The 220,000-nt window shown below is 58.8% G+C and carries 215 protein-coding genes, 3 tRNA genes, 2 rRNA genes and 8 pseudogenes (1 of these 228 cut by a window edge); 136 read left to right on the top strand and 92 right to left on the bottom strand.

Features of this window, described 5'->3' with window-relative positions:
- Positions 1–1,802, top strand: a 23S ribosomal RNA gene (locus tag Q1W70_RS01140) (it extends 1,092 nt beyond the left edge of the window).
- A 161-nt stretch (positions 1,803–1,963) separates the two neighbouring features.
- A 5S ribosomal RNA gene (rrf, locus tag Q1W70_RS01135) occupies positions 1,964–2,079 on the top strand.
- A 63-nt stretch (positions 2,080–2,142) separates the two neighbouring features.
- Here rrf and Q1W70_RS01130 read toward each other — a convergent pair.
- Entirely contained in the window at positions 2,143–2,496 is a 354-nt protein-coding gene (locus Q1W70_RS01130; RefSeq protein ID WP_166592329.1) for a DUF2784 domain-containing protein, read from the bottom strand.
- Positions 2,497–2,629: 133 nt separating this feature from the next.
- On the opposite strand from Q1W70_RS01130, the gene Q1W70_RS01125 reads away from it, so the two are divergent.
- On the top strand, positions 2,630–3,679 hold the full coding sequence (locus Q1W70_RS01125) for a hypothetical protein (protein ID WP_178117418.1): 1,050 nt from the start codon (positions 2,630–2,632) through the stop codon (positions 3,677–3,679).
- 9 nt (positions 3,680–3,688) lie between these two features.
- Here the strand turns inward: Q1W70_RS01125 and Q1W70_RS01120 are convergent, their stop codons facing one another.
- The 6 genes from Q1W70_RS01120 to Q1W70_RS01095 form a co-directional block, all read right to left on the bottom strand.
- Positions 3,689–4,243 carry a PqiC family protein gene (locus Q1W70_RS01120; protein ID WP_166592330.1) on the bottom strand — a complete coding sequence of 185 codons (555 nt, stop codon included), beginning with the start codon at positions 4,241–4,243 and terminating at the stop codon, positions 3,689–3,691.
- A 16-nt stretch (positions 4,244–4,259) separates the two neighbouring features.
- Positions 4,260–5,915 carry a PqiB family protein gene (locus tag Q1W70_RS01115; RefSeq protein ID WP_166592331.1) on the bottom strand — a complete coding sequence of 552 codons (1,656 nt, stop codon included), beginning with the start codon at positions 5,913–5,915 and terminating at the stop codon, positions 4,260–4,262.
- A complete protein-coding gene (locus Q1W70_RS01110) occupies positions 5,896–6,540 on the bottom strand; it encodes a paraquat-inducible protein A (protein WP_166592332.1) in 645 nt (214 codons plus the stop codon). Before Q1W70_RS01110 ends, Q1W70_RS01115 begins: the two co-directional genes overlap by 20 nt.
- The gene (locus Q1W70_RS01105) at positions 6,537–7,133 is read right to left on the bottom strand and encodes a paraquat-inducible protein A (protein ID WP_166592333.1); all 597 of its coding nucleotides are present in this window, start codon (positions 7,131–7,133) and stop codon (positions 6,537–6,539) included. The genes Q1W70_RS01110 and Q1W70_RS01105 overlap by 4 nt, the downstream gene beginning before the upstream one ends.
- Positions 7,134–7,294: 161 nt before the next feature.
- Positions 7,295–7,735 carry a CBS domain-containing protein gene (locus tag Q1W70_RS01100; RefSeq protein WP_166592334.1) on the bottom strand — a complete coding sequence of 147 codons (441 nt, stop codon included), beginning with the start codon at positions 7,733–7,735 and terminating at the stop codon, positions 7,295–7,297.
- Positions 7,736–7,952: 217 nt separating this feature from the next.
- Entirely contained in the window at positions 7,953–8,282 is a 330-nt protein-coding gene (locus Q1W70_RS01095; protein WP_166592335.1) for a hypothetical protein, read from the bottom strand.
- Between the two features lie 600 nt (positions 8,283–8,882).
- On the opposite strand from Q1W70_RS01095, the gene Q1W70_RS01090 reads away from it, so the two are divergent.
- Positions 8,883–11,246 carry a DNA polymerase II gene (locus Q1W70_RS01090; RefSeq protein ID WP_302098525.1) on the top strand — a complete coding sequence of 788 codons (2,364 nt, stop codon included), beginning with the start codon at positions 8,883–8,885 and terminating at the stop codon, positions 11,244–11,246.
- A 149-nt stretch (positions 11,247–11,395) separates the two neighbouring features.
- Here the strand turns inward: Q1W70_RS01090 and Q1W70_RS01085 are convergent, their stop codons facing one another.
- The 5 genes from Q1W70_RS01085 to Q1W70_RS01065 all read right to left on the bottom strand — a co-directional run bounded on the left by Q1W70_RS01085 (position 11,396) and on the right by Q1W70_RS01065 (position 16,514).
- On the bottom strand, positions 11,396–12,493 hold the full coding sequence (locus tag Q1W70_RS01085; protein ID WP_166592337.1) for a polyamine ABC transporter substrate-binding protein: 1,098 nt from the start codon (positions 12,491–12,493) through the stop codon (positions 11,396–11,398).
- 88 nt (positions 12,494–12,581) lie between these two features.
- Positions 12,582–13,466, bottom strand: a complete 885-nt coding sequence (locus tag Q1W70_RS01080; RefSeq protein WP_302098524.1) for an ABC transporter permease subunit — start codon at positions 13,464–13,466, stop codon at positions 12,582–12,584.
- Entirely contained in the window at positions 13,463–14,344 is an 882-nt protein-coding gene (locus Q1W70_RS01075) for an ABC transporter permease subunit (RefSeq protein WP_166592366.1), read from the bottom strand. The genes Q1W70_RS01080 and Q1W70_RS01075 overlap by 4 nt, the downstream gene beginning before the upstream one ends.
- Positions 14,345–14,373: 29 nt before the next feature.
- Positions 14,374–15,516, bottom strand: a complete 1,143-nt coding sequence (gene potA / locus Q1W70_RS01070; RefSeq protein WP_166592339.1) for a polyamine ABC transporter ATP-binding protein — start codon at positions 15,514–15,516, stop codon at positions 14,374–14,376.
- A 236-nt stretch (positions 15,517–15,752) separates the two neighbouring features.
- Positions 15,753–16,514, bottom strand: a complete 762-nt coding sequence (locus Q1W70_RS01065) for a gamma-glutamyl-gamma-aminobutyrate hydrolase family protein (RefSeq protein ID WP_302098523.1) — start codon at positions 16,512–16,514, stop codon at positions 15,753–15,755.
- 281 nt (positions 16,515–16,795) lie between these two features.
- Here Q1W70_RS01065 and Q1W70_RS01060 point away from each other — a divergent pair, with 281 nt between their 5' ends.
- The 5 genes from Q1W70_RS01060 (at position 16,796) to Q1W70_RS01040 (ending at position 22,607) form a co-directional block, all read left to right on the top strand.
- On the top strand, positions 16,796–18,172 hold the full coding sequence (locus Q1W70_RS01060; RefSeq protein ID WP_166592341.1) for a glutamine synthetase family protein: 1,377 nt from the start codon (positions 16,796–16,798) through the stop codon (positions 18,170–18,172).
- Between the two features lie 143 nt (positions 18,173–18,315).
- Complete coding sequence (locus Q1W70_RS01055) at positions 18,316–19,806, top strand: aldehyde dehydrogenase (RefSeq protein WP_182344071.1); 1,491 nt, start codon at positions 18,316–18,318, stop codon at positions 19,804–19,806.
- 54 nt (positions 19,807–19,860) lie between these two features.
- Positions 19,861–21,144 carry an NAD(P)/FAD-dependent oxidoreductase gene (locus Q1W70_RS01050; protein ID WP_302098922.1) on the top strand — a complete coding sequence of 428 codons (1,284 nt, stop codon included), beginning with the start codon at positions 19,861–19,863 and terminating at the stop codon, positions 21,142–21,144.
- Between the two features lie 201 nt (positions 21,145–21,345).
- Positions 21,346–21,894 carry a cupin domain-containing protein gene (locus Q1W70_RS01045; RefSeq protein WP_027618083.1) on the top strand — a complete coding sequence of 183 codons (549 nt, stop codon included), beginning with the start codon at positions 21,346–21,348 and terminating at the stop codon, positions 21,892–21,894.
- Between the two features lie 17 nt (positions 21,895–21,911).
- Positions 21,912–22,607, top strand: coding sequence for a tRNA (adenine(22)-N(1))-methyltransferase (locus Q1W70_RS01040; RefSeq protein WP_182344075.1), 696 nt, complete (start codon positions 21,912–21,914; stop codon positions 22,605–22,607).
- 162 nt (positions 22,608–22,769) lie between these two features.
- On the opposite strand, the gene Q1W70_RS01035 is transcribed toward Q1W70_RS01040, so the two are convergent.
- Positions 22,770–23,087, bottom strand: a complete 318-nt coding sequence (locus Q1W70_RS01035; RefSeq protein WP_166592344.1) for a DUF2388 domain-containing protein — start codon at positions 23,085–23,087, stop codon at positions 22,770–22,772.
- Between the two features lie 189 nt (positions 23,088–23,276).
- Here Q1W70_RS01035 and Q1W70_RS01030 point away from each other — a divergent pair, with 189 nt between their 5' ends.
- The 4 genes from Q1W70_RS01030 (at position 23,277) to Q1W70_RS01015 (ending at position 27,577) form a co-directional block, all read left to right on the top strand.
- Positions 23,277–23,801, top strand: a complete 525-nt coding sequence (locus Q1W70_RS01030) for a DUF3087 domain-containing protein (RefSeq protein WP_166592345.1) — start codon at positions 23,277–23,279, stop codon at positions 23,799–23,801.
- Positions 23,802–23,847: 46 nt separating this feature from the next.
- Positions 23,848–24,540, top strand: a complete 693-nt coding sequence (locus tag Q1W70_RS01025) for a GNAT family N-acetyltransferase (RefSeq protein WP_302098522.1) — start codon at positions 23,848–23,850, stop codon at positions 24,538–24,540.
- 471 nt (positions 24,541–25,011) lie between these two features.
- Complete coding sequence (locus Q1W70_RS01020; protein ID WP_302098521.1) at positions 25,012–27,234, top strand: diguanylate cyclase domain-containing protein; 2,223 nt, start codon at positions 25,012–25,014, stop codon at positions 27,232–27,234.
- Positions 27,215–27,577: an EAL domain-containing protein gene (locus Q1W70_RS01015; protein WP_302098520.1), complete on the top strand. Its 363-nt coding sequence runs from the start codon at positions 27,215–27,217 to the stop codon at positions 27,575–27,577. The genes Q1W70_RS01020 and Q1W70_RS01015 overlap by 20 nt, the downstream gene beginning before the upstream one ends.
- A 9-nt stretch (positions 27,578–27,586) precedes the next feature.
- On the opposite strand, the gene Q1W70_RS01010 is transcribed toward Q1W70_RS01015, so the two are convergent.
- On the bottom strand, positions 27,587–28,537 hold the full coding sequence (locus Q1W70_RS01010) for a class I SAM-dependent methyltransferase (protein ID WP_182344082.1): 951 nt from the start codon (positions 28,535–28,537) through the stop codon (positions 27,587–27,589).
- A 97-nt stretch (positions 28,538–28,634) separates the two neighbouring features.
- Positions 28,635–29,312, bottom strand: a complete 678-nt coding sequence (locus Q1W70_RS01005) for a type 1 glutamine amidotransferase domain-containing protein (protein WP_166592348.1) — start codon at positions 29,310–29,312, stop codon at positions 28,635–28,637.
- A 164-nt stretch (positions 29,313–29,476) separates the two neighbouring features.
- Between Q1W70_RS01005 and Q1W70_RS01000 the strand changes: the two genes are divergently transcribed.
- Genes Q1W70_RS01000 through thpR form a run of 3 tightly spaced genes read left to right on the top strand, consistent with a single transcriptional unit; the run spans position 29,477 to position 31,157 of the window.
- The gene (locus Q1W70_RS01000; protein ID WP_166592349.1) at positions 29,477–30,022 is read left to right on the top strand and encodes a cytochrome b; all 546 of its coding nucleotides are present in this window, start codon (positions 29,477–29,479) and stop codon (positions 30,020–30,022) included.
- A gap of 19 nt (positions 30,023–30,041) precedes the next feature.
- Positions 30,042–30,605: a YceI family protein gene (locus Q1W70_RS00995; protein ID WP_166592350.1), complete on the top strand. Its 564-nt coding sequence runs from the start codon at positions 30,042–30,044 to the stop codon at positions 30,603–30,605.
- Positions 30,606–30,620: 15 nt separating this feature from the next.
- The gene (thpR, locus tag Q1W70_RS00990; protein ID WP_166592351.1) at positions 30,621–31,157 is read left to right on the top strand and encodes an RNA 2',3'-cyclic phosphodiesterase; all 537 of its coding nucleotides are present in this window, start codon (positions 30,621–30,623) and stop codon (positions 31,155–31,157) included.
- A gap of 25 nt (positions 31,158–31,182) precedes the next feature.
- Here the strand turns inward: thpR and ppnN are convergent, their stop codons facing one another.
- The gene (gene ppnN / locus Q1W70_RS00985; RefSeq protein ID WP_166592352.1) at positions 31,183–32,556 is read right to left on the bottom strand and encodes a nucleotide 5'-monophosphate nucleosidase PpnN; all 1,374 of its coding nucleotides are present in this window, start codon (positions 32,554–32,556) and stop codon (positions 31,183–31,185) included.
- Positions 32,557–32,600: 44 nt separating this feature from the next.
- Positions 32,601–32,729: a hypothetical protein gene (locus tag Q1W70_RS00980; protein WP_256669929.1), complete on the bottom strand. Its 129-nt coding sequence runs from the start codon at positions 32,727–32,729 to the stop codon at positions 32,601–32,603.
- 142 nt (positions 32,730–32,871) lie between these two features.
- Between Q1W70_RS00980 and Q1W70_RS00975 the strand changes: the two genes are divergently transcribed.
- Both Q1W70_RS00975 and Q1W70_RS00970 read left to right on the top strand, forming a co-directional pair.
- Entirely contained in the window at positions 32,872–33,687 is an 816-nt protein-coding gene (locus Q1W70_RS00975) for a carbon-nitrogen hydrolase family protein (protein WP_185818296.1), read from the top strand.
- 83 nt (positions 33,688–33,770) lie between these two features.
- Positions 33,771–34,871, top strand: a complete 1,101-nt coding sequence (locus Q1W70_RS00970; RefSeq protein ID WP_302098519.1) for a polyamine ABC transporter substrate-binding protein — start codon at positions 33,771–33,773, stop codon at positions 34,869–34,871.
- A 3-nt stretch (positions 34,872–34,874) separates the two neighbouring features.
- On the opposite strand, the gene Q1W70_RS00965 is transcribed toward Q1W70_RS00970, so the two are convergent.
- Together Q1W70_RS00965 and Q1W70_RS00960 are read right to left on the bottom strand one after the other, a co-directional pair.
- Positions 34,875–35,276 carry a hypothetical protein gene (locus Q1W70_RS00965; RefSeq protein WP_166592355.1) on the bottom strand — a complete coding sequence of 134 codons (402 nt, stop codon included), beginning with the start codon at positions 35,274–35,276 and terminating at the stop codon, positions 34,875–34,877.
- Between the two features lie 53 nt (positions 35,277–35,329).
- Positions 35,330–36,043: a murein L,D-transpeptidase catalytic domain family protein gene (locus tag Q1W70_RS00960; protein ID WP_166592356.1), complete on the bottom strand. Its 714-nt coding sequence runs from the start codon at positions 36,041–36,043 to the stop codon at positions 35,330–35,332.
- Positions 36,044–36,189: 146 nt separating this feature from the next.
- Between Q1W70_RS00960 and Q1W70_RS00955 the strand changes: the two genes are divergently transcribed.
- The 3 genes from Q1W70_RS00955 to Q1W70_RS00945 all read left to right on the top strand — a co-directional run bounded on the left by Q1W70_RS00955 (position 36,190) and on the right by Q1W70_RS00945 (position 39,007).
- Positions 36,190–37,761, top strand: coding sequence for a L,D-transpeptidase family protein (locus tag Q1W70_RS00955; RefSeq protein WP_302098518.1), 1,572 nt, complete (start codon positions 36,190–36,192; stop codon positions 37,759–37,761).
- 236 nt (positions 37,762–37,997) lie between these two features.
- A complete protein-coding gene (locus Q1W70_RS00950; protein ID WP_166592358.1) occupies positions 37,998–38,696 on the top strand; it encodes an AzlC family ABC transporter permease in 699 nt (232 codons plus the stop codon).
- Complete coding sequence (locus tag Q1W70_RS00945) at positions 38,696–39,007, top strand: AzlD domain-containing protein (RefSeq protein ID WP_166592368.1); 312 nt, start codon at positions 38,696–38,698, stop codon at positions 39,005–39,007. Before Q1W70_RS00950 ends, Q1W70_RS00945 begins: the two co-directional genes overlap by 1 nt.
- Here Q1W70_RS00945 and Q1W70_RS00940 read toward each other — a convergent pair.
- The 6 genes from Q1W70_RS00940 to Q1W70_RS00915 all read right to left on the bottom strand — a co-directional run bounded on the left by Q1W70_RS00940 (position 39,004) and on the right by Q1W70_RS00915 (position 44,401).
- Positions 39,004–39,912, bottom strand: coding sequence for a MurR/RpiR family transcriptional regulator (locus Q1W70_RS00940; RefSeq protein ID WP_166592359.1), 909 nt, complete (start codon positions 39,910–39,912; stop codon positions 39,004–39,006). The two genes, Q1W70_RS00945 and Q1W70_RS00940, sit on opposite strands and share 4 nt — an antisense overlap.
- A gap of 122 nt (positions 39,913–40,034) precedes the next feature.
- Positions 40,035–40,799 carry an ABC transporter ATP-binding protein gene (locus tag Q1W70_RS00935; protein ID WP_182344088.1) on the bottom strand — a complete coding sequence of 255 codons (765 nt, stop codon included), beginning with the start codon at positions 40,797–40,799 and terminating at the stop codon, positions 40,035–40,037.
- 17 nt (positions 40,800–40,816) lie between these two features.
- On the bottom strand, positions 40,817–41,929 hold the full coding sequence (locus Q1W70_RS00930) for a succinylglutamate desuccinylase/aspartoacylase family protein (RefSeq protein WP_182344090.1): 1,113 nt from the start codon (positions 41,927–41,929) through the stop codon (positions 40,817–40,819).
- Between the two features lie 9 nt (positions 41,930–41,938).
- Positions 41,939–42,634 (bottom strand): ABC transporter permease, encoded by a 696-nt coding sequence (locus Q1W70_RS00925; RefSeq protein ID WP_166592362.1) that lies wholly within the window; start codon positions 42,632–42,634, stop codon positions 41,939–41,941.
- 16 nt (positions 42,635–42,650) lie between these two features.
- Positions 42,651–43,340 (bottom strand): ABC transporter permease, encoded by a 690-nt coding sequence (locus tag Q1W70_RS00920; RefSeq protein WP_166592363.1) that lies wholly within the window; start codon positions 43,338–43,340, stop codon positions 42,651–42,653.
- Between the two features lie 275 nt (positions 43,341–43,615).
- Positions 43,616–44,401 carry an ABC transporter substrate-binding protein gene (locus Q1W70_RS00915; protein WP_166592364.1) on the bottom strand — a complete coding sequence of 262 codons (786 nt, stop codon included), beginning with the start codon at positions 44,399–44,401 and terminating at the stop codon, positions 43,616–43,618.
- Positions 44,402–44,595: 194 nt separating this feature from the next.
- Here Q1W70_RS00915 and Q1W70_RS00910 point away from each other — a divergent pair, with 194 nt between their 5' ends.
- The gene (locus Q1W70_RS00910; RefSeq protein ID WP_302098517.1) at positions 44,596–45,333 is read left to right on the top strand and encodes a tellurite resistance TerB family protein; all 738 of its coding nucleotides are present in this window, start codon (positions 44,596–44,598) and stop codon (positions 45,331–45,333) included.
- 199 nt (positions 45,334–45,532) lie between these two features.
- Positions 45,533–46,318, top strand: coding sequence for a sulfite exporter TauE/SafE family protein (locus Q1W70_RS00905; protein WP_166591909.1), 786 nt, complete (start codon positions 45,533–45,535; stop codon positions 46,316–46,318).
- Positions 46,319–46,367: 49 nt separating this feature from the next.
- Here the strand turns inward: Q1W70_RS00905 and Q1W70_RS00900 are convergent, their stop codons facing one another.
- On the bottom strand, positions 46,368–47,414 hold the full coding sequence (locus Q1W70_RS00900) for a class I SAM-dependent methyltransferase (RefSeq protein WP_166591910.1): 1,047 nt from the start codon (positions 47,412–47,414) through the stop codon (positions 46,368–46,370).
- A gap of 521 nt (positions 47,415–47,935) precedes the next feature.
- On the opposite strand from Q1W70_RS00900, the gene Q1W70_RS00895 reads away from it, so the two are divergent.
- Positions 47,936–48,469: a DUF4174 domain-containing protein gene (locus Q1W70_RS00895; protein WP_166591911.1), complete on the top strand. Its 534-nt coding sequence runs from the start codon at positions 47,936–47,938 to the stop codon at positions 48,467–48,469.
- 19 nt (positions 48,470–48,488) lie between these two features.
- Here the strand turns inward: Q1W70_RS00895 and Q1W70_RS00890 are convergent, their stop codons facing one another.
- Positions 48,489–49,382: a DMT family transporter gene (locus Q1W70_RS00890; protein WP_302098516.1), complete on the bottom strand. Its 894-nt coding sequence runs from the start codon at positions 49,380–49,382 to the stop codon at positions 48,489–48,491.
- A 133-nt stretch (positions 49,383–49,515) separates the two neighbouring features.
- Between Q1W70_RS00890 and Q1W70_RS00885 the strand changes: the two genes are divergently transcribed.
- Positions 49,516–50,391 (top strand): LysR family transcriptional regulator, encoded by an 876-nt coding sequence (locus Q1W70_RS00885; RefSeq protein ID WP_302098515.1) that lies wholly within the window; start codon positions 49,516–49,518, stop codon positions 50,389–50,391.
- A gap of 83 nt (positions 50,392–50,474) precedes the next feature.
- On the opposite strand, the gene Q1W70_RS00880 is transcribed toward Q1W70_RS00885, so the two are convergent.
- From Q1W70_RS00880 to Q1W70_RS00870, 3 genes are read right to left on the bottom strand one after another with little or no spacing between them, the layout of a single operon-like run.
- Positions 50,475–51,656 (bottom strand): acetyl-CoA C-acetyltransferase, encoded by a 1,182-nt coding sequence (locus Q1W70_RS00880; RefSeq protein WP_166591914.1) that lies wholly within the window; start codon positions 51,654–51,656, stop codon positions 50,475–50,477.
- Positions 51,657–51,683: 27 nt separating this feature from the next.
- Positions 51,684–52,343 carry a CoA transferase subunit B gene (locus Q1W70_RS00875; RefSeq protein WP_166591915.1) on the bottom strand — a complete coding sequence of 220 codons (660 nt, stop codon included), beginning with the start codon at positions 52,341–52,343 and terminating at the stop codon, positions 51,684–51,686.
- 37 nt (positions 52,344–52,380) lie between these two features.
- Entirely contained in the window at positions 52,381–53,079 is a 699-nt protein-coding gene (locus Q1W70_RS00870) for a CoA transferase subunit A (RefSeq protein WP_166591916.1), read from the bottom strand.
- Positions 53,080–53,227: 148 nt separating this feature from the next.
- Here Q1W70_RS00870 and Q1W70_RS00865 point away from each other — a divergent pair, with 148 nt between their 5' ends.
- Both Q1W70_RS00865 and Q1W70_RS00860 read left to right on the top strand, forming a co-directional pair.
- Positions 53,228–54,112 (top strand): LysR family transcriptional regulator, encoded by an 885-nt coding sequence (locus Q1W70_RS00865; protein WP_166591917.1) that lies wholly within the window; start codon positions 53,228–53,230, stop codon positions 54,110–54,112.
- 131 nt (positions 54,113–54,243) lie between these two features.
- Positions 54,244–56,157 carry an RHS repeat-associated core domain-containing protein gene (locus Q1W70_RS00860; RefSeq protein WP_166591918.1) on the top strand — a complete coding sequence of 638 codons (1,914 nt, stop codon included), beginning with the start codon at positions 54,244–54,246 and terminating at the stop codon, positions 56,155–56,157.
- Between the two features lie 153 nt (positions 56,158–56,310).
- Here the strand turns inward: Q1W70_RS00860 and Q1W70_RS00855 are convergent, their stop codons facing one another.
- Complete coding sequence (locus Q1W70_RS00855; RefSeq protein WP_166591919.1) at positions 56,311–56,562, bottom strand: helix-hairpin-helix domain-containing protein; 252 nt, start codon at positions 56,560–56,562, stop codon at positions 56,311–56,313.
- Between the two features lie 270 nt (positions 56,563–56,832).
- Here Q1W70_RS00855 and Q1W70_RS00850 point away from each other — a divergent pair, with 270 nt between their 5' ends.
- Entirely contained in the window at positions 56,833–57,420 is a 588-nt protein-coding gene (locus tag Q1W70_RS00850) for a histidine phosphatase family protein (protein WP_166591920.1), read from the top strand.
- Positions 57,417–58,175, top strand: a complete 759-nt coding sequence (cobF, locus tag Q1W70_RS00845; RefSeq protein ID WP_166591921.1) for a precorrin-6A synthase (deacetylating) — start codon at positions 57,417–57,419, stop codon at positions 58,173–58,175. Before Q1W70_RS00850 ends, cobF begins: the two co-directional genes overlap by 4 nt.
- A gap of 22 nt (positions 58,176–58,197) precedes the next feature.
- Here cobF and Q1W70_RS00840 read toward each other — a convergent pair whose 3' ends face one another.
- A complete protein-coding gene (locus Q1W70_RS00840; RefSeq protein ID WP_166591922.1) occupies positions 58,198–59,535 on the bottom strand; it encodes a substrate-binding domain-containing protein in 1,338 nt (445 codons plus the stop codon).
- A 79-nt stretch (positions 59,536–59,614) separates the two neighbouring features.
- Positions 59,615–60,427, bottom strand: a complete 813-nt coding sequence (gene xthA / locus Q1W70_RS00835) for an exodeoxyribonuclease III (protein ID WP_182344100.1) — start codon at positions 60,425–60,427, stop codon at positions 59,615–59,617.
- 175 nt (positions 60,428–60,602) lie between these two features.
- On the opposite strand from xthA, the gene Q1W70_RS00830 reads away from it, so the two are divergent.
- The 7 genes and pseudogenes from Q1W70_RS00830 to Q1W70_RS00800 all read left to right on the top strand — a co-directional run bounded on the left by Q1W70_RS00830 (position 60,603) and on the right by Q1W70_RS00800 (position 70,972).
- The gene (locus tag Q1W70_RS00830; protein WP_095169296.1) at positions 60,603–61,253 is read left to right on the top strand and encodes a GNAT family N-acetyltransferase; all 651 of its coding nucleotides are present in this window, start codon (positions 60,603–60,605) and stop codon (positions 61,251–61,253) included.
- A 65-nt stretch (positions 61,254–61,318) separates the two neighbouring features.
- Complete coding sequence (locus Q1W70_RS00825; RefSeq protein WP_166591924.1) at positions 61,319–63,046, top strand: autotransporter assembly complex protein TamA; 1,728 nt, start codon at positions 61,319–61,321, stop codon at positions 63,044–63,046.
- Positions 63,043–66,714: a translocation/assembly module TamB domain-containing protein gene (locus tag Q1W70_RS00820; RefSeq protein ID WP_302098514.1), complete on the top strand. Its 3,672-nt coding sequence runs from the start codon at positions 63,043–63,045 to the stop codon at positions 66,712–66,714. Before Q1W70_RS00825 ends, Q1W70_RS00820 begins: the two co-directional genes overlap by 4 nt.
- A 773-nt stretch (positions 66,715–67,487) precedes the next feature.
- On the top strand, positions 67,488–67,961 hold the full coding sequence (locus Q1W70_RS00815; RefSeq protein WP_166591926.1) for a MarR family winged helix-turn-helix transcriptional regulator: 474 nt from the start codon (positions 67,488–67,490) through the stop codon (positions 67,959–67,961).
- Between the two features lie 47 nt (positions 67,962–68,008).
- Positions 68,009–68,158: pseudogene (locus Q1W70_RS00810) on the top strand (hypothetical protein); the annotation flags it as partial.
- Positions 68,159–68,173: 15 nt separating this feature from the next.
- Positions 68,174–69,376, top strand: a complete 1,203-nt coding sequence (locus tag Q1W70_RS00805) for an HlyD family secretion protein (RefSeq protein WP_185818308.1) — start codon at positions 68,174–68,176, stop codon at positions 69,374–69,376.
- A 66-nt stretch (positions 69,377–69,442) separates the two neighbouring features.
- Positions 69,443–70,972 (top strand): DHA2 family efflux MFS transporter permease subunit, encoded by a 1,530-nt coding sequence (locus Q1W70_RS00800; RefSeq protein WP_185818309.1) that lies wholly within the window; start codon positions 69,443–69,445, stop codon positions 70,970–70,972.
- A 185-nt stretch (positions 70,973–71,157) separates the two neighbouring features.
- Here Q1W70_RS00800 and Q1W70_RS00795 read toward each other — a convergent pair whose 3' ends face one another.
- Entirely contained in the window at positions 71,158–71,586 is a 429-nt protein-coding gene (locus tag Q1W70_RS00795; protein ID WP_166591929.1) for a GNAT family N-acetyltransferase, read from the bottom strand.
- Positions 71,587–71,939: 353 nt separating this feature from the next.
- On the opposite strand from Q1W70_RS00795, the gene Q1W70_RS00790 reads away from it, so the two are divergent.
- Positions 71,940–72,128, top strand: coding sequence for an SPOR domain-containing protein (locus tag Q1W70_RS00790; protein ID WP_166591930.1), 189 nt, complete (start codon positions 71,940–71,942; stop codon positions 72,126–72,128).
- A 98-nt stretch (positions 72,129–72,226) separates the two neighbouring features.
- On the opposite strand, the gene Q1W70_RS00785 is transcribed toward Q1W70_RS00790, so the two are convergent.
- Complete coding sequence (locus tag Q1W70_RS00785; RefSeq protein ID WP_371927890.1) at positions 72,227–72,409, bottom strand: hypothetical protein; 183 nt, start codon at positions 72,407–72,409, stop codon at positions 72,227–72,229.
- An 86-nt stretch (positions 72,410–72,495) separates the two neighbouring features.
- Positions 72,496–73,212 (bottom strand): SOS response-associated peptidase family protein, encoded by a 717-nt coding sequence (locus Q1W70_RS00780; protein WP_166591931.1) that lies wholly within the window; start codon positions 73,210–73,212, stop codon positions 72,496–72,498.
- A gap of 145 nt (positions 73,213–73,357) precedes the next feature.
- Here Q1W70_RS00780 and Q1W70_RS00775 point away from each other — a divergent pair, with 145 nt between their 5' ends.
- Positions 73,358–73,807, top strand: coding sequence for a GNAT family N-acetyltransferase (locus Q1W70_RS00775; protein ID WP_182344110.1), 450 nt, complete (start codon positions 73,358–73,360; stop codon positions 73,805–73,807).
- Between the two features lie 11 nt (positions 73,808–73,818).
- Here Q1W70_RS00775 and Q1W70_RS00770 read toward each other — a convergent pair whose 3' ends face one another.
- Together Q1W70_RS00770 and Q1W70_RS00765 are read right to left on the bottom strand one after the other, a co-directional pair.
- Positions 73,819–74,466 carry an SOS response-associated peptidase family protein gene (locus tag Q1W70_RS00770; RefSeq protein ID WP_302098921.1) on the bottom strand — a complete coding sequence of 216 codons (648 nt, stop codon included), beginning with the start codon at positions 74,464–74,466 and terminating at the stop codon, positions 73,819–73,821.
- A gap of 177 nt (positions 74,467–74,643) precedes the next feature.
- A complete protein-coding gene (locus tag Q1W70_RS00765) occupies positions 74,644–75,876 on the bottom strand; it encodes an acyl-CoA dehydrogenase family protein (RefSeq protein WP_185818311.1) in 1,233 nt (410 codons plus the stop codon).
- A 393-nt stretch (positions 75,877–76,269) separates the two neighbouring features.
- Here Q1W70_RS00765 and sfnG point away from each other — a divergent pair, with 393 nt between their 5' ends.
- Positions 76,270–77,370, top strand: a complete 1,101-nt coding sequence (gene sfnG, locus Q1W70_RS00760; RefSeq protein WP_166591935.1) for a dimethylsulfone monooxygenase SfnG — start codon at positions 76,270–76,272, stop codon at positions 77,368–77,370.
- Between the two features lie 50 nt (positions 77,371–77,420).
- Here the strand turns inward: sfnG and Q1W70_RS00755 are convergent, their stop codons facing one another.
- The 4 genes and pseudogenes from Q1W70_RS00755 to Q1W70_RS00740 all read right to left on the bottom strand — a co-directional run bounded on the left by Q1W70_RS00755 (position 77,421) and on the right by Q1W70_RS00740 (position 80,171).
- Positions 77,421–78,524, bottom strand: coding sequence for a sigma-54 interaction domain-containing protein (locus tag Q1W70_RS00755; RefSeq protein WP_302098513.1), 1,104 nt, complete (start codon positions 78,522–78,524; stop codon positions 77,421–77,423).
- 217 nt (positions 78,525–78,741) lie between these two features.
- Positions 78,742–78,945 carry a hypothetical protein gene (locus Q1W70_RS00750; protein WP_166591937.1) on the bottom strand — a complete coding sequence of 68 codons (204 nt, stop codon included), beginning with the start codon at positions 78,943–78,945 and terminating at the stop codon, positions 78,742–78,744.
- A gap of 62 nt (positions 78,946–79,007) precedes the next feature.
- A pseudogene (locus Q1W70_RS00745) lies at positions 79,008–79,653 on the bottom strand (BRCT domain-containing protein).
- Between the two features lie 128 nt (positions 79,654–79,781).
- Positions 79,782–80,171, bottom strand: a complete 390-nt coding sequence (locus Q1W70_RS00740) for a MerR family transcriptional regulator (RefSeq protein WP_166591939.1) — start codon at positions 80,169–80,171, stop codon at positions 79,782–79,784.
- Between the two features lie 74 nt (positions 80,172–80,245).
- Here Q1W70_RS00740 and Q1W70_RS00735 point away from each other — a divergent pair, with 74 nt between their 5' ends.
- Both Q1W70_RS00735 and Q1W70_RS00730 read left to right on the top strand, forming a co-directional pair.
- Entirely contained in the window at positions 80,246–81,316 is a 1,071-nt protein-coding gene (locus Q1W70_RS00735) for an SDR family oxidoreductase (RefSeq protein ID WP_166591940.1), read from the top strand.
- A 99-nt stretch (positions 81,317–81,415) separates the two neighbouring features.
- A complete protein-coding gene (locus tag Q1W70_RS00730) occupies positions 81,416–82,315 on the top strand; it encodes a DMT family transporter (RefSeq protein WP_185818314.1) in 900 nt (299 codons plus the stop codon).
- 261 nt (positions 82,316–82,576) lie between these two features.
- On the opposite strand, the gene Q1W70_RS00725 is transcribed toward Q1W70_RS00730, so the two are convergent.
- Positions 82,577–82,664 (bottom strand) — tRNA-Ser (locus Q1W70_RS00725).
- 124 nt (positions 82,665–82,788) lie between these two features.
- Here Q1W70_RS00725 and Q1W70_RS00720 point away from each other — a divergent pair.
- Entirely contained in the window at positions 82,789–83,460 is a 672-nt protein-coding gene (locus Q1W70_RS00720) for a Bax inhibitor-1/YccA family protein (RefSeq protein WP_166591942.1), read from the top strand.
- A 66-nt stretch (positions 83,461–83,526) separates the two neighbouring features.
- On the opposite strand, the gene Q1W70_RS00715 is transcribed toward Q1W70_RS00720, so the two are convergent.
- On the bottom strand, positions 83,527–83,856 hold the full coding sequence (locus Q1W70_RS00715) for a YceK/YidQ family lipoprotein (protein WP_166591943.1): 330 nt from the start codon (positions 83,854–83,856) through the stop codon (positions 83,527–83,529).
- Between the two features lie 57 nt (positions 83,857–83,913).
- A complete protein-coding gene (locus Q1W70_RS00710) occupies positions 83,914–84,351 on the bottom strand; it encodes an Lrp/AsnC family transcriptional regulator (RefSeq protein ID WP_166591944.1) in 438 nt (145 codons plus the stop codon).
- A gap of 132 nt (positions 84,352–84,483) precedes the next feature.
- Between Q1W70_RS00710 and Q1W70_RS00705 the strand changes: the two genes are divergently transcribed.
- Positions 84,484–85,377 (top strand): DMT family transporter, encoded by an 894-nt coding sequence (locus Q1W70_RS00705; protein WP_302098512.1) that lies wholly within the window; start codon positions 84,484–84,486, stop codon positions 85,375–85,377.
- A gap of 7 nt (positions 85,378–85,384) precedes the next feature.
- Here Q1W70_RS00705 and Q1W70_RS00700 read toward each other — a convergent pair whose 3' ends face one another.
- Together Q1W70_RS00700 and Q1W70_RS00695 are read right to left on the bottom strand one after the other, a co-directional pair.
- Positions 85,385–86,464, bottom strand: a complete 1,080-nt coding sequence (locus Q1W70_RS00700; protein WP_178117414.1) for an FUSC family protein — start codon at positions 86,462–86,464, stop codon at positions 85,385–85,387.
- A 30-nt stretch (positions 86,465–86,494) separates the two neighbouring features.
- Complete coding sequence (locus Q1W70_RS00695) at positions 86,495–88,120, bottom strand: NADP-dependent glyceraldehyde-3-phosphate dehydrogenase (protein WP_185818317.1); 1,626 nt, start codon at positions 88,118–88,120, stop codon at positions 86,495–86,497.
- A 476-nt stretch (positions 88,121–88,596) separates the two neighbouring features.
- Here Q1W70_RS00695 and Q1W70_RS00690 point away from each other — a divergent pair, with 476 nt between their 5' ends.
- The 3 genes from Q1W70_RS00690 (at position 88,597) to Q1W70_RS00680 (ending at position 91,679) form a co-directional block, all read left to right on the top strand.
- Positions 88,597–88,983: a c-type cytochrome gene (locus Q1W70_RS00690; RefSeq protein WP_265537461.1), complete on the top strand. Its 387-nt coding sequence runs from the start codon at positions 88,597–88,599 to the stop codon at positions 88,981–88,983.
- An 84-nt stretch (positions 88,984–89,067) separates the two neighbouring features.
- Positions 89,068–90,399, top strand: coding sequence for a D-arabinono-1,4-lactone oxidase (locus Q1W70_RS00685; protein ID WP_302098920.1), 1,332 nt, complete (start codon positions 89,068–89,070; stop codon positions 90,397–90,399).
- Positions 90,400–90,470: 71 nt separating this feature from the next.
- Positions 90,471–91,679: a DSD1 family PLP-dependent enzyme gene (locus Q1W70_RS00680; protein ID WP_166591952.1), complete on the top strand. Its 1,209-nt coding sequence runs from the start codon at positions 90,471–90,473 to the stop codon at positions 91,677–91,679.
- A 41-nt stretch (positions 91,680–91,720) separates the two neighbouring features.
- Here the strand turns inward: Q1W70_RS00680 and Q1W70_RS00675 are convergent.
- A pseudogene (locus Q1W70_RS00675) lies at positions 91,721–93,005 on the bottom strand (NAD(P)/FAD-dependent oxidoreductase).
- A gap of 183 nt (positions 93,006–93,188) precedes the next feature.
- Here Q1W70_RS00675 and Q1W70_RS00670 point away from each other — a divergent pair.
- Positions 93,189–93,265, top strand: a tRNA-Val gene (locus Q1W70_RS00670).
- Positions 93,266–93,762: 497 nt separating this feature from the next.
- Here Q1W70_RS00670 and Q1W70_RS00665 read toward each other — a convergent pair.
- Positions 93,763–94,290, bottom strand: a complete 528-nt coding sequence (locus Q1W70_RS00665; protein WP_265537463.1) for a GNAT family N-acetyltransferase — start codon at positions 94,288–94,290, stop codon at positions 93,763–93,765.
- A gap of 233 nt (positions 94,291–94,523) precedes the next feature.
- Here Q1W70_RS00665 and Q1W70_RS00660 point away from each other — a divergent pair, with 233 nt between their 5' ends.
- Positions 94,524–94,928, top strand: a complete 405-nt coding sequence (locus Q1W70_RS00660) for a hypothetical protein (protein WP_182344155.1) — start codon at positions 94,524–94,526, stop codon at positions 94,926–94,928.
- Positions 94,929–94,947: 19 nt separating this feature from the next.
- Here Q1W70_RS00660 and Q1W70_RS00655 read toward each other — a convergent pair whose 3' ends face one another.
- Positions 94,948–95,805, bottom strand: coding sequence for a LysR substrate-binding domain-containing protein (locus tag Q1W70_RS00655; protein WP_265537464.1), 858 nt, complete (start codon positions 95,803–95,805; stop codon positions 94,948–94,950).
- A 97-nt stretch (positions 95,806–95,902) separates the two neighbouring features.
- On the opposite strand from Q1W70_RS00655, the gene Q1W70_RS00650 reads away from it, so the two are divergent.
- Positions 95,903–96,547, top strand: a complete 645-nt coding sequence (locus Q1W70_RS00650) for an FMN-dependent NADH-azoreductase (RefSeq protein ID WP_166590563.1) — start codon at positions 95,903–95,905, stop codon at positions 96,545–96,547.
- Here the strand turns inward: Q1W70_RS00650 and Q1W70_RS00645 are convergent.
- Entirely contained in the window at positions 96,513–96,767 is a 255-nt protein-coding gene (locus Q1W70_RS00645; RefSeq protein WP_166590564.1) for a hypothetical protein, read from the bottom strand. The two genes, Q1W70_RS00650 and Q1W70_RS00645, sit on opposite strands and share 35 nt — an antisense overlap.
- Positions 96,768–97,208: 441 nt before the next feature.
- Between Q1W70_RS00645 and Q1W70_RS00640 the strand changes: the two genes are divergently transcribed.
- Positions 97,209–97,664 carry a DUF2214 family protein gene (locus Q1W70_RS00640; protein ID WP_166590565.1) on the top strand — a complete coding sequence of 152 codons (456 nt, stop codon included), beginning with the start codon at positions 97,209–97,211 and terminating at the stop codon, positions 97,662–97,664.
- A 156-nt stretch (positions 97,665–97,820) separates the two neighbouring features.
- Here the strand turns inward: Q1W70_RS00640 and csrA are convergent, their stop codons facing one another.
- Positions 97,821–98,012, bottom strand: coding sequence for a carbon storage regulator CsrA (gene csrA, locus Q1W70_RS00635; RefSeq protein WP_008057174.1), 192 nt, complete (start codon positions 98,010–98,012; stop codon positions 97,821–97,823).
- A gap of 247 nt (positions 98,013–98,259) precedes the next feature.
- Between csrA and Q1W70_RS00630 the strand changes: the two genes are divergently transcribed.
- A complete protein-coding gene (locus Q1W70_RS00630) occupies positions 98,260–98,625 on the top strand; it encodes an SPOR domain-containing protein (RefSeq protein ID WP_166590566.1) in 366 nt (121 codons plus the stop codon).
- A gap of 277 nt (positions 98,626–98,902) precedes the next feature.
- Here Q1W70_RS00630 and Q1W70_RS00625 read toward each other — a convergent pair whose 3' ends face one another.
- The 3 genes from Q1W70_RS00625 to Q1W70_RS00615 all read right to left on the bottom strand — a co-directional run bounded on the left by Q1W70_RS00625 (position 98,903) and on the right by Q1W70_RS00615 (position 101,153).
- A complete protein-coding gene (locus Q1W70_RS00625) occupies positions 98,903–99,592 on the bottom strand; it encodes an endonuclease (RefSeq protein ID WP_166590567.1) in 690 nt (229 codons plus the stop codon).
- A 4-nt stretch (positions 99,593–99,596) separates the two neighbouring features.
- Positions 99,597–99,797: a DUF1654 domain-containing protein gene (locus Q1W70_RS00620; protein ID WP_306109755.1), complete on the bottom strand. Its 201-nt coding sequence runs from the start codon at positions 99,795–99,797 to the stop codon at positions 99,597–99,599.
- A gap of 267 nt (positions 99,798–100,064) precedes the next feature.
- Positions 100,065–101,153 (bottom strand): asparaginase, encoded by a 1,089-nt coding sequence (locus tag Q1W70_RS00615; RefSeq protein WP_166590569.1) that lies wholly within the window; start codon positions 101,151–101,153, stop codon positions 100,065–100,067.
- 345 nt (positions 101,154–101,498) lie between these two features.
- On the opposite strand from Q1W70_RS00615, the gene Q1W70_RS00610 reads away from it, so the two are divergent.
- From Q1W70_RS00610 to Q1W70_RS00575, 8 genes are all read left to right on the top strand, one after another.
- The gene (locus Q1W70_RS00610) at positions 101,499–101,945 is read left to right on the top strand and encodes a hypothetical protein (protein WP_166590570.1); all 447 of its coding nucleotides are present in this window, start codon (positions 101,499–101,501) and stop codon (positions 101,943–101,945) included.
- Positions 101,946–102,097: 152 nt separating this feature from the next.
- Positions 102,098–103,054 (top strand): sugar ABC transporter substrate-binding protein, encoded by a 957-nt coding sequence (locus Q1W70_RS00605; protein WP_166590571.1) that lies wholly within the window; start codon positions 102,098–102,100, stop codon positions 103,052–103,054.
- 57 nt (positions 103,055–103,111) lie between these two features.
- Positions 103,112–104,665: a sugar ABC transporter ATP-binding protein gene (locus Q1W70_RS00600; RefSeq protein WP_166590572.1), complete on the top strand. Its 1,554-nt coding sequence runs from the start codon at positions 103,112–103,114 to the stop codon at positions 104,663–104,665.
- Positions 104,662–105,639 carry an ABC transporter permease gene (locus Q1W70_RS00595; protein WP_302098511.1) on the top strand — a complete coding sequence of 326 codons (978 nt, stop codon included), beginning with the start codon at positions 104,662–104,664 and terminating at the stop codon, positions 105,637–105,639. The genes Q1W70_RS00600 and Q1W70_RS00595 overlap by 4 nt, the downstream gene beginning before the upstream one ends.
- Before the next feature lie 2 nt (positions 105,640–105,641).
- Entirely contained in the window at positions 105,642–106,661 is a 1,020-nt protein-coding gene (locus Q1W70_RS00590) for a LacI family DNA-binding transcriptional regulator (protein ID WP_166590574.1), read from the top strand.
- A gap of 23 nt (positions 106,662–106,684) precedes the next feature.
- Entirely contained in the window at positions 106,685–107,602 is a 918-nt protein-coding gene (gene rbsK, locus Q1W70_RS00585) for a ribokinase (RefSeq protein WP_166590575.1), read from the top strand.
- Positions 107,599–108,003 (top strand): D-ribose pyranase, encoded by a 405-nt coding sequence (gene rbsD, locus Q1W70_RS00580; RefSeq protein WP_166590576.1) that lies wholly within the window; start codon positions 107,599–107,601, stop codon positions 108,001–108,003. The genes rbsK and rbsD overlap by 4 nt, the downstream gene beginning before the upstream one ends.
- A gap of 36 nt (positions 108,004–108,039) precedes the next feature.
- Positions 108,040–109,068, top strand: coding sequence for a nucleoside hydrolase (locus tag Q1W70_RS00575; protein WP_302098510.1), 1,029 nt, complete (start codon positions 108,040–108,042; stop codon positions 109,066–109,068).
- Between the two features lie 32 nt (positions 109,069–109,100).
- Here the strand turns inward: Q1W70_RS00575 and Q1W70_RS00570 are convergent, their stop codons facing one another.
- Complete coding sequence (locus Q1W70_RS00570; RefSeq protein ID WP_166590578.1) at positions 109,101–109,313, bottom strand: hypothetical protein; 213 nt, start codon at positions 109,311–109,313, stop codon at positions 109,101–109,103.
- 132 nt (positions 109,314–109,445) lie between these two features.
- Between Q1W70_RS00570 and Q1W70_RS00565 the strand changes: the two genes are divergently transcribed.
- Positions 109,446–109,751: a hypothetical protein gene (locus Q1W70_RS00565; RefSeq protein WP_166590579.1), complete on the top strand. Its 306-nt coding sequence runs from the start codon at positions 109,446–109,448 to the stop codon at positions 109,749–109,751.
- A 170-nt stretch (positions 109,752–109,921) separates the two neighbouring features.
- Positions 109,922–110,236, top strand: coding sequence for an I78 family peptidase inhibitor (locus Q1W70_RS00560; RefSeq protein WP_166590580.1), 315 nt, complete (start codon positions 109,922–109,924; stop codon positions 110,234–110,236).
- 73 nt (positions 110,237–110,309) lie between these two features.
- On the opposite strand, the gene Q1W70_RS00555 is transcribed toward Q1W70_RS00560, so the two are convergent.
- Together Q1W70_RS00555 and Q1W70_RS00550 are read right to left on the bottom strand one after the other, a co-directional pair.
- Positions 110,310–110,522, bottom strand: coding sequence for a cold-shock protein (locus tag Q1W70_RS00555; protein ID WP_003179963.1), 213 nt, complete (start codon positions 110,520–110,522; stop codon positions 110,310–110,312).
- Positions 110,523–110,818: 296 nt separating this feature from the next.
- Positions 110,819–111,115, bottom strand: a complete 297-nt coding sequence (locus Q1W70_RS00550; protein WP_166590581.1) for a hypothetical protein — start codon at positions 111,113–111,115, stop codon at positions 110,819–110,821.
- Between the two features lie 375 nt (positions 111,116–111,490).
- On the opposite strand from Q1W70_RS00550, the gene thrS reads away from it, so the two are divergent.
- From thrS to Q1W70_RS00505, 9 genes are all read left to right on the top strand, one after another.
- The gene (gene thrS, locus Q1W70_RS00545) at positions 111,491–113,413 is read left to right on the top strand and encodes a threonine--tRNA ligase (protein ID WP_095169244.1); all 1,923 of its coding nucleotides are present in this window, start codon (positions 111,491–111,493) and stop codon (positions 113,411–113,413) included.
- A complete protein-coding gene (infC, locus tag Q1W70_RS00540; protein ID WP_172435341.1) occupies positions 113,413–113,964 on the top strand; it encodes a translation initiation factor IF-3 in 552 nt (183 codons plus the stop codon). Before thrS ends, infC begins: the two co-directional genes overlap by 1 nt.
- A 60-nt stretch (positions 113,965–114,024) precedes the next feature.
- Entirely contained in the window at positions 114,025–114,219 is a 195-nt protein-coding gene (rpmI, locus tag Q1W70_RS00535) for a 50S ribosomal protein L35 (protein ID WP_002553160.1), read from the top strand.
- A 28-nt stretch (positions 114,220–114,247) separates the two neighbouring features.
- A complete protein-coding gene (gene rplT / locus Q1W70_RS00530; protein ID WP_007905879.1) occupies positions 114,248–114,604 on the top strand; it encodes a 50S ribosomal protein L20 in 357 nt (118 codons plus the stop codon).
- Between the two features lie 109 nt (positions 114,605–114,713).
- Entirely contained in the window at positions 114,714–115,730 is a 1,017-nt protein-coding gene (pheS, locus tag Q1W70_RS00525; RefSeq protein WP_095143262.1) for a phenylalanine--tRNA ligase subunit alpha, read from the top strand.
- Between the two features lie 26 nt (positions 115,731–115,756).
- On the top strand, positions 115,757–118,135 hold the full coding sequence (pheT, locus tag Q1W70_RS00520; protein ID WP_166590582.1) for a phenylalanine--tRNA ligase subunit beta: 2,379 nt from the start codon (positions 115,757–115,759) through the stop codon (positions 118,133–118,135).
- A 3-nt stretch (positions 118,136–118,138) separates the two neighbouring features.
- On the top strand, positions 118,139–118,441 hold the full coding sequence (gene ihfA / locus Q1W70_RS00515; RefSeq protein WP_002553164.1) for an integration host factor subunit alpha: 303 nt from the start codon (positions 118,139–118,141) through the stop codon (positions 118,439–118,441).
- A complete protein-coding gene (locus Q1W70_RS00510) occupies positions 118,422–118,778 on the top strand; it encodes a MerR family transcriptional regulator (protein WP_027620568.1) in 357 nt (118 codons plus the stop codon). The genes ihfA and Q1W70_RS00510 overlap by 20 nt, the downstream gene beginning before the upstream one ends.
- 89 nt (positions 118,779–118,867) lie before the next feature.
- A tRNA-Pro gene (locus tag Q1W70_RS00505) sits at positions 118,868–118,944 on the top strand.
- Between the two features lie 69 nt (positions 118,945–119,013).
- Here the strand turns inward: Q1W70_RS00505 and Q1W70_RS00500 are convergent.
- From Q1W70_RS00500 to Q1W70_RS00475, 5 genes are all read right to left on the bottom strand, one after another.
- On the bottom strand, positions 119,014–120,192 hold the full coding sequence (locus Q1W70_RS00500; protein WP_367186771.1) for a tyrosine-type recombinase/integrase: 1,179 nt from the start codon (positions 120,190–120,192) through the stop codon (positions 119,014–119,016).
- Positions 120,193–120,542: 350 nt separating this feature from the next.
- Positions 120,543–121,112 (bottom strand): hypothetical protein, encoded by a 570-nt coding sequence (locus Q1W70_RS00490; protein ID WP_302098508.1) that lies wholly within the window; start codon positions 121,110–121,112, stop codon positions 120,543–120,545.
- Between the two features lie 15 nt (positions 121,113–121,127).
- Positions 121,128–121,373: a hypothetical protein gene (locus Q1W70_RS00485; RefSeq protein ID WP_302098507.1), complete on the bottom strand. Its 246-nt coding sequence runs from the start codon at positions 121,371–121,373 to the stop codon at positions 121,128–121,130.
- Positions 121,370–122,050 (bottom strand): hypothetical protein, encoded by a 681-nt coding sequence (locus tag Q1W70_RS00480; protein ID WP_182344184.1) that lies wholly within the window; start codon positions 122,048–122,050, stop codon positions 121,370–121,372. Before Q1W70_RS00480 ends, Q1W70_RS00485 begins: the two co-directional genes overlap by 4 nt.
- Positions 122,050–122,388: a hypothetical protein gene (locus Q1W70_RS00475; RefSeq protein WP_302098506.1), complete on the bottom strand. Its 339-nt coding sequence runs from the start codon at positions 122,386–122,388 to the stop codon at positions 122,050–122,052. Before Q1W70_RS00475 ends, Q1W70_RS00480 begins: the two co-directional genes overlap by 1 nt.
- Positions 122,389–122,819: 431 nt before the next feature.
- On the opposite strand from Q1W70_RS00475, the gene Q1W70_RS00470 reads away from it, so the two are divergent.
- The gene (locus Q1W70_RS00470; RefSeq protein ID WP_182344186.1) at positions 122,820–123,590 is read left to right on the top strand and encodes a DUF4145 domain-containing protein; all 771 of its coding nucleotides are present in this window, start codon (positions 122,820–122,822) and stop codon (positions 123,588–123,590) included.
- Between the two features lie 66 nt (positions 123,591–123,656).
- On the opposite strand, the gene Q1W70_RS00465 is transcribed toward Q1W70_RS00470, so the two are convergent.
- The 9 genes from Q1W70_RS00465 to Q1W70_RS00425 all read right to left on the bottom strand — a co-directional run bounded on the left by Q1W70_RS00465 (position 123,657) and on the right by Q1W70_RS00425 (position 130,103).
- Positions 123,657–124,265, bottom strand: coding sequence for a 3'-5' exonuclease (locus tag Q1W70_RS00465; protein WP_302098505.1), 609 nt, complete (start codon positions 124,263–124,265; stop codon positions 123,657–123,659).
- A 66-nt stretch (positions 124,266–124,331) separates the two neighbouring features.
- A complete protein-coding gene (locus Q1W70_RS27200) occupies positions 124,332–125,411 on the bottom strand; it encodes a DNA translocase FtsK (protein ID WP_436799873.1) in 1,080 nt (359 codons plus the stop codon).
- Between the two features lie 9 nt (positions 125,412–125,420).
- Entirely contained in the window at positions 125,421–125,621 is a 201-nt protein-coding gene (locus Q1W70_RS00455; RefSeq protein ID WP_302098504.1) for a hypothetical protein, read from the bottom strand.
- Position 125,622: 1 nt separating this feature from the next.
- Positions 125,623–127,266 (bottom strand): YqaJ viral recombinase family protein, encoded by a 1,644-nt coding sequence (locus tag Q1W70_RS00450; RefSeq protein ID WP_302098503.1) that lies wholly within the window; start codon positions 127,264–127,266, stop codon positions 125,623–125,625.
- On the bottom strand, positions 127,253–128,155 hold the full coding sequence (locus Q1W70_RS00445) for a RecT family recombinase (protein ID WP_302098502.1): 903 nt from the start codon (positions 128,153–128,155) through the stop codon (positions 127,253–127,255). Before Q1W70_RS00445 ends, Q1W70_RS00450 begins: the two co-directional genes overlap by 14 nt.
- A 158-nt stretch (positions 128,156–128,313) precedes the next feature.
- Positions 128,314–128,448, bottom strand: a complete 135-nt coding sequence (locus Q1W70_RS00440) for a hypothetical protein (RefSeq protein ID WP_302098501.1) — start codon at positions 128,446–128,448, stop codon at positions 128,314–128,316.
- The gene (locus Q1W70_RS00435; protein WP_302098500.1) at positions 128,445–128,678 is read right to left on the bottom strand and encodes a hypothetical protein; all 234 of its coding nucleotides are present in this window, start codon (positions 128,676–128,678) and stop codon (positions 128,445–128,447) included. Before Q1W70_RS00435 ends, Q1W70_RS00440 begins: the two co-directional genes overlap by 4 nt.
- Positions 128,675–129,025: a hypothetical protein gene (locus Q1W70_RS00430; protein ID WP_302098499.1), complete on the bottom strand. Its 351-nt coding sequence runs from the start codon at positions 129,023–129,025 to the stop codon at positions 128,675–128,677. Before Q1W70_RS00430 ends, Q1W70_RS00435 begins: the two co-directional genes overlap by 4 nt.
- A 451-nt stretch (positions 129,026–129,476) precedes the next feature.
- The gene (locus tag Q1W70_RS00425; protein ID WP_302098498.1) at positions 129,477–130,103 is read right to left on the bottom strand and encodes a helix-turn-helix domain-containing protein; all 627 of its coding nucleotides are present in this window, start codon (positions 130,101–130,103) and stop codon (positions 129,477–129,479) included.
- 38 nt (positions 130,104–130,141) lie between these two features.
- On the opposite strand from Q1W70_RS00425, the gene Q1W70_RS00420 reads away from it, so the two are divergent.
- From Q1W70_RS00420 to Q1W70_RS00260, 34 genes and pseudogenes are all read left to right on the top strand, one after another.
- Positions 130,142–130,360, top strand: coding sequence for a transcriptional regulator (locus Q1W70_RS00420; protein ID WP_150292424.1), 219 nt, complete (start codon positions 130,142–130,144; stop codon positions 130,358–130,360).
- A gap of 2 nt (positions 130,361–130,362) precedes the next feature.
- The gene (locus Q1W70_RS00415; protein WP_302098496.1) at positions 130,363–130,671 is read left to right on the top strand and encodes a CII family transcriptional regulator; all 309 of its coding nucleotides are present in this window, start codon (positions 130,363–130,365) and stop codon (positions 130,669–130,671) included.
- Between the two features lie 95 nt (positions 130,672–130,766).
- A pseudogene (locus Q1W70_RS27130) lies at positions 130,767–131,339 on the top strand (hypothetical protein); the annotation flags it as partial.
- 79 nt (positions 131,340–131,418) lie between these two features.
- On the top strand, positions 131,419–132,177 hold the full coding sequence (locus Q1W70_RS00410) for a hypothetical protein (protein ID WP_302098495.1): 759 nt from the start codon (positions 131,419–131,421) through the stop codon (positions 132,175–132,177).
- Positions 132,170–132,538: a DUF1064 domain-containing protein gene (locus Q1W70_RS00405; protein ID WP_302098494.1), complete on the top strand. Its 369-nt coding sequence runs from the start codon at positions 132,170–132,172 to the stop codon at positions 132,536–132,538. Before Q1W70_RS00410 ends, Q1W70_RS00405 begins: the two co-directional genes overlap by 8 nt.
- 142 nt (positions 132,539–132,680) lie before the next feature.
- On the top strand, positions 132,681–133,562 hold the full coding sequence (locus Q1W70_RS00400) for a hypothetical protein (protein ID WP_302098493.1): 882 nt from the start codon (positions 132,681–132,683) through the stop codon (positions 133,560–133,562).
- A gap of 30 nt (positions 133,563–133,592) precedes the next feature.
- The gene (locus Q1W70_RS00395; RefSeq protein WP_302098492.1) at positions 133,593–133,916 is read left to right on the top strand and encodes a hypothetical protein; all 324 of its coding nucleotides are present in this window, start codon (positions 133,593–133,595) and stop codon (positions 133,914–133,916) included.
- Positions 133,917–134,111: 195 nt separating this feature from the next.
- Positions 134,112–134,363 (top strand): holin, encoded by a 252-nt coding sequence (locus Q1W70_RS00390; RefSeq protein WP_302098491.1) that lies wholly within the window; start codon positions 134,112–134,114, stop codon positions 134,361–134,363.
- On the top strand, positions 134,360–134,872 hold the full coding sequence (locus Q1W70_RS00385) for a glycoside hydrolase family protein (protein WP_302098489.1): 513 nt from the start codon (positions 134,360–134,362) through the stop codon (positions 134,870–134,872). Before Q1W70_RS00390 ends, Q1W70_RS00385 begins: the two co-directional genes overlap by 4 nt.
- A gap of 4 nt (positions 134,873–134,876) precedes the next feature.
- The gene (locus Q1W70_RS00380; RefSeq protein WP_302098488.1) at positions 134,877–135,107 is read left to right on the top strand and encodes a hypothetical protein; all 231 of its coding nucleotides are present in this window, start codon (positions 134,877–134,879) and stop codon (positions 135,105–135,107) included.
- A gap of 26 nt (positions 135,108–135,133) precedes the next feature.
- Positions 135,134–135,565 (top strand): crAss001_48 related protein, encoded by a 432-nt coding sequence (locus tag Q1W70_RS00375; protein ID WP_302098487.1) that lies wholly within the window; start codon positions 135,134–135,136, stop codon positions 135,563–135,565.
- A gap of 33 nt (positions 135,566–135,598) precedes the next feature.
- Complete coding sequence (locus tag Q1W70_RS00370; RefSeq protein WP_302098486.1) at positions 135,599–135,937, top strand: Gp49 family protein; 339 nt, start codon at positions 135,599–135,601, stop codon at positions 135,935–135,937.
- A 6-nt stretch (positions 135,938–135,943) separates the two neighbouring features.
- On the top strand, positions 135,944–136,411 hold the full coding sequence (locus Q1W70_RS00365; RefSeq protein WP_302098485.1) for a lysis system i-spanin subunit Rz: 468 nt from the start codon (positions 135,944–135,946) through the stop codon (positions 136,409–136,411).
- Positions 136,412–136,414: 3 nt separating this feature from the next.
- Positions 136,415–136,957, top strand: coding sequence for a terminase small subunit (locus Q1W70_RS00360; RefSeq protein WP_302098484.1), 543 nt, complete (start codon positions 136,415–136,417; stop codon positions 136,955–136,957).
- Positions 136,926–138,386, top strand: coding sequence for a phage terminase large subunit family protein (locus Q1W70_RS00355; RefSeq protein ID WP_302098482.1), 1,461 nt, complete (start codon positions 136,926–136,928; stop codon positions 138,384–138,386). The genes Q1W70_RS00360 and Q1W70_RS00355 overlap by 32 nt, the downstream gene beginning before the upstream one ends.
- Before the next feature lie 5 nt (positions 138,387–138,391).
- Complete coding sequence (locus Q1W70_RS00350) at positions 138,392–138,742, top strand: hypothetical protein (protein WP_302098480.1); 351 nt, start codon at positions 138,392–138,394, stop codon at positions 138,740–138,742.
- A gap of 1 nt (position 138,743) precedes the next feature.
- Complete coding sequence (locus tag Q1W70_RS00345) at positions 138,744–140,438, top strand: portal protein (RefSeq protein ID WP_302098479.1); 1,695 nt, start codon at positions 138,744–138,746, stop codon at positions 140,436–140,438.
- Positions 140,438–140,755: a Bbp19 family protein gene (locus Q1W70_RS00340; protein WP_302098478.1), complete on the top strand. Its 318-nt coding sequence runs from the start codon at positions 140,438–140,440 to the stop codon at positions 140,753–140,755. The genes Q1W70_RS00345 and Q1W70_RS00340 overlap by 1 nt, the downstream gene beginning before the upstream one ends.
- Before the next feature lie 35 nt (positions 140,756–140,790).
- Positions 140,791–141,477 carry a hypothetical protein gene (locus Q1W70_RS00335; RefSeq protein ID WP_302098477.1) on the top strand — a complete coding sequence of 229 codons (687 nt, stop codon included), beginning with the start codon at positions 140,791–140,793 and terminating at the stop codon, positions 141,475–141,477.
- 51 nt (positions 141,478–141,528) lie between these two features.
- Positions 141,529–142,503: a major capsid protein gene (locus tag Q1W70_RS00330; protein WP_302098475.1), complete on the top strand. Its 975-nt coding sequence runs from the start codon at positions 141,529–141,531 to the stop codon at positions 142,501–142,503.
- Between the two features lie 37 nt (positions 142,504–142,540).
- Entirely contained in the window at positions 142,541–142,933 is a 393-nt protein-coding gene (locus Q1W70_RS00325; RefSeq protein WP_302098473.1) for a Bbp16 family capsid cement protein, read from the top strand.
- The gene (locus tag Q1W70_RS00320) at positions 142,926–143,300 is read left to right on the top strand and encodes a hypothetical protein (protein WP_302098471.1); all 375 of its coding nucleotides are present in this window, start codon (positions 142,926–142,928) and stop codon (positions 143,298–143,300) included. The genes Q1W70_RS00325 and Q1W70_RS00320 overlap by 8 nt, the downstream gene beginning before the upstream one ends.
- A gap of 58 nt (positions 143,301–143,358) precedes the next feature.
- A complete protein-coding gene (locus Q1W70_RS00315) occupies positions 143,359–143,958 on the top strand; it encodes a phage connector family protein (protein WP_302098470.1) in 600 nt (199 codons plus the stop codon).
- Positions 143,955–146,297 carry a phage nozzle protein gene (locus tag Q1W70_RS00310; RefSeq protein WP_302098469.1) on the top strand — a complete coding sequence of 781 codons (2,343 nt, stop codon included), beginning with the start codon at positions 143,955–143,957 and terminating at the stop codon, positions 146,295–146,297. Before Q1W70_RS00315 ends, Q1W70_RS00310 begins: the two co-directional genes overlap by 4 nt.
- Positions 146,287–146,745, top strand: a complete 459-nt coding sequence (locus Q1W70_RS00305) for a phage protein Gp13 family protein (RefSeq protein WP_302098468.1) — start codon at positions 146,287–146,289, stop codon at positions 146,743–146,745. The genes Q1W70_RS00310 and Q1W70_RS00305 overlap by 11 nt, the downstream gene beginning before the upstream one ends.
- Before the next feature lie 17 nt (positions 146,746–146,762).
- On the top strand, positions 146,763–147,224 hold the full coding sequence (locus Q1W70_RS00300; RefSeq protein ID WP_302098467.1) for a hypothetical protein: 462 nt from the start codon (positions 146,763–146,765) through the stop codon (positions 147,222–147,224).
- Positions 147,224–149,635: a hypothetical protein gene (locus Q1W70_RS00295; RefSeq protein ID WP_302098465.1), complete on the top strand. Its 2,412-nt coding sequence runs from the start codon at positions 147,224–147,226 to the stop codon at positions 149,633–149,635. The genes Q1W70_RS00300 and Q1W70_RS00295 overlap by 1 nt, the downstream gene beginning before the upstream one ends.
- Positions 149,632–151,404, top strand: a complete 1,773-nt coding sequence (locus Q1W70_RS00290) for a hypothetical protein (protein ID WP_302098464.1) — start codon at positions 149,632–149,634, stop codon at positions 151,402–151,404. The genes Q1W70_RS00295 and Q1W70_RS00290 overlap by 4 nt, the downstream gene beginning before the upstream one ends.
- A complete protein-coding gene (locus Q1W70_RS00285) occupies positions 151,401–153,950 on the top strand; it encodes a hypothetical protein (protein ID WP_302098463.1) in 2,550 nt (849 codons plus the stop codon). The genes Q1W70_RS00290 and Q1W70_RS00285 overlap by 4 nt, the downstream gene beginning before the upstream one ends.
- Before the next feature lie 67 nt (positions 153,951–154,017).
- Complete coding sequence (locus Q1W70_RS00280; protein WP_302098461.1) at positions 154,018–156,756, top strand: tail fiber domain-containing protein; 2,739 nt, start codon at positions 154,018–154,020, stop codon at positions 156,754–156,756.
- 8 nt (positions 156,757–156,764) lie between these two features.
- Positions 156,765–156,917 (top strand): hypothetical protein, encoded by a 153-nt coding sequence (locus tag Q1W70_RS00275; RefSeq protein ID WP_367186770.1) that lies wholly within the window; start codon positions 156,765–156,767, stop codon positions 156,915–156,917.
- A 57-nt stretch (positions 156,918–156,974) separates the two neighbouring features.
- Positions 156,975–157,450 (top strand): annotated as a pseudogene (locus tag Q1W70_RS27405) (glycoside hydrolase family 24 protein).
- An 80-nt stretch (positions 157,451–157,530) separates the two neighbouring features.
- The gene (locus tag Q1W70_RS27125; protein WP_182344194.1) at positions 157,531–157,650 is read left to right on the top strand and encodes a hypothetical protein; all 120 of its coding nucleotides are present in this window, start codon (positions 157,531–157,533) and stop codon (positions 157,648–157,650) included.
- Positions 157,651–158,258: 608 nt separating this feature from the next.
- The gene (locus Q1W70_RS00260) at positions 158,259–159,746 is read left to right on the top strand and encodes a hypothetical protein (protein WP_302098459.1); all 1,488 of its coding nucleotides are present in this window, start codon (positions 158,259–158,261) and stop codon (positions 159,744–159,746) included.
- Positions 159,747–160,147: 401 nt separating this feature from the next.
- Here the strand turns inward: Q1W70_RS00260 and Q1W70_RS00255 are convergent, their stop codons facing one another.
- The gene (locus Q1W70_RS00255; RefSeq protein ID WP_182344200.1) at positions 160,148–160,357 is read right to left on the bottom strand and encodes a hypothetical protein; all 210 of its coding nucleotides are present in this window, start codon (positions 160,355–160,357) and stop codon (positions 160,148–160,150) included.
- An 856-nt stretch (positions 160,358–161,213) separates the two neighbouring features.
- Positions 161,214–162,086, bottom strand: coding sequence for a BrxR family helix-turn-helix transcriptional regulator (locus Q1W70_RS00250; RefSeq protein ID WP_177048080.1), 873 nt, complete (start codon positions 162,084–162,086; stop codon positions 161,214–161,216).
- Positions 162,087–162,332: 246 nt separating this feature from the next.
- On the opposite strand from Q1W70_RS00250, the gene Q1W70_RS00245 reads away from it, so the two are divergent.
- The 11 genes from Q1W70_RS00245 (at position 162,333) to dpdD (ending at position 182,193) form a co-directional block, all read left to right on the top strand.
- Positions 162,333–163,888, top strand: a protein-coding gene (locus Q1W70_RS00245; protein WP_436799864.1) for an IS3 family transposase whose coding sequence is annotated in 2 segments (ribosomal slippage) — positions 162,333–162,789 and positions 162,789–163,888 — 1,557 coding nt in all. Because the reading frame shifts where the segments join, the coding sequence is not laid out codon by codon here.
- A 25-nt stretch (positions 163,889–163,913) separates the two neighbouring features.
- Entirely contained in the window at positions 163,914–164,177 is a 264-nt protein-coding gene (locus Q1W70_RS00240) for a hypothetical protein (RefSeq protein ID WP_302098457.1), read from the top strand.
- Positions 164,178–164,752: 575 nt separating this feature from the next.
- Positions 164,753–167,833: a protein DpdE gene (gene dpdE, locus Q1W70_RS00235; protein ID WP_302098455.1), complete on the top strand. Its 3,081-nt coding sequence runs from the start codon at positions 164,753–164,755 to the stop codon at positions 167,831–167,833.
- On the top strand, positions 167,833–170,307 hold the full coding sequence (gene dpdF / locus Q1W70_RS00230) for a protein DpdF (protein WP_177048083.1): 2,475 nt from the start codon (positions 167,833–167,835) through the stop codon (positions 170,305–170,307). Before dpdE ends, dpdF begins: the two co-directional genes overlap by 1 nt.
- A complete protein-coding gene (dpdG, locus tag Q1W70_RS00225; RefSeq protein WP_177048084.1) occupies positions 170,307–171,209 on the top strand; it encodes a protein DpdG in 903 nt (300 codons plus the stop codon). Before dpdF ends, dpdG begins: the two co-directional genes overlap by 1 nt.
- Positions 171,206–172,633: a protein DpdH gene (gene dpdH, locus Q1W70_RS00220; protein ID WP_302098453.1), complete on the top strand. Its 1,428-nt coding sequence runs from the start codon at positions 171,206–171,208 to the stop codon at positions 172,631–172,633. The genes dpdG and dpdH overlap by 4 nt, the downstream gene beginning before the upstream one ends.
- A complete protein-coding gene (locus Q1W70_RS00215) occupies positions 172,530–174,194 on the top strand; it encodes a hypothetical protein (protein WP_302098452.1) in 1,665 nt (554 codons plus the stop codon). Before dpdH ends, Q1W70_RS00215 begins: the two co-directional genes overlap by 104 nt.
- 75 nt (positions 174,195–174,269) lie before the next feature.
- Complete coding sequence (locus Q1W70_RS00210) at positions 174,270–175,022, top strand: hypothetical protein (RefSeq protein ID WP_177048087.1); 753 nt, start codon at positions 174,270–174,272, stop codon at positions 175,020–175,022.
- Positions 175,022–179,479 (top strand): protein DpdJ, encoded by a 4,458-nt coding sequence (gene dpdJ / locus Q1W70_RS00205; RefSeq protein ID WP_302098451.1) that lies wholly within the window; start codon positions 175,022–175,024, stop codon positions 179,477–179,479. Before Q1W70_RS00210 ends, dpdJ begins: the two co-directional genes overlap by 1 nt.
- Before the next feature lie 11 nt (positions 179,480–179,490).
- On the top strand, positions 179,491–180,018 hold the full coding sequence (gene dpdK / locus Q1W70_RS00200; protein WP_177048091.1) for a phospholipase D-like domain-containing protein DpdK: 528 nt from the start codon (positions 179,491–179,493) through the stop codon (positions 180,016–180,018).
- A 120-nt stretch (positions 180,019–180,138) separates the two neighbouring features.
- Complete coding sequence (gene dpdD, locus Q1W70_RS00195) at positions 180,139–182,193, top strand: protein DpdD (RefSeq protein ID WP_367186795.1); 2,055 nt, start codon at positions 180,139–180,141, stop codon at positions 182,191–182,193.
- Between the two features lie 46 nt (positions 182,194–182,239).
- On the opposite strand, the gene queE is transcribed toward dpdD, so the two are convergent.
- On the bottom strand, positions 182,240–182,875 hold the full coding sequence (gene queE / locus Q1W70_RS00190; RefSeq protein ID WP_177048093.1) for a 7-carboxy-7-deazaguanine synthase: 636 nt from the start codon (positions 182,873–182,875) through the stop codon (positions 182,240–182,242).
- Positions 182,876–183,141: 266 nt separating this feature from the next.
- Here queE and Q1W70_RS00185 point away from each other — a divergent pair, with 266 nt between their 5' ends.
- On the top strand, positions 183,142–184,074 hold the full coding sequence (locus tag Q1W70_RS00185) for an HNH endonuclease (protein WP_275969361.1): 933 nt from the start codon (positions 183,142–183,144) through the stop codon (positions 184,072–184,074).
- Positions 184,067–185,254: a DGQHR domain-containing protein gene (locus tag Q1W70_RS00180; protein ID WP_177048097.1), complete on the top strand. Its 1,188-nt coding sequence runs from the start codon at positions 184,067–184,069 to the stop codon at positions 185,252–185,254. Before Q1W70_RS00185 ends, Q1W70_RS00180 begins: the two co-directional genes overlap by 8 nt.
- Before the next feature lie 105 nt (positions 185,255–185,359).
- Here Q1W70_RS00180 and queC read toward each other — a convergent pair whose 3' ends face one another.
- The 5 genes from queC to Q1W70_RS00155 are packed head-to-tail and all read right to left on the bottom strand — an operon-like array spanning position 185,360 to position 190,487.
- Complete coding sequence (gene queC / locus Q1W70_RS00175; protein ID WP_177048100.1) at positions 185,360–186,058, bottom strand: 7-cyano-7-deazaguanine synthase QueC; 699 nt, start codon at positions 186,056–186,058, stop codon at positions 185,360–185,362.
- 28 nt (positions 186,059–186,086) lie between these two features.
- Positions 186,087–187,142: a DGQHR domain-containing protein DpdB gene (gene dbpB / locus Q1W70_RS00170; protein ID WP_177048102.1), complete on the bottom strand. Its 1,056-nt coding sequence runs from the start codon at positions 187,140–187,142 to the stop codon at positions 186,087–186,089.
- Positions 187,139–188,437, bottom strand: coding sequence for a tRNA-guanine transglycosylase DpdA (dpdA, locus tag Q1W70_RS00165; RefSeq protein ID WP_102623977.1), 1,299 nt, complete (start codon positions 188,435–188,437; stop codon positions 187,139–187,141). Before dpdA ends, dbpB (Q1W70_RS00170) begins: the two co-directional genes overlap by 4 nt.
- Positions 188,434–189,555, bottom strand: coding sequence for a DGQHR domain-containing protein DpdB (gene dbpB / locus Q1W70_RS00160; protein WP_302098447.1), 1,122 nt, complete (start codon positions 189,553–189,555; stop codon positions 188,434–188,436). Before dbpB (Q1W70_RS00160) ends, dpdA begins: the two co-directional genes overlap by 4 nt.
- A complete protein-coding gene (locus Q1W70_RS00155; protein ID WP_131815873.1) occupies positions 189,552–190,487 on the bottom strand; it encodes a hypothetical protein in 936 nt (311 codons plus the stop codon). The genes dbpB (Q1W70_RS00160) and Q1W70_RS00155 overlap by 4 nt, the downstream gene beginning before the upstream one ends.
- A gap of 181 nt (positions 190,488–190,668) precedes the next feature.
- On the opposite strand from Q1W70_RS00155, the gene dbpB (Q1W70_RS00150) reads away from it, so the two are divergent.
- The 4 genes from dbpB (Q1W70_RS00150) to Q1W70_RS00135 all read left to right on the top strand — a co-directional run bounded on the left by dbpB (Q1W70_RS00150) (position 190,669) and on the right by Q1W70_RS00135 (position 193,197).
- Positions 190,669–191,724, top strand: coding sequence for a DGQHR domain-containing protein DpdB (gene dbpB / locus Q1W70_RS00150; RefSeq protein ID WP_095974524.1), 1,056 nt, complete (start codon positions 190,669–190,671; stop codon positions 191,722–191,724).
- A gap of 31 nt (positions 191,725–191,755) precedes the next feature.
- Positions 191,756–192,193 (top strand): hypothetical protein, encoded by a 438-nt coding sequence (locus Q1W70_RS00145; protein WP_073637885.1) that lies wholly within the window; start codon positions 191,756–191,758, stop codon positions 192,191–192,193.
- A 44-nt stretch (positions 192,194–192,237) separates the two neighbouring features.
- Positions 192,238–192,600: a 6-carboxytetrahydropterin synthase QueD gene (gene queD / locus Q1W70_RS00140; protein WP_240889938.1), complete on the top strand. Its 363-nt coding sequence runs from the start codon at positions 192,238–192,240 to the stop codon at positions 192,598–192,600.
- Positions 192,601–192,729: 129 nt separating this feature from the next.
- Positions 192,730–193,197, top strand: a complete 468-nt coding sequence (locus Q1W70_RS00135) for a hypothetical protein (RefSeq protein ID WP_302098445.1) — start codon at positions 192,730–192,732, stop codon at positions 193,195–193,197.
- A gap of 109 nt (positions 193,198–193,306) precedes the next feature.
- On the opposite strand, the gene Q1W70_RS00130 is transcribed toward Q1W70_RS00135, so the two are convergent.
- The 3 genes and pseudogenes from Q1W70_RS00130 to Q1W70_RS00120 all read right to left on the bottom strand — a co-directional run.
- Positions 193,307–194,065, bottom strand: coding sequence for a hypothetical protein (locus Q1W70_RS00130; protein WP_302098444.1), 759 nt, complete (start codon positions 194,063–194,065; stop codon positions 193,307–193,309).
- A 157-nt stretch (positions 194,066–194,222) separates the two neighbouring features.
- Positions 194,223–194,708, bottom strand: a pseudogene (locus tag Q1W70_RS00125) (conjugal transfer nickase/helicase domain-containing protein); the annotation flags it as partial.
- A gap of 7 nt (positions 194,709–194,715) precedes the next feature.
- Positions 194,716–195,006, bottom strand: a pseudogene (locus Q1W70_RS00120) (IS3 family transposase); the annotation flags it as partial.
- Between the two features lie 301 nt (positions 195,007–195,307).
- Between Q1W70_RS00120 and Q1W70_RS00115 the strand changes: the two are divergent.
- Together Q1W70_RS00115 and Q1W70_RS00110 are read left to right on the top strand one after the other, a co-directional pair.
- Positions 195,308–196,357 carry an IS110 family RNA-guided transposase gene (locus tag Q1W70_RS00115; RefSeq protein WP_083272172.1) on the top strand — a complete coding sequence of 350 codons (1,050 nt, stop codon included), beginning with the start codon at positions 195,308–195,310 and terminating at the stop codon, positions 196,355–196,357.
- Between the two features lie 12 nt (positions 196,358–196,369).
- A pseudogene (locus Q1W70_RS00110) lies at positions 196,370–196,573 on the top strand (integrase core domain-containing protein); the annotation flags it as partial.
- A gap of 232 nt (positions 196,574–196,805) precedes the next feature.
- On the opposite strand, the gene Q1W70_RS00105 reads toward Q1W70_RS00110, so the two are convergent.
- From Q1W70_RS00105 to Q1W70_RS00095, 3 genes are read right to left on the bottom strand one after another with little or no spacing between them, the layout of a single operon-like run.
- Positions 196,806–197,702, bottom strand: a complete 897-nt coding sequence (locus Q1W70_RS00105) for an SDR family oxidoreductase (protein WP_265537511.1) — start codon at positions 197,700–197,702, stop codon at positions 196,806–196,808.
- 30 nt (positions 197,703–197,732) lie between these two features.
- On the bottom strand, positions 197,733–198,242 hold the full coding sequence (locus Q1W70_RS00100) for a DUF1097 domain-containing protein (RefSeq protein WP_166591866.1): 510 nt from the start codon (positions 198,240–198,242) through the stop codon (positions 197,733–197,735).
- Positions 198,243–198,275: 33 nt separating this feature from the next.
- Positions 198,276–199,016, bottom strand: coding sequence for an SDR family oxidoreductase (locus tag Q1W70_RS00095; RefSeq protein WP_302098442.1), 741 nt, complete (start codon positions 199,014–199,016; stop codon positions 198,276–198,278).
- Positions 199,017–199,145: 129 nt separating this feature from the next.
- Here Q1W70_RS00095 and Q1W70_RS00090 point away from each other — a divergent pair, with 129 nt between their 5' ends.
- Positions 199,146–200,033 (top strand): LysR family transcriptional regulator, encoded by an 888-nt coding sequence (locus Q1W70_RS00090; RefSeq protein ID WP_166591864.1) that lies wholly within the window; start codon positions 199,146–199,148, stop codon positions 200,031–200,033.
- 217 nt (positions 200,034–200,250) lie between these two features.
- Here the strand turns inward: Q1W70_RS00090 and Q1W70_RS00085 are convergent, their stop codons facing one another.
- Both Q1W70_RS00085 and Q1W70_RS00080 read right to left on the bottom strand, forming a co-directional pair.
- Positions 200,251–201,366: a Gfo/Idh/MocA family protein gene (locus Q1W70_RS00085; RefSeq protein WP_302098440.1), complete on the bottom strand. Its 1,116-nt coding sequence runs from the start codon at positions 201,364–201,366 to the stop codon at positions 200,251–200,253.
- Between the two features lie 158 nt (positions 201,367–201,524).
- A complete protein-coding gene (locus Q1W70_RS00080; protein ID WP_166591862.1) occupies positions 201,525–202,445 on the bottom strand; it encodes a MurR/RpiR family transcriptional regulator in 921 nt (306 codons plus the stop codon).
- Positions 202,446–202,757: 312 nt separating this feature from the next.
- Here Q1W70_RS00080 and Q1W70_RS00075 point away from each other — a divergent pair, with 312 nt between their 5' ends.
- From Q1W70_RS00075 to Q1W70_RS00025, 11 genes are all read left to right on the top strand, one after another.
- Positions 202,758–204,695, top strand: a complete 1,938-nt coding sequence (locus Q1W70_RS00075; protein ID WP_302098439.1) for a bifunctional 5-dehydro-2-deoxygluconokinase/5-dehydro-2-deoxyphosphogluconate aldolase — start codon at positions 202,758–202,760, stop codon at positions 204,693–204,695.
- 160 nt (positions 204,696–204,855) lie between these two features.
- The gene (gene iolE, locus Q1W70_RS00070; RefSeq protein ID WP_166591860.1) at positions 204,856–205,749 is read left to right on the top strand and encodes a myo-inosose-2 dehydratase; all 894 of its coding nucleotides are present in this window, start codon (positions 204,856–204,858) and stop codon (positions 205,747–205,749) included.
- The gene (iolB, locus tag Q1W70_RS00065) at positions 205,746–206,555 is read left to right on the top strand and encodes a 5-deoxy-glucuronate isomerase (RefSeq protein WP_166591859.1); all 810 of its coding nucleotides are present in this window, start codon (positions 205,746–205,748) and stop codon (positions 206,553–206,555) included. Before iolE ends, iolB begins: the two co-directional genes overlap by 4 nt.
- A gap of 44 nt (positions 206,556–206,599) precedes the next feature.
- Positions 206,600–208,102, top strand: coding sequence for a CoA-acylating methylmalonate-semialdehyde dehydrogenase (locus tag Q1W70_RS00060; protein ID WP_166591858.1), 1,503 nt, complete (start codon positions 206,600–206,602; stop codon positions 208,100–208,102).
- A 24-nt stretch (positions 208,103–208,126) separates the two neighbouring features.
- A complete protein-coding gene (locus Q1W70_RS00055) occupies positions 208,127–208,948 on the top strand; it encodes a TIM barrel protein (RefSeq protein WP_265537514.1) in 822 nt (273 codons plus the stop codon).
- Positions 208,949–209,040: 92 nt separating this feature from the next.
- Positions 209,041–210,972, top strand: coding sequence for a 3D-(3,5/4)-trihydroxycyclohexane-1,2-dione acylhydrolase (decyclizing) (gene iolD, locus Q1W70_RS00050; protein ID WP_166591856.1), 1,932 nt, complete (start codon positions 209,041–209,043; stop codon positions 210,970–210,972).
- A 31-nt stretch (positions 210,973–211,003) separates the two neighbouring features.
- Complete coding sequence (gene iolG / locus Q1W70_RS00045) at positions 211,004–212,014, top strand: bifunctional inositol 2-dehydrogenase/D-chiro-inositol 1-dehydrogenase (protein WP_166591855.1); 1,011 nt, start codon at positions 211,004–211,006, stop codon at positions 212,012–212,014.
- Between the two features lie 143 nt (positions 212,015–212,157).
- The gene (locus tag Q1W70_RS00040) at positions 212,158–213,195 is read left to right on the top strand and encodes a Gfo/Idh/MocA family protein (protein ID WP_166591854.1); all 1,038 of its coding nucleotides are present in this window, start codon (positions 212,158–212,160) and stop codon (positions 213,193–213,195) included.
- Positions 213,196–213,366: 171 nt separating this feature from the next.
- The gene (locus Q1W70_RS00035; RefSeq protein ID WP_166591853.1) at positions 213,367–214,293 is read left to right on the top strand and encodes a sugar ABC transporter substrate-binding protein; all 927 of its coding nucleotides are present in this window, start codon (positions 213,367–213,369) and stop codon (positions 214,291–214,293) included.
- 70 nt (positions 214,294–214,363) lie between these two features.
- On the top strand, positions 214,364–215,929 hold the full coding sequence (locus tag Q1W70_RS00030) for a sugar ABC transporter ATP-binding protein (protein ID WP_166591852.1): 1,566 nt from the start codon (positions 214,364–214,366) through the stop codon (positions 215,927–215,929).
- 54 nt (positions 215,930–215,983) lie between these two features.
- Positions 215,984–217,006, top strand: coding sequence for an ABC transporter permease (locus Q1W70_RS00025; protein ID WP_008063531.1), 1,023 nt, complete (start codon positions 215,984–215,986; stop codon positions 217,004–217,006).
- A gap of 133 nt (positions 217,007–217,139) precedes the next feature.
- Here Q1W70_RS00025 and Q1W70_RS00020 read toward each other — a convergent pair whose 3' ends face one another.
- From Q1W70_RS00020 to Q1W70_RS00005, 4 genes are all read right to left on the bottom strand, one after another.
- Positions 217,140–217,625, bottom strand: a complete 486-nt coding sequence (locus tag Q1W70_RS00020; RefSeq protein WP_166591851.1) for a hypothetical protein — start codon at positions 217,623–217,625, stop codon at positions 217,140–217,142.
- 190 nt (positions 217,626–217,815) lie between these two features.
- Positions 217,816–218,235 carry a DUF6691 family protein gene (locus tag Q1W70_RS00015; protein ID WP_166591850.1) on the bottom strand — a complete coding sequence of 140 codons (420 nt, stop codon included), beginning with the start codon at positions 218,233–218,235 and terminating at the stop codon, positions 217,816–217,818.
- A 2-nt stretch (positions 218,236–218,237) separates the two neighbouring features.
- Positions 218,238–218,672: a YeeE/YedE family protein gene (locus Q1W70_RS00010; RefSeq protein WP_166591849.1), complete on the bottom strand. Its 435-nt coding sequence runs from the start codon at positions 218,670–218,672 to the stop codon at positions 218,238–218,240.
- Between the two features lie 156 nt (positions 218,673–218,828).
- Complete coding sequence (locus Q1W70_RS00005; protein ID WP_166591848.1) at positions 218,829–219,749, bottom strand: universal stress protein; 921 nt, start codon at positions 219,747–219,749, stop codon at positions 218,829–218,831.
- Positions 219,750–220,000: the final 251 nt, after the last annotated feature.

Genomic DNA, 220,000 nt, shown 5'->3' with positions numbered 1-220,000 from the left:
CACTAGTCGAGTCGGCCTGCGCGGAAGATGTAACGGGGCTCAAACCATACACCGAAGCTACGGGTATCATCTTAGGATGATGCGGTAGAGGAGCGTTCTGTAAGCCTGTGAAGGTGAGTTGAGAAGCTTGCTGGAGGTATCAGAAGTGCGAATGCTGACATGAGTAACGACAATGGGTGTGAAAAACACCCACGCCGAAAGACCAAGGTTTCCTGCGCAACGTTAATCGACGCAGGGTTAGTCGGTCCCTAAGGCGAGGCTGAAAAGCGTAGTCGATGGAAAACAGGTTAATATTCCTGTACTTCTGGTTATTGCGATGGAGGGACGGAGAAGGCTAGGCCAGCTTGGCGTTGGTTGTCCAAGTTTAAGGTGGTAGGCTGGAATCTTAGGTAAATCCGGGATTCTAAGGCCGAGAGCTGATGACGAGTGTTCTTTTAGAACACGAAGTGGTTGATGCCATGCTTCCAAGAAAAGCTTCTAAGCTTCAGGTAACCAGGAACCGTACCCCAAACCGACACAGGTGGTTGGGTAGAGAATACCAAGGCGCTTGAGAGAACTCGGGTGAAGGAACTAGGCAAAATGGCACCGTAACTTCGGGAGAAGGTGCGCCGGTGAGGGTGAAGGACTTGCTCCGTAAGCCCACGCCGGTCGAAGATACCAGGCCGCTGCGACTGTTTATTAAAAACACAGCACTCTGCAAACACGAAAGTGGACGTATAGGGTGTGACGCCTGCCCGGTGCCGGAAGGTTAATTGATGGGGTTAGCTAACGCGAAGCTCTTGATCGAAGCCCCGGTAAACGGCGGCCGTAACTATAACGGTCCTAAGGTAGCGAAATTCCTTGTCGGGTAAGTTCCGACCTGCACGAATGGCGTAACGATGGCGGCGCTGTCTCCACCCGAGACTCAGTGAAATTGAAATCGCTGTGAAGATGCAGTGTATCCGCGGCTAGACGGAAAGACCCCGTGAACCTTTACTATAGCTTTGCACTGGACTTTGAATTTGCTTGTGTAGGATAGGTGGGAGGCTTTGAAGCGTGGACGCCAGTCTGCGTGGAGCCAACCTTGAAATACCACCCTGGCAACTTTGAGGTTCTAACTCAGGTCCGTTATCCGGATCGAGGACAGTGTATGGTGGGTAGTTTGACTGGGGCGGTCTCCTCCTAAAGAGTAACGGAGGAGTACGAAGGTGCGCTCAGACCGGTCGGAAATCGGTCGTAGAGTATAAAGGCAAAAGCGCGCTTGACTGCGAGACAGACACGTCGAGCAGGTACGAAAGTAGGTCTTAGTGATCCGGTGGTTCTGTATGGAAGGGCCATCGCTCAACGGATAAAAGGTACTCCGGGGATAACAGGCTGATACCGCCCAAGAGTTCATATCGACGGCGGTGTTTGGCACCTCGATGTCGGCTCATCACATCCTGGGGCTGAAGCCGGTCCCAAGGGTATGGCTGTTCGCCATTTAAAGTGGTACGCGAGCTGGGTTTAGAACGTCGTGAGACAGTTCGGTCCCTATCTGCCGTGGACGTTTGAGATTTGAGAGGGGCTGCTCCTAGTACGAGAGGACCGGAGTGGACGAACCTCTGGTGTTCCGGTTGTCACGCCAGTGGCATTGCCGGGTAGCTATGTTCGGAATAGATAACCGCTGAAAGCATCTAAGCGGGAAACTAGCCTCAAGATGAGATCTCACTGGAACCTTGAGTTCCCTGAAGGGCCGTCGAAGACTACGACGTTGATAGGTTGGGTGTGTAAGCGCTGTGAGGCGTTGAGCTAACCAATACTAATTGCCCGTGAGGCTTGACCATATAACACCCAAGCAATCTTGTGACTTCGAAAGAGGCATCTGATTGCGGTGTGTGAAGACGAAACGAACCGAAAGTTCGAAAAACTCACAAAACACCGAAAGCTATCACATACCCAATTTGCTGAAGCGAGGCCGACTGGCCACGACTCAGTACCCGAATTTCTTGACGACCATAGAGCATTGGAACCACCTGATCCCATCCCGAACTCAGCAGTGAAACGATGCATCGCCGATGGTAGTGTGGGGTTTCCCCATGTGAGAGTAGGTCATCGTCAAGATTAAATTCCAAAACCCCAATTGCGAAAGCAGTTGGGGTTTTGTTTTTGTCCCCCCAAAAGAACTCAGCGCCTGGCCAGGCGCAGGTAGATCAGCCCATTGATCAGCACCACCAAGCCACCGAGGCTCAGTTGGATGTTCGGTGTCAGCCCGCTGGGGTAGATCAGGGGCCACAGGTAATGTTCGATGAAGCTCTCCTCATACCCAGCCTGGCCGGCACTGCGGCGCATGAGGTTCTCCCAGCGGGTCAGGGGACAGTTCCAGTGGCAGACTTCAACCAGCGTCCCCCACAGTACCGCTGGCAGGTGCCACCAGATCACCGGACGCCATTTGAACGCGAGCAGGGCGCCGAACAGCACGAATAGAATGAACAGCAAATGCACGAGCAACAGCCCGTCAGCCGTCAGTCGATAGAGCATGGTGCCTCCTGTCGTTGATTGAGCAGGTCTTTCACCACCTATACTCACCGTACCGTGACCCAAAATGCCAGGCGTTCGATTCGCATTGATGCGTGGCTACGGCTGTCGTGTCATCTGCGGGGGGACTGCGATCTTGAGTCGACGTGTCCTGTTTCTTGCCCTACTGGTCATATTGCTGGCTGGATGCTCGACTGCGGGTCGCGTCGGGCCGACGGTGCAGGTAGTAATCACGGACGCGACCTGGCAGCAGATCGATAAAGACATCGAAACCGCCTCATTGTCCTCCAGAGAAACGGTCCGCCAGTACACGCGCAAAGCTATGGAACGGTGGCGTGAGCAGGTGTTCCGGCGCACCGAGAGCGACTTCATTCCCTGGTTTACCGGCTACTGGACCCAGCAATGGCTGGGCATGAAGGTGGGCTGGTACAAGCTCAGCGCCAAGAATGAGAAGGATTCGGTGGTCAACCGCTTGGCCCTCTACCTGCAGGAGCAGTACCACGAACGCGTGCTCGATCCGGTGGCCAAGGTCACTGACCCTAACGTGATCATGGGCGACGCCGTCACCCTGTACCTGCAGATGCTCAGTGCCCATCTTGGGGAGATTCAGGAGCATTACGCCGTGCCCCGGGATCAATTCGACCAGCGCCTCAACCGGATTCCCGCCATCACCCTGGCACCGCCACCGGCGCGCAATGCTTCGTTGTATCAGATCGTCCACGCCGAGCCGGTCAACCACCTGCCGGCTTATTTGGCCCTGATCGAGCAGGTGCGCGGTTCCAACAGTGGGGCAGGGGCCGGGTTGTCGGACGCCGGGATCTCGTCAGTGGCCAAGCGCGCCAGTGAGCGGCTCGAGGCGCAGATTGCCTCGCGCAGCGTCGCCAGTGCGGTAGCGGCAGCCGTCGGCCGGGTCGCTGGTGCGGTGATATCGGTGGTTTCGCTGGGCATCGGTGCCATGTCCAATGAAAGCGACCGGCCCGAGGCGCAAGCGCAAATGCGCAGAAGCCTGAATGCCGCTTTTGACAAGGCATGGCTGGGCCTGATGGAAAACGAGACCAACGGGGTGATGGCCGGGGTCAACTACATCTCCCGGCAAATCGAAGGTGGCCTGAGAGCAGGCCCGTTGGTATCGCCCAAACAGGGTGAAGTGTTCAGCCCTGACACCCCCGGTAGCGCAGTCCCATGAGCCGGCTGCTCATGGGGAGGTGGGGCAGCGAGTCGTAGTGGCCGCCTGGCTGATGGCTGCGGCCAGGCGTTTCACATTGTTCTGATGGGCGACCACCAGATCGTCGATACTCGCGCCCGAAGGTGTCTGCACGGTGGTACGGCAACTCAGGAAGGCCTTGCTGTTTTCCTCCTCGGTGATGCGCAGGCGCCATTGCGCATCGATCAGCGCGTACTGCCCGGGGACTGAATCGAAGCGCTGCACGTCCAGGCGCAAGGACAACCTGCGCTCAGCAACGGGGCTGGAAAGCTGGTCGACCAGGGCATTGCGCAACTCATCCACCAGGGTCGCCCCCCACCACTCAGTCTCCAGGATCGCCAGGCCGCTGCCGCCCTGGCGAATCACCATTTGCGGGCGGTCGACCTGGGGCGGCACGCTGATCTGCTCGAATTGGATGCTCGCTGCCCCATGGGCACCCGGAGCTGGTTGTGCCGGGAGCAGCGTGTGGTAATGAATCGGGTCACTGCGGCACGCCGCCAGCAGCAACAGCGCACTGAGCAACGACACTCTCAACGACAAAGACATGGACCTGCTCCTGTGGTCAGCGGCTCGAAGACGGTTGCAGATTTTGCGCCGGGGCGTCTTTCGGACGGCCACGTAGCAAGGATTCCGGATTTCTGCTCAAGTAGTCGGACAATTCACGCAGCGAGCGTGACATACGTCCCAATTCATCCAGGGTCTGGGTCAGTTGCTCACGTTGCGGCGAGTCTTCGGCAAGGGTCGAGTTGGCCGACTGCAGGGTTTTGCTCACCTCTTGCAAGGTGTCCTGCACCCCTGGCAGGGTCCGGCCGTTGAACTGCTTGATGCCTTTGCGCACCTCCGTCAGGTTGGCGTCCAGGTTATTGGCAATACGCTCGATCGGCAGTCTGTTGATCTTCTCCATCATGGACTGCAATTGTTCCTGTAACTGTTCAAGACTGGCGGGCACGGTCGGGATCATGACTGGACGTGCATTGTCATCGAAGGTGACTTTTGGCGCTTTCGGGAAGAACTCCAGGGCGATGTACAGCTGTCCGGTCAGCAGGTTGCCGCTACGGGCCTGGGCGCGCAGGCCGTTCTCGACGAAGGTGCCCATGAGCCGGATCCCGGCCTGTTCGTCATTGGGATCATGCTTGAGTGCCGCGAGCATTTTCAGGTGCGCACGGCCCAGGCGTTGCGGATAGATGACGATGCCGACATTGATCGGGAAGCTGCGGGTCTTCTCATCGAAATCCAGGTTGACGGCCACCACCTTGCCAATTTCCAGACCCTGGAACTCAACGGGCGCGTCGACCTTCAGCCCCCGCAAGGCCTGATCGAAGCGCAGGGCGAGGAATTGCGGCTTGCCGTTGGGCGGAGCGAGTGCGGTTTTCTGGTCTTCGAACAGCTCGTAGCGGGTGTCTTCGGCGGCCGGCTTGTCGTCGGGGCTGTAGTCGGGCGCGCGGAAGGTAATACCCCCCAACAACAGCGCGGACAGCGACTCAGTCTTGACCGCGAAACCATTGGCGCCCACTTCGACATCGATGCCACTGGCGTTCCAGAAGCGGGTGTTATTGGTGACATAGACATCGTTCGGCGAGGTGACGAACACCTCGATGTTCACCCCTTTGCCATCGGCGTCCAGGGCATAGGACACCACCTGGCCCACGGGAATCTTGCGGTAGTAGACCGGCGAGCCAATATCCAGCGAGCCAAGGTCCTGGGTGCGCAGCATGAAGCGCTTGCCAGGCTCGCCATAGGTGATGGGGGGCGGTGCTTCGAGGCCGATAAAGGTCTTGGCGCGATCATTCGACTGGCCGGCGTCGGCACCGATAAAGTCGCCGGACAGCAGGGTGTCGATACCCGATACCCCGCCGGCGCCAATGCGCGGGCGCACCACCCAGAACTTCGAGTCCTTGCGGGTGAAGGACTCGGCCTGCTTGGCCAGTTTCACCGTGGCATTGACGCTCTTCTGGTCGGCACTGAGCTCGACCTCAGAGACATGGCCAATCACCACATTGCGGTATTTGACCTCGGTCTTGTTGGCGGTCAGTCCTTGTCCGGTCTTGAAGTTGAGAACGATCACCGGCCCTTGTTGCATCACGTTGTGGATCACCAGGGAAATCCCCACCAGCACGGCCACGATCGGCACGATCCACACCAGCGAAACGCTCCAACGTCGGGTCTTGATGTTGGCTGTGCCGGGCGTTTGTTGCCCCTCAGTGGCTCGCGATTGCATCCATGACCTCCTCGGTTTGTCGGTTGTCCCAGATCAGGCGCGGGTCGAAGCTCATGGCTGACAGCATGGTGAGCACCACCACCATGCCAAAGAACAGAATGCCCGCCCGTGGCTCGATATCCCCCAGCGCCTGGAATTTCACCAGTGCGGCCACCAGTGCCACGACGATCACGTCGAGCATGGACCAGTAACCGATCAGCTCGACGAAGCGGTACAGCTGCGAGCGTTCTTTGCGCGCCCAGAGGCTGCCACGCTGTGCCGTCACCAGGAGCAGGCTGAGGGCAACAAACTTGACCCCCGGGACGGCGATACTGGCGATGAAAATAATCAATGCGATGTCCCAGGCCCCGTGTTCCCAGAACTCCAGCACCCCGCCGATGATGGTGCTGTCGGCACCGCTGCCGAACATGCTGGTGTTCATCACTGGCAGCAGGTTGGCCGGGATGTAGAACACCAGGGCTGCCAGCAGATAGGCCCACGTGCGGGTCAGGGAGTTGGTTTTGCGTCGGTGCAGCGGTGCGTCACAGCGCTCACACGTATGGGGTTCGTTGCTCATGTCGCAAGCCAGGCCACAGCTGTGGCACAGGCACAGATTGAGGTCGCGTGCCTCGGGCAGAGTGTTCATAGGATGTCCCACAGCTCACGCACATCGCGCCCGGCGATGCGGATCAACAGCAGGCTCAGCAGGGCCAGGGCAAACAGGCCCAGGCCTGGCACCACATCCAGCAGGCCGGCGAGTTTGAACACTGCCACCATGGCTCCCAGCAGGCAGACCTCGAGCATGCTCCAGGGGCGCAGGGTTTCCAGCCAGCGCATGCACAGCTTGAAGGCCGGCGAGCGCCGGGACGCCAGGGCAAAACTCAAGACCCAAATCAACAGCAACAGCTGGAACACTGGAGCAATGATGATGGAGATGGCGGCCACCAGGGCGACGAACGTAATCGGGCCATCACTCAGGGCCACCACCGAGTCCCAGAGCGTGGCGCTGTTCTTCAGGCCCTGCAGGCTGATGCTCATCACCGGATAGAAATTGGCGAACACCCACAGCACCGCGGCTGTCAGGGTCAGCGCCAGGCGCTGTTGCACCGACAGGCCGTTGTAGCGCTGCAGCACACCGCCACAGCGCTGGCACAGGGCGGTCTGGTGTTTGGCGAGCGTGACTTTTTCATACACGCCATCGCAGTGCTCACAGATGATCAGTGTGTCAGTCCTGGCCATGGTTAGCACTCAAGGGGAGGCAGAAGCTTCAGGGGCGTTAAATGAATATAGAAGTGCCTCGCCATAGAGCAAATATAAAGTTTGCTGAGGCTGGTACCTGGCCGAAACGAAAAACTGCGCGCCCTCGCCAGGAGGGCGTGCAGTCAATAGAGAAGGGGGAGTTATTCGCCGCGAATGTACTGTTCCAACTGCTGGATCAGCTCGGCCTGCTCGGCAATGGCTTCCTTGACCAGGTCGCCGATGGACAGCAACCCCAGCAACTGGCCACCTTCGACCACCGGCAAGTGGCGCAGGTGCTTGTCGGTCATGATGTTCATGCAGGTCTGCACGCTTTGGTGGGAGTCCACGGTGATCACCGGCGAGTTCATGATCTCACTGACCGGAGTGCCGACCGAGGATCGTCCCTTGAGCACCAACTTGCGCGCATAGTCCCGCTCACTGATTACCCCGACAATATTGCCGTCCTGGAGCACGGGTAGGGCGCCGACGTTTTTCGCCGCCATCACCATCAGCGCTTCCAGCACCATCTGATGGGAATTGATGGTATGGACCTGCTGGTTCTGCTGGGCCTTGAGCTTGAGCAGTTGCGCGACTGTCTTCATGGAGGAGCCTCTGCGAGGTGGAAATGGTTGGCAGGCGCCTTGCGCCCGGACACCCTTACAGAATCATAGACGCCAGCCTCTGGAGCAAGTAGGCAAAGCGGCATTTACCTGCTCTGTCTGCGTCATCGAGGCGCGGCATCAGGCCTGGCTGGTGAAAAGCAGCGACAAAAAAGCCGCTGACAACGTGTCAACGTCATCAGCGGCTGTGCAGAACAACTCAGCAGTAGCGGTCGATGACACACACTTCAGGTTCGGCCTGCAGCTGCTGCCACTCCTGGGTCAGTGTGGCCAGAACGCGACCGACAAAGTCTTTGTCGGCCGCGGCTTTCTTGCCGACATAACCCTGGCCGCGACGGTACATCTTCAGTCGGGCACGCAAGTCATGGTTGTTCTTCTCGAACTCGTCTTCATGGGCGTGGGGCGACAGGCAATCAATATGCACCTGGCCAGATTTGGCAATCCACAGGATATGGCTGTCGTGGCTGTCTTTATGCGCTGCGAACATACGAGCCAGTTCATCAATAGTCGGTTGATTGTTCAGATTCATGTTAAAGCCCCTTGACCAATGTTTGATCTGTCTAGTTGATTCGCTAATGCACTTCTCTACTTCGGTAAGTGGATATCTGGTACCGAAACCAGGGCGACAGTGGTTGTCTGCCGAATATCGGCAGGGCCTTGAGCAGGATGCATGTAGTCTTGCCGAGAAACTGCTACGCACTTGCGGCACAGCGGGGGAGAAACGACGATTGCCTGGAAGTTGCTACCGATACCACTCACTCGGCCACAAGCATCTTGAGGATTGATCGCCGGCGTTTCTCGTCCGTGTAGTGGACGCACATGCCAGGTCAGCTTCATCAATCTGCCTTGTGGGCAGTACACATCCGGGAACAGCTCGGCGGTCAGTCGAGCCTTTTCACAACACTTTTGCCTGTACTCCCGATCGGGGAGGTGTCTGCATCATGCAAGGGGAAAAACGCCTCGTCAACGGTTTTGTAGTGAAATATTTCATTCACTACAAAAATAATTTCGAGGCCTGCGAGGAGGGATTTAACCTTGTCCTACAATCCCTTGCGTCACTCATGCAAAGATCACGTGAAGCCGCAATGACGCGTAGAATCGAGGACCAATCATCTTCGAGGTTGTTGCGGTGGATTTACAGCAGGGCTTTGTCCTGACCCGGCATTGGCGCGACACCCCGACCGGCACCCACGTGGAGTTCTGGCTGGCGACCGATGCCGGGCCGCGCCAGGTGCGCCTGCCCGTGCAGACCTCAGTGGCGTTTATCCCCGAGCTGTACCGTGAACGCACCCAGCAACTGGTGCGCGGCGAACCGGGTGTGGAACTGCGGCCTCTGGGGTTGCAGGACTTCCAGCACCGCCCGGTGTTCGGCCTGTACTGCCCGCAACATCGCCAGTTGATGCACCTGGAGTCGGTGCTGCGCCGGGCCGGGGTCGAAGTCTTCGAAGCGGATATCCGGCCGCCGGAGCGTTACCTGATGGAGCGTTTCATCACCGCCCCCGTGTCGTTCAGCGGCGCGGCCGGCGAGGGCGACCTGTTGCTCGAAACCCACCTCAAACCGGCGCCGGATTACCGTCCGCGACTGAAGTTGGTGTCACTGGACATCGAGACCACCGAGCAAGCCGAGTTGTACTCGATTGCCCTTGAAGGTTGCGGGCAGCGCCAGGTCTACATGCTCGGCGCCCCCAACGGCGATCCTGGCACCCTCGACTTCGACCTGGAGTACTGCGACTCGCGGGCCACGCTGTTGAAGAAACTCAACCAGTGGTTCGCCCAGCACGATCCTGACGCGATCATCGGCTGGAACCTGGTGCAGTTCGACCTGCGGGTGCTGCACGAGCATGCCCGGCGCCTGGCGGTGCCCTTGCGCCTGGGGCGTGGCGGCGAGGAGATGCAGTGGCGTGAACACGGCTCGGGCAACAATCACTATTTTGCCGCGGCGGCGGGTCGGTTGATCATCGACGGCATCGAGTCGCTGCGTTCGGCGACCTGGAGTTTCCCCTCGTTCAGCCTGGAGAACGTCGCGCAGACCCTGCTCGGTGAAGGCAAGTCCATCGACAACCCCTACCAGCGCATGGACGAAATCAACCGCATGTTCGCCGAGGACAAGCCGGCCTTGGCACGCTACAACCTCAAGGACTGCGAGCTGGTGACGCGCATCTTCGACAAGACCGAACTGCTGACCTTCCTGCTGGAGCGCGCCAGTGTCACCGGGCTGCCCGCCGACCGCAGTGGCGGCTCGGTGGCGGCCTTCACCCACCTGTACATGCCACTGATGCATCGCCAGGGCTTTGTGGCGCCGAACCAGGGCGAGCGCCCACCCCAGGCCAGCCCCGGCGGATTTGTCATGGATTCGCAGCCGGGCCTGTACGAGTCGGTGCTGGTGCTTGACTACAAGAGCCTGTACCCCTCGATCATCCGCACCTTCCTGATCGACCCCGTGGGCCTGATCGAGGGCCTGCGCCATCCCGACGACAGTGAGTCGGTGCCGGGCTTTCGGGGGGCGCGTTTCTCGCGGACCCGGCATTGCCTGCCGGCCATCGTCGCTCGCGTTTCCGAAGGCCGGGAAGTAGCCAAGCGCGAACACAACGCGCCGCTGTCCCAGGCGCTGAAGATCATCATGAACGCCTTCTACGGCGTGCTGGGCTCCAGCGGCTGCCGTTTCTTCGACACCCGCCTGGCCTCCTCGATCACCCTGCGTGGGCACGAGATCATGCAGCGCACCCGGCAACTGATCGAAGCCCAGGGCCATACGGTGATCTATGGCGACACCGACTCCACATTCGTCTGGCTGCGCCGGGCCCACGGCCAGGAAGAAGCGGCACAGATCGGTCATGCCCTGGTGGCCCACGTCAACCAGTGGTGGCGCGAACACCTGCTGACTGAGTTCGGCTTGCACAGTGTGCTGGAGTTGCAATACGAAACCCATTTCCGACGCTTCCTGATGCCAACCATCCGAGGGGCCGAGGAGGGCAGCAAGAAGCGCTACGCCGGGTTGGTGGTGCATGCCGACGGCAGCGAGCAAATGGTCTACAAAGGCCTGGAGACGGTACGCACCGACTGGTCGCCGCTGGCCCGACAGTTCCAGCAGGAACTCTACTCACGCATTTTCCACCGCCGGCCCTATCAGGACTACGTGCGCGAGTTCGTCCGCGCCACCGTCGCTGGCGAGCAGGATCAATTGCTGATCTACCGCAAGCGCCTGCGTCGACCCCTGGACGACTACGAGCGCAACGTGCCGCCCCATGTGCGGGCGGCGCGCATCGCCGACGAGTACAACGCTCAGCAAGGTCGACCACGCCAGTACCAGCGCGGTGGCTGGATCAGCTACCTGATCACCGTCGCCGGTCCCGAACCCCTGGAAACCCGCAGCGCGCCGATCGACTACGAGCATTACGTCAGCCGCCAACTGCAGCCGGTGGCGGATGCGATCCTGCCGTTTGTCGATGACGACTTCAGCACCCTGATTGGCGGACAGTTGGGCTTGTTCTAGGCAAATCTGCGGGCGTAAAAAAGCGCCCCTAGGGGCGCCTGAATCACCGTGACCGAGGGAGCCCGGTGAGTCCGTTCATGTGGCAACAGCGCTGGTACGCCGCTCCCTGAACGGTGTTGCACGCCGCGCCCCCGACGGGCGCGGCAAACTTACTTGCCGAGTTTTACCCGGGTCCAGCCGCGGGTCATGATCCGTTGCGTGGCGATGGGCATGTCCGGCACGGCATACAGGGTCGCCATCACCGCTTGCGAGGGATACGAACCCGGGTCGTTGCGAATCGCCTCGTCCACCAGTGGAGTCGCGGCCGCGTTGGCGTTGCTGTAGCCGACGCTGTTGGTGATCTCGGCCATGATCTCCGGGCGCATCAGGAAGTTCATGAACAGGTAGGCATTGTCGACGTTGGCCGCATCCCGGGGGATGGCGACCATGTCATAGAAACTGCCAGCGCCTTCCTTGGGAATGCTGTAGTCGACCTTGACATTGCCCCCGGCTTCCTCGGCGCGAGCCTTGGCTTGCAGCACGTCGCCGGAGTAACCGACCGCCACGCAGATATTGCCGTTGGCCAGGTCAGAGATGTACTTGGACGAATGGAAGTACGCCACCGACGGGCGAATCTTCATGAACAGCGCTTCGGCCTCACTGATCTGCTGCTTGTCCTGGGTGTTCACCGGGTAGCCCAGGTAGTGCAGGGCGGCGGGGAGCATTTCCGTGGGCGAATCGAGAAAACTGATGCCGCAGGCCTTGAGCTTGGCCGCGTTCTCGGGCTTGAACAACAGGTCCCAGGAGTTCACCGGGGCGTCGGCGCCGAGGACTTCGCGCACCTTGTCCGGGTTGAAGCCGATGCCGATCGATCCCCACATGTAGGGGAAGGCGTGGCCATTGTCCGGGTCGCTGGCCGAGGCGTTCTTGAGCAGCACCGGGTTGAGGTTTTTCCAGTTCGACAGTTTTGACTTGTCCAACGCCTGGTACACCCCGGCCTTGATCTGCTTGGCCAGGAAGCTGTTGGACGGCACCACGATGTCGTACCCGGATTTACCGGCCAGCAGGCGTGCCTCAAGGGTTTCGTTGCTGTCGAAGACGTCGTAGGTCACGCGGATGCCCGTCTCGTCCTCGAACTTCTTGACGGTGTCCGGGGCGATATAGTCGGACCAGTTGTAAACGCGCAGAACCTTGTCATTGGCCTGGGCGCCCGTGGCGATCGCGCCCAATAAGGACAGTGTCAGCAGAGTCCTGCCAAACATATTCATCGGTACAACTCCATTTTCTTCTTATACGAATGACGTAAAGCGTGGGTAAAACCGCTGGCGAGCAAGCGTGCTCACTCGCCAGCGGGCATCAGGCCGTAGCGCCGGCCATCGGCTTGGTGGCGGGCTGCCAGGATTCACTGGCGGTCTGGTCCATGGCGTCCTGGATCGCTCGTTTGCGATTGGCTTCGGCCTTGCGGCTGAAGTACCAGACCAGGAAGGTCACCAGCGACACCGCCAACAGAATCAGGCTGGCCACCGCATTGATCTCGGGTTTGACCCCCAGGCGCACCGCCGAGAACACTTCCATCGGCAGGGTCGTCGACCCCGGGCCCGAGACGAAGCTGGCCAGTACCAGGTCATCCAGCGACAAGGCGAACGACATCATGCCGCCGGCCGCCAGCGAGGGCGCGATCATCGGGATGGTGATCAGGAAGAACACCTTCAACGGCCGCGCCCCCAGGTCCATCGCCGCTTCTTCGATCGACAGGTCCAGTTCGCGCAAGCGGGCGGAGACTACCACTGCCACATAAGCGGCACAAAATGTGGTGTGGGCGATCCAGATAGTGACGATGCCACGTTCCATCGGCCAGCCGATCATCTGTGCCATGGCCACGAACAGCAGCAGCAACGACAGACCGGTGATCACTTCCGGCATCACCAGCGGCGCGGTGACCAGGCCGCCAAACAGGGTGCGACCCTTGAAGCGGGTGACCCGGGTCAGCACGAACGCCGCCAGTGTTCCCAGCGCTACCGCGGCAATCGCGGTGTAGCAGGCGATTTCCAGGGAGCGCAGCACCGAGCCCATCAGTTGGCTGTTGTCCAGCAGGCCGACGTACCACTTCACGGACCAGCCGCCCCAGACCGTCACCAGCTTGGAGGCGTTGAACGAGTAAATCACCAGAATCAGCATGGGCAGGTAGATGAACAACAGGCCCAGTACCAGCATCAATCGGGAAAATCCGAAACGCTTCATGCCCGTCCCTCCATCTCTTTGGCCTGGCTGCGGTTGAACAGAATGATCGGCACGATCAGGATCGCCAGCATCACCACCGCCAGGGCGGATGCCACCGGCCAGTCACGGTTGTTGAAGAACTCTTGCCACAGCACGCGACCGATCATCAGGGTTTCCGGGCCGCCGAGCAGTTCCGGAATCACGAACTCGCCCACCACTGGAATGAACACCAGCATGCAGCCTGCGATGATGCCGTTTTTGGCCAGCGGTACGGTGATTTTCCAGAAACTGTTGAAGGTGCTCGAACCCAGGTCGGACGCCGCTTCCAGCAGGCTCTGGTCATGCTTGACCAGGTTGGCGTACAGCGGCAGCACCATGAACGGCAGGTAGGCGTAGACCACGCCGATGTACACCGCGGTGTTGGTGTTGAGGATCTCGATCGGGTGCGAGGTCAGGCCGGTCCACATCAGGAAGCCATTGAGCAGGCCGTTGTTGCTGAGAATGCCCATCCACGCATAGACGCGAATCAGGATTGCCGTCCAGGTCGGCATCATGATCAGCAACAACAGGACGTTCTGCGCTTCCTTGTTGGCCTTGGAAATCGCGTAGGCCATCGGGAAGCCCAGCACCAGGCACATCAGGGTGCTGAGCAAGGCGACTTTCAACGAGCCCAGGTACGCCGAGAGATACAGCTCATCGGCGGCGAGCATCGTGTAGTTGCCCAGGTTGAGCATCAGTTCGAACTTCTGCTCGGCGAAGCTGTAGATCTCCGAGTACGGCGGAATGGCCAGTGCGGCTTCGGAAAAACTGATCTTCATTACCAGGAAGAACGGCAGCATGAAGAACAGGAACAGCCACAGGAACGGCAGGCCGATCACGACTTTGCGCCCACTGGGCAGAAACCGCTGGAACTGCTGAGTGAGTGTGTTCATGCGCGCAGTACCACGCCGCTGTCGTCTTCCCACCAGACGTAGACCTGATCGTCCCAGGTCGGTCGGGCGCCGCGGCGCTCGGCGTTGGCCATGAACGACTGGACGACCTTGCCGCCCGGCAGCTCGACATAGAACACCGAGTGCCCGCCGAGGTAGGCAATGTCCTGCACCTTGCCCCGGGACCAGTTGTAGCGGCCCTCGGGCTTATCGGTGCTGACCAGCATTTTTTCCGGGCGAATGGCGTAGGTGATCGACTTGTCCTGCACCGAAGTGCTGACGCCATGGCCGACGTAGATCGGCTGCTCCAGGTCCGGGCAGTGAATGATCGCGTGGCCTTCCAGGTCTTCCACCACGGTGCCGTCGAAGGCGTTCACGTTGCCGATGAACTCGCAGACCATGCGGCTCACCGGGGCTTCGTAGATGTCCACCGGGCTGCCGATCTGGGCGATCCAGCCCAGGTGCATGATGGCGATGCGTTCGGCCATGGTCATGGCCTCTTCCTGATCGTGCGTCACCATCACGCAGGTCACGCCGACGCGCTCGATGATTTCCACCAGTTCCAACTGCATCTGCGAGCGCAGTTTCTTATCCAGCGCGCCCATCGGCTCATCGAGCAGCAACAGCTTGGGCCGCTTGGCCAGGGAGCGGGCCAGGGCGACCCGCTGGCGCTGGCCACCGGACAGTTGGTGCGGCTTGCGCTTGGCGTATTGAGTCATGTGCACCAGGCGCAGCATCTCCGCGACACGGGCGTCGATCTCGCTGGTGGGCAAACGGTCCTGCTTGAGGCCAAAGGCGATGTTCTGCGCCACCGTCATGTGCGGGAACAGGGCATAGGACTGGAACATCATGTTGATCGGCCGCTCGTAGGGCGGCATGTCAGTGATGTCGACGCCATCGAGCAGGATCCGTCCTTCCGTGGGGCGCTCGAATCCGGCGAGCATGCGCAGCAGGGTCGACTTGCCGGACCCGGAGCCACCGAGCAGGGCGAAGATTTCGCCTTGATGGATGTCCAGGGACACATCGTCCACCGCCGTGGTTTCGTCGAACTTCTTGGTGACGCGATCGACTCGTACCAGCACCTTTTTCGGTTGCTGATGACCCTCAAGAGCCTTCCTGTAAATGCTGGAGGCGTTTGCCATGTGAAACTCCCAACAGGTTTCAGTCGCCGGGCCAATACGGCCTGACTTAATAGTTGATTGCCAAGCGCCAGGTCCCACCTGGAGGTGCTCATGGCGCTTCGGCTTGTTCGGCACCGCCGTCCTGGCTGCCTGGTCGTGCTTGTTGTTATTGCGGTGTGTGGCTATCGCGAGAAACGGGCGCGCGAAGGCACGCCCGCCAGACTCGCGGGGGTAGAAATAAAGGGGTGTGGTTCAGCTCAGCGTGCGTGACGCAACGCCGCCCGTTGCCGGCAAGCGGCACCGAACGCCTGGAAAATCGTCAGGTACGCAGGGTTGTCCAGCACTTGCCATTCCGGGTGCCATTGCACGCCGAGGGCGAAAGCCTTGCTGTGCTCCACCGAGACCGCCTCGATCAGACCGTCCGGCGCGATGGCCTCGGCACGCAGGCCTGGCGCCAATCGGTCGATGCCCTGGCTGTGAATCGAGTTGACCTGGAACGTCCCGGGCAGCTCCAGCGCCGCGAATACACCGCCTGGCTGCACGCTGACCGCATGGGCCGGAGCGTACTGCACCGCCAGGTCCGGGTGATCCGCTTCGCGGTGATCGAGCATGCCCGGCAACTCATGCACCTTCTGGTGCAGGCTGCCGCCAAACGCGACGTTCATTTCCTGGAAGCCGCGGCAGATACCGAGCACCGGAACGCCTGCCGCGATGGCTGCACGCAATAGAGGAAGGGTAGTGGCGTCCCGCGCCGGATCGTGATCCGTGCCGGGAGCGCTGGCCGGGCCCTGATAGTGGAAAGGCTCCACGTTCGACGGCGAGCCGGTCAGCAACAGACCGTCGAGTTGACCGAGCAGGTCGTCGATTTCAGTCAGGTTGCCCAGGGAAGGAATGACCACGGGCAGTCCCAGTGCCGCGACGCTGACAGCACGCAAGTACTTGTCACTGCTGACGTGGTAGGGGTGCGGGCCAATCTGTTTGACGCACGCAGTAACGCCGATCAATGGCTTGAATGCCATTTTTATCACCTCGAAGTTTCACACTTGAACGAGCTTTTCCAGAGCTTAGCCTCGTTGATTTTTTTTAACAACTCTCATGTAAATAATTCTAAACGGCTAGGTCGCTGGAACTCAGATTGGCTGTGGGTTTGCTGGTGTTTGTTCGGTCTCGCCCAACGCGGGTGACCAATAAAATCAACAAAAAAGCCCATTTGTCCGCTATTGACTTCACTTTGCCTTTCGGATTGACTGAGGTCGCGAAAGTGCAGTGAACATAATAATTAACAGCTAATAGGTGCATCATGTCGGTCCCCCTGCGTACCGTTCAACTCAACGAAGCAAACGCATTCCTTAAGAAATATCCTGAGGTTTTGTACGTCGACCTTCTGATTGCGGATATGAACGGTGTGGTGCGCGGCAAGCGCATCGAGCGCACCAGTCTTCATAAGGTCTACGAGAAAGGCATCAACCTGCCGGCCTCGCTGTTCGCCCTCGACATCAATGGTTCCACGGTGGAAAGCACCGGCCTGGGTCTGGACATCGGCGACGCCGACCGCATCTGCTACCCGATTCCCGGCACTCTGAGCATCGAGCCATGGCAGAAGCGCCCAACCGCGCAACTGTTAATGACCATGCACGAGATCGAAGGCCAGCCGTTCTTCGCTGACCCGCGTGAAGTACTGGCCAACGTGGTGCGCAAGTTCGACGACCTCGGCCTGACCATCTGCGCAGCGTTTGAACTGGAGTTCTACCTGATCGACCAGGACAACGTGAACGGCCGTCCGCAGTCGCCACGTTCACCGGTTTCCGGCAAGCGCCCGGTGTCGACCCAGGTCTACCTGATCGATGACCTCGACGAATACGTCGACTGCCTGCAGGACATCCTCGAAGGCGCGAAAGAGCAGGGCATCCCGGCTGACGCCATCGTCAAGGAAAGTGCCCCGGCGCAATTCGAAGTCAACCTGCATCACGTGTCCGACCCGATCAAGGCCTGCGACTATGCAGTCCTGCTCAAGCGTCTGGTGAAGAACATCGCCTACGACCATGAGATGGACACCACCTTCATGGCCAAGCCGTATCCGGGCCAGGCCGGCAACGGTCTGCACGTGCACATCTCGATCCTCGACAAGGCCGGCAACAACATCTTCGCCAGCGAGGATCCCGAGCAGAACGCCGCATTGCGTCATGCCATCGGCGGTGTGCTGGAGACCCTGCCCGCGCAGATGGCCTTCCTCTGCCCGAACGTCAACTCCTACCGCCGGTTCGGCGCACAGTTCTACGTGCCGAACTCGCCGAGCTGGGGCATCGACAACCGCACCGTGGCCGTGCGCGTGCCGACAGGCTCGCCGGATGCCGTGCGCATCGAGCACCGGGTGGCCGGTGCCGACGCCAACCCGTACCTGCTGATGGCTTCGGTGCTGGCCGGTATTCACCACGGCCTGACCAACCAGATCGAGCCGGGTGCGCCGGTGGAAGGCAACAGCTACGAGCAGAACGAGCAGAGCCTGCCGAACAACCTGCGCGATGCCCTGCGTGAGCTGGACGACAGCGAAGTCATGGCCAGGTACATCGACCCGCTGTACATCGACGTGTTCGTGGCGTGCAAGGAAAGCGAGCTGGCCGAGTTCGAGAACTCCATCTCCGACCTTGAGTACAACTGGTACCTGCATACGGTCTGAGGGTTGGTGTGCCTGTGGGAGCGGGCTTGCCCGCGATATCGCAAGCGCGGGCGAGCCCGCTCCCACAAGGATTGCATGGCACATCCTCAAGAGACTGGCATTCAGTCCGATCACAGCCTATTCCCCTGCGTCGAGTCACACCCATGACAAACACTCGCAGCGACTGGGAGCAACGCTTCCAGTCCTTAAGCATCGAAGGCCGCGCCTTCATCGATGGCCAATACCGTCCGGCACTCAGCGGCGCCACCTTCGAATGCATCAGCCCGGTTGACGGGCGCCTGCTGGCCAACGTCGCCAGCACCGATGAAGCCGACGCCAATGCCGCCGTGCTCGTCGCTCGCCAGGCGTTCGAATCCGGGGTCTGGTGCAAACGGGCCCCCGCCGAGCGCAAGCGCGTCCTGATCCGCTTCGCCGACCTGATCCTGGCGAACCAGGAAGAACTGGCGCTGCTGGAAACCCTGGACATGGGCAAACCCATCAGCGATTCCATGGCCATCGACATTCCAGCGACCGCCAACGCGATCCGCTGGAGCGCCGAAGCCATCGACAAACTCTACGACGAAGTCGCCGCCACGCCTCACGATCAGCTAGGCCTGGTGACCCGCGAAGCGTCCGGCGTGGTGGCGGCCATCGTGCCGTGGAACTTCCCGCTGATCATGGCCAGCTGGAAGTTCGCCCCGGCCCTGGCGGCGGGCAACTCGTTCATCCTCAAGCCTTCGGAAAAGTCTCCGCTGACGGCCATCCGCATCGCCCAATTGGCGCTGGAGGCTGGCATCCCCAAGGGCGTGTTCAACGTCCTGCCGGGCTACGGCCACACCGTCGGCAAGGCGCTGGCGCTGCACATGGACGTCGACGTCCTGGCCTTCACCGGCTCGACCGCAGTTGCCAAGCAGTTGCTGATCTACGCCGGGCAAAGCAACCTCAAGCGCGTCTGGCTCGAAGCCGGCGGCAAGAGCCCGAACGTGGTGTTTGCCGATGCCCCGGATCTGCGCGCAGCGGCCCAGGCGGCGGCCAGCGCCATCGCCTTCAACCAGGGCGAAGTCTGCACCGCCGGCTCGCGCCTGCTGGTGGAGCGCTCGATCCGCGAGCAGTTCATCCCGCTGCTGCTGGAAGCGCTGCAAGCCTGGCAACCCGGGCACGCGCTGGACCCGGCAACCCGGGTCGGCGCGGTGGTCGATCAACGTCAGTTGGATAACATCCTGCGCTACATCGCCATTGGCCGCGAGCAAGGTGCCGAGCTGATCGCCGGTGGCAACCGCACCCTGGAGGGCAGCGGTGGCCAGTACGTGGAGCCGACGATTTTCGACGGCGTGAGCAACGCCATGACCATCGCCCGGGAAGAAATCTTCGGCCCGGTGCTGTCGCTGATCACCTTCGACACCGCAGAGGAAGCATTGCAGATCGCCAACGACAGCATCTTCGGCCTGGCCGCCGGGGTCTGGACCCGCGACCTGAGCAAGGCCCACACCTTCGCCCGGGGCCTGCGCGCCGGCAGCGTGTGGGTCAACCAGTACGACGGCGGTGACATGACCGCGCCGTTCGGTGGGTTCAAGCAATCGGGCAACGGTCGCGACAAATCCCTGCACGCCTTCGACAAGTACACCGAGCTCAAAGCCACCTGGATCAAGCTCTGACCTATCAGACAGTCGCGGTGACGGGCCTTTGGCGTGTCACCGCGCGGGAACTCAATCATGCAAAAACATGTAAACAGCTACTACGCCGCCACCCGCAACGAGATCATCGACTTCCCGGTACTCGAAGAGTTGGTGGAGTGCGACGTCTGTGTCATCGGCGCCGGCTACACTGGCCTGTCCTCGGCGCTGTTCCTCAGCGAAGCGGGCTACAGCGTCACCGTGCTTGAAGCCGCCAAAGTCGGCTACGGCGCCAGCGGGCGCAACGGCGGGCAACTGGTCAATTCCTACAGCCGCGACGTCGATGTGATCGAGCAGCGCTACGGCGAAAAGACGGCCCAGGTGCTGGGCAGCATGATCTTCGAAGGCGCGGACATCATCCGCTCGCGCATCAAGCAGTACGACATCCGGTGCGACTACAAGCCCGGTGGCATTTTCGCCGCGCTGAACAAGAAACAACTCAAGGGCCTGGCCGAGCAGAAGAGCGGTTGGGAACGTTACGGCAACCACAACCTGCGCATGCTCGACGCGCAAGAGATCGCCAAGGAAGTCGGGTCCCGTAACTACGTCGGTGGCCTGCTGGACATGCAGGGTGGCCACGTTCATCCGCTGAACCTGGCCCTGGGCGAAGCGGCTGCCATCCTCAGCCTTGGCGGAAAAATCTTCGAGCAGTCGGCCGCGGTGGAAATCACCTACGGCGAACCCATAGTCGTACGCACGGCCAAGGGCGTGGTGCGCGCCAAGTACCTGCTGATCGCCGGCAACGCCTACCTGCCGCAAGACCTCGACAACCGTGTCACCCGCAAGAGCATGCCCTGCGGTTCGCAGATCGTGGTCACCGAGCCGCTGTCGGAAAAAGTCGCCAGGAGCCTGATCAGCAACGACTACTGCGTAGAAGACTGCAACTACCTGCTCGACTACTACCGCCTCACCGCCGACAACCGTCTGCTCTATGGTGGCGGTGTGGTTTACGGTGCGCGCGAACCGGATGACATCGAGCAACTGATCCGGCCGAAAATCCTCAAGACCTTCCCCCAGCTCAAGGACGTGAAGATCGACTACCGCTGGACCGGCAACTTCCTGCTGACCATGTCCCGCATGCCGCAATTCGGCCGCATCGAGAAGAACGCCTATTACATGCAGGGCTACAGCGGCCACGGGGTGACCTGTTCGCACCTGGCCGGCAAGCTGATCGCGGAAATGATCCGCGGTGACGCCGAACGCTTCGACGCCTTCGCCTCTCTGCCTCACATGCCGATGTTCGGCGGCCGCACCTTCCAGGCCCCACTGACCGCCATGGGCGCGGTGTACTACGCGATGCGGGACCGTTTCGGCATCTAGTCTGACGCTCGCCGACGGCCGTCTTGAGGAAGGTCGTCGGTTTTTTATCCGGCCTTTATCCAAGCTGCTGAGCGGTGGGCGGAAAACGTGATTTAATAGCCGCCTTTCACGTCTTCGGGACAGAGGAACGGCGATTTTCGCGACACAAGTCGCCCGCCATCCCCCCACACTACCCTTAAGTTTTTCTCACATAAGGCTGTCATGGACACGGGCTCTCGACTCAAATTAGTACGCGAAAGCTACAAGCTGTCCCAGCGCGAGCTGGCCCGGCGTAGCGGCGTCACCAATGCCACCATCTCCCTGATCGAACAGAATCGGGTCAGTCCTTCCGTCAGCTCACTGAAAAAACTGCTGGAGGGCATCCCCATGTCCCTGGCGGACTTTTTCACCTTCGACCAGCCACCCCGCGAACACCAATACATCTTCCGCGCCAACGAACAGCCCGACCTCGGCCGCCACGGCCTGCGCCTGCTGCTGATCGGTGCCTCCGTGCCCAGCCGCCAGATGCGCCTGCTGCGCGAGCAATACGCACCGGGCGCCAGCTCGGGCGAAGAGCCGATCGTGCACGCCGAAGGCGAGGAGTGCGGGCTGGTGACGCGGGGTACCGTGGAGCTCACCGTGGACGGCCAGGTCAGCGTATTGAACGCCGGGGATGGTTATTACTTTCCGACCACACTGCCGCACCGGTTTCGCAACATCGGCGCGGACGAGGCGGAAATCATCAGTGCGAACACGCCCGCCAACTTCTGATCGCAAGGCGCCGAACATTGAACGAACACACCTTGTCCCTGCGCCTGGAGCGCGTGGCGGCCCATGTGCCAGCCGGTGCGCGCCTGGCCGACATCGGCTCGGACCACGGCTACCTGCCGGTGGCGTTGATGCGCCGTGGCGCCATCACGGCGGCGGTGGCCGGCGAGCTGGCCGCGACGCCGTTTCACTCGGCCCAGCGGACGGTGCGCGACAACGGCCTGGAGACACGCATCAGCGTGCGCCTGGCCAATGGCCTGGCGGCGATCGAGGCGGCTGACGAGATCAGCGCGCTGACAATCTGCGGCATGGGCGGCGAAACCATCCGCGACATTCTCGACAGTGGCAAGGCTCGCCTCAGTGGCCAGGAACGGCTGATCCTGCAACCCAACGGCGGCGAGCAGCCCCTGCGGCAATGGCTGATGGACAATGGTTATTCCATCCTCAGTGAGGAAGTGCTGCGCGAGAACCGCTTCGATTACGAAATCATCGTCGCCGAGCGCGCCGGTCCGGTGAGCTACAGCCCCGAGCAACTGTACTTCGGCCCCCTGCAGATGCAGGCGCGTACCCCGGCCTTCCTGCTCAAGTGGCAGCGCCTGCTGCGTCACAAACAGCAGACCCTGGCCCACTTCACCCAGGCCGGCGCCGCGGTGCCCGCGGAAAAAGTGCAGGACATCACCCGCCAGGTACGCTGGATCAACCAACTGCTGGCCTGAACTATTCCCCGTAGCTGCTACGGGTGTTACGGGTTACGGGTTACGGGTTACGGGTGCGGGGGGAGGCCGGAGGTTGATTAAATGTTTGCTGGGAAATCACAATCAGCGCGCGCCCGCTTGGGTAACGCGCGCTGATCGCGAACTCGCTCCCACCTCAGTGGGTTACTGACCGGGAGAGGGCGGGGTCTGCGTCAGCAGCGCCTGGGCCAGTTCTTCGTCCGTGGCATTGAGGCCGGGATGGTCCTGGCGCATCTGCTTGAGCACCGATTCCAGGTAGGCCCCGCGGATGGTGCCGCCGCTGGCGACGAAGCTGGAGAGGTCATCGCGGGCGGGAACGACGATCTTGTCGTCCTTGAAGGTCGAGTACAGCGACGCGGAGACCCCGGCCGAGGTGGCGACATCCTTGGCGTCCACACCGGCCAGGGCCGATCCGAAGGGCAGGCAGAGCGCAAGCGTTGGAACGAGCAGTAAACGGCGCATGGTGAGTCCTCCAAAAGCGTGAAGCCAACGGGTGTGTCACATACCCATAGGATGCGCGGTACGGCTCAGGAGTTCCGCAGATCCAGCAAGGGCCGGACGCAATGTGGATTAAACGTGTCTGTTGCCGGCACTACGGGCGATAATGCCGGGCAATTCTCCCTTCACCTTGCCAAAGAGCGCAGCCCCCTGATGTTTGAGATCAAGCCGTGGAACCCCGAAACCTTTCGCCAGCAGACGCGCCGCAGCACCCTGATCATTGCCGTACTGTTCATTGTGCTGGCGATGGCCCTGTCGACGCTGGCGGTGATGGTGCTGGGCGAGCCGGGTGGCGATAACTTTCGCTACAACCTCGGCGGGGTGATCGCGGCGGTGGTGCTCAGCGCGGCACTGATGAAACTCAAGTTCTGGTCGCAACCCTGGATGGCCGCTGCCGTCTACGGCTGGCAGCTCAAGCGCAGCCTGATGCGCGTCACCAACGTCATGCACCAGGTCACCGATGCGGTCGCAGCCGGCAACCCGAGCGCGATGAAGCTGCTGCGCTTTTACCACCTGGGGCTGTCGCAGATGCACGAGCTGGACGCCAACTCCAGCAGCCACGCGCAACTGGTACGTGAAATGGACCAGCACAAGGCAGCCATGCAAGCGCTGGGGCTTGAGACCGAACAGACCCGCCTGCACCCCGAGTGGCTGGCGGCACTGAAAACCCAGGCCTGATCATTGTTTGCCTTTTTCCAGGAATTTCCCTCGGAGCCACAGTTTGATGTTTACCCTTAGTCATTTCGCTACCCCGTGCTCCGAGCACGTGACCGACCAGATCCTGCAACTGGTGGTCGACAACCTGACCGACATCAGCAGCATCGCCTTGCCGCCGAGCAACCCGCTGTTTGCCATCTATCAATACGCCGTGGGCTACGAAGTCCACCTCTACCTGCAGGCCCTGAGTGGTACCCAGGGCATAACCGTCGAATTGATCGTCGCGCTGGACGCCGAGGCCCCCTCCAGGGTTGTCGGCTTTTTGCTGTACCTGCCGGTCAAGGATGATCCCCATGCCTGCGGCGTGGCCTTCATGGCCGTGCACGCCAGCCACCGTCGCCATGGCATTGCGCGCGCCATGGTCCAGGACATGCTCGGCCGCTACCCCCATGCCGAACTGACCTGTGCCGTGGCCAAGGTGCCGTACTTCGAGGCAATGGGCTTCCAGGTGCTGGGCGTGCGCGGACCGCAGGTGCTGATGAACACCCACGACCGAGTGACAGATGGCCTGATCGCGGTACTGGATATCGCCCCCATCTACCGCTCCACCGAAGTGCGGCAGATCCACACCTACCTGCTGCAGAAGAACGGCAAGCGGGCGATGCTCGACGCGGAAAAACAGCGCGACCGTCATCTGGATCAAATGACGGCCAAGGCGCGAGTGTTTGTGCAGGAACGGTTGGCGAACGACATCGGGTAGCGAACCACCGAGCCCGTATCGTTCGGTCAAAAAAGAGCCTCAAAGCTCTTTGATGGGGAGAAAGTAGAGCCCCGAGGCTCAAGTCGCACGTGGAACCAGTGGCAAGCTTGATTGGGGTTCAGAGCACTCGCCACTCACGCCGCTGCCGCACAAGACAAGCAGTGGCGTGGTTCCATCCTAGGAAGGTGGCAGGGTGCGCTCAAGTACCATTAGTCGCCTGTGGCTGACCGCTGAGGGTGTGCAACCGATGTATTTTTCATCGGGTCGTCACATCACGGCTATCCTGTGATTTCAAGCCGCGAGCGTCGCGCAGTCCTTGCAGCACTAAAGTGAATAACTGCCGTCATTCACGATCAATCAAGAATATGTAGCGTTTTCGAAGATGGGTTCCTTCCGGTTACGAGGGTTCTTATTGGCGCCCCACACGCAGCCAGGATGCCGGGCGGTGGTGGCAGTGGGCAAGTGACTGCAATGGACACGAGAGTCAGGCGGGCCAGGCGCATTGATGCGCAAGACCTCTTCGTGCAGACCCTGGAGCAATGGGCCGATGCAGTAGTGGTCATCGACGACCAGAGCCGGGTGCTGTTTATCAATGCCGCGGCCGAACGGTTCTGGGGTTGTCCCCGACAGGACGTAGTGGGCAGTCACGTCGACACCCTGTTTCCCGAGACCCTGCGCACAGCCGATGATCCCGGTTCCAGCCGCGACCTGAGTATCCTGGGCAAGGATGGGCAGATGCGCTGGGCGACGCTGTCCGTTTCCCGGATCACCCAGAAGGGCCGCCCCCTCCATGTGGCCTTTCTCAAGGACATCACCCAGACGCGCCTCCAAGACATCGAACACCGCCTGCTGTCGCTCTCGGTCAATGCCACCCGCTCGGCCACCTGCATCGTCGACGCGGCTGCGCGCCTGGTCTACGTCAACGATGGGCTGCTGCAACTGCTGGGCTACAGCCGCGAAGAAGTCCTTGGGCTGTCGCCGCTGAGGTTTTTTGTGCTCGACACCGAGGTCGAGCAGCCGGTGTTGCCTGAACTGGAGCGGATGTTCGGTGGCGAGCCCCATGAAGTCAGCGCCCTGATCAGCAAGCGCAACGACCAACGGCTGTGGGTGCATGTGTCCTCGACCCCGGTGTTCGATGCCTGGGGGCAGGTCGACAACACGGTGATCGTGCTCACCGACATCACCCGCTTCAAATTGCATGAGGTGCTGCAGGACAAGGTGGTCGGCGCGCTGCTCAAGGAGGAGTCGCTGGAAAACGTGCTGACCCTGATGTGCCAGGAAATCGAACGCATCGCCCCGGAAGTCATCGTCTCGATCCTCGGCGTCGACGCCGACGGCATCCTGCACCCGCTGGCCAGCCCTGGCTTGCCAGTGGAGTACTCGCGGGCGATCGAAGGCCTGTCGATCGGGCCGCTAACCGGCTCCTGCGGCACGGCGGCCTACCGGGGCAAACCGGTGCTGGTCACGGACATCAATCACGACCCGCTGTGGGCGGACTACAAGGAGCTGGCCGGGAACGCGGGTTTGCGCGCGTGCTGGTCGATTCCGGTGCGCAACAGCTGCGGCCGGGTGGCGGCGACCTTCGCCCTGTACTTTCGCGAATGCCGCGGGCCCGACACCCTGCATGCGCACCTGGTGACCGCCGGTACGCACCTGTGCATGCTGGCGCTGGAGCGCGAGGAAGCGCGCCAGGCCATTCGCCGGATGGCCTATTACGATGGCTTGACCGGCTTGCCCAACCGCAACCTGCTCCTGGCCAGGGCGCAACGGACCATTGCCGAAGTGGCCAGTGAGCAGGCCGAACTGGCGGTGCTGTTTGTCGACCTGGATCGTTTCAAGCAGGTCAATGATGCCTTGGGCCATGCCGCCGGCGACGAACTGCTGCAAGTCATGGCCCAGCGCCTGAGCAGTGTGCTGCGTGAGTCGGACATCGTCGGGCGCTTGTCCGGGGATGAGTTCGTGCTGGTCCTGCCGCGACGCAGCGCAACCCAAGTCACGCGGTTTCTGGAACGGCTCAAGCGCGTGCTGAGTTTTCCGGCGAGCATTGCCGGGACCTCGGTGGTGTTGTCGGCCAGCATCGGCATCAGCCTCTTTCCCGGTGACGGCCAGGACATGGAAAGCCTGCTGCAGTGCGCCGACATCGCGATGTACCAGGCCAAGCGCGCCGAACGCGGCAGCTTCAGTTTTTTCCTCGAAGAGATGAACCGGATCGCCCAGAGTCGCCTGATTCTGGAGACGGCGCTGCGCTTGGCCCTGGCTGGCGAAGGCCTGGAGCTGGAGTATCAGCCGCAGATCAATCTGCACAGCGGGACCTTGGTGGGCGTTGAGGCGTTGGCGCGTTGGGTCCATCCAACCCTGGGCATTGTCTCGCCGGAGCGTTTCATCCCCCTGGCCGAGGAGTGCGGGCTGATCAATGAGCTGAGCCAGTGGGTGCTGCAAGCCGCCTGCGGTCAACTGGCGCAGTGGCGCGAGCAGGGCCTGACGGTGCCGTCGCTGTCGATCAACCTGTCGCCGATCAACTTTCACAATCTCAATCTGGCGGCGCAGATTACCCAGCAGTTGCAACGCTACGAATTGCAGGCGGCGGATTTGTGCGTGGAGGTCACGGAGGGGGTGCTGCTGTCCAACAGCCCCGGTACCGAGCAGACCTTGAAAGAGTCTGCATGCCCTGGGGGTGCGCCTGGCCATCGATGACTTTGGCACCGGGTACTCCAGCCTGGGTTACTTGCGCCACTTGCCGATCAGTGAGTTGAAGCTGGACAAGAGTTTTGTCGATGACCTGGAGCGCGATGCCTCCTGCCGTGCCCTCAGCGAGTCAGTGATTGGCATCGGCAGGGGCCTGTCCTTGCTGGTGGTGGCCGAAGGCATCGAGCACGCGGCCCAGCGCGATATCCTCAAGGCGCAAGGCTACGAAGTCGGGCAGGGCTTTTTCTTCTCGGTGCCGCTACCCTCGGAGGCGTTCAGGCAATGGTTGCTGGCGTGCCAGGGCATGGTTCCTCCCGTGAGCCACGAAAGCCCGTTGGCGGCGCTGGATTAGTGCCCAGGGCTACGCTGTGCCGTCCGCAAGGGTGAAGACCAACGCCTTCAAGCCGCTCTGCAGATCGATATCCGGAAACTCCGGCGGGTTGTCCAGGCGTTCGACGAAATGCAGGCTCGGGGCTTCGCGGGTGACGCCGTCAATCAGGAAGTCCGCACCGAAGGCCGGGTCGTTCATGCAGGCCAGCACCGTGCCCTGCGGCGCGAGCAGTTCCGGCAGGCGGCGCAGCACCCGTTGATAGTCCTTGGTCAGCAGAAAGCTGCCTTTCTGGAACGACGGCGGGTCGATGATCACCAGGTCGTAGGGCCCGTTATTGATCACCTTGCCCCAGGACTTGAACAGGTCGTGGCCGAGGAAACTTACCTGGCTCAGGTCGTGGCCGTTCAGACGGTGGTTGTCGCGCCCGCGACTCAGGGCGGCGCGGGACATGTCGAGGTTGACCACGTGCTCGGCGCCGCCCTCGATGGCCGCCACCGAGAAGCCGCAGGTGTAGGCGAACAGGTTCAACACCCGTTTGCCTTGGGCATGAGCCTTGACCCAGTTGCGTCCGTAGCGCATGTCGAGGAACAGGCCGGCGTTCTGCTTTTTGCCCAGGTCGATGCGATAGCGCAGGCCGCCTTCGGTCAGCGTCCACTCGTCGATTTCCGGCCCCAGCAACCATTCGGTGGTGCTTTGTGGCAGGTAGCGGTGTTGCAGCAGCAACGTGTGGGCGGTGCTCGCCTGCCACTGGGGCGCCTGGGTGATCTGCAGCAGCATCTGCTGCAAGGCCTGCAACTGCTGCGGCTCGGGTTCCTTGAACAGCGCGACCAGCACGATGCCCTGCAGCCAGTCCACGGTCAGTTGCTCCAGGCCCGGCCAGCAACGCCCGCGCCCGTGAAACAGGCGGCGGGTTTCTTCGGGCGGGGTTGCCAGGGCCGTCAACAGATGGGCGTGCAGGGTGGCGAGGGCGTCAGGGGTCATCGAGCAGGGGCCGGCAAGTCAAAAGGGGCGGCATTTTATACCTAAATGCGCCGCCGGGACTCGCAGCATTGGCCACAAATCCCGCCAGCCATCGGGCTCAGAGTCCCAGGTGCTGCAAGGTCGCCTCGGCCGTCGCTGCCGATGACGCGGGGTTCTGCCCGGTGATCAGGTTGCCGTCGGCCACCACATAGGACTGCCAGTCCTCGCCCTTGGAGTAGTGAGCGCCGTGGGCCTTGAGCATGTCCTCGACCAGGAACGGCACCACCTCGGTCAGGCCGACCGCCGCTTCCTCGGAATTGGTGAAGCCGGTCACCGACTTGCCTTTGACCAGCGGCTGTCCCTGAGCCTGGGTGTGGCGCAACACCCCTGGGGCATGGCACACCGCGGCCACCGGTTTGCCGGCGCCATACAGGGCTTCGATCAGGGCGATGGAGTCGCGGTCTTCGGCCAGGTCCCACAGCGGGCCATGACCGCCTGGGTAGAACACTGCGTCAAAGTCACTCGCCTTGATCTGGGCCAGCGGCTCGGTGTGGGCCAGCGCCTGGTAGGCCACCGGGTCCTCACGAAAGCGCTGGGTGGCCTCGGTCTGTGCGTCGGGGGCGTCGCTCTTCGGGTCGAGCGGCGGTTGCCCACCCTTGGGCGAAGCCAGGGTCACGTTGACCCCGGCATCCTTGAACACGTAGTAGGGTGCGGCGAATTCTTCCAGCCAGAACCCGGTCTTCTCGCCGGTGTTGCCGAGCCGGTCGTGGGAAGTCAGTACCATCAGGATGTTCATCGTGACCTCTGATTGACGTGGATAAGCCCCAGGCCAGCAAGCCCGGGACGTCTAACTATGGTCGCCAGCGCCAGGAATGCCAGCACTAAAGGACCAAGGGTCGTGCGCGCATTTGCGCAAGCGCCAGGGTGGATCAACACTGTAGTGATCGGCACGGAGCACTCATGAACGATAGCTACACCCGCACGGCGGTGTACCTGCACTGGCTGGTCGCGCTGGGACTGGTCGGCACCTTTGCCCTGGGTCTCTACATGCCGGACCTGGCCCTGTCGCCGACCAAACTCAAGCTGTATGCGTGGCACAAGTGGGCCGGGGTCAGCCTGTTCCTGCTGGTGCTGATTCGCCTCGGCTGGCGCTTGAGCCATGCCGCGCCTCCGCTACCCGCCAGCGTGCCGGTGTTGTTGCGGCGGGTCTCGCGGCTGACCCACGGCCTGATGTATGGGCTGATGTTGATCATCCCCCTGAGCGGCTGGCTGATGAGTTCGGCCAAGGGTTTCCAGACCGCCTGGTTCGGCATCTTGCCCCTGCCGGACCTGTTGGCCAAGGACGAAGCCCTGGGCGAGCGGCTACTGACACTGCACCAAAGCCTGAATTACTGTCTGCTGGCACTGGTGCTGCTGCACACTGGCGCGGCGCTCAAGCATCACTTCGTCGACCGCGATGAAGTGCTGCGCCGCATGCTCGCGTTTCGCCAAAAACCTCGCCCCTGACCACCGGCTGGAGACTGTCATGAGCCATCGACTAGCGACCGTCACCCTGGTGCTCACCATGCTCGCGTGTGGCTCGCCGAGTGCGGCGCAGTACCGGCAAGTCAACCCGAGCGCCAGCCAGATCAGCTTCACCTACAACCAGATGGGCGCCCGGGTCTATGGCACTTTCAGCCAGTTCGAGGCGACCATCGATTTTGACTCCGCCAACCCCGCGGCGGCCCGTGCCGGGATCATCATCGAGCTGACCAGCATTGACGCCGGCAACCCCGACGCCAACAGCGAACTGCAAAAACCTGGCTGGTTCGACACGGCGGTCTATCCCCAGGCCCGGTTCGAGTCCAACAACGTCACCGCCCTGGGCGATAACCTGTACCAGGTCGACGGCCAACTGACGCTCAAGGGCCTGACCCGCGAGGTCGGCGCGCGGATCGCCCTGAAGCCGGAAAGCGGCATCGGCATTTTTGACGGCACCTTCATTCTCAAGCGTGGCGACTTCAATATTGGTGATGGCGAGTGGGCGGACTACGGTGTGGTCTCCAACGAAATCAACATCCGTTTTCGGGTGGTGGCGCCCGAGCAGTAAGTGTCGAGGTGGACGATGCACAAGCAACCGGACCTGCCCAGCAAGCGGCTGTTTTTCGCCTTGCCCTGTGAACCGGCGCAGCGCCGGGCCATCGCCCAATGGCGCAATACCCTGGGGCACCTAGAGGGGCGGCCGATTGCCGGGGAGAACTTTCACCTGACCTTGATGTTTCTGGGCGAGGTCGCCGTGAGCGAGCTACCCGGTATTTACGCCGCGGCCGCTCGGGTATGCGTGCCCGGTGAGCCGTTGCGGATCAGGCTCGACCAATTGCAGGCCTGGCACCGCGCCGGGATGTTGGTGCTGGTGCCTGGCGCGCCTGCGCCAGCCTTGCTGCAACGGGTGTATGCCTTGCATCAGGCGATGCTGGCGCTGGGTTTTGCCGATGTGCCCCGGGAGTACCGGGCGCACCTGAGCCTGGTCCGCGACTTTCACGCACCGGTGCCTGAAGCCGACATTGCCCCGGACTTTACGCTCGATGCCCGGCGCGTCGTGTTGTTCGAATCCCACAAGGGACGCTATCGAGCCTTGGCGCAGTGGCCGCTGGAGCCGTGAGCGGCGCCAGCGGCTACAGCGGTGGCTAACTGATGACGCGGTAGCACGGCACGTACGCGGCGCCGCCGGGCAGCTTCATCCGGTGCTGGGCGACAAAGGCCTGCAACAGTTTGTCCAGCGGTTGCATGATTGCCGCATCGCCATGGATCTCGTAAGGGCCATGTTCCTCGATCAAGCGAATACCCATGTCCTTGACGTTGCCGGCAACGATCCCGGAGAACGCCCGGCGCAGGTTGGCCGCCCGTTCATGGGCCGGCAGGTCGAGGCGCAGTTGCAGGCTGGCCATGTTTTCGTGGGTCGGGTCGAACGGACGCTGGAAGCCCTCGTCGATCTTCAGCAGCCAGTTGAAGTGGAAGGCGTCATTGCGCTCGCGGCGGAACTGCTTGACGGCCTTGAGCCCCTGGACCATCTGCCGGGCCACCTGGGCCGGGTCGTCGATGATGATCTCGTAGTGGCTTTGCGCTTCCTCGCCCAGGGTGGCGCCGATGAAGGCATGCAGTTGCTGGAAGTACGGCTCGGCACTGCGCGGGCCCGTCAGGATCACCGGGAAGGGCAGGTCGCGGTTGTCCGGGTGCATCAGGATCCCCAGCAGGTACAGGAACTCCTCGGCCGTGCCGGCGCCGCCTGGGAAAATGATGATGCCGTGGCCGACGCGGACGAAGGCTTCCAGGCGTTTCTCGATGTCCGGCAGGATCACCAGTTCGTTGACGATCGGGTTCGGTGCCTCGGCGGCAATGATCCCCGGCTCCGTCAGGCCCAGGTAACGGCCGTTGGTGATTCGCTGTTTGGCGTGGGAAATGGTCGCGCCCTTCATCGGGCCTTTCATCACGCCCGGTCCGCAACCGGTGCAGACGTCCAGGCTGCGCAGGCCCAGCTCGTGGCCGACTTTCTTGGTGTACTGGTATTCCTCGGTACTGATGGAGTGACCGCCCCAGCATACGACGATCTTCGGTTCGACGCCGGGACGCAGGGTGCGGGCGTTGCGCAGCAGGTGGAAGACGTAGTCGCTGATGCCTTGCGAAGTGCTGAGGTCGATGCGCTGGCTGTCCAGCTCATTCTCGGTGTAGACGATGTCGCGCAGGGCGCTGAACAGCATCTCGCGGGTGCTGGCGATCATCTCGCCGTCGACGAAGGCGTCGGCCGGGGCGTTCAGCAGTTCGAGGCGTACGCCACGGTCCTGCTGGTGAATGCGGATCTCGAAGTCGCGGTAGGCTTCGAGGATGGTCTTGGCGTTGTCGACATGGGCGCCGGTATTGAGAATGGCCAGGGCGCACTGGCGAAAAAGAGAATAGATGCTGCCCGTACCCGCTGCGCTCAGTTGTTGTACTTCGCGTTGGGACAGTGTTTCCAGGCTGCCTTTTGGGCTCACCGACGCATTGATTACTTGTCTTGCTGTCATTCTAAATTCCCTGAGAACGATGGTCGCGAGCCCGACGGGCTCAATTACATCAGGATAGTCAGCGCCGAAGCGATCGTGCTGCCGCCATCTTCTAGGCGAGCGCCGATGAATGCAAATATCCATGGAACCTGGGTGCAGGTGATCGCAATTTGTCTGATAGCGCCGTCGGACATTTCCCGCGCCTGACTCACAGTGGCTGCCTCTACCCCTTCCGGGGTACCCCTTCGACGGGATTACGCCGGCGCGCACGGGCGCCCCATACTCGGCCGCAGCCTGAAAACGGGCTGCCTGGTCGGATAGGTCGAAGGACAACCCATGAAGATTGAACTGGTACAACTGGCCGGTCGCGATGGCGACACGGCGTACAACCTGCAACGCACGCTGCACGCCATTGCCACCTGCGCCCCGGACACCGACGTGCTGGTGTTCCCCGAAACCCAATTGATGGGTTTTGCCAGCGCCTCGCAACTGGGGGAGGTGGCCGAGGCTGCCGATGGGCCTGGGGTTCAGGCGGTGCTGCAGGCCTTGCGCGAGCGGGATGTGGCAGCGGTCGTGGGCATCGCCGAGCGTGATGGCGACGATTTCTACAACACCTCGTTGCTGCTGACTCCCCAGGGGATCGCCTTGCGCTACCGCAAGACCCACCTGTGGCCGTCGGAGCGTGGCCTGATGCAACCCGGCGATCGTTTTGCCACGACCCTGTACAAAGGCGTGCGGGTCGGGCTGCTGATCTGCTACGACATCGAGTTTCCAGAGCCGGCCCGTGCGCTGGCGCAACTGGGGTGCGACCTGATGCTGGTCTGCAACGCCAACATGGACCCCTTCGGCCCGGTGCACCGTACCGCGATCCTCGCTCGCGCCCAGGAAAACCAGGCGTTTGCGGTGCTGGTCAATCGTTGCGGGGCGGGCGATGACGGTCTGGTCTTCGCCGGTGCCAGTTCGGTGGTCGATCCCTCGGGACGGCTGCTGTTCGAAGCCGGGCGCGAGGAATGCCGGCAGGTGGTGGAGCTGGATTTCAGCGAGTTGCAGCGCTCACGCAAGGACTACGACTACCTCCAGGACCGGCGCATGCCGCTGGCCTGCCGGCAGATCGACCACGCCGATGGGCGCCGCGAATTGCTGATTGCCTGAGTTTTTAGCGCCGCAGACGGCGCGTTCCTTACCCTTCACAGGCAGCCGGCAGCGTCCGCATGCCGTCGTTCTGGAGTCTTGCGATGAAACCTCTGTGCAGTCTGCAACTGGCCGCGGCCGCCGTGCTCGGCCTGGCCATGAGCGGCGTCAGCGCCGCCGAGCCCAGCGTCTCGATCTACAACTGGTACGACTACATTGCCCCCGATGCGACAAAAAACTTCCAGCGCGAAACCGGGGTCGCCACCGTCTACGATGTGTTCGACAACGGCGATGTGATGCAGAGCAAACTCATGGCCGGGCGCAGCGGGTATGACGTGGTGGTCGCCAGCAGCGAGCTGCTGCCCAACCTGATCAAGGCCGGAGTGCTCCAGGAACTGGACCGCAGCCAGCTGCCGAACCTGCCCCACCTGGACCCGGAGATCCTCGCCAAGGTCCAGCACAATGATCCGGGCAACCGTTACGCCGCGCCCTACCTGTGGGGCACCACCGGGGTTGGCTACGATGCGGACCAGGTCAAGGCGCTGCTGGGCGCCGAGGCCCCGGTGGATTCCTGGGACCTGATCTTCAAGCCGGAGAACATCGCCAAGCTCAGCCAGTGCGGGGTGGCCATGCTCGATTCACCCGGCGAGATCATCCCGATTGCCCTGCATTACCTCGGGCTGCCCTACAACAGCCAGAACCCTGAGGACTACCGCAAGGCCGAGGCGCTGTTGCTCAAGATCCGGCCGTACATTCGCTACTTCGACTCTTCGCGTTTTATCTCGGACCTGGCCAATGGCAATGTCTGTGTGGTGCTCGGCTGGTCGGGCGGGGTGTATGACGCGCAACTGGCATCGGCCAAGGCCGGCAATGGGCGCAACCTGGTGTACCGCATCCCGCGCGAGGGCGCTCCGGTCTGGGTCGAGAACCTGGTGCTGCTCAACGACGCGCCGCACCCGCGACAGGGCCTGAGTTTCATCAACTACATGCTGCGCCCCGACGTGATCGCGGCAACCTCCAACTACCTGGGCTACCCGAATGCCAACAAGGACGCGACGGCCCTGGTGGAGCAGAAGGTGCGCGAGAACCCGGGTGTCTACCCGAGCCCGCAGACCATGGCCACCTTGTACCCGCTGGAACCCTTGCCGCTGAAGATGGAACGGGTGCGTACCCGGGTCTGGAGCAAGGTCAAGACGGGCAGTTGAGCCTCAGGCATCCCGCAGCAGGTCGTTGGCGTTGAGCAGTTCGTAGGCGATTTGCGGATGGTTTTCCAGGCCCCGGCGAATCGCCGCCGGGATCGCCTGCCGGGTCTTGCGGCACAGCCCCGGCTGGTCGCGCAGGCGAATGCCGATGCCGCGCATGCTGCGCACCTCGTGGAAGCTGGGGCTGATTTCCACACCGATGCCCAACTGCTCGAACATCCGTTGCTGCAGATGCTCGAGGTCGGCCAGGCTCTTGAGGTTTTCCAGGCGCTCGAGCAGGCGCTTTTCTTCCTGGCGGGTCAGGTAGAGGATGCGCGGGTCGGCGCCGGGCAGGTCGAGCAAGGCCTCACGCCCGCAATCGCAGGCGCCGGGGGGGCAGGGTTGGCGAATCGGCAATGAGGCGGTCATGGCTTGCAGCATAGCCAGATGCGCGTGCTTTTGCTTGTCCTGGCGGTGACCGGCTACCCCTTGTTGGCACTCAGGATGCTGGCCACCTGGCGCGGCTGGCAGTTGAGGTAGGGCGATGACTTCAGCCAGCGCTGGTCCGGGTACCAGGAAAACATGAACTGACCATCCTTGAGTTTATCGATCACCTGGCGCGCCACCTGCGGGCGTACCGCCGGGCAACCCTGGCTGCGGCCAATCCGTCCCTGACGTTCACTCCATAACGGATTCACGTAATCGGCGGCATGGATCACGATCGCGCGATCGCGGGCCAGGTCGTTGAAGCCCGGCTCCAGGCCGTCCATGCGCAACGAGTAGCCGTGGGCGCCCTGATAGCTTTCCTGGGTACGGAACAGGCCCAGGCTCGACTGGTAGCTACCCACGCGATTGGAGAATTGGGTGGCGAAGTTTTCCCCGGACATTTGCCCGTGTGCCACCAGGTCGCGCAGCACCAGGGATTTTTTGCGCAGGTCGAAAATCCACAGGCGACGCGCGGTCGAAGGCTGGGAATAGTCGATCACCGCCAGGTGTTCGGCGCGCTGGGCACCACTGCTGACCGCACATTGCATGGCGCTCAGGGCGCTTTTTAGCGCTTGGGGATTGAGTTCCGGGGCGGCGTGGGCGAGGCTGTTGTACAACGCCTGTTGAGTGGTATTGGCGGCGAACGCCGGAGTACTGATGGCGCCCAGGGTGATCAGTGCCAGGCCAAGCCGGCGCAAAAGGGTAAACATGCGAAGAGAGTCCTCAATGCTATTGTTGGCTCCCGACATCCTGTCGTGCCCCTGGCAGGCCCATGTTGGGCTCGCCTGATTGCTTGCCGCACCTGCTGCAGAGGTCGACCGTCAAATCGTGACGGCCATGGATTGGAGTAAAGCAGTTGTTCAAAAAGCACGCATCTTACTTGAGCCTTTGCCTGCTCGCAGTGCCATTGGTCGCGACTGCCCAGAACGAGTTGGCAGACCATCCCGGGCCGATGCAATTGGCCGTGACCCAGGTCGCGGTGGATTGCCCGGGCCTGAAGCTGCGCCCGGACGCCTCGGCGCAGGCATTGCTGCAGGCTTTCTACCAACAGCAAAACTACCTGCCGGTGTGGACCGACGAGGCTCGGGTCACGGCCTTGCTGGCGCAGTTCCAGTTGCTGGTCGATGATGGCCTGGACCCCAATCGCTACAGCCTGCCGCCGACGGACGTGGTCGGTGGCCCGTTGTGCACTGACATCGGCATCAGCTTGAGGTACCTGCAGGCCCTGCGTGAGCTGCATTACGGGCGCCTGCAGCAAAGCCGCTTCGAACCGCTGTGGCACGCGCAGCCGCCAACAGATGACCGCACGGCCCAGATGCTGGCGATTGCCGGCCCCGGCCTGCATGACCTGGAGGCCGCCTTCGAAGCCGCCCGCCCGGCACTTGAGCAGTACCGCAGCCTGCGTCAGGTGTATGCGGCGCAGCGCCAACAGCCATTGCCGCACTGGCCACAATTGCCCGCCGGCGCCTTGTTGCGCCCGGGCATGCAGGACGCCAGGGTCCCCGGGTTGGCCCAGCGCCTGGTCAGCGAGGGTTACCTGCCCAGCGTGCCGGGCCATGTCGGCACCGACTACAGTGCGCAGTTGGCCAGCGCGGTGAAAAACTTCCAGCTCGACCATTCACTGCAGGCTGATGGAGTCATCGGTGCCGGCACCCTGGCGGAACTCAACATCAGCCCGGCATTGCGCCGTGAGCAACTGCGGATCAACCTCGAACGTTTTCGCTGGCTGGCCCAGGACATGGAACCCGACAGCCTGCTGGTGAACATTGCCGCGGCCCAGTTGACCCTGTTCCAGGGCGGGGTGGCGGTGTGGCAGACGCGCACCCAGGTCGGCCGTGCCGAACGGCAGACCCCGTTGTTGAAATCCCGGGTCACGCGGCTGACCCTGAACCCGACCTGGACCGTCCCGCCGACCATCATGCGTGAGGACAAGTTGCCGCAGATCCGCCGCGACCAGTCGTTCCTCAGCCGTCAGGACCTGCAGGTGCTGGACCGCAACGGCAATCCCCTGGCGGTGGACGATATCGACTGGGACAACCCGGGCAACATCCTCCTGCGCCAGGGCGCCGGCCCGCGAAACCCCCTGGGGCAGATGGCGGTGCGTTTCCCCAACCCGTTCTCGGTGTACCTGCACGACACCCCGAGCCAGGCCCTGTTCCAGAAGGGCCCGCGGGCGTTCAGTTCGGGGTGCGTGCGGGTCGAGCATGCCTTGCAGTTGCGCGACATGCTGCTCAGTCCGGCGGAGCGCTTGCGCACCAACGAATTGCTGGCCACCGGGCTGACCCATGAGTTCAGGTTGGCGACGCCCGTACCGATCCTGCTGACGTACTGGACCGTACAGGCCGACAGTCACGGTCGTCTGTTGTACGCACCGGACATCTACAGCCGTGACCCGGTGCTGTTGAACGCACTGGGCGTGACCTTGTAGACAGCGCAGGGACATTAACCCCACAAAGTCCTAGCCGTGCCCATGGTTGTAGAGCCCCGAGGGCGGCAGGAGCAAGCTTTGCTCCTGCCGAGTGCCGCGTTTATCCCGGATGTTTGTGGGAGCAGGCCGGCCCACGATAGCGTCAGCGGGTCGTGCCGCGAATTGCGCAAGATTGTTCAAGACAGCCCACTGTCTGGCTGGCACATTCCGATCCCCTCTTTTTGTTGTAGAGCGCTATGTCTGACACTCTCCTGCCGCGCAGTGCTTTCCTGCGTGGTGCTGCGGCCGTGATGCCGTTGTCCCTGGCGACAGCGCCGTGGGGGCTGCTGGCCGGCTCCATGGCCATCGAGGCCAATCTCACACCCCTGCAAGGCCAAGGCCTGTCGAGCATTGTCTTTGCCGGCGCCGCGCAACTGGTGGCGATCGGCATGCTCAAGGGCGGTGCGGGTATTTTCTCGATTCTGCTGACCACCTTGCTGCTGACCTCGCAACACCTGCTGTACGGCATGAGCCTGCGGCCAGTGGTGTCACCCATGCCGGCGCGCTGGCGGGTGGGCCTGGGCTTTTTGCTCACCGATGAGTTGTTCGCCCTGACCAGCCAGTTTGACCGCCAGCAGTTCAACCGGTGGTACGCGCTGGGGGTGGGGTTGACGTTCTATATCGCCTGGAACCTGTTCACCCTGGCCGGCATCGTGCTGGGCAGCAGCATCCCGGGGCTTGAACACCTGGGGCTGGACTTCTCGATCGCCGCCACCTTCATCGCCTTGATCACCCCGGTGGTGCGCAATGTGCCGACCGTGGTCTGCGTGGCGGTCTCGCTGTTCTGCTCGGTGCTGTTCGCCTACTGGCAAGTGGGCTCGGCGCTGGTACTGGCCGGGTTGCTGGGGATGACCGCCGGTTTTGTCTGCAACAAGTTCCAGGGAGCACGCACATGATGGTCTGGGCAGTCATAGTCGGCATGGGCCTGCTGGTGTTTCTCAACCGCTACCTGTTCCTCGAACCCCGTCTGCCGGTGCGCCTGAGCAGCAACGCGCGGCAGTTCCTCGGCTTCGCCGTGCCCGGCATGCTCACCGCGATTTGCGGGCCGATCGTGTTCATGCCCGAGCAACAACTGAACCTGCAATGGGATAACCCCTACCTGCTCAGTTCGCTGGTCGCCATTGGCCTGGTGCTCTACACCCGCAGCACCCTGATCAGCATGCTGCTGAGCATGGCGTTCTTTTTCCTGCTGCGCTGGTGGCTCTAAGGCTTGCCAGGTTTGCTGCTGCCGGGGATGTGCAGGTAGCTCATCACGCTTTCGGTGAGCTCTGTGGCCAGTTTCACCGCTTCCTTGTTGCGCGCCATGACCCCGGCGACCAGCCCTTCGATCAGCGCCAGCACGGCGATATAGGAACTGGTCAACACCGGATGATCGGCCGGGGCGAACAGCACATGCCGGGCGATGTGGGTCAGGGGGGAGGCGGGGGAGTCAGTGATCGCCAGCACCGTGGCGCCACGCTCGTGGGCAAAACGCGACAGCTGCAGGGTGTCCAGGGAATAGCGGGGTAGGGAGATCGCCAGCAGCACGTCGTCCTGGGTGATGGCGGCCAGGCGGTAGGCGGCGTTTTCGTTACCGCCTTCCATGCTGATGGCCGTGGCGTCGGCGCAGAACGGCATCAGTGTCGAGGCGGCCAGGCCGGCCAGGTAGACGCTGTTGCCAAAACCGAGGATGTAGATCTTGCGCGCCTGGATCAGGCACGTGACCACGGCCTCGAACGTGTCGGGGTGATTGTTGCTGCCGGCGGTGTCCAGGTTGCTGGTGGCGCTCTGGATCTGCTCGTGCAGGCCGAATGCGCCACCGGGACGTTGCGCCAGTTCATTGCGCAGCTTGTCCACGGGCGAGACCATCTGCTGCAAGGTGGCCACCAGTTCGGCCTTCATGCCGCTGTAGCCGCCGACATCCAGGACCTTGGCCAGGCGATTGACCGCCGCGGGCGAGGTGGCGGTCTCGGCGGCCATTTCCTCGATGGTCAGGGTCGCGGCCTTGAGCGGGTGGCGCAGGATGAAGTCAGCCACCTTGCGCAGTGACGGCGGCAGGTCCGCGAGGATCTGCGCCAGCTTGCGCATCACTGGGGAGGCATAGACCGTGGTGTTTTTCGGGGAATCAGACATAACCGGCTCGCCATCTACCAAAGGGTTCAAGGGGTCGACAACGCCCCCTCGACATAAGTGGGCGCCAGTGTAGCCGAAGCGCATCGGCACTGCGTTCGCGACGGCCAGCACCGCTCAGCGTGTTACTTCAAGCTGCCGGCCAGGAACTGTTGCAGGCGCTCGGACTGCGGGTTGGCCAGCACGTCACGGGGCACGCCCCGTTCCTCGACCACGCCTTTGTGCAGGAACACCAACTGGTTCGACACTTCGCGGGCAAAACCCATTTCGTGGGTCACCACCACCATGGTCCGACCTTCCAGGGCCAGGTCCTGCATGACCTTGAGCACTTCGCCCACCAGCTCCGGGTCGAGGGCCGACGTCGGCTCATCGAACAGCATCACCTCAGGCTCCATGGCCAGGGCCCGGGCGATCGCCACGCGTTGCTGTTCGCCCCCGGACATATGGGCCGGGTAGGCGCCCCGGCGATGGGAGACGCCGACTTTGTCCAGGTAGTGCTCGGCCTTTTCCCGCGCCGCCTTCTTGTCCATCCCCAGGACATGCACCGGGGCTTCCATGACGTTTTCCAGGGCGCTCATGTGCGACCACAGGTTGAAGTGCTGGAACACCATGGCCAGGCGCGAACGCATGCGCTGCAGCTGCCGGGGGTCGGCAGCCTTGAGCCCGCCGGCTTTGTCGGCCAACAGCTTGAGCGGTTCGCCGTTGAGCACGATCTCGCCGGCGTTGGGTTGCTCCAGCAGGTTGATGCAACGCAGGAAGGTGCTTTTGCCCGAGCCGCTGGAGCCGATGATGCTGATCACATCGCCGGCTTTGGCCTGGAGCGAAACGCCCTTGAGTACCTCGACGCTGCCATAGGATTTGTGCAGGTTGCGAATTTCCAGTGTGTTCATGGTCTTGGTCTCGGGAGTCAGTCGCTGAGCAGGCGACCCTGGCGAATGGGGGTGCTGCCTGCGACCTTGGCCAGCCATAGCCCGGGCTGGGCAAAACGCAGGCGCTCGCGGGCGTAGAGAATGCCATCGGTGCTGGCGCTGACCACGCTGTGGCGGTCGGTCAGGGGGTCGAGCACCTCGAACAACGGGTCGCCGACCTTGACGCGGGCGCCCACCGGTTGCAGGAAGCTCACCACGCCCGGGTGCGGGGCATAGGCGTATTGGGCTCCGGCAAAGGGCGTCGCTTCACAGCATTCGGCCGGCGCTGCTGGCCAGTCACCGCTGATCAGGCCGACTTCGGCCAGGTAGCCGAGGATCTGTTCGGCATTCAGCGCGCAGGTATCACCCTCGGTGTCGAGCATGCCCCGCAGTTCCACGGTGGTCGCCACGCAGGCCAGGGGAATGTTGGCCTGCGGAAAACGTTCGGCCAGGTGCAGCCACGGCACCGCGCAGGCTTCATCGAAGGCATTGCCGCCAGCGTCCTCGGCCAGCAGCACGGCGCCGGCCGCCAGGCGCGCGGCCAACGAGCGCACCCGTGGCCAGTTCTGGGGCAGGGCGTAGAGCAGCATGATCGACTCGAAGTCACAGTGCAGGTCCAGCACCACGTCGGCGGTGCAGGCGTGCTGCATCAGCAGCACGCGCAGGCCGTCGAGTTCCGACGCGGGATCTGGCAGGTGGTTGAGTGCCTCGACCATGGCCTCGCGAATCAGCGTCACGTTGGCCTCGGCATCGCTGCCCAGTTGTCCGGCCACGCGCTCGGCCACGGCAGCGCCGAGCGCCGGGAAGTCGCGGTTGAAGTTCTTGCCACTGTTGAACTCGAAGCGCCCCTGGTGGGTGGCCTGGAACATCTGGCCGATGCCAATCGGGTTGGCCATTGGCACCAGTTCGATGACCCCGTCCAGGCGCCCTTGTGCTTCGAGCTCGCGCAGGCGCCGCTTGAGTTCGACCGCGACGCGCATGCCGGGTAGTTCGTCGGCGTGCAGGGACGCCTGGATGTAGGCCTTGCGCGGGCCGGCGCCGAAGCGGAACACCGAGAGGGTGCGCTCCGTGCCGCTGGCGCTCCAGGGCAGGACGTGTTGAATGTGCTGCATGGCAATTCCTTAATGTTTGCGTGGGGCCAGGTGCGCCAGCCAGTGGCGCTCGGCGAGCTTGAACAGGCGCACGAGGATGAACGTCAGGGCCAGGTACATCAGGGCGGCGGTGATGAAGGCTTCGAATGGCATGTAGTAGCGCGAACTGATCGTGCGGGCCGCGCCTGTGATGTCCACCAGCGTGACGATGGAGGCCAGGCTGGTGGTTTGCAGCATCATCAGCACCTCGTTGCTGTACTGCGGCAGCACCCGGCGCAGCGCCGAGGGCAGCAGGATGCGCCGGTACAGGGTCAGGCGTGACATGCCCATGGCCTTGGCGGCTTCGATCTCGCCGCCGGGGGTGGACCGCAGGCTGCCCGCCAGCAGTTCGGCGCTGTAGGCACTGGTGTTGAGGGCGAAGGCCAGGCAGGCGCAGAAGGTCGCGCTGGACAGGTACGGCCAGAGCACGCTGTGGCGCACCGCCTCGAACTGCGCCAGGCCGTAGTAGATCAGGAACAACTGCACCAGCATCGGGGTGCCACGAATGACGTAGGTGTAGGCCCAGGCCGGTGCGTTGAGCCAGGGCGCCCGCGAGACACGCATCAGGGCCAGGGGCACCGCCAGTATCAGGCCCAGGGCCAGGGAAATCAGCAGCAGCTTGAGGGTCAGCAGGGCGCCGCTGAAGTACAACGGCAGGCTGTCCCAGATCAAGGTGTAGTCGAGCATGGTCAGGGTCTCCCGATCACAGGTCGGCGGCTTTGATGCCGACCGAGTAACGTTTTTCCAGGGTGCGCAGCAGCACCAGCGAGACACTGGTGATCACCAGGTACAGCGCCGCGACCGCGAGGTAAAACGTGAAGGGTTCATGGGTCGCATCGGCGGCGTTCTTGGCCTTGAACATCATGTCCTGCAGGCCGATCACCGAAATCAGCGCGGTGGACTTGGTCAGCACCAGCCAGTTGTTGGTGAAACCGGGAATGGCGAAACGGATCATCTGTGGCACCAGGATCCGCCAGAACACCTGCCAGCCGCTCATGCCATAGGCCCGGCCGGCTTCGCCCTGGCCAGCGGGAATGGCCATGAAGGCGCCGCGAAAGGTTTCCGACAGGTAGGCACCGAAGATGAACCCCATGGTACAGACCCCCGCGACAAACGGGTTGATGTCGATGTACTGCTCGTAGCCGACGCCCTGGGCAATGCGGTTCACCAGGTCCTGACCGCCGTAGAAAATCAGCAGGATCAGCACCAGGTCGGGAATGCCACGAATCACCGTGGTATAGGCTTCGCCCAGATTCGCCAGCCATTTGACCGGCGACAAGCGAAACGCCGCACCGAGCAGGCCCAGGGTGATGGCCAGCGCCATGGCACTCAGGGCCAGGTTGATCGACAGCCAGGCGCCATCGAGAATGCTCGATCCGTAGCCGTGCAGCATGATGAAGTCCTCACCCGACACGCGCCAGGCGTGCGGGACGACAGGGGTTGATGACGATCAGACAAGAGGTAAAACCTGTGGGCGCGAGCTTGCTCGCGATGAGGCCGGCACCTTCAACATCGATGTCGGCAGGTCCACCGCCATCGCGGGCGAGCCCGCTCCCACATTGGATTGGGGGGCGAACACCCATCGGTATTCCACCCATTCCCCCCGTGGGAGCGGGCCGGCTCGCGATGAGGCCAGTACCCACAACACAGAAGTTGATTGACCCACCTTTACTCGGCGGTCGAGCCGTAGATGTCATAGGCGAAGTACTTGCCCATGATTTGCTGGTACTTGCCGTTGGTGCGCAGGGTATCGATCGCCGCGTTCAGGCGCACGGCGTTGGCCGTGTCACCTTTGCGCAGGGCAATCCCGGCACCCCGGCCGAAGTAACTGGGGTCGTTGATGTCCGGGCCCACCAGGGCAAAACCCTTGCCGGCCGGGGTTTTGATAAAGGCTTCGTCGGTGTTGACGATATCGGCCAGGGTCGCGTCCAGGCGACCTGAGGCCAGGTCCAGCGAGGCTTCGCTTTGCGAGGAGTAACGCACCACCTCGACCCCGGCCGGGGCCAGTTGCTCGGTGGCGAAACGGTCGTAGGTCGAGGCGCGTTGCACGCCGACTTTCTTGCCCTTGAGATCCAGCAACGGGTCGTTGATTACCACGTCGTCCTTCATCGCGAGCTTGCCGGGCGTGTGGTAGTACTTTTTGGTGAAGTCGACGGACTTCAGGCGATCGGGGGTGATCGACATCGATGACAGAATCGCATCGACCTTGCGCACCTTGAGCGACGGGATCATCCCGTCGAAGGCCAGCACTACCCACTGGCACTTGATCTTCATCTCATCACACAGGGCATTGCCGATGTCGTAGTCGAATCCGCTGATCTCACCTTCCGGGGTCTTGAAAGAAAACGGCGGGTAGGCGGCTTCAATGCCAATGCGCAAGGTGCTGTCGTCGGCGTGGGCGAGGGTGCTGGCGGCACAGAAGGCCAGAGTTGCCAGAAGTCCGGTCGTGTTCATCGTGTTGACTCCGTGAGTAGGGGGCGGATGCCCTTCTTATGGGTCTATGATTGACATGAAATAATTCATTAATCAATACAGTGAAAATAAAAATGTCAGTCTGCCGTTCAATCTCAGCCAGACGGTCATGGCGCAATGGCTGCCCGGGTCTAGAGTTGCCTGACTGAACTCCTGCCATCGAAGAGGGCAATGTCATGAATACCAGCGATCTACTTGAACAATTGCTGCGCGCCGGTCAGGGCCCGCAGGGCCAACACGGCGGTGGTGCCGCGGGCGGGCAAGGCGGCCTGGGTGACCTGGGTGGGTTGCTTGGCGGTTTGCTGGGCGCAGGCGGTGGTGGTGCCGCTGCCGGCGCTGGCGGCCTCGGCGGCTTGGGTGGCCTGCTGGGCGGGTTGGGGGGATTGCTGGGGGGCGCGGGGGGTGGTGGCGGGACGACCCAGGGTCGCTCCAGTGGCACCAACTACGCCGCACTGGCGTCCCTGGGGATGATGGCGTTCCAGGCCTATCAAGCCTGGCAACGCAACCAGGCCTCAGCCCCGCAGCAGGCGCCGCAGACCGTTGACCAGTTGCTCGCCGGGCCACAGATCGAGGCCCATAGCCACGCAGTGTTGCGGGCTCTGATTGCCGCTGCCAAGGCCGACGGGCGCATCGACGACAACGAGAAGCAGATGATCAGCACCGAAATCGGCCGCCACACCAACGACCCGGACCTGCAACAGTGGCTCGATGCTGAAGTCGCCAAGCCACTGGACGCCCAGGAGGTCGCGCAATCGGCCACCGACCCGGCCATCGCCGCGGAAATGTACCTGGCCAGCGTGATGCTGGTCGATCACCAGCAGGACGCCGAGCGCGCCTACCTCGACGAGTTGGCCGCCGCGTTGAACCTCGATCCGCAGTTGCAGGTGCACCTGGAACAGCAAGCCGGCGTCTGAACACGAGCCCCTCCCTGTAGGAGCAGCCGGGCGGCGCTCTCAAGGTTATCGCGAGCAAGCTCGCTCCTGCATAGGGACGGGGGGAGGGTCGATACGCGTGGTTATAAAGTCAGATCACATTGGTATAAGTGGTTATAAGAAATATCGCTATGCTGCCAGCCAGTTTTTGCTCGTCACGCTGGTTCTGTAAGGTATGGCAATGGATTTCGGTAATTGGGGTTTTGTGGTTGCAGGCTTGGTTGTCGGATTCATTGTCGGCATGACCGGTATTGGTGGCGGCTCGTTGATGACCCCGATTCTGCTGTGGTTCGGTATCAACCCGGCCACCGCGGTCGGCACTGACCTGCTGTACGCGGCGATCACCAAGTCCGGTGGGGTGCTGGTTCATCAGAAGAACAAGAACATCGACTGGAAAATCACCGGCTGGCTGACCGCTGGCAGTGTCCCGGCGGTGGCTCTGACCTTGCTGTTTCTCACCTTCTTCAACAACGACGCCCAGGCGACCAACGCGATCATCAAGCAGGCCCTGGGCTTTGTGCTGTTGTTGACCGCGCTGGCGATCTTCTTCAAGAAGCAGTTGCTGGCCTTCGCCCATAAACACGCGGGCGACCACTATCACCTGAGCGAGCGCAATCTCAATCTGCTGACCATCGGCACCGGCGCGTTGCTCGGGGTGATGGTGGCGCTGACCTCGATTGGCGCCGGGGCCCTGGGCACGGTGGCGCTGTTTCTGCTGTACCCGTTCCTGGCCACTAAACGTTTGGTGGGCACCGAAATCGCCCACGCCGTGCCCTTGACCCTGGTCGCCGGCCTTGGCCACGCGAGCATGGGCAACATGGACTGGCACCTGCTGGGGTTCCTGCTGATGGGGTCGCTGCCCGGGATCTACATCGGCAGTCACCTGACCGGGAAAGTCTCCGATGGCGTGCTGCGTCCGTGCCTGGCGGCCATGCTGGTGTTCATCGGCTACAAGCTGGCGTTCTGATCCAGCGCCCGGCCGGGCACTGTTGGCGCAGTGCCCGGCCATTGCTCAGTTATTTGCGCGCCTCCAGAATCAGGTTGAACGGGGTTTGCGCCGCCCGGCGAAAGTGCTTGAACCCCGCCTCGCTGAACACGTCCCGCAACCGTGCCTCACCCGCTTGCGCCCCCAGCCCCAGGCCCACTTCCTGGGACAGCGAATTGGGCGTGCAGATGAAGGTCGAGGCGGCGTAGAACAAGCGGCCTACCGGGGTGTTGTTCTGGTCCAGTTGATCGCTGGCGTAAGGCTCCACCAACAGCACGCTGCCATCGTCCTTGAGTGACCGATAGGCATGCTTGGCCGCGCCCACCGGGTCGCCCATGTCGTGCAGGCAGTCGAAATAGCACACCAGATCGTAGTCGTGGCCTGGGTAGTTTTTCGCGGTGCCCTGGATGAACTGCGCGCGGTCGGCCACGCCGCCTTCTTCGGCGCGTTGGTTGGCGATAGTGATGGAAGGGGCGTGGTAGTCGAAACCCACAAAGGTCGACGCTGGGAAGGCCTTGGCCATGACCACGGTGGAAGCCCCGTGGCCGCAGCCGATATCCGCCACCTTGGCGCCGGCTTTGAGCTTGTCGACCACGCCTTCCAGGGCGGGCAGCCATTCATCCACCAGGTGGGCGCGGTAGCCGGGTCGGAAGAAACGTTCGGTGCCACTGAACATGCACGGGTGGTGATCGCCCCAGGCCAACGCCCCATCGCCGCGCATGGCCGCCAGCAGTTTGTCCTTGTCGTGGTAGAGGGCGGCGATGACCCCAGCACCACCGGCGACATACACCGGCGAGTCCTCGTGGGCGAGCGCCATGGCCTGTTCTTCCGGCAGGCGGAACATCCCGCCGGCATGCTCCATATAGCCTGAGGCCGCATGGGCGCTGAGCCATTCGCGCAGCAGCCGGGCATTGCAGCCGGTCTTGGCGGCCAGTGCCTCGGGGGTCAACGGCAGGCTGTCCGCCATGGCCCGGTACAGGCCCAGCTCTTCGCCGAGGATCACATTGGCGAGCATCGCGGCGCCACCCATGTCGGTCACCAGCTTGCCCATGAAGTCCTGCAGTTTGCCTTCGTCCATAACTGCGCCTCCTGAAAAAGGTCACCGCTGAACGAGGCATACGATGCAGCGACAGCAGCCTGTCAGGCGGTAGTCGGATGGATGACCGGGACGACCGTGGGCGAACTGTCTGCCACGCGAATGCCCGGGCATGGATCATGTCCGGGCGTGTTGGACGCGACGTCGTCGTCCTGCAGAGTTGTCGCTGTGGGGCAGTGCCCCACAGGACGCTTACGAATTGGCCATTGGTTCCAGCGTCATGAGCGTGGTAATGGGCAGGCACGCTGCTGATGGACGCGGATTTGGCTACGTCCCCCTATCGGGAACACTGTCAGTGTAGTACGGGTTGTAGTGGAGCGCCTGGCCGTTGGTCTTGCCCGGTGCTTTGCACACTTTGCCCGTTTCAATGAGGCGGGCAGCCAGTGGCGGATTAACCCTGCTGGCCTAAGCTTGGCAACATGGTGATAGAAATTTCCGACATCAAAACTGGATCTTTCGCCTTGATGCGCAATCATAAGCGTGGAAATCAAAAGGAGATGCGCATGCTCATTCGGTCACTGACCCTCGCTACGCTGCTGGCTGTCGCGGGCCCCTTGTTCGCCGCCGACAACGACACGCCTCTGGCCCAGGAACGCGGCAAGAGCCGCCCGCTGATTGTCATTGCCCCCAGCAGCATCGACCCGACGCTGGTCAACCTGAAAAAATCCCTCGACGACCCGGCCACCAAAAAAGCCTTCCAGGACCGCAACATGGTGCTTTACACCGTGGTCCAGTTGATGGGCCAGCGCGATGGCAAGGATTTGGATGCGCAAACCACCATGGCGCTGATTCGCGAACTGAAACTGGGGGTCAGCGGTGAGACCAAGGTCATCCTGGTGGGCAAGGACGGCGAGAAGAAGCTCGAGCACCTGGGTCCGATAGACGCCAAGGCGCTGTTCGAGACGGTCGACCAGTTGCCTGCCGCCGAGAAAGAAGCGACGCCACCGGCACCTGCGGTCGCCGAAACGCCCGCCAAAGGCAGCAAGGCCGCCAAGCCTGCCAAGCCGGTGAAACCACCTCAGCCGCTGGACGATTGAAACGCGAGCGGGGGGCTGGTCATCGATTTGACCAGGCCATCCCCCAGCGTTGTTCCAGGTTCATGGCCAGCACGCTGATCAACACCACCAGCGCTCCCACCATCACCATCAACCCCGGTCGTTCTCCCAGCAGGGCGGCGGCAATCAGCATGGCGGTGGGCGGTGTCAGGTACAGCGCCATGGCGGCGCGGCTGGCCTCGACCTGGCGCAAGACAAAGGCCCAGGCCAGATAGGCCAGGGCACTGGGGAACACCCCGAGAATCGCCACCGCCAGGTGAACCTGCGTCGGCGCCCTGGCCACCGCAGCCCCCAGGCCCGGAAGGAACACCAGCAACAGCAGGGTGCCGGACCACACCGTATAGCAGACCATGGTCAGGCCGCTGTAACGCTGGCAATGGCGTTTGTGCAGGGCGAAGTACAGGCTCCACGACAGCGCCGCCAGCAGGATCAACAGGCCGTGGGGGTCGACACTGCCCAGGCCGCGATCACCGGCGACCACGATGCCGGCGCCACACATACCCACCACCACGCATCCCCAGCGCCAGGCGCTGACACGGTCGTTGAAGATGAAATGTGCCAGCAACGCGCTGAACAGCGGAGTCGACTGCGCCAGCACACTGGCGGCACCGGCACTGACCCCGCGTTGGCCGAAGTTCAGCGCAATGTGGTGCAGGCTCACGGCAAACAATCCCAGCATGAGCAACAGTGGCAGGTCGCGCAGGCGAGGCCGCTCGATGCCCTTGCAGACGGCGATCAACGCCATGAACAGCGAGGCCACGAGAAACCGCAGCAACGCCAGGTGTCCGGGTTCATAGGCGCTCAGGCCGATGCGGATGCCGGTCGGCGAGTAACCCCAGCAGACGATCACAAACAGCACGGCCAGGAGAATTTTCAGGGGGGAACGTGTGGGCATCAGGTCGGCCTGCCAGGTCAGGTGCGCAACGAAGACCGCGACGAGGTGACGGCTTCTGCCCCTTGAGTATTGGAGCCTTACCTGTTCACTACAACTGACTTAACATGAGGCGAATGTTCACTTTGGGTGATGTATGGAGCTGGCACAGATTCGCATGTTCAAGACGGTTTTCGAGACCGGCAGCATTGCCCGTGCCGCGCAGGTGCTGCATTGCGTGCCCTCGAACATCACTGCGCGCCTCAAGTCGCTGGAAAGCGAGCTGGGCGTCGAGCTGTTTTACCGGGCGGGGCGGGGGTTGCAGATCAGCCCGGCCGGCGAAATCTTCCTGGCCTACGCAGCGCAGATCCTGGCACTGTCCGAGGAAGCCAAGCGCGCCGTGGATCCCGGAGCGCCGCCGTCCGGGCCGCTGCGCATCGGCGCGATCGAGTCATCGGCCAGCGGCCGCCTGCCCAGGCTGTTGGCCCGATTCCATCGGCGTTATCCGGCGGTGGCCCTGGAGCTGACAACCGGGCCCTGGGCGCAGTTGCTCGAGGACACGCTCCTGCACAAGCTCGACGGGGTGATTGTGGCGGTCGACGTCGAGCGACCGCTGCTCAAGCGCAAGTTCCTGTACCGCGAAGACCTGGTGCTGATTGCTTCGCCTTCCTTGGGGCCGTTGCGCGAGGCCGCGGACCTGCGCGGCAAGTCGATCTTCATGTGGCCTTCGGGGTGCCCGTACCGGGCAACGCTGGAGCGCTGGCTGCTAGGGCAGGGGGAAGCCTTGCCGATCATCAGCATTGCCAGTTACGGCAGCATTGTCGGCTGTGTCAGTGCGGGGGCCGGCGTGGCGCTGGTGCCCAGGGGGATATTCGAACAGTACGGACCGGGGGCCGGCTGGGCCAGCTACGAGTTCCCGGAACTGACGGCCATCGACAACCTGTTCTATTGGCACGAACACTCCCGGCATCACCCGGCCCGGGAAGCGTTCGTTGCGATGCTGCAGGAAGAATTTGCCACTGCCAGCGTGTAGGCGCGAGCCTGCTCGCGATGGCAGCGTGTCAGGCACCCTCGATGTTGAATGGGCCTGCCCGCTCCCGCAGGTGCGCGGTGAAATCAGTCCCGCGAGATGGCCAGTGCCACGCCTTGGCCGCCACCGATGCACAGGGTAGCCAGGCCTTTCTTGGCGTCGCGCTTGATCATTTCGTGCAGCAACGACACCAGTACGCGGCAGCCCGAGGCGCCGATCGGGTGGCCGAGGGCAATCGCGCCACCGTTGACGTTGACCTTGCTCGCATCCCACTGCAGCTCTTTGCCTACCGCCAGGGACTGCGCGGCGAATGCTTCGTTGGCTTCGATCAGGTCCAGTTGCGCCAGGTTCCAGCCGGCCTTGTCCAGGCAGCGGCGAGTAGCCGATACCGGGCCGATGCCCATGATCGCCGGGTCGACACCGGCATTGGCGTAGGCGGCGATCTTCGCCAGTACCGGCAGGCCCAGTTGTTTGGCTTTTTCAGCGCTCATCAGCAGCACGGCAGCGGCACCGTCGTTGAGCGAAGAGGCGTTGCCGGCGGTGACGCTGCCGTCTTTCTTGAACGCCGGTTTGAGCTTGGCCAGGGAGGCGGCGGTGGTCTCGGCGCGCGGTTGTTCGTCGACCGCGAAGGACAGCGGATCGCCTTTGCGCTGAGGGATCAGGATCGGCGTGATCTCGTCGGCAAATCGCCCGGCTTCGATGGCGGCCGTGGCCTTCTGCTGGGAAGCGGCGGCGAAGGCGTCCTGTTCCTCACGGCTGAGGTGGTACTTGTCGACCAGGTTCTCGGCGGTGATGCCCATGTGGTAATCGTTGAACGCATCCCACAGGCCGTCGCTGATCATGCTGTCGACCATCTTCGCGTGGCCCATGCGCAGGCCGGTGCGGGCGGCCGGCAACACGTACGGGGCCAGGCTCATGTTTTCCATGCCGCCGGCGATGATCACGTCGGCGTCGCCGCAGCGGATCGCCTGGGCGCCCAGGTGCAGGGCCTTGAGGCCCGAACCGCAGACCTTGTTCAGGGTCAGCGCCGGCACCGCGTGAGGCAGGCCGGCGAGAATCGAGGCCTGGCGCGCCGGGTTCTGGCCCGAGCCAGCGGTCAGGACCTGACCCAGGATCACTTCATCCACCTGGTCGGCGGCCAGACCGGTCTGTGCCAGCAACTGGCGAATCACCGCGGCACCGAGTTCCGGCGCCGGGATGCTGGCCAGCGAACCCTGGAAGCTGCCGATGGCAGTCCGGGTGGCGGCGACAATCACGACTTCTTGCATCGAATTTCTCCTCAAAGGGGGTGGGGCTCAGGCGAACTGCATTTCCGGAACGTGGTCCGGAACGATCAGTTTACCGGCGGTCTTGCTGACGATTTCCTCGACGCTGACACCCGGAGCGCGCTCCTTGAGAATGAAGGCGCCGTTTTCGATTTCCAGGTAGGCCAGGTCGGTCAGGACGCGCTTGATGCAGTGGGCGCCGGTCAGTGGCAGGCTGCAATGGTTCAGCAGCTTGGACTCACCATCCTTGGAGGCGTGGGTCATGGTGACGATGATGTTGTCGGCACCGGCTACCAGGTCCATTGCGCCGCCCATGCCCTTGACCAGTTTGCCCGGGATCATCCAGGAGGCGATGTTGCCTTGTACGTCGACTTCGAACGCGCCGAGCACGGTCAGGTCGATGTGGCCGCCGCGGATCATCGCGAAGGATTCGGCGGAAGAGAAAATCGATGCGCCGATGCGCGCGGTCACTGTTTGTTTGCCGGCGTTGATCATGTCGGCGTCGACCTGATCATCCGTCGGGAAAGCGCCCATGCCAAGCAGGCCGTTTTCCGACTGCAGCATCACTTCCATGCCTTCGGGAATGTAGTTGGCGACCAGGGTCGGAATGCCGATGCCCAGGTTCACGTAGTAGCCGTCCTGCATTTCGCGGGCGACGCGCTGAGCCATTTGTTCGCGGGTAAGAGCCATTTTTATTCTCCGTTGTTCGTCGGGCAGGGGGCGTGGATCACTTGCGCACGGTGCGCTGTTCGATGCGTTTTTCGAACGTGCCGCAGATCACCCGGTCAACGTAGATGCCAGGGGTATGGATGTGCGCAGGGTCCAGCTCGCCGGGCTCGACGATCTCTTCGACTTCGACCACGGTGATCTTGCCGGCGGTGGCGGCCAGTGGGTTGAAGTTCTGGGCGGTGTGGCGATAGATCACGTTGCCGAAGTGGTCGGCTTTCCAGCCTTTGACGATGGCGAAGTCGCCGGTGATGGACTCTTCCATCAAGTACGGGCGGCCGTGGAACTCACGCACTTCCTTGCCTTCGGCCACGGGCGTGCCGACGCCGGTGGCGGTGAAGAACGCAGGAATGCCCGCGCCGCCAGCGCGCATTTTTTCCGCCAGGGTGCCTTGGGGGGTCAGCACCACTTCGATTTCGCCGCTCAGCAGTTGCTTCTCGAACAGGGCGTTTTCACCCACGTAGGACGCCACGACCTTGCTGATCTGGCGGTCTTCGAGCAGCACGCCGAGGCCAAAACCGTCGACGCCGCAGTTATTGGAAACCACGGTCAGGTCGCGCGTGCCCTTGCGTTTGATTTCGGCAATCAGGTTTTCCGGAATGCCGCACAAGCCGAAGCCGCCAGCGATCACGGTCATGCCGTCTTCAAGGCCGGCGAGGGCCTCTTCATAGGAACTCACGCGCTTGTCGAAACCTGCCATATGCACCTCTTTTATTCTTTGTGGGCGGCTGGCTAGCCGTATGGGGTTGAGTGTTGCGCCATCCGATTCATTTGATAAGTTGATTTTTAAGGTTGATTAATAGATAAAACTCGTTAATCCGTGGCGTATTTCATAATAGGGAACCCAGATGACCGTCAAGCAGATCCGCGCGTTTCTGGCCGTGGCGCAGAGTTTGAGCTTCGCCGTGGCCTGTGAGCGGCTGCACCTGTCGCAGTCGGCGTTGAGCCTGACCATCAAGGCCCTGGAAGAAAGCCTCGGTGGGCGGTTGTTCAGCCGCACCACGCGCAATGTCGCGCTGACCCCTGAAGGCGAATCCCTGCTGCCGTTGGCCCGGCGCCTGATTGCCGACTGGGACAACGCCGAGGACGAGATGCGCCAGCGCTTTACCCTGCAGCGTGGACGGGTGACCCTGGCCGCCATGCCTTCGTTTGCCGGCAACCTGCTGCCGCCGATCCTCAAGACCTTCCGCGCGCGCTACCCGAAAGTCAACGTCACGGTCAATGATGTGATCAACGAGCAAGTGCTGGAGATGGTGCGCGACCGCCAGGTGGAACTGGGCGTGGCGTTCGAGCCAATGCAGAGTTCATCGCTGCAGTTCACTGCGCTCTACGTCGACCGTTTTGTCGCGGTGGTACCGAGTGATTCGCCACTGGCCGGCCTCAGCGAAATCGATTGGAACACCCTGCTGGAGCAGCCCTTCATTACCTTGCAGCGCCCGTCGACAGTGCGGGTGATGCTCGAAGAACACCTGCAGGCACGCCAGACCCGCCTCCCGGTGGCCTTTGAAAGCCACCAACTGGCGACGGTCGGGCGCATGGTCGCCAGCGGCCTGGGGGTCAGCGCTGTGCCAGCCTTGTGTGCCGAGCAAATGCGCGAACTGGGCGCCCATTGCATCACCCTGGGTGAGCCGGTGGTCGAGCGCGCGATCGGTATCCTGACCAAGCCCGGTCACGAATTGTCGGCGGCCGCCCAGGCGCTGTTCGACATCCTCAAGGGCGAAGTGCGTCTGTAGTCCTCTGGCCTTGATGCCTGCGCGATGGGTCTTTGAATCCTCCAGGGAAATTCTGATTTTTCCACGACCCGTTCAACACTCCCCGACGCTCGCGCAGAATCACTGACCCTCGTTCTGCAGAGAGACAACGGATGCTCATACCTGCCCATGAACCCTGCTTTATCTTGACCATCGACGGCCGGCGCTGGACCTACCGGCGCAATGCCCGCGGCGATATCTGCGAACAGATCGACCCCCACGGTCAGGTCACCCGCTACCGACACGACACTGCGGGCCGGTTGCGGCAAGTGCTGGCGGCCGATGGTGCCACCCGCACCTTCAGCTACAACGACTATGGCAAGGTCAGTGCCGAGCAGGATGAACTGGGCCAGGTCACACGCTATGAGTACGACCGGCACTTGCACCTGATCAGCCGGCGGATCGATCCAGATGGCAGCCAGTTGTGCTTTCGCCATGACCGCAGCAGTGGGTTGTTGTCGGAAATCGAAAATCAGGTCGGCGAGGTGTATCGGCTGGAACGGGGCGCCGATGGGCGGATCGAGCAGGAGCGGACGTTTGACGGACGGCGCTTCACATTCGCCTACGATCACCAGGGCCATCTGCTGCAGAAAACCCAATGGGCGACTGATGGCTCTGCCCTGGTCACGGCGTACCAGCGTGACAGGACAGGGCGGCTGTTGCTCAAGACATTGCCCGACGCCGGCCGGGTGGCCTATCAATACGATTCACAGGGACGCCTGGCACGAGTCGACGATGACAGCGACTGGCCACTGACCTTCACCTACGATCTGTCGGGACGGCTGCTCAGCGAGCAGCAGGGCTGGGTCTGCCTGCACTATGTCTACAACGCCAGTGGCCAGCTTGAGCGCATGCAGTTGCCAGACAACCGCTGGCTGGATTATCACTTTGCCCTCGATGGCAGCCTCGCTGCCGTCGATTACAACGGCGAGCGCCTGTCCAGCCATCGCTTCGAGCACGGCCAGGAGCAGCAGCGCGAACAGGGCCGGTTGCTCAGCCAGTATCACTACGACGCACAGGGCCGCCTGCAGGTCCACACCGTCAACCAGCCACAGCGTCCGCTGTACCTGCGGCACTACAGCTATGGGGTCAACGGTAACCTGGCGAGCATCGCCGACAGCCGCCACGGGCAGCGCAGTTTTTACTACGACGCCGGCAACCGCCTGGTTCGGGTACGGCACTCGCGTGGCGAGCAAGGGCAGCAATTCGCGTACGACCCGTGCGGCAATCGCCTGCCGGACCCCGGCCACTGCCGCTACGACTACGATGCCTTTGGCAACCTGATCCGCGTGCGCCGCGACGGTCACCTCCCGCACGTGACCCATTATCACTATGACTGCCAGCATCGCTTGAGCGCGGTGGTCCTGCCCGATGGCAGCCGGGCCAGCTATCGCTATGACCCGTTTGGCCGGCGCAGTGCCAAGACCGTCGATGGCAGTACCGTCGAGTTCGTCTGGCAGGGGCCACGGCTGGTCGGCGAAATCAGCGCTGATCATCATCGCGACTATCTTTACGAGCCCGATACCTTTCGCCCGTTGGCCCTGGTCGAGGGTGGCGCTGCGGGGGATACCGGCCGGTTCTACTACCAGCTCGATCATCTGGGCACCCCCCAGGAATTGACGGACAGCAGGGGCGAAATTGTCTGGGCGGCGACTTATCAGGCCGGCGGCCAGATCGCCAGTCTCCGGCATCTGGGGCACGAGCCGGTGGAGCAGCCGCTGCGTTTTCAGGGGCAGTACTGCGACGAGGAAACGGGCCTGCATTACAACCGCCATCGCTACTACTGCCCGCACCTGGGGCGTTACCTGACACCGGCCCCGAACCGCCTGGCCGCTGGCCTCAATGCCTATCAGTACGCGGTGAATCCAACGGCGTGGGTCAACCCCCTGGGGCTTAGCAGTTGCCCAGGCGGTGATGGCCGCAAACCGATGCTGCAAGTGCATGATCCGCTGGCCAACGCCGTGGTGGATGAGGCTGAACCGCAACTGCCGCAAGCGCTGATGCGGAGTTCCAGCGAGCGGTCGTAAAGGGGGAAGGCCGTCTGTCTTTTTTTCCTGCGAGGGGACTTTTTTTCACGAAATTCTGACATTCGCAGGTGCAGATTGAACACACAAAAGGATTTGACCCCATAGACAGAAAGCCCGCCAGATGCGGGCTTTTTGTTGTCAATCTGCCAGCATTCAGGCCTGGCTTGCCTCACTGCTTTGACGAGCCCTGGCGATCGCCGCCTCAATCGCGGCCCGTGCCTGCGGGCTGTTCTTCCAGCAGGTGGAGCCGACCACCGCCGAGGCCTGAACCACGATCTCGCGGGCATTGGCCTGGCTCAGTTGCAGCAAGGTGGTGAACCCCAGTTGTTCAAGGCGCTGGACCACCGTCGGGCCGACTCCCTTGACGCTTAAAAGGGTTTGTTTTTCTTCCGTTGAAAATCCCATACAGGCTCCTTTTTTAGTGAGCGTCACTGTAGCGCAATGCTCGTCGATGATGCCGCGTGCTGACCGGATAAACCTGCTGATCTTGCAATGCTCGCGAACCGGCTACCGCGCGCACTCGGTTGCAATTGCAAGCGGCGGGCGGTCGATCCATCTGCAACTGACTGCCGTCACGCTGCGCGCGGGCCATACTAGTTGATCCTCCCCAAGTGGCGCAGCATGATGCTAGCCGTTCGGCGAGTCTTTCCTGTCCCAGCCTGGGAGTGAACCTGCGTGTCGGTAACCCGTTTGACCCTGATTTGCCACGCCCGTACCGTCGCCCAGAAGCGGGCGCGATTGCCCCTGGACGAACCGTTGGAAATGGACTGGCAGGCCGCCCGGGGGAGTCGCGCCGGTGCCTTCAAGCGGGCCCCGCAATTGCTCGGCGGTGGCGAGACGCGAGTACGGCAGACAGGCGCCTTGTTCGGCAATGACCTGCAGCATGTGCCGGCGCTGGATGACTATGATTTTGGTCGTTGGCACGGCTTGTCCATCGACCACCTGCAACAGCACGAGCCACTGGCATTGCAGGCCTGGCTCGACGATCCGCACTCGGCGCCCCATGGCGGCGAATCGCTGGTGCAGCTGTGCCAGCGGGTCGGGCGCTGGCTCGACGACCTGAGCAGTTGCCCCGGGCATTACCTGGCCGTTACCCACCCATGGGTGATTCGCGCCGCCATGATCCATGTGCTGCAGTGCCCGCCCACCGCCTTGCACATCATCGATGTCGAACCCTTGTCTGCCACTGAACTGCGCTTCAACGGCCGCTGGCGCCTGCGCCTGATGGACAGTGGCGCCCCTCTTGAGGAACCCCTGGCATGAAGCGACTGCTGGTGATCGGCGTGGGTGCCGGCGACCCTGACTACATCACGATGCAGGCGGTCAAGGCATTGAACCGGGTCGATGTGTTTTTCCTGATGGACAAGGGCCCGAGCAAGGACAGCCTGATCGACCTGCGGCGGGAAATCTGTGCCCGCTATATCAGTCAGCCGGGTTACCGTTTCGTCGAGGCCCACAGCCCGCAACGCAGGTCCGATGATCTCGACTACACCGCCAGTGTCCAGGCGCTCAATCAAGACAAACAGCAGGTGTTCGAGCGCCTGATCAACGAGCACATGGCCGACGATGAATGCGCGGGGTTTCTGGTGTGGGGCGATCCGAGTTTGTACGACAGCACCCTGCGGATCCTGCAGGCCATTCTCGATGCGGGTCGCTGCACCTTCGACTACGAGGTGATCCCTGGCATCAGCAGCGTCCAGGCCCTGGCCGCGCGGCACAAAGTGCCCTTGAACCGTATCGGCGGCGCCGTTGAGATCACCACCGGGCGGCGCCTGGCCGCGGAGCAGGTGAGTACGGCCGACAGTCAGGTGGTGATGCTGGACGCGCAAGATGCCTACCAGCAGGTGGCCGATCGGGAGCTGCAGATTTACTGGGGCGCCTACCTGGGCACCGCGGATGAGATCCTCATCGCCGGTAAACTCAAGGACGTCGCCGACCAGATCGAGCGCGTCAGGAAGGCGGCGCGACACGCTAACGGCTGGATCATGGACACCTACCTGATCCGCAAACCCGACTAGTTCGCGCGCCCCGGCCAGGACGTCAGTAGACCCAGACTTCGACCCGGCGATTCTTGATCCGGCCTTCGTCGTCACTGTTGGCGGCCACCGGCATCTGCGCACCAAAACCGCGAATGTCGCGCAGTACCACGCCGCTTTTCACCAGTTCACGGCGCACCGCCATGGCCCGCAGCCTGGAGAGCAGGGCGGCGCGCTGCGGATCGGCCTTGGCGTCGCCGAATCCCACCAGGCTCACCTGCCTGTCGAGTTTGCCGTGCTGCCGGAGGTAGTCGAGTACCCGGGACAGATCCTGGCGTGCCTTGTTGTCGAGGCTGGCGCTGCCTTCCTCGAATCGAAAGTTGACCGTCAGCCGTTGCGCCTTGGCGGCCAGCGCCTGATATCCCTCGGGCATCTGTCGGCTGGCCGTGACATCCATGGCTTGCACGGTCTGCGCGACAAACCCGTTGGCGGCCACCAGCGCCTGGCCCTGGCGACTTTGGGCAAAATGCACCAGTGCCTCGGCCCAGGGATTTCGCGCGGTCGGTGGCACATACAAGTACAGCCGTCGCGACAGTGGATAGTCCTCGGTGGCGATCAGGCTGGTGAGTGGCAGCATGGGCTGCGAGTCACCGTCGACGATCGCCAGCGCCTTGGCCTGGCGCACATAGGGCAGGCCGATGAAACCGATGCCTTGGCGGTCCTGGCTGACGGCGTCGGACAGTTGCTCACTGGATTCGAAGCGGCTTGCCGAGCCTGCGAGGGTCTTACCGCGGCTGCTGAGTACCAGGTCCTTGAAGGTGTCGTAGGTGCCCGACTGATCATCGCGCGCGTAGAGATGAATCGGGCCGCCGACACCGCCGAGTTCTTCCCAGGTGTGGATCTCGCCGCTGAAAATCCGTGCCAGTTGCTCGGTGTTCAACTGATTCAACGGGTTGTGCGGGTGCAGGATAATTGCCAGGCCGTCGATGGCGATCACCTGTTCGGCCGCAGGACTTTTCAGCTCGCCAAGGGCCTTCAGTGCCAACCGTTCGCTGTCCTTGATCGGGCGCGAAGACGCCGCCAGATCGGCGCTGGAATGGTTCAGGGCGAGGAAGCCGGTGCTGGAGCCGTGGGCGGCGATGTCGATGATCACCGGTTGCCCTTGGGCCGTCTGGCCCACCAGTCGTTGTTCGTTGACGTTGTCCCGGGGTTCGCTGCGCACCTTGAGCAAGCCTTGCTCTTCCATCAAGCCCTTGGCCAGTGCCGGCCCCAGCGCCGCCCCTATGGTGTTGGACCCCTGGATACGCAACACCACGCCGTTGGCGGTTAGCGGCAGCGCGGTGGCCAGGGCAGGTGGGGAGAGCAGGCTGCATAACAGCAGCGGCAACAGGGCACGCAACATGGAGCCGGCACCTTTGGCGGGCGAGGGAGGTGCCGGGACATTAAGACATTCAGGTTACGCATATGTGACAGTGGGCGGCCTAGCTCAGCTCCAGCCAGATCGGCGCGTGGTCCGAAGGCTTTTCCATGGCGCGCAGGTCGTAGTCGACGCCGGCAGCCTTGATCCGTGGCAGCAAGCCTTGGGACGCCATGATCAGGTCGATGCGCAGGCCACGCTTGGGCTCGTCTTCAAAGCCGCGGCTGCGGTAGTCGAACCAGCTGAAGCGGTCGGCAACGTCCGGGTTGAGGTGACGGAAGCTGTCCACCAGGCCCCAATTCTTCAGGCGGGCCATCCACTCGCGCTCCTCCGGCAGGAAGCTGCACTTGCCGGTCTTCAGCCAGCGCTTCATGTTGTCCGGGCCGATACCGATGTCGCAGTCTTCCGGGGATATGTTCACATCGCCCATCACCACCAGCGCCTGATCGTTACTGAACTGGGTTTCCAGCAGGGTTTGCAGGTCGCTGTAGAACCGCGCCTTGGCGGGGAATTTGGTCGGGTGGTCGCGGCTTTCACCCTGTGGGAAATAGCCGTTCATGATGGTCACCGGCGTCCCGTTGGCGTCGGCGAAGGTGCCCCAGATGAAGCGGCGCTGGGCATCTTCTTCATCGCTGGCAAAACCCTTGTGGACCGCCAGTGGTTCCTGGCGCGAGAGCAGGGCGACGCCGTAGTGACCTTTCTGCCCGTGGTAATACACGTGGTAGCCCAGCGCCTGGACTTCGGCGAGCGGGAACTGGTCGTCGTGGACCTTGGTTTCCTGCAGGCCGATGACGTCCGGCTGGTGCTTCTCGATCAGTGCCTCCAATTGATGGGGGCGGGCGCGCAGGCCGTTGATGTTGAACGAGACGATCTTCATGGTCGGCAGTCCTGGCAAAACTGCGATGCTAGCTGACATGTAGGATCGGAGCCAGCGTGGCGGTAGTTCCTATGCGCTGCTAATGTCTGTTGGCGTGGGAACGAACACAGCATTGCAGGGCTCGTACTTACAAGGGCGAGGTCATTTGCGCCGAGCCCAGGGGAGATAAACCGTCATGCCTGAAACATCGACCGCCATCGCGGACATCCATCGGCTCGACAGCGGCTACTCGCGTGAAGCGCGTTCATTGCTGTACCAGGCCTACCGCCACGAACCCACCTTCAAGTTTCTTTTTGAGGCCGAGCGCCCGGGCTATGAGCAACGGGTACGGGCGACGGTGCGCGAACTGGTCAAGCAGCACTTTCTCCAGGACCTGCCCGCCATCGGCCTGCTGGTCAACGACCGTCTGATCGGCATCGCGCTGATTGCCCCGCCGCAGCGGCGCCTGGGCATTACCGAAAGCTGGGCCTGGCGCCTGCGCATGGTGCTGAGCACCGGTTTTCGCTGTACCCGGCGCTATCTGGACTATCACGCGGCCGTCGCCGCCTGTGTGCCCTCGGACTCGGTGCACGTGCTGCCGTTGCTGGGGATTCATCCGCAATTCCAGGGCCAGCATTTCGGCGAGCAACTGCTGCAGGCTGTTCATAATTGGTGCGCGGTGGACGAGCATTCCCAGGGGGTGGTGCTCGACACGGGGAACCCGCGTTATCTGGAGTTCTATAAGCGTCAGGGTTATGAGGAGATTGGAGAGGTGGCTGTAGGGCCTGTTCTGGAGCACGTGTTTTTCCACGCCAATCCTCAGGTGTTACATAGCGCAACAGCCTGAGGGCGAACTTTTGTTCAGAATGTTCGCTCTATCACGCTCCCAAGCTCGTGATAGCATCCGCGCCTATGAAGTTTCCAGGAAGATTTACCAGTAGCGTGCTCATGCTGATCAGCAGCGCAGCCGCCCTGGCGCAAAGTGAATTGGACGTCAGGATCAAACCGTCCAATGACCAGCTGAAGGCCAACATCGAAGGCTATATCGGCGATCTCGGTGAACGCGATGAAGAAGCGCTGTTGCGCTTCAGTCGCGGGGCCGAGGAGCAGGCGCGCAAGGCTGCCCAGGCCTTGGGTTACTACCAGCCGCAGATCGAAAGCGAAGTCAAAGACGGCAAGTCACCCCGGCTGGTGTTGAACATCGACCCCGGCGAACCGGTGCGCCTGCGCTATGTGACCATTCAGATCCTGGGGCCGGCCGCGTCCCTCAAGTCCTTTCGTGTGCCCCAGAGCGACGTGCTCAAGCCCGGTGCTGTGCTCAACCACGGCCACTACGAAGACGCCAAGCGGCTGATCCAGAACCAGGCCTCGCGCTTCGGTTTTTTCAGTGGTCGCTTTACCAGCCAGAAACTCGCCGTGGACCCTCGGGCCGGCGTCGCCGACATCGAGCTGGTCTATGACAGCGGCCCGCGTTATGCGTTGGGCAAGGTCAGCTTTACCGGCGATACGCCCTTCGACGAAGACCTGCTGCAACGCATGGTGCCGTTCAACAGTGGCGCCCCCTATGATTCCGAGTTGATCGCCGAGCTCAACCAGGCCCTGCAGTCGTCGGGCTATTTCGAGTCAGTGCGGGTGGATGCCACGCCGACCACCGCCGCCAACGACGTGATTCCCGTGGCTGTCACCCTCGACACCCGCAAACCCCGGACCATGGGCCTGGGCTTGGGTTATTCCACGGACGTCGGGCCGCGGGCCAAGGCCAACTGGACCCGGCACTGGGTCAACCCCGAAGGCCACAGTTATGGTTGGGAGGCCGAACTCTCCGAACCACGGCAAAACGTCGGCCTGTGGTACGACGTGCCGCTGGACCCACCGCTGACCGATAAACTGCGGTTTGCCGGGGGTTACCAATATGAAGAACTGGCCAACACCGACAGCTTGAGCAAACTGCTGACCCTGGGCCCGGAATGGCACAGCAAGCTACCCAGCGGCTGGCAACGGGTGATTTCGTTGAAATGGCAGCACGAGGAATATCGCCTGGGTGATGACTCGGGGATCAGTAACCTGTTGATGCCGGGTGTGAGCTATTCCTACCTGCGCAGTGACAACCGGATCGATCCCCACAACGGCTATCGCCTGCAATTCGACAGCAAGGTGGCCAAGGAAGGGCTGGGCTCGGACAACAACCTGTTGTACGGCACTGCCCTGGTCAAGGGCCTGACCACGGTGCTGGACAACCACCGGTTCCTGGCGCGTGCGCAGATCGGTGGTTCGGCCACCAATGGCTACAAATCCATTCCGCCCTCGCTGCGCTTCTTTGCCGGTGGTGACCAGAGCGTGCGCGGTTATGACTACCAGAGCCTGTCGCCGGAAAACTCCGATGGCGACCGCGTGGGTGGACGCTACATGGTCTCCGGTAGCGTGGAGTATCAATACTCGGTTGCCGAAAAATGGCGGGTCGCGACGTTTGTCGACCAGGGCAACTCGTTCAACGACTTCGAACTGCCGAACCTCAAGACCGGGGTCGGTATGGGCGTGCGCTGGGTGTCGCCAGTCGGCCCGATCCGTCTCGACCTGGCCCATGCGCTGGATGACCCCGGCGGTATTCGTCTGCACTTTTCCATGGGGCCTGAGCTGTGAAGCGTGGTTTGAAAATAGCGTTGCTGGCAGTGCTGTCACTGGTGGTGCTGGTGCTGCTGGCGGTAGTGAGCCTGTTGGGCACACAGGCCGGTAGCCGTTGGGCGCTGAGTCAGGTACCGGGTTTGACCCTGGAGAATTTTCAGGGCCGCCTGGCCGGCCAGTGGAGTGCCGATCACCTGCTGTGGCAGCAGGGCGAGGACCGGGTCGAGCTGATCAAGCCAGTGTTGGCCTGGTCGCCGCTGTGCCTGACGCGCATGACCCTGTGCATCGAGCAATTGAAGGCCGAGCAGGTGGTCCTGCAGTTTGCGCCGAGTACAGAGCCAAGCAGCGGGCCGATCAGCTTGCCGGAGTTGAAACTGCCGCTGGCGATCGAGCTGGGCGAGGTGCGAATCGGCAGCCTGCTGCTGGACGGCAGCGAGCAGCTCAAGGACCTGCAACTGGTGGCGTACTGGACGGCGCAAGGGTTGCAGATCGATTCGTTACACCTGCAACGTGATGACCTGCGTCTGGAACTGTCCGGGCTGCTGCAGCCGAACGGCAACTGGCCGCTGAGTGCCAGCGGCAATCTCAGCGTGCCGATACCCGGTAACACGCCCTTGGCACTGACGCTGAAAGTCGATGGCGACCTGCTGCAAACCCTCAACCTGAAGGCCGACAGCAGTGGTTATCTGCAGGGCCACTTGAGCGGCGAGCTGCAACCGCTGGCCGACAACCTGCCGGCCAAGGTGCGCATCACCGCCGATGGTTTCAAAGCCAGTGCCGACCTGCCGGACACCCTGCAACTCAATCAGCTTGAACTCAGCGGTAGCGGTGACCTGAAGAGCGGCTACCAACTGTTGGGCAAGGCCAGCTTGCCAGCCGAGGACGGGCCGGTGGCCTTGCTGTTGCAAGGCAAGGTCGATGCCAAGGGGGCGCAGATCGCCGGGCTGGACCTCAACGCCAACGATCAGCAAAGTCTCAAGCTGACTGGCCAGGTCGATTGGTCTGACGGTCTGGTGGCCGAGGCGAAGATCGACTGGCTGGACTTCCCCTGGCACCGTTTGTATCCGCTGATCGACGAGCCCGACGTGGCGCTGCGCAGCTTCAACGGTGAGGTGGCGTACCGCGACGGTAACTACCTGGGTAACTTCAAGGCAGCACTGGACGGCCCCGCCGGGGCCTTCAGCCTGAGCAGCCCGTTCAGTGGCGACCTGACGCAAATCTTCCTGCCGCAACTGCAGTTGGTCGCCGGGCAGGGCAAGGCCGCCGGGCATTTGAACCTGAAGTTTGCCGACGGCATTGCCTGGGACACCGCGCTGGACCTGTCGGCGATCAACCCGGCGTACTGGCTGGCGGAGCTGCCGGGCACCCTGGCCGGGCCGTTGCGCAGCAAGGGCGAGATGCGCAATGAACAACTGAGCCTGAGTGCCGACCTCGACCTCAAGGGCAAACTGCGTGGCCAGCCTGCGGTGCTGCAAGCCAAGGCCGACGGCGCGGGCGAGCGCTGGAACCTCAGCGCCTTGCAGATCCGCCTGGGTGAAAACCGCATCGATGGCAGCGCCAGCCTGCAGCAAACACTCAGCGGCCAGCTCGACATCAAGGCTCCGCGCCTGGCCCAGTTGTGGCCGCAGTTGCGCGGCCAGCTCAATGGCCGGCTCGACGTCGCAGGCACATTGCAGGCGCCCCAGGGCAAGCTCGCCCTGCAGGGCGTGCAGTTGGCCCTGGCTGACAATCGCCTGAAAAGCCTCAACCTCGACGCCACCCTCGACAGCGCACAACGGGCGCAGATCGACCTCAAGGGCAGCGGCATTGCGGTCGGCGACAACCAGTTGGGCACCCTGACGGCCACTGGCGCGGGCACCCTCAAGCAGCAGAAGCTAGAACTGGACCTGCAAGGCCCATTGGTGAAACTGGCGCTGGGCCTGGACGGCAACCTGGATCAAGGCAACTGGCGTGGACGCTTGGCCAGCGGCGACATTCAGGCCGGTGGCCAGGACTGGAAGCTGCAGAGTCCGGCGAAGATCGAACGCCTGGCCGATGGCAAGCTGACCTTCGGCGCCCACTGCTGGATGTCCGGCCCTGCCAGTTTGTGTGGCGAGGATCAGCGCCTGATGCCCGAGCCGAAACTGCGCTATCACCTCAAGCAATTCCCAATCGACAGCCTGGCGCAATGGCTGCCCAAGGATTTCGCCTGGCAGGGCACGCTCAACGCCGATGTGCAACTGGACCTGCCGGCCAGCGGGCCGAAAGGCCAGGTGCTGGTGGATGCCAGCGGCGGCACTTTGCGCATGAAGGACAAGGATCAATGGCTGGATTTCCCCTACCAGACGCTGAAACTCACCAGCACCCTCAACCCCAAGCGCATCGACACCCAACTGAATTTTGTGGGTGGCAAGCTGGGCGAGCTGATGGTGCAGGCGCAGATCAACCCGCTGCCTAAAAACAAACCCCTGAGTGGGTCCTTTCGCCTCAGTGGGCTGGACCTCTCGGTGGCGCGGCCGTTCGTGCCAATGGTCGAGAAACTGGCCGGCCGCCTGAACGGCAGCGGCACGTTGTCCGGCGGGCTGCTGGCGCCCCAGGTCAACGGCAACCTGGCCTTGAGCGAGGGTGAGATTTCCGGGCCGCAGCTGCCGACCGGGTTCGAGGCCTTGCAGTTGCAGGCACAGATTGCCGGTGAAAGCGTGCAACTCAACGGCAACTGGAAAAGCGGCAAAAGCGGGCAGGGCAGCCTCATGGGCCAGGTGGACTGGGGGCAGGCGCTGGTGGTCGACCTCAGCGTGCGGGGCAGCCAACTGCCGGTGAGCGTCGAACCCTACGCGGCCTTGGAAGTGGCGCCGGACCTTAAGATCTCGATCAAGGACGACAAGCTGGCGATCACCGGCAAGGTGCACGTGCCCAAGGGCGAGATCACCGTGCGCGAGTTGCCGCCATCGACGGTCAAGGTCTCCGATGACACGGTGATCGTTGGGTACCAGACCGAAGAGGGCAAGGCACCGCTGGCCATGGCCATGGATGTCGAAGTGATCGTGGGCGAAGACCGGCTCAGCTTTGCCGGTTTTGGCCTGACCGCCAACGTCAAGGGGCATGTGCATATCGGCGACAACCTCGACACCCGGGGTGAGCTGTGGCTCAACGACGGGCGTTACCGCGCCTATGGCCAGCGCCTGACGGTACGCCGCGCGCGGCTACTGTTCGCCGGGCCCATCGACCAGCCGTACCTGGACATCGAAGCGATTCGCCAGACCGACGACATCATTGCCGGTATCCGCCTGAGCGGTAGCGCCGAGCAGCCGACCACCCAGATCTTCTCGGAGCCGGCGATGAGCCAGGAGCAAGCATTGTCCTACCTGGTGCTCGGCCGTCCCCTGAGTTCCAACGGTGAAGACAACAACATGCTCGCGCAAGCGGCGCTGGGGCTGGGGTTGATGGGCAGCTCGGACCTCACTGGCAGCCTGGCGAAGAACCTGGGCATCGACGATTTCCAGCTCGACACCGAGGGCAGCGGCACCGCCACCAGCGTGGTGGCCAGTGGTGACATTACCGAGAAGCTCAGCCTGCGCTACGGTGTCGGCGTGTTCGAACCGGCCAACACCATCGCCTTGCGCTACAAGCTGAGCAAAAAGGTTTACCTGGAAGCCGCCAGTGGCATCGCCAGCTCGCTGGACATCTTCTACAAGCGGGATTTCTAAGGGCCCGGCCTTGTTGAGCCGATAGGAGCTGCTGTCGTTTGGTCTTGGTCTTGGTCTTGTGGGTATATCCGTTGCTGCGGTAACGGCGGCTTAGGGTTCCGCCCTTACGTGAACTGCCCCCCGAAAGTTGGACAGGGGACGCTATTGATTTAATGCCTGGGTCCGAAACTGCACCTCCTCTCGATGTATGCGGCTTCGCCGCATGGCGCTACGCGCCTCCCCCTGATGGACACCTTCGCTCAGCCTGCCGAAGGGGCAGGTGGATCAAGATCAAAAGCCAGAGCACGGCGACCTGTGAGTCGGCCTGAGTGCTAAGAGCGGACGAGGCGGCCTATCGGCCGACCTGCTTTTCTTGGCTGGGATATCTCTGTGGGATATCTCTATTGTGGGAGCGGGCTTGCCCGCGATGACGATCTCCGCCAAACCACAGATCTCGGCAATCCCCCAATCCCCCGTAGCAGCTGTCGAGCCCGCGAGGCTGCGTTCGAGGACGCAGTCCTCGCCGCCCTTCAACGCACCGATTTCCCTTATTTAAACCTTCACTGATCCTGCCGACGGTGCAGGTGGATCAAAATCCAAAGTAGGCCTGGCTTTTTCTGGTGTCGCATTCCCTGTGGGAGAGCCGGGCGGCGCTTCGTTTGCTCGCGATAGTGGTCTGGCGATTGCCTGTTTTATAAATTGCAAAGCTTGCTAACGATTTAATTTGACATTCACTGCCTAGGCAGTAATATCTCGACACATATTCACTGCCTAGGCAGCCAATAGGTCGTCAGATGAAGCATTTCTCCCCGGAAAACTTTCGCAATTGCCACCTCGGTCTACTGCTGGGGCGCGCCGCCTTGCTCAAGGACCGGATCATCGACACCCACATGGAACCCCACGGCATCACTGCCGCGCAGTTCAAGGTGTTGATCATCATGGCCCAATACGGCGTCGACACCCCGGCCGAGCTGTGCCGCCACCTGTCCCTGGACAGCGGCTCGATGACCCGCATGCTCGACCGTCTGGAGCACAAAGGCCTGCTGGCCCGCCAACGCTGCGCAGACGACCGGCGCCTGGTGCGCCTGGCCCTGACCGAGGAAGGCCAGGTGCTGGCCGACCAGTTGCCGGGCATTGGCGTCAACGCGATGAATCAGTTGGCCGGCGCCCTTGACGCCGAGGAGTTGCAGACCCTGGAAGCCATCCTCAAGAAAATTTTGCTGGCCGCCGGTGATCCCATCACCGTGCTGCGCTTAGGTGACACGTGAGCCATAAAACCCTGGGTGCTCGCCTGGGCCTGGTGCTGCCTGCCGTACTGCTCGGCGCCCAACGTCAGTTGGCGAACCTCAATGCCGAACAGATCGATCTGTCGATTCAACTGATGCAGGCCCTGGGTGGCGGCTTTCAGGGCGAAACCCTGGCTGCGGCCGGCCCATCTCCGGCGCCTGCCACGCGAAATCAATAATTCAAGGTACTCGTCATGGCCAACGTGCAGAACACTCCGATTCCTGAAACCGCCCCAGACACGGGCAACCCCGGCAAACGCAAGTTCATGCTGCTGGTGCTGACACTGCTGGTGGTCATGGGCTGCCTCGGCGTCTGGGGCTGGCACCACCTCTACGGGCGCTGGAACGAAAGCACTGATGACGCCTATGTGAACGGCAACGTGGTGGCAATTACCCCGCTGGTCACCGGCACCGTGATCAGCATTGGCGCGGACGATGGCGACCTGGTCCATGAAGGTCAGGTGCTCGTCAACTTCGACCCCAACGACGCCGAAGTCGGCCTGCAAAGTGCCCAGGCCAACCTGGCGCGCACGGTGCGCCAGGTACGTGGCTTGTACAGCAATGTCGATGGCATGAAGGCCCAGGTCAATGCGCAGAAGGCGGAAGTTCAGAAGGCCCAGGAAAACTACAACCGACGCAAGAGTCTGGCCGCCGGCGGGGCGATTTCCCAGGAAGAACTGTCCCATGCCCGGGATGACCTGACCTCGGCGCAAAACGCCCTGGCCAATGCCCAGCAACAATTACAGACCAGCAGCGCGCTGGTGGACGACACCGTGGTGTCCTCCCATCCGGACGTGCAGGCGGCTGCCGCGCAATTGCGCCAGGCCTACCTGACGAAGGCCCGCAGCACCCTGATCGCCCCGGTCACCGGCTACGTGGCCAAGCGCACCGTGCAACTGGGACAACGGGTGCAGCCGGGCACGGCCTTGATGGCGGTGATCCCCCTCGACCAGTTGTGGATCGACGCCAATTTCAAGGAAACCCAGCTACGCGACATGCGCATCGGCCAAACGGTGGACATCGAAGCCGACCTGTATGGCAGCGATGTGAAGTTCAGCGGCACCATCGACAGCCTCGGTGCGGGCACCGGCAGCGCGTTTGCCTTGCTGCCGGCGCAGAACGCCACCGGTAACTGGATCAAGATCGTGCAGCGGGTGCCGGTGCGTATCCACATCAACGCCGAACAACTGGCCGAACATCCGTTGCGCGTCGGCCTGTCGACTCTGGTCAAGGTCGACCTGCGCGACCAGAGCGGCCCGGTGCTGGCGCAGCAGCCACCGCAAAAGGCTTCGTTCAGTACCTCCATCTACGACCGTCAGTTGACCGACGCCGACGCGCTGATCAGCCGCCTGATCCATGACAACAGTTCAGTGGCGAGCAAAACCGCGCAGCGCTGATTTCGCCCATCCGACCGCTGCGCCGCCCCAAGGGCGCAGCACCTGCCTCGATTCAAAGGATTCGCGATGAGCAATAACGCGTCTTTCAGCCCGCCCAGCCTGCTGCTCGCCACCATTGGCCTGTCACTGGCGACCTTCATGCAGGTGCTCGATACCACCATCGCCAACGTGGCGTTGCCGACTATTTCCGGCAACCTGGGGGTGAGCTCGGAGCAGGGCACCTGGGTGATTACCTCGTTTGCCGTGAGCAACGCGATTGCCTTGCCGCTGACCGGCTGGCTGAGCCGGCGCTTTGGCGAGGTCAAGTTGTTCCTGTGGGCGACCATCCTGTTTGTGCTGGCCTCGTTCCTGTGCGGTATTTCCACCTCGATGCCGGAGTTGATCGGCTTTCGTGTATTGCAAGGGCTGGTAGCCGGTCCGCTGTACCCGATGACCCAGACGCTGCTGATCGCGGTCTATCCGCCGGCCAGGCGCGGCATGGCCCTGGCGTTGCTGGCGATGGTCACGGTGGTGGCGCCGATTGCCGGGCCGATCCTCGGGGGCTGGATCACCGACAGCTACAGCTGGCCCTGGATCTTTTTCATCAACGTGCCCATCGGGGTCTTCGCGGTGACGGTGGTCCGTCAGCAGCTCAAGGCCCGTCCTGTGGTCACCAGTCACCAGCCGATGGACTACGTGGGGTTGATCAGCCTGATCGTCGGCGTGGGGGCATTGCAGATCATCCTCGACAAGGGCAATGACCTGGACTGGTTCGAGTCGAATTTCATCCTGATTGGCGCGGCCATTTCGGTGATTGCCCTGGCGGTGTTCGTGATCTGGGAAATGACAGACCAGCACCCGGTGGTCAATCTGCGGCTGTTTGCCCATCGCAACTTTCGCATTGGCACCCTTGTTCTGGTCTTGGGTTATGCCGGGTTCTTTGGCATCAACCTGATCCTGCCGCAGTGGCTGCAGACTCAGATGGGCTATACCGCGACCTGGGCCGGCCTGGCGGTGGCACCGATCGGTATCCTGCCGGTGCTGATGTCGCCATTTGTCGGCAAGTACGCGCACAAGTTCGACCTGCGTCTGCTGGCCGGGCTGGCGTTCCTCGCGATTGGCCTGAGCTGCTTCATGCGCGCCGGGTTTACCAATGAGGTGGACTTCCAGCACGTGGCGCTGGTGCAACTGTTCATGGGCATTGGTGTGGCGCTGTTCTTCATGCCGACCCTAAGCATCCTGATGTCGGACCTGCCACCCCAGCAGATCGCCGATGGTGCCGGGCTCGCCACCTTCCTGCGGACCCTGGGCGGCAGCTTCGCGGCCTCCCTGACCACCTGGATCTGGATCCGCCGCGCCGATCAGCATCACGCTTACCTGAGCGAACACCTGAGCACTTTCGACCCGGCCACCCGGGACGCCCTCAATACCCTGGGGGGCGCGGGCAACGCGGCTTATGCCCAACTTGACCAGGTCCTGACCAGCCAAGCCTACATGCTGTCCACCGTGGACTATTTCACGCTGCTGGGCTGGGGTTTTGTCGGCTTGATCCTGTTGGTATGGCTGGCTAAACCACCGTTCTCGGCGAAGGCTGGACCCGAAGCGAGCGGGCATTGAGCGGCTTGCCATTGTAGGAGCATGGCTTGCCAGCGATGAGCATGGGTATCTACGCAACTTTGTAGCGGCCCACAGCTGCAACGTCGCAACACAGTTGTATAGATACCTATGCAGCGATGAGGCCGGCACAGCCAGCATTTATGGCGCCTGAGACACCGCCATCGCGAGCAAGCTCACCACGAGGCTCAGTCGATCAGGCGCTTCTGGAAGAAGTAGCGCTTGCTCCCCAGCGGGTAGTCGACAATCTGCCCGACTTCGGTGAAGCCCAGCGAGCGGTAGAAGCCCGGTGCCTGGAATTCGAAGGTGTCGAGGTACATGCCAATGCAGCCTTTCTCCCGCGCCAGTTCCTCGGCCATGTGCATCAGCCGGGCGCCAATACCCTGGCCCCGTAGCTGTTCCTGCACGGACAGCAGGTCGATGAACAGCCATTGGTAGAACATTTTCCCGTAGAGCCCACCAAGGATTGCTTCGCTGTGTTCATCGCGAACCAGCAAGGCGATTTCCTGATAGTGGCCGTCACCGGCATGGGCAATGTTGTGGGCGCGCAGCGGGTCGAGAATGGCCTGGCGTTCTGCAGGTTGCGGGTCTTGGGTGAATTCGATGCGCACGGGCATGGTCGACGTCCTTGTGTCGGGGGGAAGGGGATGCAGACGCAGCCTAGCTTGTGTGGCGGGGTAGGGGAAAGTCGCAGGGACGTGTCGAGCGCAAAAAAAAGCCCGCATGGGGTGTGCGGGCTGAATGTTCCTTGGATGTGCGCGCTGACTATAAGGGGCGCGCCGGGCGGGCGGGGTGAAGAATTTGTCATGTAGCTGGCCGTTCGTCCGCTGGCCGGCACCTTGGCGGGCTGGCCCTTTCAAAGCGGTATGGCTCGTGCGTTGGCCTCTCGACCGTTCACCCGCGGGTGGCCACGACGAGAAGCTGCGGGTGTAAGTTGAGTGCGGGCTTGTCGACTTCAATGGAGGTGGCTATGAGTATTCCCATGCTGAGCAAAATGCACATGAACGGTTATGAACTGGTGAGCGTCAACAGCGGCCCCTGGCGGGTCTGCACGCAACGTGACCGGATCGGCACCTTTGCCACCCGGGAAGAGGCGCTGGCATTCGCGGCCTCGCTGCCGGGCTACAAGCCCCGCACGGCACCGACCACTAACCGTTAGGCACCCACTGGTTCGCGATGGAGCTCAAGCATCCCACAGGCGTGTTCTCTCCACGCGGCGTGCTGGCGTCCATCGCGAACCAGCCAGCTATTGCACCCTCATGATTTTCGCCGGTCAGGGCCGGTCGGGTTGCCGGTGTCGAGCAGTCGGCGCTCTAGAAGCACGTTCTGCAGGGCCTGACGGTCGGTGGGAGCCAGTTGATGCTGGCGTTCCTTGAGTTCAAGCAGAATCGGGTTGGACCAAGTGCGATAGGTCCGCTCGGCCTGTTGAATCGGGTTCATCTTCATCTCCCAGCCAAGAGGGTTCACGAGAAGGGCACCGCGCACAGGCTAGTCGAGAAACCCATCACTTGCCAGGCGCTGGCGGGTCAGCCATTGCCCTTTTCATCGCCGCCCCTGAGGACTTTGCCGATGGGTGTGATCAACCCCGGATGGTGGTTGCGCACGTTGCCAACGGCACTGTCGACCTTGAACCATTCAAAGGTCTCGGCTGGCTCCGCTTCGTGCAGCACCATTTGCTCGGCACGTTCCTTGGGCATCCCCAGGTTGAGCCATTCCCGGGCCAGTTCCGGCGACAGCACCAGGGGGCGTCGGTCATGCAGATCGACCAGGCCGCCGACGCTGTCGGCGGTGATGATCACAAAGCCGTCATCGGCTCGCGGATCGCGCCCACCGGCCGGGTATTGGCCAATGGCAGCGCAAAGGATCGGCGCCCGGTCGCGGCGGCGTATCAGGTAGGGCTGTTTAGTCGGGCCGCCTTCGTAGACCCACTCGAACCAGTTGTCGATGGGGGTGATGGCGCGATGCGGCCAGATCGCCCGGAAGAACGAGCCGTGGGCCACTTTTTCGACCCGCGCGTTGATCGGCAAGGCGTGGTCGGTGGACCAATGGGGGCGCCATCCCCAGCGCACCCGATCGGCGTGCAGGGTTTCCCCCTCGAGGTGAATCAGGGCGACCTGGGTGGTGGGCGCGACGTTGTACTGCGCCAGAGCATCGTCGCCCAGGGTATTGACCAGGGCGTTGGGCATGCCGAGGGCCGCGACAAAGTCGTGAATGCCTCGGTACTGTGAAAGTCTTCCGCACATTGGAGAGCCCTCCGCTGGAGCTTTGAGCTTAGTCCAAGGGGGAGCGCAGAGTTCTGGACCGGGTTACAGATCTCCAACAATCAATCTGTTTATCAGGCCCCTGGCGCTTTTCTACAATGGCGCACGATCTTCAGGAGATGAGTTGATGAGTGTGCGCACGCGAATGGCCACGGTGGAGGATGTCGAAAGCCTGTTCGAGATTCGCACCTCAGTGACGCAGAACCACCTGAGCCGGGAGCAGATGGACGCGCTGGGCATCACCCCACAGGTGTTGAGATCAGCGATCAACGAGGGCCCTTGTGTGTGGATCGCGGAAGTCGATGAGCGGCCGGTGGCGTTTTCCATGATTGACCGGGACGAAGGCGAGGTGTTTGCCATGTTCGTGCGCCCGGCCTTTGAGAACAGAGGCCTGGGGCGCCTGTTGATGGCCGCCGCCGAAGCCGAGCTGTTCCAGGCACATGAGCGGATTTTCCTGGTGACCGATGGCCGCCAGGAAATCCGTGCCAATGGCTTTTATCAGCGCCTGGGCTGGACGGTGGTGGCCAGGGTGGATGCCCAGGATGTGCGGTATGAAAAACGCCGACCCCGGGCCTGACGCCGGGTTGTTCAAGCGGAGCGAGGCAATTGGCTGGCGGTGTTGTCCAGGGCCAGGTTGACCTTGAACCACTCGAAATCTGCACAAGGCAGGCTGTGGTGCCTGGCGATCTCTTCGGCGCGCCGGGGCGAGAGCATGGGGTCGAGCCATTCGTTGGCATGGTTGGGCGCCAGCACCAGTGGCCTGCGCCGGTGAAGGCGGGTGATGCGCGTATCATCGGCGGTGGTCAGGATCACAAAGCCGCCTCCCTGGCGCGGTGCGACGCCACGCTGTACGTGGGCCAATGCGGCAAAAAACATCGGCTGACGACTGCGCAGGCGCATGAAGTACAGGTGAGGGGTATGGGGCGCGTGCGCATCATCCACCCACTCGTACCAGCCATCGCTAGGCACTACAGCTCGGCCGTTGGGCCAGAGCAACCTGAAATCAGTCTGCGTTGAAACGGTTTCCACCGGCATTTGCATGGAATCAGGTTGCTTGCCCCGTGCCCCAAAAGGTGCCCAACCCCAGCGCACGGCATCAATATGAAGCCCGTCCTCGCATCCGTGCAGGACCTGCGCGCACTTGGCTGGCGCGACGTTGAGCGGTCGCAGCGACTGGCTCTGATAGCCGGCAGGCACCTCGCCTTTGGGGTTTAACGCTGCGATGAAGGCCGCCATACCTTCGTGCTGAACAAAATGCCCATCCATCGTTCACCTGCCCGTCGGATACTCGCTGCCCGAAGCAGACCCACTGCCCGATCTTGACCGGGCAGTGGGTCATAACGATGACAGTCACTGCAATTCCAGGGCCAGCCTCGACCCGGGCGTCCACCCACCTGCGCTGTCAGCCCCGCTTCACTTTGGCCCGGCGCCGATCTGCCAGACGTATGGCGGTTCGGTGCCATTGATTTCCCAGTCGCCGATGATCCGCTCCTTGTAGATCAGCGGATTGTGCGAGGCGGCGGTGCGCGCGTTGCGCCAGTGTCGGTCGAAGGCCTTGGTGGTGCTGGTGGCCGAGGCGCTGAGGGCGTTGAACAGGTCGCTGGTGGCGCGCAATACCAGGTCGGCGATCACCACTTGGGCCTGGGCCGATTCCAGTTCGGCGGCGATGTTGGCTGTGCGCTCGGCGACCGGGTCCTGGGCGAAGCGGCTTTCGTACGCCAACTGCAACGCCGTCGCCGCGCGCAGGGTGGTGGCGTGGGCGGCGTAGACCTGCGCCGAGGCCTTGCCCAGCACTTGCTGCACTTGGACGTCCTGACTGACGTGGCTGGCATTGCCAGTACTGAAGACGCGTTTGCGGGTGCGCACTTCTTCACTGATGTCGAGCACCGCGGCGCGTCCGGCACCGGTCTGGACCGCCAGCAGCACCAGTTGATAGAAGGCCGTCTGGTATTTGAAGCGGGTGCTGAAGTCCAGGAGGTTCTCGGGCTCCACCACGGCGTTGACGAACACCGAGGTGCCGCTGCCGGTGGTGCGCTGGCCGAAACCATCCCAATCGTCGCTCTGGCTGATGCCTGGCTGTTGCACACGCACGGCGGCGATCACGTCGGCACCGTTGTCATCGCGCTGGGCGTAGAGGTCGATCCAGTCGGCAAAGATACTGCCGGTGCTGTAGTACTTGGTGCCATTGACCACCCACTGTTCGCCCAGGCGCGAGACGCGGGTGCCGACCTCGCCGATCTTCACGCTGCCGACTTCGGTCCAGGCGTTGCCTACCAGTTCACCCTGGACGAAACGCTGGAACCAGAGGTCTTGTGGCGCGTCGGCCTGGGCGTTGAGCCGGTCTTCGACAAACGCGAAGTGTCCGCGCAAGGCCTGGGGCAGGTTGGAGTCGGCGGTGGCCAGTTCGATCAGCAGTTCGAACAATTGCGGCAAGGTCGCGCCTGCGCCACCGTACTGCAGCGGTACGCGCACGGCGCCAAAGCCGGCTTCCTTGAGCCATTGCACGGGTTCGTACGGCAGGCTGCGACTGTGCTCGCGTTGCAGGGCGCCGGCAGCGATGCGCGCGAAGATGGGTCGGAAGCGCTCGGCCAGGGCTGGGTAGTCGGCGCCACTGGCAAGGGGCAGGTGCTGCTGCTGGATAGTCATGGGGGCAGTTCCTTAATCGAAGGCGAGAGACGCGACAGCGCAGTGCGGCTGTTGCGTGCTGCTGCCAGTGCACAGGTCGTGCCTGGTGCGCAAAACCCCGTAATCCCGGGGCTCGCGCCGGGATGTGTGCTGCACACGGCTGTCGCCTGGCGAGCAACTTGTTGAAGTGCTGACCGTCCGGCAACAGCGGCCAGGGCGCGTCGCGGAAAAAGGGCTCGCACGCCGGTGTTGCGCAGGCAACAGTTGATCAACAGCCTGTGCGCCGGGCGACACTTGGATTATTTGAGTAAATCAATAACTCATTGATTATTAATGATTTATTGAAGTGGCACGGTTGCTGCTCCAGGCCTGTGACAGGTGCCACGGTGGCCTCTGCCAGCAGGAGTACATGCAATGAGCCAGGACAACATCAAGTTTGCCTATTGGGTGCCCAACGTCAGCGGCGGACTGGTGGTCAGCAAGATCGAACAGCGCACCAGTTGGGATATCGACTACAACCGCAAGCTGGCGCAGATCGCCGAACGGGCCGGCTTCGAATACGCCTTGTCGCAGATCCGCTTCACCGCCGGTTATGGCGCGCAAAACCAGCACGAGTCGGTGACCATCAGCCACGCGCTGTTGGCCGCCACCGAAAAGCTCAAGGTCATCGCCGCGATTCTGCCGGGTCCCTGGAGTCCGGTGTTGGCGGCCAAACAGCTGGCGACCATCGACCAGTTCACGAATGGCCGGGTGGCGGTCAATATTGTCTCCGGCTGGTTCAAGGGCGAGTTCCGCGCGATTGGCGAGCCGTGGTTGGATCATGATGAGCGCTATCGTCGTTCCGAAGAATTCATCCAGGCACTGAAGGGTATCTGGACCCAGGACAACTTCAGTTTTCACGGTGATTTCTACCGCTTCCACCACTACACACTCAACCCCAAACCGCTGCAGCAACCGCACCCGGAAATTTTCCAGGGCGGCAGTTCGCGCGCGGCGCGGGACATGGCTTCGCGTGTCTCCGACTGGTACTTCACCAATGGCAACACGGTGGAAGGGATCAAGGCCCAGGTCGACGATATCCGCGCCAAGGCGGCGATCAATGGCCATTCGGTGAAAATCGGCGTGAATGCTTTTGTCATCGCCCGTGAAACCGAAGCGCAGGCGCACGCGGTATTGCAGGAGATCATCGCCAAGGCCGATCCGGAAGCGGTCAACGGGTTTGGTGGCGAGGCGAAGAACGCGGGGGCCTCCAGCCCCGAAGGCGAGGGCAACTGGGCCAAGTCGACCTTCGAAGACCTGGTGCAGTACAACGATGGCTTCAAGACCAACCTGATCGGTACGCCGCAGCAGATTGCCGAGCGCATTGTCGCCCTCAAGGCCGTGGGCGTGGACCTGGTGCTCAGTGGTTTCCTGCACTTTCACGAAGAGGTGGAGTATTTCGGTCGCAAGGTGTTGCCGCTGGTGCGTGAGTTGGAGCGCGAGGCGCTCGCGGCCAAATCCCCGGCGCTGGCGTAAAGGACACAAGCGCCGGCATTGTCTTGCCCGAATGAGCGTGGTGGCCGTGCTCAGATCGACAGGTTGGCGACGTTCACCGCCTGTCCATCCCGGGTTGGGCGGCGCTTGTTGACCACCAGCTCGCCGACCTTGATCAGCATCGCCCGGGTGATGTTGCGACTCAGCCCCAGCAGGCTCGCGGTGTGCACCTGGTTGTAGTGGCTGAAGCGATAGGCTGCGCGCAGCAACGCGTGCTCGACGCGCTCATGAAGGGCGCCGCTTTCTTCCGCGAACAGGCGCTGGAAGGCTTGCTCCAACAAGGCGTCGGCGCTGTCGTCGACGGCGCTGTTGCTGGCGTCCTGGCGCTCGATACGCAGGTTGGACAGGTGCAGGTCGTGGACCCGGATCAGGTGGTTGCGGCAGATCAGCAGGGTGTGGTGAATGACGTTTTCCAGTTCGCGGATGTTACCCGGCCAGGCGTAGCTCACCAGTTTCTGCTCGGCCGCGTTGTCCAGCGCCACGTCGCCGTAACCCAGGCGGCGGCTGTACTCGGCGATGAAGTGACGGATCAGCGGCAGGATGTCCCCGGGTCGCTCGCGCAATGGGCTCAGCTGCAGGCTGACCACGTTCAGCCGGTAGTACAGGTCCTCGCGAAAGTGCCCGGCGTTGATGGCTTTTTCCAGCTGCACGTTGGTCGCCGCCAGCACCCGCACATCGATCGGGATGCTTTTACGAGAGCCCAGGCGCACCACTTCACGCTCCTGCAGCACCCGCAGCAACTTGACCTGGATCGGCAGCGGCAAATCGCCGATTTCGTCGAGGAACAGGGTGCCGCCGTTGGCCTCCTCGAACCAGCCGGCCTTGGCGCTGAGCGCGCCGGTGAAGGCGCCTTTTTCATGGCCGAACAGTTCGGCTTCCACCAGGTTTTCGGAGAACGCGCCGCAGTTGACCGCGATGAACGGCTTGTTGCGCCGGGCGCTGAGGTTGTGCAGGTGACGGGCTACCAGTTCCTTGCCGGTCCCGGTCTCGCCGATGATCAACACGCTGGCATCGCTGGGGGCGACTTGTTGCAGGTGCGCCAGTAGCGCCTGGGATTTGGGGTCTTCGAACACTTGCGCGGTGGCGCGTATGGAGGTGGCCAGGGCAGGAGAGGGCGGCAGCGTGAGTAGTTGCATGGTCGGGCCTATGAGTAGAAGGTCGGTGTGGGCAGCATCGCGCCGCTCATAGGTCGAATGTAAATGATCTAAAAAATTACAAATAAATACTTTTTAGTTATTAGCTTAAGGGCTGTCTTGGGCATTTCAAGAACGAGATTCATCGAGGAAGTGCTTATCCAAGGCCGTTTTGGGTCATGGCGCGTGGGGCGGCACTGGCACTGAGTCTGTGGCGGTCTCAATGAAGTACCCTGCGACTTTCGCCGATCCGTATTCGATCCAGGGCCCGGTTCAGTGCGTCCAATGCATCCAGAAGGGCTTTGGCCTCGGCCTCCCTGCCGTCTCCCCAAAGCCGTTCGGCCATTTTGTTCAGGGCCTGGATAGATCGTTCAATGTCGGCAGCGGTGGCGGTCACTTTGTTTTCCGGCGGTTTGTTTGGCATTCAGTAACCCTTGCTGGGCATCGTGTTGCAGCAGAGCGCGGCGGACTCTCCAGCTCATCAACTCAACCAAAAAGGGCGCGTTGCCATTGCTGCTCACCGATGATGGCGATAGGGGCGCCGGCCTCTCTGAGTTCGACCGCTTTGATTATCTTTGTTCCATAGGTGCTGTGGCGCCATTGGTCATTGCCAATGCTGCCCACCACCAGGTAATGAATGTTCTTGCTGACCCCGCCGCCAATGATGCCACCACGTTCCTCCACCAGGACCTGACAGTCTTTGCGAGGTCCATAGGCCATGATTCCAGTGAACACAAACAAACTGCCATCCCAGGTGATAGCGGGTTCAGGGTGATTGAAGGGGAGGTCATTGGGCGGGGTGAAGGTGTGATCGCCAGCCTTGGGTTTTTCGGTGCTCAGGCCAGAAAACCCTTGGAGCAGACCGATAAGCTCAAGGGATTCGTCTGCATCCAGCACCCCGTCCAAGAGCATATTGGAGAGGCGTGAATAAAGCAGGTTGATGACCGGATCATCCAGGTGGGCCAGATTCGTCTCCAGCCAATCCCTGAGGAACAGCCCTTCGGCGGTCGACACGACACCGTCTGCGGCGAGTCCTGCTGCCAAGCCAACGAGTGCGTCAGACTGAGCGCCTGTCGATCCTCGAACGATTGAAGTACTTGCTTCGCTCGAACTCATCGTGAATGTCGGTCATCTGAATTCCTTGTCGTGATGTGATGCAGCGAGAACTGCAAGTATCCACCGCGCCAGATGTCTACATCAACCTGGTCCGGTCAGTCATGACCGGCTGAATGCAGCCAGCGTTTTCCAGAAGCTGACAGTTCAGGTGCAAGAGTTGCTTAGTTGCTGAAGTTCAAGTTGCTTGGCAGCACTGGCTTCGAGGTTTGCACGCTCTTGATCCAGGTACTGATAGATGCTTTGGAAGCTGGCGATTTTCTGTTTGATTTCTGCCATCTTCCTTTCAATTAGCTTGGCCCCTTCAGCACAATCGATCAGCTTGTTGCGCTGCGCATCCAGAATCTCGCCTATTTCCCCCAGGGAGAACCCCATGCTTTGCGCGCGCTGGATAAAGTCCAGGTCCTGCAGCGTTTGCGTGGTGTAAACGCGATAGTTGTTCGTTTGCCGCAGCGGTGAGATCAGGCCGATTTGTTCGTAGTAACGCAGCGTATGGCGGCTGGCGCCGCTGCGGGCTTCGAGTTCGCCGATTTTCATGAAAACACCGCTTGACTGTAGAGTTGGGTCGATAGTTTACGCTTGGTTTCTCACCTTAAACAAGGAACAGGGAAATGAGCGTGGAGTGCTTTGTCACGGGGGGTACCGGCTTTATCGGTCAACATTTGGTGGCGCACCTGAGTGCAAAAGGTCACACCGTTCGGGTGTTGATGCGGCGCCCGGATCGACTGGCTGCACTGCGCGAGCAAGTCGACAACTTGGGAGGCTGCGCAGCCCGGGTATTTGCCGTAGCTGGCGATCTGGAACGGGACAATCTGGGGCTGAGTCTTGCTGACCGAGAAGTGCTGAGGCGCGCCAGAGTCATGTTCCACCTGGGTGCCCACTTCGCATGGGGGCTTTCAGTGGAGCATGCTCGTGCGGTGAATGTGGAAGGGGCAAAGCGCGTGGCGCTGTTGGCGGCTGAGCAAAAGAGCCGGCTAGTGATGATCGGCGGCTACATGCTGAAAAATCATGAACATCTGCAGCGCATCGGAATTGATCCTCGTTATCCGGAGCTGACGAATTGGCCTGCTGTCTATCGACGTGTCGGTGGTTACGAGGGGAGCAAGCTGGAGGCGCATTTTGCGACCCTGGAGGTGATGTTTACCAAGGGCGGGGAGATGACCGTTGTCCACCCCGCGACGGTTTGTGGCCACAGCCGTACGGGGCATATCCTTGACGGTCAGCCGCTGGTGGAGCTGATACGCAACCTTGTGCAGGGAAAGCTGACTGCGGTGCCTGGTACCGCCGAGCACTGGTTGCCACTGGTTACCGTGGATTACCTGGTGGAACTGATGGCGGTGTGTGCTTTTGATCCTGCCATGGTGGGCCAGGAACTGCTGGCGCTGGATGACCAAACGCCCAACTTGCGAGAATTGCTGGTACAGGCGGCAAAACCTTTGGGCTTAAAGTCTCCCAAGCATTATATTTCGCTCCGATTGCTTAAGTTGCTGCTGAGTATTCCTCCCGTTGCGCGGTTTTTGAATTCAAAACCCGAAGCCCTGGACTTTATCCAGACCACTCGTTTTGATACCGCGGTGGTCGAGCAATTTGCCAATAGGCATGGAATAGCCAAGCCGGATATACGTCAGTCTTTGCAACTCACGGCAAGGTTCGTCAACTCATATTGCATAGCCAAGGGCTAGGCCCTCTGACTTCTCCCTTGGGAGCAGCCTCAAACTTTGTGCCGTCGATGCAGGGCGGCATTCTATCGAACGACCATTCAGCGACAGGGATCGTCAACAATGCAATCTACTTTCAGCAAAGGCGTCATGTTTGCACTCAGTGCTGCGGCACTGAACGCAACGATCGGTGTACTCAGCAAAGTGCTCATGAGTAATGGATTCACCGCCAGCAGTGTCGCTGTCATCAAGACCGTACTGGGTTGCGTGCTTCTCTCGGTCTTACTGTTTTTTCTCAAACGCCCGACGGCGTCGATCAAATGGACTCAAGCGGCTATCTGCGCATTCCTTGGCATCTTTGTGCTGTTCCATTTCGAAACGTCCGCCTATCGACACTACGCTGCGGCAGGTGTGGTGGTGATGCTGATGGCCAGTGCCTCAATCTCCTCGATCATTCTGGGGCGCATTTTCCTCAAGGATGCCATCACCGCGAATGCTACCGTCGGCGCCGCACTGGCTATCGCTGGGATCTCGGTGATCTTCGGCGGCGACCTGCAGCAGGGCTTCACCCTGCAAGGTGCTGCGCTCGCCTGCGTGGCGGGCTGCGGCTATGGGGCCTTTTCGGTTGCCATGAAGCGTATGGGGGTGTCGGGAGGGCTGCACTTCACCCGGCAATTGTTGTTCTTTGGCAGCCTGTACCTGCTGATGCCGGCTGCGGCCGATGGTTTCGCGATAGGCGAGCTGTCGCCGCTGGCGATCGCCGCGCTGCTGGCGCTGGCCACACTGCCGACAATCCTGGGCTTTTTCTGCACCACCAAGGCCATCGAGTATCTCAAGCCATCCCAAGTGCAAGCGCTGGAACTGACCGAGCCACTGTTCGCCGCGCTGCTGGCGTTTGTGGCGCTCAATGAAGTACCGCGCGAAAGCCTGTACGCGGGAGCGGCATTGATCATCGTCGGCCTGTGTTTCTCCAACGAACTGATCCGCTTGGGCAGCAAAGCCTCCGTCCCTTCGACCGAGTGAGCCAGTCTCGGACTCTGATGACTTTGGCAATCTGTGGTTGTTAAGTGTTTTGAGTGACTGACCGTTTCTGGCTGAAGCGGTCAGTCGAAATACCCTCGGATGTATTCGTCACGCGCTGGTGCAGCCGATAGATGCCGTCGTAGGGTAGGGGGGCGGAAATGGCCGATAAAGACGCGGAAACGATAGCGACAGGGTGCGTCAGGAATCGTGTGCTGCAGAAACGACAAAGCCCTGAATAATCAGGGCTTTGTCGTATAAATGTGGCGGAAGCGTAGAGATTCGAACTCTAGGATAGTTGCCCATCGACGGTTTTCAAGACCGTTGCCTTAAACCACTCGGCCACGCTTCCAAACTGCTTTGCGGGCGCCATAATACCCGAATGAAACACACTGTCAAACTCTCTGCATAGCTAGTTACAGAGCGTCTGTTATGATCTTTGCGACTGAACGTTTCAAACCTACAGGAGTGTCGCCATGCGCGAACAGGATTACGCAGTTAATAACAGCGTGCAGGCTGAGCAGCTAGAGGTTAGCCGCGTCCTGCGCAACACGTACGGCTTGCTCGCCCTTACCCTGGCCTTCAGCGGTGTGATGGCGTTCGTGGCGCAGCAGATGCGGGTCGGTTACCCGAATATCTTTGTGGTGCTGATCGGCTTCTATGGCCTGTTCTTCCTCACCAACAAACTCCGTGATTCGGCCTGGGGCCTGGTGTCGGCTTTTGCCCTGACCGGCTTCATGGGCTTTCTGCTTGGCCCGATCCTCAACCGTTACCTGGGCATGCAGGGCGGCGCTGAAGTGGTCAGCTCGGCCTTTGCCATGACCGCGCTGGTGTTCGGCGGCCTGTCGGCCTATGTGCTGATCACCCGCAAGGACATGAGCTTCCTCGGTGGTTTCATCACGGCGGGCTTCTTCGTCCTGCTGGGTGCAGTGCTGGCGAGCATGTTCTTCCAGATCAGCGGCCTGCAACTGGCGATCAGCGCTGGTTTCGTACTGTTTTCCTCGGTCTGCATTCTGTTCCAGACCAGCGCCATCATCCATGGCGGCGAGCGTAACTACATCATGGCGACCATCAGCCTGTATGTATCGATCTACAACCTGTTCGTCAGCTTGCTGCAGCTGTTCGGCATCATGGGCCGCGATGACTGATCGACGCCTTTGACACTAAAAAACCCGCCTCGGCGGGTTTTTTTTGGCCTGCCATTCGCCCCGGCTTCACTCGGTGACGATGATGCTGCCGTCGGCCTGTTGCCGGTAGATGGTGTACGGCAGCAGGGCGGTGTCCAGCACCCCGGAAATCAGCGCATCGATCAACACCACGATGGTGCCGTTGTCGTATTTTTGCGCGTCGATGCCTTCCTTCAGCGGTGCGTAGAGGGTGCAGAAGTCATAAGTCACTCCGCTGTAGATGCGGGGTACGGCGCCGCAGTAACTTTTCTGTTCCTTGAGGCTGGCTGCCGCCGCATCGTCGCTGCGCACCACCGTCTGTAGCGTCCCGCAGCCTGACAGCAGCATCGCTGCCAGGAGCACACCGTGAATTTTCATGCCGCCAATCCTTCGCCGGAAAAATTGCACTGTACGCCGTTGTGCGTCAGACCACACTCACGCCATCGGCGGCAGGCGGCGCTTGACCGGGGTTTTCTTGACGATCGCGGTGTTGGTCTCAGCGTAGCTGTTGAGGCGGTCGAGCAGGGTGTCGAGCTGTTCCATCGAGCGCACGTGCAGGCGCGCGATGAAGCAGTCGTCGCCGGTGACCTTGTCACATTCAGTGAACTCGGGGATGGCCTGGATCTGCCGTTCAACATGCTGCAACTGGCCCGGTAGCGGGCGGATGCGCACGATGGCCTGCAACTGGTAGCCAAAACACTTGGGGTCGATTTCGACGGTGTAGCCCGTGAGCACGCCGCGCTCTTCGAGGCGGCGCAGGCGCTCGGCAACGCTGGGGGAAGACAGGCCGCTGATCTGCGCCAGGGCCTTGAGCGAGCGTCGCGAGTCCTGCATCAGGGCGCTGATCAGCAGTTGATCGATGTCGTCAGTCATCTGAAACCTCTTAGGCAATAACCTGGAATTGCCTTGATAAAAAAGGTGAATTCGTAGTTTAGCCTGCATTTGGCCATGGAGGTGGCGGGTGCCGCAGCGCCATACTTTGCGCTCACAACGAGGAACCTGATCATGGACAACATCCTTCGTCGCGGCTCGCTGGAAATGACCGCCGCCATGCTGATTTCCGGAACCATTGGCTGGTTCGTGCTGGTCAGCGGCCAGCCGGTACTGGATGTAGTGTTCTGGCGCTGCGTGTTCGGCGCGGCGACCCTGTTGCTGATTTGCGGGCTGTTCGGCTTCCTGCGCCCGGGCCTCTTGAGTCGCACCACGTTCCTGCTGGCCGTGCTCAGCGGGGTGGCGATTGTCGGCAACTGGGTGCTGCTGTTTGCCTCCTACTCGCGGGCTTCGATTGCCATCGGCACGGCGGTGTACAACGTCCAGCCGTTCATGCTGGTGGGGCTGGCGGCATTGTTCCTCGGTGAGAAGATCAGCGTGCAAAAGCTGTCCTGGCTGGGGCTGGCGTTTCTCGGGATGCTGGCGATCGTCAGTGCTCATGGCGAGCAGGGCGTGGGTGGCGATCAGTACCTACTGGGGATTGCCCTGGCCTTGGGCGCGGCGCTGCTGTACGCCTTTGCCGCGCTGATCATCAAGCGCCTGACCGGCACGCCACCGCACTTGATTGCGCTGATCCAGGTCTGCACCGGTGTGCTGTTGCTGGCACCCTGGGCCAATTGGTCGGCGCTGCCCCAAACGTCGACGGCCTGGGCCAGCCTGCTGACCCTGGGCATTGTCCATACCGGGGTGATGTACGTGCTGTTGTACGGTGCGATCCAGAAGCTGCCGACCGCATTGACCGGAGCGCTGTCGTTCATCTATCCGATCGCGGCGATTCTGGTGGACTGGCTGGCTTTTGGTCATCGCCTGGGACTGCTGCAATGGATCGGTGTGGCGGCGATTCTGCTGGCGGCTGCCGGCATGCAACAAGGTTGGGGCAGCGCTACGCGCAAAACCGTGACGTCCTGAGTGCTGTTCAGATCTTCCAGTGGGGGGCCGACTTGACCAGGCGCTGGCGCATCTCGTTAAGGTTGCTTGCCAGTTGCCGGGTCAACAACCGGTAACCGTCCAGTGCGCTGTACACCGGCGTCTCCATCGCGTTTTGCAGCAGCGGCTCGCTGCTGTTGCGCTCAAGGCGTTGGGTGGTACCGGATTGCAGGGCGCGCGCCATGCCGATCAGCAGCCGGCGAATTTCGCGATGTTCGGCTTTGAGCGCCAGTTGCATCTGCGCCATGGCCTGTTCATCGCGGGTGTCGGGGCGGGTGTTGGCGAGGATTTCCAGGGTGCTGATGCACAGCCGCAGGTTGCGTTGCACGGCGTCCAGTTCGGTGATGGAAATGCGCACCTCCTTGGACACCGAGGGCATCAGCGAGCGCAGTTGCACCATCACCGCGTTCAAGCGCCCGAGGAGTTTGAGGTAGTGGTCGTCGGTCACCGACTGCCCGCTGATGATCCGGCTGTAGATGCTTGCGCAGTCACGCAGCGCCCCGGCCAGTTTGTAGCGCCAGGAATACACCGCATACAGCGGCAGGGCGAAGGAAAACGCCAGGGCCAGGACGATGCCGATCAGGATATCCACGGTGCGCCACAGCCCATCGGTGACGGGGTTGTCGCCATGGCCGGCGACGATGAACACGGTGATCGCCGACAGCAGCGCGGTGTAACCGCCCTTGCCGATGGCGTGGTAGGAGAAGAAGCCGCAGACCACCGACATGCCGAAGTAGGTCAGCCACGGCAGGCCAAGCCAGGCCTGCTGCAGCACCAGCAGCAACCCCACGGCGGCCCCGATCAACGTGCCATAGGCGCGCTCGGCGGCTTTTTTACCGATGTTGCCGTGGTGTTGCAGGCCGCCGATCACCACCAGCATGGTGACGGATGCCCACTCGCCATGGGGCAGGTTGATCCCCGTGGTCAGCAGGATGGTCGCCAGCAGGCCCAATGATACCCGGATGGCGTGGATCACCCGGGCGTTGCGGTAGCGCCGGTACGGGTCCAGCAAGGGCCGTAGCAGGCGCCGCAACACGGGTGGCAGGCGCAGTGAGCGAAAGGCAGTCATCGGGTTGCCGGGGTGTCCTTGAGCCGTGTGCTAGAAAATGTAGTCGGTTGTCAGGAAGCTCGACTCCCGGCCGCGGATGATGTCGCTGATCAAGGTTTTGTTGCTCTCCTGGAACTTGGTCGCCACCAGGGTGCGAATCGAGAACGTGCGCAAGGCGTCGTGCACCGACAGCGTGCCTTCTGCCGAATTCTTCCGGCCGTTGAACGGGAAGGTGTCCGGGCCACGCTGGCACTGGGCGTTGATATTAATGCGGCCGACCTGATTGGCAAAGGTGTCCACCAGGCGCCCCACTTCGGCGGCGTTGGTGCCGAACAGGCTCAGCTGTTGACCGAAGTCTGACTCCAGGACGTAGTCGATCACCGTATCCAGGTCACGATAAGGCACGATAGGCACCACCGGGCCGAACTGTTCTTCCTGATAGACGCGCATGTCGGTGGTCACCGGGTACAGCACTGCCGGGTAGAAGAATGAACCGCGGGCCTGGCCGCCGTGGGTGTTGATCACCTTGGCGCCTTTGCGTACGGCGTCATCCATCAGGCCGTGCAGGTAGTCGACCTTGCCCGACTCCGGCAGTGGGGTCAGTGCCACGCCGTTTTCCCACGGCATGCCGGGCTTGAGGGTGGCGAGCTTGTGGTTGAACTTCTCGATGAAGCGATCGACCACCTCTTCATGCACAAACAGGATTTTCAGCGCGGTGCAGCGCTGGCCGTTGAACGACAGCGAGCCGGTGACGGCTTCGTTGACCGCGTTGTCCAGGTCGACCTCGGGCAGCACGATGCCAGGGTTCTTGGCATCCAGCCCCAGGGCCGCGCGCAAGCGGTGGGGTTTGGGGTGCAGCTTCTTCAGGTCGCTGGCGGCCTTGTTGGTGCCGATAAAGGCAAAGATATCGATCTTGCCGCTGGCCATCAGCGCGCTGACGGTCTCACGGCCGCTGCCGTAGATCACGTTGATCACCCCGGCCGGGAAGCTGTCGCGGAAGGCTTCGAGCAATGGGCGAATCAGCAGTACCCCCAGCTTGGCGGGCTTGAACACCACGGTATTGCCCATGATCAACGCCGGGATCAGGGTGGTGAAGGTCTCGTTGAGTGGGTAGTTGTAAGGCCCCATGCACAGGGCGACGCCCAGGGGGACGCGGCGGATCTGGCCGAGGGTGTCCTGTTCCAGCTCAAATCGGCTGGAGCGACGGTCCAGTTCCTTGAGGGCATTGATGGTGTCGACGATGTAGTCGCAGGTGCGGTCGAACTCTTTTTCCGAGTCCTTGAGGTTCTTGCCGATTTCCCACATCAGCAGCTTGACCACGGCGGTGCGCTGTTCGCGCATGCGCCCCAGGAAAGCCTCCACGTGCTGGATCCGCTCGGCCACGCGCATTGTCGGCCAACTGCCCTGGCCCCGATCATAGGCGCGGACGGCGGCGTCGAGGGCAGTGAGTGCGGTTTCGGCATCGAGCAGCGGGGTGCTGCCGAGAATGACTTGTTCGTCGACCCCGTCGACGTCCAGGTACACCGGGCTGCGAACGGCTGCCAGGGGGCCGTTCCACGTGCGCAGGGTGCCCTCCACCAGGTACTCGCGTTGTTCGATTGGTTCGCCCGGGCGGTAGGGCTCGGGGATGTCGGCGAGGGCAGGAAACAGTGTGCTGAGAATGTTTTGTGTGCTCATGAAACTACCCCGTGCTGGATGTGGGCAACGCCGTCGGCAGGTGGCGTGCAGGCAAGATATCGCTCTATGGGTTATACGCTTTGAAAGCAGGTGTTGATCAATCCAGGTCTCGCACGATGTGTAGCCGCTGCGCGAGGCGGCGTTCGGTGGCGCAGCCGTCGCCCAACCAGACCCGGATAGGCCTTGTGGATTGCAGGCTTCGCCAGCGGCTACAAGATCGGCAACCTGCCCGCTGAAGGGCATTCTAGAGCGGTTTCTTTGTGAGTGTCTGGCCCAAGAGTAGTCGATTTGGCGCACCGCGGATGTAACAAACCGTCACACCGTGGCAGGGGGCGGGTCGACGCGCCTGGCCTCGAAAGCCCCCTTGTTGACCCCCAATGCCCTCAACCACGGGCAGCGACTGCCTTAGTGTTCAGTGGCCGGTCTTGACTACAAAAAAAGCGCCAGGCCGCGGCGCAGTACAAGTGAGGATGCTTATGTGGGCACTGATTCGAGCCGGGTGGCGGTTTTCCTGCCGTGGGGCGGCGCTGGCGCTGGTACTCGGCGTGTTGGGTGGCTGCGGCGAGGAGCCCAAGGACGGGCCTGATCGCGCGGCCGCTGCCGCGAGCATGCCCGCCGATGCCGGGTTGGCGCGCACTTACGACACCAGTTGCAAGCTGTGCCACGCCAACCCGGCCTCGGGCGCGCCGTTGACCGGTGACCAAGTGGCCTGGCGGCCGCGCCTGCAACAAGGCATGGACAGCCTGCTGGACCACACCATCAACGGACACAACGGCATGCCCCCCATGGGTATGTGCATGCAATGCAGCGAAGACGATTTTCTGGCGCTGATTAGCTTCATGTCCGGCCAACACCTCCAATAAAAGCACAAGGTGGGATTGATGACGATGGACCTCACACGACGCCAGCTTCTGCAGCGCGCCAGCCTGGTCGGCGCCCTGACGGCCTTGAGCAGCAACCCGGTGCTGGCACAGTTGGTGCGCGCGCCACGCCTGATTCCCTGGCGCAACTGGTCGGGTGCCCAGAGCTGCCTGCCTGAGGCCCGCCTGGCGCCGAAGGATCTGGATGAACTGGTACAGGTGATTGGTCGCGCCCCGGGCAAGATTCGCCCGGTGGGTTCGGCGCACTCGTTCAGCGCTCTGGTACCCACCGATGGCACGCTGCTGTCGTTGAGCAACTTCACTGGGTTGCTCAGTCATGATCCACAGACCCTGCAGGCCGAATTTGGCGCTGGCATGCCCATGTCGCGCATGGGCCAGGCCTTGAAGGAGGTCGGCCAGGGCCTGAGCAACATGGCCGATATCGACTACCAGACCCTGGCGGGAGCAATCGCCACCTCGACCCATGGCACCGGCAAACAGTTTCCCTCCTATTCGGCCTATGTCACCGGTTTGCAACTGGTCACGGCCGCCGGGGAGGTGATCGAGTGCGACAGCAACCACAACCCGCAGGTGTTCAACGCGGCGCGGGTGTCGTTGGGGGCGCTGGGGGTGGTCAGCAAGATCCGCATGCAGAATCGTCCCGCGTACCGCCTGCGCGAACACCAGTGGATCGCCAAGACCGAAGAACTGCTGGAGGACGTGGAGAAACACACCCGCGACAACCAGCACTGGGAAATGCTGGTGGTCACCCATTCGGACTACGCCTTGTCGATGGCCCTCAACGAAACCACCGACCCGGCGACACCGCCGATCAGTGCCGAGGAGGAGGGGGGCAATGAGTTCGTCAACCTCATCGAGACGTTCGACAAATACGTCAGTGATTTCCCTGATGCCCGTCGTACCTTGCTCAACAGCCTGCGGCACATTGCCAGTTTTGATGATCGGGTCGGCGACTCCTTCGACATCTATGCCAATGTGCGCACGGTACGTTTCAACGAAATGGAGTACTCGGTGCCGGCCGAACATGGCCCGGCGTGCCTGCGCGAGATCATCAAGCTGATCACCGACAAGGACCTGCGTACCTGGTTTCCCATCGAGTACCGCTACGTCAAGGCCGATGACATCCCCCTGAGCATGTTCGAGGGGCGTGACAGCTGTTCGATCTCGGTGCATCAGCATTACCAGATGGACCATCACAACTTCTTCGCGGCCATCGAGCCGATTTTCTGGAAGTACGCCGGCCGACCGCATTGGGGCAAATTGCACACCTTGAACGCCCGTAACCTGCAAGCGCTGTACCCGCGCTGGCAGGCGTTTCGTGAGGTTCGCCAAGCGCTGGACCCGGGCGGCAAGTTCCTCAACGCCCATTTGTCATCGATCCTGGGAGTCAGCGGATGAGCATCGACCGACGCAATTTCCTCGCTGGGGCCGTAGGGCTTGGCGTGTTGCTGTTGGGCGTGGGCGCGCTGCTGCGCCCCGGTGATCGGGGCAGCGCCTATTCCGAGTATTTCAGTGCCCTGAATCAGCAACTGAAGGACCACGGCCCTATGCGCCCGGTGTTGTTGATCGATCTGGATCGACTGGACCACAACATCGATGTGGTGATGCAGTCGGTCAGGCGCGGTGGCAAGCACCTGCGCCTGGTGGAGAAATCCCTGCCATCACCAGGGCTGTTGGCCTACATCTGCAAGCGCGCGGGAACCCAGCGACTGATGTCGTTTCATCAGCCGTTTCTCAATCATGATGCATTGGTTTTCCCCGAGTCCGACATCCTCCTGGGCAAGCCGCTGCCGGTGCGTTCGGCCCAGTTGTTCTATCAAACCCACAAAGGCGTGTTCGACCCGGCGCGGCAGTTGCAATGGCTGCTCGATACGCCGGCGCATCTGCAGCAGTACCTGGCATTGGCCCGGGGCCTGGGCACTCAGTTGCGGGTCAATATCGAACTGGATGTCGGCCTGCATCGCGGCGGCGTGGCAGACACGGCCACCCTGGGGCAGATGCTGGGGCTGATCCGTGCCAACGCGCAGCACCTGCAGTTTGCCGGGTTCATGGGCTACGACCCCTTTGTCGGCATGGGGGTGCCGGGCCTCCTCGGGAGTGCCGATGAGCTGTTTGCCAAGGTCATGGCTCAGTACAACGGCTATGTCGACTTCACTCGGCAACAGTTTGCCGACCTCTGGCGCCCGGACCTGACGCTCAATACCGCGGGCAGCCCCAGCTATCGCCTGCATGAGCGGGAGTCGCTGAGCAGCGAAGTGTCGGTGGGTACGGCCATGCTCAAGCCGACCCATTACGACTTGCCCTCGCTGGTCGAACACGTGCCGGCCACCTGGATCGCTACTCCCGTGTTGAAGCGCACGGGGGCGGTGCAGATTCCGGCGCTGGATGGCAAGTCCAGGCTGTTGTCATGGTGGGACATCAACCAGCGTGAGACCTACTTCATCTATGGCGGGAACTGGATGGCCGAGTTCGAATCGCCGGCCGGGTTGCAGAGCAACGGGCTCTACGGTCGCAGTTCCAACCAGGAAATGGTCAACGGCTCGCAGGCGGTGGGCCTGGCGGTGGATGACCAGGTGTTTCTGCGGCCGACCCAGACCGAGTCGGTGTTGCTGCAGTTTGGCGATTTGCTGGCGGTACGTGGCGGCCAGATCGTCGAGACCTGGCCGGTCTATACCTGACTTCCCGGGCGCAGCGATAAAGCCGCGCCCGTAGGGTGGGATCAGAAGTCGAACTTGTCCCGCAGGCCGTAGTACCACGCCCCCAGCGCGGCGAACGGGGTGCGCAGCAACTGGCCGCCGGGGAAGGGGTAGTGGGGCAGTTCGGCGAAGGCATCAAACCGCTCGGCCTGGCCACGCAAGGCTTCGGCCAGCACTTTGCCGGCCAGGTGGGTGTAGGTGACACCGTGGCCGCTGCAGCCTTGGGAGTAGTAGATGTTGTCGCCCAGGCGCCCGACCTGGGGCAGGCGTGACAGGGTCAGCAGGAAATTACCGGTCCAGGCGTAGTCGATCTTCACGTCCTTGAGCTTGAGGGAAGGCCTTGAGCATTTTCGGCCGGATGATCGCCTCGATGTTCGCCGGATCCCGGGCGCCATACACCACGCCGCCGCCGAAAATCAGGCGCTTGTCCCCGGAGAGGCGGTAGTAGTCGAGCAGGTAGTTGCAGTCTTCGACGCAGTAGTCCTGGGGCAACAGGCTGTTGGCCAGGGCTTCGCCCAAGGGCTCGGTGGTGATCACTTGGGTGCCGCAGGGCATCGACTTGGCGGCGAGCTCCGGGACCAGGTTGCCCAGGTAGGCATTGCCGGCCACGATGATGAACTTGGCGCGCACCTTGCCCGTCGGCGTGTTCACCACCGGGTTGGCACCGCGTTCGATGCGCACCGCCGGCGACTGCTCATATATCGTGCCGCCCAGGGATTCGACGGCAGCGGCTTCGCCCAGCGCCAGGTTGAGCGGGTGGATGTGGCCGCCGCTCATGTCGAGCATACCGCCCACGTACTGCTCGCAGGCCACGACTTCACGGATGCGGGTTTTGTCGAGCAGTTCGAGTTGGCTGTGGCCGTAGCGCTCCCATAGACGTTTCTGCGCCTCCAGGTGCCCCATCTGCTTGCCGGTGATGGCGGCAAACACACCGCCGTCCTTCAGGTCGCACTGGATCTGGTACCGGGCGACACGGTCACGGATGATCCGCCCACCTTCAAAGGCCATCTGCCCCAGCAACTGCGCCTGCTTGGGGCCGACACTGCGCTCGATCACATCGATGTCGCGGCTATAGCTGTTGACGATCTGCCCGCCATTGCGCCCCGAGGCGCCAAAGCCGACCTTGGCAGCCTCCAGCACCGTCACCCGAAACCCGTTCTCCAGCAGGAACAGTGCACTGGACAATCCGGTGTAGCCCGCGCCAATCACGCAGACGTCGGTTTCCACCTCTTCCTGCAGCGCAGGGCGCGCCGGCACGGTGTTGGCCGACGCGGCGTAATAGGATTGCGGATAAGGAGTGTTCGCCATCCCGAAGCCTCTGTTTAATATATTTTACGAATGCAGCGATCCTACCTGAGTTAAAAATCCACTGCCAGCGGGCGCAAAACCCGGTTTGCCGCAGCAAAATTAAATATTTTGCATATTCATAGGGTTAGGTGAAAAAAAGGTGTTGACACCCCTGCGCAATTCCGTAGAATGCCGCCTCACAGCAGGCACGTAGCTCAGTTGGTTAGAGCACCACCTTGACATGGTGGGGGTCGTTGGTTCGAGTCCAATCGCGCCTACCAAACAAAATCCGCTCTGCTGGGCGGTCTAGAAGGGCTCACCGAAAGGTGGGCCCTTTTTTGTTGTCTACGATTTGCAAAACTTTTGCAAAACTCCCACCTCAGAGCGCCAAATCGGCGCCTACCACCACATATTCAATCTTCTTCTCGCCGTGCCCCACCTGATAGTTATGCCCATCAGCGCGTGGATGTATTTCTGGAGGAATTTCTGACGCCTCTAAAGCAAGGATCTCGTTTAGCGTGGGGCGCCCGCCATTCGAAACATGGTCTAGCGTTGTTGCTGAGGTTGTCGAGGTATCGGGTAACGATCCATCACCCTGAATGCCATTGTTCGAGCGAAGTGGAAGTGACTACGGGGGGGCAGTCGTGTATCCGCCAATGAAGGTGGTGATCAAAGCAATGGATGCCAGTTTCTTCATGAGTCTTCTCCCTGTGTTCTCCAGAGCATAGGCGGAAACCTTCAGGGGCAAGACGCGCAAGGGACGAACGTTGACAGCTAGTCACTCCGACTGGGAAAGCTCGCAGCGCATCACAACCATCCCGATGTCAGCCTTGTCAGTACGAAAGGGTATTTCGCCCAGTACCTGAAAGCCGCAGCTTTCATAGAAGCGCTGGGCAGCGCTGTTGGACTTCAGCACATCCAGCCATAGGGCGCTTTCCTTGCGGGTTTTTGCTGACTGCTGAATGAACTGCAGAAGTTGCTTGCCGTAGCCTTTACCCGCCTGAGACTTGAGGAAGTAGATTTTCTGCAGTTCAGCGCCAACCTCGCCAGACACGGGGATTGATCTGGACCAGTTGACCTTGGAAAAGCCTATGGCTCGACCTTCCTCGTTGAATACCAGGAGCCAGTTGTGGTGGGCGGGGGCTTCGATGGATTTCTCAAGTTCGCAGATTGAGAAGTCTTCGTTGAGAAAGTGCTGCATTCCTGCGGCGCTCCACAGATCAGAAAAGTGCTCGCGGTACGTCTCGATACCTAGGTTGCGAAGTCGGTGGATGTCTTCCCTGGTGGCTTCTCGAATGGTGATCACTGCCTGCTTCCTGCATTGGGTTGATGCTGACCAATACCGGGAGCACCACATGATTACAAGTGCAAGGTGCTCCATCGCGCGGATTGTTGTCGGGCGACTTCGGTTCTAATCCCTTCTGCCCAAGCCCATTCTCTTTGGTCTTGAGCGACCGCTTTGCATTGGACGCCCATCCTGGCGGCTGCAATTCTGCGTTTCAGCCCGCAGAGGCTGCCCTCAAGGAAAAGGAGTCCGCCATGCTCGGTTACTACGCGCAATACAGTCAGTACTACATCACCACCTTGATGATCGTCACCACGCTGTTTTTTGCCCTGCCGATCTTTATCGCGCCCATTGCCTGGGCCCGGGCGATGCGTTGGACGATTCCCGAACATCGGCACCTGGCGATCTATTTTGGCCGCTGCCTGGGGGCGTTCATCCTGGTGGTGGAAGTGGCAATGTTGCGTTCTGCAACCACCGGTACCAGCTTCAGCTACGCCTTTGACATGCTCTTTGTGGTGTTCGCGCTGATGTTCGTGGTGCATGTGTATGGTGCGGTGAAACGTATCCAGCCGATTACGGAAACCCTGGAAATCGGTTTCTGGATGATCCTGTTGGTGCTCAATACGCTGTTTTATCCGGCAACGTCTATCACCCTGTAGGGGGGGCAAGCCCGGGCTGTTACGGCTCCCTGCGCGTCGCGCAATACTCGACAATCAGTGCCGAAATCGCCGCCACGATCAGTTGGTCCGCTTCAGGCGCGGTAAACAGTCGGAACTGCGCATCAGGCAAGTCCGGCAAGCCATGCTCGGCACCCAGCGCCGCCAGACCCTGGCCCAATTGGCTGGCCGCCATCGGTGCCAGGGCAAAGCCGGACAGCGCCGCAGCCCGCAATCCGGCAGTGCTGGTGCAGGACATTGCCGTGCGTTGGGCGATGCCCGCCTGGGCCAGGCGTGTCAGCGCCACCTCGCGGTAAGGGCACGGCTCCGGGAAGAGCGCCAGGGGCAGGGGGCTGGGTAGCGAGGTCACAGGCTGTGCTGGGCCTGCCCACACCAGGGGTTCCTGCCACAGCAGTTGACCTGGCTCGTCGGTTTCGCAGATCGAACCGATCACCAGCTCCAGATGGCCGTGTTTCATCTGGTTCAGCAAGGTGCCAGGGATGCCCACCTGGATGTCGATTTCCAGGCCCGGGTACTGCGCGGCAAACGCCTGCAGCGCGCGCAACAGCCGCGCCTCGACAAAATCCTCGGACAGTCCGATTCGCAGTCGCCCGTGAAAGGGCGTGCGAGTCAGTTGCGCCCAGGCATCCCGGTTCAGCGCGAGGATCGTGCGGGCATAGGCAATCAGGCGTTCGCCGTCGGGTGTCAGTTGCTGGGAGCGGGTGGTGCGTTTGAGCAGCGGTTTGCCGATCTGCTCTTCCAGGCGTCGCAAATGCCCGCTGACGGCGGATTGGGTCAGGCTCAGTTTGTCGGCGGCGCGGCTGAAGCCGGCTTCATCGACCACGGTGACAAAAGTCTTGAGTAGCAGGATGTCGAACATAGTTATAATCGTGATTAATTGAGTGGTTAATCACAATTTATATTTCAATCTACGCTATGTTGCAATGCCCTCCAGATTCCCGCTCTCGAGGTCATCCATGACTAGGCTTGTGCATATTGAATGTTCCCCCCGTAAACAGCGTTCGGCATCTCTGCAGGTGGCTCGCAGTTTCATCGCGCGTTATCAGGAGCATCACCCGGACACCGAAATCGTCACCCTCGACTTGTGGGGCATGGCGCTTCCGGAGTTTGATCAGCATGCCATGGACGCCAAGTACGCCGGGCTTGCAGGCACAGCCTTGACGCCCGCGCAGCAAGCCGCCTGGAGCACCTTGAGGGCGTTGGCCGAGCCGCTGCATCGTGCGGACCTGCTGGTGTTGTCCGTGCCGTTGTGGAATTTCAGTATCCCTTACAAGCTCAAGCACTTCATCGACCTGGTGTCGCAGAAAGACCTGTTGTTCGGGTTCGACCCGGAGCGTGGCTTGTATGGCTTGCTGCACAACAAGAAGGCGGTGGTGGTCTACGCCCGCGGTCTGGATTTTTCGCCGCAGTCGAGCACGCCGGCGCAATATTTCGACTTCCAGGAGCCTTACGTGGCGGCCTGGCTGCAATTTATCGGGATCACTGATTCCCACGCGGTGATTATCGAGAAAACCATTCTGGGCGAGGCGCAGGATTTACCGGCTCGCGAGGCTGCGACTGAGCAGGTCAGGCGTTTGGCGGACAGCCTTTGTCGCCGTTGAGGGGCACCAAGGTCAGGGGGCATACGCGTTCGGCGTTCAGTTGCTGGCACGCGGCCTCGGCCTCCGGACGGCTTGGGTAGGCTTGTTGCAAGCGCAGCTTGTCCTCGTTGTCGTAGAGGTTAAATCCGCTGGCGGATGCCTTGCAGTAGGAGCGCTTCCCTCCGCGCAAGGATTGGGTCTGGGCAGGAATCGCCGGTACTACAACAAATCTTGGAACCATGCTCGCCTCCTCTGATCCGCGTGGCCGTGAGCTTAAGCATTAGCGGCAACTTGCCACTAGTTCAAGGGCGTGGGCTGGAATTCCGATGGGCAACCGTTTTTACCGAAGGGTCTACCGGTTCGATGTTGGGAGGCAGTCGCTCGTTTTCGTCATGGCGTAGATGGCGGTACCAGCCACAAACGGCCATGCCGAGCGTGATGATGACCAGGGTGAGAAGTGCGATGGCCGCGTAGATGATCACAAGTGTCGTAAAGCCTCGTGGGACTAGTCCTACAAGCGTAGGCCTGTCACGCCGGTAATGATGTAGGGAGAATCTGACTCTGACTCTGACTCTGAGTGCTGATGTTAATGGTGCGGCGATTGGTGCGTGGCAGGCGAAGTCCCGCGCGATGAACTACTACTGAGGCAGGTGTTTTTTCCGTCTTGAAGGGGGCTAAAGCCATGGCTGCTCACTGGTTGCTTGCGGCGGTTCATCTATTGGCCTATGCCCTCGCGTTGTGGGCGGTGCTGGCCCGTGCTTCGGCTTTTCGACGAGTGACGGCCGATGGCGGCGGTGCCCGCAGTGTGTTGCTGGCCGACAACGTTTGGGGTGTTTCGGCGATCATCCTGTTGCTGACGGGTGTGATGCGGGCCTTTGGTGGCTACGAAAAGGGTACGGACTACTATCTGCACCAGCCGCTGTTCCACCTGAAAATGGGCGTGTTCATCCTCATTCTGCTGTTGGAAATTGCGCCCATGCGGGCGTTGATCAAATGGCGGATCGCATTGGGGCGGCAGGCCCCGATCGATGTCGGGCGCACAGCGCTGTTCGCCAGGATCTGTCATGTCGAGGCGTTGTTGATTGTGCTGATGGTGGTGGCCGCCACGGGCATGGCGCGCGCAGTGGCGTTCGGCTGACGGCCCGCAAGGGCGTCGCTTTCGACGGGAGAAAAGAGAATCGGCTGACAGCGTCGTCTGGGGTTATCCCGTTAGTATCGACGTTGTTGGGGGGCACAGAATCTTTAGCCAGCCATTACTCTAAAAAGCAGGCTGGCTACTGATTGCTGTTCAAGCTCAGGTTTGCGGTTTTTCCGGGGCAGTCAGGCCTGCCTGGATGCGCTGGTAGATTTCTTCTCGATGCACCGCAACGTCTTTCGGGGCATTGATGCCGATTCTGACCTGCTGGCCGCTAACGCCCAGAATGGTGATGGTAATGTCGTCACCGATGTTTATGCTTTCACCGACTTTGCGGGTGAGTATCAGCATGATCTTCTCCTTGATAGCTTTGTAGGGCACCTGACTCACGTACAGATGTCGGTAATACGTATAGATTAGTGCGAAGTGTCACGGTTTGGGTGCTTCTTTCTGACGCGTAGACGCTGCATTAATTCCCGGGGTGCGACTATACAGAGGCTGCAATCATCATTCTCGTTGTTTTATCCCCTGTTTGCTTGGGTTGAGAGGCATTTTTGAGTGATAAGATCAGCGCCTTTGGCATTCAGAGGGAAAAGCTGTGCGCAAATTGATGTGGGTGATCGCGGTATTGGCGCTGACCGGGTGCGGTGAGCAGGCCGGGCAAGGGTCGAAGAAGCCCCAGGCGCCGGTTGTGGCCAATCCGGCAGAGGTCGCTGTGCCGCAGTGGGATGTGTTGGTGCAAGGTTCGACTCCGCAGGCTGTCAGCGATCTGACCGGGTGGTTGATCGAGCATAGCTTTGTTTCCTACGTCGTCACGCAAGACGGCAAACAACGTGTGTTGGTAGGGCCATTCAATTCCAAGGCTGAGGCCGAAACCCGCCAGGCTCAGGTGGCCGCTGCTCTGGTCAAGGCGAAGAAGCAGAATATCGAGACCCTGATCATCGAGCACAATAGCGTTAAGTAAAACCTGCCTGGTTATCCGTCTATGGGGTAACGACTCATCACTTTCAGAAAGGCGCCCATGGCTCGCGCGGCCCCTTACTCTGTGTTCGACGCCGTCCTGCAACGAAAGCAGGTGCTGAGCCCATATCTGATGCGCGTAACGCTGGCCGGCTCCATGGTGACCGGCTGAGCGTCAGATTCCTCGGCAGTTGCTCAACCTTATGGGGTCGTGGCGGTACGACAAGGCTGGAAGCTAGCTGCTCGTCAAAGGCCCGGGGCGTTATACCCCGGGCCTTGTCTTAGCTGCAGAGTTTCATGTCGACCGGACCGACAAACTCATTGGCGCGACCCATGACGCAAGCGACCTTCTGGTTACGCTGGCGCTCCCAGACTTGCACCGGGTAGGTCTTGTTCCAGGCTTCGTACAATTGCCGATCCTGCTTGGACAGGCGCAGGCCGTACTGCTTGCTCATGTAGAAGTAGGTACGCGCGATCATGCCGCGGATGGAGGGGCGCGGCATGACCTTCTTGGCCTTGAAGTCGACCTGGGTCAGGCACGAACCATATTGTCCGCTTTGTACCGGCAGCCAGCCGAAACTGAAATTGCTGCGGTCGCCGTTCACCTCGCCGATGCTGGGCACCAGGTTGTGCAAGTCGGCCTCGGCGCGCTGGTAGGTCGGGTCATGGCGGGTGCAGTTCTGCCGCCCACCTTCCTGCCAGCACTGACGCTGATGGCCGATCTGCCAGGCCGGCACGATGTGTTCCCATTCGATACGTGCTGCGCGGTTGGCGTTTTTCCGTGGCACGTAGCCACAGCCCACAAGGTCGACCCGATTGCCAGTGTACTTGCAGCCGCAGTAGAACTCGGTGGACTGCGGCGCGTAGAGCGTCCAGGCGATCTTTTTCGCTTCGTTAAACGTACGTGGCGCCTGCGCGTGTGCGCTGGCCGCCACCAGGAGTAGCAGCAACGCAAAACAACGAACCATCATCGACTCAGTCTTCCTTCGGCACTACCCAGAAAATCTGCACGCCACCGTCGTCGCGATGGGCGAGGGTGACGTTGTCGTTCTCGGCGATTTCCTCCAGCAGACGTTCCCACTCATCGACCGGCTCATCGGGGAGGCGGAAGATCAGTGCGGCTTTGGCTTTTTGCGCGTTCGGCGAGTTGATGATTTTTTGAATGCGTAAACCCATGCGTTCGTAAGAGCCGGGTGGGTTGCTGTTTGCTTGGGAAGTGGCCACGGGAGAGTCCTTATTAAGCTGTACGTGTATACAGTATTTAACTGTAAGCATTTTCGCAACTGCTTAAAATTCAAGAAGATCTTTCAGACCACAGGTTTTGCATTTTGGTGTGTGTCGGCAGGTTTTTTTTGCAGTGCTTGCGCCAGGGTGGCGCTGACTCGCCCGGGCGGGCGAGTCAGGAGGGCAAGCGTGCGACCCGGGCGGGCCGCACGCACTCGATCAGTATTCCCAGAACATCCGTTGCAGCTCTTTGCTGTCGGATGTCTTGGTCAGGGCAACCATGGCCAGGATCCGGGCTTTTTGCGGGTTCAGGTCATGCGCCACGACCCAGTCGTACTTGTCGTCTGGCTGTTCTGCGTTGCGCAGGACAAAACCGCCGGCATTGACGTGGGAAGAGCGGATGATCTGCACGCCATCCTTGCGCAGGGCCTGCAGGGAAGGCACGACGCGCGAGGACACCGAGCCATTGCCGGTACCGGCGTGGATGATTGCCTTGGCACCGGACTGGGCCAGGGCCTTGTACGCGGTGTCGCTGACATTGCCGTAGGAGTAGGCGATCTCTACGTCAGGCAGGCTCTTGATGGTCTTGATATCGAATTCCGAATCCATGGTGTGGCGCTTGGCTGGCAGGCGGAACCAGTAGGATTTGCCTTCGACGACCATGCCCATCGGGCCCCATGGGCTCTTGAACGCTTCAGTCTTGATGTTGACCATTTTGCTGACATCACGACCCGACTGGATCTCGTCGTTCATGGTCACCAGCACGCCTTTGCCGCGTGCGTCCTTGCTGCCGGCTACCGCGACGGCGTTGTACAGGTTGAGCATGCCGTCTGCCGACATGGCAGTGCCTGGGCGCATCGAGCCGACCACGACGATTGGCTTGTCGGTCTTTTCCACCAGGTTGAGGAAATAGGCGGTCTCTTCCAGGGTGTCGGTGCCGTGGGTGATGACGATGCCGTCGACGTCCTTGCTGTCAGCCAGCTCGGCCACGCGGCGGCCCAGTTGCAGGAGGTTTTCGTTGGTGATGCTTTCGGAGGCAATTTGCATCACTTGCTCACCGCGAACATTGGCCACCTGGCTCAGTTCGGGTACGCCGGCGATCAGTTGCTCGATCCCGACTTTGGCGGCCTGGTAGGTTGCGCTGTTGGCGGCGCTGGCGCCGGCGCCGGCAATGGTGCCGCCGGTAGCGAGGATCACCACATTCGCCAGTTTTTGCTGGTTGGCGACTTCTTTTGCCTGCAGGGCTGTCGGCAGAAGCAGCAGGAGGGCCAAGGCGCCCGGAACAAGGGTGTTGAAGGCAGATTTCATTATTTTCTCTCTAATAGTGATGACGGTGCTGATGCAGGTTCATCTAGATTCCCCCAGGCCGATCTGTATGCCGGGGGTAGGGGGTTAGAGCAGGATTTGTACCAGTCGGGAAGGAGGTGCAGATAACTTTTAAGTTGTTGATTTATAAAGATTAAATTCTGTTGTGTGAGGCTGGTGTAACAAAGCATGTCCGGGATTCCGACGAAATCTGCGGAAAGTGTTCGGTTGTCCGAAAGCTCCTACGATCTGAATGGATACGCCCTACGTGATTGGGAAAGTTTGGCACTCAAGTAAACGCTGCCCCGGCCGATGCTTCTTGAAGGATCACTATTTCAAGGAGCTCAGATGACCACTGCAATCGGTTCAACCTCAGGCCTGACGGTTCGTGTCAGCGACAAACCCCTGGTGGTTGTCCAGGCGTCCGACAAGACACTGGCAAATGCCTCGGGCGAAGTGTTGGCGGTCGAGGAGGAAGGCGCAGGCAAGCCGGTGGTCAGTTCCAGGCTACAGGCCGAGGACAGCCCGTCCGCCGAAGAGTCCGGCGGCAGTGTCCTGGTGCAAGCCTTGCAAGAGCGCATGAGGGAATTGCAGGCGTTGTTGCAAAAGCAACAGGCGCAGTTGGCTGCTGCACAGGCGGCGTCCTATCCGACGCCTGAAGCCAAGACGACGGTGGTGGCGGGCATTCAAGGGCAGATTGCCTCGACCAGCGCGGCGCTGATGCAAACCGCGGCGGCCCTGGCCAAGGAGTTGGGCAAAGGTTCGTCGGGCGGTTTGGTCAATACCACCGCTTGAGCATCCAGGCTTTGGCCAGTCGTTGACAAATAGCGGCAGGGTTCCCATAGTTCGGTCTACGCAAACGTTTGCGCAGTGGTGCCCGTGAAGAACAGCCATGGCTGTGGCACTGCAGGCGTTGCTCACAATAATCATAAGATCGGAGTGAACCCATGAAGCTGCCATTCGCTGGACGTCTTCTTGCTGTCGCTATGCTGGCTGCCGCCGCCACCGCTGTGCCTCTCTCTTCGGCTTTCGCCGATACCCCTGAAAAACCCAAGGTCGCCCTGGTCATGAAATCCCTGGCCAACGAGTTCTTCCTGACCATGGAAGATGGCGCCAAGGCCTACCAGAAAGAACATCCTGGCGATTTTGACCTGGTCTCCAACGGGATCAAGGACGAAACCGACACCGCCAACCAGATTCGTATTGTCGAGCAGATGATCGTTTCCAAGGTCAACGCGCTGGTGATCGCACCCGCCGACTCCAAGGCGATGGTGCCGGTGATCAAGAAGGCCGTCGACGCCGGCATCACAGTGATCAACATTGATAACCAACTCGACCCGGATGTGCTCAAGAGCAAGAACATCAGCGTGCCTTTTGTCGGCCCGGACAACCGCAAGGGCGCACGCCTGGTTGGGGAGTACCTGGCCAAGCAACTCAAGGCCGGTGACGAAGTCGGCATCATCGAAGGGGTTTCCACCACCACCAACGCCCAGGCACGTACCGCGGGCTTCAAGGATGCGATGGAGGCGGCGCAGATCAAGGTGGTATCGCTGCAGTCCGGTGACTGGGAGATCAATAAGGGCAATCAGGTCGCCTCCTCGATGCTCAGCGAATACCCACAGATCAAGGCCCTGCTGGCCGGTAACGACAGCATGGCGGTAGGCGCCGTTTCCGCAGTGCGAGCGGCAGGCAAGGCGGGCAAGGTGCAGGTGGTGGGTTATGACAACATCAATGCCATCAAGCCGATGCTCAAGGATGGTCGAGTCCTGGCCACCGCCGACCAGTTCGCAGCGAAGCAAGCGGTGTTTGGCATCGAAACCGCGCTGAAAATCCTCAAGGGCGAAAAGGTCGACAGTGGTCCACAAGGCGTGATCGAAACGCCGGTTGAGCTGGTCACCCAATAACCCGTCTGGCATCACAATGGCGCTCGCCCGTGCGGGCGGGTGCATGGAGAGTTTGTTATGTCAGTGAGTGCCTCGAGCGCGGTCCTTGCGGTCAGCGGTATCGGCAAGACGTATGCGCAGCCGGTGTTGACCGGCATTGACCTGACGCTGATGCGCGGCGAAGTGCTGGCGCTGACCGGTGAGAACGGTGCCGGCAAAAGCACGCTGTCGAAGATTATCGGCGGGCTGGTCACCCCGACGACCGGGCATATGCAGTTCCACGGGCAGGAGTACCGTCCGGGCAGTCGTGCCCAGGCCGAAGCCCTGGGGATCCGCATGGTCATGCAGGAGCTCAACCTGCTGCCGACCTTGTCGGTGGCGGAAAACCTGTTTCTCGACAACCTGCCCAGCAACGGCGGCTGGATCAGCCGCAAGCGTCTGCGCAGTGCCGCGATCGAGGCCATGGCTCAGGTCGGCCTCGATGCAATCGACCCGGACACGCTGGTGGGCGAGCTGGGTATCGGTCATCAGCAAATGGTCGAAATCGCCCGCAACCTGATCGGCGACTGCCATGTGCTGATTCTCGACGAGCCGACAGCCATGCTGACGGCCCGTGAAGTCGAGATGCTGTTCGAGCAAATCAGCCGCCTGCAAGCCCGGGGCGTGGCGATCATTTATATCTCCCATCGGCTCGAAGAACTGGCGCGTGTGGCCCAGCGCATTGCGGTGTTGCGCGACGGCCACTTGGTCTGCGTCGAGCCGATGGCCAACTACAACAGCGAGCAACTGGTCAACCTGATGGTCGGCCGCGAGTTGGGCGAGCACATTGACCTGGGGCCGCGGCAGATAGGGGCTGCGGCGCTCACGGTCAGCGGTTTGAGTCGGGCGGACAAGGTGCTGGATGTGTCCTTCACGGTGCGCGCCGGGGAAATCTTCGGGATTTCCGGCTTGATCGGCGCCGGGCGTACCGAGTTGCTGCGCCTGATCTTCGGCGCCGACGCGGCGGACAGTGGCACGGTGGCCTTGGGTTTTCCCGCGCAGGTGGTGAGCATCCGCTCGCCGGCCGATGCGGTGGCCCACGGGATCGCGCTGATCACCGAGGACCGCAAGGGTGAGGGCCTGCTGCTGACGCAGTCGATCAGCGCCAACATCGCCTTGGGTAACATGCCGGAGATTTCCAGGGGCGGGGTGGTCAACCCGAGTGCGGAGACCGCGTTGGCGCAGCGGCAGATCGACGCCATGCGCATTCGCAGCTCCAGTCCGACCCAGCTGGTGGGCGAGCTGTCCGGCGGTAATCAGCAAAAGGTGGTGATCGGCCGCTGGCTCGAACGCGAGTGTTCGGTGTTGATGTTCGATGAGCCGACTCGCGGCATCGACGTGGGGGCCAAGTTTGATATCTACGCCTTGCTCGGCGACCTGACGCGCCAAGGCAAGGCGTTGGTGGTGGTGTCCAGTGACCTGCGTGAACTGATGTTGATTTGTGACCGAATTGGCGTGTTGTCGGCGGGGCGGCTGGTCGAGACCTTCGAGCGCGACAGCTGGAGCCAGGATGATTTGCTTGCTGCCGCTTTTGCCGGCTACCAAAAACGTGATGCGTTGCTCAATGAAGCAGCGCCTAGGGATCTTCCATGAAAACTGCAGTGTCCGCTGGCAAACGTAGTGGCAACTTTTACGGCCTGGGTACCTACCTGGGCCTGGCCGGTGCCTTGCTGGCGATGATTGCGCTGTTCTCGGTGTTGAGCAGTCATTTCCTGTCGTACGACACCTTCAGCACCCTGGCCAACCAGATTCCCGACCTGATGGTGCTGGCGGTCGGCATGACGTTTGTGCTGATCATCGGCGGGATCGACCTGTCGGTGGGTTCGGTGCTGGCCCTGTCGGCGTCCACGGTCAGCGTGGCGATCCTCGGCTGGGGCTGGAGCGTCCTGCCGGCAGCGTTGCTGGGCATGGCCGCTGCGGCGCTGGCCGGGACTATTACCGGCTCGATCACCGTGGCCTGGCGCATTCCCTCGTTCATCGTGTCCCTGGGGGTGCTGGAAATGGCCCGCGGCGTGGCCTACCAGATGACAGGCTCGCGCACCGCCTACATCGGCGATGCCTTCGCCTGGCTGTCCAACCCCATTGCCTTTGGCATCTCGCCGTCGTTCATCATTGCGCTGCTGATCATCTTCATCGCCCAGGCAGTGCTGACCCGCACCGTGTTTGGGCGCTATCTGATCGGCATCGGCACCAACGAAGAGGCGGTGCGCCTGGCGGGGATCAATCCCAAGCCGTACAAGATTCTGGTGTTCAGCCTGATGGGCCTGCTGGCAGGCGTCGCGGCACTGTTCCAGATCTCGCGCCTGGAGGCGGCGGACCCCAATGCCGGTTCCGGCCTGGAGCTGCAAGTCATCGCGGCCGTGGTGATCGGCGGGACCAGCCTGATGGGTGGGCGCGGCTCGGTGATCAGTACCTTCTTCGGTGTGCTGATCATTTCCGTGCTGGCGGCAGGGCTTGCGCAAATTGGCGCCACTGAGCCGACCAAACGCATCATTACCGGTGCCGTGATTGTGATTGCAGTGGTGCTGGACACCTATCGCAGCCAACGCGCCCGGCGCCGGAGCTAACCATGGCAACGATCAAGGATGTGGCGGCACTCGCGGGGATTTCCTACACCACGGTGTCGCATGTGCTGAACAAGACCCGACCGGTGAGCGAGGAGGTGCGGCTTAAAGTCGAGGCGGCAATCCAGCGCCTGGACTACGTGCCCAGCGCCGTGGCCCGCTCGCTCAAGGCCAAGACCACCGCGACCATCGGCCTGCTGGTGCCCAACAGCCTAAACCCGTACTTCGCAGAGTTGGCCCGGGGCATCGAGGACTACTGCGAGCGTAATGGCTACTGCGTGATTCTGTGCAATTCCGACGATAACCCGGACAAGCAGCGCAGCTACCTGCGGGTGCTTCTGGAAAAGCGCATCGATGGCCTGATCGTCGCCTCCGCCGGTGGTGACAGCGGGCTGGCCCAGGGCCTGGCGGGCGTGCGCACGCCGATGGTGATTGTCGACCGCGGGCTGGAAGGGCTGGATGCGGACCTGGTTCGTATCGACCACGAGTACGGCGCCTACCTGGCGACCCGACACCTGCTGCAATTGGGGCATCGCGACATCGCCAGCATCGGCGGTCCGGCCCACACCAGCGTGGCCCAGATGCGCCTGGCCGGTTTCTGCCGGGCGCTGAAAGAGGCGGGGGTGCAGGTGCCGACCGAGCGTATGATTGAAAGTGACTTCACCAGCACCGGCGGTTACAACGCGGCGGCGGTGCTGCTGGCGAGTAACCCACCGACGGCGATTTTCGCCGGCAACGACATGATGGGCATCGGCGCGCTGCGCGCGGCCGCTGAACGCAACATCCGGGTGCCGAGCGAGCTGTCGGTGATCGGTTTTGACGACATTCAAATGAGCCGCTACGTCTACCCGGCGCTGACCACGGTCGGCCAGTCGATCCTGCAACTGGGAGAGATGGCGGCGCAAGTGCTGTTGCGCCGGATCGCGGCTCCCCAATTGGCGACCGATCAGCAGATCGTGACGCCCAGCATTGTCTTGCGAGAGTCGACAGCGCCGTTGTCCGGCGTCTTCGACTCGTTGCGCTGAAGCGACTTGATGAGTATCGATACATGCCAGCGAAAGTAGTGGTTGTAGGCAGTTTGAACATGGACCTTGTGACTCGCGCGCCGCGCTTGCCCCGTGGCGGAGAAACCCTGATCGGCCAATCGTTTGCCACGGTCTCGGGCGGCAAGGGCGCCAACCAGGCGGTGGCCGCGGCACGCCTGGGCGCACAGGTGGCGATGGTCGGCTGTGTCGGCAGCGATGCCTATGGCAGGGAGCTGCGCGAGGCGCTGCTGGCCGAGCAGATCGATTGCCAGGCACTCAGCACTGTCGAGGGCAGCAGTGGCGTGGCGCTGATTGTGGTCGACGACCACAGCCAGAACGCGATCGTGATAGTGGCCGGTGCCAACGGCGCGTTGACCCCGCCCGTGGTCGATCAGTTCGACGCGGTCCTGCAGGCGGCCGATGTGCTGATCTGTCAGTTGGAAGTGCCGTACGACACAGTGGGGCATGTGCTGCGCCGTGGCCGCGAGCTGGGCAAGACCGTGATCCTCAACCCGGCACCGGCCAGCGGTGCGCTGCCAGTGGATTGGTATGGGAGCATCGACTACCTGATTCCCAACGAAAGTGAAGCCGCGGCGCTCAGCGGGCTGCCCGTGGAATCCCTGGAGACGGCCAAAGCCGCGGCGAGCCAGTTGATCGCCATGGGCGCTGGCAAGGTGATCATCACCCTCGGTGCCGAAGGTTCGTTGTTTGCCAATGGCCAGGGCTTTCAGCACTTCCCCGCGCCCCGGGTGACGGCGGTCGACACCACGGCGGCCGGCGATACCTTTGTCGGTGGTTTTGCCGCGGCATTGGCCGGCGGCAGCAACGAGGTCGAGGCCATTCGTTTTGGTCAGGTGGCGGCCGCGCTGTCGGTGACCCGTGCCGGCGCGCAACCTTCGATTCCTCGCCTGTCCGACGTTCAAGGATTCAGCGCCCCATGAAAAAGACCCCATTGCTCAACGTCGCCCTGTCGCGGCTGATCGCCTCACTGGGGCATGGCGACATGCTGGTGATCGGTGATGCCGGACTGCCGGTGCCGCCTGGCGTCGAATTGATCGACCTGGCCCTGACCCAGGGCATTCCTGATTTTGTCAGCACCTTGAAGGTGGTGCTCAGTGAGATGCAGGTCGAAAGCCACGTGCTGGCCGAAGAAATCCTGCTCAAGCGGCCGCCGGCACTGCCGGAACTCGAGGCGCTGACGGCCCGGGGGGCGATCGGCGAGCGGCGCTTGCTCAGTCACGAGGCTTTCAAGCAACTGAGCCGCCAGGCCCGGGCGATTGTGCGTACCGGCGAATGCCAGCCCTACAGCAACATCGTGCTGGTGGCCGGAGTGACGTTCTGAACCTGATTCGTTTCATTCACGCACAAGGAGTGCGCCATGCGTCGCTATGCTCAACAGATTCATCATCTATTCAGGAGCCTGCTGCTTTTGTCCCTGCTAACCGCTACCAGCGCTCACGCGGCGCCCAGGATTGATCTGATCATCGACACCGACCCGGGTGCTGACGACGTGGTGGCGCTGCTGTTTGCCCTGGCGTCGCCCGAGGAGCTGAACATTCGCGCCCTGACCACCGTTGCCGGCAACGTTCGCTTGGACAAGACCTCGCGCAATGCGCGGCTGGCCCGGGAGTGGGCAGGGCGCGAGGAGGTACCGGTGTATGCCGGCGCGCCGAAGCCGCTGCTGCGCACGCCGATCTATGCCGAGAATATTCACGGCAAGGAAGGTTTGTCCGGGGTGGCAGTGCATGAGCCCAAGGCCGGGCTGACCGAAGGTCATGCGGTCAACTACCTGATCGACACCCTGCGTGCAGCCAAGCCCCACAGCATCACCATCGCCAGGCTAGGGCCGCAGACCAACCTGGCGCTGGCGCTGATCCAGGCTCCGGACATCACCCAGGGCATCAAGGAAGTGGTGGTGATGGGCGGTGCCCACTTCAATGGCGGCAACATCACCCCGGTGGCCGAGTTCAACCTGTTCGCCGACCCGCAGGCAGCCGAGGTGGTGCAAAAGAGTGGGGTGAAGCTGACGTACCTGCCGCTGGACGTGACCCACAAGATTCTCACCAGCGAGGCGCGCCTGCAGCAGATTGCCGCGCTGAACAATAAGGCGAGCAAGCTGGTGGGCGATATTCTCAATGAATACGTCAAAGGCGACATGGAACATTACGGCATGACGGGCGGCCCGGTGCACGACGCTACCGTGATCGCTTACCTACTCAAGCCTGAACTGTTCAGTGGGCGTGCCGTGAACGTCGTGGTCGACAGTCGCGAAGGCCCGACCTTCGGCCAGACGATTGTCGACTGGTATGACGGCCTCAAGGCGCCGAAAAATGCCTTCTGGGTGGAAAGCGGCGATGCCCAGGGCTTCTTCGACCTGCTGACCGCGCGCCTGGCGCGGCTGAAGTAAGGCGTGTCCCCGTGGGTGCCAGCCTGCGGGGGTTATTCGCGCTCCAAAGCGCTGGTGGCTTTGTGCTCGGAAGGGTACTTCTCGAAAATCTGCGCGATGAAGGTGTGGGCCGCATCGGCTCCCAGTTCCTTGACCAGTAGATCGATACTGATGATTGCAAGCTCTTCCGGACTACCAGGGCTGTAGGAGCTATGGCCCTGTGGCCATTTGGCTTTGATGTCGGCGTCGATACTTACGGTGGTCATGATGGCGCTCGTGAAGTCGGAAAAGTCTGAGAGAGGAGTTAACCATTTTGCCGCGCATTTGGCACTCCGACTTAGGCATCAAAGGAGGGCTATGCGACACTTGGTCTTTGATTACTGTCCAAGGACCCTGCTGTGCAGATTGATTTGAACACCCCGGACGGCTTGAGCCTGGAGGCGGTACGCCAGTTACTCGCGGCTGCCAGCGACGATGAGCACACCCAATTGCGCGTGACCAAGGGCGGTATTGCCTACATTTCCTCGGGCGTTGTCGGTGGTAGCGAGATCGACGGCCTGCTGTTTCGCCTGGAGACCTGGGCCAAGGGCTCTGGTTACGTCGGACGAATCGCCGCCAGCGATGAAGTGTGGGTCATGCAGATCTTCAATGCGCTGAAGGAGAACTGGCCCAATCCTCCTTACGACTACATCGACGTCTATTGAGCCCTGTTCATATTCAGTGACGATTGTGCGCTGAACAGGGTGCGATGGCTCAGGCAAACTTGCGCGCTCGACGCGTTTGAGGGCAAGGTGATGGCCGCGACCATGAACCAAACGCCTCAATGGTGGTCGGTTGTCGCACGAATTCAGCTTAATTATTGTAAGGAGGCTTCATGCCTTGGAAGCTCGCGTCATTGGGTACTGTGTTGGCCGTGGTCACGTTGGCCGGTTGCAGCAGCACCGCCGAGTCGGCAAAAGACCCCGTAGTGGCAGAGGCGGGCAGTGGTCGCTGTGATGCCAAAGCCGCCGAATTCACCATCGGCAAGAAAGCTTCGCCACAATTGCTGGAAGAGGCTCGCACCCGTTCCGGCTCACAGAGTGCCCGGATCTTGCGGCCGAACGACATGATTACCTTGGAATACCGTTCCGATCGCTTGAACCTGAACACGGATGCTGGCCTGGTGATTACCCGGGTCAACTGCGGCTGATAGTTAAGCGGCTGGAATAACGCCCATAAAAAACCCCGTCACATGGACGGGGTTTTTTTAGTGCGCCTGGAAATTACTCTGGGCGAACTTGTGCAGCTTGCATACCCTTTTGGCCTTTCTCAGCCACGAAGGAAACGGTTTGGCCTTCTTTCAGGCTTTTGAAACCGTCGCTTTCGATAGCTTTGAAGTGTACGAACAGGTCGTCACCGCCACCTTGAGGAGTGATGAAGCCGAAGCCTTTTTCATCGTTGAACCATTTAACGGTGCCGGTTTGGCGATTAGACATGGTGTATCTCCAAGAAACATATATTTTCAGTAGTACTGTGCTGCTCAGGCCAACTGGGCACACCGGGGTATCATAGTCGAAATGTTCGACTTGGAACCCCCCCAGCAGCACGGTTTGCTCTGCTGTCGCGCTTTCTTTCTCGCTGAAATTGCCTGGAAGCCCCGGTTTACAAGGGTTTCAGCCAAAAATAAAAGCGATAAAAAAAGCTGTAAAACCTGCATAAATTGTTGGTTCTGGCAGTTTTTTCGCCGTTTCAGGCCACTTTTCGGGGTAAAAATCCCCGCTCAAAACGCTGTTTACTGGGCCTTGCAGGCGGCAATTGCGCCTTGCGCCTTTTTCACCAGTTCAGGTGAGGGCGGGGTCTGCTTGCTCATCAGTTGGGTGATTTCCTGGGTGGTGAACTTCTTGTTCAGTTCGTCGGCACCACAGGCGCAATGTTTCGTGGCGTTTGCCTCGCCAATGGTTTGGGCGGCAGCCTCGGTGCAATCCTTCATGAAGGCATCACGCGCGCCTGCAGGCCAGGCTGCTTGGGCGCTGAGCGGCAGCAGCATGGCCAATGGCGCGGCAAGGGCAAAAAGACGGATAAGGCGCATGACGGAAACTCCTGTGGGTCAATAAGGTGTCGCGATTCTCAGGGTGTTTGAGGGGGTTCGTACATCTCAAGTTCACTTGTGGCGGCAAATTCGCGGCAACGCAACAAGCGCGCGGCGATGACCGTTCATCTGTGCTAGCATCCCACGCTTGGGAATTTTCAGGCCCTGGACGATCTATTCGCCAGGTGCGGTTGATGCCCGAAGAACCCTGATTTGATCTCCAGTCACTCTGGTTCGGTTCCCGGTTGGCCGCAAGTCTCCTGCCGCTGTAAGGCAGGCGTTCATCATTGAATGGCCTGGACTGAATCGCGTACTGGCTGCTCATCCCAACCCACGTGACCTTTGGTAGGGGTCACCACTAGGAGAGGAGGCGCCATGCCCACTATTACTCTTCCCGACGGTAGTCAACGTTCGTTCGATCATCCGGTATCCGTAGCCGAAGTCGCCGCATCCATTGGTGCTGGCCTGGCCAAGGCCACCCTGGCCGGCAAGGTCAACGGCAAGCTGGTCGACGCCTGCGATGTCATCGACAGCGACGCCACCCTGCAAATCATCACGCCTAAAGACGAAGAGGGGCTGGAGATCATTCGCCACTCTTGCGCACACCTGATTGGCCACGCGGTCAAGCAGCTGTACCCGACGGCGAAAATGGTGATCGGTCCGGTCATCGACGAAGGTTTCTATTACGACATCGCCTACGAGCGTCCTTTTACTCCGGACGACCTGGCGGCCATCGAACAGCGCATGCACCAGCTGATCGAGAAAGATTACGACGTGATCAAGAAAGTCACCCCGCGCGCCGGTGTGATCGACGTGTTCACCCAGCGTGGCGAGGACTACAAGCTGCGTCTGGTCGAGGACATGCCGAACGAACAGGCCATGGGCCTGTACTATCACGAAGAATACGTCGACATGTGCCGCGGTCCGCACGTGCCGAACACCCGCTTCCTGAAATCCTTCAAGCTGACCAAGCTGTCTGGCGCCTACTGGCGCGGTGATGCCAAGAACGAGCAGTTACAGCGCGTCTATGGCACCGCCTGGGCCGACAAGAAGCAACTGGCGGCCTACATCCAGCGCATTGAAGAAGCCGAGAAACGCGACCACCGCAAGATCGGCAAGCGCCTGAACCTGTTCCATCTCCAGGAAGAAGCGCCGGGCATGGTGTTCTGGCACCCGAACGGCTGGACCCTGTACCAGGTACTCGAGCAGTACATGCGCCAGGTGCAGCGTGACAACGGTTACCTGGAGATCAAAACTCCACAGGTCGTTGATCGTAGCCTGTGGGAGAAATCCGGGCACTGGGCCAACTACGCCGACAACATGTTCACCACCCAGTCGGAAAACCGCGACTACGCCATCAAGCCGATGAATTGCCCCTGCCACGTGCAGGTATTCAACCAGGGCTTGAAGAGCTACCGCGAGTTGCCGATGCGCCTGGCCGAGTTCGGTGCCTGCCACCGTAACGAGCCATCGGGTGCGCTGCACGGCATCATGCGTGTGCGCGGCTTCACTCAGGACGATGCCCACATCTTCTGCACCGAAGAGCAGATGCAGGCCGAATCCGCTGCATTCATCAAGCTGACCATGGACGTTTATCGCGATTTCGGCTTTACCGAAGTCGAGATGAAGCTGTCCACTCGTCCGGAAAAACGCGTCGGTTCCGACGAGCTGTGGGATCGCGCCGAGTCAGCACTGGCCGCAGCGCTAGACAGTGCGGGCCTTGCGTACGATCTGCAGCCGGGTGAGGGTGCGTTCTACGGTCCGAAAATCGAGTTCTCGCTAAAAGATTGCCTCGGTCGCGTCTGGCAATGTGGTACCTTGCAGCTCGATTTTAACCTGCCGATCCGTCTGGGAGCCGAATACGTCTCCGAAGACAACAGTCGCAAGCACCCGGTCATGCTGCACCGGGCGATCCTGGGTTCCTTCGAGCGTTTTGTCGGGATTCTGATCGAGCATTACGAGGGCGCGTTCCCTGCGTGGCTGGCTCCGACCCAGGCAGTGATCATGAATATCACTGATAAACAGGCAGATTTTGCCGCTGAAGTTGAAAAAACTCTCAATCAAAGCGGTTTTCGTGCCAAGTCCGACTTGAGAAATGAAAAGATCGGCTTTAAAATCCGCGAGCATACTTTGCTCAAGGTTCCCTATCTCTTGGTTATCGGGGATCGGGAAGTCGAGATGCAGACTGTCGCTGTGCGTACTCGTGAAGGTGCTGACCTGGGCTCGATGCCCGTCGCCCAGTTCGCTGAGTTTCTCGCGCAAGCGGTTTCCCGGCGTGGTCGCCCAGATTCGGAGTAATTATTATTAAGCGTGAAATGAGACAAGATAAACGAGCTGCACCGAAAGCCCCGATCAACGAGAATATCTCGGCACGCGAGGTTCGGTTAATTGGGGCTGAAGGCGAGCAGCTTGGGATTGTGTCAATTGAAGACGCGCTTCTTAAGGCTGAAGAAGCCAAGCTCGATTTGGTGGAAATTTCCGCCGATGCAGTACCTCCTGTCTGCAAGCTGATGGACTACGGCAAATCGATCTTCGAAAAGAAGAAGCAGATTGCTGCGGCCAAGAAGAACCAGAAGCAGATCCAGGTTAAAGAAATCAAGTTTCGTCCAGGGACGGAGGAAGGGGATTACCAGGTAAAACTGCGCAACCTGGTACGTTTCCTGAGTGATGGGGACAGGGCCAAGGTATCCTTGCGATTCCGCGGCCGTGAGATGGCCCACCAGGAGCTGGGGATGGAACTCCTCAAGCGAGTTGAAGGTGACTTGCTCGAGTACGGTTCGGTCGAACAGCATCCTAAGATGGAAGGACGCCAACTGATCATGGTCATCGCCCCGAAAAAGAAGAAGTAATCATCAGGGCACGGCAGGCCTTCTGATTATGTTTATCAACTGAATGCGGAGTATCCGAACATGCCAAAAATGAAAACGAAAAGTGGTGCTGCTAAGCGGTTTCTGAAAACTGCTAACGGTATCAAGCACAAGCACGCTTTCAAGAGCCACATCCTGACTAAAATGTCGACCAAGCGTAAGCGTCAACTGCGCGGTAGCAGCTTGCTGCATCCGTCTGACGTGGCAAAAGTCGAGCGCATGCTGCGCCTTCGTTAATTTTAGTCAAGAATAGAGGAAGTAACTCATGGCTCGTGTAAAGCGTGGCGTCATTGCCCGTAAACGTCACAAAAAAATTCTGAAACTTGCTAAAGGCTACTACGGCGCTCGCTCGCGCGTATTCCGTGTTGCCAAGCAAGCGGTAATCAAGGCAGGCCAATACGCCTACCGTGACCGTCGTCAGAAAAAACGTCAGTTCCGCGCTCTGTGGATCGCTCGTATCAACGCTGGTGCTCGTATCAACGGTCTGTCCTACAGCCGTTTCATCGCCGGCCTGAAAAAAGCGTCCATCGAGATCGACCGTAAGGTTCTGGCTGATCTGGCAGTGAACGAAAAAGCGGCGTTTGCTGCGATTGTCGAGAAAGCTAAAGCCACCTTGGCTTAAGTACCCCCGACAGTCACCCGGCCTCACCTCTGTGGGGCCAGGTGTTAAACGTCATAAATAGGGGAAGAGCCTTCAAGCTCTTCCCCTATTTTGTATCTGGAGTCTGTACATGGAAAACCTGGATGCGCTGGTCTCTCAAGCACTAGAGGCTGTGCAAAGCGCTGAAGATATCAATGCCCTGGAGCAAATCCGGGTTCACTACCTTGGTAAAAAGGGCGAATTGACTCAGGTGATGAAGACCCTGGGGAATTTGCCAGCAGAAGAGCGTCCGCAAGTCGGCGCCCTGATCAACGTTGCCAAGGAGCGTGTCACAGAGGTTCTCAATGCGCGCAAGGCGCTGTTTGAAGCCGCCGACCTGGCTGCCAAACTGTCCGCCGAGTCCATTGACGTGACCCTGCCTGGTCGCGGCCAGACCTCGGGCGGTCTGCACCCGGTTACCCGGACTCTGGAACGTATCGAACAGTTCTTCACCCATATCGGCTACGGCATTGCCGAAGGCCCTGAGGTCGAAGACGATTATCACAACTTCGAGGCGCTCAACATCCCAGGCCACCACCCGGCCCGGTCGATGCACGACACCTTCTATTTCAACGCCAACATGCTGTTGCGCACCCATACCTCGCCGGTACAGGTCCGCACCATGGAGTCGAAACAGCCGCCGATCCGCATCGTCTGCCCAGGCCGTGTGTACCGTAGCGACTCGGATATCACCCACTCGCCGATGTTCCACCAGGTCGAAGGCCTGCTGGTCGATCGCGATATCAACTTCGCCGACCTCAAAGGCACCATCGAAGAGTTCCTGCGGGTGTTCTTCGAAAAAGAACTGGCCGTGCGTTTCCGTCCTTCGTACTTCCCGTTCACCGAGCCATCCGCTGAAGTCGACATGGAATGCGTGATGTGCAGCGGTAAAGGCTGCCGCGTCTGCAAGCAGACCGGCTGGCTGGAAGTGATGGGCTGCGGCATGGTGCACCCGAACGTGCTGCGGATGTCCGGCATTGATCCGGAAGAGTTCTCCGGCTTTGCCTTCGGCATGGGTGTGGAGCGTCTGGCCATGCTGCGTTACGGCGTGAACGACTTGCGTCTGTTCTTCGACAACGACTTGCGGTTCCTCGCGCAATTTCGCTAGTCGTAACGAATTTTTAGGAGAGCAGGATGAAATTCAGTGAACAATGGCTGCGCGGCTGGGTAAGCCCGCAGGTAAGTCGCGACGAGCTGGTTGCCCGTCTGTCGATGGCCGGTCTTGAGGTCGATAGCGTTACCCCGGCCGCCGGTGTGTTTAATGGCGTCGTGGTGGGCGAGGTGCTGAGCACCGAGCAGCACCCGGATGCTGACAAGCTGCGCGTGTGCCAGGTCAGCAATGGTGCCGAAACCTTCCAGGTCGTGTGCGGAGCGCCAAACGTGCGCCCGGGCCTGAAGATTCCATTCGCCATGATCGGCGCCGAACTGCCAGGCGACTTCAAAATCAAGAAAGCCAAGCTGCGTGGCGTCGAGTCCAACGGCATGTTGTGCTCGCAAGCCGAACTGCAGGTGGGTGAGGGCAATGACGGCCTGATGGAGCTGCCGGCTGATGCGCCGGTGGGCGAAGACTTCCGCGTCTACCTGGGCCTGGAAGACGCCAGCATCGAGGTCGACCTGACCCCGAACCGCGGCGACTGTCTGTCCCTGGCTGGCCTGGCCCGTGAAGTGGGTGCGCTGTACGCCGCTCCCGTCACTCGTCCGGTGGTGGCTGCCGTGCCTGCCGCGCATGACGAAGTGCGCTCGGTAGAAGTGCTGGCCCCTGCCGCCTGCCCACGTTACCTGGGCCGGGTAATCCGCAACGTCGACCTGTCCAAGCCGACACCGCTGTGGATGGTCGAGCGTCTGCGCCGCGCCGATGTACGCAGCATCGATGCTGCCGTCGACATCACCAACTACGTGATGCTCGAGCTGGGCCAACCGCTGCACGCCTTCGACCTTGCCGAAATCAACGGCGGCATCCGCGTGCGCATGGCTGAAGAAGGCGAAAAGCTGGTCCTGCTCGACGGTCAGGAAGTCAGCCTGCGCGCCGACACCCTGGTCATCGCCGACCATACCCGTGCCCTGGCGATCGCCGGCGTCATGGGTGGCGAGCACAGTGGCGTATCCGCCACGACGCGCGACATTTTCCTGGAAAGCGCGTTCTTCGACCAAATCGCAGTCGCTGGCAAGGCTCGTTCCTACGGTCTGCACACCGACGCCTCGCACCGCTACGAGCGTGGAGTGGACTGGCAACTGGCCCGTGAAGCCATGGAGCGCGCCACTGGCCTGCTGCTGGACATCACTGGCGGCGAAGCTGGCCCGATCATCGAGACCGTCAACGCGCAGTACCTGCCGTCGATCGCGCCAATCACCCTGCGTGCCCAGCGCATCACCCAGATGTTGGGCATGGAAATGGACCCTGTCCAGGTCGAGCGTTTGCTCAGCGCCTTGGGCCTGACCATCTCGGCGGACGGGGCAGGGCAGTGGCGCGTTGAAGTGCCAAGCCATCGCTTTGATATCAGCCTGGAAGTCGACCTGATCGAGGAACTGGCCCGCCTGTACGGTTACAACCGTCTGCCGGTCCGTTACCCGCAAGCGCGCCTGGCACCACAAGCCAAGGCCGAAGCCCGCAGCGACCTGCCTGAATTGCGTCGTCTGCTGGTAGCCCGTGGCTACCAGGAAGCGATCACCTACAGCTTCATCGACCCGAAACAGTTCGAACTGTTCAATCCGGGCGTTGAACCGCTGCTGCTGGCCAACCCGATTTCCAACGACATGGCGGCCATGCGCTCCTCCTTGTGGCCTGGTCTGGTCAAGGCCTTGCAGCACAACCTGAACCGTCAGCAGGATCGCGTGCGTCTGTTCGAAAGCGGCCTGCGTTTTGTCGGGCAGCTTGAAGGCCTCAAGCAAGAGCCGATGCTCGCCGGTGTGGTCTGCGGCAGCCGTCTGCCCGAAGGCTGGGCGCAGGGCCGCGACGTGGTGGATTTCTTCGACGTCAAAGCTGACGTGGAAGCGGTGCTGGGCTTCGCCGGTGCACTGGGTTCGTTCACCTTCTCCCCAGGCAGCCACCCGGCATTGCACCCGGGTCAAACCGCGCGCATCGAGCGTGAAGGTCGCGAAGTCGGTTTCATCGGCGCACTGCACCCCGAACTGACAAAAACCCTCGGTCTTGACCGTCCGGTATTCGTCTTTGAGCTGGTATTGGGCGAAGTGGCCTTGGGCAAAATGCCTAAATTCCACGAGTTATCGCGCTTTCCTGAAGTGCGGCGTGACCTCGCGTTGCTGGCCGATGCAGGCGTTGCCGCCAGTGCTGTCATGGATGTAATCCGTGAAAATGCAGGCGAATGGCTGACAGACCTCAGGCTCTTTGACGTTTATCAGGGTAAAGGCATTGATCCTCATAGAAAAAGCCTTGCAGTTGGCTTGACCTGGCAGCATCCATCGCGCACTCTTAATGACGATGAGGTGAATACCACGACGCAAAACATCCTCACCTCGCTCGAACAAAGGTTGAACGCCACGTTAAGGAAGTGACGTATGGGGGCTCTGACGAAAGCTGAAATGGCGGAACGTCTGTATGAAGAGCTGGGCCTGAACAAACGGGAGGCCAAGGAATTGGTCGAACTGTTTTTTGAAGAAATCAGGCACGCTCTTGAAGACAACGAACAGGTGAAGTTGTCCGGTTTTGGCAACTTCGACCTTCGGGACAAACGCCAGCGGCCTGGCCGCAATCCGAAAACGGGAGAAGAAATCCCGATCACGGCTCGCCGTGTGGTCACCTTTCGTCCAGGGCAGAAGTTGAAGGCCCGAGTTGAGGCTTATGCTGGAACCAAGTCATAACGACGAGCTTCCCGTCATCCCAGGCAAACGCTACTTCACCATTGGTGAAGTTAGCGAGCTGTGTGCGGTAAAGCCGCACGTACTGCGCTATTGGGAGCAGGAGTTTCCTCAACTCAACCCCGTCAAACGCCGCGGAAACCGCCGGTATTATCAGCGACAAGACGTGCTGATGATCCGGCAGATCCGCGCGTTGCTTTACGATCAGGGGTTCACCATCGGCGGCGCACGCTTGCGTTTGTCCGGCGATGAAGCCAAAGACGATACCACCCAGTACAAACAGATGATCCGCCAGATGATCTCCGAGCTCGAAGATGTGCTGGTGGTCCTCAAGAAGTAAATTTCTACTTTTAAATACTTCCAGTTTTCAGAAGCTTGCGATATATTCTTGAGCGTTCGTCGAGAACAGCAACAGGTAACACGCCTAGTCGGGGCGTAGCGCAGTCCGGTAGCGCACTAGCATGGGGTGCTAGGGGTCGAGTGTTCGAATCACTCCGTCCCGACCATATATTTCAATGACTTAGCCCAACTTTCGCGAGTTGGGCTTTTTCATGCGTAGGGACTTTTGCGGGGGTTCATCCCGTTTTCCTCCTGAGTATGGTCAATGCCGGTCCTCGCGAATCGGTCGTCGACGCTTTGTTTGCCGCTTCGATCAGTTGCCCCAGCTCTGCGGTAGAATAGTGGCTCGTAATGCTACCGTTCTTGTGTCCAAGCAATGCCTTTCGATCTTCCAGTGTCACGCCTGCTGCACGTAGCCTTCTGCCAAAGGTGTGCTTCAGGTCGTGAACCCGGATCGATACGAACCCAGGCAGCGCCGGCCGGAGGTACTTCTCCTGCCACATCTTCCCGGCACGTGCCCGGGCCTTCTTCCAAGCCGAATCATTCATCCTGTGCATTGCCGTGTCGTCATAAGGAAATACCCATTCCTTGCTCTGGCCACGCTGTTTGTCGATGACCGACTTCGCAACGCCGTTCAGCACCACCAGGCGATCCTCGCCATTCTTTACGCCCGACGAAGCATTCCTGCCGCCAAAGCTGGCCGGTATCAGGAAAACGCTGGTTTCAAGCTCTGGCACGTAAATCTCCCAATCCCAGCGCAACTTGCAGACTTCCTGTTCCCGGCAGCCGGTGTTCACCTTGAACAGAGCCATCCGCTGCAGGTGGGCCGGCAACTCAGCGAACAGCACCGACTGCTCTTCCCATGAAAGCGGGTAGGGCTTCCGGCTGCTGACCTTTTCGTCGAGCATCCGGATCATCGGCACCGACTCCAGCCACGGTCTTTTCTCCGCGTCCCGCCATTTCCTGTGGCAAAGGTTCAGGATCCGGACGACTCGTTGCAGGGCAATGTTCACCGTCCTGTTCGCAACCCCCTGCTTCACCTTCCCTGTTGCGGTTTTGCCAGGCGTCTGCCGGTCCTTGATGAACTCAGCCAGGGTGCCGTCATCGATGTGCGTTATGGGCAGATCACCGATGTACGGGTCGAGCTGTTCAATGTGCAGCGCGGAGAGGGCAATTGACGGTTGGTCCTTGAACTCGACCAGGAACCGGGTGGCGGCTTCACGCCAGGTTCGCACCTGGCGCACGCCATAAACCTTTTCCTGCCTGAGCTTTTCGAGCCGGTGAATCAGGTACTGCTCCGCTTCTTCCCTCTCGCTTGTTCCAGTGCTTTCTTGAAGTCGGCTACCTCTGACGACTTTGTCGATGTGCCAAATCCCATTCCTCTCGTAGAGGCCGGACATTGTTTTTCGCGCCATTTATTGACTCCTTGGCGCCCACTGCGGGGCGGATTGTTGTCCTCATTGCTCGCTTTTTCAATCGCGACGGCCTGAATGCACGCATCTGCCCAGGCGTCTAGCTCTTGCCGGTCGAACGCAACACCCTGTTTACCTATGCGAATTTCGGTTAGGTGGGGTCGAACGCTTTCTTTGAACTCCTTGCGGCACATGCCGAGATAAGCGGGAGCTTTCATCGCGCGGATGAAGCGTGGCGGGGTCTCTACGACCGCCGCCGCTCTTGTGTTGGCCATAGGGATACCTCGCCATGCCGTTGCCGGCCGGGTTGATTGAATGGGGAAAGGGTTGCGGGTAGTGGTGCTGGCGGGGCTTTAACTGTCCGGAGATTCAGGTGCGCAAGTCGCGCACCCAAACATCGAGTCGCCCAGGCAGTTGGGGCACTTGGGTTTGGGAGACGTCAACCGAATCTCGCCAGGCGCAAGCGTTGGATCCTCGACGATCTTGAAGCCCAAGATCGATTCAGCCCGGCGCCGGGCCTTGTTGCCATTGCCAGGGCTGAAATCTGGGATGTCGCAGTCGCAGCGAGTGGTGCAGGACTGAGGGAATTGGCAGGCCTCAGCGGCTGGCCTGAGGATCGCTAGCGACCTGCCGTACTCGGGGAAGTCGCTCAGCATCTTCTGGACGCCGTCGCAGTCGCCACCCAGCGCAGTGATCCGATCATATCCAGCGCTCACAAGGCTGGCATAGCCGGAGGTCATTGCGGATAGCAGCTGCTCCAGATCGTCGGCGCGCTGGTCTGCCGTGTTCAGGCGCAGCTGCAGGGCGTCACGCTCGGCGGTGAGGCGGTCGAAATCAGCTGACAGGACGACAGCAAGACGGCCCAGGGATGTGCCCTCAACCAAGCCTGTTTCGGTCACGTGGTAATACTTCACCTTGTTCATCACTGATGCTCCTGGTTAAAACCGAAATGATTGATGGATGAGCTGGGCCCCGGCCTGCTGCACAAGGGCGGCATCACTTTGCTGCTCGCAGCTGAAGTAGGTGCGCTGGCGGTTCGCCTCGGTGAGCGCGTCCGTCAGCGCCGGCACCAGGGCAGTGCATTGCGCGTAACCGTCTGGCTTGGCCCAGCCCTGAACCGGGATGGCACGGCACTCCACGTGGGAGGCGTCGGCGCACAGGTACAGCATGAGAAGGACCTTCATGGCGTCATCCGCTTGAACTCGACGACCCAGACCCAGGGGTTTACATCAAAGCTGCCCTGGCCGTTTGTTTTGTCCCACCAGGCTTGGAAACCGTACATTTCAGGGATCATCCGGAGCGGCGCGCCTGCCGATTGCAAGTGCTCGATCCGTGAGAATTCCTTGCCGGCCACGCTGTCGCAGTCCTCAAGCATGTCGCCGAGCTCGTCCAGAAGGTCCAGATCAGCAGAGTCGCGCAGGCGCTCGACTCGAACGTCAGTTATTTCCAGCAGGATTCGGCTGGCGTCGCGGCGCATGTGGATGTTCGGCTTCCATCCTGTGAAAACGCCGTCCTCAATCTCAGGCGTCTCCCCGTCAGCGCGGTATTTCCATTCGATATGCCAATACTCGGTGGGGCACCCAGGCATTTCAGGATGATCGCAGTACTCGTAGACCTCGCCGAAAGGCTCGCGAATCCAAAGCCTGTCCCCTGGTTGCCCGTAAGGACAACCGTGATTCTGGCTGCCTATTGATGCGCCCTGGATGTAGAGGGGGTTTGACCAGAAGTGGCTGCCGCCATTCTCAACGAGCTTTGGCGGGCGGCATGGCTGATTCTTCATTGGACGCCGGACAGTGGTCTTCTGGCCCGTCAGTACTCCACGCACCATCGGCACGCTGAACAAAATCGGACGTTCCTTCATCACGCCCCCTTCAACACATCGATGACGATCTTGATCCCGCTGGCCACGCTGTCTGGCTGCTGCAGGGCGTACCTGGTCACGTCGGCAATGGCCTTGTCTCTGATCGGTTGCCGGCGTACCGATGCGCCGAGCGCGCGCACAAACTCCAGGGTGTACCGCTTTCCCTCCAGCTCCATGACTCGGTTGATGGGGCCGGTGATTACCAGGTAGGGCAGCGGCTCGTTAGAGGTGATTGGAGGAACCTCGACCGGCTTGGGCCGACCGGCCTTCATGGCCATGTCGCGGGACATCTGCTGGAACTGGGCGCGCTCCAGCGCTTTCAGGGCAATGCTGTTCATGGTTACCTCGGCGGGAGTCGGAAAGTTTTTCCGGAAAAGGGCAATTTGTTTCTGGTTCGGCGACGAGGCGCCGGCTGGCGCGATTCGTTGGAGTGCGGGGGTGTTGATGTTCGGAGCTGTATGAATCCGGAAAGGAAAAATATGAGCGAGTTAGATCTGAATGGGCCTCGGGGTTACTTCAAGGACTGGCCCATGCTCCGAGCGAGTTCACTTTTGCTTCGTCGGCTATGCGGTTGGTGTCGTTCGAATGGCTGAAGGGGGGCGCAGAAAACAGGCGTTTATTCATTGTTTTGAACGCGCCGCGCAAACAGGCACAGAAACGAATCATGCGATTGGTATGAATTAAAGCGCACCGCTTTGGATTCTTTTGGCCTAGGACGGCAACGCAGATATGATCGGGTCTTAAATGCCGACAACCCAAGGAGAACGGGATGAATAAAGAAATTCTGAGCGGAGCTTTTGTTAAGGAAAAAATATTTGAATACAGGTGCCCGCACTGCCATTCCGGGTTGCTTCGTTTGGATGGTGATTTTAGATCAGAGGAGACGCAGGCATCTCAAACTGAGCACCAGGAGGACGGGTGGGAGCCTGAGATGATCAGATTGATGTTCAATCTGACTCTCAAATGTACAACATGCCAAGAGCTTGTTTTTGTTGTGGGGAATGGATTCGTAGAGGAGGAAGTCGGTGTCGATGACACCGGTGAATGGTATCGCGACTATGTTGAATACTTCACGCCAACTTTTTTCCATCCAGCGTTACAGCTTATTGACTACCCCGCGCGCGCTCCATCGGAGGTTACCTCCCCCCTTAACGTTGCTGGTGCTTTGTTTTTTTCGAGCCCAGCATCCTGCTGCAACAATGTCAGAATCGCCGCTGAGCAGATATTGAGCCAACTTGGCATTCCCGAGAAGGACGGTGATTCGTTCATTTCTTTTGGAAACCGTATCAAACAGCTGCCGGAGGATCAGAAATCGATTAAAGAGCTATTCAGTGCGCTTCGCTGGCTAGGGAATCACGGAAGTCATCCGGGAAATGAGATAGAAGTCGATGATGCTCTGCATGCGTTAGAGATTACTGAGTTTCTCCTTGAGGAGGTTTATGGCGAACGCAGGGAGGCGCTGGCGAAGCTTGCGGAAGCCATAAATGATCGTAAAGGTCCACTAGGTCGATTGCATAAGGTGATTTTGAAACAGTATTAGAAGATTGTTTACGTTTTCCTTTTCCCCCCCCGACGCCAGCGAAAGCCGGCGTTTTAAAGAGATAATTCAAGCCGCCTGAGCAGGCGGGTTCATGGCGAAGTAGATGCGGGCGCAGCCTTCTGCATCAGCGCGCGCGCGGTGACCACCGACCAACTCTTCACCGGTGAAGTGCAGTAGCGCCTCGGCCACGGTCGGGACCTTGAACTGCTTGCCGAAGCCGGCGCGGATCATCTTCTCGGTGGGCGGGCATTTGACGATATTCTTGCTCGACTGGCAGGTGCAGTAGCCGGGCGTGGTCTTGAAGGCGTCGGCTGCCTCTTTGCCGCGATAGCGCGATAGCGCGATGCGCATGATCCGGTCATCGAACTGGATGTTGTGTGCGATGCGCAGGCCTGCGCGTTCGTGGATGGCCATGAAACCGTCCAGCGCTTCGGCCTCGGAGATACCCATGTCCATGGCCATTTCGGTGGTGATGCCGTGGATCACCGCCACTTCGTTGGGGATCACCCAGCCGTCAGGGCGCACCATCGCTTCGAAGGAATCGACCAAGGTGCCGTCAGACGCGTAGGCCAGGATGCACAGGTCCACCAGGTGGGGCTGGCGTGGGTCGTCACTCGGCTCTTTGAACAGCGGCAGGCCGGTGGTTTCAGTGTCGTATGGGGTGAGCAGGTTCATAGGGGCACTTTCCTTTAGGCGAAAAGAAGGCGCCCGTAGGCGCCTGTGGTATTACGGTGAGTGGGGTCAGACGACGTCTGCCAGGGTGGCGATGACCTTGAAACTGTGATCCAGTGCGCTCGCTCCCTCGGTTTCGAGCTGAATCACTTCGTTGTCGAGCAGGCGCAGCAGCAGTGTGGCGGCCTGGTCGCTGTCGATGGCCAGGCGGCTTTGCACCCAGTGACCTTTGAACGGCTTGGTCCCAGCTTTGACAACGATCAGTTGGGCAGCGTCTTCGTAGCTGAACTCACCGAACTCTTTGCCCTCGGCCAATTCCGGCGCCGGGCGCTGAGTGCTGGTTGCGGTGCGTTCGGCCAGTTCCTCGGCGGTACCGAGTGGGTGGTCCTGGCCATCTGGTTCATCTGGCCCGGTTGTGGTTGTCAGCACCGGGCGCAGCACCTCACGTGCACCGTTGGAGTTCATCGCTGAGACGATTCCGGCCTGTTCCATGCCTTCAAGCATCCGGGCGGCGCGGTTGTAGCCGATCTTAAGCTTGCGTTGAATCGCCGAAATACTGGGGCGGCGGGATTCGATGACGAACAGCACGGCTTCGCTATACAGCGGTTCCTCTCCTTCTGGGACGTTGTCGTCATAACTTTCGGGATCGTCAGCGCCGGTTCCGCCGGCATCAAACAGGCTGCCGGTCACTTCACTGACATGCAGCGGCATTTCGCGCTGATCCCGATCTGGCTGGATGAAGTCAATCCCTTCGCTGTAGTCATCCGGCGCCATCACCAGCAGGCAAAGGTGGCCGGCGCTGTCGATCAAGTCATGCCGGTTCGGGTTCTTGGCGTCGACGATCGAGGTCAAGGTCAGCTGCTTGGAGTTGAACTTGACCTCTTTCATGGTCAGTTCAATTGTGGTGGCGCCGCGCGAAGCGATGATGCCGATGGCGTTGTGTGCGGCTTTTTCAGCAGCTTCGGTCAGGCGCTCGATCACTTCCTGCTGCTGGCCCTCATTCAGCTTGCCGTAGGGCGAGTGCAGGTTCTTCAGCTCAAACAGCCCAGCCTCAACCAGGTCATGCACCAGCAGTTCGTGCGCGATGTACGACGGAGGCATACCCGCCAGCTTGGCGCGTTCAATGATTGCCTTGTGTTCCATGTTCATGGGTGACCCTCAGTTCTTGGCGATGCGCTCAAGCTTCGATTGTTGAGCGGGGCTCAGGTTGGTGTGGGCGCCGTAGCGCTTGAAGCTGGCGCGGATGTTCTCGACGAATTCCAGTTCCCAGCCCCCGCTGGCATGTAGCTCAGCGGAGGCGAGGATTCCGGCGAACTCCTCGACACTGTCGTAGATGTCGAGGATGGACTGTGCGGCCATGTCAGGCCGCAGCCAGGTTGTGCTGCACGGATTGGATGTGCTGGACCAGCGCGCCGCAGATGCGAGGGAAGTCGCTTTCGCGATACAGCGATGCGCCGCGCTCGCGCGCCACGACCTCAAAGCCCAAAGAGCGCAGGAAGTCTGCCGACACGGTGAAGCCCAGGCGGTCGCTCAAGTCGCCCAGTTTGAAGCGTCGGCCATCGTCTGCTTGGGTTTGGGTGATCGGCGCAACAGCTGCAGTCGTGGTGACTGGCGCAGGCTCGACCGCTTTTGGCTGAGGCTCAGCGACCTGAGCGGGTTCTGCTTGCTGCTGAACCGCCGCCTGTTGCGCTGCTTGCTGGCGCTGCTGCTCGAGCTCGCGCTTCTTCTGCTCTGCCAGCTCATGCTCATTGATGCGAACCTTGACCAGCGCAACCAGGTCATCGTTGGCTTTCTGCACCAGGTCCTGCGCATCGTGGAACAGGAATTTATGGTCCGCCGCCAGTTCGTTGAGGCTATTCAGGTTCAGCCGGATCAGGTCAGCAATGCGGCTGGCCTCGATCTTGGCGCGGGCCAGTTCGCTGTCGGCGGCTTCTTTCAGGCTGGCAATGGTGCGTTTGCCCTTGATGACGCCGGCGAAGTCCGCCACCACCTTCGGCATGCGGATGCGGCCGTTAAACGTCCCGTTTATCTGGTCGATGTGCACCTGTAAGGCCTTGGCCGCATCGATCACGATGTCATTGCGAATGGTGTCCTTGCGCGCCTTGACCAGCTTTTCCAGTTCCAGGCGTTTGCGGCGAGCCTCGGCGGCAATGTCGTCGATGGCCTTAAACAGCGCGTCAATGCTTTCGGTCTGGCTCAGCGCGTGCTCTTTGGCAGCCTTGAGGCGGTCCTCGACGTCACCGCACCACTTGACGGTGGTCTCGGCGTCGGCGAAGTCCTGGTCGGTGGCCAGCTCGGTGTTGATCCCGCCGAACACCGTCATGGCGTGAGACTTGAAGGCGCCCAGGTTGCTCTCGGTCACCATGCCGGTGACTTCGATGCGCAGCGCCGGCAGTTGATCCGGTGCGGCGCCGATGACCTCGGCTTTGACTTCCTTCACCTCGAAGTTGCCCAGGTCTTCTTCGAACTGGGCCCAGCCTGCAACCAGTTCCTCACGGCGCCCGGGTACCGGGCTGTACTCCAGGTGGGAGAACTTGTCTTTGGTGCCGTCCGAGCAAACGAAAATGACGCGTTCGGCGCCGCTCACTAACAGCTGCTGCTCGAGCTGCCAGAAGTAGTGCGGCTCCAGCTGGCCGGCGCGGATCTGTGCAACCACCTTCTCGTTCCACAGCTTGTGCTCGAACAGGACGTCGCCCAGCATCGTGGCGCCGTCCATGGAGGCGAGCAGATTGCCGCTGGTGCCGACGATGGGGTAGAGCTCTTCGCCAAGCATTTCCTCGACCAGGGGGCGCGCCATTTCCTCAGTGGCGTGGCCGCGATCGAATGCGGCCTGCTGCTGCGGAGTGACGTCCGGAACAATGCCGGTCTTCTTCATGGCCAGCAGATCGTTGCGGGACTGGAACTTCGAAGCACCCATCATCGCGGGTGCCTCAGAAGCGGTGAAGTAGCTGGAGCGAAGGGCGTGCCACTCGGGCGTGCCTTGCTGGACGTTATGCACTTGCATGGGTGGCTTCTCCTTCGATTGGAGCCAAGGCGTGGATGCGCTCGATTTGCTCCGGGGTGACCGTGTACTTACTGGACAGGTTCGCCAGCAGGTGCTCGGGGCTGGTGCGGCCGGCGGCAATCATTCCGCGCCACTTGTCCGCGTTTTCGTCGAGTTTGCTGTCCGGGTAGGGGGGTAACTCTTTCGGCTCGTCCGCGTTGCGCATCGGAGTTAGGTTGCGCATCGGCTGGCTGGTTTCTTCCAGTTCATCCGGGCTGTACACGCCCATGATTACGTCTGGACAGAACAGGCGGGACCAACGCTTGGTGGCCAGGTAGGCCAGTTGCTGGCGCGGATCATCAGCCCACAGCGTGCTGTTCCTGGTGCGGGCCTGAGCGAGCAGCAACTCAAGGACGCGCGGTTCTTCTTCGCCACGGAAGGTGGCCCAGACTTTGACGCCGAGACCCTCCTCGTCGGTCATCTTCCAGCCAGGGACGCGGTACTCGCCCTTGTCGCCATTCTTGATGGTGAATTTGCCGATGACCTTTTCCCAGTCGCCGTACCACTCGTAGTGCAGGCGATCCAGGGTCGGCGCGCGATTGGTGATGACTGCGTTAACGAGTTGGGCCTCATAGCCCAGCACGCCGTTCACTAGGTGCGTTTTCTGCGCCACGGCGAAGGGGTTCATCTCCCATTGCATCGATTGCATGACCACTGCGAGGCAGTCGGCCGGATTACCGTTGAAGTGCTTCGGCAACGTTGCGCGACCGGTAGCCATGATTTCAGCCAGACGCATCATCTTGTCGAGGCTGTCACCGTCCAGCACCAATGCGCTGGTGCTGGTCGCGGCATGGGGAAGGACGCGCATGGTTTGTTCGTGCGCCACCGGCGCCAAGCTTTGTTTGGACATAAGAGGTTCCTTGCCGCGGCGCGCGCAGCATTGAAGTGGTTGGAGTTATTGGGTGATGCGATCAGCGAGGGCGCCGAGCAGCATCATGAAAGCGAAGAAGAGGAGGACGGGGAGAGAGCCGCGCCAGATCAGCAGGCGGCGGGCTCGTTGGCGGGCGGTCATGGCATGCGCACTACGATCATTCCGCGTCGTATTTCAATGCGGGTGCGGGCTGGCAAGTCCGCGACCAGAAAAAAGCCCTGACTATTCAGGGCTTCGGCGAGTTCCTTGCAGGTTCTGGCGATGATGGTCATGGGCGCATTGCCTCCAATTTCTGCATCAGGTCTTGGTGCTGACGCTCGAGGATCCGGTCTTGCCGGGCCACGTAGTGCTGGTGTTCGCTGATGTCGATCGCTCCCAGCGCGTGGGCCATTTCGACGGCCATGCTGGTTTCAGCGTGCAGCTGCGCCGAGGTGTTCCCGGCCACCAACTGCTCGAACCGGGAATCGATCATGCCCACGGCAACGTCATGGGCGCGGTTCATGCTGCCCACCGTTGCCGGCGCTGCCGGGCGTCAATCTCAAACCACAGCGCCGTTTCAATTGGCTTGGCGTGCTCCAGTGACACAGCGCGCAGCTCGACGGGCCAGACATCCATGCGGATGCCGTCATCGTCGTAGGTGATTCCGGACAGCACTTTGAACTCCACTTCGCGGGTGCCTTGGCAATCCCAGTCGCTGTTCCAGCTGCCGGGGCTGGGCGGTGTGTTCTCGCAGTGGGTCACCTCCACCTGGAGGACGAACCCTTCAACAATCACTTCGTAAATCATGGTCGCCTCCAATTGGGCGGTAGTGCGGTTGTTTTCCCAATGCACCCGGTCGCCCAGGCGCATCAGTGAAAGGTTCCGTATTGCTGGCCGCTGTTACACGCCACCTGCGGACTGGGCGATGACTTGCTCGGGAGGCCTGAGGCCTCAACAGATCGCCACGCCATGTGGCTGCGATCTCTCCAGTCTTGGCGCTTTACGCTTCGCGCCTTGGGTGGAGGCCCCCCATCTGGTCCGTTGAGGCCGGACCATTGCTGCCGTGTTGCGGGCCGGTGGTGATCCGGCAGGGTGATGCGGTGGAGCTAAAGAGCGGTGGCTTTCGCCGGTTTTCGGCCAGTTGTGGCTGGTGTTGGCGGCAAATCTACAATCGTTTCTTGTTTCTCTGCAAGCGACATTTGTAATTATTTTCAATTCTTTGGCTCTGGTAATTTGTAATTTGGTTGTTTTTCGAGAAGGGATCAAAAAAAAGGCACAAAAAAGCCCGGAAACACCGGGCGTTTGGCAGGGCTTATCGGCTTTAGCTTTCTTGGTTTTCGATCTCGCGGCTACGTAACCGGTCAGCAACGGTATTGATCACCATGATTTCCTCTTTGGTGAGCACCTCTTCGGCGGCGCCTTTGGTGATCCAGAATAAAGCCGACAGCAGTTGTGGATTTTTGATTTTATCGAACCATGCAGCCTTTGCCATTTCATCCTTAAAAGACTCGATAACTTGGCGCTCCAGGTTTTCGAGCTGCTCCTCCATGATCAGGTAGTTAGCGACGCTCCTGGTGCGCTCCCTAAAGATTTCCTCAGTGGCACTGGTATTCCGGATCCTTTGCCTGACTTCCAAAGCAGCGGTAGTAATGCTTTCGGACATCTCTGCACTGCGCCCGGGGATCTCCCCGACCATAAGCCATTGCACGCTTTTTCCGAGAGCCTTAGCGAGGTTTTCGAGGCGGGCACCTTTGGGCCTGGCTTTACCAGACTCCCAGCTTTGAACGGCTTGTGGTGTCACAGATAAGAGGCGTGCGAGTTCGGACTGATTTAGGTTCAGTTCCTTCCTGGCGTTTGCAATTCGAGTGGCGATAGTAGTCATCGGCTGAAAATACCGGGACTCGCTACAATCATCATTGCAAATATTACTTGTAGAAATCTCTTTCAATTTGTAGTCTTCCTGCAAATTACGCGATTGAGGTTGTCATGAGTGATAACGCACCAACCCGAGCGGCAAAGGCCGCAGGGGGCCAGTCTTCACTGGCTCGAGCTTTGAATATCAAGCCCCAAGCCGTTCAGCATTGGTGCGCTACCGGGAAAATCCCGGCCGAGCGTGTACTGTCGGTCGAGGCTGCCTGTGGAATCTCAAGGCATGAACTGCGTCCGGATTTGTACCCGGATGCAGGCTCACAGTCGGCGGCCTGACCATGTCGACGAGCCCATTAAGCCAAGAGCAAACCGTAAGGGCCCGCAAGAACAACGCCGTTCTCATGCAGCGTCTTGCATCCGTCGGCAATGCACCGGTTGCGCTTGCAGTGGGTTGCGATGAAGCGACGATCAGCCGCATGAAGCCGGAGAAGTTCGAGCAGTTCGCGCAGATCCTTGCAGTGCTCGACCTCAAGATTGTTCCGACGCACATGCGTTGCTTCAACGAGCGCGACATCGAGGCAATCCTGTACCAGGCCAAGCGCTGGATGGAGCACATCCAGCACGTCGACCAGTTGGAAGAGGACTGACTGTGCCTTCCTTCCAGATCAATGACGCGGAGTGGAGTGCCCTGGCTGATGAGCCCGCGGACGTCTTCAAGCTTTACTGCGCCATACGCCGGTTTATGGACTACAGGACGGGCGTGTCTGGTGAAAGGCGAAGACTCAGCGAACAAATGTTTCGCGAAGAGTTGTATATTGCCCCCACGCGCGGCCGTCATGAGTCTGGATCCCCTACCAGGCAAAAGGTCAGATCGCTGGTTGATCGCCTGATCACCATTGGTGCAATAACCCCCATTGGACCCCTTGTTTATCAGCTGCCGAATGCGGATAGGGATAGTCCGTCCAAAACATCAGCAACCGATGAACAACCCGATCAGCAACCAGATCAACAACCACAAGAAGATTCTATAGAGCCCAATGAATATGGGGCTTTCGCGGATTCTGGCGACGGTTCAGCAACCGGATCAGAATCAGGCGAACCCCTGATCAGCAACCTACCTCCGATATCCGTTAATCCTATTAATTATTTAGAGCGCGGGACGTACTTCCCGATGCCGCTCGACGGCTGGGTTCCTGATCCCAAGACGTTCAAAGCCATCTGCTTCAAAAACAAAGTCCCGGTCAGCGCCGCCACCACTGAGGTGCTCGACGCCTTTTGCTCCTACTGGCACGTCAGGCCAGAGAAAGAGCAGACCCAGGCCCAGTGGGAATACCAACTGGTCGCCTACCTGAACACCCAAATCCAATACGCCAAAGCCAGCGGGAGCTCCGCCAATGGACACGCTCGACCTGAAAACAATGCCCAAGGCCAAGCCGGCCGTAGTTCCCAAACAAATCCAAGTCAGCGGAATGTCCGGAAAAGCGCAGGCTCAGTTCCAGACCAGGTCCGAGCAGCCATTGCTGAGCGAGAAGCCCGAGAAGCTGCCGCAGAAGCTGATGGACAGCCTGTGGATCAAGATGAGCGAGATGTACGGCCACCGCTGGACGTCGAATTTCGGCGTATCAGCTGATCCAGGCCATTCGTGGGCAACCGTTCTCAAAGGCTTGACCGGTCAGCAGATCGCCAACGGCCTGAACACGCTGGTCGAGAAGGGCGATGAGTTCGACTGGCCACCGCCTGCGAACGTTTTTCGCGCCATGTGCCTGCAAGTGCCAGGCCTGCCAAGCGAGGCCCAGGCCTGGGATGAAGCCCGGTCGGGGAAGTACAGCCACGCGGCCGTGCGCATCGCAGCAGAAGCCACCAGCACGTTCGACCTGCACGCAGCAAAGAACAACGACAAGGCCCTCCGCCAACGCTTCGAACGTAACTACGCCATCGTCACGCGCCGTGCACAGACCGGCCAGCCACTCGAAGGGCGGATTGCCCACGGCCTGGGCCACGACAGCACACGGCCACGCGAGCAGGTCCAGCTCGAGCACAGCCGCAAGCAGGCTGACGAACTGGTCGCCATCCTCGAAATCCCCAAAGACCCCAAATCCTGCCGCGCCATGCTGCTGGCCAAGCTCAACATCCGGAGGGATGACCATGCATAACCAGAGACGTGGCGGTATGAGCCGTTCGCTGCAAGCCCTTGGGCGCCTCAAAACCGGGGAAATGAACAAGACCGAAGCGGCCTACCAGGAGTACCTGAAAGATCGTCAGTTCGTTGGGCATATTGCCTGGTTCAAGTTCGAAGGGATCAAGCTGCGCCTCGCGGACAACACGTTCTACACGCCAGATTTCGCGGTAATGCTCGCCGACGGCGCAATGGAGTTGCATGAGGTCAAGGGCTTCTGGACTGACGATGCCCGGGTAAAAACAAAAGTCGCGGCGAGCCTGTACCCGTTCCAGATCGTTGCAGTCACTGCAAAGACCAAAAAGTCCGGTGGCGGATGGGCCTTTGAGAAGTTTTGAGGGGTGTTCACCGTGAACCCATATGCCGCCATAGCCTTCATTGCGTTCGTCGCTCTGGCAGTGCTTGGAACAACGCTCTACCTGCTTGGCCTGCCCACGCAGTGCTACTGAACTACGCAGAACTACGCAACAAGGGGGATTTATGAAATTGATCAGTGCTCGGCAGGCGTGGCGTGAGGCGTTGCACGAAAGCCGCGATTCCGTGCTGGCGGCAGCCTCTGAGCGGGTGAAGCTGGGCAAAAAGGGCAGGGTGGTGGGCGAGACAATGCCTTCGATGCGCGACAGCAACGGGCGGTGCGCTCACATGCTGGCGGCCGGCCTGGTGCAATCGGCCATCGGGACGCTGCCCAAGCCCCTGCAGCACTTCGGGCACGCGCTGTATTCCCCAATCGCCAACGGCCAGGACATCAACGTGGCACATGCTCTGGTGTGGTTGACCGTGGACCTGGGTGACTGCACCGCCAAGCGCAAGGAGGTCGCCTACTGGATGGCCCTGGCTGCGATCAAGAGCCACCAGGCTGCCGTGAACGGTCGCGAATCGTGGGGCCCCGGCCGGGTGAGTGATTTTGTGCGTGATTGGTACGGCACAACCGTCAGCGTTAGCCACTGGGCCAGGGACTGGGCTGCGATCTGGGGGGCCATCGCCAGCACCGTCGACAAATTGGACGCGAAGGCGCTGAAGCCTGTTGCAGCGGTCATTGTTCGAATGGCAGAGCGGGTTGGTGGTGGGCTGTGCCGTTGGGGTGTGCACGACCGTGAACACGTTGCCGAGGATCGTTCGGCGCGGTACCAGCTGCGCCGAGAGGCTTCGGTACTTGCGCTGCGCGAACGCCTGAGCGCGATGGACGACCAGCAGCTGCGCCGCTGGATCAGTCGTATGCGCGTGTACGGCGATGCGTATCGGGCCGAGTGGGGCAGTGATGTGGTCGAGAACCCAGGGCGTCACCTGATCTACCTAGACCGTGTTGCCGAATACTGGAACCAGCGCCAGCGTGTTGGCGACGTAGCACGGCGTGTCGCGTAGTATCCGGCCGCACGAACAGGAGGGTTTCAAGTGACCAATGAAGAACGAAAACTGCTGGAACTGGCGGCTAAGACGGCTTTGATTGAATTCACCGTCAGCCCGGGTGGCGACTTGTTGGCGCATAGTCACCCTGGTGGTGGAGAAATGCGAGTCTGGAATCCGCTGGAGGATGACGCAGACTGCTTCCTGCTCATGATCGCCCTGCGAATTAAGTTGGATTATCCGGAGCCGTCTGGGGACACGCTTGTGGCCTATAGCAATGAATTCGACATCAAAGCGAAAGAGCCATGGCACTCCAGCAGCTATCGGCTCGCAATCGTCCGTGTTGCTGCTGAGATTGGCAAATCCCAGTAGCCTGAAAACTACAGGCTTGACCATTTGGCGAGTGTTTTGATACCTTTTCATCACGTTGCAAAGTTACGTCCAGCTCCCAGAAACCCGCCGAGTGCGGGTTTTTTGTTGCCTGAAATTCAATCCTGAGCCCTGCCATTGCGCGGGGCTTTTTCGTTTCTGGAGGCCCACATGAAAGCCCCAGTCAGGAGTTCACAAATGGCAAACCCGGCGCCAGAAGGGATCATCGAAGCGGTGGGTGTCTCCGTTGCCAACAAGGGCATGATCGTTGGCGGTGCTGCTGGCTTTGCCGGGTGGCTATCCCAAGTGAACTGGATCGGCATGTCTGGCGTCGTGGTTGCGGTGCTGGGTCTGATCATCAGCACTTACTTCCAGATTCGCCGCGACCGCCGCGAACACGCCGAGAGCGCCGCCCGCATCCAGGCCCTGCGCGATCAGTGCCAGCGATGAACGCCACTCGCCAGCGCATTGCCGTGACCATGCTGAGCGTGAGCCTTGCAGGCTTTGGCGCATGGAAGGTCAACGAAGGGTACACAGACCGCGCAATCATCCCCACCAAGGGGGACGTGCCAACTATCGGCCACGGCTCGACCCGCTACGAAGACGGCACGCCCGTCAGGATGGGCGATCGGATCACGCCGCCCCGCGCCGAGCTGTTGGCCCGCAACCTGCTGACCCAGGACGAAAAGCGCTTTGCTGCGTCGTTGCCTGGGGTTGGCCTGCACCAGGTCGAGTTCGATCTGTACATGGACTTCGTCGGCCAGTACGGCATTGGCACCTGGCGCGCGTCATCGATGCGACGCGACCTGCTGGCCGGCAACTACCCCCAGGCTTGCACCGACCTACTCAAGTACCGCTATGCCGCCGGCTTCGACTGCTCGAAACCGGGCAACAAGCGGTGCCCTGGCGTCTGGAAGCGGCAACTTGAGCGGTATGCCAAGTGCATGGCTGCGCAGTAATCCCATGGCAGGCCGCAAACAGCCATACACGCCGTGCAAGCTGTACGTGGACGGCGCCGAAGGCATTCAGGTCGGCGACTACATCACCACCGCTGCCGGGTCTGCCTACCTGGTCCAGACGCTCCGGGTGAGCCGTACCAAGCCCGAGCGCAAGCACATGGATTGTTTGCGTTGGCCTATGGCCCAGATCCCCGATGACGCGAGGTGCTACCAGCTGACCTGGTACGCACGATGAATCACCCAACCCGAGAGGCTGTATCCATGATCAAGCACTACATCGGCACGAAGATCGTCCTGGCGCTGGCAATGACTCGTCTCGCCTACAACGAGTATCGCGGCTGGACCCTGCCGGAAGACGAGAACGGCGCCGACGAAGGCTACCTGGTCGAGTACACCGACGGTGGCGCGGCCAATCATCCGGACCACACCGGGTACATCAGCTGGTCGCCAAAGGCGCAGTTTGATGCGGGCTATGTGTCCGTTGGTGCAGTTGGCCACCTGCCGCCGCATCAGCAGCGTGTTGTTGCCGAGCTGGAGCAGTTGGTCGACCGCGTCCAGAAACTGGAAGCGTTCCTGGCCACGCCGCTGTATGCCGGCCTGCCAGACGATGAACGTCAGCTATTGAAGATGCAGGCCGACGCCATGGTCCTGTACATGGGGATCCTCAACACCCGCGCTGCCAAGTTCGCCTAATCCCGTCACCACCAGCCACCAGAGGCAACCACTGTGAACGACAAGACGATTGAGCAACAAATTCAGGCCAAGGGACTAACCGCGCCACGCATCACCCTGGCCGCCTTCGACGCCAACATCATCCACACCGAGATCGTAAAGCACACCACGCACGGCGGCGGCATTCTGCGTTGGGCGATCCTCACCACCAAGAACGGCTTTTCCGTCACTGGCCGCCCGAGCGCCTCCGTGTCGCCGGCGAACGACAATCAGGAGATCGGCGAGAAGGTCGCGATTGATAACGCCCGCGCCGAACTGTGGCCACTGATGGGCTACGAGCTGAAAGAGCGCCTGCATCAGCAAAGCCAACCAGCGCAACCACCGACTGAGTAAGCCACCATGAACCGCTACCTGCTCGCTGCCCTTGCTGCTTGCGCGGTGGCGATTCTGCTCGGCTGGCAGCACATCGAGTCTCAGGCCAAGGATCTGGCCACCGCCAACGCTCAGGTCAACACACTGAACAAAGCCGCCGAGTCGCGGCGCAACACACAGCGCCTGCTGGCCGAGCTCGACACCGAACACACAAAGGCCCTGACCGATGCTCAAGCCACTAATACCCAGCTGCGTGCTGATGTCGCTTCTGGCGCTCGCCGGCTGTCAGTCCTCGCCAAGTGTCCCGCTGTGCGAACCACCGCCGGCGCCGCCAGCGTGGGTGATGCAGAAGCGCGAGCCGAACTTGACCCAGCGGCTGGTGAACGAATTGTCGCCATCACCGACGACGGCGACCAGGGACTGATCGCTCTGCGCGCAGCACAGGACTACATCAACACCGTCTGCCTGGGCGGTACCACTCAACAGGGGCGGTAATTCATGGCCCTGACCGCGAAGCAACAACTGTTCGTCATCGAGTACCTGGTTGACCTGAACGCCACCCAATCGGCAATCCGGGCCGGGTACAGCAAGCGCGGCGCCAAGGACCAGGCTTGGCAGCTCATGCAGCGCCCCGAGATTGCGGCGGCGATCAAAGAGGCCATGGAAGCCCGCAACAAGCGCGCCCAGGTGGACGCTGACTACGTGCTGCAGCGGCTGACTGAGATCGACCAGCTCGACGTCATCGACATCCTGGAAGACGACATGTCGTTCAAACCGCTTTCCAAGTGGCCCAAGCCATGGCGCCAGTACCTGGCGGGTTTCGATATCGCCGAGATGTTCGAGGGGGCGGGAAAGGATCGCTCGATGGTCGGCCTCATGAAGAAAATCAAATGGCCGGACAAGGTCAAGAACCTGGAGCTGCTCGGCAAGCACGTCAACGTCAATGCCTTCCGTGACCAGGTCCAGCACAGCGGACGTATTAACCTCACCAACCTGACGGACGAAGAACTTGACCGCCAAATCGCCCAGCTTTCCGACTGATAGGGCGGCAAAGCTGGAGCTGATCGAACTGCTTGAAGAGAGAGCACGCCGTAACAAGCAGCGGCAGTTCAAGCTTCAGTTCGAATCGTTGTATGAGTGGCAGCACAAGTTCATCCGGGCCACAGCCGAGTACTCAGCCTGCATGCTGATGGCGGCCAACCGTGTCGGCAAAACGCGTACGGGCTTAACGATCGATGCAGCTCACTTGCTCGGCGACTACCCGGACGACTGGGAAGGACACAAGTTCGATTTTGCTCCGCTCTGCTGGTTGCTCGGGTACTCCATGGAGAAAACCCGGGACTTGCTGCAAAAGCCACTGTTCGGGACCTACGAGAACGGTGCGTGGACGGGGGGACTTATTCCGGCTGACCGCATCCTCGGGCATCTATCAGCGTCTGGAACACCTGGTGCGATGCGGGAAATCCGCGTTCAACACAGTTCGGGAAGGGTTGCCACTGTCCAGTTCTGGTCCTACAGCCAGGGCCAGCACGCAATCATGGGTGACAGCGTCGACTGGTATCACATCGACGAAGAGCCCCAGGACAAGGAGATTTATCCGCAGGTTCTGACTCGTACAGCTACGGGGGATCGTGGTCGCGGCGGTCGCGGGATCCTGACGTTCACACCGGAGAATGGTCGCACCGAACTGGTAGTCAAGTTCATGGATGACCCCGCCGAGGGGCAGCACATGCAGCGGGCCACTTGGGACGACGCTCCGCACCTCAGCGAGAAAATCCGCCGTGAACTGCTGGCGGCTTACCCATCCTGGCAACGGCCAATGAGGACACAGGGCATGCCTTTGCTCGGTGCCGGTTTGATTTTCGATTTCGGCGACGACGACATCAAGTGCGCGCCGTTTCCTTGCCCGCCGCACTTCTTTGTCATCAACGGCATGGACTTCGGCTGGGATCACCCGCAGGCCCACATTCAGCTCTGGATCGACATTGAGGCGGATGTAATTTACGTCGCGCATGCCTGGAAGAAAAAGAACGTAACGCCAGTAACCGCTTGGGGATCCGTGAAGTCATGGGCGAAAGGCGTACCAACCGCCTGGCCATCTGATGGCCTGCAGTCTGAGAAGTCCTCAGGTGAGCAGCAGAAGTCGGCTTACGTCGACGCCGGCTGGCAAATGTTGGGTGTCCATGCCACTTGGCCTGCGGGTGGTGTGGGGGTCGAGGCGGGTGTTGTTGAGCTATACGAGCGCATGACAACCGGCCGCTTCAAGGTCTTCTCGCACCTTTCGGACTTCTTCGACGAGAAGATGAATTACCACCGCGACGAGAAAGGAAAGATCGTCAAGCTCAACGACGACATCCTTTCCGCCTCCCGTTACGCCTACATGATGCGGCGCTTCGCCGTGCAGCGCTGGCAGCTCGAATCTGCCCAGGCAGGCCAGTACCAATCGGATTACGACCCCTATTCGGAGTGATGAACATGTGCGCCAAGAAGCTTAAAAAATTGGTCAACAAGGTGGTTGACCTCGACCCATTGCGCGGCGGGGACGTGCTCCTTGAGGGCATGGGGATGCCGAACCTGACCGGTGAGAACACCGGCATGCTCAACAAAGCGGATCGTGAGAAGGCCGCGGCTGAAGCCATGACAGGCTCTGGCACAACCGCACCTTCAACTGCACCGACCACCAGCAGCGACTCGGTGCAGGCTGCCGTAGAGGCTGAGCGCCGGCGCCGCCTGGCCCAGTCCGGCCAAAACTCAACGCTACTGACTGGTTCGTCTGGCCTGCTCGGCAACGCCAACACCAGCCAGAAAACGCTGTTGGGGGTGTAAGTTGGCCGACTCCCTGCGCGAACGCCTCGAAAAGCGCCACTCCCGCCTGAAGAACGAGCGCGACAGCAACTGGCTGACTGAGTGGAAGGAGCTGGGGGACTTCATCAGTCCGCGCTCTGGACGCTGGAACATTACTGATACCAACAGCGGGAAGCGCCGGGACCAGAAGATTATCAACCCGCGAGCGTCCTTTGCGGCACGCACCCTGGGCGCAGGTATGCACACAGGCATGACCAACCCAGCCGCGCCATGGGTGAAGTTCGGAACACCTGATCCAGGACTGATGGAGTTTGCACCGGTCAAGGCTTGGCTGTTCGCGGTCGAGAAGTCCATGCGCGAAGTCATGGCTCGCTCCAATCTGTACAGCGTGTTGCCGAACCGGTATGCCGAAGAGGGCGTATTCGGTACCGCGCCCATGATCGTGTTGCCGGATGACGACGATTTGTTTCGCTGTTATCCGATGCCGGTGGGCGGGTACATGCTGGCCAACAACAGCCGCAACCAGGTGGACACCATCTACCGCGACTTCCGAATGACTGCCCGCCAGTTGGAGCAACAGTTCGGTAAGGCCTCCATGAGCCAAACCGCGCGGACACTCGCGGACAACAATCCAGAAGCGTGGGTTGATGTTGTGCACGCGATTGAGCCGAACGACATGCGTGAGCCTGGGCGTCAGGACAACCAGAACATGGCCTTCCGTTCTGTTTACTGGGAAAGCGGCAGCGACAAAGACAGCGTGCTGCGCAAGTCCGGGTTCAAGACATTTCCCTGCATGGCGCCGCGCTGGGATGTTCTCGGCGAGGATGTTTACGGCACCGGCCCGGGCTCGATGTGCATCGGCTCAGTCAAGGCGGTGCAGTTGATGGAGCGCCGTAAAGCTGAGCTGCTGGAGAAGGGGGTGCGGCCACCTATGGGGGCACCGTCGAGCCTGAAGAATCAACGCGCCTCCATCCTTCCCGGCAGCATCACCTATCTAAACGACATGCAGCTTGGCGCCAAGTTTGAACCGCTCTACACGGTCAATCCTGCATGGCTTGGCCAGCTCCGGCCAGAGATACAGGCTGACGGCGAGATTATCGACACCGCTTTTTTCGTCGATCTGTTCTTGATGATCAGCCAGATGGACAGCGTCCGGACGGCCTACGAGATCGCCACGCGCAAGGAAGAAAAGTTGCTGATGCTCGGCCCAGTCCTCGAACGCCAGACTGATGACCTGCTCGATCCCCTGGTAGACATGGTCTTCAACCAGATGCTCGAGCAATCAATTCCGCGCTGGATGGGCCTGTTACCTGGTGCACCGCTGATTCCACCACCGCCGAAAGAACTGGCGGACATGGATCTGCGGGTTGAGTTCACCAGCATCCTGGCCCAGGCCCAGAAAGCCATTGGTGTTTCCAGCATTGAGCGCGCTATCGGGTTCGCTGGTCAGGTTGCCACGACCACGCAGAGCCTTGACCCGCTGGACCTGTTGAACGCCGACGAAGCCATGCGTCAGTACTTCGAACTGATTGGGGTACCGCCGACGCTTGTCCGTGCTGACGACATGGTCGTTCAGATCCGCCAACAACGGGCCCAGGCCGAGCAGCAAGCGCAGATGCAGCAGCAGCTCGGCAGCGTGATTGAAGGCGCACAGATGCTCAGCCAGACGGACACCAGCGGCGATAACGCGCTGACCCAGCTCGCCGGGGCTCTGTGATGACTGATCTTGATGATCTTGACGCACTGGGTGAAGCCGACAAGCAAGCCAAGAAGGCAATCCGTGACCAGGAGGCCGCGGACTTCCGTTGGCTGATGAACGATCCGCGCGGGCGCCGCCTCATGTGGCGCCTGATGGGGCATTGCAAAGTGTTCGAACCCTCATTCAACCCCCACGGGGGAATCATGAACTTCAACGAAGGCCAACGAAATGTTGGCCTTTTTCTTTTGGGCGAAGTGAATCAGCTGTGCCCCGGGCAGTTCCCGGTCATGGCTGCTGAGCACGCCCCCAAGCCTGTAGAGGATGAATCCAATTGAGCAGCCTGATGATGAAACTGATGGGACGCGTTTTTATGAACGAAGCGTCGGCCGATGGCACTCCAGCGGGCGGCGCAACACCTGCAACCCCTGCTGCTGCACCTGCAGCTGCTCCGGCAACTGAATCCACCACGTTGACCCCGCCAGCAACGCCAGCAACCACCGACCCTAAACCCGAAGGTGGTGACCCGGCCAAGCCGGCAGACCCCGCAAAGCCTGAAGACGGAAAGCCCAAGGAAACGGGCAAGGATGAGCAACAGGGCGCGCCTGAGGCCTACACCGACTTCACCCTGCCGGAAGGCATTGAAATGGATGCCGGCACCTTGGACACGTTCAAGGGGTTGGCCAAGGAGCTGAACATTCCGCAAGCCGCTGCGCAGAAGCTGATCGACCTGCAAAGCGCATTGGCCCAGAAACAGGCTGACGAGTACCAGGCAGCGGCCATCAAGCAGGGCCAGGACTGGGCGGCCGAGGTCAAGAACGATCCCGAGCTTGGCGGCGCGAACTACGACAAGAGCGTGGCCAGCGCAATCAAGGTCATTCAGTCCTTCGGCGATCCAGCCCTAACCGAGCTGCTGAACGGCACAGGCCTGGGTAATCACCCGGCACTGTTCAAGTTCTGCCACCGCATCAGCCAGGCCATTTCGGAAGACAAGTTTGTCCTGCCGGGCAACCAGGCCGACGCGCCCAAAGAAATCACAATTGTCGACGCCTTCCGCTAAGACACTTTTTAACGCGTAGGAGAAACAACGATGGGCATTTTGACTTCCACCATGCCGACCCTGATCGATAAGTTCAGCAGGGAAGACAGCACCAAGAAAATCATGAAGATCGTCGAGCTGATGGCCAAGCGAAACGACATCCTCATGGACGCCGAGTATCAGGAGTGCAACGACGGCTCCAAACACAAAACCACCATGCGCTCGGGTATCCCTGAACCAACCTGGCGCATGTTCAATCAAGGCATTCAGCCTTCCAAATCCCAGACCGTTCCTGTGCTGGATACCACCGGCATGATGGAAGACTACGGTCTGGTCGATAAGGCGCTGGCTGATTTGAGCGGCAACGCCGATGCTTTCCGCACTTCCGAAAACATGGCGAAGCTCCAGGGCTTCAACAACAAGGCCGCGCGCTACATGATCTACGGCAACACCCAGGCAGAGCCGCAGGCTTTCTTGGGGCTGGCGCCGCGCTACAACGACAAGTCAGCCGAATCGGGTGCCAACATCGTCGACGCCGGTGGCACGGGTTCGACCAACACTTCGATCTGGTTTGTTACCTGGGGCGAGATGACCACCCACCTGCTGTATCCGAAGGGCAGCGTTGCTGGCTTCCAGCACAAATTCCTGGGTCAGCAAACCGCGCGTGCGGAGAACGGCGGTGATTTCGAGGCATACCGTGACCACTTCAAGTGGGACATTGGCATGTCGGTTCGTGACTGGCGCGCAAACGCCCGCATCGCGAATATCGATGTCACCCAGTTGACCCGTGATGGCGCGACCGGCGCGAACATCATCGATCTGATGATTGATGCTCTGTACCGCATCGATAACCCGGAGCAGGGTGAAGGCCGGACCATCATCTACGCCAACCGCACCATTCAATCCTGGCTGCACAAGCAGGCCATGAATTCCAAGAACGTCAACCTCACCATCGGTGAATACGGCGGCAAGAAAATCCCGGAATTCTTGGGCATCCCGATCAAGCGCAACGACGCGATCCTCAACACCGAAGCCCGCGTAGTCTAACGACTGCGTGGTTTTCCCCTACTACGGAGAGACCATCATGCTTTTCGACGCAAAGCTGCTCATGTCGAATGCCCAGGCAATCACCGCCTCGGCAGCCTCGACCGACGTTATTGACCGTGGCGACAACAAGGATGTGGGCCGCGCCGGTGACATTCCGCTGGTGATCCAGGTAGTTGAAGCATTCAACACCCTGACCAGCCTCACCATCGAGTTGCAGACCGATGACAACTCGGCGTTCAGTTCGCCACGCTCCCTGTACCAGGCGGTAGTGCCGCTGGCTGACTTGAAGCTGGGTTACCAAACTCCAGTTATCACCCTGCCGCAGAAGACTGAACGCTTTCTGCGCCTCAACTACACCGTGACTGGCGCCGCCCCAACACTGGGCAAAGTAACCGCCGGCATCGTTGCTGGAGTGCAGACCAATGTCTAAGCGCTATGAAGTGCTGGAGCGGTCATTCATCAACGGTCGGCTCTATGAGCCAGGTGAAACCGTGGTGCTGGAAATCGACAGCCCAGGTAGCAACCTGAAAATCGTTGGCGCCGCTAAGGCGTCAGCACCCGCACCCGCCGGCAAGCCCAACGCCGACCTTCATGAGTACAGCGCCAAGCACAACGGTGGTGGGCGTTTCGTCATCGTCAGCAAGGGCAGCGACCGTGTTGGCGAGTTCACGGGCACCAAGGATGAAGCGGAAGCGGAAGCTGCTCGGCTGAATGCTGGCGGCGAGATTGCACCGCCTGCCGGCAAGCCCAACGCTGACGACGGCACCGGCACCACCAAGGGGCTGCCAGACGCCTGATCAACAGCAACTCCCTCCAGGGCCCTTCGGGGCCCTTTTTCATTTCTGAGGTTCCCGAATGGCTAGCGATATCGAGATCTGCAACATCGCGCTTTCGCGGGTTGCTCACACTCAGCCCATTGTGTCGTTCAGCGAGCGCAGCAAGGAGGCAGAGCTGTGCAGCGTGTTCTATGCGTCGCTGCGAAAGCTGGTGCTCACCGACTTTCCTTGGCCGTTCGCGGAGTCGAATGTAGTCCTGGCTGATATCGGGAGCCCTGCACCTGGTTGGGCATTCCGGTACCGGTACCCGGCCGACTGCCTAAAAGTTCGGGAAATCATCATGCCGGGGCAGCGCCGGCCACTCACCAGCGACATGCAGATCCCTTACAAGGTCGGCTTCGACACTAGTGGTCGGGTCATTCACACGGACCAAACCCAGGCAGGCGTGCGCTTCACATTCAATGTTGAAGACCCAACGTTCTTTGACGCCCTGTTTGCTGATGCCTTGGCCTGGCGTCTCGCCATGGACCTGGCCCTGCCGCTGAGTTCGAAGGCTGACATTCAGCAGTATTGCCAGCAGCAGTACCGCCAGGCACTCACTGAAGCGCAGGGCTCTGCCTTCGAAGAGTCCCAGGACGATCCAGAGCCTGAATCAGAATTCATCACGGTGCGCCAATGAGCAGCGTACTGCAGCCGACCTTCGCCGCCGGCGAACTCTCGCCATCGGCCAGCGCGCGCACCGATATCGCCCGCTATTACACCGGCCTCAAGCTTTGCCGGAACTTCATGGTGATGCCCTACGGTGGTGTGCGAAACCGCCCGGGAACGAAGTTCGTCTGCGAGGTTGCCGACTCGGCGGATATTAATCGCCTCATTCCTTTTCAGTTCAACGACCAGCAGACCTACATTCTGCAGTTCGGTGACCAACTGATGCGTGTGATCAAGGACGGTGGCCAGGTTCTGTTCAGCAGCGGTCCCTTCCTGGGGTTGCCGTATCAAATCGAGGTTCCTTACACGCAATTCGACTTGTCGCAGCTGAATTACACGCAGTCGGCAGACGTCATGACGTTTGCCCACCCAAGCTATAAACCCCGCGAGCTGAGCAGGCTGGCCCACGACAACTGGGTCACGGCTGAAATCAACCTTGCACCGCGTATCGCGGCACCAGCCTCGGCAACTGCAACGCCGGTGGCGGGTTCCGGAGTGACGCAGGAGTGGCGCTACCAGGTCACAGCAGTGCTGGACGACGGCAACACGCTCGACGAGTCGCTGCCGGTCACCTCTAACACGGTCACCATTCACGCCGACACCGCTGCGGCCACCATCGTGTGGCCGGCAGTGGTCGGGGCCACCTATTACATCGTTTACAAGGACAACGCCGGCGCCGGCATCTACGGCTTCATTGGCCGCGCCACTGAACTTACCTTCACTGACCGGAACATCACTGCGGTGAAGGCGGACACCCCGCCGAACGGCAATGATCCGTTTGTGGGAGCGAACAATTACCCCGGTGCGGTCGGCTATTACCAGCAGCGCCTGGTCTTCGCCGGCAGCAACAGCAGCCCGCAAACGGTGTGGATGAGCAAAACCGGGCTGTTCAAGAACTTCGGCTATTCCATCCCGAACAAGGATGACGACTCGATCACGTTCACCATTGCCAGTCGCCAGGTGAACCGCATGCGCCACTTGGTAGGGCTGGATAAGCTGCTGGGCCTGACCTCGGGGGGCGAGTGGGCATTCTCTGGGGCAGACTCTGGCCTCACAGCCAAGACCATTCAGGCCAGCCAGAAGGGCTATGACGGGTCGTCTCTGGTACCGCCAGTGGTAGTGGGCAACAACGCTGTGTATCTCCAGGCACGCGGCAACCGAGTGTCGTCGTTCGGGTATTCGCTTGAGGCGGATGGGTTCGTCGCCGGCGACCTGACGTTGTTCAGTGCGCACCTGTTCCGCGGCTACCAGCTGACCGACGTGGCCTATCAAAAGATCCCTGATTCGATTGTCTGGTACGTCCGGAACGACGGGAAGCTGCTCGGCATGACATACCTGCCGGAGCAGCAGCTGGTGGGCTGGCATTGGCACGACACAGATGGGTTCATTGAGTCGATTGCCTGTATCCCTGAGGGCCAGGAAGACGCGCTGTACATGGTTGTGCGCCGGACAATCAACGGTGTGCAAAAGCGCTATGTCGAACGGATGGCGACCCGCCAGGTGTTGTCGATCGAGGATGCGTTCTTTGTTGACTGCGGCCTGACTTACGACGGAAGAAACGCCGACGGCGCCAAGACCATGACCCTCACCGGTGGCACTACCTGGCAGTTCCCAGAGGTCGTGACCATGACCGCCGTGGGCCACGCCCCCTTCACGGGCGCGAGTGTCGGCGTTGAGTACTCGCTGACCAGGTCGATCATCGATGCGAACGGTGATGCCGCCGCCGACATTGTCCGCGTGCAGGTCGTTGGGTACGCCAGCACCAGCGTTGTCACGGTCAAGTTGCTGATCATCTGCCCGGAATCATTGCGCGCAGTGGCCGTTTCCAAGTGGGCGCGCCAGGCCAAGACTATTTCCGGCCTGGGTCACCTGGAAGGGAAGACGGTTTCGATCCTGGCCGACGGCAGTGTGCACCCGCAACGGGTCGTCACGGCTGGCGCGATCTCCCTTCAGGAGGCCGCCGGCGTTGCCCATATCGGTCTGCCATACGATTCGGACATGGAAACCCTGGACCTTGAGCTGAAAAACGCCAACGAGACCGTTCTCGACAAGAAGATGGCCGTTACGTCGCTGACGGTGTTCGTCGAAGAGTCGCGCGGGGTGTTTGCCGGCAAGGACAAAAACTCCCTGTATGCCGCTAAAACCGACCGTTTCACCTACGAAGACCCGCTGTCACTGCTCACCGGGCAGGTCGAGCTTTCGATCTCGAACGACTGGCAGGGCAAGGGGCGGGTGTTCATCCGTCAATCAGATCCGCTGCCGCTGACGGTACTGGCGGTTATTCCAGAGGTAACCATTGGTGGCCGCTGAAGTCTTGCCGGTATCAATTGAGGATGTCTCGGCCATCCTGCAGATCGTCCGCCAGGCCGATATCGACGAAATCACCGAAGCCCTGGGCGTTCCCATGGAAGAGGCGTTGCTTGATGCCATCACCGGCAGCCTGAACGCCAGGAAGATCGTTGTTGATGGTGACGTGGTCGCGGTATTTGGCGATGCCGTCTACAGCATCCTTGGATCGATTGGCGTTCCCTGGCTGATCAGCACCATCCATGTCGAGCGTCACGCCCGGGCCTTCCTCAGGGTCTGCAAGCCGGAAGTGCAGGGCATGCTCACCCGCCACCAGTACCTGCTGAATTACGTCGACGCTCGCAACACTGCCGCCATTCGCTGGCTGAAGTGGCTCGGCTTCAACTTCGCCCCCGCAGCGCCCTACGGCGCCAGGCGCTTCCCGTTTCACCAATTCACATTGAATCGCTAGGAGTAACTATGTGCTGGATGGCGGCAATTCCGATAGGCATGGCCTTGGTCGGCGGCATGATGGGTGCGCAGAGCGCCAATCAGCAGGGGGATTTCCAGTCCGGCTTGTTGACCCAGAATGCCGCCTTCAAGAACCAGGCAGCCACTGAAACCGAAATGGCCGGCGACACGGCCGCCGATTGGCAGCGTGTTCGAACTGGCCAGGCGGTAGGCACCCAGCGCACCGCCCAGGCGGCGAATGGCATCGACGTGAACAGCGGTAGCGCGGCGCAGCTGCAGGACGACACTTCAATGCTCGGCGAGCTGGACGCCCTGACCATCCAGAACAACGCGGCGCGCGAGGCGTATGGGTACCGAGTCCAGGCTGGCCAGGACATGAAAAATGCTCGCCAGGCGCTGACCAATGCCAAGGCCGGCGCTACAGGCTCAATTCTCGGTGGCTTCGGTAACGCCTTCGGGTCATTCGCGGGGGCACGGTAATGCCAAGGGTTCCGAGCTACGACACCGCCCAGGTCCAGCAGCAGCCGACCGGGCCGATCCGGCTTCAGGCCTTGGCGCCTGACACCGATTCCATTGCCCAGGGCATTGGGAGCTTCCAGCGTGGTGCTGAGATCCTAGCGGCCAAAGAGCGGGAGAGGGCCGACACCGCGCTGCTGATGGACGCTGATAACCAGCTGACCCAGTGGCAGCAGAAGGCGATGTATGACGAGCAGGGCGGCGTGCTCAACCGCAAAGGCAAGAACGCGCTCGATGTCACCAACCAGACACTGGGGCAGTTCGATCAGACGCAGGCCGAAATCGCTAAGAGCCTGACCAACGACCGGCAGCGCGCACGGTACGCCGAGATTGTCAGCCGCCGGCGAAACAGCCTGTCCAATGACCTGAACCGTTATGAGTATGGCGAGCGCCAGAACTATTACGGCGAGGTTGAAAAGGCCCAGCTCGAAACATCGATGCAGGGCGCGGCGCTGGATTACCAGGACCCGGCCAAGGTTCAGGGCTACCGGCAGAAGATCGACGCGGTGCTGGCCAGCAGGGCAGAGCGCCTGGGCCTGTCGCCTGAGGCTGCCGATGCTGAACGCTTGTCGACGAACAGCGGCATGTCCACGGCCGTTATTCAGCGGATGCTGGTGGACTCCCCGCAGAAGGCCAAGAGCTATTTCGATTCGTTTAAGGGGACGATGACTGCAGAAGACCAGATCCGGGCGAGCAATGGCATTGACCAGGGCTTTCGCCGGCTTGAGGCCGAGGCCCGTCAGCGCCAGGTTGAAGCCCGACAGATCCAGGCAATCAACCGGATGGAGCTCAGCAGCCGGGTTCAGGATGCGAGCGCTGCCTATTCGCAGGGCCTGGAGTATGACAATCCGCCGAGCCTGGCCGACTTCAGGGCGGCATACGGCGACAAGGCCGACGATCAGTACAAGTCGTTCGCGAAGGTCCAGGCCATTGCTCCGGCCATCCGGGAGTTCGCCACCGCCGACCCGCAGGAGCGGCAAGCCATCCTCAACAAATTCAATCCAGTCAGGAAAGAGACCGGGGCTTTCTTCGGTGCCCAGGCCGCTGGCATGCTTGAGCAAGGAAACATTGACCTGAACGCGCGACCTACCGTCAAAAACTCCGACGGTTCAATCAGCACCGTGCGTTCGATATCGGCGAATTTCGACGGGCTGGAGGTGTTGATTCCAACTGTCAGTGATGACGGAAAAATTCTCAGTGACGAGGATGCAATCAAGGCCTATCAGAAGACCGGCAAGCACCTGGGGAAATTCGATAACCCTGAAGATGCCACTGCTTACGCTGAGTCCCTGCACGATCAACAGGCACGGCAGTACGGCGCCGGTGGAACGCCGACAGTTGGCGAGGGGTTCAAGGAGGACAACCAGCTCTATCAGCACCTGACCAGCGTTGGTGTGAGCCTGATGAAACAGCAGCAGGATGACCCGGCTGCGTACACGGTCAAGTACAGCCCTGTTGTGCAGAAGGCCTTTGCGGTTGCGCAGGAAGAAGGCACCCCCGAGGCCTATCGCGCGTATGCCAACGCCACCGTTGCCGAGCAGCAGCGCCTTGGCGTGGCCCAGCCGAAGCTGTTACCTGATGCAGCTGCTGACCAGCTTGCGGCGAACTTTAATCTGAAGGTTGGTGGCGGTGAAAACGCGGCAACGATGATCGAAGAGCAGCAGGCCCTGTGGGGTAAAGACTTCCCGGCAGTACTGCAGCAGGTTGGCAACAAGCTGCCGGCAGAAGCCCAGGTAATCGCCACGGGCCTGCCGAAGGATCTGGCCGAGCGCATGGCCAGTGTGGCCAATCTCAAAGACGCTGACCTTAATTCAGCCCTTAAAAAAGGCGACGCGGATTTGGTTAGCAGTGCAGTCGCCACGGAATTGGCGTCCTTTGCCGCCTCGCTTAGTGGTCAGTCTGGTGGAATCCAAACCTACACGACCATGTTTGACGCAGCCGTTAAAACAGCGAAGTCATACGTCCTGCAAGGCATGGATACAACCAAAGCAGCAAAGCGCGTTGCAGATGGAATGGTTAACGACAAATACGATTTCTTCAAAACGTACCGCGTTCCGAAGAGCCTGGACACGAATGCTGTTAGCCGCGGTGCCGAAGTTGCACTGCGTGGAATCAAGCCTGATGAGTTGATGCCGCTGCCTGGTTTGGCCGGAGTAACCGACGAGCAGAACGCCGCGCAGCTACACGACGCCTTGCTGGGCGCAGGGCAGTGGGTACCAACAAACGATGAAAGCGGCTTGGCGCTTACCTTGAACGGGTACCGCGTGCGCGGCAAGGACGGCCAGCCAATCGTGAAGTCTTGGGAAGAGCTGCAGCAACAGGGTCTCACTACACCGCCACGGACCAGGGCGCCAGCTATGGGGATTTACAATTGACCATCTTCGCAGGTGACGCGCCGGCGCTTGATCGGCGCTCGATGCTGGATATCCCGGCAGATGCTGGCGAAGTGTTCGAAGCCTCATTCGACAGCGCATATGCCACCAACCCAACGTCTTCTATAACCCGTTTGCAGGCGCTGGAAGATGAAGAGGTGGGCCGGCCGCAGGTTGGCGCCGGCCTCGGGCGCTTGCCGTCGCAACGCTTGGCACCTGATACGCCCATGCTCGATGCCCAGGTGGCGCGTGATCGCTTGTCGGGTATGGGGCTCGAAATCAAGATCCCAGATCAGGGCATCCGTGAGGGTGCGCTTGACGTGCTCATCAATCGTCACCGGGAGCAGGCTGCCCGCCAGCAGATCCTGGCCCGCGCTGGTGGCGGATCAATGGGCACGCAACTGGCTGCGGGATTGGCGGCTTCCTTGATCGATCCGCTAAACATTGCGTCGGCATTCGTGCCCGTGGTGGGGGAGGCGCGATATGCGGCGATGCTTGAGCGTGCCGCAACGCCCCTGGGCCGTGCTGGCGTTCGTGCCGGTGTCGGCGCGGTTGAGGGTACTGTGGGAGCGGCGATCATCGAACCGCTGCCATTGCTTGCTGCTGGCCTCGATCAAACCGAATACGGCCTTTCCGACTCCCTTGCCAACATTGCATTGGGCGGGGTTCTCGGCGGTGGCCTGCACACCGTTGGCGGCGCCGTGTCGGATGCCCTTCGCCGGCGGATATCCACTGAGACGCCGGTAGTCGATACGGTCCTGAATGCTGCCGATCGACAGGCCCCATCGGCTGCTCCCACTCAATCGCTGCGGGCTGCTGACTTCGAAAGGGTGTTCGACCAGGATCCGGAAACTGCTCTGCGTACCGCACTGGCTCGCCAGCTCGATGAAGACAGCGGCACGCTTTACCGCAATGCCCAGCGGCAGGCTATTGATGAAATACGCCCAACGCTGACCGGTGAGCGCGTGGGCAATGTCGCGGACCTGTACACCGAGCGCCTGGCACTCACCCAGCAGGCGATGAACCTGGATGGCACGTTCAAGGACTTGGCCAAGCAGTTCCAGGGCCAGCGAATGAGCCGCAAGCAGGCCGAGCGCGCAGCCCGTGAAACCATTGCAGGTCAGCGGGAGCAGATCGGCGCCCGCCAGGCGGAAATCAACACCGTGCTCGAGCGTAACCGTGCGGGCGAGTTCGACCGCCGTGACCTGGGGCTGATTGAGCGGGGCGAAGTCCCGGAGCGCCTGCGCCCGCAGATCGAGGCCCGGGCCAAACAGATCATGCAGGGCTACCAGCAACGTCCGCTCGGCGCCGCCGTGCGCACTGCCAGGGAAACTGCCGAGTCTGCCGACTGGACCGTGCGTGACAGCGCCCTGCGTACCGCCGTAGCCCAGGCAGTCAGCGGCCGGGATATCGACGTCAATGCACTGTTCGACCTGGAAGCACCAGGCAAGTCAGCCTCTGCGTTGGAACACGTGAAGCGCCCGCTCACCCGCCGCGTGGATCCGCAGGGCCAGGCCGAAAGCCTGCGCATCGATAGCGAAGGCAAAACCACCCCGGCTCAAGACGAACTGGACGCTACCCGCCAGGCGTTCGAAGAGGACGAAGCGCTGGTCAAGGAAATGCTCGACCAGTTGCCGGAACAGGATCGGCTGGCGGTGTTGGCTGCCGGCCGGGAAGAGGCTGATGCCGCAATGGCGCAAGCCGAACGCGCAGAACAGTACTCACAGGCATACCGCGCTGCCGCCGTATGCGACATAAGGAATGGGCAATGACTCCTTGCATAGACGCTGTACGGGCCGCCGCTGGTGACCTTGAAGATCAGGAAATATCGGAGATTTTCGAACTGCTGCGCGGACGCGCAAAAGAGATCATGGCCAGGGAGGGCGCTTTGGGCATGGAGCAGGCGACGTTGCGGGCTGCTGATGAGCTGGGCAATCAGGCGCAGCAGGCGGCATTGATCGAGCGCCGTAACGCACTGATCAACCTGCGTCGTCGAGGGGAGGTTGTTGCTTTTGTGCGCGGCAATTTCGCCGACCGGCCAGACCTAGGTATTGAATCACTGTTGGTCGGTACCAACCTGGCGCGCCAGGGTTCGCGCTTATCAGTGGCCGCCGAACAGAAGTCGTTAGGAGACGCCTACATCGGTGGTCTGATCCACGACCTGGAGCGCAAAGACCTGACCGCCGTGCTGGCCAACGGCGGCTCGGATGTGGATATCGCCGATGCTCTGTGGAAGATCGGCAACGACCTGGACACCTCGAAGCTCAACGACCAGGTGGTAGAGATTGCCCGGGTCATCCAGAAGTACCAGGAAGCCGCCCGCATCGATGCGAACCGAGCCGGCGCCAACATCGGCAAGCTGCCTGGCTACATCGCCCGCCAGAGCCATGACAGCGAGATAATTGGTTCAGCCGGGTTTGATAAGTGGGTCGCCGACATCCTGCCACGCCTTGATCCCAAGACGTTCGACGGTGTCGCCGACGAAACCAGCTTTCTCAAGGGGGTCTACGACGGGCTCGCCAGTGGTGACCACCTCAAATCAAGTGACGGCGCCAAGCCCAATGGCTTCCGTGGGCCGGCCAACATCGCGAAGAAGATGAGCCAGGAGCGAGTCCTGCACTTCAAGGATGGCGTGGCCTGGCACGAATACAACCAGACTTACGGCACCGGCAACCTGCGCGAAGCTGTCTTGCGCGGGCTCGACCTGTCTGGCCAGAACACCGCGCTGATGCGCCGCCTTGGCACCAACCCAGAAGCCAACTTGAACATGGCGATGGACATCATTGCGGAGGACGTCCGCAAATCCGGTGACCCTGCAGCGCTGGCCAACTTCAACACCGCGCGTGATGGCAAGCTGAAGAATAGATTTGCGGAGATCAGCGGACAGACCCGTATCCCGGGCAATGCTACCCAGGCACGCGTCGCCGCTAACGTTCGTGCGTGGCAATCCTTGTCGAAGCTGGGCGGGGCGCTGCTTTCCAGCTTCACGGACCTACCGGTGGCCGCTAGTGAAATGAAGTACCAGGGCAAAACGTTCCTCGGCTCATTGGCCGAAATGACCGCGGGCCTGGCGAAGGGGCGTGGCAGTCTGGAGCAGCGCGAAATCTTGTCGAGCTTCGGTGTTTATGCCGACTCGATGCGCGGTGAAATCATGCGTCGCTTCTCCGCCGATGACTCGGTGGGTGGCAAGATGAGCAGGGGTATGTCGCTGTTCTTCAAGTTGAATGGCCTGTCCTGGTGGACTGACGCCAACAAGGCAAGCGCCGGCCTGATGATGTCCCACAACCTGGCGCAGAACAAAGGAAGGGCCTGGGCCAACATGGACCCGGAGTTGCGCCGCACGCTGAAGCTGTACGACCTGGACGCCGGAAAGTGGGATCTGTTGCGCAGCATGGACACTCGCATGGCTGACGGCCGGGACTATCTAACCGCCGACGGTATCGGGGATATCCCGTCTGAGCGTATCGGGGCTTACCTGGCTGAGCAGGGCCGCAAGGTCTCTGACTCAGCCATACGCGAAACCCGCGAGGGCCTAGACCGCAGCCTGCGCGCCTACGTCAATGACCGGGTCAGCTATGCGGTGCTGGAGCCGGACGCTCGAACCCGATCGATCCTGAACCAGGGCACCCGCCCGGGCACGCCGATGGGCGATCTCAACCGCTTCCTGACCCAGTTCAAGAGCTTTCCGGCTGCATATATGCAGAAGACCCTTGGCCGGGAGCTGTACGGCCGTGGGTATGCGCCGACTCCGCTGGGCGAAGGGTATCGCGGCAGCAAGGATCTGATCGCCGCCCTGCGCAACGGGAATGGGGAAAGGTTGGGGCTCGCCCAGCTCCTATTGTGGACCACCGCCTTTGGGTATCTGTCGATGGCATCCAAGGACCTGGTTAAAGGCCGCGAGCCTCGGCCGGCAGATGACCCCAAGACCTGGATAGCGGCGATGGTCCAAGGTGGTGGCTTCGGGATCTTTGGCGATTTCATGTTCGGTGAGGTGAGCCGCTTCGGCAACAAGCCTCTTGAAACTGCTGTAGGCCCAACGCTGGGCACCGCCGCGAGCGCCATCGACCTCTGGAGCAGGGTTCGCTCTGGCGATGACGCAGCGTCTTCGGCAATCCGCCTGGCACAGAACAACACGCCATTCCTGAACCTGTTCTACACCCGCATTGCCATGGACCACCTGTTTCTCTACTCCGTCCAGGAAGCCTTGAACCCCGGATCGCTGCGCCGAACAGAGCAGCGCATCCAGAAAGAGAACGGCCAGCAGTTCCTGATTCGGCCATCGCAGAGCTACTCCGACCCGCTGGGTATAGCCCGCTAACCCAACGCCCCAACCGAAGCCCGCCCAGTGCGGGCTTTTTTTCGTCCATAGAAAAGGAGTCACGACAGTGACCGTCAACACAATCGAAAGCTCTGCGGACTTTGATACGAACGGGGCCACCGTCAATTTCCCGTTCTTCTTTAAATTTCTGGCGAACGACGATCTGCTCGTTACCTACATCAATTCGCTTGGTGTCAGCACGGTCCTGACGCTTGGTACCCACTACTCGGTCAGCGGCGCCGGTACCGAGGAAGGCGGCAGCATCACCACGACCTCAATCCTGGCGCCGGGCAAGCTCAATGTGTCGCGCGATATGGACGCCTACCAGCAAACGTCCCTGCGCAACCAGGGCAAGTTCCTGGCCGAGACGCATGAGGATGTGTTTGACCGGCTGACGATGCTCATTCAGCAGAGCTTTTCGTGGTTGCGCCGGGCTTTGGTGCGGCCTGTCGGGAAGAACTACTACGACGCCGAAGGCAGGTTGATCAAAAACCTTGGGGATGGTGCAGCGGACCAGGACGCAGTCAACGTTCGGACCATGCGCAGCTATGTAGATGCTGCGGTGTCGGGCGTTGTGGGTGGTTTTGGCTGGTTTCTCCAGTCCGGCGTGGGCGCCGTCTACCGCACGTTCCAGGACAAAATGCGCGACACCGTTAGCCCCAAGGACTTTGGTACAAAAGGTGATTTCTATACCGACGATACGGACGCCCTTGAAAGAGCTGATAACCATTGTTTCGCGACTGGGAAAGCCTTGGATCTTGGGAGTGGAAATTACCGCCTCACCCGATTTTTCAAACGTAAATCCAGGTGGATGGGGGATTTCGCCCCAACGTTAGGAACCTTCCCTGTTTTAGGCGATGACAAGATCTACATGCGGCCAGGGTACAAGCACTTGATGCCGGGCTGTTCGATTTGGATGGACGGTCCATACATAGAGGTGCAGACAACAGTGCGCCCTGATCGATTCGCTTCATTCACTTGCGCCCTCATGGATGATCCAGCCTGCGGTACACCACACATCAAAGGGGTAGCATTCATTCAGAACATGGATGTTTTCGATGCTGCTGGGAATTTAACTAGCGTAGCTGCCGATAACAGATCCCCAGTTGATGTTCTGTATTACGCAACAACGGGATGGACGAATCACGAAGACCACGTGGTGTTCGGCTACCCGGCAAAGGCCGGCACATTTGTTCACGGTGCCGACATCGACTACATCACCTTCGATGAGAACTGCACCACATCCGGCGACATCGGTTTGGCCATCTGCGGCAACGGGGTGAATGGTCTATCGGGTACCAGGCATTACGGAGAAAAATACGCGAACGATCACCATAGTCGGTCAAACGTTGATAATCAGTGGGGTACTTGCGCGCTGTACATCGACGGCTATATTCCTTCTGCGTCTGCGCCACAGAACTCAATCGGTGGCCACTACATGGGTGGGTCAATTCGCACCTACTGCAACAACCCATTCATCCTTGATCACGCCAACACCGTCGTTTTCGATAAGGCCGTTTTCGAATGGCCCAATCGTGTTGGGTCGGTCGGGGCGACCAAGGCGCTTCCGGTGGGCTCAGCGAACACGTTTGGTGTGGTGTTTGATGATTGCCGGCATTTGAACCCGGTGGGTATTGATGGCATCTACCAGTTCGCCAACAACATTGGCGGCGTGTTCATCCACTCCGACCCGAGGCACGGGAACTTGGGCCTTGCCTATGGTGGTGTTGGTGCTTTCCTCCGTGCAAACGGTGGTAACCCAGCCCTGCAGCTAACTGCTGATATCAACGGCGCGACCAAGGACTGGGCCTTGCTGGCGAATCAGTCCAGCGGTAAGCGCCTGGAGGCTCGTTTCGACAACGCCCAGGCAATGACACTCACGTCGGCGGGGACACTCACTGCCAACCGACTTGTTGCGGTTGTGACCGGCAGCAGCTCGGCGGCAGATCCGTCTGTTCGCCTGTCCGGTTCTGACCCAACCACCGGTTTCTACCGAACTGCAGCTGACACCATCGCGATTGCCATCGCAGGGGTGAAGGCGTGGGACATTCAGACAGACATGTTCCTGCGTCCAGGTATGGACAATACCAACCAGGTGGGATCGGGTTCTTTCCGCATCAAGGAGTTCTTCGGCGCTAACAACGTCATCAACACCTCCGATGGCAACTTAAAAACCAAACGTGTTCTGGAGGGAGGCATGAGGGAGTTAGGCAGTAACTTCACTGAGGTGGAGCTTGCTGCATGGGGGAGTGTCCGGCACACAGTTTTCAAATGGAACGACTCCATCCAAGACAAGGGCATGGATAAGGCGCGCTTGAACGTCGGCTTTATTGCTCAAGAGGTTCAGGGCGCGTTCGCCGTCCATGGCCTGGACGCCTCGAAGTACGCCCTCTGGTGCGAAGATCCTGTTCGCAAGTCGGTAACGAAACTTCGCTCTGCGACTCGCCAGAAAATTGAACTGGTACCGCATGAAACTCGATCGGTGGAACTTGTCGAGGGTATCCCCGTAATGGTGGTGCGCCAGCAGATGGTCGAGGTTCCGGCAGTGGATATGGTGCAGATCATTGATGAGCAGGGGGCTGTGGTGCTGGATGCTTCCGGTACCCCTGAACTTTACCCGGTGCCGGTTATGGAGGAATTTGAAGAGGAGTATGAGGATTTTGAGCAGTCTGGATCTAGGCTTGGACTGCGGTATGAGCAATGTCTGATTTTTGAGACAGCATTTCTTCGAGCGATGCTTGCCAAGCAAGAGCATCGCATTGCTGCACTTGAGGCAATGTCCAGCATTAATCGAAGCACACTTTAGGTGAAACTATGTCAATCACAGAGCAGCAACTGCTGTATATCCTCCCCAATGCCCGCTCAGTCGCGGGCATTTTTTTGCCTGCACCTAACCGTGCGATGGCTCGCTTCAAGATCAACAGTTGCCTGCGTACTGCGGAGTTCATTGCCCGCGTTCCGGCCTGAGCCGCCCCACAACACCAATACCAGCCTTCAGCGGGTTTTGTATTGCCTGGAGAAACCATGGCTCGAATTTCTGGTTCTCTGGCGGGCAGCAAGAATGCGCTCGCATTCCTCGACATGCTTGCCTGGTCTGAGGGCACGTCGACCAGCAAGCACACCCGAGACGACGGCTATGACGTGGTGGTGGGCGGCATCGACAGCCCGAACACATTCAAGAGCTACAGCACCCATCCTGGCGTGCTGGTGACCGTGAACAATAAAGGCTTGAGGTCCACGGCCGCTACCAGCAACTCCAGCACTACCGCGACCTGCTAAATCTGCCGGACTTCGGACCTATCAGCCAGGACAAGCTGGCCTTGCGCCTTGTGAAGGAGCGGGGCGCCTTGGCAGACGTGCACGCCGGGCGAATCCAGGCCGCGATCACGAAGGGGCGGAAAATCTGGGCCAGTCTGCCACGCGCCGGATACGGGCAGTATGAGCGCAAGTTGGACGATCTACTGGCGCACTATATCGCGGCCGGAGGGAGGCTGGCTTGAGCGGTTGACCCAGGCGCGCAAGGGCCTTGCTGCTGGCGGTAGCGTCGTATTGGGGAGCGTACCAGCACGGCCAGGCGACGATGGATGCCGAGTGGCAGGGCAGGTGGGCTGCGCGCGATGTCAGCGACAAGCAGGCCTGGGCCATAGCTGAACAGCGGGCCCAGAAAAGAAGAGCTTTGCCGGCAGGAGGTGGTAGATAAGGAAGAGAGCAATGCGAGGGAACAGCTCGAACTGGCCAATGGTCGCGCCGCTGCTGGTGGGCTGCGTGGGGAAATCAACCGGCTGCGCGCAGGTCATTCAGCTATCTACGATGCCATCGCTAACCAACAGCGCCAGGCAGGAGAGTCCGCCGTCATAGTGCTCGGGAGACTGATTTAGGAAGTTGACCGAATGGCGTGTAGCCTCGCAGAAGTGTTTGAGCGAAGTCGAATAGCAGGCCAGGCGTGCCTATCAGCCTATCAGAGTGGTGAAGTCCTTCCTCACTCCACGAAAGGAATGGAGGAGGCGGGTCACATGAGGCGAATTTGTCTTTTTCGTGTTTCGACCGGAAAGTCAACAGCTTACCGATTCAAGCAAGCCTTCATTACGTGTTAAGGTAGGCGAAAACTGAGAACCAAGATCAGTCATCACAAAATTGCCAATACACCGAACATCTCGTAGTAAATTGGTCATTTTTTGTGCTTCCTAGATTAAGCAAAATACTCAGCTTTAATCGAAGTGCGCATTGAATTTCTACTAAGGCTAAAAGCTTGCCGCAGTAGTTGACTTTATCATGGATGTGGTTTGTGCCAAATTTAGAGAGCAGGTTATGAGTAAAACGTTAGACATCGCAAAGCTAGTTGCAGATCACGAACAGATTGTTCTAGGGAAGAAAGTTCTGTTTGTTCCAGCTGAGGCAGGCCTCAGGTCTGAAAGACTGCTTGTTGTGATGAGCGCTCACAACCAAGGTGGGAAATATATGGCTCTTCGTTCTTTTTTGGAAGATCAAAAGTGCGATTTGCTTTTTATTTCAGACCCCAAGAACTCTTGGTATTTGGATGACGATTTAGGCTCTTCATTTGGAAGTGTTTTGAATGTATTTGTGAAGAATTATGATCCGAAGTCAATATTTCTTTTCGGTTCTTCGATGTCTGGTTATGGTGCGATATTTCACGCGTTCAAACTAAATGCTAACGCTATTGCCTCCAATCCACAGATAAATTTAGATGTGACAAAAGATTATGCTTGGCCTGAGCTTATTGAACACATCAATGATATCGGCGGAAATCACGTAAATTTAGATGAGATCTCAGATGCGGAATGGGGTGACTCGGCTGTATATCTAATTCATGGTCATGATGAGATTGATACAATAAATGTTGAGCTATTGACAAGGTCGTCCCCTCCAAATAAGAAGCTGATAGTTCAGACTCTGGATGTGGACTCTCATGTAATGTTTTTTGGTAAAGAAGTTGGATATGTTTATGCCGTTATGGATCTGCTGGCCTCATTCAGGAAAGAGCTTGACCTAAAGAAGCTCCTTTTGGATCTGGTCCCGGAAGACAAAACTAATAAGCGCCAGCTCCGAGCAGAGCGCAAGCTTTCTAAGATTCATGATCCATACAGGGCGATTGATCACTCCGGGAATGCCATATCATGGCAGAATCGTTACCTTTATCAGCAGGCTGGTAAAGAAGTATTCTTCTCGAATATTGGATTTTACACGGAAGGAAAATTAACTGGCGGCACCTGCTTTTTTGACGGTGAGCGCTGGAGACTTTGCACTCCGATTCCAACTATCGGTGATGATTTAATATCTGTCAATCATCTAAAGACCACTGGGGATCTCAGCGCTAAACAAAACAATCAGAATATAAATGAATTCTGGTGGGTCAGGAATGAAGCGGAGTCAGATCTGATTGTAAATGGCAGCCTTGAGTGCCTTGAAATAGATCTCTCGACTGCGAACACCAAAAATATCTATCTCAGCTCAGCATTGAAAGTAAGTAAAAAGCAATATGAGTCACTTTTGGGTAAGTATCTGACATTATCCGCTGATGTTTATACAAGTGATGGGAAGATTTACTTGACACTTGGCGGGTATGGCGATTCCGGATATCATCATCGTAACTCTCCTACCAATACTGTTGGCTCATGGGAGAAAATATTCGTTACACAGCAGTTTTTATCTATAAATACTAATCATAAAGATTCAGTTTTCGTGAGGGTCAATCTGGCGGCGGACGGAAAACCAAAGAAGGTAATTATAAAAAATATCAGGCTTCATGCCGGTTATTTTCCGATGGGTACTCCTTAACTGTTCATCACTAGAAAGCACCATCGCCTGAATGGGCGCGCGACTCGAGCAGTCTTCGTCGAATAGCGCGGGTATTGGGGGATTGGCAAGAGCTTAAGCGAGCCATTGATGCCGCAGGCGAGGAGCCCAATACGTCGGCGCCACTAAGTTCAATAGTCATTGATGGCTACTGAATCGCTGATGGAAGCTGTGCAGGAGTGCCAGCGGCGAGCGCTTGGCAGTGATGGTAAGGCCCTCACCCAATCGGCTGGATCATCTCCGACCTTTAATTGTGTACATTACTGATAGATGCATTCACTTGGTATCACTCAAGGACACCCTAAGGCTTGCCCAGGCTGAGCGCCGTTTGCTCCGCCTGTTCCTTGGGTGTGGTCGGGTCCAGCTGTTGAACGACTGGATACTCACTCCGGTGCCATCAGCACCGCCAGCGTCAACTTGATGAACTCCTCGTTGCGGTCGATCGTGTCCAGGGCGCCGCGGATGTTGTCGGCGACGTCTGCCGATCCCCGAGCCTCCACCCAGTTGGAGAGCTCCATGATGGCGGCTTCCAGGGCGAGCTGGTTTTCGTTGATCTTGAGCAGCAGGGAAGGGAGCAGGTCAGTGTTAGGCATCGCGAATCCTCCGTGGAGTTTTCAGCGTAGCAGGGGGATTGGGACTGGTGTTCGTTCGGCAGGACGCCGTGGGGTAGGGGCTTTCTTGTCGAAAGCCTGTAGGGACTTTTGCGGGGAAACGTGAAACCAAGCTGAACACCGTAGAGCGTCGATTGCAGTGGGCGCTTACGTAAAGGACTGTTATTTAAAGCATTTCAGCGCCCCAGCAAGCATGGGGTGCTAGGGGTCGAGTGTTCGAATCACTCCGTCCCGACCATATTTTTCAATGAGTTAGCCCAATCTTTGCAGGTTGGGCTTTTTCATGCCCGATAAAATACCCCCACATTTACCCCCACAGAATTTTCGACCATTTGTCGTGATGCTGCCTCGTTGTAAGCGCGCGAGATATTTGGTGCTGGCAAGAATGCTTCTGACTAGCGAGTTTTGCAGGGTCTTTGGTGTTAAGAATTCCCCTCGCACCTTTCTGTAAACTAGCCGTTTTCGGTCAGTCAGCGTCTGCAAACGCTCGATTTTCGTCACTCTCTGACAGGATCTATTAGGCAACTACCACCCTGAAACTCATCGATCTTCGTTGTGTAAGCTCGACTGAACATATCTCTGCGCCCCCCCCCAATCCGGATGCGAATAGGTCGGTTCTGTGCCGCAGGTAATCGCCAGTCTTCAGAACAACGTATCTGGTACTCGCCATCATCGTATATGTACTGCTCGGGGGAACTCTGGGGGGGCAAATAGCGCTGCTTGGCAGCCACAAACGTATGCAGTTGGCAGTTGTTTCAGCCTATGGTCGCCAGGAGAATCGAAGCAGCTTACGCCGCCGCACCCACCGCTCACCCGTATATGTCGTCGTCTCCTGTCCTCAGTGATACAGCCAGGACTGTAGCGCGTCGAGATTTGTTACCACGATTTGCTGTGCGCTGGCCTTGGATTCCACTTTGTTCGCGTCAATTTGAAAACGCTGCAATACGTACTGCACCAGAGCTCCGCGGCTAGGGAGGATGAGTTGGCCGTTTTGCATGCCGTAGTCGATCTCAATGATGTTCTTTTGTTCGGGTGTCAGGCGTTGGTCAGGTTCGATGATTACATCAACCAGGGTGTTCCAAGCTGTATCTGCCTCGCGGCTAAATGCCGAGGTGTCCAATACTTCCGGTTCACCCCGCAAGCGACTAAGAACGAAGTCGCGGTATGCTCCATTCTTCTCGCAGTAAGCGCGTGCATGCCAGCGCATGCCGGTGTAGATGAGCGTGTGCGGAGCAATCAGTCGGATTTCTGAAATCGGCGTGGTAAATGATACGTACTCGGTTTCCAGTCGGAGGCCTTCACGGCAGGCCTTAAGTAGCGGTCGCAGCACCTCTGGGCGGATCGAGCGGTCCGGTACATGCAGTACTTCAGTATGGGCATAGGCCAGAGCTAGGCCGTCGATGTGCGGCGCGCGTTCGTGATTCTGGTTGAGCAGATGTAGATAGGCGCTGGCACTGTCATCGATGAACAGTGGCTTGAAAGTTTTGCTCGGCACATAGCCCTTCAGCGATTTGCTATATGTAAGGTTTTTAGGCGCATGTTCATTGATGTAGCCGTTAATATCCTTCGATGCCTGCTGCCGACTGATGCCAAAGCTCTGCATCAGGTGCCCTGTGGTCAGGCGGCCCTCCCACCAGACAATGGTCTCGATCAGGCGATAGCGTAAGGCTAGATCCCAGCGTACTTGCTCAACCGACTGCTTGCGTTTCATGACGTCTCCATCTGTGCAGAAACTTTACCTGTATATGCCTACATCATAGACCTGTCGTCAAAGGTTACATACCCTGCGATTGCGGTTCAAGATTGGTCGCGAGTGTCGGGGGAAAGAGATGGAATGTATGGAGTTGGTGTGGGCAATTTTGGGAGGCTCAAGCTTGGTCATCCCCCGGTGTCAGGATAGTTGTCGCCTCGCCAGACTTACCTGAAACCAGACCCCGGGGGCGGAAAGAGAGCCGTTGTGCCGTACTATTCCTCTGAGCGCAAAGCCGAACTGCTCAAGATGCTGGGCCCTCCACTCAACCTGACGATGGCCGAAGTCGCCAGGCGCGAGGGCGTTACTGAAATGTCGCTGTATACCTGGCGCAAACGAGCCAGTGCCGAAGGATGTGTGGTGGTGACCGATCCCAAACACCCGACCGAGAGTTGGTCGGCAGAAATGAAATTCGCGGCTGTCGCCGAATGTGCCAGCTTGTCCGAGATTGAACTGGGTGAATACTGCCGTCGCAAAGGCTTGTATCCCGAGCAGATTGCTGCCTGGCGGCAAGCCTTCCTGAGTGGGATGGCCCCTCAAAAAGCGCAGCCCAAGGTTGATCGGGAGCAGGCCCGTCAGGATCAGAAACGTATTAAACAGCTTGAGCGCGAACTGCGCCGTAAGGATAAGGCGCTGGCTGAAACAGCCGCGTTACTGGTGCTGCGAAAAAAGCTCAACGACTACTGGGGAGTAGACGACGAGGACAATTGACCGCTCTGCCGGAACGGCAACTGCTGGTGGCGTGGCTGACAGAGGCGATCAATACCGGCGCTCGAAAATCGATGGCGTGCCAAGAAGTTGGATTGACGCTCAGAACGTTGCAGCGTTGGACTCAAACGGAAGAGGTGGTGGCGGATGCGCGTACTACTACAGTTCGCACAACCCCGCCCAATGCGCTGAATGAGCATGAGCGAATAGCGATTCTCAACCTGTGCAACAGCGCTGAGTATGCTCACTTGCCACCCAGCCAGATCGTGCCGAGGCTGGCCGATAAGCAGATCTACGTAGGCTCGGAGTCAACGTTCTATCGTGTGCTTCGAGCTGCCGGGCAGAGGCAACACCGAGGACGCGCTCAGCGCCCTGGACGTAATGCCGAGCCAACCACGCATGCGGCTCATGCACCAAATCGTGTGTGGTCGTGGGACATCACGTACTTGCCGTCTTCGGTGCGTGGAAAGTACTACTACCTGTACCTGATCGAGGATATTTACAGCCGCAAGAGCGTCGGCTGGGAGGTGCATGAGGATGAGGACGGCGCCAAGGCCGCAGTGTTGCTGCAAAGGAGCGTGATCAGCGAACAATGCCTGAGAGAGCCTCTGGTACTACACTCGGACAACGGCGCGCCGATGAAGTCGACCACGTTGCTGAGCAAGATGTATGAGTTAGGCATTACGCCATCAAGGGGCAGACCGCGTGTCAGCAATGACAATCCGTATTCGGAGGCTCTTTTCAGAACGCTGAAGTACTGTCCGCAATGGCCGACCAAGGGTTTCGAGACCTTGGATGCTGCAAGATGCTGGGTGCGTGATTTTATCCGCTGGTACAACCACGAACACCGACATAGCGGGATCCGCTTCGTCACACCGGCAGAGCGTCATCGTGGTCAGGATAGGCAAATCCTTGCCCTGCGCCATGAGCTGTATGAACAAGCTCGAAGCAGGAATCCAGAGCGATGGTCAGGACGCACTCGTAACTGGGAGCCAATTGGTACGGTGCTGTTGAACCCTGATCGGGATCAACAGCACGCGAAGCAAGCCGCATAGCTGGATGGTTGACGCGACAACTACCTTGAAAAACGCCGTCATCATCACGTTGATGATTGCGTTATTGATTCAAGCGTTGCACCTAAGTGCTATACAGGGGACTCACGCGCAACTGGCCGACGCCCTGACTCACCAACAGGCAGTCAACAAGAAACTGGCGCAAGAAAATCGGAAGGTGTACTCGGCACTACGAGCGGAGCGTGCGCATGTCGAGCAGTTGCAGCGCAAAGTGGTGTTGATCCAAGGCTTGCTCACCGATTACCTGGCTGGCGTGGCAGTGAGTTTTTGAGTGGTGCGAGAAGGCCGCGATGCAATCAATACAGAATTTAAACCAAGGCAAAGGAATTGCCTTGCGGCTCTGAGGCTTTATTTTGACTTCGCTAGTCCTGCCGGCATAAGTCAGCATTCATACTGAGAAAAGTGACCTGAACAACGATGGTCAGTGGGACTACAATGAGATGGCGCCTGAATGCGATCTGGGTAACGATAGCCAATGCGGGCCAGAACAAAAGCGGCACAGATCGTGATCTCGATAATGAAGGCAGTTGGGGTCAGGATTGTGGCGATGCGGATTGCTACGAAGACAAGGATGGGTAGTGGGATGGATAAGTTGACTAGCAATACGAAAAATTACTGTTGGCTTACCTGGTTTGCTTTACCACCTGTTGGTGACGTGGGTAATGTACCGTTTAGCTCATGCAAGGCAGGTCACGGTTCTCCAAGGATCGCCCTCCAGAAGCGGTTCAAAATAATCGACATGCCTGATCTGGATCATCTCTCTTTGTTGCTATTTATCCGTGCCCATAGTGGTTGTAGTTTTGTTGCACCCGAATATCGCTATATGACGAACATTTAGGGAATGGAATGAGTGGATTGATGGTTGGCGATCTCGTGTGTTCCAGTGGCTTTTCCGGTATCGGAAAATTACTGAGCATAGATCACAAGAGCAATGAGGGTGTGGTGGGATTCTTTGAGTCGCCCATTAGTTCTGAGTGTCGACTGAAAGCCGTAGATGTTGCTTTGCTTGAGAGCGCGCAGTTGTACGAAGAGTCGATTGTGTATTGTCAGGATCGTGCAAGCGGTATTTGGAGGAGGGGTAGGTACGCTGGTCCTCGCCCTGGTAACAGGCATCTAGTGATATTTCGGGCTGATGGAGATCAACAAGAGGTCGACATTGATCAACTTAATTGCCTGAATATAGGGCCGGGAGAACTGCTGGACCCGGCGGCGTTTTTGGCTGCACGGTCAAATGACGCACCTTTTTTTTGCTCCTTACGGCATGATTTTTTAAATGCTTATATCGAGCAGCGCGCCGCCTGTCGTTCAATTTCATCAATTCCCAGCAGTAGTGTTGAGTTGGAGCCGCATCAGATTGCTGTAGTGCGTCGGGTTTTGCGAGATCCAATACCTAAATACCTCTTGGCAGATGAAGTAGGCCTCGGCAAAACGATTGAGGCGGGCATGATCATTCGTGAGCATGTGCTAGAGAAAAAACACGACTCAAGAGTGCTAATCACCGTGCCTGCGGCACTAATCGAGCAATGGCGAGATGAGTTGTCCGGGCGCTTTCACCTTAGTGAATTGTTGGCAAGTCAATCAGAGCCACAACGATTGATTCGAATCTGCTCACATGAACACATAAATAGTGTCCTTAAGGGGTGGTTACCTACCTTGTTGGTGGTCGATGAGGCTCACCAAATTGCACCTTGGGCATGGGATCTACAGTCTGATGTGCGTGAGCGTTTTCAAGCCTTGGCAGCAGGCTGTCAGGTGGCCTCGGTTGTACTGCTTCTTTCTGGTACTCCCCTAAACGGTAATGAGAAAAATTTTTTGGCAATGCTGCACTGCCTTAGCCCTGAGGCCTATGAATTGTCAGAGGAGGGTGTACGTCGCTTTACTACCCAGATCGCTGAGCGAGAATTAGTCGGCGGTTGGTACAGCGCCCTAACGCCAAGCAACTCCAACGCAGCTTTGGAGCAAATACTTCAAAATCTGGTGAGTAAATTCCCTGATGATCAGTCTTTGCATTCTTTAGTTGATAAGACCCTTCCGCTAGTAGATTTTTTTGCTGAGCAAAGTGGTGATCTGAGAATGCAGGCAGTCCAAACCTTAAGGCGTTATATCGGCGAACATTACCGACTGCACCAACGCATGTTGCGTAACCGTCGCGAGTCACAGCAATTGGCATGGCTGTTCCCTGGTCTCGCTGGCTTGAAGCGCAGTTTTTGGCCATTGACGGAGCAAATGCCGTCTTTGGATTTGTTGCTGGAGGAATATCGCAGTCAAGCAAGTCGCGACCCTGATGATTTCCAAGCGATGAGCGCAGAAGTGTATTTACGATGGGTAGATGATCTATTGGTTAGCCCCTTGCTAGTCGGACGGCGCGCTAATCAGGCCATTCAACGTCTGTCTGGTTCACTGAAGCAAGCTGAACAGGAGTTACTTGATAATATCTCTCAGCAAGCTATTCATGAACAGATAGAAAAAGACATTTGCTTAGTTGAAAACCTGCGCAATTGGCTTGCTGAACATAAAAATGGTAAGGCAGTGGTATTTTGTAGTGTTGATGAGGTGGCACAACATATATTCACTTTGCTGGCTTGCGAACTGGATGTGGCAATCGAACGTTATATCCCCGGGCGAGAGTTGCGATTCATCCGTCCCATGAGTTCAATCAGGGTGTTGGTGTGTGACCAACATGGTGAGGACGGCCTTAACTTGCACGGTGGTCAGCGAATTGCTGTGCACTACAGTTTACCGCGCTCATTCAGCCGTATTGAGCAGCGACTTGGTCGACTTAATCGTTACAGCGCCAACCTGGTGGGGGTGCGACCAGTAGAAAGTTTGGCACTACTTCCTGCGCATGACGGATTAATCCGCCGCTGGATTGATGTGCTGGATCTGTCAGTAGGCTTGTTTAACAACACGGTAGCCAGCCTGCAATATGTACTGGAGGAGCATCTTGAGAGCAGCTGGAACACAGTGGCCTCGTCGGGTGATGAGGCGTTGCTCCGGAGCGCCGCAGGCTTGAGTGGCGATGATGGCTTACTTGTGCGTGAGCGACGTCGCGTGAAGGTGCAGGAAGAATTGTTGGCACTAGATGATGAGGTTAGCGAGGCTAAGGACTTCGCCGAACAAATCGCCGACGCAGACGACTCAGCTGAAGAGCAAGCGAAGCGGATGTGCGCATGGATGACTAAGGGGCTGTCCTTCAATTTTGAGGGTGATTTGCAGAGTCCATTTCGACTCCGGTTCGCGGTAGAGGGGTCACGTGAGGGTAGCAAGACGTTAGTGGACGTCCAAACCTTTGTTTCTAACTGTTTAACCGGTATCGATCCCGAAAGTGGTAATCCCCCAGCAACTGCACCAATGAGTGTTTCGAGAGCCCAGGTGGCTGGTCAGTCCGGGGTGTACCCATTTCGCTATGGTCAGCCGTTTGTAGACTCAATTTATAACTTGATTACGGTTGATTCGCGCGGAGCAACCAGTGCCTTTCTGCGCGTGCTAAAAAAAAGCGACCTAAGGGAGCCAAAAATATTCTTCCGTCTCACCTGGTTGGTGACCGCTACAAAGTTGGGGGCTGGGCGCCTAGAGCAACTCAGAGGCGATGAGTTGATGTTGCCTTCAGTACTGAGCCATTGGCTGGCTCAGGATGGCAGTTTGGTGGTTTCTGAGAACACGTTGAAGTCAATGGAGTGGCCTTACAATAAACCTAATCCCGCCTTTCAAGATATCAATCTGCGTAATAACGTTTGGCCTGAGTTGGAGTCATTTCTACCAGCAGCCGAGTGGAAACAAATGGTTTTGACGATCGCATCAAAGAGTCGAGAGAGGATTCTAACTGACTCTCCCCGGACTCAGCTTTTGTTATCTGCTCCCCAACTGCATTTGCTATCCATGCATGCGGTAATTGTGTGCAACGAAAAGATGCTAAAGGAGGCCTGATGCAAGCGCAGTGGAATGCACTAAAAACTGCATTATTGACACCCAATCTCGTTAGCGAGGTTGGGGCCCTGACTGAGTCATTTTTTGTTCGGTTACTCACGGTTTTTCGCGACCCAAGATCAGGCTCGGCTGATCGCGCGGCCGTGTGTCGGGATGCCTTGGGGTGTGCACTGGCAAACAAAATTAACGATCCTGTATTACTGCTACCTGAAGGTTTAGTGGGCGATAAGTATCTTTCACTCACGGGGCTTGCCCGGAATGTCATGACTAGTTACGTGCGCATGGAGGATGTTCTGAATGAAGAGGCACTTGCTGTCTACGGACATCACGCTCGTCGACATCTAATGCCCGTGCCAATGGATGTGTCTCTGCGACAAAGGCTTAAAAATGAGAAATTCACTTCATATCAAGGGCTTGGGCAGCAAGCCGCCATACGCACTGTTTTAACGTCCCCTACGGACAGCACGTTGATCATTAATCTGCCAACCGGTAGTGGAAAGACCCTGGTTATTCATGCGTTGAGCCTGTTCGCCGGCAAGAATAAGCTGGTGCTAGTCATTGTGCCAACGGTGGGATTGGCGCTGGAACAAGCAAGCCGTGCTGCTGAAGTGCTTGACCGTGCTGGATGTTGCCATGGTGGCAGTTATGCTTTGTATAGCGGCCAGTCTGAAACTGAGACTCAGCAAGTTCTTGATCGGTTGAAAGAGGGTAGCCAGCGTATTTTGTTTTGTTCGCCAGAATCAGCGATCGGCAAGTTGCGCCCGGCCCTTTTCCGGCTAGCAGAACAAGGGCGGTTAGAGGCTTTGATTGTCGATGAAGCACATATTATCGATCAATGGGGATCTGAGTTTCGCCCAGAATTTCAATTGTTGGCACCACTGTTTCGCTCGCTCAAGGAGCATTCGAAAAAAAGCATAAAAACTGTGCTGATGTCGGCAACATTCAGCGAGTCGACCCTGCAATTGTTGAAGGATTCGTTTCTTCGTGAAGGAGAACAGGCGATTGAAGTTCACGGCAGTTTTTTACGCCCAGAACTGAATTTTAACCTGCTTAAAACTGTTGATTCTGAGGAACATCAAGTCGCGGTGTTGGAAGCGATTATGCGTCTACCTAGACCGTTGATTTTGTATACAACTAAGCAAAAAGAAGCAGAGTTATGGAGGGATTTGCTACTCGCCCAAGGGTTTGTAAGAGTCGGTTTGTTCCATGGCGGAACCCCTGCGAATCAACGTGACGACCTGATCCGACAATGGGGTGATGACGAACTGGATATCATGGTTGCGACTTCTGCTTTCGGTGTGGGTATGGACAAATCCGGAGTGCGTTCGGTGTTGCATGCATCAGTGCCCGAAAGTTTGGATCGGTTTTATCAGGAGGCAGGTCGGGGGGGGCGTGATGGTAACGCATGCTGGTCTTGGATGATTTATCACCCTGGTCAGTTGCACCTAGCGAAAGGCCTATCGCTGGAGAAATTAATTTCTGCGGGTCTTGGCTTGGAGCGTTGGAAGACGTTATTGCAAACCAAAAAAATTAGCGGCGATTTGTTAACGGTTTCACTTTCGGCTCTTCGTCGTGGTGTGCACCGGCATAGCGAGAGCAACGAAAAATGGAATTTGCAAACCCTACAATTGATGCAGCGGGCAGGGTTGATTCGTCTATTTTTTGTACCACCCGAACCGCCGCAATTCGAAGGCGATTTATTGCCTGAAGATGAGCAACTACAGACAGAGTATTTTGAGGAGTATTACGATCGACTCGGCGTTCAGATCCTGATTAGCACCCATCTGTCAATTGAAGCGTGGCAGCAAGTAGAGCAAAGGCGCGATCAGGAAAAACAAGCAAGAGCCGCGGGTTTTGCTCGTTTAATCGGATGGTTAAAGAATCCGGAGCAACGATTGTGTTTGCTATTGAGCGAGTTCTATCGGCCTAGTGGAGTTGTACCTGAATACAGTTGTGGTGGTTGTCCAGGTTGTCGTGATCTAGGGCGTACGGCTTTTAAACCGACTCTTGGAGCATCTTTCGAATTACGTGGAGTTGAACTACCTCAAGTGCCTAGTTGGATGCCTTCTTCGCAGTTGTTGCGTGTTCGATATAAGCCCGAGTTGTACCCTAGAGTTACGGTCAAGGCAATGCTACATGAGTGGCGTTATTGGTTACAAAGTTTGCTGCGTGCTAGACAGGTTCAGGCTGTGCGCGCTAGCCAAGCAGTACTAGATGAGATGTTCAAAAACGAGGCACTAAAAGCCCTACCGTTCTGGTGCTCACTAGAACCAAAAGATAGTGCTGGAAGTTGGCTTGAGTTGGTGCTGCTAATGCCTGGAGATACTCATTTGCCTGTGCCGGAATTCGATGCGCCTCCCCGGGTGATAGTCGCTTCGGAGGGAGTGCCAGATCCGCTTATGCCTAATCGCAATTGGTGGGAGACCCGCCCAGGCAGTAGAGAATTGGAAAGTTTTGTAAGGGGATTTCAGTAATGTCGATGGTAAATAATGCGCATGCCGGTAGCAGTTTGAGTTTACTGAACCTAATTGATAGGGTGCTCCTGCGGAAGGGGAAGCCTATATCGCGTACTGAGATTTTTGAGCTTTTAAGACCTGATTGGTTACCGAAATCAGATGGTGCAAAATGGCGTTTTGAGGGGAATTTAGATTTTTGGATAAAGGAAGGATTGTGGGCGCAAGATGAAAGTGGAATGATTTCGGTCTCTGAAGGATCTACGGAGAAAAATCTACCGCATAGAGTTTTAGCGTTAATAATCGCTAATGCAAAGGAAACTACTGATCAATCCATTCTGGATGATACGCGGGTAGAGCCTTTTCTTCGTGCGATGACCTGCCTGTTAGCGCAGCAAACTTATACATTTATGGGTGGTAGTCCAGTAGAACCCGGTAAGAACGGTAACGCGGAAGAGGCGGTCAATAGGTGGTTGCCAGGGGATCGAGGGCTTAACTTAACTAACGAGTTAACTACTTTCCTACAGTTTGGGGAGTTTTTAGGGTTTCTTGAGCCCTTTGGTGCTGGTTATATTGTCGATCCGACGCGATCGATCGAACCTTATTTGGAAGGCTTGTTTGCTGATGAAGTAAAGTTGTCGCTAAAAGTGTTTATTGAAAAGTTGTCCGAAAAAGTCCCCCTGTTAGATGGCGGGCGTTTTCGTGTTTTGCTCGAACCACTAATGCAGGAATTGGGTTGGTATCCTCGGGAGAATAATCAGGTCAGTCCGGCTCTAAGCCATGCGCTTGTTCGATTGGAAAGTGCCTTTCGCTTACGCTTTGATAAAGCCTCCGATGACAAAGACAGTATGCAGTTACAGTTGCCGAATAAAAAGATTAGTTATGTAGGCGAAGTTTTTTATGTTTCGGAGGTGAAGTCGTGAGTTTGATTAATTATTGGCCTCGACCTGAATATATAAACGAGTGCATACGTACCGAGGCAGAGGAACTTGCAGAGCATGTCCTGTTGGCAGTCCATGAACCTATGCAGTTGCTGCGTGTAGGTGCTGGCGAAGACCAGTGGTGCAGTGAAGAAGATTTGCTTGAACACTTTCTATCTGTAGAAAGGCCGATTCCCATAATCGGAAAGTCTGGAGTTGGTAAGTCTCATCTTATTCGTTGGATGGACGCCAAATTAAAATTGCACGCGGATTACGCCAAATGGCACGTAGTGAGGATACCGAAAAATTCCAGTTTGCGTCAGGCACTTGAAATATTGTTAGACGGGCTTCAAGGTGATGACTTTGACGAAGCGCGTAAGCGGATTCACTCCGTAGGTGAACAGTTAAAAACTGAGGAGGTTGCGGATTTATTATTGACATTTATGTCGCAGCAACTCCAGCGCATGTACCAAGGCGCGTCTCTAACAATGGATGAACTTCGTGAGCGTCCCGAACTTCGTGCTCAGTTGACTGATTTTCAGAAAGAACGTTTGCGAGATATTCAAAAATACACGCTTCCCGGTCAAGGGCTTTCTGAACTAATCACTGATCCTAACTTTAAGAAAAACTTGCTTAGTCCAAAGCATTGCATTTATCAATCTGCGAGTCGGTTGACGCAGGGTGCAAGTGATGATGAGTTGGGCGATAACAATTACGAAATTAAGGCCAAGGATCTTGATTTTAGCTTTAATTTGGACGATTTATCGCTCAGCGCGCGTCAGTGTGTTAGCAAGACTCGATTGACCACTGAATTAGATGCTAGAGAGGGTGCGGCACGGGTGTTGAACGAAGTGCTTGGAGAGTCAACCCGTACGGTTTTTCGGCATCTGTTTCAGTTTAATGGCGGCAGTTTTCAAGATCTATTTAAGAGTATTCGTCGCTCGTTAAAGGTGGAAAGACGTACTCTGGTGGTGTTAGTCGAAGATATGGCGGCTATTTCCGCCATCGAAGATGTACTGATTGATAGTTTGTTGGAAGAGTCAGTGCGCGATGGTGAGCAGGAGCTATGCACTCTGCGCTCGGCTATTGCTGTGACTGACGGTTATCAAGGTTATTTGCGTCGCCAGGATACGATTAAAACCCGCGCACAATACGAGTGGAACATTCGTGACTATGGCTTGGACCGCGTGCAAACCTTAGAGCGAATTATCGATTTTTGTGGTCGCTATTTAAATGCCGCCCGATATGGCAGTGCGGCGTTGAAAACCTCATGGTTGTCTCGAGGTGAAGGAGGGTGGCCGCAGATTTGGTCTGATCCCAATGATGGAGAAGAAATTAGGGCATTTGGTTATTCGCCCTCTGGCGCCCCTTTATTCCCTTTTAATCGAAATGCTATTACAGCTCTCTGCAGACCATTTTTGTCGTAAGGGCGACGAAGAGCTTAAATTTAATCCGCGTCAAATATTGAATGAAATTTTATTGCGCACACTCCGTGATTATAGAAAAACGTTCGAGGTACACGAGTTCCCGCCCGCAGGGTTTGCGGGGATTAGTGTTTGGTCAGGATTGCAGGGGGTTTTGCAGAGACTTGAAAATCCGGAGCGAAGCAAAACTGTTGCGGCAATCTGGGGGTACGGTGGTCGTAAAATAGAGGATATTCAAAGTAATTTGGATAGAGGAGTTGCCAGTGCCTTTGGTTTAGGTGGGCTAGCAGCGATGCTCAAGGATGGGGTGGTCGCCACGCCGGACGCACGCGTAATTACAGTGCAAACCAAAACTCAAACTTCTGAAGGAGATAATGAGGCAGCAACTGATTCTCGTCAGGATAAATTGCAGAAGTTGGAAGAAGCGGTAACATTATGGTTTCAACGTAAAATAGAACTTGGGCAGGAGGAGAGTCGCGCTTTGCGGGCGGGTCTTCTTTATATGTATGAGCAGTATGCGCACGCAGATTGGTTCGGCCTTGGTGAAAAGCCTTCGCTGAAGAGCGGCGTTTTTGTAAATATAGAACTTCCTTATGCTGTCGGTAATCGTACCGTAAATAAAGTGTCTTTTTGTTTAGAGAAGGACTTCAAAAATACGCAGAGGGCAGCTTTTCTACAAGGCATAGCCCTCGCACTGCTTCGCTATGAGTATTTTAATCCAAAATTTACTTATGATGTTGGTTGGGGTTATGCCGGTGGTTTTGAAGACTATCTAATATATCAAAACTTTGCTGCGGATTGGGTGCCTGATGCTTTGAGGACATTAGCTGCGCAGTCCCGGGAAAGCTTGTCAGATTTGCTCGGTAAGCAAGTTCAATCTGCGATTATACTTGGATTGATGGTAGGTGCTAATAATGATCGACAGCGCTTAAATGAATTGCTCCGGCCCGCTGAGAGTATTCGCGAACGTGAAATAGCCGCAATTGTTCCAGAGTTAAAGCAGGCGCGCGAATTAGTGCTTAAAGGTTGGGATGCTGAGCGTGATGCTTGGTTGAAATTGGTTTCTGTAAATGAGCATGGGATGGATGGCGATATTGCCGCTAAAGGACTTAAAGTGGTAAGAGTTAATCCTGATCTGGCAGTGGTGCGGTTGGCCAACGTTGTAACTAATGCTTTGCAGCCAGCGATAAAAGTTATTGCTGTTCTAGAAGGTTGTTCTCTGCAAGATGAATTTTTTAATTTGCTGAAGAATATGGCTGATTTAGTGCGAGATATTAGTGTGGGTGGGCTACATTATCCAGCACAATCAAACTTTCCAAGTGCAAAAAAAATGGAGAGTTCTTTGCTTGCATTGAGGTCTGACAGCGAAAACTGGTCGCTGATCAAACGCCTATTATCACTGGATGGTGAAACTGATGTGGTTAAGCGATTGCAACAGTTTAACCTCATCGATGGTCCTCGCCTCGAGACACTTATAAAGGTGCTGATGGATTGGGATGGCCTTTACCAATACGTGAAGCCGCGCTTAGAATCGGAAAATAAGCGCTGGGGGGAGATATTTTGAAGCAATCTCAAAATAGTGTGACCCGTCTACTTGATGAACTCACCATGACGGTGGATAACTTGCTGGAGGCTAGCAATGAGTCCGCTTGAACAGCAGATCGAAGCTCTTCGAAGTGAGCAACTACTAAGTCAGTCTGCTGGGCAGGCTCGCGAGGCTATTAAGGACTGTGAACATATTTATGAACGCTTCCAAGCTATCGTCAAGAACCTAAAGGCTATGGAGGCAAGTGCGGATGTGCTAAAAGCACTACCGGAAGATGCGCCTGAGTCGATGCAGTTGAGTTCTGAAATACAGCAGCAGTGCAGTAAAGCAATTGTAAGTCTGAAAACGTTTACTAGTATTTGGCAGCAGAAAAGATCGGCTGCCCTCCAAGATGACGCACTTGATAATGCACACGTGGCACTTCGGGATCTGGCCACTCAATTAGAGGCGAAAGTGGAATCATGTTGGAGATCCTGGACTGCGCAATTGGACAATTCTTGCCGAGTCGAACAAGTAATGCTGGATACCCAGCGTGGTATTCCAGTTGTTGATCAATTCTATACGGAGTATGTCGCTCTACGTAAACAGTTTTTGGCTGGAACGAAACAATTGCCAGAAAATGTTTGGGTAATACAAGGATTAGAGAAATTGGCTGCGAGTATGCAGCAAATGCGTGATCAAATGGTTTTCGACTTGCCAGAAGATGTTACCCGTTTCTTTAAGCAGCTTAATCACCCTGGCAATCAAGGTAAGGCACCGTTGTCGATGATGACTTTGAGTGCTTTTCAGTGGCTACAAGAAAATGATCAGCTTGGACAATATATTATTAGCCGGAAAATTACCTGATGATCATTACATTGGCGCATTTGCATGCTTGTTTAGATAGGTTAGAAGAGCAAGAAACAAAGTTGCTGGTTTGGGGTGATACTGGCGGATTTTTTAGTGCAGATGAGGTAATCACAATCTTGGAAGGTGTGCTTCCCGATCATGATCCTTACGATGTACTGATGGAATTAACCAGGCATGCAATGCTCATAGAGGCGCCGCACCCTGAAGGACTGACAAATGTGTATCGCACACGGATGGGCGAGTCGGCGTACCTGTACCGTAATTTGCGTCAATGGTTCTTAGGCCAATCGCTGGATCGGTCTCGTACACTCGTATCAGACTTTCGCTTTATTCGACGCCCACGCAGTTACCCTATGCGTGATCAGTTTATAGAAAAGTTACTGCCTCAGTGGTTACAAGTACCGAAACTTAGTAATACTCAGCAGTTGAAAACGGCAATTGAATTATTGCTTGACCCAAACAGTAACCTGCATTTGGCTGGTTTTCAGGCGCGAGCAACATTGCGCATCTTACAGGCCTACAGCGAGCAGCACTGCGGTAGTAGCCAAGCCTCTGGCACCATTGTCTGTGCCGGAACAGGCAGCGGCAAAACACTGTCGTTTTATTTGCCGGGACTCGCTTCACTAGCAGCGGATCTATTACTTAATCCCTCTCCTCGAGTACGAATTCTTGCAATCTACCCGCGTAATGAACTGCTCAAAGACCAGTTCATGGAGGCTTGGGGGCAGTGCCGAAAACTCGATGGACTGATGCAGTCAGGGGTCGGTCGAAAAATTCGCATTGGTGCTCTGTATGGTGATACACCTTACAACTGGGGTATGGCCGGGAAGGACTATAAAACGGGGAAACAAAAAACTGAGTTTGATCTACTACGCTGCACCACCGACAGTTGTACTGGTCAGATGGAGTGGAATTCTAATCTTAAAGAGGTTAAGTGTAGTCGCTGTGGTCACCGTGTTACGGATGATGAGGTGGCGCTGACCCGTAGTTGTCAGACGGACTTACCTCCGGATATTCTGTTTACCACCACCGAGATGCTCAATCGTAGACTTGGTGACTTCAGTTGTAACCACCTATTTGGTGTAGGCCAGCAGGCAGGTCCGATGTTGGTGCTACTCGATGAAGTGCACACGTACGGTGGTAGCAGCGGAACTCAAGTTGCTTACTTACTTAGGCGCTGGATGAAGCGCGCTCAATGCCGTCCGCACTTTGTAGGGCTGTCTGCAACACTGACAGATGCTGAGCGTTTTTTTGGCGAGTTGGTCGGCGCACGCCAAGAGCATGTGGTATTGGTCGAAGCGCTGCCTGATGAAATGATTGACGAGGGTGCGGAGTACCTACTGGTGCTTCGCGGCGACCCAGTTTCCCAGACTGCGTTGCTGTCGACCACCATTCAAGCGTGCATGCTAACTAGGCGTATTCTGGATGTCCGCAAGAGCCGCTCACTAGGCACTTGGGGTAGTAAAACCTTTGTCTTTACTGACGATTTGGATGCCAATAATCGTCTTTATCATCAATTAGCAGATGCAGAAGGTTGGCGCACTAGTAAATGGGGGCTTAAGCCTCATCATCCCTCGCTTGCTAGTCTGCGTGGTCCAAGGGACGGGCGGGATGATGGCGGGCAAGACACAGTCAATCCGCTCGAACGTATACGTCTGGGCCAAGATTGGCGAGCGGCTACCGATATAGGCCATTCGCTGGATGAGGATGATCGTGCGGTAATCGGGCGCACCTCAAGCCAGGATGTCGGGGTGGATGCTGACGCAGAGATTGTTGTTGCCACAGCGTCTCTTGAGGTGGGCTTCAATGATCCGGCAGTGGGGGCTGTGCTGCAACACAAGGCGCCGCGTGATGTTGCATCCTATTTGCAGCGCAAGGGCCGTGCCGGTCGCTCACGCACCATGCGTCCGTGGATGCTTGTAGTTCTCTCAGAGTTCGGTCGTGATCGAGTCGCATTTCAACGCTATGAAGAGTTGCTTAGCCCCGAAATTAAGCGGCAAGGTCTGCCACTGCACAACAGCCATATTCAAAAAATGCAAGCAACTATGGCGCTGCTTGACTGGCTCAGTGCGCAGTTAGGTAGTGGTTCCGTGTGGACGATTCTACGCAAACCGCAAATGAATAAGAGCAGTTGCAAGAAACTGCTCATTTTAGTCGAGCAGTTGCTACGACCAGGTAGTCAGCAAGAGCACTTCAAAACCTATTTGAAAGATGCCCTGCAGGTCGATGACGATACGGCGAAGCGCATTCTCTGGGCGCCGCCGCGTTCGGTGATGCTTGAAGTGTTACCTACGTTGCAGCGCAAACTGGTGACAGATTGGAGTGCCAACGGCCAACCTTGGGCGGATGTGGTAAGAGGAAGTTCACCGCTCTCGGAGTTTATTCCTGAGGCGCTATTTGCCGAACTTAGTTTGCCGAGTGTGTTTGTTGCTTTGGTGCGGGGGGCGGAGGAGCATATCGAGTGGACGGATCTACCAATTTTTCAAGCCCTGCGAGAGTTTGCCCCAGGGCGAATTTCTAAGCGATATGCGATTGACAGCAACCTCGATTCAGACTGGTTAGTGCCCGTAGATTTTGTACCTGAACAGGAAACCATTCAGCAGCGCGGGTTTGAAGTCGGTGAGGCTTTTGGCGAGCAGTTACGAGATGAAGGCTTGGTTGCTGGTGATGCGGATAAAACTTTGACGGTACTGCGCCCTAACTCCATATATACCCGGCGTTTAGATCCAAAGTTAGGCCTATCTGAGAAAAGTAACGCGCGACTGATATGGCAGTCTGAATTTCGCGTTCCAGCACTAACTGAATTGCACAAACCCCCAGTTGGCAGTTGGGGTCAGCATTTGGTCGATGTAACGTTCTGTTTGCATCAGCAAATGACTCCTCTGGAGGTGCTGCGTTTTAGTACCGCCGCAGATGCCACTTTAAGATTTAGCAAGGGAGCAACTACTAAAATTCGATTTGATTGGCAGCGTAATGGCGAACCCGTTGCCATTGGTGCCCGCCAATGGGTTGATGGCATGCGATTACGCTTTGCTATCAATGATCAGGTAATAGCTGATATGTTAGCAAATCCACAGGTATTACGAGGATTGCGCCCGATCTACTTCCGGCATCTTGTGGATCAACTGGATATCTTTGGTGGTGACCAATTTAAAGCTAATTGGATCGCAGAGTGCTATCTGGCTGCAGTCGCGGGTGAATTGCTAGATTTGAATCCAAACGATCCGCAACCACTAATCAGTGCGTTGATTCGGTTGCACTCGAGTGCGGGTATTGAGCGATTGCGCAGCATTCCACAGAGTCTATTTCAGCCTGATGAGCAACTTGATTCAGTGCAAGAGCAGAAGTTACAGGTGGCTCTACGGGAGTTACTAGACCGAGATGATTTACTTTGCAGTCTAAAAGTGTGCGCAAATGCCCTCTGGTCTGATGTGCACGTATTACCGGAATTGGGCCAATGGGCGCGCGCCTTGTTGGCCAATACTCTGGCCGCGGCAGCCCAGCAATCCATGTGTGTGTTGCTGCCCGATGTTGACGAACGGGTTGTGTTGGCTGATGCGTTGTGGAGTGAGGGCTACTTAGAGATCTGGTTGAGTGAGGCCGAGGCGGGAGGTAATGGCATCATCACTCGTTTAGAACTGGCATATTTTCAGGATCCGTTGCGCGTACTTAATGTCTTCGCACGCAGCCTGCAGCCAAGTGACTATGAGCAAATCGACTTTGATCTCTTCCAGTTGCTTGGCCTGGTAGTGAAAGGGGGGGATTTAGCTAGCTCGCTTGCTGAGGTGCGTGGCTGCAGTAATTTACAACAACGGCGTGATGCCAACGAAGAGTTGCACCGTGTTCTGCTCCGTGAAGGCTTTGCCCTTAGCCACAGTTTTTTAAGTGTTTTGCATTCAAGGGCCCTCAGGCCAGGTAGCAATACCAGCACCGACAAGTACCTTCTCAACTTGCTGGAGCAGTGGCGAAATTTAGAAAGCTTTAGTGGCTTGGAGTGGGGTTTAAATATCGCCGCCCATGCCTTATCCGCCAAAAATCTTGGTGCTCAGGCGTCTGCTGTTGAAGTGTTCCAGGGACTTTGTCGTAATCAGGGGTTATTGTGGCCGCGTGGTAACGCCATCCGTCAGTCTGAAATGAACTACTATAACCCTTTCCAAACGGGCGTCGCCACAACTGAACGGCTGCTAGGTAGCCTCCTCTTTGCTGAGCAAGAGTTGTATGTCCAGCTAACAGTTGATTATTTGGCTGAATTACATCACGTGTTAAAGCGAGTAGGACGAGTGGACCTTTTAATACCGCGTACCCATATCGCCTCAATCTCAAAACTAATAGCCGAGATTCAGCTAAATCCTGTTGATCACTCCGGGTTATGGTTATATCCCCGCATTGGGGCTATGAGGCGGTTACAAGATAGCATGGTATTGAGGATCGAACTGGCCGAGGCCATTCAATAAGAGTTTTTGCTATGAATGAACAGCGGCAAATTTTTCTACACGGCCCCCTAGGTCGTCGACAATTTCGCGAAGTACTGGGTGGACTGATGTCCGGCTTGTTGCTTAACCCTGAGCCTATCTGGTTGGTATCGCCCTGGCTGAGCGACTTTCCCCTATTGGACAACTGTTCAGGGCAGTGGGACACATTAGAACCAGGTTGGGGCAGTAGAGAGGTTAGTTTTAATGAAGTGCTAGCGAAGGCAGTTAATTGCGGGTGCCGTTTACGGGTAGTGACCCGTGACGATACGTACAGTCGTCGGTTTGTTCAGCAATTGAGCGGTCGCCTAATTTCCGGTCATGATTTTTCTTGCCAGTTCAGTGAACAAGTTCATACCAAAGGCCTACTTACTAACAGTTGTTTTTTGAAGGGCTCAATGAATTACACCTGGAGTGGAACAAACCGTAATGACGAACATGTCATGCTGACCAGTAATTCTCAGATAATTTCTGAAGCATTACTAGAGTTTGAAGAGCATTACCGCTTCGAGGCACATTCATGAACACTATACCGACATGGTTGCATCCTTTTTTTGCGGTCGATAACCAGATCGATCCGGGCAAAGTGCTTGCTGGGAAATACCCGCAGCCGTATCAAAATTTGTTGGAGCCTTTGGTGCAAAGTGCCTGTGCGGGGCGGTGGCCTTTACTGTTGCCATACAGTCGCCCGCCGGAATTATGGTTCTACGCAGACTGCGGAGGATGGCCGCGCTCTGGAGGAGTTACGCCAGGTGTTAGCGGCGTTTTTGGGGACAGCGGATACTTGTTTTGATTATGGGTTGATCATCAATCCAAGTACTGAGGGGCAGAGAGCATTGCTAGCGCATGCCCCAGCAGGATTATTGCGTATTGATTTACTTGGCGAGGTGAATGAGCAGCAAAAAAATCGGGTTTTTACAGTACTAGCTAACGTGCTGAAGCTGTATCAACAACGTCCTGCGCTTACCTCGTTAGCCAAACGACCAATAGGTCGAGTGCTGCGTGATTTTATGCTGGCCTACCGATTAAATGATGGTGAGGATGCTTGGCGTTTTTACGGAGAGCTTAAGAACTCGGGAGGTTTCACTCCACCTAATCTGCTGTCATTGGAGTTGCAGGCCTTAGCTTCAGCGGATCGTTGGCAGGACATCGTTAATCATCCGCGGTTGCCCAGTCTGCTCGGTGGCCGTATTCCTTTACGATTAGTTCGCGTATTGCTTCGAGCACTTGGTCAGTTGGGACTTAATCGACTACTAATTAATGAGGCCATCGGTGAGGAGTCGAGGGACGAATTGGCCGATTTGTGCCGCCCATTAAGCCCACTTTTTATGACTGTTCCGTTGTTTGAATGTCACGAAAGCTTTAAACAAGATTGGCAGTTGTGGGTTGCCGGCGCTGTTACTTTAAGGTGTGCACAGATTCAGCAGCAGTTACCTGACTTTATCGACTCGGATTGGTTTCGAAAATTGCTACATTGGGCGGATTTGGTTGCGGTAAATCAATCTGAGGCTGAAGTAGAATCGGTTGTTTGTGAGTCAAAAGATCAGAAGGAAGGGCCAGGGGCGGTGCAAGCGTTACTGCAACGCTCGTTGGGCGCGCCATTAGTTGAGTTGCAGCAATTGTGGCAGCAATTACAGGCTATGCCTGCGTCGTGGTTTGAGCCGTTGAAATCATTGCCTATGATGACTGCGATTTTGCAAGATTTGCAAAAACGCTATTCTAAAGAACAGTTGGGTGGTTGGGATAGTTGGTTTCAGCGCTTGTTTGATACCGATCTACCGACTGGTGTACTGGAGAGAGATGCACAAGAGTATTGCGAAAATTGGACAGTTGAGTCATTTCATTCAGACAGATTGCTTAAGTGCATTAAGTCTGGGTCTCCTGTGGGGCAGACGATTCTTCGTAACACGCTACCGTTGTTGCTAGATTGGTTGGATGAGCGCGATGTGGTTTGCCAAGGGGTTGTTTGGTTAGAATTATTAGAATTACTTGCTCTTGATTCTATAGTCAATCCAGCACTGCTGTCGCTGGCTGCACAATTGACGCAGTTGATGTTGGAGCAACCGTTCGCAGTCGATGAGTATACGCGGTTGGTCGACTCTATATTGATGCTCTGGGAGGTCAATAAAGGGCCTGAAGCGTATACCGGCATGCTTGAGTTGATGGATGTGCTGCTGGACGCACCTTGCCCGGCAGAGCCATTGCGTCGTCAAGTTTGGCAATCACTACAGGATTTCGCGACAAAGCACTGGAGACAAATTAAAGATCCAGCGATACGCGAACTGACCTTTGTATTAATGCAGGAAATTCTTGAGGTTGGTGAACCACTCCCAGATTTTAGCAATAACAAGGATTCTGAATCAGATAGCGATTCATTGATAGAATTAACCCCTAATTTACAAGGAAAATTGTTGGGTATTTATACTCTCACAGAAGGTGCCGCTCGCCGCGCACGGGACGTACTAGAAGTAATTTTCACTGGACTCACGGTCGAGATCAACAGTGATCATACCGCTACTCCAGCCTTGTGCCATCTGGCCAAAACGGCCGATTATTTTGTGTTCTCCTCTAGAAGTTCAAAACATCAAGCGTTTTATCCAGTGACGGCGATAAGAAGTGATATTATTTTTCCGTTAGGAAAAGGTGCTTCAAGTATCATTCGTGAGTTTGTGAGTCGATTGAGAATTAGTCAATTTTAGTGTTTATGCATTCTATCGACATACTGAAATTTAAACTCAGGAAAGGTTATGGGATCATCAATACTTTGTGCTGCTGTAAGCCTAATCTCCACTTTGGATGAGCTTTGCAATAGTTAATGGTCGCTATGGTGTTTTGGCGGGCTTGTGGACCATCCATCGGTTGGAGGTAAAAGTGTTTAAAGTCTAGATGCTCATATTGGCCGGGCATTGAATCATGTTGAGGGAATACGAGTTTTAATTCGTCGCCTTTAGTTATTTTTAATTGAGTGGTCGACTTCGGACTTACACAAGTCCAATCTATGCCGGTAGGAGGTTTAATTGTTCCATTGGTTTCAACGGCGATAGTGAATCCACATGCGTGTAGAGCATTAATTAGCGATTCATCAACTTGAAGCAATGGTTCGCCGCCAGTAAGAACGACATATTTATACTCGGCATCGACATTTGGCCATTTCTCATTGATTGATTGCGAAAGCTGTTCCGAACTTGTGAATCTCCCTCCACCGTTGCCATCGGTTCCTAAAAAATCGGTATCACAGAATCGACAAATTGATTTCAATCTATCCTGTTCCCGCCCCGTCCAGAGATTGCAACCGGTGAAACGGCAGAACACGGCAGGGCGTCCAGCTTGGTGGCCTTCTCCTTGCAAGGTATAAAAAATCTCTTTGACGGTGTAATTCATAATGATCGCAGGGTCGGAACGGGAATGTGATGGAACCCACAGAGGTGGTGCCCTGGTGCGGGACTGGCCGGTCGCCGTCGCCGCAGCATGTGCTGTTGCTCTGGGAGGTCCCAATGATACCGGAATTACTATGAATCGTCGCCGGGGGAGGGTATTTTAAGCCGCTCTTCTGCAAAAAAAATGGAGAAGGATTCGGATTTAACGGAGTTTTACTGAGTGTCAGATTAGATATAATATTTAACAGTGTTAAATACGGAAGACTTAACATGCAGATCTCGGAAGATACACTTTACTCCAATCGCGTGCAGCTAGAAAAAACATACGCTATAAAGGAAGCACACGAGTCTCGTGCCGAAGACTGGGGGCCGCAACTTTGGGCTTTTGTTAAGGCGCAGGTCCCCTTCTCAGTCTCTTTTGAATCACTACGTGAGCCTGGCTTTCAAGAGGTTCTGCATGATCGATTCGTAAACTATGTCTTTTCTCGTCTAATTCTTGGTGCTGTTCATGCAGCCAATTTAATAGATACGGCCGAGCTAGATGAGGAAGAATCATATGAAAGTCTTTCGGCTTCGGTGGAAACTATTTTAGATGTGGAACCTGATATTAGGGATCGAATAGTTTGGTATCTTGATCGCATCGCATGGCGTATAAAGAAAAAGGAGGCCGATCCCACACGAGGACAAAAAAATAGTATAAAAAAATTGGCCATAGAGAACAGGCATCGATGCTATCTGTGTGGTAAGGCTTTGCATTATAATGATAGTCCCTTTGGCTCTGATGATGATGCGTTTATAAAAGAAAAACGCCAAAAACGGGCATTTGAAATTGAACATATATGGAGTCAGGCTAGAGGGGGTGGTCGAGGACGTGATAATTTGGCAGCGAGTTGCAGTGTTTGCAATAAGCTAAAAAAACATTTAGTTAATTTTACTGATATTGCTGTGGAACAAATAATGACCACTGCAGTTGAACCTGAAAGTGTACGGTATTCAATGAGTGCTGAGTTTCGCTTTGCGCTCATCTGGCGACAGCAAGGTAAATGCTTCTTTTGTTCAAGAAAATTTCATGATGTCGATACGGAAGATTTGCTCCTGGTAAAGCGAGAGCGTACGCAACCATATCATTTTTTTAATATGATGTTAGTATGTCTAGATTGTAATGAAAATCATTTTCGGGATGGAGTAAATCTAAGTGCATAGCTATCGTGGCTTTTTGGTTCGCCAGCGTGATACAACTGAGATTGAATTTGTTCTTTTTGTTGCGAACGCTATTGATGTAGTTCAGTGGACTCAGGCAGATGATATCCGTTTGGATAGAGGGAATGTTCAGCGCGAGTTGGTTGAATCAAGGTGGAGGCAAGTTAGAAAGTTTTTTAACGCTTCTTCTCGAAATGTCATACCCACAAGTGTTACGATTGCTTTCGATGAAAATCTAACTAGAGTGAACTCAAAAGAAGAGCTTTCAGAAACGATACCGTCTTATTTTTTGGGGCAGCCCGAAAGTGATATGGTAGAGCTTACCTTTACAAATGCGGTTAAGAGTTTTTCTTTTATTATTGATGGTCAGCATCGTCTCAAGGGTATGGCCGAAGTTGGGCAAGATATCTGGGTTCCTATTTGCTTGTTTCCTTCCCTATCACAGTTAGAGAGGGCATTTCAATTTATAACAATCAATAACAAATCGCACAAAGTCCCTACCAACAATTTAAAGGCGCTTATTACTAATTTCGATGAGATCGAGGATGGGCTTCGTTCGCGACTCACTCAGGCTTCCATCACTGCGCCAAAATTTGCAACACATGTTGACGTAATGAATGAGAACTCAGACAGTCCATTTCACAAAATGGTTGCTTGGGTTAATAATCGATATGATGATCGTAAAGAAATTATTTCGCCAAGTGCTATAGAAAATGGACTTAAGTCTATTAATAGCGGATTTCCAGAGACTAAATCTGATCCTGCTGATGCTATAACTGTTATGTCGGCTATCTGGATGCGGATATTTAATCAGTATGGAATAAGTCTCGCGAATATCGAGCAGTTTCCAAATTTGACAAAAAAAGCAGTAGTACAACGGGTCACAGAGATGGTTGTAGATTTCCTCGTGCAGGAATTGGATCCAGCGTTTTCAACCGGTAGTATTATGTCGGGCGATGCTCGGAGAGCTGGCGATGCCGCAGACAAATTGATTGCTATGATTCCGGTTGAATTCTGGCAGGATGATTGGGCACTCAAGAGTTTGGATACTTCTGCCGGTCGCGATATCATCAGTGTGAGCATTCGAGAGTTGAAAAAACAAATAGCGAAAAACCAAGGCGATGATTTCGATTGGCGAAAAGACAATCCGCTCTATCAAACAGGAAATCAAGAAGAGGTTTGATTTAATATCGTGGCTTATTTGATTTAGGCGAATCTCGCGATTCGCCTAAATGGTATTACATGCATTTAGATATAATCAGTTTGAATTTTGGTGTGGCGATTAATTTTATATTTTTTTAGCATATTGCTCGTATCCAGACTTGCGCAACTCGCAAGCCGGGCACGTTCCGCACCCGTAGCCCCACTCATGTTTCTGCTGTCGAGTCCCGAGGTAGCAGGTGTGGGACTCTTCTTGAATCAGGCTGACAAGATCTCGATTACCTAGGTCTTCAGCCAAGCGCCAGGTCTGAGCTTTGTTGAGCCACATCAAGGGCGTTTCAATTATCACTGGAACGTCCATCCCGAGGCTCAAGGCCACCTGGGTGGCTTTGAGGGTGTTGTCCCGGCAGTCTGGGTAGCCTGAGTAGTCGGTTTCGCACATTCCCCCGACCAGCACTGTGAGGTCCCGTCGGTAGGCAATCGTGGCTGCGAACGTCAAGAACAGCAGATTTCTCCCGGGAACAAACGTATTGGGAAGTCCATTCTTTTCAAACTCTATGGTTTTCTCAGCGGTCATCGCCGTATCGCTGATCTGGCCGAGTAATTTGAGATCGAGTACGTGGTCCTCACCGAGTCGCTTGGCCCAGTTCGGAAATCTGTTACGTATCTCCTGCAGGATATTCAGCCGACATTCGAGTTCGATTCGATGTCTTTGACCATAGTCGAAGCCAATGGTCTCGACGTGGTCGTAACGTTCCAGCGCCCAGGCAAGGCAAGTGGTTGAGTCTTGTCCGCCTGAGAATAAAACTAAGGCTTTGGTGTGCATGCTGCTCTCCTCGGAACTGGGTTTGCATTTAGCGCCGTTTCAGTTCTTGCTTGAGTTTTTCGGTCAGATACTTGGTGAGCAATCCGATATCAGTGGGCGTGTTTTGGATACCGTTCCAGGGGCGGCGGTCGGTTTCAGAAATGTGCCAATCGCCACTTGTCCACGCTGTATGAGGTTTCAAAAGTTTTAGACCTTTGATAAAACCTTCCTTGCAGGTTGTGCCTTGATCGGAGTAAAGCAACTCCATAACGAAACTCAAAGAAACCAGGCCCGCCCCGTGCTTCAAACGTGAATTCCTAGGCGCTAGTCCTTCCCATTCTGATTTGAAAACTACACGCACTGCATGGAAGAAGTTGTTGATGAGTTCGATGCTGCGCCCCTCAAAGTCATCAAACTTCATGAAACTACGAATCGCGCCATCATTCGCAGAGTTCATCACGAACTTCTGCATCGCCATGTCGCTTAGTACTCCTTTGGGATTCGTATGTTGCTTGATCTCGCCAAATAGAGAGGAGTTAGGCAGAAAATTCAACAAATCAATAATGCGAGCAGCAAATTTACGACTGGTGAACCGTTCTGGCAGGCCGTCAACTGTCGGTAAAAGCTCATAGATCAGCGATTTTGGCAGCGGTCGCGTATTGTTGACGAGCACAAATTGTTGCCGCAACTCGTTGTAATCTTTACAAATTAATGCCGATACGAATACCTGGAATCCAGGTTTCTCCATCGTGGCAAGGGCACTGAGTCGTTGTTGTCCATCGACCACGAAGCCTGGCTTGGATTCGGCAGTATCAATAACGATTTCTACAATACCCTCGCCGAGGTCTTTAACCGTTACCCCATCCAGAAAGGCCAAGATAATTGCGTTAGGAAGCAATGCATCGTCGCGCTGAAGATAGTCACGAATATCTCTGATGTGCGACGCGACTTGATGGCGCTGAAAGCCTTTGAGGTGACCTTCTTCATCGCGGCCGACTCTCTCAATTTCAGAGAACTCTAAAATTTCATTTGGAGTGGCCGCAAACGAAAATACATCATGCCCGGAGGCCTGTTGGGCGCGCACACCCTTAAATCGATAGATCATTGTTTCGAAAGTTCCAGAGTTTTCTGAAGGTGGCGGTGGTACACGCCTAAGTTATGAAATCCACGTCTTTTGTTTCGATTGCTGGCTCGAAAGATAATAGTTTCGATACCCGCTGACTGACAAATCGAACATTGGCATTTTTGCCACGGTTTATCTCTCAGCGTGGGTGAGATTAGTCGGACATGCTTGGCGATTTCTTTTTCCATTTCTATTGATGATGATATCGATCCGGAAAGAGTCAGTCGGAGATAGTCTACTAGTACGGCTAAAGTTGAATCAAAGTCGAGCAGATTTTTGTCGTAGTCGCGGATCGCTAGCAACGCTGCTTTTTCTTTGATTTGTAACTCTTCTGCGCTCAGAGTGCCTTTTTTTATTCCTTGCATCAGGCGTGGATTTTCAATCGCCTGAGGAATGCGGATAGCAGTGTAGTAATCCAGTTTGCTTGTATTGTTGCCCATGTAGTAATTACACTTCGCATCTTTAAATGCGCGTATAAGGGGGGAGGTTGAGTCAAAACTGGTAATGCCATATCCGGTGAATTCATGGATGTTCTCAGCTTTAGCAAAACCCAGCAGATGAATATTTGTCTCGGGCTTAAGGACCGCTCGAAGCTCTTTTAGAACCTCATGGATTTGATCGACTTTCAAAGGTACTAAACCTCCGATCGCCAAGTAGCGATAACCCATGTCTTCGAGTTGTTTTGCCGCGTTCGCCATGCTTTGAGGAGACCAACCCTGTACCGCTCCAAGAGGTTCGAAAGGCCATTCCGCCTCCTTCACTAAACGCAGAAACTCTTGCGCATTTTTGAGCGTAATTTCGTACCGAAACAGCACATCTTCCGACTGGCTCAGCGCTGGCGGATTGCTGGAGTCGCAGTTGAATATGATGTGGTCCGGCGAGCAACCGTGGGTGAATCCCGCATCTGAGTAGAACTCTACTACTTCGCTTGGGCTATACGCAGGGGTAGGGTGCTCTACATAGGCAAAAGCCCCGCAGTCACCTAGGACCATCGTATCTTTGAACTGAATGCCATCGAGTCGTAGAAATTTGCGCGCGCCTTCTCTGAGGAAGCGCTGCTGCTCGGAAGTCGAGTACCGAACCTTTGAATTAGCGACGCCATTTGCAGGTCGCACTGCGCTCATCGAGACCAAGAGCCCATCATAAGGGACGGGGGTCATCATTTCGTGCGCATACTGGTCATCCCAGTATCTCTTCCGGCCCGGCGCATTTCGATCGTTGATGAAATCGTAGTCCGGGTCTACGTAGTCTTGGGTGTCGGCGTATAAAAATTTCATTGGTGAGCGCTGGTCATATAGAGGCGGATCAAGGTTTCTTGCAGCGCCTTGATATCTTGAGGGGTGCTTTGGATTTCATTCCACTGGACATTAATCATCGGCCACTGACCTGATGTCCATGCACAGTAAGGGGCTACTCTGGCCAGTTCTTGTAACACGGCTTCGTAGGTTTCGCGCTGACCACCGATCTTGGCGTAGATCCGATCCATGAGCACGCCCATGGCGATGATTCCCGCTGAGTGCATAAGTCGACTGTTCTTCGATTCAAGTGCCCACGCCTCTGGAAACGTATCACGCACCGCTCGCCAAAAGGTCGTCAGTAGGTGGTACATGGACTCAACGTTCGCCGCACCGTCGATGCTGGAGGTGTAGGGAGCCAACGCCCCCAGCGGATTACTGATGCTATTGCGGATCATCGTTATTACAGCGGTGTCAGTGATCACCGCTTTGTTATTTTGCTCGGACGACCGCTTTATGAGTTTGTGGAAAGGGGAGTTGGGATCGCGGCTAAGAAGCCCGCACAACTCAGCTGGTGCCTTGCGAGCACTCAGTTCGCGGGGCAAAAGGATGCTGCCTGTCTCCGGCAGTAGTTCGTTGATCAGTCGAGTGGGCAAGGGTTTGGCCTTGTTGACCAAAATAAATTGCTCGCGCTGGGTGGTCAGGCTGTCGGATACAAAACCGATCACTGGCACAGGAAGATCCGAATTGGCCGCTTTCGCCAACGCCAATGAGCGCTGTTGCCCGTCCACGATCCAGGCAGACCTCATTCCTTCCTCCCTGATAGGGATCGTCAGCGTACCCGCTTGCGAAAGCCCCGCATCGCCTGTCGGCTTACTTCCGCGTGCTGCAACAAAACGCAGGTCAGGAGACAGCGCTAAGATAATTGCATTGGGAAAAAGTACATTTCCCTGATTGAGGTACTCAGTGATCCCTTTGACATGACTCTTAATCTCGGGGCGCTGAAAACCCTTGAGGGGACTGCTGTCTTCGCGCGACAGGCGGCTGATGTCGGCAATTCGGACCAGGTCAGATCCCCTGATGAATAATGCATACACATCAAGGTTGTCGCCTTGCGTGGTGCGTAGTGCACGCACCACAATCGCATCTTCGCTCGTCATGCTTTGCTCTCTATGCTGTCTTGACCTTTGATGTCCTGCCAGATCCTCCGAAAGCGCGATTGCTCGCACGACACAAGGGCCTCGTCCCTTAAGTAGCGTAACAATCGGGTCGAACTGCCTTGGTAGTCAGCCCACACACACTCAAGCATGTAGGCAATTTCACTGTCCGATGCGCGCCGCCGGATGGTCGTTTTTGCTAGGGATAAAAGATCCATCGCCGCGCTGACGCTCTTTCGAGCGATCTCAGCAGGAGCACTCGACAGTTCAAGAATCTCAATGAAATGACGCAGGGCTCTCTGAGGGAAATCGTTGCGAGTGCCTGGTAGTGTTGAGGTTTCAAGGCGTTCGTCATACGGCATCGCGATGGGTCGTAAATGGCTGGGAAGCATCTCGATGCCTGGGCGCGAAGTGAATATTCTGAGCTTGTCGATCTGCGTGTCCCTGATTTTTCCAAGGTCTTCGCCTATCAACTGGACATAGTTTGAAGAGAGGGCAATGAGCACCAAGTCGATGTCGGGTTGGCTGACGAGGTCCGCTAGGGCGCTTCCCTTTGATTGGGTGACATTCACGGCTTCCCACCAATCTGATGCGCGCACACCCAATTTTTCGAGACGTGGGATGATAGAATTCGGATCCTGAGCCACCGTCAGGTTGTACGGTGGACATCTCTGATCGCCTTCAATCAACCCTAAGCCGGTCGACGCAAACATTAGCTTCGCGTTCAACTTCGTTGCTACGCGCCTCGCGTCAGAAACGCTTCTGCCCACGTAAAGTGAAGATGCCATCAGAGTGGTGGGACGTTCGTCTATTTGCCCCTTCCACGCCTTTGCCATGGCTGCAATCGATGAATAACACTCGTCGTTCAGTACCACCGGCGGCAGGCCGTCGAGACGTTTTCGATTGGTGCAGTTGGTGATGATGACGGTTCTCATGGGAAAACTGTAGGCCTGTTTTGACGGGTGTTGCATTTATCTGAGGCTGACAATTTACCATTTAATAACTGTATGGGCCAATGCGCTTAGGCTAGTTTTTATGCGGAAGGGTTGGTATAAGAGCCTCAATACTGCTGCTACCCCTCTTTCTGGGGGGCCGTTCGATGAAGGAAGAGACTCATTGCTTAAGTTCAGCGCAATCAAGGCGTTACAGAGCCCAACCCACCAAGTGGTATCGTTTGCGGCTACCGTTGAGCAGATTTTGGCGATCGCTAGCATCGACCGAGTCAAGCGTGATGATCGTGGCGCCCTTCATGGCTTTCAGCGGCCACAGGTGTCCAAGCACATACGAGAGATCCGCGACTACCTCTCCCGTCCCGATGCGGTAATGCCTAATGCTGTGGTGTTAGCGTTTACCAGTGGAGTCCGGGTGGTGGAAGGAAATGGAGCCTATGCAGAAATTGAGGTGGATATTTCATCCGGCCCTCCTGGGTTCGTTGTGGATGGTCAGCAGCGCCTATCTGCGTTAGCTGGGCTCGAGGGGAGTTCGTTCCAGTTACTGGTGTCTGCTCTTGTGTGTGAAAATCAGGAAGAGCTTCGCCGGCAATTCATTCTCGTCAACAACACCAGTCCATTACCGAAGTCGCTGGTATATGAACTGCTCCCGTCTGTCAGCGGCCTTCCATTCAGAATGACTTCCCGCGCCCGCGCAGCCCGCATCGTGGAAATGCTGAATTATGACGATCGATCTTCTTTGCAAGGACAGATTAAGCAGCATACCAATCCCTCAGGGGTCATCGGTGATACGTCGCTCCAGAAACTGGTAATGAATTCCCTATCTGACGGTTACTGTCGGGAGGTGATTGAGTTGTCGGGAGGTGAGGATCGGTGTTTCTTGGCCATCAGTGAGTTTTTCCAGGCGGTCCAGGAGGTGTTTGGAAATGCTTGGCATGGTCACACACCTAAAAGCTCTCGTCTCGTCCATAGCGCGGGGATTATTTCCATGGGGTTCGTCATGGAGCAGTTGTGTGCTACAGGAGCGCCACTGGCCCCAGTATTCAAGTTAGGCCTTAGAAAGCTACAAGGATATACAGCTTGGACGCTCGATTCGGGAGAGTGGTCCTTTAAAACAGGCAATCGGCCATGGAATGGAGTTCAGAATTTACATGGTGATATTCATCTTTTGACTGATCATTTGACCAGGGTGGTTCGAAGTTCGGAACTCGTACCTAGCTAACAGGGTTAATTACTATTATTTAGGAGGCAATATGCCTACTTTGGTTTCATCGGATCTGTCTCCAGCCCTGGCCAGTGACGCCAGTGTAAAAGAGTTCTCAGAAGTAATTCTTCATCTATCAATGGCTTTTCAGGAGGCATTGAGGAGGCTTGCAGGGCAGGACGAAGCTTTCCCTTCTGAAGGGTATGGCATGCTGACTGAAGCCTACGGTTTGCGGACGCGTGCGAATATTCTCTACCTGACGCCATCTACCCATGTGGTGCAGGCATTAAACTTTTCCCAAACTGCTATGTTGGGGAAATTTGAAGAAATATTAAATTGCCTGAGTGATGTCGCCGATTTGCACACTGTTAACTCCATTTTGGTTTCCGTGATCACCATTGCATCAGCGCTGGGTGAGGGGCGAGCCAAAGTTGTAGAGTTTTTGTTTGAAACGTTATGCGTCGATCTTGAGTCTTGGAAGGTTTAGTCTAGCTGTTTGGTTTTTTGTCGCGTGAGATACGGGAGGAATCAGTGGAGATTTTTAAAGAGTTCGTTTTTGAGGCCGCTCATCGACTGCCCAATGTTCCAGAAGGGCACAAATGTGGGCGTCTGCATGGTCATTCCTTTCGTATTGCAATTCATATTGATGGCCCTGTTGATAGAGCGTCGGGTTGGGTCAGGGATTTTTCCGAGATAAAGGAAATTTTCGCGCCTCTGTATGAACGCTTAGATCACAATTATCTTAATGAAATTCCCGGACTGGAAAATCCGACAAGCGAGGTTTTAGCCGTTTGGGTTTGGCAGGAGCTAAAGCCATTGCTTCCAGAGCTATCCGCAATACGTATTCACGAGACATGTACAAGTGGATGTATTTATAGAGGGCCGGAGGTATAACCACTCTCGTGTAAAGAAAGTAGAACTATGCGTAGTGTGTAGTTTACTGGGTAGGTCTAGGCTTTTATTGTCGAGTTTAGTGATAGTTTTCTTGTCTGGCTCGACACTCGGCCCTGTAGGGAGGTGGATATGGTAAAGCCTAACAACGGTCGAGGTAAAAGTGCTAGACGTGCTCAGACTCTTTCACCATATTCTCTTAAATGGTACCAGGCGAAGATTACTTCTTGGGACTTTTCGTGGTCATTTCGAATGGCTACCCGACGCGAAGTATCGTCTGGGGAGGACGCTATCCAAGAATTCGCTGTCCTCACTTTCAAAGGTGCTGTGGTTTATCCAGAGGAATTTAGGTATCCGGAGATAGAGATTCAATTGGTGGAAGGGATTGCCTTCATCGCCAAAGAGTCTGTTACTCCAAGTATTGGCTCGATGAGCGCAAATGGTCGATTGCTCTCGGTTTACGTCTCAGTTCCTGTGGAACGGATAAAGACATTGGTGTCCGTTGCACCTCACATGCGGGTCGTTGATTTTCATGCATCGCCTTTACATTATCGTCGAGCGTTAGTCGTGTCGATACAATTAGATACTGAGGTGGAGTAATGTTTGGGCGCTGATCAAGGCGTATGTATCGAATGAGCAAGGCAGGTCATGGTGTCAGGCGATCCCGTACCAAAGGTGCTAATCCGGCAACGTTGCATTGCACCGAAACTCAGTTCTCCCCATCCAACAACTTAGCCGCCCTGAACCTCTCTTCGAGCACCAGCACCACACCGGGGTAATACCTGGGACCGGAAATGAAGCCTTCATGACCGAGGTGTGGAAAGGTGTAGGCATAACTGGTTTCTTTGCCTCCGGGGCGTACAAATCCCCGCTGCCCCTCTAGCCAGGTATTTAGCAGCGCCATGACTTGTTCCGGGTCCATATTCCCTAATTCGTCGGTGACGGCGTTTAGTGGCAGCGAAGGCACGATGAAGGTGGCGGCGAAACGTTGGTCTGTATCGTTAGCCAGATGTCCGCTGTCCTCCCAGGCAGCCTGCAAGCCCTTGTGCACATTGCGTGTCGGGTTGGAGCGTGGCCCAACCCGTTGCCAAGCTTGCTTGGCCTCGAAACCGAAGCAAACCTTGCGATTGGTGACATAGAGATCACATCGTCCCGGGCGCAGGTCGCCCGATTCCACGCCATCTGCTTTAACTTTGTGGCGCTTGCCCGTGGAGAACTCCTCCAAGGCCACCCAGTTTTCCATGGACCAGGCGGCGCCGGCCAGCGAGCTAAGAGTGGCACGCTCGTTGTACCACCAGCAGTTATCGACATACTTATGGATCGCCGCGTAACGCTCCACCATCGCCGTCCATTGCTCCAGTAGAGTCTTAAGTGAACCCTTGGGGGCCTTTACCTTGGTAAGCGATGTCATGTGTGTTCCCTTGTGATCTTCTTGATCGCAGAGCCGGTGGCCATTGATGATTTCCATGTATTTGTATTAGTGGCTAAAAGACATAACGCTGTCAATGTATCTGCCACTGCCCTTCGCCAACAATGAGCTTAGTAAGACGATATATGTGAGGGCCCCGTCCGTGCCCAGGTACGTCGCGGTGCCCCACCGAACTATGCGTCTGGATTATTTGGCGCTATGCCATTGGAAGTTTTTCGATTTTAAGAAAGGGATTATCGGATGGTATCGATTCGAACAGCAGTTTTGATTCTTCAAGTAAATAGCCTTTGAGTGTCGCTCTCTTTCGCGGACCTTCGATTTGGCAAGCCCAGATGTTCAAGCCATTTTCACGCTTCCTGTGAACATTCAGTTTCTCGAACTGCTTCTGCACCCAGCGCCATTCTTCAATCTTTTGATTGGCACCCTGTGAGACACCGGGAAACTCCTGGGCGTAGCGTTGGAAGAGGCCAGGTGTTACCAGAAACACCAAACCGCTCACGATGTGCACCTTGGCCTTGCTGTCGTTGATGATCAGCTTGTGGCTTAGGATGCCTTCCTTGACCCAATTTAGGAATGCCTGGCCAGGGTTGTCCGAAGTGGAATTTGAAATTCCGAGAGCGCTTTCTGACGGTTCTTCACGAACCTCAGGTTCTGCCGAGTCGAACATATCCTGAATCGCCCCGGATTCTCTAGACACCTTGCAAGCTCATTGCGTAACGTTTTTCAAACTCTACCGGTGACAGCTGATTGTTGAAACCATGGCGGCGTTTTGGGTTGTAGAACATCTCGATGTAATCGAACACATCACTCAGAGCATCTTGCCGTGAGGTGTAGATTTTCCGCTTGATTCGTTCCCGTTTCAGAAGCTGGAAAAAGCTCTCAGCCACGGCGTTGCCATGACAATTGCCTCGGCGGCTCATGCTGGCAACCAAATTGTTTGCCTTCAAAAAACTGCGCCAATCGGAGCTGCTGTACTGGGCGGCCGCCAGTTTCGCCAACGGCTCTGGCGTTACCGCATGCGCCAAAGCATGAGCCGTCGTGGAAACTGTTGGGATACTCAGTTCACTATGCTCAAGAGCGTCGGCCCAATCTGACCCGTGCTGGGATTGGCCAATAGAGTGCCTTTGCGTTGACCTGTCGATTGGACGCTGACGTTCCCTGGCATTGCCGGGCCCAGCGTCTGTGACCTGATAGGAGCCTTGTCCTGCATCTTGAGTGTCCTGTCCTGCGTATGGGGTTGGTAATGTGTTCTCATCGGAGGCATTAGTCATGAACAGCCCCATGGACGAAAACGAAGTCATCTTGGGAGTTGATACACATCTGGATACCCACGTAGGGGTCTTGATCAACACGAATGGAAACCTGCTTGGCTGCTTGGCGGTAACAACCGATACCAGCGGATATCTCAAGCTCGTTACCTGGGCCAACTCCTTCGGTATGTTGAAGCGTGCCGGCGTGGAAGGCACCGGAACTTATGGCGCGGGTTTAGCCCGTGTCCTGCGTGATCATGGCATCGAGGTGCTGGAGGTTAACCGCCCTGATCGCTCCAAACGCCGGCTCCAGGGGAAATCCGATCCCACCGACGCCGAGAGCGCGGCTCGATCCGTTCTTTCGGGAAACGCCACGGCGATCGCCAAGACCCAATCGGGTGTGGCCGAGGCGATGCGGGTGGTTTCGGTTGCTCGGCGCAGCGCAGTCAGAGCGAAAACCCAAGCGATCAATCAATTGAGAGCCTTGCTCGTCAGTGCCCCGCAAGACATTCGTGAACGGCTCTGGAAAACCAAACCTGGCGACTGCGCCAAGGGATGTGCACGTCTTCGCTCACGGAGCGCGACTGAATTCCTGAACATCTTAACGACCTCCCTGTGTCTATTGGGCAAGCGCTGGCTGGCATTGGCAGAGGAAGTTGAAAAGCTCGATGTCATTCTAGAAAACCTGACTCGCCAACATGCTCGCCGTTTACGTGAACAATTCGGCGTCGGCCCTCAAACGGCGGCCGTGCTGCTTTCGACAGCAGGTGATAACCCGGAGCGGTTAAAAAGTGAAGCAGCTCTCGCCGCCCTCTGTGGGGTCAGTCCTTTACCGGCATCCTCGGGTAAAACGGTGCGACATCGTTTAAACAGAGGTGGGAATCGGTCTGCGAACAACGCCCTATGGACCATTGCGATGGTACGCATGCGAGGTGATCCCAAAACCCAAAGCTACGTCGCCCGTCGTAGTGCTGAAGGTTTGTCTTCCAAAGAAATCCAGCGCTGTTTAAAACGCTATATCGTCAGGGAGCTATACCCTTTGATCCTGGCAGATTTAGCCGATTCAGCTCGATCTTGTTGACATAGGAGCGTCAACGCACCGATGGAGCGCGTATTTCGCAGCTTGAAAACAGAATGGATACCGACCGTTGGCTATCAAACTGCGCAGGAAGCCCAGCGCGATATCAGCCATTTTTTGATGCATCGCTACAACTGGATTAGGCCGCACCAATTTAATGGTGGGCTGCCACCGGCTCAGGCCGAGAAAAAACTTAACGTCGTGTCCGGGATTAGTTGACCACTACACATTGCCGCCGATCAGCTACTGCAATACGGCCTTGAATTCCTGCGCTATATCCTCCCGCTGCACCTCTTCGCCAACCCCGCGGAGTTTGAGCGTGGGCACTGATGTTCTTGAAACAGTGAAGATTCAAACGAAGTGGAACAAGCAGCCATCTTAAACTCATCAATTTTTCTGGAACGGTGACGGCCCAAGGAGTTCCTTGAGCTGCTTCATAGGTCAGGCTGCTTCAGCGAATTGTAGGCTTGAGCAGGTCTTCCAGGCCGATGCGGCGGAACATTTCGGCCCGCACCCGGTCGGCCATGGCATTGACGATTTCGGCACCGTCCTGCGACGGGTCGATATGACGACGGAACGGGCGAGTGCCGGAGGGCATGTCGACGATTTCGACGATGGCGTTCGCCACCTCGCCGACATCCGCGTCTGCCGGCTCCAGGGCCGCCAGGCCTTTGAGGGCCTGATCCGGTACACCGGCGTACGGGCCTTCGTTGTATTCGGCGGCGCGGGCCTGATCGGCGGGCGAGCCGGAATGCACGAAGTGATTGGTGCCCTTGGTGAAGGCGCCCGGCACGATGATCGAGGTCTCCACGCCCCAGCGCGCCAACTCACTGGCGTAGGATACCGCCAACGAATCCATCGCTGCCTTGGCCGCGAAATACGGTGCCAGATAAGGCGGAGTACCACCGCGTGCACTGCTGGATGACACCCACAGCACCAGCCCTCGACCCTGCTTGCGCAATTGCGGCAGCGCGGCGCGGTTAACCCGCTGCGTGCTCAGCACATTGATGTCGTAAAGCTGGGCGTATTGCTCGGGCGTAAAAGCCTCGGCGGGACCGAAGGACATATGCCCGGCGTTATGGATGATCACGTCCAGCCGACCGCAATCTGCAATGATTTTCGCAACGCCGGCCTCGACCGATGTACTTGAAGCGACGTCCAGTTCGACGCTGCGCAGGTCGACCTGATGCTGGTCGGCGTACTGCTGTACTTGAGCCACTTGTGGCGCGTTGCGGCCCAGGGTTTCACGCATGCTGGCGTAGACGGTATGGCCGGCGTCGGCGAGTGCGCGGGCAGTCAGTGCACCGAAACCGCTTGAGGCACCGGTAATCAGAATGACGGATTTCATGGTATTGATCTCTGCAAAGTGAGGGGAGCGTCAGGCGTTACGGGGAAGACGTCGTTGTACGGCATGGGACAACCAGCCGGCGAAGGAGCCGAGGCCGGCCGCGCCGCCCAGCTCAAAAAAACTTTCCAGGGACGGTTCCAGGTGCGCGGCGAAGTAAGCGATCAGGCCAAGGAAGTAGGCGACGACGTTGTTCATCGTCCGGGTGGCCCGCAGTGACACCACGACCATCGCCACGACAAACACCACGATCGGCAGAGCAAACAGGCCGAAGGTGGGGGACAGGGCACCGATGCTCAGCGCCGCGCCCATGCCGAAAACGATGCCCATCAGCACACAACCGAGGTTCACCAAGCCATCGCGCAAGGTCAACCCGCGGCTGAAGAATGCGACCCAACCGACGAACATCGCCCAGACCGGCAGGCTCAGCAGCAAGCTGGAACCTGCCGCCAGTGCGGCGGTGGCGGCAGCGACAGCGGTAAATAGCGTGAACATCAATTTCGATTGCCCAGTGCGAGCGGTGGTGTTGCCTGGGTGGCTCATGATCATCACTCCTTTCAAGGTGGAGGGAGCGGCTCAAACGAGGCCGCCGTTGACGCGCAGGATTTGCCCATTGACCCAGGCCGAATCAGGGCCAGCCAAGAAGGAAACCACCCGGGAAATGTCTTCTGGCTGAGCCAGACGCTCAAGCGGAGACATCTTGGCGAACGTCTGGATTTGTTCTTTGCTCTTGCCTTGCAGGAACAGGTCCGTAGCGACCGGGCCTGGTGCCACGGCGTTGACGGTGATGTTGCGACCGCGCATTTCCTTGGCGAAGACTTGGGTCAGTGATTCCACCGCCGCCTTGCTCGCGATGTACACCGCGTAGCCCGGCAGGTTCATGCCGACGGTGCTGCTGGAAAAGTTGATGATTCGCCCACCGGCATTCAAGCGGGTCGCTGCTTCGCGCAGGGTATTGAAGGTGCCGCGCGTGTGAATGTTGAAGTTCTGGTCGAACAGTTCGTCCGTGTGTTGCGCCAGCGGCATGACCTTGAGGATGCCGGCGTTGTTCACCAGCACATCGACCTTGCCCAGTTGAGCCTCGGTTTCGTCGAACAGCCGGCATACGTCATCGGCACTTGCCACGTCGGCCTTGACTGCAATAGCTTGATGCCCGGCCTGACGCAATTCGACTACAAGTTTCGATGCCTCGGTGGCGCTGTTGGCGTAGTTGACGACGACAGCGAAACCTTCGCGGGCCAGCTGTTTGGCGATTACCGCACCGATGCCGCGGGAGGCTCCGGTGACGATTGCAACTTTCGACGTTTGAGCCGTCATGATGGTGATTCCTGAGTAGTGGCTTGTTTGGGGTGAAGCCAGATTCACATGTTTACTCATGGTGATAAATGCACCAGAGTTGGCTTCACTGTTCAAAAAACACCAACAATCGAACGCCAGGAGTTGACGGTGGATCAAGTCAAAGCAATGAAGGTGTTTGTGCGGATTTACGAGCGCAGCAGCTTCACCCTGGCGGCGGAAGACCTGAACCAACCGCGGGCCACGCTGACCCACACGCTGAATCAGTTCGAAGCCTGGCTCGGCACGCGTTTGTTGGAACGCAGCACGCGCAAGGTGCGCCCAACTCTGGACGGCGAGACGTATTACCAGCGTTGTGTGCAGTTGCTGGCGGAGCTGGAAGACGCCGAACTGGCGTTTCGCGGCGTGGCGCCGAAAGGGCGATTGCGTGTGGATTTGCACGGCACTTTGGCCAAGCACTTTGTGATCCCTGCGCTGCCGCAATTCATGACCCGTTATCCGGACATCGAACTGTCGCTCAGCGAGGCCGACCGCTTTGTCGACTTGATCGCCGAAGGCGTCGATTGCGTGTTGCGCGCCGGCACCCTCGGCGACTCGGCGTTGATCGGCAAACGCGTGGCCAACCTGCGCCAGATCACCTGTGCCAGCCCAGCGTACCTGCGCGAATACGGTGAGCCGCAAAGTCTCGCCGACCTCAGTCATCACCGCGCGGTGAACTACGTTTCGCGCACTACGGCCAAGCTGTTTCCATTTGAGTTCATGGTCGACGGCGAACTGAAGGAAGTGGTCCTCCAGGGCGCGCTATCGGTGTTCGGCGCGGAAATTTACGCGGCCTCGGCGATTGCCGGGCTCGGCATCATTCAATGCCCGCGCTACCGGATGGACGCGCAGATCGCCCAGGGGCTGGTGCAGGAAATCCTCGCCGACACACCACCGCCGTCGATGCCGGTCTCCGTGTTGTATCCGCACAACCGCCACATGTCGCCGCGGGTTCGGGTGTTTGTTGATTGGTTGGAGGAGTTGTTTACCGAGGTGTGATGATGTGAGGGCGAGGGAGTGAGTGTCAGGCGAGTAACACTATTTGGAAGTGTGAGCTCGAACGGGCACCTGCCGCGTTCTAGTTTTTTTAATACGATAATGAATATGACAAAGGTGCAGCCAGATCGCTTCGCAGGCCATATGCGTGGCGAATATGGTTTTTGATTTTTCTGACTGCGTTTTTGGCCGACTCTGTTGAAAATTACGCCGACCGCGATCAGACCTCGCGGATACTGACCCAGCGCTGTTCCCGTGCCGCTAATCGAATCGCCGTCGCCAGCCGCTCCACTTCCAGGGCTTGCTCGAAATCGGTGCCGGCTTGTCCTTGCCCGGCCAAGGCCATGATCAGCTCATGCACTTCCAGCGTCTTCAACTCGTTGTAGCCGAGCTGATGCCCCGGCGCTGGGCTGAACGCTGCATATCCGGGCAGGCTCGGCCCGGCCAGTAAACGCTGGAAGCCGTCCTGGCCGATACGGTACAGGCGTAACTCATTCAAACGCTCCTGATCGAATGACAGGGTCCCTTGGGTGCCACTGATCTCGAAACTCAGGTGGTTCTTGTAGCCGTGCTTGAGCCAACTGCTGCTGAAGGTGCCACGCGCGCCGCTGGCAAAGCGCAGTAAGGCATGGGCCTGATCGTCGACGGCAATGGTGCGTTGTTCCTGGCTACCGGCTGTGGCCGGGCGCTGGCGGTGCACGGTCTGGGAGTCGGCGCATACCGCTTCGACATTGCCGAGCAGATAGCGCGCCATGCCCAGCAAGTGGCTGCCCAGGTCCGCCAGTGCGCCACCGGCATGTTCGGCCTCACAGCGCCACGACCAGGGGGACGCCGGATCGGCCATGAAGTCTTCGCTGAATTCGCCTTGAAAGCTGATGATCTCACCGAGTCTGCCGCTCTGAATCAACTCCCGCGCCAGGCCGATGATGGGGTTGTGCTGGTAGCTGTAGCCGACTCGGGTGACCACGCCCGCATCCTTGGCGGCCAGGTGCATGGCATTGGCCTGTTCAAGGTTCACCGCCAGCGGTTTTTCGCAGTACACCGCTTTGCCAGCCGACAGCGCGGCCATGGCCATCGGGTAGTGCAGGTGGTTGGGGGTGGTGATGGCGACCAGGTGGACCTTGGTGTCATCGATCAATTGCTGCCAGTCGCCATAGGCCTGTTCAAAGTCCCAAGCGGTGGCACATGCCTGGGCACGAACGGGATCGGCGTCGGCCAGGGCGGCGAGGCGCAGCGTAAAGGGCAGTTCGAATGCTGCGCTGACGTTGCGAAAGGCCAGGGCATGGGCACGGCCCATGAAACCTGTGCCGATAAGTCCGATTCCGAGTTCGCGCATGACAGGATCCTTTGGTTTTTGTTTTCAGGAAGCCTGTTTATAGAATAAAAATTCCTTTCTATCAATTTTAGAATAAATATTTAAATGCCGCCGCTGAGCGCTCCCCTGCAAAGGTGGCTGTTCTTCGCTGCGCTTGGCATCGGGCGCCAGTGCCTCGATCAGTCTTCGAACCCGACCTGCTCGTGAATCTCATCGACTTTCAATTCCAGTCGATAAGCCACGGCGATAAACAACGCCTGACACAGGCACAAGGTCGCACTCAACGAGCGGAAGGCAAACGAGCTGCCTTCGTTGACCAGCAGCACGGTATTGGCGCGCTTGGCCAAAGGCGAAAGGTTACTGTCGGTGATGATCAGGGTTTTCGCCTGATGATGCTGGGCGATGCGCAGGCAGTGCTGGGTTTCCTTGCCGTACGGCGTGAAGCTGATGGCGATCACCAGGTCATTGGCACGCACACTGCGCATCTGCTCGCGGTAGCTTCCGCCGAGCCCCGAGACCAGATGGATACGCTTGTTGGTGTGTTGCAGGTTGTAGACCAGGTAATCGGCCACCGCGAACGAACGGCGCACGCCGACCACGTAGATATTGTCGGCATTCACCACCAGGTCCACGGCCTTGTCGAAGGCCTGGTCATCGAGTTCCAGCCCCAGTCGTTCGATGCCCGACAGCGTGGCATTGATGCACTCGCGCGCCAGATCGCCGCCGCTGGCCTTCTGCGACTTGTTGGCGATCATGCTGCGAATGCGTTGCTGGTAGTTCTGCACCGGCGTGGTCTTGTGGGTATACGCCTCGCGGAAAAGCGCCTGCATTTCGCTGAAGCCGCTGAAGCCAAAACGCTGGGAAAACCGCACGATGGCCGACGGGTGCACTTCGCACTCGCGAGCGATGTCACTGATGCGATCGACCATGATCCGGTCGCTTTGCTGGCTCATGTAACTGGCGATGCGTTTGAGCTGGCGCGGCAGGCTTTCGTATTCATTGGTGATCAGTTGCAGCAGACGCTCGGCATTGATCGGGGGGCTGACAAGAGGGCTCTCGGACGTGCTCTCGGTCGTAGCCGGCTGATCGGTGGGGGACATTGGGGAATCCTTCTGGCTTGTACTTATAGGGACGATTTTCACCTCGCCCCCTGACAATAGGTTGACTCTGCGCAGTCTACAGGGTCGGCCTGAATAAAATCTTGAGCCTTGCAGCGGTGCGATGCTTGCTGAAACGATGTACCGCGTCTGGAGCGCTTGTACCAAAGCTTATTGGAAAAAATATTCCATGTAAAAAATAATTGGAATAATTATTGATTGTTCGGTCCGGGTCGTTTTAGTCTGCATCCCACCAAGAGTGTTCGGCGCCTTCATCGCCCCGAACGCAGGCTGATAAAAATAACAGGAGCCAGCATGGGCCAGACTCGTTTTGCCAGTGGGCGTCAATTGGATCTGATTTGCCTCGGACGCCTTGGCGTCGACCTCTATGCGCAGCAAGTCGGGGCGCGGCTGGAGGATGTGAGCAGCTTCGCCAAATACCTGGGCGGTTCGTCCGCCAACATCGCGTTCGGCACCGCCCGGCTGGGGCTCAAGTCGTCGATGCTGAGCCGGGTAGGGGACGACCACATGGGCCGCTTCCTCGTTGAATCCCTGGCCCGTGAAGGCTGCGATACCAGTGGCATCAAGGTCGATCCTGAGCGCCTGACCGCCATGGTGCTGCTGGGTCTCAAGGACCGCGAAACCTTTCCCCTGGTCTTCTACCGCGAAAACTGTGCCGACATGGCGCTGCTGGCCGAAGACATCAGCGAAACCTATATCGCCTCCAGCAAAGCCTTGCTGATCACCGGAACGCATTTCTCTACCGACGGCGTGTACAAGGCGAGCATTCAGGCGCTGGACTATGCCGAGAAACACAATGTCAAACGGGTGCTGGACATCGACTACCGCCCGGTGCTCTGGGGGGTGGCCGGCAAGGCGGACGGTGAAACCCGTTTCGTCGCCAGCCAGAACGTCAGCCAGCATGTGCAGACAATCCTTTCGCGTTTCGACCTGATCGTCGGCACTGAAGAAGAGTTTCTGATTGCCGGTGGCGCCGAGGATTTGCTCACGGCGCTACGTAACGTCCGGCGCTTGAGTGCTGCAACCTTGGTGGTCAAGCTCGGCCCGCAAGGCTGCACGGTGATTCACGGCGCGATTGCGGCACGACTTGAAGACGGCGTGATTTATCCTGGCGTGCAAGTACAAGTGCTCAATGTGCTGGGTGCCGGTGATGCCTTTATGTCGGGCTTCCTCAGTGGCTGGCTGGAGGACGCCAGCGATGAGCGCTGCTGCCAGTTGGCCAACGCCTGCGGCGGCCTGGTGGTGTCGCGCCATGCTTGCGCCCCGGCGATGCCGACCCGCGCCGAACTGGATTACCTGTTCAACAGCCCGGTGCCGATTACCCGTCCGGACCAGGACGCCGTGTTGCAGCGCCTGCACCAGGTCAGCGTGCCGCGCAAACAGTGGAGGCAACTGTTCATCTTTGCCTTCGACCATCGCTGGCAACTGGTGGAGCTGGCGCAAAAGGGCTGCCGTGACCTCAACGCCATCAGCGAACTCAAGCAACTGTTCATCCAGGCCGTGGAACGTGTCGAAGCCGATTTGCGCGAGCAAGGCATCGACGCCGATGTTGGGCTGCTGGCCGATCAACGTTTCGGCCAGGACTCACTGAACGCCGCCACCGGTCGCGGCTGGTGGGTGGCGCGGCCGGTGGAAGTCCAGGGTTCGCGGCCATTGGCCTTCGAACACGGCCGCTCTATCGGCAGCAACCTGATTGCCTGGCCACAGGAACAGATCATCAAGTGCCTGGTGCAATTTCATCCCGATGACGAGCCTCTGCTGCGTCTGGAACAGGAAGCGCAGATCAAGGGCTTGTATCAGGCGTCCCAGGTCAGCGGTCATGAACTGTTGCTGGAAATCATCCCGCCCAAGGATCACCCCTCGGCCCACCCTGACGTGTTGTATCGCGCCCTCAAACGCCTCTACAACCTGGGCATCTACCCGGCGTGGTGGAAGATCGAAGCGCAAAGCGCCGAGGAGTGGCAGCAACTCGACGCGCTGATCCAGGAGCGCGATCCGTACTGCCGAGGGGTGGTGTTGCTGGGCTTGAATGCTCCGGCATCAGCGTTGGCCGAAGGCTTTCAGCAGGCCAGTAAGAGCCAGACCTGTCGCGGGTTCGCCGTCGGCCGGACCATTTTCCAGGAACCGAGCCGCGCGTGGCTGGCCGGGGAAATCGACGATGAAGTGCTGATTGAGCAGGTGCAAGGCACCTTTGTCGAATTGATCGATGCCTGGCGTGCGTCCCGCGCTTGATGAAACACCGTAATACCCCTGTGGGAGCGGGCTTGCCCGCGATAGCGATCTAGCCGACACATTAATGTTGAATGTGCCGCCGTAATCGCGGGCAAGCCCGCTCCCACAAGGATTCAGCGTCGTTCTTACTGATGTGTGTAAAACAATAAAAGGTGCAGCCATGCCCGCTATCCGAATTGGCATCAACCCGATCTCCTGGAGCAACGACGACCTGCCGTCCCTCGGTGGCGAGACGCCGTTGAGCACCGCCCTGAGCGAAGGAAAGGAAATCGGCTACGAAGGTTTCGAACTCAACGGCAAATTCCCCAAGGACGCCAAAGGCGTCGGCGACGTGCTGCGGCCCTACGACCTGGCGCTGGTGTCCGGCTGGTACTCCAGCCGTCTGGCCCGCCGCTCGGTGGCGGAGGAAATCGACGCCATCGGCAGCCATCTCGAGCTGTTGGCGAAGAACGGCGCCAAGGTGCTGGTTTACGGTGAAGTCGCCGACTCCATTCAAGGCCAGCGCATTCCGCTGGTTGAACGCCCACGTTTGCACACCGAACAGGCCTGGCAGGAATACGCCGACAAGCTCACCGAACTGGCGCGTTTCACCCTGTCCCAGGGCGTACGTCTGGCCTATCACCACCACATGGGCGCTTACGTCGAATCCCCGGCGGACATCGACAAGCTGATGGCGTTGACCGGCAGTGAAGTTGGCCTGCTGTTCGATTCGGGCCATTGCTACATGGGCGGCGGCGAACCCTTGCAGGTCCTGCGCAAGCACATCGACCGTATCTGTCATGTGCATTTCAAGGACGTGCGCAAACCGGTGGTGCAGCTGGCGCGCAACAACCTGTGGAGCTTCCCGGACTGCATCATCAACGGCACCTTCACCGTGCCCGGTGATGGAGATATCGACTTCGGCTCATTGCTCGACGTGCTGCTGGCCGCCGATTACCACGGCTGGCTGGTGGTCGAAGCCGAGCAGGACCCGGCGGTGGCGCCGAGTTATGTCTACGCGAAAAAAGGCTACGACACCTTGCGGGCGTTGCTCGACGCGAGGGTTGCGTCATGAGCCTGCTGGTCAAAAGCAACGCCCGCGGCCGCACCATGGTCGAGTTGGGCGACGGTGAGCTGCAATACGTCGGCTTCGCGGCTTATCGCTTGGGCCTGGGTGAAACCCTGCCGGTCTCGGCAGGTGGTAAAGAATTATGCCTGGTGCTACTCAGCGGCCGGGTCAGCATCAAGGGCGAAGCGCCGGGGCAGGGCGCGTTCGACTGGGACAACATTGGCGATCGGCAGTCAGTGTTCGAAGACAAGTCTCCGTTCGCCGCGTACTTGCCGCCTGGCAGTCAAGCCCAGGTGGTCGCCCTCAGTGATGTGCAAATTGCCGTGTGCGCTGCGCCTGGTTCGACCACCGAAGCCCTTGGCCCACGGTTGATCAAACCAGACACGATGAAGCGCAGTGTGCGCGGCAAGGGCGCCAACACCCGTTACGTCTGCGACATCCTGCCGGACACCGCGCCCGCCCATTCACTGCTGGTGGTCGAAGTGCGCACACCGTCCGGGCATTCCTCGAGCTATCCACCGCACAAGCACGACACCGACGACCTGCCGCACCAGAGCTTTCTCGAAGAAACCTATTACCACCAGATCAACCCGCCCCAGGGCTTCGTGTTCCAGCGGGTGTACACCGACGATCGCAGCATCGACCAGGCCATGGCCGTGGAAAACAGCGACCTGGTGGTCGTGCCCAAGGGCTATCACCCGGTCAGTGTGCCGTACGGCTACGAGTCCTATTACCTGAATGTGATGGCTGGCCCGAAACGCGTCTGGCAGTTCCATAACGATCCGCAGCACAGCTGGCTGCTGGATCTCTGAATTCCAACGTCTGAATTCCACTATCTGCACGGAGAACAATAACGATGAGCGACGCCCAGGTTGTAGGCCATTACATAGACGGTCAGGTGCAAGACAGCGGCAGTGAGCGGTTCAGCAATGTCTTTAACCCGGCGACCGGCAGCGTGCAGGCCCGGGTCGGGCTGGCCAGCGAGAAGACGGTAGACGAGGCTGTAGCATCCGCCCTCAAAGCCTTTCCAGCCTGGTCCGAGCAATCTTCCCTACGGCGTTCGCGGGTGATGTTCAAGTTCAAGGAATTGCTCGACCGCCATCACGATGAACTGGCAGAAATCATCAGCCGCGAACACGGCAAGGTGTTCTCCGACGCCAAGGGCGAAGTCACCCGTGGCATCGAAATCGTCGAATACGCCTGCGGTGCGCCGAACCTGTTGAAAACCGAATTCAGCGACAACATCGGCGGCGGTATCGACAACTGGAACCTGCGCCAGCCACTCGGCGTTTGCGCCGGGGTTACGCCGTTCAACTTTCCCGTGATGGTGCCGCTGTGGATGATCCCGCTGGCGCTGGTCACCGGTAACTGCTTCATCCTCAAGCCCTCCGAGCGCGATCCGTCCGCCAGTTTGCTGATGGCTCGCCTGCTGACCGAAGCGGGTTTGCCGGACGGGGTGTTCAACGTGGTCCAGGGCGACAAGACCGCGGTCGACGCCCTGCTGCAGCACCCGGACATCGAGGCGATTTCCTTTGTCGGCTCGACGCCGATTGCCCAATACATCCACCAGCAAGCCACCTCTCGCGGCAAGCGCGTACAGGCCCTGGGCGGGGCGAAAAACCACATGATCGTCATGCCCGATGCGGACCTGGACCAAGCGGCGGATGCCTTGATTGGTGCGGCTTACGGCTCGGCCGGTGAGCGTTGCATGGCGATCTCGATTGCCGTGGCGGTCGGTGATGTGGGCGATCAGTTGATTGCCAAACTGCTGCCGCGCATTGATCAACTCAAGGTCGGTAACGGCCTGCAGGGCGACACCGACATGGGGCCACTGGTCACCGCCGAGCACAAGGCCAAGGTCGAAGGGTTCATCGATGAAGGTGTCGCCCAGGGCGCACAGCTGATTGTCGACGGTCGAAACTTCAAGGTGCCGGGGGCCGAGAATGGCTTCTTTGTCGGCGCGACCCTGTTCGATAACGTCACCACCGAGATGAGCATCTATCAGCAGGAAATCTTCGGTCCGGTGCTGGGCATCGTGCGGGTTCCGGATTTCGCCAGCGCCGTGGCCCTGATCAACGCCCACGAATTCGGCAACGGCGTGTCGTGTTTCACCAGCGACGGTGGGGTTGCCCGAGCCTTCGCCCGCAGCATCAAGGTCGGCATGGTCGGCATCAACGTGCCGATTCCGGTACCCATGGCCTGGCATTCGTTCGGTGGCTGGAAACGCTCGCTGTTCGGCGACCACCATGCCTACGGCGAAGAAGGCATCCGCTTCTACAGCCGCTACAAAAGCGTGATGCAGCGTTGGCCCGACAGCATCGCCAAGGGCCCCGAATTCAGCATGCCGACGGCTAAATAGTTCACTGCGCGGAGAACAACAATAATGAGCAAGCCCCTGCGTTTCGCCTTGAACCGTATGGTCGCCCCCCGCTTGTCGCTGCCAGATTTCATCGAGCTGGCGGTGACCCTCAAGGCCGACGCCATCGAGATTCGCAATGACCTCGAAGGCATCGAGATCGAAGACGGCACGGCACCCGAACGCGTGCGTGAGTTATGCGCGGCCAAAGGCATCACCGTGCTGTCGATCAACGCGCTGTACCCGTTTGATGTGTGGAACGACCAACGCCGTGAGCAAGCCTTGAAGCTCGCAGCCTATGCCCGGGATTGCGGCGCGCAAGGGCTGGTCATGTGTCCCTTGAACGACCGTGACGACCCGCGCAGTGAAGCCGAACGCGCTTCAGGCCTGCGCACGGCATTGAGTCAGCTGGCGCCGATCCTGCGTGATCACGGCATTCTCGGCTTCATCGAGCCGCTGGGTTTCGAAGAGTGCTCGCTGCGCCGTAAACGCACGGCGGTGGAGGCGATCAAGTCCATCGGCGGGCTGGATGTGTTCCGGTTGGTCCACGACACCTTTCACCATCACCTGGCCGGCGAGCATGAGTTCTTCCCTGAGCTGACCGGGCTGGTACACATCTCCGGCGTCGAAGATGCCGAGGCGCCGTTGGCCACCCTTCGTGACGGGCATCGGGTGTTGGTGGGCGAGGGCGACACTCTCGGCAACGCCGCGCAGATCGACACGTTGCTCAGTAGCGGCTACAGCGGCTACCTGTCGTTCGAACCCTTTGCTGACTGCGTGCATGGGCTGAAGAATATCGAACAGGCGATCGGCGCGAGCATGGATCACCTGCACAAATCCCTAGGTTAATGGAGATCCCTGTGGGAGCGGGCTTGCCCGCTCCCACAGTTGATCGCATTCCACAACGCACACCGGATTTAGCTTCAAAGGAAGGTGCAAGCATGACCACAACAAGATTGACCATGGCCCAGGCCCTGGTGAAATTCCTCGACAACCAGTACATCGAGGTCGATGGCGTTCAGAGCAAATTCGTCGCCGGGATCTTTACCATTTTCGGCCACGGCAATGTGCTGGGTCTGGGGCAGGCACTTGAGCAGGACAGCGGCGACCTGATCGTCCATCAGGGCCGCAACGAGCAAGGCATGGCCCACGCCGCGATCGGTTTCGCCAAGCAGCACCTGCGGCGCAAGATCTACGCTTGCACCTCGTCGGTGGGGCCAGGCGCGGCGAACATGCTGACCGCGGCCGCCACCGCGACGGCCAACCGTATTCCCTTGCTACTGTTGCCAGGCGATGTCTACGCCTGCCGTCAACCGGACCCGGTGCTGCAACAGATCGAGCAGTTCCATGACCTGAGCATCAGCACCAACGACGCGTTCAAGGCGGTCAGTAAATACTGGGATCGCATCAACCGTCCCGAGCAGTTGATGACCGCAGCAATCCACGCGATGCGTGTGCTCACAGATCCTGCGCAAACCGGCGCCGTGACCCTGGCCTTGCCGCAAGACGTGCAGGCCGAGGCATACGACTATCCCGATTATTTCCTGCAAAAACGCGTGCACCGCATCGAGCGTCGTCCAGCCACCGAAGCCATGCTCGGCGATGCACTGGCGTTGTTCAAAGGCAAGCGTAAACCGTTGATCATTTGCGGTGGCGGGGTTCGTTATTCCGGTGCCAACGCCGCATTGCAGGCGTTTGCCGAGCGCTTTGACATTCCTTTCGCCGAAACCCAGGCCGGCAAGAGCGCGGTGGTGTCCAGCCATCCGCTGAACGTCGGCGGCATCGGGGAAACCGGTTGCCTGGCGGCGAACCTGCTGGCCAGGGACGCGGACCTGATCATCGGCATTGGCACCCGTTACAGCGACTTCACCACCGCGTCCAAGTCATTGTTCCAGCACCCGCAGGTGCAATTTCTCAACCTCAATATCAGCCCCTGCGACGCCCTGAAACTCGACGGCGTGCAATTGCTGGCGGATGCCAGAACCGGTTTGTCGGCGTTGGCCCAAGCGCTGGGTGACTATCGCTCGAGTTGGGGCGATCAACCCCGTCAGGCCAAGGCGCAACTGGATGAGGAAGTCGATCGCCTCTATCAGGTGGAATTCCAGGCCAAGGATTTCGTCCCGGAAATCAACGACCACATGGACCCGGCGGTGCTGCGCGAATTCATCGAGCTGACCGGCTCCTGCCTGACCCAGAGCCGTGTGCTCGGCGTGCTCAACGAAACCCTGGCGGACGACGCCGTGATTGTGGCCGCCGCCGGTAGCCTGCCTGGCGACTTGCAGCGCAGTTGGCGCAGCAAGGGCGTGAACACTTACCACGTCGAGTACGGCTATTCCTGCATGGGGTACGAGGTGAATGCTGCGTTGGGTGTGAAACTTGCCGAGCCAGATCGTGAGGTCTACGCGCTGGTGGGCGACGGCTCTTACATGATGCTGCACTCGGAACTGGCGACCTCGATTCAGGAGCGGCGCAAGATCAACGTGGTGCTGCTGGACAACATGACCTTCGGCTGCATCAACAACTTGCAGATGGGCAACGGCATGGACAGCTTCGGCACCGAGTTCCGCTTCCGCGACCCGCAAACCGGCAAGCTCGATGGCGGCTTTGTGCCGGTGGATTTCGCCATGAGCGCGGCGGCCTATGGCTGCAAGACGTACACAGTGACCAGTGTTGAAGCGCTGAAAGCCGCGCTGGCGGATGCGCGCTTGCAGACGGTTTCGACACTGATCGACATCAAGGTTTTGCCCAAGACCATGATTCACGGCTACCTGTCGTGGTGGCGGGTCGGCGTGGCGCAGGTTTCCACCAGCGCCCGCACCGATACGGTGGCCAAGACCCTCAACGAACGGCTGGCCAAGGCCCGTCAATACTGATTGCCCTGAAACGAACAAACAGGAGTTTTATATGTCTTTGAAGCTTGGCGTCATCGGCACCGGGGCCATCGGCCAGGACCACATCCGGCGTTGCAGTCAGACCTTGCTCAATAGCCAGGTTGTGGCGGTCACCGACATCAACCTGCAACAAGCGGCCAAGGTCGTTTCCGACCTCAAGCTGACCGCCGAGGTTTATCCCGACGGTCACGCCCTGATCGAGGCGCCAGACGTCGAGGCGATCCTCGTGACCTCCTGGGGGCCGAGCCACGAAGCGTTCGTGCTGGCCGCGATTGCCGCCGGCAAGCCGGTGTTCTGTGAGAAACCGCTGGCCGTCACTGCCGAAGGCTGCCGCAAGATCGTCGAGGCGGAAGTGGCGCACGGCAAGCGGCTGGTACAGGTCGGTTTCATGCGGCCGTACGACGAGGGGTATCGGGCGCTGAAATCGGTGATCGACAGCGGCCAGATCGGCGAGCCGTTGATGTTGCATTGCGCCCACCGCAACCCGACCGTGGGCGAGAACTACAAGACCGACATGGCGATCACCGACACCCTGATCCATGAGCTGGATGTGCTGCGCTGGTTGCTCGATGACGACTACGTGTCGGTACAGGTGGTATTCCCTCGCAAGACCAGCAAGGCCCACGCTCATTTGAAAGACCCGCAGATCGTGCTGCTGGAAACCGCCAAGGGCACGCGCATCGATGTGGAAGTGTTCGTCAACTGCCAGTACGGCTACGACATCCAGTGCGAAGTGGTGGGGGAGACAGGCATCGCCAAACTGCCGGAACCGTCGCAGGTTCAATTGCGCAGCGGGGCGAAACTGTCCAATGCGATTCTGATGGACTGGAAGGACCGGTTCATCGCCGCGTATGACGTCGAGTTGCAGGCGTTCATCGATGGCGTACGGGCCGGGCAGGTTGGCGGTCCTTCGGCGTGGGATGGCTTTGCGGCGGCGGTGGCGGCGGATGCGTGCATCGAGGCGCAGAGCAGCGGGCAGATCGTAAAGGTCGGCCTGCCAGAGCGCCCGTCTTTCTACGACTAACAATGTTCCCCTGTGAGAGCGAGCTGGCTCGCGGTTGCGATCCAACAGTCACCCCGTTGTCGAGGGTGCTGTCGTCATCGTCGCAACGCCGCCCGGAACAAGCTCGCCCCCTCAGGGGCCGCGTTCATAAGGAAAATACATTCATGCGCATCGGACTTGTCGGATACGGCCATGGCGGCCGATTTTTCCATGCTCCACTGATCAGCAGTTTGCCGGGTGCCACCTTCGTCGGTGTGGTGACCCGTTCAACGGAACGGCGCCGCTTGCTGGGGGCAGAACACCCCGGCGTGCCGGCCTTCGACAACATCGGTCAACTGGTCGAAATCGGGGTCGATGTGCTGGTCGTGTCGACACCGCTCAAAGGCCGCCCGGCGCTGGTACTCGACGCCATCGAACACAACGTGGCGGTGGTCAGCGACAAGCCGTTCGCCGCTGATGCGCAACAAGCGCAAACCCTGATCACCATGGCCGAGCGTCAGGGCGTGCAACTGAGCGTCTACCAGAACCGGCGCTGGGACTCGGACTTTCTGACCGTGCGCAAACTCATTGAGTCCGGTGCGCTGGGCCAGGTCAGCCGTTTTGAATCGCGGATCGAACGTTACTCGCCGCAGTCGGTGAACAACGGCAGTGGTGGCGGTTTCCTGCGTGATCTGGGCAGTCATCTGGTGGATCAGGCACTGCTGCTGTTTGGCCCGGTCTCCCAGGTTTATGCCGAGCTGGATTATCTGGAGAAAGACCAGACGTTCGATAACGGCTTCTTTATGTCCCTGACTCACGCTAGCGGTGTGATCTCGCACCTGGGCGGCAGTTGCTTGCAAAACACCCCCGGCCCGCGCTTTCGCGTGACCGGCACTCAGGGCTGCTACAGCGTCGACGGTCTGGATGGGCAGGAGGCGTCGGCCCTTGCCGGGCTCACGCCCAAATCCGAAGGCGAGCGCTGGGGCGTCGAAGAGCATCGCCGCTGGGGCTGGTTCGAACAGGGCGAAGTGCGCGAAAGGGTTCCCTCCGAACGAGGTTGCTGGAATCAGTTCTATTTACAACTGCAAGCCGCATTGCAGGGCGGTGGCCCACTGCCTGTGGACGCCCGCGATGCACTGGCGACCACCCGTGTGCTAGACGCTGCGCGGCTGAGTTTCGAGCGCCATCAGGTGGTGCAATTGAGCCCCTTCGAGCGTCGCTGAACAAAATTAGAATAAAATTCTAAAATGAGTTGATATGGAAAATATTTTCCAATAAAGTCATTTCCAGCGAACTGCCTCGCACCCGGCTCCAACACTTTTCCCGCTTGCCCGCTTACTGAAATCGTCACGCCTTATCCATAAAACCAACAAGAATGTGGAGAAAGACCTTTCATGAAGACCAAGATCCGTTTCGCCTCACTTGCCTTGTCACTGATGTTCGCCAGTGGCGCTGCCCTCGCTGACATGAAGATCGGTGTCAGCATGTCGCAGTTCGATGACACCTGGCTGACCTATCTGCGTGAATCCATGGACACCAAAGCCAAGTCCTATCCCGATGGCGTCAAGCTGCAGTTCGAAGACGCACGCAGCGACGTGGTCCGGCAGTTGAGCCAGGTAGAAAGCTTCATCAGTCAGAAAGTCGACGCCATTGTGGTCAACCCCGTGGATACCGCCGCCACCAAAAAAATCACCGAAGCGGCGGTCAAGGCCGGCATTCCGCTGGTGTACGTCAATCGGCGTCCCGATGACCTGAACCTGCCCAAAGGCGTGGTCACTGTCGCCTCCAACGATATGGAGGCCGGTCAGATGCAGATGCAATACCTGGCCGACAGAATGGGCGGCAAGGGTGACATCGTGATCCTGCTGGGCGACCTGGCGAACAACTCCACCACCAACCGTACCAAGGGTGTCAAAGAGGTGCTGGCCAAGTACCCGAACATCAAGATCGAGCAAGAGCAAACCGGCATCTGGTTGCGGGACAAGGGCATGACCCTGGTCAACGACTGGCTGACCCAGGGCCGCAAGTTCGACGCGGTTGTCTCCAACAACGACGAGATGGCCATCGGTGCCGCGATGGCCCTGCAGCAGGCCGGAGTCGAAAAGGGCAGCATCCTGATCGCCGGGGTCGACGGTACGCCTGACGGTTTGAACGCGGTGAAGAAGGGCTCTCTGGTCGTGTCGGTGTTTCAGGACGCCAAGGGGCAGGCAGACGGTTCGATCGAGACAGCCGTGAAAATGGCCAAAAACGAGCCGGTAGAGCCTGCCGTATGGGTGCCGTATCGCTTGATCACCCTGCAGAACGTTGACCAGTTCAAATAGTCCGTCCGCTCAATAACAACAATAAACACGCAAGGTGGCAACCGCGACCTTGCTGATGGAGTACCTGATCATGTTCGCTTCAGCGACTGCTAAGAGCACCCCGTTGCCGGGTGTCCAGCCAACCGCAATACCTGTCGATGAGCCGTACCTGTTGGAGATCGTCAACGTCAGCAAGGGTTTCCCCGGGGTGGTGGCCTTGTCCGACGTCCAGTTGCGGGTACGCCCCGGTTCCGTGTTGGCCCTGATGGGCGAGAACGGCGCGGGCAAATCCACCTTGATGAAAATCATCGCCGGCATCTACCAGCCAGACGCCGGCGAACTGCGCCTGCGGGGCAAGCCGGTGGTCTTCGAAACGCCCCTGGCAGCGCTGCAGGCCGGGATCGCGATGATCCATCAGGAGCTCAACCTGATGCCGCACATGAGCATCGCCGAGAACATCTGGATCGGCCGTGAGCAGCTCAACGGTTTCCACATGATCGACCACCGGGAAATGCACCGTTGCACGGCGAAGCTGCTGGAGCGCCTGCGCATCAATCTTGATCCGGAAGAGCAGGTCGGCAACCTGAGCATCGCCGAACGGCAGATGGTCGAGATCGCCAAGGCGGTGTCCTACGACTCCGACATCCTGATCATGGACGAACCGACTTCGGCCATCACCGACAAGGAAGTCGCCCACCTGTTTTCGATCATTGCCGACCTCAAGAGCCAGGGCAAAGGCATCATCTATATCACCCACAAAATGAATGAAGTGTTCAGCATCGCCGACGAAGTGGCCGTGTTCCGCGACGGCGCCTACATCGGCCTGCAACGGGCCGACAGCATGGACGGCGACAGCCTGATTTCGATGATGGTCGGGCGAGAACTGAGCCAGCTGTTCCCGGTGCGTGAAAAGCCGATTGGCAATCTGTTGTTGTCGGTGCGCGACCTCAAGCTCGATGGCATCTTCAAGGAGGTGTCCTTCGATCTGCATGCCGGCGAGATCCTCGGCATTGCCGGGTTGATGGGTTCGGGGCGGACCAACGTTGCCGAGGCGATCTTTGGCATCACCCCCAGCGACGGTGGCGAGATTCGCCTTGACGGTGAAGTGGTGCGCATTACCGATCCGCACATGGCCATCGAGAAGGGCTTTGCCCTGTTGACTGAGGATCGCAAGCTCAGCGGCCTGTTCCCGTGCCTGTCAGTCCTGGAAAACATGGAAATGGCGGTGCTGCCGCACTTCACCGGTCGCGGTTTCATCCAGCAAAAAGCCCTGCGCGCCCTGTGCGAGGACATGTGCAAGAAGCTGCGGGTGAAAACGCCGTCGCTTGAGCAATGCATCGACACCTTGTCCGGCGGTAATCAGCAGAAGGCCTTGCTGGCGCGCTGGCTGATGACCAATCCACGAGTCCTGATTCTCGACGAGCCGACCCGCGGCATCGATGTCGGCGCCAAGGCCGAGATTTACCGGCTTATCTCCTACCTCGCCAGCGAAGGCATGGCGGTGATCATGATTTCCTCGGAACTGCCGGAAGTGCTCGGCATGAGCGATCGGGTCATGGTCATGCACGAAGGCGACCTGATGGGCACGCTCGACCGCAGCGAAGCGACTCAGGAGCGAGTGATGCAACTGGCCTCGGGCATGTCCGCGGTTCACTAATGGGCCGGCGCTGGCTCGGCCAGCGTCGACGATGCGATAGAAGGGTGAGTGGTTATGAATGCGATACTGGAAAACAAACCAGCAACGGTACCGGTCAAGAGTCGCCGACGCTTTCCGACTGAACTGAGCATCTTCCTGGTGCTGATCGGCATCGGCCTGGTGTTCGAGGTGTTCGGCTGGATCGTGCGCGACCAGAGCTTCCTGATGAACTCCCAACGCCTGGTGCTGATGATCCTGCAAGTGTCGATCATAGGCCTGCTGGCCATTGGCGTGACCCAGGTCATCATCACCACCGGCATTGACCTCTCATCAGGCTCAGTGCTGGCATTGTCGGCGATGATCGCCGCCAGCCTGGCGCAGACCTCGGACTTCGCACGGGCGGTATTCCCGTCACTGACGGACTTGCCGGTATGGATTCCAGTGATTGTCGGGCTCGGTGTCGGGCTGTTGGCGGGGGCAATCAACGGCAGCATCATTGCGATCACCGGGATACCACCGTTCATTGCCACCTTGGGCATGATGGTCTCGGCCCGTGGCCTGGCGCGTTACTACACCGAAGGCCAGCCGGTGAGCATGCTATCGGACTCCTACACGGCCATTGGTCACGGTGCGATGCCGGTGATCATTTTTCTGGTGGTGGCGGTGATCTTTCACATCGCACTGCGCTACACCAAGTACGGTAAATACACCTACGCCATCGGCGGCAACATGCAGGCGGCGCGCACGTCCGGTATCAACGTCAAACGCCATCTGGTCATCGTCTACAGCATCGCCGGGTTGCTGGCGGGACTGGCGGGTGTGGTCGCTTCGGCTCGTGCCGCCACCGGGCAGGCCGGGATGGGCATGTCCTATGAACTGGATGCGATTGCCGCCGCGGTCATCGGCGGCACGAGCCTGGCGGGCGGGGTGGGGCGCATCACCGGCACCGTCATCGGCGCACTGATCCTTGGGGTGATGGCCAGCGGATTCACCTTCGTCGGAGTCGATGCCTACATTCAGGACATCATCAAAGGCTTGATCATCGTGGTCGCGGTGGTCATCGACCAATACCGCAACAAGCGCAAACTCAAGCGCTGAGTGTGACTGCAAACAGCGAGGGCCTGTTCCGGCCCTCGCTTGCCCATACTCCCAGCACGCATTGAAACGGGTTGCCGCGTTCTCGACGGCGTTACGTGAGCGGCTTTCCCGTCGGGTCAGACTCGGCGCTGGCCTACTGCCCAGGCTTGGCCGGTGGCGGCCCCTGCATGAAGTGCTGATGGCGCATCATGTTGTCCATCATCATCTGTTGCATCCCCGTGTACCTGTCCATCATGTACTGGTGTTGATTCTTCTGCTCCGGGGTCATGTTCGAGTAGTCCTGCCACCCCATCATGTGGCTACCTCCCATCATGTGCCCTTTGCCCATCATTCCCGGCCCCCACATACCGTTCATCATGCTCATTCCATTTTGCATGGTGTTCCAATGCTCCTGAAGGAGCTTCTGGCGCTGTTGGGGATCCTGGGTTTGCTGAATTTGCTCCATCTGAGCCTGCATCTTCTTGAAGATGTCTTGCGCCTGAACCATCTGCTTATCGAACTCGGCCACATTCGGGGCCTGTTGTTGCGCCTGCGTCACTTGGGATGGCTCTGCTGCCAATGCCCACAAGGGGACTAACGAAGCGGTGAGGAAGAGCACGGCCAATCTGCTGTTTTTCATGTCAGGCTGCCTGGGTAGGGGTGAGCTGAAGCAAATGCCGAGTTGCCAAAATTGAAAGCCTCAGCATGACCCTTGAACAAATAGCAGAGCCGTCGCAAGCGCCTTTGACATACATCAGATACTGAAGTGATTGCCGCCATTCGCAGGTGCCACCCACCACCGCGTGTTCGTTTTCCCGGCGCTCTGCCTTTCAATGGTTTCGCCGAGTCTCCAGCGCAGTAAACAACAACATGCCGGCCAGCATGGCCAACATGAACACAATCACTTGCCAATGTCCGGTGAACACAATGGCCACTGCGGGGCCAGGACAGATGCCCGCTATCCCCCAGCCGATGCCGAACAACAGGCTGCCGCCCACCAAACGCGGGTCCAGCTCACGTTTGCTCGGTAGCTGCATTGGCCTTCCCAGCAGCGAGCTGGATTGTTGCCGCGCCCAGGTGAGCGGGCCAACGGCTACGCCAATGGCGGCGACCATGACCAACGCCAAGGAAGGGTCCCAGGCACCGGCCACATCCAGGAAAGCCAACACTTTTGTCGGGTTGGCCATGCCTGCCAGAAGCAGACCCAGGCCGAACAGCAGGCCAGAAATGAACGCACTCAGCTTGATCATGTTCAGCCCCCCAGCAGATGACGCAAGACGAACACCGTGGCGAAACCACTGAACATGAAGCACGCCGTGGCGACCATCGATCGCGGCGAAAGGCGCGATATGCCGCACACCCCATGCCCACTGGTGCAACCCGAGCCGTAACGGGTGCCGATGCCCACCAGTAAGCCCGCAACCGTGAGTCCGAGCCAGCCACTCTGGAACTCAATTTTGGGCAGGGTGGCAAACAGTCCCCATACCAGCGGCGCGATGAGCAGGCCCAGGAGAAACAGCGCTTTCTCGATTGCCCCTTCGCTGCGGCGCTGTAACAGACTGCCCATCAGGCCGCTGATGCCTGCGATGCGCCCGTTGGCAACGACGAACAGACTGGCCGCCAGGCCAATCAATGCGCCACCGGCAAGGGATGACCAGGGAGTGAAATTGAGCCAATCGATATTCACGAAGCTTCTCCGGCACACAGGTTCAGACAGGGGTTGGGTCACGGCCAATGCCGCGCTGAGCAATGCGGCTCATGGCAGCCACGTGGGTGGCATTGTCACCCACGTGGCTGGAAATCTGAAGCAAGCGCGGATGAGTGCGGCGGGAGCCATCGACCGTCAGATGTTTTCTGGAGACACCACCCACACGCTGCAGGGCATCTTGTACAGCAGATGCTCCACCGTGCTGCCGATCAACCGGCCCATGCCGCGGTGACCCACACGACCCATGACAATCACATCGATGTTATAGGCGTCCGCATAGCTGGAAAGCACCTTGGCAGGATTGCCCATGATCATGTGCTGGCGCTCCGGCGCGATCCCGTTGCGCTCGGCAAGGTCGCGAAATGCATCCGCCTGCGCGTCGAACAGGACCTTGGCTTTTGCCGAGGAGAAAAACGCCGAGCCATTGCTGAAGCCGAATTCGTCCGCGCTGATGCCGGAAAGGTCATGGGCGTAGATCACATCCAGTTCTGCATCACAGGTGCTCGCCAGTTTGGAGGCCTCACGCAGAATCCGGTCGTTCAGGCCCTTGTATTGGTCATCGGAATGAAACGGATCGACGGCGGCGACGATCCTGCGCGGCAAGACATTGTGCAACTGACTGACGAAATGCAGAGGCACCGGGCATTCGCGCAGCAGATGGATATCCAGTGGCGTAAACATCAGGCGTGACAGCAGCGACTCGTGCTCCAGGGCCTTGATCAATACGCTCATCGGCTGCTCTTTGAGGTGAATGAGGATCTCCTGCAGCGGCCTCTCTACCCAGACGACTTCCGTGGTCACCTGCACACCGATCTTGCGCAAGGGACGCGCCTGGTCTTCGAGCCACTGACGGTGCCGCTCGACATAGCCCAGTCGCATCTGCTCCATCGCCTGCTCGTTGACCAAGCTGGCGGTTGCCAGCCCTTCAAGGTAATCGAACGCCACGATATGCAGGGCGGCGCCCGCAGCTTTGGCCAAGGCAGCGGCCCGGTCGAAGGCGGGGCTGTGCTCCATCAGCGGCGAGACGACCAGCATGAAACGTGATTGATCAGTCATGACAACTCTCCGGTGAGGTGATCGTGCAATCGCTCGCCCCAATGGTTGCGGTGTTTTGGGGCCGTGCAGTCTTGCCCTTAGCCTGCCGCTGTTCAGGGTAGCGGGTTTGATCTTTGTCAAAGGGAGGGCAAAGGAGGGTGTTGCCCGACGCACGGTTGTCCGGGCCTGGTCCAGTGTCGAAATTGTTGACCATTATCAATCTTTCGCCTGGCGCCCCGGCGCAGTCTTTGGGCTCGTGCAGAACGTTGGCT

It is taken from the genome of Pseudomonas kielensis (assembly GCF_030505375.1).
Classification (GTDB): Bacteria; Pseudomonadota; Gammaproteobacteria; order Pseudomonadales; family Pseudomonadaceae; genus Aquipseudomonas; species Aquipseudomonas kielensis.
The sequence above is the reverse complement of the archived record's forward strand: the minus strand, read 5'-3'. Positions and strand labels throughout refer to the sequence as shown.

Bases quoted from the DNA above. Each gene is read 5' to 3' on its own strand.
- Q1W70_RS00325 (WP_302098473.1), top strand. From the start codon at position 142,541: ATGCTTTTCGACGCAAAGCTGCTCATGTCGAATGCCCAGGCAATCACC.
- Q1W70_RS00945 (WP_166592368.1), top strand. From the start codon at position 38,696: ATGGTCTGGGCAGTCATAGTCGGCATGGGCCTGCTGGTGTTTCTCAAC.
- dpdJ (WP_302098451.1), top strand. From the start codon at position 175,022: ATGATCATTACATTGGCGCATTTGCATGCTTGTTTAGATAGGTTAGAA.
- Q1W70_RS00400 (WP_302098493.1), top strand. From the start codon at position 132,681: ATGAAATTGATCAGTGCTCGGCAGGCGTGGCGTGAGGCGTTGCACGAA.
- Q1W70_RS00260 (WP_302098459.1), top strand. From the start codon at position 158,259: ATGAGTAAAACGTTAGACATCGCAAAGCTAGTTGCAGATCACGAACAG.
- Q1W70_RS00040 (WP_166591854.1), top strand. From the start codon at position 212,158: ATGCGCATCGGACTTGTCGGATACGGCCATGGCGGCCGATTTTTCCAT.
- Q1W70_RS00250 (WP_177048080.1), bottom strand. From the start codon at position 162,086: ATGAAACGCAAGCAGTCGGTTGAGCAAGTACGCTGGGATCTAGCCTTA.
- Q1W70_RS00710 (WP_166591944.1), bottom strand. From the start codon at position 84,351: ATGACTGACGACATCGATCAACTGCTGATCAGCGCCCTGATGCAGGAC.
- Q1W70_RS00275 (WP_367186770.1), top strand. From the start codon at position 156,765: ATGTCAATCACAGAGCAGCAACTGCTGTATATCCTCCCCAATGCCCGC.
- Q1W70_RS00695 (WP_185818317.1), bottom strand. From the start codon at position 88,120: ATGAGCACACAAAACATTCTCAGCACACTGTTTCCTGCCCTCGCCGAC.
- Q1W70_RS00915 (WP_166592364.1), bottom strand. From the start codon at position 44,401: ATGAACACGACCGGACTTCTGGCAACTCTGGCCTTCTGTGCCGCCAGC.
- Q1W70_RS00885 (WP_302098515.1), top strand. From the start codon at position 49,516: ATGGAGCTGGCACAGATTCGCATGTTCAAGACGGTTTTCGAGACCGGC.
- Q1W70_RS00095 (WP_302098442.1), bottom strand. From the start codon at position 199,016: ATGACGGCTCAAACGTCGAAAGTTGCAATCGTCACCGGAGCCTCCCGC.
- Q1W70_RS00730 (WP_185818314.1), top strand. From the start codon at position 81,416: ATGCAATCTACTTTCAGCAAAGGCGTCATGTTTGCACTCAGTGCTGCG.
- Q1W70_RS00455 (WP_302098504.1), bottom strand. From the start codon at position 125,621: ATGGCCGCACAGTCCATCCTCGACATCTACGACAGTGTCGAGGAGTTC.
- potA (WP_166592339.1), bottom strand. From the start codon at position 15,516: ATGGCAAACGCCTCCAGCATTTACAGGAAGGCTCTTGAGGGTCATCAG.
- Q1W70_RS00830 (WP_095169296.1), top strand. From the start codon at position 60,603: ATGCCTGAAACATCGACCGCCATCGCGGACATCCATCGGCTCGACAGC.
- Q1W70_RS00350 (WP_302098480.1), top strand. From the start codon at position 138,392: ATGTGCGCCAAGAAGCTTAAAAAATTGGTCAACAAGGTGGTTGACCTC.
- Q1W70_RS00920 (WP_166592363.1), bottom strand. From the start codon at position 43,340: ATGCTGCACGGCTACGGATCGAGCATTCTCGATGGCGCCTGGCTGTCG.
- Q1W70_RS00405 (WP_302098494.1), top strand. From the start codon at position 132,170: ATGCATAACCAGAGACGTGGCGGTATGAGCCGTTCGCTGCAAGCCCTT.
- dbpB (WP_302098447.1), bottom strand. From the start codon at position 189,555: ATGACGAGCGAAGATGCGATTGTGGTGCGTGCACTACGCACCACGCAA.
- Q1W70_RS00335 (WP_302098477.1), top strand. From the start codon at position 140,791: ATGAACGAAGCGTCGGCCGATGGCACTCCAGCGGGCGGCGCAACACCT.
- Q1W70_RS00925 (WP_166592362.1), bottom strand. From the start codon at position 42,634: ATGCTCGACTACACCTTGATCTGGGACAGCCTGCCGTTGTACTTCAGC.
- Q1W70_RS00590 (WP_166590574.1), top strand. From the start codon at position 105,642: ATGGCAACGATCAAGGATGTGGCGGCACTCGCGGGGATTTCCTACACC.
- Q1W70_RS00075 (WP_302098439.1), top strand. From the start codon at position 202,758: ATGGGCCAGACTCGTTTTGCCAGTGGGCGTCAATTGGATCTGATTTGC.
- Q1W70_RS00805 (WP_185818308.1), top strand. From the start codon at position 68,174: ATGGCCAACGTGCAGAACACTCCGATTCCTGAAACCGCCCCAGACACG.
- Q1W70_RS00600 (WP_166590572.1), top strand. From the start codon at position 103,112: ATGTCAGTGAGTGCCTCGAGCGCGGTCCTTGCGGTCAGCGGTATCGGC.
- Q1W70_RS00775 (WP_182344110.1), top strand. From the start codon at position 73,358: ATGAGTGTGCGCACGCGAATGGCCACGGTGGAGGATGTCGAAAGCCTG.
- Q1W70_RS00310 (WP_302098469.1), top strand. From the start codon at position 143,955: ATGAGCAGCGTACTGCAGCCGACCTTCGCCGCCGGCGAACTCTCGCCA.
- dpdA (WP_102623977.1), bottom strand. From the start codon at position 188,437: ATGAAATTTTTATACGCCGACACCCAAGACTACGTAGACCCGGACTAC.
- Q1W70_RS00060 (WP_166591858.1), top strand. From the start codon at position 206,600: ATGAGCGACGCCCAGGTTGTAGGCCATTACATAGACGGTCAGGTGCAA.
- Q1W70_RS00595 (WP_302098511.1), top strand. From the start codon at position 104,662: ATGAAAACTGCAGTGTCCGCTGGCAAACGTAGTGGCAACTTTTACGGC.
- Q1W70_RS00655 (WP_265537464.1), bottom strand. From the start codon at position 95,805: ATGTTCGACATCCTGCTACTCAAGACTTTTGTCACCGTGGTCGATGAA.
- Q1W70_RS00780 (WP_166591931.1), bottom strand. From the start codon at position 73,212: ATGTGCGGAAGACTTTCACAGTACCGAGGCATTCACGACTTTGTCGCG.
- Q1W70_RS00480 (WP_182344184.1), bottom strand. From the start codon at position 122,050: ATGAAGGAACGTCCGATTTTGTTCAGCGTGCCGATGGTGCGTGGAGTA.
- Q1W70_RS00690 (WP_265537461.1), top strand. From the start codon at position 88,597: ATGTGGGCACTGATTCGAGCCGGGTGGCGGTTTTCCTGCCGTGGGGCG.
- Q1W70_RS00650 (WP_166590563.1), top strand. From the start codon at position 95,903: ATGACTAGGCTTGTGCATATTGAATGTTCCCCCCGTAAACAGCGTTCG.
- ihfA (WP_002553164.1), top strand. From the start codon at position 118,139: ATGGGGGCTCTGACGAAAGCTGAAATGGCGGAACGTCTGTATGAAGAG.
- Q1W70_RS01085 (WP_166592337.1), bottom strand. From the start codon at position 12,493: ATGAATATGTTTGGCAGGACTCTGCTGACACTGTCCTTATTGGGCGCG.
- Q1W70_RS00795 (WP_166591929.1), bottom strand. From the start codon at position 71,586: ATGCCCGTGCGCATCGAATTCACCCAAGACCCGCAACCTGCAGAACGC.
- Q1W70_RS00295 (WP_302098465.1), top strand. From the start codon at position 147,224: ATGCCAAGGGTTCCGAGCTACGACACCGCCCAGGTCCAGCAGCAGCCG.
- Q1W70_RS00035 (WP_166591853.1), top strand. From the start codon at position 213,367: ATGAAGACCAAGATCCGTTTCGCCTCACTTGCCTTGTCACTGATGTTC.
- Q1W70_RS00575 (WP_302098510.1), top strand. From the start codon at position 108,040: ATGCGTCGCTATGCTCAACAGATTCATCATCTATTCAGGAGCCTGCTG.
- rplT (WP_007905879.1), top strand. From the start codon at position 114,248: ATGGCTCGTGTAAAGCGTGGCGTCATTGCCCGTAAACGTCACAAAAAA.
- Q1W70_RS00645 (WP_166590564.1), bottom strand. From the start codon at position 96,767: ATGGTTCCAAGATTTGTTGTAGTACCGGCGATTCCTGCCCAGACCCAA.
- Q1W70_RS00470 (WP_182344186.1), top strand. From the start codon at position 122,820: ATGAATAAAGAAATTCTGAGCGGAGCTTTTGTTAAGGAAAAAATATTT.
- Q1W70_RS00700 (WP_178117414.1), bottom strand. From the start codon at position 86,464: ATGACTGCCTTTCGCTCACTGCGCCTGCCACCCGTGTTGCGGCGCCTG.
- Q1W70_RS01055 (WP_182344071.1), top strand. From the start codon at position 18,316: ATGACAAACACTCGCAGCGACTGGGAGCAACGCTTCCAGTCCTTAAGC.
- rbsK (WP_166590575.1), top strand. From the start codon at position 106,685: ATGCCAGCGAAAGTAGTGGTTGTAGGCAGTTTGAACATGGACCTTGTG.
- queC (WP_177048100.1), bottom strand. From the start codon at position 186,058: ATGCACACCAAAGCCTTAGTTTTATTCTCAGGCGGACAAGACTCAACC.
- Q1W70_RS00130 (WP_302098444.1), bottom strand. From the start codon at position 194,065: ATGGAAATCATCAATGGCCACCGGCTCTGCGATCAAGAAGATCACAAG.
- Q1W70_RS00740 (WP_166591939.1), bottom strand. From the start codon at position 80,171: ATGAAAATCGGCGAACTCGAAGCCCGCAGCGGCGCCAGCCGCCATACG.
- Q1W70_RS00965 (WP_166592355.1), bottom strand. From the start codon at position 35,276: ATGACCGCCTCATTGCCGATTCGCCAACCCTGCCCCCCCGGCGCCTGC.
- Q1W70_RS01025 (WP_302098522.1), top strand. From the start codon at position 23,848: ATGTTTACCCTTAGTCATTTCGCTACCCCGTGCTCCGAGCACGTGACC.
- Q1W70_RS27200 (WP_436799873.1), bottom strand. From the start codon at position 125,411: ATGAACATGGAACACAAGGCAATCATTGAACGCGCCAAGCTGGCGGGT.
- Q1W70_RS00380 (WP_302098488.1), top strand. From the start codon at position 134,877: ATGGCAGGCCGCAAACAGCCATACACGCCGTGCAAGCTGTACGTGGAC.
- Q1W70_RS01035 (WP_166592344.1), bottom strand. From the start codon at position 23,087: ATGCGCCGTTTACTGCTCGTTCCAACGCTTGCGCTCTGCCTGCCCTTC.
- Q1W70_RS00315 (WP_302098470.1), top strand. From the start codon at position 143,359: ATGGCTAGCGATATCGAGATCTGCAACATCGCGCTTTCGCGGGTTGCT.
- Q1W70_RS01095 (WP_166592335.1), bottom strand. From the start codon at position 8,282: ATGAATCTGAACAATCAACCGACTATTGATGAACTGGCTCGTATGTTC.
- Q1W70_RS00715 (WP_166591943.1), bottom strand. From the start codon at position 83,856: ATGAAAATTCACGGTGTGCTCCTGGCAGCGATGCTGCTGTCAGGCTGC.
- Q1W70_RS00610 (WP_166590570.1), top strand. From the start codon at position 101,499: ATGACCACTGCAATCGGTTCAACCTCAGGCCTGACGGTTCGTGTCAGC.
- Q1W70_RS00905 (WP_166591909.1), top strand. From the start codon at position 45,533: ATGGATTTCGGTAATTGGGGTTTTGTGGTTGCAGGCTTGGTTGTCGGA.
- Q1W70_RS00840 (WP_166591922.1), bottom strand. From the start codon at position 59,535: ATGTTGCGTGCCCTGTTGCCGCTGCTGTTATGCAGCCTGCTCTCCCCA.
- dpdE (WP_302098455.1), top strand. From the start codon at position 164,753: ATGAGTGGATTGATGGTTGGCGATCTCGTGTGTTCCAGTGGCTTTTCC.
- Q1W70_RS00875 (WP_166591915.1), bottom strand. From the start codon at position 52,343: ATGGCTCTTACCCGCGAACAAATGGCTCAGCGCGTCGCCCGCGAAATG.
- Q1W70_RS00865 (WP_166591917.1), top strand. From the start codon at position 53,228: ATGACCGTCAAGCAGATCCGCGCGTTTCTGGCCGTGGCGCAGAGTTTG.
- Q1W70_RS00055 (WP_265537514.1), top strand. From the start codon at position 208,127: ATGAGCAAGCCCCTGCGTTTCGCCTTGAACCGTATGGTCGCCCCCCGC.
- Q1W70_RS00025 (WP_008063531.1), top strand. From the start codon at position 215,984: ATGAATGCGATACTGGAAAACAAACCAGCAACGGTACCGGTCAAGAGT.
- Q1W70_RS00770 (WP_302098921.1), bottom strand. From the start codon at position 74,466: ATGGCGGCCTTCATCGCAGCGTTAAACCCCAAAGGCGAGGTGCCTGCC.
- Q1W70_RS00020 (WP_166591851.1), bottom strand. From the start codon at position 217,625: ATGAAAAACAGCAGATTGGCCGTGCTCTTCCTCACCGCTTCGTTAGTC.
- Q1W70_RS00375 (WP_302098487.1), top strand. From the start codon at position 135,134: ATGATCAAGCACTACATCGGCACGAAGATCGTCCTGGCGCTGGCAATG.
- Q1W70_RS00410 (WP_302098495.1), top strand. From the start codon at position 131,419: ATGGACACGCTCGACCTGAAAACAATGCCCAAGGCCAAGCCGGCCGTA.
- Q1W70_RS01010 (WP_182344082.1), bottom strand. From the start codon at position 28,537: ATGACCCCTGACGCCCTCGCCACCCTGCACGCCCATCTGTTGACGGCC.
- Q1W70_RS00660 (WP_182344155.1), top strand. From the start codon at position 94,524: ATGCTCGGTTACTACGCGCAATACAGTCAGTACTACATCACCACCTTG.
- thpR (WP_166592351.1), top strand. From the start codon at position 30,621: ATGCACAAGCAACCGGACCTGCCCAGCAAGCGGCTGTTTTTCGCCTTG.
- Q1W70_RS00420 (WP_150292424.1), top strand. From the start codon at position 130,142: ATGAGTGATAACGCACCAACCCGAGCGGCAAAGGCCGCAGGGGGCCAG.
- Q1W70_RS00800 (WP_185818309.1), top strand. From the start codon at position 69,443: ATGAGCAATAACGCGTCTTTCAGCCCGCCCAGCCTGCTGCTCGCCACC.
- Q1W70_RS00285 (WP_302098463.1), top strand. From the start codon at position 151,401: ATGACTCCTTGCATAGACGCTGTACGGGCCGCCGCTGGTGACCTTGAA.
- Q1W70_RS00900 (WP_166591910.1), bottom strand. From the start codon at position 47,414: ATGGACGAAGGCAAACTGCAGGACTTCATGGGCAAGCTGGTGACCGAC.
- rbsD (WP_166590576.1), top strand. From the start codon at position 107,599: ATGAAAAAGACCCCATTGCTCAACGTCGCCCTGTCGCGGCTGATCGCC.
- Q1W70_RS00995 (WP_166592350.1), top strand. From the start codon at position 30,042: ATGAGCCATCGACTAGCGACCGTCACCCTGGTGCTCACCATGCTCGCG.
- Q1W70_RS00980 (WP_256669929.1), bottom strand. From the start codon at position 32,729: ATGTCCGACGGCGCTATCAGACAAATTGCGATCACCTGCACCCAGGTT.
- Q1W70_RS00430 (WP_302098499.1), bottom strand. From the start codon at position 129,025: ATGCGCCTGGGCGACCGGGTGCATTGGGAAAACAACCGCACTACCGCC.
- Q1W70_RS00340 (WP_302098478.1), top strand. From the start codon at position 140,438: ATGACTGATCTTGATGATCTTGACGCACTGGGTGAAGCCGACAAGCAA.
- Q1W70_RS00135 (WP_302098445.1), top strand. From the start codon at position 192,730: ATGGTAAAGCCTAACAACGGTCGAGGTAAAAGTGCTAGACGTGCTCAG.
- Q1W70_RS01045 (WP_027618083.1), top strand. From the start codon at position 21,346: ATGGACACGGGCTCTCGACTCAAATTAGTACGCGAAAGCTACAAGCTG.
- Q1W70_RS00320 (WP_302098471.1), top strand. From the start codon at position 142,926: ATGTCTAAGCGCTATGAAGTGCTGGAGCGGTCATTCATCAACGGTCGG.
- Q1W70_RS00615 (WP_166590569.1), bottom strand. From the start codon at position 101,153: ATGAAATCTGCCTTCAACACCCTTGTTCCGGGCGCCTTGGCCCTCCTG.
- pheT (WP_166590582.1), top strand. From the start codon at position 115,757: ATGAAATTCAGTGAACAATGGCTGCGCGGCTGGGTAAGCCCGCAGGTA.
- dpdK (WP_177048091.1), top strand. From the start codon at position 179,491: ATGAATGAACAGCGGCAAATTTTTCTACACGGCCCCCTAGGTCGTCGA.
- Q1W70_RS00825 (WP_166591924.1), top strand. From the start codon at position 61,319: ATGAAGTTTCCAGGAAGATTTACCAGTAGCGTGCTCATGCTGATCAGC.
- Q1W70_RS00415 (WP_302098496.1), top strand. From the start codon at position 130,363: ATGTCGACGAGCCCATTAAGCCAAGAGCAAACCGTAAGGGCCCGCAAG.
- Q1W70_RS00360 (WP_302098484.1), top strand. From the start codon at position 136,415: ATGGCCCTGACCGCGAAGCAACAACTGTTCGTCATCGAGTACCTGGTT.
- rpmI (WP_002553160.1), top strand. From the start codon at position 114,025: ATGCCAAAAATGAAAACGAAAAGTGGTGCTGCTAAGCGGTTTCTGAAA.
- Q1W70_RS00385 (WP_302098489.1), top strand. From the start codon at position 134,360: ATGAACGCCACTCGCCAGCGCATTGCCGTGACCATGCTGAGCGTGAGC.
- Q1W70_RS00855 (WP_166591919.1), bottom strand. From the start codon at position 56,562: ATGGGATTTTCAACGGAAGAAAAACAAACCCTTTTAAGCGTCAAGGGA.
- Q1W70_RS00570 (WP_166590578.1), bottom strand. From the start codon at position 109,313: ATGACCACCGTAAGTATCGACGCCGACATCAAAGCCAAATGGCCACAG.
- Q1W70_RS01120 (WP_166592330.1), bottom strand. From the start codon at position 4,243: ATGTCTTTGTCGTTGAGAGTGTCGTTGCTCAGTGCGCTGTTGCTGCTG.
- Q1W70_RS01000 (WP_166592349.1), top strand. From the start codon at position 29,477: ATGAACGATAGCTACACCCGCACGGCGGTGTACCTGCACTGGCTGGTC.
- Q1W70_RS27125 (WP_182344194.1), top strand. From the start codon at position 157,531: ATGGATGCCGAGTGGCAGGGCAGGTGGGCTGCGCGCGATGTCAGCGAC.
- Q1W70_RS00765 (WP_185818311.1), bottom strand. From the start codon at position 75,876: ATGACTATCCAGCAGCAGCACCTGCCCCTTGCCAGTGGCGCCGACTAC.
- Q1W70_RS00860 (WP_166591918.1), top strand. From the start codon at position 54,244: ATGCTCATACCTGCCCATGAACCCTGCTTTATCTTGACCATCGACGGC.
- Q1W70_RS00815 (WP_166591926.1), top strand. From the start codon at position 67,488: ATGAAGCATTTCTCCCCGGAAAACTTTCGCAATTGCCACCTCGGTCTA.
- Q1W70_RS00720 (WP_166591942.1), top strand. From the start codon at position 82,789: ATGCGCGAACAGGATTACGCAGTTAATAACAGCGTGCAGGCTGAGCAG.
- Q1W70_RS01030 (WP_166592345.1), top strand. From the start codon at position 23,277: ATGTTTGAGATCAAGCCGTGGAACCCCGAAACCTTTCGCCAGCAGACG.
- Q1W70_RS00750 (WP_166591937.1), bottom strand. From the start codon at position 78,945: ATGCCAAACAAACCGCCGGAAAACAAAGTGACCGCCACCGCTGCCGAC.
- Q1W70_RS00490 (WP_302098508.1), bottom strand. From the start codon at position 121,112: ATGAACAAGGTGAAGTATTACCACGTGACCGAAACAGGCTTGGTTGAG.
- iolE (WP_166591860.1), top strand. From the start codon at position 204,856: ATGCCCGCTATCCGAATTGGCATCAACCCGATCTCCTGGAGCAACGAC.
- Q1W70_RS00510 (WP_027620568.1), top strand. From the start codon at position 118,422: ATGCTGGAACCAAGTCATAACGACGAGCTTCCCGTCATCCCAGGCAAA.
- Q1W70_RS00255 (WP_182344200.1), bottom strand. From the start codon at position 160,357: ATGCCTAACACTGACCTGCTCCCTTCCCTGCTGCTCAAGATCAACGAA.
- Q1W70_RS00705 (WP_302098512.1), top strand. From the start codon at position 84,484: ATGGACAACATCCTTCGTCGCGGCTCGCTGGAAATGACCGCCGCCATG.
- Q1W70_RS00890 (WP_302098516.1), bottom strand. From the start codon at position 49,382: ATGCCCACACGTTCCCCCCTGAAAATTCTCCTGGCCGTGCTGTTTGTG.
- Q1W70_RS01105 (WP_166592333.1), bottom strand. From the start codon at position 7,133: ATGGCCAGGACTGACACACTGATCATCTGTGAGCACTGCGATGGCGTG.
- csrA (WP_008057174.1), bottom strand. From the start codon at position 98,012: ATGCTGATACTCACCCGCAAAGTCGGTGAAAGCATAAACATCGGTGAC.
- Q1W70_RS00475 (WP_302098506.1), bottom strand. From the start codon at position 122,388: ATGAACAGCATTGCCCTGAAAGCGCTGGAGCGCGCCCAGTTCCAGCAG.
- Q1W70_RS00210 (WP_177048087.1), top strand. From the start codon at position 174,270: ATGAGTCCGCTTGAACAGCAGATCGAAGCTCTTCGAAGTGAGCAACTA.
- Q1W70_RS00440 (WP_302098501.1), bottom strand. From the start codon at position 128,448: ATGACCATCATCGCCAGAACCTGCAAGGAACTCGCCGAAGCCCTGAAT.
- Q1W70_RS01065 (WP_302098523.1), bottom strand. From the start codon at position 16,514: ATGGCATTCAAGCCATTGATCGGCGTTACTGCGTGCGTCAAACAGATT.
- Q1W70_RS00105 (WP_265537511.1), bottom strand. From the start codon at position 197,702: ATGAAATCCGTCATTCTGATTACCGGTGCCTCAAGCGGTTTCGGTGCA.
- Q1W70_RS00030 (WP_166591852.1), top strand. From the start codon at position 214,364: ATGTTCGCTTCAGCGACTGCTAAGAGCACCCCGTTGCCGGGTGTCCAG.
- Q1W70_RS00950 (WP_166592358.1), top strand. From the start codon at position 37,998: ATGTCTGACACTCTCCTGCCGCGCAGTGCTTTCCTGCGTGGTGCTGCG.
- Q1W70_RS00880 (WP_166591914.1), bottom strand. From the start codon at position 51,656: ATGCAAGAAGTCGTGATTGTCGCCGCCACCCGGACTGCCATCGGCAGC.
- Q1W70_RS00560 (WP_166590580.1), top strand. From the start codon at position 109,922: ATGCCTTGGAAGCTCGCGTCATTGGGTACTGTGTTGGCCGTGGTCACG.
- Q1W70_RS00605 (WP_166590571.1), top strand. From the start codon at position 102,098: ATGAAGCTGCCATTCGCTGGACGTCTTCTTGCTGTCGCTATGCTGGCT.
- Q1W70_RS00940 (WP_166592359.1), bottom strand. From the start codon at position 39,912: ATGTCTGATTCCCCGAAAAACACCACGGTCTATGCCTCCCCAGTGATG.
- Q1W70_RS00790 (WP_166591930.1), top strand. From the start codon at position 71,940: ATGAGTATTCCCATGCTGAGCAAAATGCACATGAACGGTTATGAACTG.
- Q1W70_RS00185 (WP_275969361.1), top strand. From the start codon at position 183,142: ATGCAGATCTCGGAAGATACACTTTACTCCAATCGCGTGCAGCTAGAA.
- dbpB (WP_177048102.1), bottom strand. From the start codon at position 187,142: ATGATCTATCGATTTAAGGGTGTGCGCGCCCAACAGGCCTCCGGGCAT.
- Q1W70_RS00450 (WP_302098503.1), bottom strand. From the start codon at position 127,266: ATGCAAGTGCATAACGTCCAGCAAGGCACGCCCGAGTGGCACGCCCTT.
- iolD (WP_166591856.1), top strand. From the start codon at position 209,041: ATGACCACAACAAGATTGACCATGGCCCAGGCCCTGGTGAAATTCCTC.
- Q1W70_RS00785 (WP_371927890.1), bottom strand. From the start codon at position 72,409: ATGAACCCGATTCAACAGGCCGAGCGGACCTATCGCACTTGGTCCAAC.
- Q1W70_RS00365 (WP_302098485.1), top strand. From the start codon at position 135,944: ATGAACCGCTACCTGCTCGCTGCCCTTGCTGCTTGCGCGGTGGCGATT.
- Q1W70_RS00215 (WP_302098452.1), top strand. From the start codon at position 172,530: ATGGAGAAGAAATTAGGGCATTTGGTTATTCGCCCTCTGGCGCCCCTT.
- Q1W70_RS00330 (WP_302098475.1), top strand. From the start codon at position 141,529: ATGCCGACCCTGATCGATAAGTTCAGCAGGGAAGACAGCACCAAGAAA.
- Q1W70_RS01130 (WP_166592329.1), bottom strand. From the start codon at position 2,496: ATGCTCTATCGACTGACGGCTGACGGGCTGTTGCTCGTGCATTTGCTG.
- Q1W70_RS00155 (WP_131815873.1), bottom strand. From the start codon at position 190,487: ATGAGAACCGTCATCATCACCAACTGCACCAATCGAAAACGTCTCGAC.
- dpdG (WP_177048084.1), top strand. From the start codon at position 170,307: ATGTCGATGGTAAATAATGCGCATGCCGGTAGCAGTTTGAGTTTACTG.
- Q1W70_RS01060 (WP_166592341.1), top strand. From the start codon at position 16,796: ATGTCGGTCCCCCTGCGTACCGTTCAACTCAACGAAGCAAACGCATTC.
- Q1W70_RS00435 (WP_302098500.1), bottom strand. From the start codon at position 128,678: ATGAACCGCGCCCATGACGTTGCCGTGGGCATGATCGATTCCCGGTTC.
- pheS (WP_095143262.1), top strand. From the start codon at position 114,714: ATGGAAAACCTGGATGCGCTGGTCTCTCAAGCACTAGAGGCTGTGCAA.
- sfnG (WP_166591935.1), top strand. From the start codon at position 76,270: ATGAGCCAGGACAACATCAAGTTTGCCTATTGGGTGCCCAACGTCAGC.
- Q1W70_RS00620 (WP_306109755.1), bottom strand. From the start codon at position 99,797: ATGGGTTTACGCATTCAAAAAATCATCAACTCGCCGAACGCGCAAAAA.
- Q1W70_RS00895 (WP_166591911.1), top strand. From the start codon at position 47,936: ATGCTCATTCGGTCACTGACCCTCGCTACGCTGCTGGCTGTCGCGGGC.
- Q1W70_RS00465 (WP_302098505.1), bottom strand. From the start codon at position 124,265: ATGAACCTGCTCACCCCATACGACACTGAAACCACCGGCCTGCCGCTG.
- Q1W70_RS00555 (WP_003179963.1), bottom strand. From the start codon at position 110,522: ATGTCTAATCGCCAAACCGGCACCGTTAAATGGTTCAACGATGAAAAA.
- Q1W70_RS00445 (WP_302098502.1), bottom strand. From the start codon at position 128,155: ATGTCCAAACAAAGCTTGGCGCCGGTGGCGCACGAACAAACCATGCGC.
- queE (WP_177048093.1), bottom strand. From the start codon at position 182,875: ATGAATTACACCGTCAAAGAGATTTTTTATACCTTGCAAGGAGAAGGC.
- Q1W70_RS00390 (WP_302098491.1), top strand. From the start codon at position 134,112: ATGGCAAACCCGGCGCCAGAAGGGATCATCGAAGCGGTGGGTGTCTCC.
- Q1W70_RS00970 (WP_302098519.1), top strand. From the start codon at position 33,771: ATGAAACCTCTGTGCAGTCTGCAACTGGCCGCGGCCGCCGTGCTCGGC.
- Q1W70_RS00935 (WP_182344088.1), bottom strand. From the start codon at position 40,799: ATGAACACACTGGAAATTCGCAACCTGCACAAATCCTATGGCAGCGTC.
- Q1W70_RS01100 (WP_166592334.1), bottom strand. From the start codon at position 7,735: ATGAAGACAGTCGCGCAACTGCTCAAGCTCAAGGCCCAGCAGAACCAG.
- Q1W70_RS00910 (WP_302098517.1), top strand. From the start codon at position 44,596: ATGAATACCAGCGATCTACTTGAACAATTGCTGCGCGCCGGTCAGGGC.
- dpdF (WP_177048083.1), top strand. From the start codon at position 167,833: ATGCAAGCGCAGTGGAATGCACTAAAAACTGCATTATTGACACCCAAT.
- Q1W70_RS00625 (WP_166590567.1), bottom strand. From the start codon at position 99,592: ATGATGGTTCGTTGTTTTGCGTTGCTGCTACTCCTGGTGGCGGCCAGC.
- Q1W70_RS00550 (WP_166590581.1), bottom strand. From the start codon at position 111,115: ATGCGCCTTATCCGTCTTTTTGCCCTTGCCGCGCCATTGGCCATGCTG.
- Q1W70_RS00975 (WP_185818296.1), top strand. From the start codon at position 32,872: ATGAAGATTGAACTGGTACAACTGGCCGGTCGCGATGGCGACACGGCG.
- cobF (WP_166591921.1), top strand. From the start codon at position 57,417: ATGAAGCGACTGCTGGTGATCGGCGTGGGTGCCGGCGACCCTGACTAC.
- Q1W70_RS01110 (WP_166592332.1), bottom strand. From the start codon at position 6,540: ATGAACACTCTGCCCGAGGCACGCGACCTCAATCTGTGCCTGTGCCAC.
- Q1W70_RS00930 (WP_182344090.1), bottom strand. From the start codon at position 41,929: ATGCAGCACATTCAACACGTCCTGCCCTGGAGCGCCAGCGGCACGGAG.
- ppnN (WP_166592352.1), bottom strand. From the start codon at position 32,556: ATGACAGCAAGACAAGTAATCAATGCGTCGGTGAGCCCAAAAGGCAGC.
- Q1W70_RS00735 (WP_166591940.1), top strand. From the start codon at position 80,246: ATGAGCGTGGAGTGCTTTGTCACGGGGGGTACCGGCTTTATCGGTCAA.
- Q1W70_RS00870 (WP_166591916.1), bottom strand. From the start codon at position 53,079: ATGGCAGGTTTCGACAAGCGCGTGAGTTCCTATGAAGAGGCCCTCGCC.
- Q1W70_RS01080 (WP_302098524.1), bottom strand. From the start codon at position 13,466: ATGAAGCGTTTCGGATTTTCCCGATTGATGCTGGTACTGGGCCTGTTG.
- Q1W70_RS00500 (WP_367186771.1), bottom strand. From the start codon at position 120,192: ATGGCGCGAAAAACAATGTCCGGCCTCTACGAGAGGAATGGGATTTGG.
- Q1W70_RS00080 (WP_166591862.1), bottom strand. From the start codon at position 202,445: ATGTCCCCCACCGATCAGCCGGCTACGACCGAGAGCACGTCCGAGAGC.
- xthA (WP_182344100.1), bottom strand. From the start codon at position 60,427: ATGAAGATCGTCTCGTTCAACATCAACGGCCTGCGCGCCCGCCCCCAT.
- iolB (WP_166591859.1), top strand. From the start codon at position 205,746: ATGAGCCTGCTGGTCAAAAGCAACGCCCGCGGCCGCACCATGGTCGAG.
- Q1W70_RS00640 (WP_166590565.1), top strand. From the start codon at position 97,209: ATGGCTGCTCACTGGTTGCTTGCGGCGGTTCATCTATTGGCCTATGCC.
- Q1W70_RS01005 (WP_166592348.1), bottom strand. From the start codon at position 29,312: ATGAACATCCTGATGGTACTGACTTCCCACGACCGGCTCGGCAACACC.
- Q1W70_RS00960 (WP_166592356.1), bottom strand. From the start codon at position 36,043: ATGTTTACCCTTTTGCGCCGGCTTGGCCTGGCACTGATCACCCTGGGC.
- Q1W70_RS00755 (WP_302098513.1), bottom strand. From the start codon at position 78,524: ATGCAACTACTCACGCTGCCGCCCTCTCCTGCCCTGGCCACCTCCATA.
- Q1W70_RS00100 (WP_166591866.1), bottom strand. From the start codon at position 198,242: ATGAGCCACCCAGGCAACACCACCGCTCGCACTGGGCAATCGAAATTG.
- Q1W70_RS00145 (WP_073637885.1), top strand. From the start codon at position 191,756: ATGCCTACTTTGGTTTCATCGGATCTGTCTCCAGCCCTGGCCAGTGAC.
- Q1W70_RS00300 (WP_302098467.1), top strand. From the start codon at position 146,763: ATGGCGGCAATTCCGATAGGCATGGCCTTGGTCGGCGGCATGATGGGT.
- Q1W70_RS00115 (WP_083272172.1), top strand. From the start codon at position 195,308: ATGGACGAAAACGAAGTCATCTTGGGAGTTGATACACATCTGGATACC.
- Q1W70_RS00015 (WP_166591850.1), bottom strand. From the start codon at position 218,235: ATGATCAAGCTGAGTGCGTTCATTTCTGGCCTGCTGTTCGGCCTGGGT.
- Q1W70_RS01020 (WP_302098521.1), top strand. From the start codon at position 25,012: ATGGACACGAGAGTCAGGCGGGCCAGGCGCATTGATGCGCAAGACCTC.
- Q1W70_RS00085 (WP_302098440.1), bottom strand. From the start codon at position 201,366: ATGCGCGAACTCGGAATCGGACTTATCGGCACAGGTTTCATGGGCCGT.
- Q1W70_RS00485 (WP_302098507.1), bottom strand. From the start codon at position 121,373: ATGAAGGTCCTTCTCATGCTGTACCTGTGCGCCGACGCCTCCCACGTG.
- Q1W70_RS01115 (WP_166592331.1), bottom strand. From the start codon at position 5,915: ATGCAATCGCGAGCCACTGAGGGGCAACAAACGCCCGGCACAGCCAAC.
- thrS (WP_095169244.1), top strand. From the start codon at position 111,491: ATGCCCACTATTACTCTTCCCGACGGTAGTCAACGTTCGTTCGATCAT.
- Q1W70_RS00005 (WP_166591848.1), bottom strand. From the start codon at position 219,749: ATGACTGATCAATCACGTTTCATGCTGGTCGTCTCGCCGCTGATGGAG.
- iolG (WP_166591855.1), top strand. From the start codon at position 211,004: ATGTCTTTGAAGCTTGGCGTCATCGGCACCGGGGCCATCGGCCAGGAC.